General features: G+C 34.4%; 199 protein-coding genes, 7 tRNA genes, 1 other RNA gene and 2 pseudogenes (2 of these 209 cut by a window edge). 93 read left to right on the top strand and 116 right to left on the bottom strand.

The annotated features are described in order from the left end of the window. On the bottom strand, positions 1-540 hold the 5' portion of the coding sequence (locus AB3210_RS01560; protein WP_019236651.1) for a BON domain-containing protein. Its footprint begins 60 nt before the window's first position; only the first 540 of its 600 coding nucleotides appear in the window; its start codon is at positions 538-540; the stop codon falls past the left edge of the window. A 256-nt stretch (positions 541-796) separates the two neighbouring features. Between AB3210_RS01560 and AB3210_RS01555 the strand changes: the two genes are divergently transcribed. The 5 genes from AB3210_RS01555 to lon all read left to right on the top strand — a co-directional run bounded on the left by AB3210_RS01555 (position 797) and on the right by lon (position 6,764). Continuing rightward, positions 797-878, top strand: a tRNA-Leu gene (locus tag AB3210_RS01555). 155 nt (positions 879-1,033) lie between these two features. After that, positions 1,034-2,377, top strand: a complete 1,344-nt coding sequence (tig, locus tag AB3210_RS01550; protein ID WP_007301998.1) for a trigger factor — start codon at positions 1,034-1,036, stop codon at positions 2,375-2,377. An 11-nt stretch (positions 2,378-2,388) separates the two neighbouring features. Beyond that, positions 2,389-3,015, top strand: coding sequence for an ATP-dependent Clp endopeptidase proteolytic subunit ClpP (clpP, locus tag AB3210_RS01545; protein WP_007301999.1), 627 nt, complete (start codon positions 2,389-2,391; stop codon positions 3,013-3,015). Then, positions 3,015-4,292 carry an ATP-dependent Clp protease ATP-binding subunit ClpX gene (gene clpX / locus AB3210_RS01540; RefSeq protein WP_007302000.1) on the top strand — a complete coding sequence of 426 codons (1,278 nt, stop codon included), beginning with the start codon at positions 3,015-3,017 and terminating at the stop codon, positions 4,290-4,292. The genes clpP and clpX overlap by 1 nt, the downstream gene beginning before the upstream one ends. A 15-nt stretch (positions 4,293-4,307) precedes the next feature. After that, positions 4,308-6,764, top strand: coding sequence for an endopeptidase La (lon, locus tag AB3210_RS01535; RefSeq protein ID WP_149168627.1), 2,457 nt, complete (start codon positions 4,308-4,310; stop codon positions 6,762-6,764). A gap of 99 nt (positions 6,765-6,863) precedes the next feature. Here lon and AB3210_RS01530 read toward each other — a convergent pair whose 3' ends face one another. Further along, complete coding sequence (locus AB3210_RS01530; RefSeq protein ID WP_052264843.1) at positions 6,864-8,420, bottom strand: penicillin-binding transpeptidase domain-containing protein; 1,557 nt, start codon at positions 8,418-8,420, stop codon at positions 6,864-6,866. After that, on the bottom strand, positions 8,375-9,211 hold the full coding sequence (locus AB3210_RS01525; RefSeq protein ID WP_052264844.1) for a polysaccharide deacetylase family protein: 837 nt from the start codon (positions 9,209-9,211) through the stop codon (positions 8,375-8,377). Before AB3210_RS01525 ends, AB3210_RS01530 begins: the two co-directional genes overlap by 46 nt. Before the next feature lie 120 nt (positions 9,212-9,331). On the opposite strand from AB3210_RS01525, the gene AB3210_RS01520 reads away from it, so the two are divergent. From AB3210_RS01520 to AB3210_RS01505, 4 genes are all read left to right on the top strand, one after another. After that, entirely contained in the window at positions 9,332-9,454 is a 123-nt protein-coding gene (locus AB3210_RS01520; protein WP_264337643.1) for a hypothetical protein, read from the top strand. An 84-nt stretch (positions 9,455-9,538) separates the two neighbouring features. Continuing rightward, positions 9,539-10,198, top strand: coding sequence for a RadC family protein (locus AB3210_RS01515; RefSeq protein WP_012673223.1), 660 nt, complete (start codon positions 9,539-9,541; stop codon positions 10,196-10,198). A 103-nt stretch (positions 10,199-10,301) separates the two neighbouring features. Continuing rightward, positions 10,302-10,634: a helix-turn-helix domain-containing protein gene (locus AB3210_RS01510; RefSeq protein ID WP_041582615.1), complete on the top strand. Its 333-nt coding sequence runs from the start codon at positions 10,302-10,304 to the stop codon at positions 10,632-10,634. A 34-nt stretch (positions 10,635-10,668) separates the two neighbouring features. Next, the gene (locus AB3210_RS01505; protein ID WP_041582616.1) at positions 10,669-11,040 is read left to right on the top strand and encodes a helix-turn-helix domain-containing protein; all 372 of its coding nucleotides are present in this window, start codon (positions 10,669-10,671) and stop codon (positions 11,038-11,040) included. A 136-nt stretch (positions 11,041-11,176) separates the two neighbouring features. Here AB3210_RS01505 and AB3210_RS01500 read toward each other — a convergent pair whose 3' ends face one another. Then, complete coding sequence (locus tag AB3210_RS01500; RefSeq protein WP_265014490.1) at positions 11,177-12,259, bottom strand: hypothetical protein; 1,083 nt, start codon at positions 12,257-12,259, stop codon at positions 11,177-11,179. 198 nt (positions 12,260-12,457) lie between these two features. On the opposite strand from AB3210_RS01500, the gene AB3210_RS01495 reads away from it, so the two are divergent. From AB3210_RS01495 to AB3210_RS01480, 4 genes and pseudogenes are all read left to right on the top strand, one after another. Then, the gene (locus tag AB3210_RS01495; protein WP_012673225.1) at positions 12,458-13,381 is read left to right on the top strand and encodes a hypothetical protein; all 924 of its coding nucleotides are present in this window, start codon (positions 12,458-12,460) and stop codon (positions 13,379-13,381) included. A 51-nt stretch (positions 13,382-13,432) separates the two neighbouring features. After that, a complete protein-coding gene (locus AB3210_RS01490) occupies positions 13,433-13,762 on the top strand; it encodes a helix-turn-helix domain-containing protein (protein WP_007549995.1) in 330 nt (109 codons plus the stop codon). 22 nt (positions 13,763-13,784) lie between these two features. Then, positions 13,785-14,159 (top strand): helix-turn-helix domain-containing protein, encoded by a 375-nt coding sequence (locus AB3210_RS01485; RefSeq protein WP_007549999.1) that lies wholly within the window; start codon positions 13,785-13,787, stop codon positions 14,157-14,159. Positions 14,160-14,536: 377 nt separating this feature from the next. Continuing rightward, a pseudogene (locus AB3210_RS01480) lies at positions 14,537-15,636 on the top strand (IS3 family transposase). Positions 15,637-16,303: 667 nt separating this feature from the next. On the opposite strand, the gene AB3210_RS01475 reads toward AB3210_RS01480, so the two are convergent. Together AB3210_RS01475 and AB3210_RS01470 are read right to left on the bottom strand one after the other, a co-directional pair. Continuing rightward, positions 16,304-18,394, bottom strand: coding sequence for a PD-(D/E)XK nuclease domain-containing protein (locus AB3210_RS01475; protein ID WP_226079617.1), 2,091 nt, complete (start codon positions 18,392-18,394; stop codon positions 16,304-16,306). 8 nt (positions 18,395-18,402) lie between these two features. Beyond that, positions 18,403-19,875 carry a hypothetical protein gene (locus AB3210_RS01470; RefSeq protein WP_077188281.1) on the bottom strand — a complete coding sequence of 491 codons (1,473 nt, stop codon included), beginning with the start codon at positions 19,873-19,875 and terminating at the stop codon, positions 18,403-18,405. Between the two features lie 408 nt (positions 19,876-20,283). Here AB3210_RS01470 and AB3210_RS01465 point away from each other — a divergent pair, with 408 nt between their 5' ends. Together AB3210_RS01465 and AB3210_RS01460 are read left to right on the top strand one after the other, a co-directional pair. Continuing rightward, on the top strand, positions 20,284-21,183 hold the full coding sequence (locus AB3210_RS01465; protein WP_264687304.1) for a DMT family transporter: 900 nt from the start codon (positions 20,284-20,286) through the stop codon (positions 21,181-21,183). Positions 21,184-21,230: 47 nt separating this feature from the next. Further along, a complete protein-coding gene (locus AB3210_RS01460) occupies positions 21,231-22,538 on the top strand; it encodes a UDP-glucose dehydrogenase family protein (RefSeq protein WP_127463676.1) in 1,308 nt (435 codons plus the stop codon). 17 nt (positions 22,539-22,555) lie between these two features. Here AB3210_RS01460 and AB3210_RS01455 read toward each other — a convergent pair whose 3' ends face one another. From AB3210_RS01455 to AB3210_RS01400, 12 genes are all read right to left on the bottom strand, one after another. After that, the gene (locus AB3210_RS01455) at positions 22,556-23,701 is read right to left on the bottom strand and encodes an MFS transporter (RefSeq protein WP_264686281.1); all 1,146 of its coding nucleotides are present in this window, start codon (positions 23,699-23,701) and stop codon (positions 22,556-22,558) included. Positions 23,702-23,841: 140 nt separating this feature from the next. Further along, complete coding sequence (locus tag AB3210_RS01450; RefSeq protein WP_019236558.1) at positions 23,842-24,885, bottom strand: threonine aldolase family protein; 1,044 nt, start codon at positions 24,883-24,885, stop codon at positions 23,842-23,844. Beyond that, complete coding sequence (locus tag AB3210_RS01445; protein ID WP_026097216.1) at positions 24,882-25,931, bottom strand: threonine aldolase family protein; 1,050 nt, start codon at positions 25,929-25,931, stop codon at positions 24,882-24,884. Before AB3210_RS01445 ends, AB3210_RS01450 begins: the two co-directional genes overlap by 4 nt. Position 25,932: 1 nt before the next feature. Beyond that, a complete protein-coding gene (locus AB3210_RS01440) occupies positions 25,933-27,708 on the bottom strand; it encodes an ABC transporter ATP-binding protein (RefSeq protein WP_019236560.1) in 1,776 nt (591 codons plus the stop codon). Further along, positions 27,709-28,698 carry a phytanoyl-CoA dioxygenase family protein gene (locus AB3210_RS01435; protein WP_026097217.1) on the bottom strand — a complete coding sequence of 330 codons (990 nt, stop codon included), beginning with the start codon at positions 28,696-28,698 and terminating at the stop codon, positions 27,709-27,711. Positions 28,699-28,702: 4 nt separating this feature from the next. After that, a complete protein-coding gene (locus tag AB3210_RS01430; RefSeq protein WP_265014489.1) occupies positions 28,703-30,379 on the bottom strand; it encodes a WG repeat-containing protein in 1,677 nt (558 codons plus the stop codon). Continuing rightward, positions 30,340-32,667 (bottom strand): glycosyltransferase, encoded by a 2,328-nt coding sequence (locus AB3210_RS01425; RefSeq protein ID WP_353280909.1) that lies wholly within the window; start codon positions 32,665-32,667, stop codon positions 30,340-30,342. Before AB3210_RS01425 ends, AB3210_RS01430 begins: the two co-directional genes overlap by 40 nt. After that, entirely contained in the window at positions 32,624-33,577 is a 954-nt protein-coding gene (locus AB3210_RS01420) for an NAD-dependent epimerase/dehydratase family protein (protein ID WP_353280908.1), read from the bottom strand. Before AB3210_RS01420 ends, AB3210_RS01425 begins: the two co-directional genes overlap by 44 nt. Before the next feature lie 125 nt (positions 33,578-33,702). Then, complete coding sequence (locus AB3210_RS01415; protein ID WP_226079610.1) at positions 33,703-34,452, bottom strand: NTP transferase domain-containing protein; 750 nt, start codon at positions 34,450-34,452, stop codon at positions 33,703-33,705. Between the two features lie 121 nt (positions 34,453-34,573). Continuing rightward, positions 34,574-41,998, bottom strand: coding sequence for an ankyrin repeat domain-containing protein (locus tag AB3210_RS01410; protein WP_265014488.1), 7,425 nt, complete (start codon positions 41,996-41,998; stop codon positions 34,574-34,576). A 372-nt stretch (positions 41,999-42,370) separates the two neighbouring features. Then, positions 42,371-43,450: an ankyrin repeat domain-containing protein gene (locus tag AB3210_RS01405; RefSeq protein WP_174516910.1), complete on the bottom strand. Its 1,080-nt coding sequence runs from the start codon at positions 43,448-43,450 to the stop codon at positions 42,371-42,373. A 95-nt stretch (positions 43,451-43,545) separates the two neighbouring features. Continuing rightward, positions 43,546-46,017, bottom strand: coding sequence for an ankyrin repeat domain-containing protein (locus tag AB3210_RS01400; RefSeq protein WP_367363647.1), 2,472 nt, complete (start codon positions 46,015-46,017; stop codon positions 43,546-43,548). A 659-nt stretch (positions 46,018-46,676) separates the two neighbouring features. Here AB3210_RS01400 and AB3210_RS01395 point away from each other — a divergent pair. Next, positions 46,677-46,820, top strand: a complete 144-nt coding sequence (locus tag AB3210_RS01395; protein ID WP_226079608.1) for a hypothetical protein — start codon at positions 46,677-46,679, stop codon at positions 46,818-46,820. A gap of 201 nt (positions 46,821-47,021) precedes the next feature. On the opposite strand, the gene AB3210_RS01390 is transcribed toward AB3210_RS01395, so the two are convergent. Beyond that, positions 47,022-47,942, bottom strand: a complete 921-nt coding sequence (locus AB3210_RS01390) for a patatin-like phospholipase family protein (RefSeq protein ID WP_226079692.1) — start codon at positions 47,940-47,942, stop codon at positions 47,022-47,024. Between the two features lie 4 nt (positions 47,943-47,946). After that, a complete protein-coding gene (locus tag AB3210_RS01385) occupies positions 47,947-48,165 on the bottom strand; it encodes a hypothetical protein (protein WP_012673232.1) in 219 nt (72 codons plus the stop codon). 124 nt (positions 48,166-48,289) lie between these two features. On the opposite strand from AB3210_RS01385, the gene AB3210_RS01380 reads away from it, so the two are divergent. Beyond that, entirely contained in the window at positions 48,290-48,826 is a 537-nt protein-coding gene (locus AB3210_RS01380; protein WP_208571646.1) for an ankyrin repeat domain-containing protein, read from the top strand. On the opposite strand, the gene AB3210_RS01375 is transcribed toward AB3210_RS01380, so the two are convergent. The 6 genes from AB3210_RS01375 to AB3210_RS01350 form a co-directional block, all read right to left on the bottom strand. Further along, positions 48,792-49,772 carry a phage late control D family protein gene (locus AB3210_RS01375; protein WP_226079607.1) on the bottom strand — a complete coding sequence of 327 codons (981 nt, stop codon included), beginning with the start codon at positions 49,770-49,772 and terminating at the stop codon, positions 48,792-48,794. The genes AB3210_RS01380 and AB3210_RS01375 overlap by 35 nt on opposite strands. A 1-nt stretch (position 49,773) precedes the next feature. Beyond that, positions 49,774-49,947 (bottom strand): tail protein X, encoded by a 174-nt coding sequence (locus AB3210_RS01370; RefSeq protein ID WP_255586148.1) that lies wholly within the window; start codon positions 49,945-49,947, stop codon positions 49,774-49,776. A 10-nt stretch (positions 49,948-49,957) separates the two neighbouring features. Continuing rightward, a complete protein-coding gene (locus tag AB3210_RS01365; RefSeq protein ID WP_191110947.1) occupies positions 49,958-50,374 on the bottom strand; it encodes a phage tail protein in 417 nt (138 codons plus the stop codon). Positions 50,375-50,377: 3 nt separating this feature from the next. Continuing rightward, the gene (locus tag AB3210_RS01360) at positions 50,378-52,549 is read right to left on the bottom strand and encodes a phage tail tape measure protein (RefSeq protein ID WP_226079606.1); all 2,172 of its coding nucleotides are present in this window, start codon (positions 52,547-52,549) and stop codon (positions 50,378-50,380) included. A gap of 112 nt (positions 52,550-52,661) precedes the next feature. Continuing rightward, on the bottom strand, positions 52,662-52,913 hold the full coding sequence (locus AB3210_RS01355) for a phage tail assembly protein (protein WP_015588509.1): 252 nt from the start codon (positions 52,911-52,913) through the stop codon (positions 52,662-52,664). Positions 52,914-52,929: 16 nt separating this feature from the next. Then, positions 52,930-53,358 carry a phage major tail tube protein gene (locus tag AB3210_RS01350; protein ID WP_353272078.1) on the bottom strand — a complete coding sequence of 143 codons (429 nt, stop codon included), beginning with the start codon at positions 53,356-53,358 and terminating at the stop codon, positions 52,930-52,932. Positions 53,359-53,370: 12 nt separating this feature from the next. Here AB3210_RS01350 and AB3210_RS01345 point away from each other — a divergent pair, with 12 nt between their 5' ends. Further along, entirely contained in the window at positions 53,371-54,783 is a 1,413-nt protein-coding gene (locus AB3210_RS01345; RefSeq protein WP_214303148.1) for an IS4-like element ISWosp2 family transposase, read from the top strand. Between the two features lie 6 nt (positions 54,784-54,789). On the opposite strand, the pseudogene AB3210_RS01340 reads toward AB3210_RS01345, so the two are convergent. The 25 genes and pseudogenes from AB3210_RS01340 to AB3210_RS01220 all read right to left on the bottom strand — a co-directional run. Then, positions 54,790-54,939 (bottom strand): annotated as a pseudogene (locus AB3210_RS01340) (phage major tail tube protein); the annotation flags it as partial. A 14-nt stretch (positions 54,940-54,953) separates the two neighbouring features. Beyond that, positions 54,954-56,114, bottom strand: a complete 1,161-nt coding sequence (locus tag AB3210_RS01335) for a phage tail sheath subtilisin-like domain-containing protein (RefSeq protein WP_264683027.1) — start codon at positions 56,112-56,114, stop codon at positions 54,954-54,956. Positions 56,115-56,129: 15 nt separating this feature from the next. Then, positions 56,130-56,687 carry a hypothetical protein gene (locus AB3210_RS01330; RefSeq protein WP_264683025.1) on the bottom strand — a complete coding sequence of 186 codons (558 nt, stop codon included), beginning with the start codon at positions 56,685-56,687 and terminating at the stop codon, positions 56,130-56,132. Between the two features lie 6 nt (positions 56,688-56,693). Further along, positions 56,694-58,115 carry a hypothetical protein gene (locus tag AB3210_RS01325; RefSeq protein WP_264683024.1) on the bottom strand — a complete coding sequence of 474 codons (1,422 nt, stop codon included), beginning with the start codon at positions 58,113-58,115 and terminating at the stop codon, positions 56,694-56,696. Then, positions 58,112-58,306, bottom strand: coding sequence for a hypothetical protein (locus AB3210_RS01320; protein WP_265014487.1), 195 nt, complete (start codon positions 58,304-58,306; stop codon positions 58,112-58,114). Before AB3210_RS01320 ends, AB3210_RS01325 begins: the two co-directional genes overlap by 4 nt. Then, on the bottom strand, positions 58,306-59,496 hold the full coding sequence (locus AB3210_RS01315; protein ID WP_265014486.1) for a hypothetical protein: 1,191 nt from the start codon (positions 59,494-59,496) through the stop codon (positions 58,306-58,308). The genes AB3210_RS01320 and AB3210_RS01315 overlap by 1 nt, the downstream gene beginning before the upstream one ends. 11 nt (positions 59,497-59,507) lie before the next feature. Beyond that, positions 59,508-61,445: a DUF4815 domain-containing protein gene (locus AB3210_RS01310; RefSeq protein WP_265014485.1), complete on the bottom strand. Its 1,938-nt coding sequence runs from the start codon at positions 61,443-61,445 to the stop codon at positions 59,508-59,510. A 16-nt stretch (positions 61,446-61,461) separates the two neighbouring features. Beyond that, a complete protein-coding gene (locus AB3210_RS01305) occupies positions 61,462-62,148 on the bottom strand; it encodes a hypothetical protein (RefSeq protein WP_265014484.1) in 687 nt (228 codons plus the stop codon). Between the two features lie 20 nt (positions 62,149-62,168). After that, positions 62,169-63,386 carry a phage tail protein gene (locus AB3210_RS01300; protein ID WP_264683017.1) on the bottom strand — a complete coding sequence of 406 codons (1,218 nt, stop codon included), beginning with the start codon at positions 63,384-63,386 and terminating at the stop codon, positions 62,169-62,171. A gap of 6 nt (positions 63,387-63,392) precedes the next feature. Continuing rightward, positions 63,393-64,190 carry a baseplate J/gp47 family protein gene (locus AB3210_RS01295; protein WP_264683015.1) on the bottom strand — a complete coding sequence of 266 codons (798 nt, stop codon included), beginning with the start codon at positions 64,188-64,190 and terminating at the stop codon, positions 63,393-63,395. 9 nt (positions 64,191-64,199) lie between these two features. Then, positions 64,200-64,535, bottom strand: a complete 336-nt coding sequence (locus tag AB3210_RS01290; protein WP_264683014.1) for a GPW/gp25 family protein — start codon at positions 64,533-64,535, stop codon at positions 64,200-64,202. A gap of 5 nt (positions 64,536-64,540) precedes the next feature. Then, a complete protein-coding gene (locus tag AB3210_RS01285; protein WP_065094333.1) occupies positions 64,541-64,795 on the bottom strand; it encodes a PAAR domain-containing protein in 255 nt (84 codons plus the stop codon). A gap of 8 nt (positions 64,796-64,803) precedes the next feature. Continuing rightward, positions 64,804-65,259, bottom strand: coding sequence for a phage baseplate assembly protein V (locus AB3210_RS01280; protein WP_264683012.1), 456 nt, complete (start codon positions 65,257-65,259; stop codon positions 64,804-64,806). Then, positions 65,246-65,719, bottom strand: coding sequence for a hypothetical protein (locus AB3210_RS01275; protein ID WP_065094331.1), 474 nt, complete (start codon positions 65,717-65,719; stop codon positions 65,246-65,248). The genes AB3210_RS01280 and AB3210_RS01275 overlap by 14 nt, the downstream gene beginning before the upstream one ends. After that, on the bottom strand, positions 65,700-66,188 hold the full coding sequence (locus AB3210_RS01270) for a phage tail protein (RefSeq protein WP_264377374.1): 489 nt from the start codon (positions 66,186-66,188) through the stop codon (positions 65,700-65,702). The genes AB3210_RS01275 and AB3210_RS01270 overlap by 20 nt, the downstream gene beginning before the upstream one ends. Then, positions 66,181-66,501 (bottom strand): hypothetical protein, encoded by a 321-nt coding sequence (locus AB3210_RS01265; RefSeq protein WP_264377373.1) that lies wholly within the window; start codon positions 66,499-66,501, stop codon positions 66,181-66,183. The genes AB3210_RS01270 and AB3210_RS01265 overlap by 8 nt, the downstream gene beginning before the upstream one ends. A gap of 91 nt (positions 66,502-66,592) precedes the next feature. Then, positions 66,593-67,597, bottom strand: a complete 1,005-nt coding sequence (locus AB3210_RS01260) for a major capsid protein (protein WP_264377372.1) — start codon at positions 67,595-67,597, stop codon at positions 66,593-66,595. A 33-nt stretch (positions 67,598-67,630) separates the two neighbouring features. Then, the gene (locus tag AB3210_RS01255; RefSeq protein ID WP_264377349.1) at positions 67,631-68,002 is read right to left on the bottom strand and encodes a head decoration protein; all 372 of its coding nucleotides are present in this window, start codon (positions 68,000-68,002) and stop codon (positions 67,631-67,633) included. After that, positions 67,977-69,083, bottom strand: coding sequence for a S49 family peptidase (locus tag AB3210_RS01250; protein WP_264377348.1), 1,107 nt, complete (start codon positions 69,081-69,083; stop codon positions 67,977-67,979). The genes AB3210_RS01255 and AB3210_RS01250 overlap by 26 nt, the downstream gene beginning before the upstream one ends. Next, the gene (locus AB3210_RS01245; protein WP_208571635.1) at positions 69,080-70,507 is read right to left on the bottom strand and encodes a phage portal protein; all 1,428 of its coding nucleotides are present in this window, start codon (positions 70,505-70,507) and stop codon (positions 69,080-69,082) included. The genes AB3210_RS01250 and AB3210_RS01245 overlap by 4 nt, the downstream gene beginning before the upstream one ends. Next, entirely contained in the window at positions 70,508-70,732 is a 225-nt protein-coding gene (locus AB3210_RS01240; RefSeq protein WP_143689022.1) for a gpW family head-tail joining protein, read from the bottom strand. Beyond that, complete coding sequence (locus tag AB3210_RS01235) at positions 70,725-72,554, bottom strand: phage terminase large subunit family protein (RefSeq protein WP_265014498.1); 1,830 nt, start codon at positions 72,552-72,554, stop codon at positions 70,725-70,727. The genes AB3210_RS01240 and AB3210_RS01235 overlap by 8 nt, the downstream gene beginning before the upstream one ends. Continuing rightward, complete coding sequence (locus tag AB3210_RS01230; RefSeq protein WP_264377346.1) at positions 72,551-74,044, bottom strand: ankyrin repeat domain-containing protein; 1,494 nt, start codon at positions 74,042-74,044, stop codon at positions 72,551-72,553. The genes AB3210_RS01235 and AB3210_RS01230 overlap by 4 nt, the downstream gene beginning before the upstream one ends. Positions 74,045-74,063: 19 nt before the next feature. Continuing rightward, the gene (locus AB3210_RS01225; RefSeq protein ID WP_226079475.1) at positions 74,064-74,534 is read right to left on the bottom strand and encodes a hypothetical protein; all 471 of its coding nucleotides are present in this window, start codon (positions 74,532-74,534) and stop codon (positions 74,064-74,066) included. A gap of 133 nt (positions 74,535-74,667) precedes the next feature. After that, entirely contained in the window at positions 74,668-75,138 is a 471-nt protein-coding gene (locus tag AB3210_RS01220) for a Holliday junction resolvase (RefSeq protein ID WP_264377345.1), read from the bottom strand. Between the two features lie 872 nt (positions 75,139-76,010). Between AB3210_RS01220 and AB3210_RS01215 the strand changes: the two genes are divergently transcribed. Genes AB3210_RS01215 through AB3210_RS01195 form a run of 5 tightly spaced genes read left to right on the top strand, consistent with a single transcriptional unit; the run spans position 76,011 to position 81,130 of the window. Next, on the top strand, positions 76,011-76,502 hold the full coding sequence (locus AB3210_RS01215) for a sigma-70 family RNA polymerase sigma factor (protein WP_264377344.1): 492 nt from the start codon (positions 76,011-76,013) through the stop codon (positions 76,500-76,502). Positions 76,503-76,553: 51 nt separating this feature from the next. After that, a complete protein-coding gene (locus AB3210_RS01210) occupies positions 76,554-77,351 on the top strand; it encodes an ATP-binding protein (protein WP_265014483.1) in 798 nt (265 codons plus the stop codon). Between the two features lie 23 nt (positions 77,352-77,374). Continuing rightward, positions 77,375-77,863, top strand: coding sequence for a hypothetical protein (locus tag AB3210_RS01205; protein WP_015587751.1), 489 nt, complete (start codon positions 77,375-77,377; stop codon positions 77,861-77,863). After that, positions 77,860-79,086 (top strand): AAA family ATPase, encoded by a 1,227-nt coding sequence (locus tag AB3210_RS01200; protein ID WP_264377342.1) that lies wholly within the window; start codon positions 77,860-77,862, stop codon positions 79,084-79,086. Before AB3210_RS01205 ends, AB3210_RS01200 begins: the two co-directional genes overlap by 4 nt. 22 nt (positions 79,087-79,108) lie before the next feature. After that, positions 79,109-81,130, top strand: a complete 2,022-nt coding sequence (locus AB3210_RS01195) for an AAA family ATPase (protein WP_264377341.1) — start codon at positions 79,109-79,111, stop codon at positions 81,128-81,130. 12 nt (positions 81,131-81,142) lie between these two features. On the opposite strand, the gene AB3210_RS01190 is transcribed toward AB3210_RS01195, so the two are convergent. After that, a complete protein-coding gene (locus tag AB3210_RS01190) occupies positions 81,143-82,252 on the bottom strand; it encodes a hypothetical protein (RefSeq protein ID WP_264377340.1) in 1,110 nt (369 codons plus the stop codon). Beyond that, positions 82,218-83,414 carry a hypothetical protein gene (locus AB3210_RS01185; RefSeq protein WP_226079480.1) on the bottom strand — a complete coding sequence of 399 codons (1,197 nt, stop codon included), beginning with the start codon at positions 83,412-83,414 and terminating at the stop codon, positions 82,218-82,220. The genes AB3210_RS01190 and AB3210_RS01185 overlap by 35 nt, the downstream gene beginning before the upstream one ends. Positions 83,415-83,732: 318 nt before the next feature. On the opposite strand from AB3210_RS01185, the gene AB3210_RS01180 reads away from it, so the two are divergent. The 7 genes from AB3210_RS01180 to AB3210_RS01150 all read left to right on the top strand — a co-directional run bounded on the left by AB3210_RS01180 (position 83,733) and on the right by AB3210_RS01150 (position 90,473). Beyond that, entirely contained in the window at positions 83,733-85,364 is a 1,632-nt protein-coding gene (locus tag AB3210_RS01180; protein ID WP_264377371.1) for a recombinase family protein, read from the top strand. Further along, positions 85,294-86,760, top strand: a complete 1,467-nt coding sequence (locus AB3210_RS01175; protein WP_367363646.1) for a YifB family Mg chelatase-like AAA ATPase — start codon at positions 85,294-85,296, stop codon at positions 86,758-86,760. The genes AB3210_RS01180 and AB3210_RS01175 overlap by 71 nt, the downstream gene beginning before the upstream one ends. 146 nt (positions 86,761-86,906) lie before the next feature. Beyond that, the gene (locus AB3210_RS01170; protein WP_410541906.1) at positions 86,907-87,362 is read left to right on the top strand and encodes a hypothetical protein; all 456 of its coding nucleotides are present in this window, start codon (positions 86,907-86,909) and stop codon (positions 87,360-87,362) included. Positions 87,363-87,595: 233 nt separating this feature from the next. After that, positions 87,596-88,780, top strand: coding sequence for a cell division protein FtsZ (gene ftsZ / locus AB3210_RS01165; protein ID WP_052264784.1), 1,185 nt, complete (start codon positions 87,596-87,598; stop codon positions 88,778-88,780). Next, positions 88,780-89,178: an EVE domain-containing protein gene (locus tag AB3210_RS01160; protein ID WP_019236656.1), complete on the top strand. Its 399-nt coding sequence runs from the start codon at positions 88,780-88,782 to the stop codon at positions 89,176-89,178. The genes ftsZ and AB3210_RS01160 overlap by 1 nt, the downstream gene beginning before the upstream one ends. Then, entirely contained in the window at positions 89,172-89,630 is a 459-nt protein-coding gene (ybeY, locus tag AB3210_RS01155) for an rRNA maturation RNase YbeY (protein ID WP_052264785.1), read from the top strand. Before AB3210_RS01160 ends, ybeY begins: the two co-directional genes overlap by 7 nt. Positions 89,631-89,684: 54 nt before the next feature. Further along, positions 89,685-90,473: a succinate dehydrogenase iron-sulfur subunit gene (locus AB3210_RS01150; RefSeq protein WP_052264786.1), complete on the top strand. Its 789-nt coding sequence runs from the start codon at positions 89,685-89,687 to the stop codon at positions 90,471-90,473. Positions 90,474-90,476: 3 nt separating this feature from the next. Here the strand turns inward: AB3210_RS01150 and AB3210_RS01145 are convergent, their stop codons facing one another. The 4 genes from AB3210_RS01145 to AB3210_RS01130 all read right to left on the bottom strand — a co-directional run bounded on the left by AB3210_RS01145 (position 90,477) and on the right by AB3210_RS01130 (position 93,909). Then, positions 90,477-91,613 carry a hypothetical protein gene (locus AB3210_RS01145; RefSeq protein WP_052264787.1) on the bottom strand — a complete coding sequence of 379 codons (1,137 nt, stop codon included), beginning with the start codon at positions 91,611-91,613 and terminating at the stop codon, positions 90,477-90,479. Positions 91,614-91,648: 35 nt separating this feature from the next. Further along, a complete protein-coding gene (locus AB3210_RS01140; protein ID WP_007302011.1) occupies positions 91,649-92,440 on the bottom strand; it encodes a GNAT family N-acetyltransferase in 792 nt (263 codons plus the stop codon). Beyond that, positions 92,430-92,855 carry a phosphatidylglycerophosphatase A gene (locus AB3210_RS01135; protein WP_007302012.1) on the bottom strand — a complete coding sequence of 142 codons (426 nt, stop codon included), beginning with the start codon at positions 92,853-92,855 and terminating at the stop codon, positions 92,430-92,432. The genes AB3210_RS01140 and AB3210_RS01135 overlap by 11 nt, the downstream gene beginning before the upstream one ends. Before the next feature lie 76 nt (positions 92,856-92,931). Next, on the bottom strand, positions 92,932-93,909 hold the full coding sequence (locus AB3210_RS01130) for an NAD(P)H-dependent glycerol-3-phosphate dehydrogenase (protein WP_007302013.1): 978 nt from the start codon (positions 93,907-93,909) through the stop codon (positions 92,932-92,934). 323 nt (positions 93,910-94,232) lie between these two features. Here AB3210_RS01130 and AB3210_RS01125 point away from each other — a divergent pair, with 323 nt between their 5' ends. Beyond that, entirely contained in the window at positions 94,233-95,003 is a 771-nt protein-coding gene (locus AB3210_RS01125) for a response regulator transcription factor (protein ID WP_007302014.1), read from the top strand. Between the two features lie 355 nt (positions 95,004-95,358). On the opposite strand, the gene rnpB is transcribed toward AB3210_RS01125, so the two are convergent. After that, an RNA gene (rnpB, locus tag AB3210_RS01120) (RNase P RNA component class A) lies at positions 95,359-95,707 on the bottom strand. A gap of 157 nt (positions 95,708-95,864) precedes the next feature. Next, a complete protein-coding gene (locus tag AB3210_RS01115) occupies positions 95,865-98,093 on the bottom strand; it encodes a hypothetical protein (RefSeq protein WP_096097204.1) in 2,229 nt (742 codons plus the stop codon). 255 nt (positions 98,094-98,348) lie between these two features. Between AB3210_RS01115 and nuoE the strand changes: the two genes are divergently transcribed. The 3 genes from nuoE (at position 98,349) to AB3210_RS01100 (ending at position 100,483) form a co-directional block, all read left to right on the top strand. Then, positions 98,349-98,849, top strand: coding sequence for an NADH-quinone oxidoreductase subunit NuoE (nuoE, locus tag AB3210_RS01110; RefSeq protein ID WP_007302017.1), 501 nt, complete (start codon positions 98,349-98,351; stop codon positions 98,847-98,849). Next, positions 98,850-100,061 (top strand): tRNA guanosine(34) transglycosylase Tgt, encoded by a 1,212-nt coding sequence (gene tgt, locus AB3210_RS01105; protein WP_007302018.1) that lies wholly within the window; start codon positions 98,850-98,852, stop codon positions 100,059-100,061. Positions 100,062-100,165: 104 nt separating this feature from the next. Beyond that, positions 100,166-100,483 carry a hypothetical protein gene (locus AB3210_RS01100; protein WP_052264788.1) on the top strand — a complete coding sequence of 106 codons (318 nt, stop codon included), beginning with the start codon at positions 100,166-100,168 and terminating at the stop codon, positions 100,481-100,483. Here the strand turns inward: AB3210_RS01100 and AB3210_RS01095 are convergent. Then, positions 100,480-101,754, bottom strand: a complete 1,275-nt coding sequence (locus tag AB3210_RS01095) for a M16 family metallopeptidase (protein ID WP_096097205.1) — start codon at positions 101,752-101,754, stop codon at positions 100,480-100,482. The two genes, AB3210_RS01100 and AB3210_RS01095, sit on opposite strands and share 4 nt — an antisense overlap. Before the next feature lies 1 nt (position 101,755). Next, entirely contained in the window at positions 101,756-102,364 is a 609-nt protein-coding gene (locus AB3210_RS01090; protein ID WP_010402419.1) for a superoxide dismutase, read from the bottom strand. A 134-nt stretch (positions 102,365-102,498) separates the two neighbouring features. Here AB3210_RS01090 and AB3210_RS01085 point away from each other — a divergent pair, with 134 nt between their 5' ends. Next, complete coding sequence (locus AB3210_RS01085) at positions 102,499-103,029, top strand: hypothetical protein (protein WP_052264790.1); 531 nt, start codon at positions 102,499-102,501, stop codon at positions 103,027-103,029. A 484-nt stretch (positions 103,030-103,513) separates the two neighbouring features. Here AB3210_RS01085 and AB3210_RS01080 read toward each other — a convergent pair whose 3' ends face one another. The 9 genes from AB3210_RS01080 to AB3210_RS01040 form a co-directional block, all read right to left on the bottom strand. After that, entirely contained in the window at positions 103,514-103,660 is a 147-nt protein-coding gene (locus AB3210_RS01080; protein WP_164819305.1) for a hypothetical protein, read from the bottom strand. Positions 103,661-103,747: 87 nt separating this feature from the next. Further along, complete coding sequence (rsmD, locus tag AB3210_RS01075; protein WP_007302024.1) at positions 103,748-104,296, bottom strand: 16S rRNA (guanine(966)-N(2))-methyltransferase RsmD; 549 nt, start codon at positions 104,294-104,296, stop codon at positions 103,748-103,750. A gap of 104 nt (positions 104,297-104,400) precedes the next feature. Beyond that, complete coding sequence (locus tag AB3210_RS01070; RefSeq protein WP_012481862.1) at positions 104,401-105,030, bottom strand: hypothetical protein; 630 nt, start codon at positions 105,028-105,030, stop codon at positions 104,401-104,403. Further along, positions 105,014-108,265, bottom strand: a complete 3,252-nt coding sequence (locus AB3210_RS01065; protein ID WP_052264799.1) for a type IV secretion system protein — start codon at positions 108,263-108,265, stop codon at positions 105,014-105,016. The genes AB3210_RS01070 and AB3210_RS01065 overlap by 17 nt, the downstream gene beginning before the upstream one ends. An 81-nt stretch (positions 108,266-108,346) precedes the next feature. Then, positions 108,347-111,247 carry a type IV secretion system protein gene (locus AB3210_RS01060; protein WP_052264800.1) on the bottom strand — a complete coding sequence of 967 codons (2,901 nt, stop codon included), beginning with the start codon at positions 111,245-111,247 and terminating at the stop codon, positions 108,347-108,349. Next, complete coding sequence (locus AB3210_RS01055) at positions 111,244-113,616, bottom strand: type IV secretion system protein (RefSeq protein ID WP_052264801.1); 2,373 nt, start codon at positions 113,614-113,616, stop codon at positions 111,244-111,246. The genes AB3210_RS01060 and AB3210_RS01055 overlap by 4 nt, the downstream gene beginning before the upstream one ends. 17 nt (positions 113,617-113,633) lie before the next feature. Next, complete coding sequence (locus AB3210_RS01050) at positions 113,634-116,210, bottom strand: type IV secretion system protein (protein ID WP_007302029.1); 2,577 nt, start codon at positions 116,208-116,210, stop codon at positions 113,634-113,636. Next, on the bottom strand, positions 116,203-118,608 hold the full coding sequence (locus tag AB3210_RS01045; RefSeq protein ID WP_367363645.1) for a VirB4 family type IV secretion/conjugal transfer ATPase: 2,406 nt from the start codon (positions 118,606-118,608) through the stop codon (positions 116,203-116,205). Before AB3210_RS01045 ends, AB3210_RS01050 begins: the two co-directional genes overlap by 8 nt. A gap of 9 nt (positions 118,609-118,617) precedes the next feature. After that, a complete protein-coding gene (locus AB3210_RS01040) occupies positions 118,618-118,914 on the bottom strand; it encodes a type IV secretion system protein VirB3 (protein ID WP_006015054.1) in 297 nt (98 codons plus the stop codon). 64 nt (positions 118,915-118,978) lie between these two features. On the opposite strand from AB3210_RS01040, the gene AB3210_RS01035 reads away from it, so the two are divergent. Beyond that, complete coding sequence (locus AB3210_RS01035) at positions 118,979-120,556, top strand: lysine--tRNA ligase (protein WP_052264803.1); 1,578 nt, start codon at positions 118,979-118,981, stop codon at positions 120,554-120,556. 508 nt (positions 120,557-121,064) lie between these two features. Here the strand turns inward: AB3210_RS01035 and AB3210_RS01030 are convergent. From AB3210_RS01030 to AB3210_RS01015, 4 genes are all read right to left on the bottom strand, one after another. Further along, entirely contained in the window at positions 121,065-122,549 is a 1,485-nt protein-coding gene (locus tag AB3210_RS01030) for an ankyrin repeat domain-containing protein (protein WP_149168643.1), read from the bottom strand. A 176-nt stretch (positions 122,550-122,725) separates the two neighbouring features. Beyond that, the gene (locus AB3210_RS01025; RefSeq protein ID WP_052264860.1) at positions 122,726-123,304 is read right to left on the bottom strand and encodes an RlmE family RNA methyltransferase; all 579 of its coding nucleotides are present in this window, start codon (positions 123,302-123,304) and stop codon (positions 122,726-122,728) included. Positions 123,305-123,379: 75 nt separating this feature from the next. Then, entirely contained in the window at positions 123,380-123,895 is a 516-nt protein-coding gene (locus tag AB3210_RS01020) for a PopZ family protein (RefSeq protein ID WP_007302034.1), read from the bottom strand. A gap of 10 nt (positions 123,896-123,905) precedes the next feature. Beyond that, a complete protein-coding gene (locus AB3210_RS01015; RefSeq protein ID WP_230608990.1) occupies positions 123,906-125,156 on the bottom strand; it encodes a TolC family protein in 1,251 nt (416 codons plus the stop codon). Between the two features lie 116 nt (positions 125,157-125,272). Here AB3210_RS01015 and rplM point away from each other — a divergent pair, with 116 nt between their 5' ends. The 3 genes from rplM to AB3210_RS01000 all read left to right on the top strand — a co-directional run bounded on the left by rplM (position 125,273) and on the right by AB3210_RS01000 (position 126,628). Then, positions 125,273-125,731 (top strand): 50S ribosomal protein L13, encoded by a 459-nt coding sequence (rplM, locus tag AB3210_RS01010; protein ID WP_006014941.1) that lies wholly within the window; start codon positions 125,273-125,275, stop codon positions 125,729-125,731. Positions 125,732-125,778: 47 nt separating this feature from the next. Continuing rightward, positions 125,779-126,180 carry a 30S ribosomal protein S9 gene (rpsI, locus tag AB3210_RS01005; protein WP_052264863.1) on the top strand — a complete coding sequence of 134 codons (402 nt, stop codon included), beginning with the start codon at positions 125,779-125,781 and terminating at the stop codon, positions 126,178-126,180. A 145-nt stretch (positions 126,181-126,325) separates the two neighbouring features. After that, the gene (locus AB3210_RS01000; protein ID WP_052264861.1) at positions 126,326-126,628 is read left to right on the top strand and encodes an HU family DNA-binding protein; all 303 of its coding nucleotides are present in this window, start codon (positions 126,326-126,328) and stop codon (positions 126,626-126,628) included. A 1-nt stretch (position 126,629) separates the two neighbouring features. Here AB3210_RS01000 and AB3210_RS00995 read toward each other — a convergent pair whose 3' ends face one another. Beyond that, complete coding sequence (locus AB3210_RS00995) at positions 126,630-127,337, bottom strand: pyridoxine 5'-phosphate synthase (protein ID WP_010402508.1); 708 nt, start codon at positions 127,335-127,337, stop codon at positions 126,630-126,632. A gap of 372 nt (positions 127,338-127,709) precedes the next feature. Here AB3210_RS00995 and AB3210_RS00990 point away from each other — a divergent pair, with 372 nt between their 5' ends. Beyond that, positions 127,710-128,165, top strand: a complete 456-nt coding sequence (locus AB3210_RS00990) for an Hsp20/alpha crystallin family protein (protein WP_007302039.1) — start codon at positions 127,710-127,712, stop codon at positions 128,163-128,165. A gap of 851 nt (positions 128,166-129,016) precedes the next feature. Here the strand turns inward: AB3210_RS00990 and gltX are convergent. Further along, a complete protein-coding gene (gene gltX / locus AB3210_RS00985) occupies positions 129,017-130,369 on the bottom strand; it encodes a glutamate--tRNA ligase (RefSeq protein ID WP_017532143.1) in 1,353 nt (450 codons plus the stop codon). Positions 130,370-130,520: 151 nt separating this feature from the next. Here gltX and AB3210_RS00980 point away from each other — a divergent pair, with 151 nt between their 5' ends. Next, positions 130,521-131,198, top strand: a complete 678-nt coding sequence (locus AB3210_RS00980; RefSeq protein ID WP_017532144.1) for a hypothetical protein — start codon at positions 130,521-130,523, stop codon at positions 131,196-131,198. Between the two features lie 61 nt (positions 131,199-131,259). After that, positions 131,260-133,230, top strand: a complete 1,971-nt coding sequence (locus tag AB3210_RS00975; RefSeq protein WP_096097194.1) for an acetyl-CoA carboxylase biotin carboxylase subunit — start codon at positions 131,260-131,262, stop codon at positions 133,228-133,230. Here the strand turns inward: AB3210_RS00975 and AB3210_RS00970 are convergent. Genes AB3210_RS00970 through AB3210_RS00945 form a run of 6 tightly spaced genes read right to left on the bottom strand, consistent with a single transcriptional unit; the run spans position 133,213 to position 137,758 of the window. Beyond that, on the bottom strand, positions 133,213-134,202 hold the full coding sequence (locus AB3210_RS00970; RefSeq protein WP_052264899.1) for a COX15/CtaA family protein: 990 nt from the start codon (positions 134,200-134,202) through the stop codon (positions 133,213-133,215). The two genes, AB3210_RS00975 and AB3210_RS00970, sit on opposite strands and share 18 nt — an antisense overlap. Continuing rightward, entirely contained in the window at positions 134,184-135,773 is a 1,590-nt protein-coding gene (locus AB3210_RS00965; protein WP_052264898.1) for a glycosyltransferase family 2 protein, read from the bottom strand. The genes AB3210_RS00970 and AB3210_RS00965 overlap by 19 nt, the downstream gene beginning before the upstream one ends. A gap of 5 nt (positions 135,774-135,778) precedes the next feature. Beyond that, complete coding sequence (locus AB3210_RS00960; protein ID WP_052264897.1) at positions 135,779-136,255, bottom strand: ATP synthase F0F1 subunit B; 477 nt, start codon at positions 136,253-136,255, stop codon at positions 135,779-135,781. Positions 136,256-136,262: 7 nt separating this feature from the next. After that, entirely contained in the window at positions 136,263-136,742 is a 480-nt protein-coding gene (locus AB3210_RS00955) for an ATP synthase F0 subunit B (RefSeq protein WP_007302046.1), read from the bottom strand. 3 nt (positions 136,743-136,745) lie between these two features. Further along, complete coding sequence (locus AB3210_RS00950) at positions 136,746-136,973, bottom strand: F0F1 ATP synthase subunit C (RefSeq protein ID WP_006014985.1); 228 nt, start codon at positions 136,971-136,973, stop codon at positions 136,746-136,748. 59 nt (positions 136,974-137,032) lie between these two features. Beyond that, positions 137,033-137,758 (bottom strand): F0F1 ATP synthase subunit A, encoded by a 726-nt coding sequence (locus AB3210_RS00945; protein ID WP_096097195.1) that lies wholly within the window; start codon positions 137,756-137,758, stop codon positions 137,033-137,035. Positions 137,759-137,995: 237 nt separating this feature from the next. Between AB3210_RS00945 and AB3210_RS00940 the strand changes: the two genes are divergently transcribed. Then, positions 137,996-138,265 (top strand): hypothetical protein, encoded by a 270-nt coding sequence (locus tag AB3210_RS00940; RefSeq protein ID WP_010402566.1) that lies wholly within the window; start codon positions 137,996-137,998, stop codon positions 138,263-138,265. A gap of 112 nt (positions 138,266-138,377) precedes the next feature. Further along, positions 138,378-140,717 (top strand): phenylalanine--tRNA ligase subunit beta, encoded by a 2,340-nt coding sequence (pheT, locus tag AB3210_RS00935; protein WP_052264921.1) that lies wholly within the window; start codon positions 138,378-138,380, stop codon positions 140,715-140,717. Here the strand turns inward: pheT and AB3210_RS00930 are convergent. After that, on the bottom strand, positions 140,714-143,503 hold the full coding sequence (locus AB3210_RS00930; protein WP_367363644.1) for a hypothetical protein: 2,790 nt from the start codon (positions 143,501-143,503) through the stop codon (positions 140,714-140,716). The two genes, pheT and AB3210_RS00930, sit on opposite strands and share 4 nt — an antisense overlap. 44 nt (positions 143,504-143,547) lie before the next feature. Then, on the bottom strand, positions 143,548-146,718 hold the full coding sequence (ileS, locus tag AB3210_RS00925) for an isoleucine--tRNA ligase (protein WP_052264815.1): 3,171 nt from the start codon (positions 146,716-146,718) through the stop codon (positions 143,548-143,550). A gap of 138 nt (positions 146,719-146,856) precedes the next feature. Here ileS and AB3210_RS00920 point away from each other — a divergent pair, with 138 nt between their 5' ends. Then, positions 146,857-147,090: a hypothetical protein gene (locus AB3210_RS00920; protein WP_010402600.1), complete on the top strand. Its 234-nt coding sequence runs from the start codon at positions 146,857-146,859 to the stop codon at positions 147,088-147,090. Positions 147,091-147,154: 64 nt separating this feature from the next. Here AB3210_RS00920 and miaB read toward each other — a convergent pair whose 3' ends face one another. Beyond that, positions 147,155-148,477: a tRNA (N6-isopentenyl adenosine(37)-C2)-methylthiotransferase MiaB gene (gene miaB / locus AB3210_RS00915; RefSeq protein ID WP_052264814.1), complete on the bottom strand. Its 1,323-nt coding sequence runs from the start codon at positions 148,475-148,477 to the stop codon at positions 147,155-147,157. A gap of 665 nt (positions 148,478-149,142) precedes the next feature. On the opposite strand from miaB, the gene recJ reads away from it, so the two are divergent. Beyond that, positions 149,143-150,882 carry a single-stranded-DNA-specific exonuclease RecJ gene (recJ, locus tag AB3210_RS00910; protein ID WP_052264813.1) on the top strand — a complete coding sequence of 580 codons (1,740 nt, stop codon included), beginning with the start codon at positions 149,143-149,145 and terminating at the stop codon, positions 150,880-150,882. A gap of 18 nt (positions 150,883-150,900) precedes the next feature. Here the strand turns inward: recJ and AB3210_RS00905 are convergent, their stop codons facing one another. Continuing rightward, entirely contained in the window at positions 150,901-152,073 is a 1,173-nt protein-coding gene (locus AB3210_RS00905; RefSeq protein ID WP_007302054.1) for an NADH-quinone oxidoreductase subunit D, read from the bottom strand. A 265-nt stretch (positions 152,074-152,338) separates the two neighbouring features. Between AB3210_RS00905 and AB3210_RS00900 the strand changes: the two genes are divergently transcribed. The 6 genes from AB3210_RS00900 to AB3210_RS00875 all read left to right on the top strand — a co-directional run bounded on the left by AB3210_RS00900 (position 152,339) and on the right by AB3210_RS00875 (position 161,082). Next, positions 152,339-152,860 (top strand): cytochrome b, encoded by a 522-nt coding sequence (locus AB3210_RS00900; protein WP_052264812.1) that lies wholly within the window; start codon positions 152,339-152,341, stop codon positions 152,858-152,860. 5 nt (positions 152,861-152,865) lie between these two features. Further along, the gene (locus AB3210_RS00895; RefSeq protein WP_007302056.1) at positions 152,866-153,861 is read left to right on the top strand and encodes an NAD(P)H-dependent flavin oxidoreductase; all 996 of its coding nucleotides are present in this window, start codon (positions 152,866-152,868) and stop codon (positions 153,859-153,861) included. A 132-nt stretch (positions 153,862-153,993) separates the two neighbouring features. After that, entirely contained in the window at positions 153,994-155,358 is a 1,365-nt protein-coding gene (locus AB3210_RS00890) for a DUF350 domain-containing protein (RefSeq protein ID WP_096097206.1), read from the top strand. A 104-nt stretch (positions 155,359-155,462) separates the two neighbouring features. Next, positions 155,463-155,828 (top strand): hypothetical protein, encoded by a 366-nt coding sequence (locus tag AB3210_RS00885; protein WP_007302058.1) that lies wholly within the window; start codon positions 155,463-155,465, stop codon positions 155,826-155,828. 51 nt (positions 155,829-155,879) lie between these two features. Beyond that, the gene (locus AB3210_RS00880) at positions 155,880-158,234 is read left to right on the top strand and encodes a type VI secretion protein (RefSeq protein WP_007302059.1); all 2,355 of its coding nucleotides are present in this window, start codon (positions 155,880-155,882) and stop codon (positions 158,232-158,234) included. Next, positions 158,215-161,082 (top strand): hypothetical protein, encoded by a 2,868-nt coding sequence (locus AB3210_RS00875; RefSeq protein ID WP_230608986.1) that lies wholly within the window; start codon positions 158,215-158,217, stop codon positions 161,080-161,082. Before AB3210_RS00880 ends, AB3210_RS00875 begins: the two co-directional genes overlap by 20 nt. Before the next feature lie 245 nt (positions 161,083-161,327). Here AB3210_RS00875 and AB3210_RS00870 read toward each other — a convergent pair whose 3' ends face one another. The 8 genes from AB3210_RS00870 to AB3210_RS00835 all read right to left on the bottom strand — a co-directional run bounded on the left by AB3210_RS00870 (position 161,328) and on the right by AB3210_RS00835 (position 169,168). Next, on the bottom strand, positions 161,328-162,401 hold the full coding sequence (locus AB3210_RS00870) for an ankyrin repeat domain-containing protein (protein ID WP_007302061.1): 1,074 nt from the start codon (positions 162,399-162,401) through the stop codon (positions 161,328-161,330). Positions 162,402-162,491: 90 nt separating this feature from the next. Beyond that, positions 162,492-163,271, bottom strand: coding sequence for an SDR family oxidoreductase (locus tag AB3210_RS00865; RefSeq protein WP_007302062.1), 780 nt, complete (start codon positions 163,269-163,271; stop codon positions 162,492-162,494). A gap of 5 nt (positions 163,272-163,276) precedes the next feature. Continuing rightward, entirely contained in the window at positions 163,277-163,921 is a 645-nt protein-coding gene (locus tag AB3210_RS00860; protein ID WP_052264810.1) for an alpha/beta hydrolase, read from the bottom strand. 97 nt (positions 163,922-164,018) lie between these two features. Then, positions 164,019-164,384 carry a hypothetical protein gene (locus tag AB3210_RS00855; protein ID WP_006014880.1) on the bottom strand — a complete coding sequence of 122 codons (366 nt, stop codon included), beginning with the start codon at positions 164,382-164,384 and terminating at the stop codon, positions 164,019-164,021. 94 nt (positions 164,385-164,478) lie between these two features. Then, on the bottom strand, positions 164,479-166,275 hold the full coding sequence (locus AB3210_RS00850) for an aminopeptidase P family protein (protein ID WP_052264809.1): 1,797 nt from the start codon (positions 166,273-166,275) through the stop codon (positions 164,479-164,481). Between the two features lies 1 nt (position 166,276). Further along, on the bottom strand, positions 166,277-168,325 hold the full coding sequence (gene mnmG / locus AB3210_RS00845; RefSeq protein WP_019236692.1) for a tRNA uridine-5-carboxymethylaminomethyl(34) synthesis enzyme MnmG: 2,049 nt from the start codon (positions 168,323-168,325) through the stop codon (positions 166,277-166,279). An 89-nt stretch (positions 168,326-168,414) separates the two neighbouring features. Further along, complete coding sequence (locus AB3210_RS00840) at positions 168,415-168,945, bottom strand: hypothetical protein (protein WP_007302066.1); 531 nt, start codon at positions 168,943-168,945, stop codon at positions 168,415-168,417. A 147-nt stretch (positions 168,946-169,092) separates the two neighbouring features. Further along, a tRNA-His gene (locus AB3210_RS00835) sits at positions 169,093-169,168 on the bottom strand. A 131-nt stretch (positions 169,169-169,299) separates the two neighbouring features. Between AB3210_RS00835 and murJ the strand changes: the two genes are divergently transcribed. Together murJ and AB3210_RS00825 are read left to right on the top strand one after the other, a co-directional pair. After that, positions 169,300-170,796, top strand: a complete 1,497-nt coding sequence (gene murJ, locus AB3210_RS00830; protein ID WP_026097235.1) for a murein biosynthesis integral membrane protein MurJ — start codon at positions 169,300-169,302, stop codon at positions 170,794-170,796. 375 nt (positions 170,797-171,171) lie between these two features. Continuing rightward, positions 171,172-173,661 carry an AsmA-like C-terminal region-containing protein gene (locus tag AB3210_RS00825; protein WP_007302069.1) on the top strand — a complete coding sequence of 830 codons (2,490 nt, stop codon included), beginning with the start codon at positions 171,172-171,174 and terminating at the stop codon, positions 173,659-173,661. A gap of 235 nt (positions 173,662-173,896) precedes the next feature. On the opposite strand, the gene AB3210_RS00820 is transcribed toward AB3210_RS00825, so the two are convergent. Next, positions 173,897-174,442 (bottom strand): ankyrin repeat domain-containing protein, encoded by a 546-nt coding sequence (locus AB3210_RS00820; protein ID WP_007302070.1) that lies wholly within the window; start codon positions 174,440-174,442, stop codon positions 173,897-173,899. Positions 174,443-174,495: 53 nt separating this feature from the next. Next, entirely contained in the window at positions 174,496-175,671 is a 1,176-nt protein-coding gene (locus AB3210_RS00815) for a phage portal protein (RefSeq protein ID WP_007302071.1), read from the bottom strand. A gap of 311 nt (positions 175,672-175,982) precedes the next feature. On the opposite strand from AB3210_RS00815, the gene lipB reads away from it, so the two are divergent. Continuing rightward, positions 175,983-176,600 carry a lipoyl(octanoyl) transferase LipB gene (gene lipB / locus AB3210_RS00810; RefSeq protein ID WP_052264792.1) on the top strand — a complete coding sequence of 206 codons (618 nt, stop codon included), beginning with the start codon at positions 175,983-175,985 and terminating at the stop codon, positions 176,598-176,600. Next, positions 176,600-177,559 carry an LD-carboxypeptidase gene (locus tag AB3210_RS00805; protein ID WP_052264793.1) on the top strand — a complete coding sequence of 320 codons (960 nt, stop codon included), beginning with the start codon at positions 176,600-176,602 and terminating at the stop codon, positions 177,557-177,559. Before lipB ends, AB3210_RS00805 begins: the two co-directional genes overlap by 1 nt. A gap of 188 nt (positions 177,560-177,747) precedes the next feature. Here AB3210_RS00805 and AB3210_RS00800 read toward each other — a convergent pair whose 3' ends face one another. Next, entirely contained in the window at positions 177,748-178,986 is a 1,239-nt protein-coding gene (locus AB3210_RS00800; RefSeq protein ID WP_265013673.1) for an ankyrin repeat domain-containing protein, read from the bottom strand. A gap of 768 nt (positions 178,987-179,754) precedes the next feature. On the opposite strand from AB3210_RS00800, the gene dnaE reads away from it, so the two are divergent. The 9 genes from dnaE (at position 179,755) to AB3210_RS00750 (ending at position 187,827) form a co-directional block, all read left to right on the top strand. After that, positions 179,755-183,075, top strand: coding sequence for a DNA polymerase III subunit alpha (gene dnaE, locus AB3210_RS00795; RefSeq protein ID WP_096097239.1), 3,321 nt, complete (start codon positions 179,755-179,757; stop codon positions 183,073-183,075). Positions 183,076-183,124: 49 nt separating this feature from the next. Continuing rightward, entirely contained in the window at positions 183,125-183,898 is a 774-nt protein-coding gene (gene rpsF, locus AB3210_RS00790; RefSeq protein ID WP_052264806.1) for a 30S ribosomal protein S6, read from the top strand. Further along, a complete protein-coding gene (gene rpsR, locus AB3210_RS00785; RefSeq protein ID WP_015587948.1) occupies positions 183,898-184,176 on the top strand; it encodes a 30S ribosomal protein S18 in 279 nt (92 codons plus the stop codon). Before rpsF ends, rpsR begins: the two co-directional genes overlap by 1 nt. Before the next feature lie 3 nt (positions 184,177-184,179). Further along, on the top strand, positions 184,180-184,734 hold the full coding sequence (gene rplI, locus AB3210_RS00780; RefSeq protein WP_007302077.1) for a 50S ribosomal protein L9: 555 nt from the start codon (positions 184,180-184,182) through the stop codon (positions 184,732-184,734). 130 nt (positions 184,735-184,864) lie between these two features. Then, positions 184,865-186,166 (top strand): adenylosuccinate lyase, encoded by a 1,302-nt coding sequence (gene purB / locus AB3210_RS00775; RefSeq protein ID WP_007302075.1) that lies wholly within the window; start codon positions 184,865-184,867, stop codon positions 186,164-186,166. Then, positions 186,157-186,228: transfer RNA gene (locus AB3210_RS00770), tRNA-Met, on the top strand. Before purB ends, AB3210_RS00770 begins: the two co-directional genes overlap by 10 nt. 634 nt (positions 186,229-186,862) lie before the next feature. Further along, positions 186,863-187,198, top strand: a complete 336-nt coding sequence (gene cutA / locus AB3210_RS00760) for a divalent-cation tolerance protein CutA (RefSeq protein WP_082241857.1) — start codon at positions 186,863-186,865, stop codon at positions 187,196-187,198. Continuing rightward, a tRNA-Gln gene (locus AB3210_RS00755) sits at positions 187,189-187,260 on the top strand. The genes cutA and AB3210_RS00755 overlap by 10 nt, the downstream gene beginning before the upstream one ends. 21 nt (positions 187,261-187,281) lie before the next feature. Further along, positions 187,282-187,827: a hypothetical protein gene (locus tag AB3210_RS00750; RefSeq protein WP_015587954.1), complete on the top strand. Its 546-nt coding sequence runs from the start codon at positions 187,282-187,284 to the stop codon at positions 187,825-187,827. Here AB3210_RS00750 and AB3210_RS00745 read toward each other — a convergent pair. Together AB3210_RS00745 and dapE are read right to left on the bottom strand one after the other, a co-directional pair. Next, positions 187,824-188,114 carry a hypothetical protein gene (locus AB3210_RS00745; RefSeq protein WP_007301973.1) on the bottom strand — a complete coding sequence of 97 codons (291 nt, stop codon included), beginning with the start codon at positions 188,112-188,114 and terminating at the stop codon, positions 187,824-187,826. The genes AB3210_RS00750 and AB3210_RS00745 overlap by 4 nt on opposite strands. A gap of 438 nt (positions 188,115-188,552) precedes the next feature. Continuing rightward, a complete protein-coding gene (gene dapE, locus AB3210_RS00740) occupies positions 188,553-189,749 on the bottom strand; it encodes a succinyl-diaminopimelate desuccinylase (protein ID WP_019236715.1) in 1,197 nt (398 codons plus the stop codon). A 42-nt stretch (positions 189,750-189,791) separates the two neighbouring features. Here dapE and AB3210_RS00735 point away from each other — a divergent pair, with 42 nt between their 5' ends. Together AB3210_RS00735 and AB3210_RS00725 are read left to right on the top strand one after the other, a co-directional pair. After that, positions 189,792-191,048 carry an iron-containing alcohol dehydrogenase gene (locus tag AB3210_RS00735; RefSeq protein WP_052264778.1) on the top strand — a complete coding sequence of 419 codons (1,257 nt, stop codon included), beginning with the start codon at positions 189,792-189,794 and terminating at the stop codon, positions 191,046-191,048. A 525-nt stretch (positions 191,049-191,573) separates the two neighbouring features. Continuing rightward, the gene (locus AB3210_RS00725; protein ID WP_230608984.1) at positions 191,574-192,476 is read left to right on the top strand and encodes an alpha/beta hydrolase; all 903 of its coding nucleotides are present in this window, start codon (positions 191,574-191,576) and stop codon (positions 192,474-192,476) included. A 279-nt stretch (positions 192,477-192,755) separates the two neighbouring features. On the opposite strand, the gene AB3210_RS00720 is transcribed toward AB3210_RS00725, so the two are convergent. From AB3210_RS00720 to AB3210_RS00705, 4 genes are read right to left on the bottom strand one after another with little or no spacing between them, the layout of a single operon-like run. Continuing rightward, complete coding sequence (locus AB3210_RS00720; RefSeq protein WP_052264777.1) at positions 192,756-193,235, bottom strand: dihydrofolate reductase; 480 nt, start codon at positions 193,233-193,235, stop codon at positions 192,756-192,758. After that, entirely contained in the window at positions 193,232-194,485 is a 1,254-nt protein-coding gene (gene folP, locus AB3210_RS00715; protein WP_052264776.1) for a dihydropteroate synthase, read from the bottom strand. The genes AB3210_RS00720 and folP overlap by 4 nt, the downstream gene beginning before the upstream one ends. Then, a complete protein-coding gene (locus tag AB3210_RS00710; protein WP_052264775.1) occupies positions 194,482-194,868 on the bottom strand; it encodes a dihydroneopterin aldolase in 387 nt (128 codons plus the stop codon). The genes folP and AB3210_RS00710 overlap by 4 nt, the downstream gene beginning before the upstream one ends. Before the next feature lie 22 nt (positions 194,869-194,890). Next, positions 194,891-195,550 carry a CADD family putative folate metabolism protein gene (locus AB3210_RS00705; RefSeq protein WP_052264774.1) on the bottom strand — a complete coding sequence of 220 codons (660 nt, stop codon included), beginning with the start codon at positions 195,548-195,550 and terminating at the stop codon, positions 194,891-194,893. Positions 195,551-195,730: 180 nt separating this feature from the next. Between AB3210_RS00705 and AB3210_RS00700 the strand changes: the two genes are divergently transcribed. Continuing rightward, on the top strand, positions 195,731-196,864 hold the full coding sequence (locus tag AB3210_RS00700; protein WP_052264773.1) for an alpha/beta hydrolase: 1,134 nt from the start codon (positions 195,731-195,733) through the stop codon (positions 196,862-196,864). Positions 196,865-196,879: 15 nt separating this feature from the next. On the opposite strand, the gene AB3210_RS00695 is transcribed toward AB3210_RS00700, so the two are convergent. The 4 genes from AB3210_RS00695 to AB3210_RS00680 all read right to left on the bottom strand — a co-directional run bounded on the left by AB3210_RS00695 (position 196,880) and on the right by AB3210_RS00680 (position 198,830). Beyond that, a complete protein-coding gene (locus tag AB3210_RS00695; RefSeq protein WP_012481886.1) occupies positions 196,880-197,170 on the bottom strand; it encodes a hypothetical protein in 291 nt (96 codons plus the stop codon). Between the two features lie 517 nt (positions 197,171-197,687). Further along, positions 197,688-197,764 (bottom strand) — tRNA-Ile (locus AB3210_RS00690). A 39-nt stretch (positions 197,765-197,803) separates the two neighbouring features. After that, a complete protein-coding gene (gene trxA / locus AB3210_RS00685; protein ID WP_007302120.1) occupies positions 197,804-198,130 on the bottom strand; it encodes a thioredoxin in 327 nt (108 codons plus the stop codon). A 79-nt stretch (positions 198,131-198,209) separates the two neighbouring features. Continuing rightward, the gene (locus tag AB3210_RS00680; protein ID WP_052264772.1) at positions 198,210-198,830 is read right to left on the bottom strand and encodes a ribonuclease D; all 621 of its coding nucleotides are present in this window, start codon (positions 198,828-198,830) and stop codon (positions 198,210-198,212) included. A gap of 150 nt (positions 198,831-198,980) precedes the next feature. Between AB3210_RS00680 and AB3210_RS00675 the strand changes: the two genes are divergently transcribed. From AB3210_RS00675 to AB3210_RS00660, 4 genes are all read left to right on the top strand, one after another. Further along, a tRNA-Gly gene (locus AB3210_RS00675) sits at positions 198,981-199,053 on the top strand. Between the two features lie 102 nt (positions 199,054-199,155). Beyond that, complete coding sequence (locus AB3210_RS00670; protein ID WP_265028143.1) at positions 199,156-199,608, top strand: hypothetical protein; 453 nt, start codon at positions 199,156-199,158, stop codon at positions 199,606-199,608. Positions 199,609-199,652: 44 nt separating this feature from the next. Then, a complete protein-coding gene (gene era / locus AB3210_RS00665; RefSeq protein ID WP_052264868.1) occupies positions 199,653-200,537 on the top strand; it encodes a GTPase Era in 885 nt (294 codons plus the stop codon). Beyond that, positions 200,530-201,357, top strand: coding sequence for a 3'-5' exonuclease (locus AB3210_RS00660; RefSeq protein WP_019236725.1), 828 nt, complete (start codon positions 200,530-200,532; stop codon positions 201,355-201,357). The genes era and AB3210_RS00660 overlap by 8 nt, the downstream gene beginning before the upstream one ends. Positions 201,358-201,399: 42 nt before the next feature. Here AB3210_RS00660 and AB3210_RS00655 read toward each other — a convergent pair whose 3' ends face one another. After that, complete coding sequence (locus AB3210_RS00655; RefSeq protein ID WP_007302125.1) at positions 201,400-202,713, bottom strand: lipase family protein; 1,314 nt, start codon at positions 202,711-202,713, stop codon at positions 201,400-201,402. A 331-nt stretch (positions 202,714-203,044) separates the two neighbouring features. Here AB3210_RS00655 and AB3210_RS00650 point away from each other — a divergent pair, with 331 nt between their 5' ends. From AB3210_RS00650 to AB3210_RS00620, 7 genes are all read left to right on the top strand, one after another. Beyond that, positions 203,045-205,084, top strand: a complete 2,040-nt coding sequence (locus tag AB3210_RS00650; RefSeq protein ID WP_096097212.1) for a porin — start codon at positions 203,045-203,047, stop codon at positions 205,082-205,084. 119 nt (positions 205,085-205,203) lie between these two features. After that, positions 205,204-205,428: a ParD-like family protein gene (locus AB3210_RS00645; protein WP_226079579.1), complete on the top strand. Its 225-nt coding sequence runs from the start codon at positions 205,204-205,206 to the stop codon at positions 205,426-205,428. 32 nt (positions 205,429-205,460) lie between these two features. Beyond that, the gene (locus AB3210_RS00640; RefSeq protein ID WP_230608979.1) at positions 205,461-205,703 is read left to right on the top strand and encodes a type II toxin-antitoxin system RelE/ParE family toxin; all 243 of its coding nucleotides are present in this window, start codon (positions 205,461-205,463) and stop codon (positions 205,701-205,703) included. Between the two features lie 37 nt (positions 205,704-205,740). Continuing rightward, on the top strand, positions 205,741-206,529 hold the full coding sequence (locus AB3210_RS00635; RefSeq protein ID WP_096097216.1) for a DUF2163 domain-containing protein: 789 nt from the start codon (positions 205,741-205,743) through the stop codon (positions 206,527-206,529). Positions 206,530-206,560: 31 nt separating this feature from the next. Continuing rightward, a tRNA-Ser gene (locus AB3210_RS00630) sits at positions 206,561-206,647 on the top strand. A 354-nt stretch (positions 206,648-207,001) separates the two neighbouring features. Next, the gene (locus AB3210_RS00625; protein ID WP_007302130.1) at positions 207,002-207,211 is read left to right on the top strand and encodes a DUF6290 family protein; all 210 of its coding nucleotides are present in this window, start codon (positions 207,002-207,004) and stop codon (positions 207,209-207,211) included. After that, complete coding sequence (locus tag AB3210_RS00620) at positions 207,192-207,476, top strand: type II toxin-antitoxin system RelE family toxin (RefSeq protein ID WP_019236726.1); 285 nt, start codon at positions 207,192-207,194, stop codon at positions 207,474-207,476. The genes AB3210_RS00625 and AB3210_RS00620 overlap by 20 nt, the downstream gene beginning before the upstream one ends. 287 nt (positions 207,477-207,763) lie before the next feature. Here AB3210_RS00620 and AB3210_RS00615 read toward each other — a convergent pair whose 3' ends face one another. Continuing rightward, complete coding sequence (locus AB3210_RS00615) at positions 207,764-207,922, bottom strand: type II toxin-antitoxin system RelE family toxin (RefSeq protein WP_019236727.1); 159 nt, start codon at positions 207,920-207,922, stop codon at positions 207,764-207,766. A gap of 138 nt (positions 207,923-208,060) precedes the next feature. On the opposite strand from AB3210_RS00615, the gene AB3210_RS00610 reads away from it, so the two are divergent. Then, the gene (locus AB3210_RS00610; RefSeq protein ID WP_096097218.1) at positions 208,061-208,441 is read left to right on the top strand and encodes a hypothetical protein; all 381 of its coding nucleotides are present in this window, start codon (positions 208,061-208,063) and stop codon (positions 208,439-208,441) included. Here the strand turns inward: AB3210_RS00610 and AB3210_RS00605 are convergent. Further along, entirely contained in the window at positions 208,438-209,283 is an 846-nt protein-coding gene (locus AB3210_RS00605; RefSeq protein ID WP_012481894.1) for a rhodanese-related sulfurtransferase, read from the bottom strand. The genes AB3210_RS00610 and AB3210_RS00605 overlap by 4 nt on opposite strands. A 130-nt stretch (positions 209,284-209,413) precedes the next feature. Here AB3210_RS00605 and AB3210_RS00600 point away from each other — a divergent pair, with 130 nt between their 5' ends. Next, positions 209,414-211,012, top strand: coding sequence for an ABC transporter permease (locus tag AB3210_RS00600; protein ID WP_052264833.1), 1,599 nt, complete (start codon positions 209,414-209,416; stop codon positions 211,010-211,012). Between the two features lie 202 nt (positions 211,013-211,214). On the opposite strand, the gene apaG is transcribed toward AB3210_RS00600, so the two are convergent. After that, positions 211,215-211,619, bottom strand: a complete 405-nt coding sequence (gene apaG / locus AB3210_RS00595) for a Co2+/Mg2+ efflux protein ApaG (protein ID WP_012481895.1) — start codon at positions 211,617-211,619, stop codon at positions 211,215-211,217. Between the two features lie 106 nt (positions 211,620-211,725). Between apaG and AB3210_RS00590 the strand changes: the two genes are divergently transcribed. Further along, positions 211,726-212,802 carry a 5-(carboxyamino)imidazole ribonucleotide synthase gene (locus AB3210_RS00590; RefSeq protein WP_029237555.1) on the top strand — a complete coding sequence of 359 codons (1,077 nt, stop codon included), beginning with the start codon at positions 211,726-211,728 and terminating at the stop codon, positions 212,800-212,802. A 1-nt stretch (position 212,803) separates the two neighbouring features. On the opposite strand, the gene AB3210_RS00585 is transcribed toward AB3210_RS00590, so the two are convergent. Next, positions 212,804-213,826 (bottom strand): aspartate-semialdehyde dehydrogenase, encoded by a 1,023-nt coding sequence (locus tag AB3210_RS00585; protein ID WP_052264832.1) that lies wholly within the window; start codon positions 213,824-213,826, stop codon positions 212,804-212,806. Between the two features lie 138 nt (positions 213,827-213,964). Between AB3210_RS00585 and AB3210_RS00580 the strand changes: the two genes are divergently transcribed. Further along, positions 213,965-214,390, top strand: a complete 426-nt coding sequence (locus AB3210_RS00580) for a hypothetical protein (RefSeq protein WP_007302139.1) — start codon at positions 213,965-213,967, stop codon at positions 214,388-214,390. Between the two features lie 28 nt (positions 214,391-214,418). Here AB3210_RS00580 and AB3210_RS00575 read toward each other — a convergent pair whose 3' ends face one another. Both AB3210_RS00575 and AB3210_RS00570 read right to left on the bottom strand, forming a co-directional pair. Further along, positions 214,419-215,705 carry an APC family permease gene (locus AB3210_RS00575; protein ID WP_007302140.1) on the bottom strand — a complete coding sequence of 429 codons (1,287 nt, stop codon included), beginning with the start codon at positions 215,703-215,705 and terminating at the stop codon, positions 214,419-214,421. A gap of 70 nt (positions 215,706-215,775) precedes the next feature. Further along, positions 215,776-217,050, bottom strand: a complete 1,275-nt coding sequence (locus AB3210_RS00570; protein ID WP_052264831.1) for an APC family permease — start codon at positions 217,048-217,050, stop codon at positions 215,776-215,778. A gap of 138 nt (positions 217,051-217,188) precedes the next feature. Between AB3210_RS00570 and AB3210_RS00565 the strand changes: the two genes are divergently transcribed. Both AB3210_RS00565 and surE read left to right on the top strand, forming a co-directional pair. Then, a complete protein-coding gene (locus AB3210_RS00565) occupies positions 217,189-218,628 on the top strand; it encodes a hypothetical protein (RefSeq protein ID WP_017532208.1) in 1,440 nt (479 codons plus the stop codon). A 198-nt stretch (positions 218,629-218,826) separates the two neighbouring features. Beyond that, the gene (surE, locus tag AB3210_RS00560) at positions 218,827-219,597 is read left to right on the top strand and encodes a 5'/3'-nucleotidase SurE (protein WP_096097213.1); all 771 of its coding nucleotides are present in this window, start codon (positions 218,827-218,829) and stop codon (positions 219,595-219,597) included. Here the strand turns inward: surE and hisS are convergent. After that, entirely contained in the window at positions 219,594-220,817 is a 1,224-nt protein-coding gene (gene hisS, locus AB3210_RS00555) for a histidine--tRNA ligase (RefSeq protein ID WP_052264829.1), read from the bottom strand. The two genes, surE and hisS, sit on opposite strands and share 4 nt — an antisense overlap. Continuing rightward, on the bottom strand, positions 220,814-221,386 hold the full coding sequence (locus tag AB3210_RS00550; RefSeq protein ID WP_367363655.1) for a NifU family protein: 573 nt from the start codon (positions 221,384-221,386) through the stop codon (positions 220,814-220,816). Before AB3210_RS00550 ends, hisS begins: the two co-directional genes overlap by 4 nt. Before the next feature lie 172 nt (positions 221,387-221,558). Here AB3210_RS00550 and AB3210_RS00545 point away from each other — a divergent pair, with 172 nt between their 5' ends. The 8 genes from AB3210_RS00545 to uvrB form a co-directional block, all read left to right on the top strand. After that, positions 221,559-221,807: a J domain-containing protein gene (locus AB3210_RS00545; RefSeq protein ID WP_007302145.1), complete on the top strand. Its 249-nt coding sequence runs from the start codon at positions 221,559-221,561 to the stop codon at positions 221,805-221,807. A gap of 90 nt (positions 221,808-221,897) precedes the next feature. Beyond that, the gene (locus tag AB3210_RS00540) at positions 221,898-222,980 is read left to right on the top strand and encodes an ankyrin repeat domain-containing protein (protein WP_052264828.1); all 1,083 of its coding nucleotides are present in this window, start codon (positions 221,898-221,900) and stop codon (positions 222,978-222,980) included. Between the two features lie 247 nt (positions 222,981-223,227). Continuing rightward, positions 223,228-224,283 carry an ankyrin repeat domain-containing protein gene (locus tag AB3210_RS00535; RefSeq protein ID WP_052264827.1) on the top strand — a complete coding sequence of 352 codons (1,056 nt, stop codon included), beginning with the start codon at positions 223,228-223,230 and terminating at the stop codon, positions 224,281-224,283. A gap of 257 nt (positions 224,284-224,540) precedes the next feature. Further along, a complete protein-coding gene (locus tag AB3210_RS00530; RefSeq protein ID WP_096097215.1) occupies positions 224,541-225,722 on the top strand; it encodes an ankyrin repeat domain-containing protein in 1,182 nt (393 codons plus the stop codon). Between the two features lie 266 nt (positions 225,723-225,988). After that, positions 225,989-227,170, top strand: coding sequence for an ankyrin repeat domain-containing protein (locus AB3210_RS00525; RefSeq protein ID WP_019236738.1), 1,182 nt, complete (start codon positions 225,989-225,991; stop codon positions 227,168-227,170). 122 nt (positions 227,171-227,292) lie between these two features. Further along, the gene (locus AB3210_RS00520) at positions 227,293-228,519 is read left to right on the top strand and encodes a cytochrome b (RefSeq protein WP_052264707.1); all 1,227 of its coding nucleotides are present in this window, start codon (positions 227,293-227,295) and stop codon (positions 228,517-228,519) included. After that, on the top strand, positions 228,519-229,280 hold the full coding sequence (locus tag AB3210_RS00515) for a cytochrome c1 (RefSeq protein ID WP_052264708.1): 762 nt from the start codon (positions 228,519-228,521) through the stop codon (positions 229,278-229,280). Before AB3210_RS00520 ends, AB3210_RS00515 begins: the two co-directional genes overlap by 1 nt. Positions 229,281-229,365: 85 nt before the next feature. Then, positions 229,366-230,686 carry the 5' portion of an excinuclease ABC subunit UvrB gene (gene uvrB / locus AB3210_RS00510; protein WP_052264709.1) on the top strand. 614 nt of this gene lie beyond the right edge of the window, so only the first 1,321 of its 1,935 coding nucleotides appear in the window; it begins with the start codon at positions 229,366-229,368; the stop codon falls past the right edge of the window.

Raw genomic sequence — 230,686 nt, 5'->3', positions numbered from 1 at the left:
TACTTTTCTTGCAATTGCTATTACAGCTTTTAATTCCGCCTTATTTTGAGCTATACCCATCAAATAAACGACTCTATCAACTGTATTAACGCTATAATTAATTGATTTAATATTTCTTTTTCCCAGAAGCCTCGTGCTTATCTCTGCTGTTATCATACCATCTACAGTAACATCTAGCATAGAAGTCATTTTAATTGGTGTGACTCTTATTTCATTTATCACTTCTTTAATCTCTTTTTGCTGCCAAGCTATTTTCTCTGCTGTGAGTTGCTTTTCATGATTATCAACATTTCCAATGAGTAATACTCTTCCTTCACTCACTTTAACTTTTATAGATGAGAACAGTCCGTGTTTTAAGAGTCCCTTATTGATTCTTATTACTATAGTTGTATCATCAATAATGTTTCCCAAGGATTTATCTTGCATTGTTATTGCTGTAGCCGCTGCAGTTGCTGTTACCACTATACCACTTACAAGAGTCGTACAGCCACTCTGTGTAATCAGAAAAATTGCGAGTAAGAAGCTTGCTATTAATCTCATTATTAATTTCCAGAGTTTAGAGCCTTAATTAAAGAATATTAATAAGCTTTTTTTATTGTGTAAATACTATAAATTGAATAAGCCTTGAATATTTCTAAGACAGTACTTATCTTAATAGTGTTAGTTAAAGTAATTTAGGCTTAGACTCATAGTGGAGTTAACCAGTATTATAAGTTCAGTCTGTGGTACTAAAATCTAATCTTTAAATTGCATAAGATGACAGAAGTGGTTATCTATAAGTTAATGAAGGGCTCTTGCGGATATGGCGAAATTGGTAGACGTGCCAGGTTTAGGTCCTGGTGAGCTTGCTCGTGGGGGTTCAAGTCCCTCTATCCGCACTTAAAGTCATGTAACTCAGGTTTTAAGAGAAAATTTATAATCACTAAGTACACTTTTGTTTGTATAAGAACCTGTTCTTAAGGATTGTATTTAACTTAAATTCTGGTAAAATGGCTTTATTAAAACATAAATAAAATATTGATAACAGGTTGTAATGTCTAGTAATATACCTCAAAATGCAGTCGAAGCAGATACATTAAGTAATATATATACCTATAAGGAACTTAGTGTAGATAAACTAAAGTATGAGTATGAAATCACAGTTAGTAGTGATTATATAGAACAAAAGATAAACTCTAGATTACAAGAAATAGCGAAGAATGCAAAATTTCCTGGATTTAGATCAGGAAAGATGCCTTACGATCTTGTTATTACAAATTATAAAAACGAAGCTTTGGAATATGTGATAAACGATACGATTGACTATTGCTCAAGTGATTTAATGAAAAAAATCGAAGTTAAGTCTCACATCCATCCTAAGGTTGATATTATGTCATTACCAAACCTTGATAAAAAGGATAAAAAAGGTGACTTTCTGTACAAATTATCTTTTGAATCGATGCCAAAAGTGCCAGTAATAGATCTTGATAAAATAAATTTGAAGAAAGTTAAGGCAAAAATCAAAGAGGGAGACATAAAAGAATTTATTGATTCTATAAAAACAAAATTTCCTAACTTTGTCTCTGTTGATGATGCTTCTTATCAAGCAAAAAACGAGGATAAACTGATAATTGACTTTGAAGGGCGAATTAGAAATAAGCTCTTTCAAGGTGGAAGTGGCAAAAATTTTACTGTTAATTTAGGATCTGGAACATTTATAAATGGTTTTGAAGATCAATTAATTGGCATGAAAAAAGGGGAAACAAAAAGCTTTAAGTTGAGATTTCCTGAAGATTACCAGGTAATTTCCCTTGCGGGACAGGAGGCTGCTTTTTCTGTTCGAGTTAATGACATTCAGATTGCCAAAGATTTGCAAAGTGATAATGAAATAGCTAGGAGAATTGGTTTTGAAGATCATTCTTCGCTAATAGATCATGTAAAAGAAGTAATTGATAATCAGTGTAAAGAAATGGAAGATCTCTTAATTAAGAAAGAGCTATTTGATTGTTTGGATGCTAGTTATAGTTTTGATTTGCCTATAGAAGTAGTAAAACAGGAACAGCAGAGAGTGGAAAGAGAGTTGAATGCTAAAGATGATTCGTGTAAAGAAGCTGAAAGACGCGTAAAGCTTGCAATGCTATTCATGGAGTTCAGTAAAGAACATGAAATATCATTAACTCAAAGTGATATTATGAATGTTATTGTAAATCAATATGTCAGTAAAGATGTATCATTTGACAGGGTATTTAAACATTTTAAATCAGATGGACAATTTCAGGAATTAGTTAGAGGGCAAGCGCTTGAGTATAAAGTGACGGATTATATGATAGAAAAAGCTAGTAAAGAAGAACAGATTGTTTCTGTGAAAGAATTAAAGGAATTATTTGATAATATTTGATAGGAAAAGGTATGACTCTTATACCAATTGTAGTTGAACAAACTAGTCGCGGTGAGCGGGCTTATGACATATATTCAAGGCTAGTAAAAGAAAGAATAATTTTCGTAACTGGCCCTATTGAAGACAACATGGCCAGCGTAATAGTAGCACAGCTTTTATTTTTAGAATCGGAAAATCCCGATAAAGACATTTGTATGTATATTAACTCACCAGGTGGTGTTGTAACTGCTGGTTTGTCGATCTACGATACAATGCAGTATATAAATCCAGACGTTTCAACTTTGTGTATAGGTCAAGCTGCATCTATGGGTTCTTTGTTGCTTACAGCTGGTGCGGAGGGTAAACGTTACTCGCTACCTCATTCAAGAATTATGATACATCAGCCATCTGGTGGTTATCATGGGCAAGCAACTGATATAGAAATACATGCTAATGAAATTTTGCGAGTTAAGAAAAAATTAAATCAAATTTATGAAAAACATACTGGAAATTCACTAAAAAAAATTGAAGAAATGATGGAAAGAGATAAATTCATGGATCCTGAAGAAGCAATGAAAACTGGCTTAATTGACAGAGTAATAGCTGAGCGTAAAGATATGAAGATTGAAAATATTAAAGTTAAACAAAAGGTAGTTTAATGGATAACAATAATGATTTACACTACTGTTCTTTTTGTAACAAGGCACAAAACGAAGTAGATAAATTGATTACTAACTCTTCAGATGGTTTAAAGGTGTTCATTTGTAATGAATGCATAGAGTTATCCCATAAAGCAATAAGTCAAAAGAAAGAGAGAGCTTTTAATTCAGATCATATATCTGATATGAAGCTATTACTAAAGAAACCTGAAGATATAAAAATTTTTCTTAGTAAGCATGTTGTAGGTCAGGAACATGCGCAACACGTTTTATCTGTGGCTATGTATAACCATTGTCAATCCATGGTGCAACTTCATTCTATAAGTGATATTGAAATTGAGAAGTCAAATATAATGCTTATTGGCCCTACTGGTTCTGGTAAGACTTTGCTAGCAAAAACACTTGCTAAAGTTTCAGATGTGCCATTTGCTATGGCCGATGCGACAACTTTGACTGAGGCAGGTTATGTAGGTGATGATGTAGAAAGCGTGTTGTCACGTCTATTACAAGCTGCAAATTATGATGTTGCAAAGGCACAGCATGGTATAGTGTTTATCGATGAAATAGACAAGATTACAAGAAAATCTGAAAGCACTTCAATAACCCGTGACGTTTCAGGTGAAGGGGTCCAGCAAGCTCTGCTTAAGATTATGGAGGGTACAGTTGCTTATGTTCCGCCACAAGGAGGGCGAAAACACCCGCAACAAGAGTTTATACAAGTAGATACTAGTAATATACTATTTATTTGTGGAGGAGCTTTTGAAGGCCTAAATAAAATTATTGAGGCAAGAAAAAAGGGAACATCAGTTGGCTTTGGAGCAGATATAAGTCAGTCTAAAGCACAAAAGAAAAAAAATGCTTTACGCGATGCTCAACCTGAGGACTTAATCAAATTCGGTTTGATACCCGAATTTGTAGGACGAGTTCCAATAACTGCTGTTCTAGATGAGCTGGATCACGAAGATTTAATACATGTGTTGACAGAGCCAAGAAATGCGCTAGTAAAACAATATAAAGCATTGCTTGCATTTAGTAAAGTAAACCTTGAGTTTTCAGATGAAGCAATATCAGCTATTGCTAAAAAAGCTATAAGCTATAAAACAGGTGCAAGGATGTTACGTGCTATCTTAGAGTCACTTTTGCTTGATGTTATGTATATATCCGGCAACGGAGGTTTTGAAGGTAGCACTATAACGGTTACTAAGAAAATGGTAGAATTAGGCAAAGTGACGATTAATCATAATAATAAGGGTAGTGTTATAACGGTTAATGATTAATTTGAGGCATATATTATGAGTATTGGACGTGCTGTAAACTTTAATTCTACTGTATTACCAGTATTACCTCTAAGAGATGTAGTAATTTTTCCAAATATAATGTTGCCTTTATTCGTAGGTAGAGAAAAATCTGTTCATGCACTAGAGTATGCAATAAGTAGCAGTAGTCACCAAAACGAGATTTTTCTCATAGCACAAAAAGATGGTTCTATTGATAATCCAGAGCCAGAGAATCTTTATGAAGTAGGTGTGTTAGCAAACATTATACAACCATTAATAAAACTGCCTGACAATGCAGTAAAAGTCATGATTCATGGGGTAAGAAGGGGAAGAGTTATAGAATATATTAGCTCTCACACTTTGTTAGAGGCCAGAGTAGCGTTAGATGGTCATTATGAGTATGGAGAAAATGAAGATAATATTGATTTAGAAGCTTTAAGGCGTTCTGTTATAGATGCATTTGACAATTGGTGTAAACTAAGCAAGAAAAGTCGGCCCGAGATTATTATTGACCCCATTGATCAAGTTAAAGAGGTTAATCAAATTGTAGATATGATAGCTTCGTACTTAAATATAAAGGTATCAGACAAGCAAAACATACTTGAAGTTTATAACCCAAAAGAGCGTTTAAAAAAAGTTTTTGCTCTTATTGAGAGAGAAATAAGTATTTTGAGTGCACAAAACCGCTTGTATAAGACAATTAAATCACAGGTTGAAAGTACTCAAAAAGTTTACTACCTTAATGAGCAATTAAAAGCTATACAGAAAGAATTAGGTGAGTTTGAAAATGGAGATGAAGGGAATATACTCAATGAATTTGAAAAAAAGATAAATGAAACAAAGCTTTCTGAGGAAGCAAAAGAGAAAGCCATAACTGACTTAAAGAGATATAAGAAAATGAATCCCATTTCTCCTGAAGCAACAGTTATATCTAGTTACTTGCATTGGTTGCTTGATTTGCCATGGGGAAAGTACAAAGATGCAAAAATTAACTTAAATGCGGCTAAAAAAATCTTAGATGAAAATCATTATGGCATAGAGAAAGTAAAAGATAGAATAATAGAATTTTTAGCAGTATTAAAGAGAGTAAAAGAGATAAAGGGTCCTATACTTTGCTTAGTTGGACCACCTGGTGTTGGTAAAACTTCTTTAGCTAAGTCTATGGCAAAAGCAGTAGGAAGAGATTTTGTTCGCATATCTCTTGGTGGTATACGTGATGAGTCTGAAATACGAGGACACAGGAAAACTTATATTGGCTCAATGCCTGGTAAAATCATTCAACACATGAAAAAAGCTAATTCATGCAACCCGCTTTTCCTGCTTGATGAAATAGATAAGATGGGTTCTGATTCGCGTGGTGATCCTGCATCTGCATTACTTGAGGTTTTGGATACTGAGCACAATAAACATTTTACAGATCATTACTTGGAAGTTGAGTTTGATCTTTCAAGTGTAATGTTTGTAGCCACAGCAAATAGCTTAAATTTACCGCATCCTTTGCGTGATAGGATGGAAATTATACAATTATCTGGGTATACCGAAGACGAGAAGATCAGTATTGCTACACATCACCTTATTCCAAAATTAAAAAAAGAGCATGGTTTGCATCAGAAGGAGTGGGAAATAACCAATGAAGCATTATACGAGTTGATACGTTTATATACACGTGAAAGCGGCGTGCGAAGCATGGAAAGGGAACTTGCAAAACTCATGAGAAAGGCAGTTAAAGCAATATTAACTGATAAAAATAAGAAAATATCCGTAGAGACTGGTAATTTACAAGATTATCTAGGGGTACGTAAGTATACCTTTGGCATTGCAGAAAATGAGAGTTTGGTAGGGATAGTAACTGGTCTTGCCTATACTGAAACAGGTGGTGATATTTTAATGATAGAGTCAGTCCTAATTCCGGGCAAGGGGGAAATAAAATACACAGGAAAGCTTGGAGAGGTTATGCAAGAGTCTATAAAAGCTGCGTATAGTTATGTGCGATCAAATTGTTTATTTTTCGGTATAAAACCCGAAAAATTTCAAAATAATGATATACATTTGCATGTACCTGAGGGTGCTGTGCCAAAAGATGGTCCCTCTGCTGGCAGTGCAGTATGTACATCTATTGTTTCTCTTATGACAAATATACCAGTTAACAAAAGTGTTGCTATGACAGGTGAAGTAACATTGCGTGGTAGAGTGTTGGCTATTGGGGGTTTGAGAGAAAAATTGCTTGCTGCGCTAAGAGGATCAATCAAAACTGTGATTATACCAAGTGAAAATGAGAAAGATATGCAAGAGATTCCTGCAAATATAAAAGAAGAAATCAATGTAATTTTTGCTGAGAATATTGATGAAGTTATAAAAGTTGCTTTGATGCACCCTATTACTTCAATTGATGATAATAACGAAATTAGTGTGTCTACCTCCATAGAAAATAAGGATAATACCTTCCCTTCATCAGAAACATTAAAGCACTAAATTGAAAAGGTTTATGCAATTTTCGTTTCTTTTTTTTAACCTCAAAGCTCTGATTTGAATATATAAATTACAAGTAACATATATGGCAATTTCATAAGTTCATTTTTCAAGCATATATTGCAATATCTCACTAGCAATTGCAACATCTTGGCGTGGAGTTTTACCATGTTCTATAAACACTGAGATTGCATAGCGCGGATCATGGTAGGGGCCATAAGCGATAAACAATTTATGACTTTCACCTTTAGAGTTTATCTCTGGTGTTCCGGTTTTGCCAGCAATTTGTATACTGCCTAGTCCTTTTCTATAGTTAGAATTCACCACGTCAAACATAGCTTTTCGAACCACACTAAGATGCTCATGATTCACATCAATATCAAGAAAGTCTTGCCCTGATTTACTCATCTCAATGTGGGGAATTACCTCCTTTCCTGTTGCAACCCTCGCTGCAAGAACTGCAAGCTGTAATGGCGTTGTAAGTAAATACCCTTGTCCTATAACTAAGTTAATGGTATCACCTAAATACCACTCTGAATATAGCTTGCGTGCACGCCAATCCACATCAGGCAACAATCCCGGAGCTTCTTCCTTAAACATTCCAATTAATGGTCCACTTCCTATACCAAATTTGCTAGCCATTTCTAGTAGAGAATCTACATTTATTTTTTTTCCTATATTATAAAAGTAAGTGTTGCATGAGAAGGCCATTGCCTCGTTTAAAGATACATATCCATGGACTTTGCTTTTTAGGCAACGAAATTTTCGTTCACCTATTTTCATATATCCCCTACACGAGAACTTTTCTTCTGGTGTTATTATTCCATCTTTTAAACCCGCAAGCGCATCTATTATTTTAAATATTGAACCAGGTGGAATTTGATATGATAATGCACGGTTTACAAGCGGTAATGAAGGATTGTTTAAATTTTTCCAAGTTTCATTTGATAATCTGCTAGTGAAAAGATTATTATCGTAAGAAGGTGAATTATATAATGCTAAAATTTCTCCGTTATTCACATCAATTACCACTGTGGAACCTTGGTGGTCTTTAAATATCTCTGCAATTTTCTTCTGTAAATCAACATCAATTGTCAGCTGTATATCTTGTCCGTCTTGCTGCGGTATGCTAGATAACTCTCTCATGATACGCTTCTTAGAATTTATTTCCTGCTCAGATTTTCCGGTCTTGCCTTTTAATACATGATCATATGTATATTCAATTCCACTAACCCCTGCTTCATTTATGTCTTGCTGTCTTTTTGTATATCCGATTATATGAGAACATATCGAACCAAACGGGTAATAACGTTTATAAAGAGCAGTTATTTTTGTATCTGATGATTTTGTTGCATCAGGTTTAATTTCTGATAACATCTGCAAATCAACTTCCCTAGTAAAGGTTTTTTGCCCATCAAATAAAACAATATACGAAATTTTGTTTACTGCGAGTTCAACGCTATTCCTATCCAAAATCCTGCCTCGTTTAGGCACAATAGTAACAACTTTTATCCTATTATTATTGGATAGCACTTCATATTTTTGTCTATCTCGTACTTGTAAAGTATACAACCTATAACTAAAAATAGCAGAAATAGTAAGCTGAATACCACCTAATATGAATGCCCTGCGGTTGAAGACCTTGTTTTTTGTCCACATAGAATTCCTTTAGAATGCACTCCTTCTCCTTTTATTGGCATATTTCTAGCTTTCACTACATCACAAACCCTTTCTTCCCACTCACTTAAGGTAACAAGTTTGTAACCCGATTTTTTTAGTATTTCAATAATCTGAGGTAAAGCTTCAACTGTATTTGATTTGTTATCGTGATCATGGAACAATATAATCGCTCCATTATGTACATTGCTTAAAACTCTTTCAACCAAAATCTCTGATTTATCACCTTGCCAATCCAGAGAATCGACTGTCCATAATATGGAATACATATTTAATCGATTAGTATTTTCGATCAAATTATCATTGTGACATCCATATGGTGGACGAAACCATTTTACATTCTGTTCTGTTGCATTTTTAATTGCCACATTTGTCTTTTCCAGTTCTTGCAATTGCTCCTCACTTGAAAGTGATGTCAACTTCCTATGCGACCAAGAATGATTACCTAATTCATGACCTGCTTGATGGATCTTTTCTACTATTTTAGATGTTTTTTTATTTATGCGTTCACCAAGCAAAAAAAATGTCGCTTTTGTTTTATTGCTCTCCAGAATATTAATAATATCTCCTGATCTATTATAAGATGGACCATCATCAAACGTAAGCGCAACGAACTTATCGTTGTTATTCAATAATTTCTTTATATTACTTAAATTTTTATATGATAGATCCAAATCACAATTGAGCCCACGATATGGTAAGTTAAAGTTACAATCACTACAGAAAACTGCGCTTGAATATAGCAAAAGAAAAGTGATTATTCTTATAAACATATATAATCAGCAAAGTGATAGAGTACTACACTTTTTTGCTAAATTAAACCACTTTTAACAGCTACTGTTTACTTCGTTACTTTGTCAATATATTATATTAATAACTTTATATAATATAGTATGATTGCAAATATAAATACCGTTGCACTTCAGGGAACCAGCACAGTAAATGTTAATGCACAAATTCACATGGCAAATGGTATTCCAGCTTTTAAAGCAACAAGGACAACATTGCAAATTTAGAGTTCAAAAGGGTTATTCCTCGAGAACTACTGCGTCAGAAAGTTGGCGTTGAATTTGTATATAATGTTGACCTTGGAGGTTTTTATGAATAATAGTGAGAGAAAAGAAAAATTGGAAACTCGCATTTTATCAAGTAGAGGCAGGTCTTTACTTGACCATGAGCTACTGGAACGTACTCTATCTGAATGTGAAGAAGGAAGAGAAGTGGCCAAAAAGCTAATAGAGCTCTTTAGTAGTTTAGGAAGGGTAATTAACGCTGACTTTCATGAGCTAAAAAATGTTACAGGAATGAATGATGGAGCAATAGCAAGTATCTTTTGTCTGAAAGAGATTTTCGATAGGATACTGAAAGGTAAGTTAAAAAAGCTGTCGATTCTTGATAACAGAGAAGAGCTACTAAAATACTTTAAAACAGCAATAGGGCAGTCACGAAAGGAAAGCTTGCGAGTAATATACTTAGATCGAAGTGGTCATTTGATATACGAGTATATTCAAGACTGTGGAACTATAGACAGAGTACCTCTATATGTGAGAGAAATAATCAAACAGGGATTACTGATCGATGCATCATCTATTGCAATTTCACATAATCATCCAAGTGGAGATACAGAACCATCAAAGGAGGATGAGGATAACACACTTACATTAGCTGCAACCTGCGAAAATGTAGGAATGAAATTAATAGATCACATAATCGTAACACAGAAGAGCCACTTTAGTTTTTATGATAGTGGTTTATTGTAATCTGTAGACCGGAAGGAAAGTTCTCCAACTTTCCTTCTTTTTTTCTACTTCATAAATTAAAAAATTCAATATAAGCTTGAGCAGCTAAAATTAGTAATGAAAGGTGGAATTAGGCAAAAAAATAAAAGAACTTAGATTATACTGTGGTTTAACACAAACTGAGTTGGGAAAGAAAATAGGCGTTTCGTATAGACAAATACAAAGGTACGAAAATAGTTCAAACCAAATTTTGGCCAGTAGGCTATACGACTTAGCAAAAGCACTATCGATTAATGTGGCTGATTTTTTTACTGATGTGCATGTCGACTCACATGAAACTTATGATGAAGAAATACTAAAATTAGTCAAAGGATATAATGAAATTAAAAGCAAAAGGTTACGTAGCGTAGTTTATATATTGGTAAAATCTTTTTCTCAAAGTTACAATGAGAGTTAGTATTGCTTCAATACCTCAGTTAATATATTAATAAATGATTGTACAAGATGAACAACATCCTATTGATAAACAAATAGGTGAAAGAATAAGGAAGAGAAGGTTAATATGCGGTTTTAGCCAAAGAGACTTAGGAAAAAAGCTCGGAATTTCATTTCAGCATATACAAGGATATGAAACTGGAGAGGTAAGGCTTGTAATTGATAGATTGTATAATTTGGCAGAAGCTTTGTCCGTTGATATGTCATATTTTTTTACCAAAGCTTCTGAAGACTTACACGATAAGGCCTTTTGTAGCGATGTGGGTAGTGAAGAAATATCAAGGCTAGTGAGGGAATACAGGAAAATTAAGGATGAAACGTTGCGTGATATTGTGCATTCAGTGATAAAAGCGCTTGCCAATAAATAATATTGCCTGAATATATCTTCAATCCACTTCTACAAGCAATGCTAGTTAAGGTAAATTTTTTATGGTAATTTTGATTAAATTTCAAGAACTACTTTACTTTGCAATAATTATGGCTATGTAAAAACATAGCCACCAATCAAGAACGTCCTAAAGATGTCGTTTTGGTATCTTTTAATTTGCTCACCCAAGAAAAGGTCTCACTACTTTTAGAATTTTGGTCGCCCCACCTTCCACATCTAGTAAAGCTGCCTTTTTCCACTACTTCTTTAACAGACATTCCACCAAATAAACAACCCTTTCCTACGATTTCTCCTATTTCTTGCAACTCGTTCCACATTTCTTCATCTTCTACCTCAACTTGTACTTGATGATAGTCTTCTGTGTCATGATATACCATTAAATTTAGCTCTCCTAGGCTAGTGCAAAGTGTTACTGTAAAAGCGCTGTTATCGGATATATCTACGTAATTTCTTTTACCGTCTTTCCCAGTTTTGACCTCAACTTCACCATCACCTATTTTTATGATACTACCGCCAAGGTTTAAGTCTCCTTTACTTAAGCCCAAATTTTTTGCACCTTCTACAACTTTGGCAACATCAACTATGCAGCTATGTGAAAATTCAATATAGAAGGTCTTATTATCGATTTCTACATCTTCAACAGTTCCTTCTATAGTAGCGTCTTCTCCAACTTCCCTAAGTTTCTTGAGCCTACTATATATTTGTGGCTCAATTTCTTTTTGCACTTTTTGATACATTTCAGCTATTTTCTTATCAACTTGTACATTAAAATCTGCTCCATGTAAGGCTAACTTTCTGATTATATCTTCTTGTTTATTTTCTTTGAATTCATCACGATACATCTTAAACATTGTAACGTTAGTGAAGCTAAAGCCATCTTCGTTGCGAGCGTTTACTCTTATTCCTAAATCCAAAGCTTCATCGACGATTTTACTTAATTTGTCTAGATTTTCAGCTGCAATAGCTTTTTCCAAGAATTCATTTAATTTCACATTTTCATATTCACTTAGCCTTATCTTGCATAAAGCTGATCGAAATGGATTGAGCTCCTCAGGATATGTTAAGACAGGTAATTTACTAATCTTTTTATTTGCTGTTGGAGCAGCTTTTATAAAATTAGGTAATAACCCTTCTTTTGCTATTCGCTCTACCGCTTTTAACATTTTACTAGACAATTTTTTACCATTTATTTTTTTCATTGTAACCCTCACTTAATTTCATTACTATTCGATCATATCGTGATAAATATTATTTAATTGTTAATATTATACGACTTATTGATTTACTGTATATTATAATAACAAGTTTTGCGGGCATCTACACTAGAAAAACACATCCTATAAAAATTATTTCAGTTTCAACAAAAATGGGGTATCGTAATCGTAAAATTGAAAAAAATGGATATCCTATCTTACTCTACTGAAAAGCTGAAAAAGCATTGTCAGCTACTTGATGATGAAGAAAAAATAGTTCTATATGAGCAGCTGCTAGACAAGGCTAAAGATATACTTGAAAACTCAAGAGATGATATTGCAAAGTTGAAAGAGGTAAGCAAAGCAGTTGTAGCAATAGAGGAAACTACCGATAAGCAGTTACTAGAAAAGTTTAATGATGATCACCCGCTAAGAGAAGTGGACATTTTAATCTACTCTCCTCAAGGAAATACTGAATATCTATTCAGCATAGATAACTCATCAGAGCTTTATGATTTAAAAGAAGATAAAGAAAAAGCTCTTTATAATGCAGTAAAGTTAAATGATGTTGAGCTTGTAAAAAAGCTGCTAATGATCCTTTCACCTACAGAAGTAAGTAATTTTGACACGAAATACTTGGAAGAATTGAAAATATTGCTGTCAGGAATTCACAAAGAATTGCAATTATCACAAGATATGAAAAATTATCTTGAGAAGACGATAAAGTTCTATAGTTTTTTATGTAGTAATTTTAACTTACTAGTTACAAATCCTACTGACGTAAAAGCCATAATTGATCTATTTGCTGCTCAACCAAATATTGATTACCAAATAGATAAGCTTCTACTTTCTTTTATTGTAAGAGATGTTGAGGAAAAAAAGCTAAACTCTGAAATTAGTCATATGATAGAACTTCTTGAGCAACACGAAAGATTTGCTGAGCTCGAATACAAGGTTAGAAGATTAAGATCAGAGTTTGCAAGTGGCAAAAGCAGATACTCGGCTGAAGTAATACGAAATAGCATTGCAGAACGAGAAAAAGAGATGAGGGAAATTGAGAAAAAATACGTAAGGCCAAACGATTTAATTAGCGAGAGGCAGAAATTATTAAAGCAATTACTTTGCTAGCTTTTTTTCCACTTCATAAAATTTGTTGTAAATTTGAATAAGAGGTGAAAAGTGCAATTAGGTAAAAAAATAAAACAACTTAGGTTAGATCGTGCTTTGACACAGACCGAATTGGGAAAGAGAATAGGTGTTTCGTATAGACAGATACAAAAGTACGAAAATGGTTCAAATTGTGTTTTGGCCAGTAGATTATATGATTTAGCAAAAGCACTATCGATAGATGTTGCTAACTTTTTTACTGATATGCACACTGACTCACATGAAGCTTATGATGAAGAAATACTAAAGTTAGTCAAAGGATATAACGAAATTAAGAGCAAAAGGTTACGTAGTGCAGTTTATATATTGGTAAAATCTTTTTCTCAAAGTGATAATACATAGTTAATATTACCTGATACGTAAAATGACTATACAACATCCTATCGATAAACAAATAGGGGAAAGAATAAGGAAAAGAAGGCTAATGTGTGGTTTTAGTCAAAGAGACTTAGGAAAAAAGCTTGAAATTTCATTTCAGCATGTACAAGGATATGAAAGCGGAGAGATTAGGCTTGTAGTTGATAGGTTATATAAATTAGCAGAAGTACTATCGGTTGATATGTCGTATTTTTTTACCAAAGCCTCTGAAGACTTACATGATAAGGCCTTCCATAGCGATGTAGGCAGCGAAGAAATATCAAGGCTAGTGAGGGAATATAGAAAAATTGAGGATGAAACTCTGCGTGACATTGTTCATTTAGTGATTAAGGCTCTTGCTAATACAGGCTTTAAAGCATAAATTCTCTCCTTGAGTCGTTGAAGAAAACTTAAACTTTCATTTTCTTCATCATTTTGCTTTTCTTTCACTTTGATGCGTGTAGTTATACCCTACACAAAGTATAATGTTTTAAAAATAAAAACCTGCACCATAAAATATTGAGATTTAGAATATTAACTTATAAAGTCTTTTCGGCAGTTTTAGCGAGGGTTTATTAGCAAGGATGTTGGAGGTTAGCAATGACTATATCTGAAGGTGTAATACAGCGTATAAGGCATAATGATAAGAACGCGATAGGGGGATGATTTTTTGGTCAAGGTGGCTGTGCTATAATGCACCCCATAAACTAGACCAAAAAAAAATGGTTGATCCGAGTAGGAAAGTAAAGGGGTAAAAGTATGGCAACAAAAAAATATGAACCAGAGTTAAAAGCAAAGATAGCTTTGGAAGCAATAAAAAATCAAAGAAGCACAGCTGAGATATGTAGTGAATATAAAATACCATCAACAAATCTATATGATTGGCGTGATAGAGTATTGGCAAGGTTAAAAGACCTATTTGTTGAAGAAAGTGAAAGTGCGAGAAAACAAAGAATCTTAGCGCAAGAAATAGAAAGTTTACATAAAGTAATAGGAGAATTGACAGTGGAAAATAGTTATTTGAAAAAAAAATTACTGAAATAAGCAAAAAAGATAGAGTAAGATTTATAGAAAAAGATTCTGATCTGTCAATTAGGAAACAGGCTGATTTACTGGGGATTTGCAGATCTAGCCTATATTATAGGCCTATAATTAATAACGAAAGTGAAATTTGATTCAAGAAGTATATTTGGCTTCTGATTGCCGTTATGGATATCGTAAAATTACTGCTGAGATCATAGCGAGTGGAGTAGTAGTCAATCACAAAAAAATCTTAAGAATTATGAAAAAAATGAAGATTAGTGGGCTGTATTGTAGAAAAAGATGTAATACAAGTATTAAAGAAAAAAAGCATAAAATATATCCTTATTTACTCAAAGATTTGATTATTTGTAGAGTTAATCAGGTATGGGCTACTATATATTATGGTAGAAGGTAAGTTTATCTATTTTGTGGCAATAATGGACTTGTATAGTCGCTATATTATTGCTCATTCATTATCACCATATCTCGATGCTGGATTTTGCCTTTATACTCTCAAAGAAGCTCTAAAACAAGGTAAACCTGAGATTTTTAATAGTGATCAGGGGGTGCAGTTTACTAGCTACAACTTTATTATGGAATTAGAGCGTGCTAATATTAAAATCAGTATGGACCATAAAGGACGTTGCTTCGACAATATATTTGTTGAGCGCTTATGGAGAACTTTAAAGCAAGAAGCTATATATTATTATAGACCAAATAGTATCAGAGATTTAAATCTTATAATAAATGATTTTGTTTCTTGGTATAACTATAGAAGGCGACATCAGACTCTACATTATAAAGTTCCTGCTGATCTTTATTATCATAAACAGTAAATGAATATATTGATAAATACTTTAAATGTGTGTCGACGTATTTATCAACATATTCATTTTAAAAATCGGATCACTTTGAAAAAAATGGTCTAGACAAATGGGTGCATTATAATGTATAACAATGTTACAAAAAATAATATCATAGAATTCAGTAGGATAATTCCTAGAAAACCCCTACATACTAAAAAAAGCAAAATGCTGTTAAAATGAGCTTAAGAATAAATAGCAAACATCTAACATAACAATTCTATTTGTAAATCAGGTGAGGCTTATCCTATAGAAAGCTTTCGAACTACGCAAGCGTATCTTTTGCCTTTAGTATTTCTTTATTGTTTAAGATAACTGTCTGAGCTCCTCTGCCTTAGCATTATATCTCCACTTTCTGCAAGTTATTCCATTAAGTAGTAAAAATATTAGACTTGCCGCAAAACTAAGAAAAAAAGACCAAAGATAGAGCAGATTGAACTTACAGTAAAAATAGAACAAAAAAACTCCAACAATAAATTATGCAAACTTCATCAGGTTAACTTTAACTTAAGAAAACATAAATCAAATTTTCTTGCTCAAAGACCTTGCTTTTTCTCCAACCTTACTCAAACGTACTCTAGCTTAATGCATAATTTTACCCATAAACAACCTTATCTTTGGTACTTTTATTAGTTACAAGTCATCTAGAAAACCCAGATGCTCTACGAAGCCCACCAATCAATATCAGATCCTGCTCTTGTCCTACAGCATTTAATATAGCGTATAACAAAACCATCGCATCTCCCCCAGTAATACGCTTGCATCCTCCACAAAATTCGTATTCACTTAACTGTCGATTTGCCTCCACCCTTTTTCGTTCAACTTGTTCTGCGGTGTTAGCATACTTCAACTCTATTCCAATTGGATGAGTATCATCATTTTCCGCAGATTTTGATAATACTAGGTCTATTTTCCTTCCTCTCTGTAGCTGGAACTCAATAATTACCTTGGCAGGATTATCGCAACTTTGAAATATCCCACGCAACAAAGCCTGAAATTTAGCTTCATTGTTCACGAGTAGACGGTTTCCATTTAATAACGGAGACAACAGACGAGAAATCTCATTAAATAAAACTTCATACCTAGCCCTGTACTCACCATTAACATTACCATCATTACCAAAATTAGGCTCAGCACTCATCAACTGATCTGCAAGTTGATGTAAATTCCTAACATTACCCATTTGTTCTGAAAACCTTCCCTCGAAATAACCTTCACTATGAGAACGTGAGTAAGCACGTAGTGATTCGAATTTCTTTGCAGAAGCCACTTCCAGATGACCCTGGACATCTACTTCACAAAGTACTTGACGCACCTTAGCATCATCTGTGGCTTGAGGCAGTAACGACAGGTTCAATGCTTTGTCTGGTAAAGTCTGCCACTTTAAACGACGAAAAATGTGAAGCACAACAAAACCAATATTTGATAAAAATAGAGCTAAAGTTAACGCATGGCTTACAATATCTGCTGCATCTCCCCTACCACCTGTACGTTTCATTTTCTCTCCCTGAGAGTGGTTAAATAGATACTTGGTAACCCTTACCTCCCGCCCATCATTTGTTTCTAAGTCCCTCCTTGTAGATAAAACATTTCCAAAAACAAACGATGACGTACAGGAAAAAGTGTTACAATGAGGCGATTGAGTGAACTCTGATGCTATGGGTTGTAAAAAACGTTTTACATTTCCCCTAACTCCATTTCCATGAGGATGTAGTAAACCCGGTATTAAGGAAAGACCACCTTCTGAAAAGGCCTGCACAGAAGTTCGGAGACCAGCACCTCCACGTAATTGAAAATTTAACGCTACACAAACAGCACTTGGTGATGAGGTATGAATAGGCAAAGACGAAACAGAACAACTTTTAGCATAATCTTTAGCTTGCTCTAATCCTTCCTCATCACCAACCTTCAACTCAATTATAATTGGAACCGAATCATTTGTCTGATCAACACCACGAACAAGCAAAACAACATCTGCATAACCTTTTCCTATAAGTAGCTCTGGGTAGAAATCAGCCACAGCTCGGTATCTAAAATTTACTAAAAACCCACACAGAAAACCGTGGTAATCAGACTCTGCACGAAACACTAAGCTATCTTCATGTTCATCATGGATATCAATAACATATTCCAAAATTCTTTTAACATTAGTACGCACTTCTCCTGTATCATCATTTGCCAACTCACTCATCAGGTCTAACAATTCACCTTGTTCTCTGATTGGGTTAATTTCATGAAAAATTGGAGCTCCAGGTTCATCACGTTGAGGAAATCTATCTATTTCATGAATAAACCTACATTCTTCTCCAAACCGAAATATTTTATACTCTTCCCAATCCAGATCCTTATCTTCCTGTAATTCTTGTGGAAGATTCTCTTCTACCTGCTGCTTCTCTTCTGCACTAAACCTTGACCCAGGGCTGTTCTCATTATCAGCAACAGTATAACACCTGACTATTCTTCTATTTTCTTTATTAGTGAGAACAGCAACTTTTAGATTTCCATAATTGTCAAAACGAAAATAGACTCTTTCATCTTCAACTAATATACCTGCATCATGTGCAGTAGAAAACATACCAAAAAAGAATGTAGGAAAAAAGCCAGGCTTATTAGCCGAATGCAAAAAAGATGGACAGTTGTTTAAAAAACCTACAAATTGTCTACTAAACTCATCACAACCTCCACTTAATAAAGCCCTAACTAATTCACGATCTTCATTATTACCATGCATAAATACTCCTATTTGTTAACAACTGCAGCAGGCGAAATACTAACATTAGTACCCACTAACGTAGATTGAGGACCTTCAGTGCTAGCAGAGAATAAATTCAAATTTCTCGCTGACTTACACAACTCTTCTATTAAATTGCAGGAGCTAGTTGCATCTATCATCTTAGAATTCCTTGTTTTATCTAAACTATTTGCTATCCTCTCTTTTAATGATTTAAAGCTTTTGTCTGAACAACAATCTTTAGCAAACTTTAAAATACTCAAGACCAAATCAACTTTTTCACCATCGCCAGCACTTTGAGTATCCTTGCTGTTCTCCTGATCTACAATCAAATTTGAAATTGCATTTTCCATTGCAACAAAAGCAATCCTATCTTTAAAAGGATCGACAACATTTATTTTATTTTGGTTAAATACACTAGATTCCCAAAGACTGCTAATAGCTGACCTTGCTTCATTCCTGTTATCCAAGTCATAATCTTTAGAAACTACAACAAATGAAAGCGATGAGAGAAGATGTGCATATCCTCTAGGTGAAAGCATTTTCTCTACTTCAGATCTTGAACATCCCTCGCTCAAGTACTGGATAACATACTTAGTTGTGCAAAGAAAACCGTGCTCTACTAAGTAACTAAGAGGACGATAGATCACACCCCTATCTTTCTTATTCGGTAGCCCAAGTAGTGACTTATGATCTACTTTTGCGCTTATGACTTTACCTAGAAGGGAACTTAAGGTAGAAGCAAGTTTATAGCTAGATTGCAATGGAGATAATTTTGCAATAGCAGAAACTAGCAATTTTTCTCTCTCTTCTTTCACTAATTTTTCTTCAGAACACAGACGATTATAGAAGTGTTCCACTCCCTTACTCCACTTGAAATCTACAGCCTTATTAAATCCATCTTCTGCTTCTATATTTTCTCTAAGGTTACCTGATTCTTGATCAATCCAGAAATTGAAAACAGGATCACGTCTTCCCATGGAACTTAACAATTCAACTCTTGCAAGCTTATCACTGCAAGCTAAATTCCTATCTTCCTCACATGCACCTTTATGAGATAAGTCAGATCTAAAAGACTCTAACGCCTTGTCAAATAATTGCTTAATTTCACTCTCTACACACTCAATACATGCTATTTTATATATAGCAAATGGATTCAACACACCTGATTTAGCTAATTCTCCTACCAATTTAGCAACATCTAGTGTCGCACCTGACCAACAAGATTCATCACGAAACGCATTACATAAGAGGTCCGATTGCTCAACGGTTAGACCCTCTACTGTTACAGGGTGAGCCTTGACCCATTCCTCAATAGCTGAAGTTCTATCACCTTTAACAACATCCTTCAGCTTACTTATTACTTTGCTAGAGATAATCTCTTTATTTTTTTTAGGATCAGAACTGAGACGAGATCTTTTGCTTGGGCCTGCATTACCCTTCAAATCTTCCGTTCCACGTTTAGTTTTACTTTTTGGCATCTAATTACCTCAAAATCAAATATTCAATGAAGGTATTATACAAGCATTAGAATAATATATAAATCGAAAAATTAGTGTGCACCTAAATTTAAGCAGTAATTATAGACCTGCTGCAAAAGAGGAGATATTAAAGAGAGATGTAGCAAGAGGGAATGAGCTTAAATTATCAAATTAACGTTATTCTACTTTACCTCACTAGCATTTTCCTTACCTTGAGCCTTACTATTACTCACAAATATAAACGTTCGTTACATAGCTCTTAATATGTCTAAAGAGACGAAATTTCCCGAATTATTTATAATGAACCCTTACGATCACATTCTGGGGACGTACATCAGAAAACTTTTATATTATTAGTTTTGTAGTAAAATTATATGAGTACATCGTATCTATTAAATCAGAAGCTTTATGGATTACAGATTGAGAGCTTATTTGTTTGGGGTTATCTGGTTTATACTTAGCTTACTTAGTAGTGTAGCTAATGATACTATATCAAAATATCTAAGTTTACATCTTCAGAGTTTTGAAATAATTTTTTTCCGCTTTCTGTTTACCACTATTACCCTTGTACCTTTTATGTTTTACTATGGAATAGAAACTTTTAAAACAAGTCAAATATCTACTCAAATAACCAGGGGTGGGTTGTTGTTTTGTGGAATGACCTTATGGACTTACGGGTTGACTGTTTTCCCCATAGTAACTGCAACGATTATAAGTTTTTCTATACCATTATTTGTTATACTTCTTGCAATCCCTTTACTAAACGAAAATATAATTTGGCAAAGATGGATAGTAACTATTATTGGTTTTGTTGGTATTGCTATTACCACCAAAGCTCATAGTGAAGACTTTAATCCTAAAATTCTTATTTTTATTGTATCTGCGTTAATCTTTGCTATATTAGACATACTTAATAAGAAACTTGTGATAAAAGAGTCAGTAATAAGTATGTTATTTTATTCAGCTCTAACGACAACTATTTTTTCTACTCCACCTTTGTTATTTTATTGGCATATGCCTTCCTTGTTGGAGTTAGTATTACTGCTGATTTTAGGAATAAGTTCAAACCTAATTCTGTTCTTCATGTTAAAAGCTTTTGCTCTTACTGATGCTACTGCACTTGCACCTTATAGATACATAGAGCTAATAATTTCTGCAATAGTAGCATACGTTATATTTAATGAATTACCTGATAAAAGTGCTTTATATGGTACTTTGATATTAATACCATCAACCTTATTTATAGCTTATTCGGAAGGTAAGGCAATTAAGAAAAATAATGTAACAACAAAAGTTTATAATTGTTAATGGTATTTATTTTAGATGCTAAGCTATATTTTTAAGGTGATAATAAAATGCACATAACTATTATAGGAGTAGGGTATGTAGGATTAGTATCTGGTACAATGTTATCGGAGCAGGGCCATAAAGTTGATTGCATTGACATAAATACTGAGAAGATTGAACTTTTGAAATCAGGGAAAATTCCTCTATATGAACCTGGATTAGCAGATTATTTAGAGAATAATATAAAGTCACAAAGGATAAGATTTTTCGATTCGTATTTTCAAATAAATCCCAATACAGAAGTAGTATTTATAACTGTAGATACTCCATCAGACTCCCTAGGAAATGCAAATTTAAAGAATGTATATAATGCAGTAAGTGAAGTTTCTGAGAGAGTTAATCAAGATTGCTTAATAGTGATAAAGTCAACTGTTCCTCCTGGTACTGCAGAAAATATACATAATTATTTATCTAATAAGGGCTATAACTTTGATTTGGGAGTTAATCCAGAGTTTCTCAAGCAAGGCTCTGCAGTATCAGATTTTTTATACCCAGATAGGATAATAATAGGAGTAAAAACTAAGCTAGCTAGGGCAAAACTAGAAGTTATATATAGATCATTTATAGATAAGAATATTCCGTTAATAGTCACTGATACAGTTACTGCTGAAATGATTAAATATGCTTCTAATGCCTTTCTAGCAACAAAGGTTGCTTTTATCAATGAGATGGCAGGTTTATGTGAGCTATTAGGAGCAGACATTGACCTTTTAGCTAACAGTATGGGAATGGACCATAGAATAGGTAAGGAATTTCTCAAAGCTGGTCCAGGATTTGGAGGATCATGTTTTCCTAAAGATTTGTCAGCTTTAATAAGGCTTGCTGAAGACCACAATGTTAAGCTACAAATTTTAAATTCAGTTAAAGAATCTAACTATAATCATATAACAAACATTGCTAAAAAGGTAGAATATGTATTAAATGGAGTCCAAAATAAAAAAATAGCAATATGGGGGCTAACTTTTAAGTCTGGTACTGATGATGTAAGAAATAGCCCAGCTATAGATATTGCACAATTGTTAGTGAATAACAAGGCTAAAATTACTGCATATGACCCAATGGGGATGGATAATGCTAGGCAAGTTCTAAAGGATATAGAATACGCGGACAATGCTATAGGGGCTGCAAGGGACGCGGAAGCCTTGTTATTGTTAACGGAGTGGAAAGAATTTAAAAATCAAGATTTTGCAAGTTTAAAGAGTATTATGGCTGCACCTAATGTTTTTGATTTCCGTAATTTATTAGATAGCGAGCTATTACTAAGATATGGTTACCATGTTTATTCCTTGGGTAAAAAATCTATCTACAAAGTTTAACTGTTGAGAAATTTTTTTTACACCGCTTTACTTAGTTTTTTTAGATCTTTGCTTGATAGTATGGAAAAGCAAACGAGTGCAACAACAGAGCAAATGGAAAAAAATGAAAACATAATACTGTTACCACAGTGCTTAACAAGTACTCCTAAGAGCACGCATGAAAATATTGAACTTGCAATATACCCAAATAATCCTGTTAAGCTTACAATTGCACATACATTATTTTGTGGAGCAATTTCTACAGCTATAACACCTGTCAGTACTTGCACTCCAAATATAAAGAATCCTGATAAGATTGCACCAAGGTTCATAAGAATTATGTTTTGACCAAAGTTCATTGCAATAAAAGTGAGTGCTATACCCAACATATAAAGTGATGCCAGCAAGCTTCTATTTTGAAAGAAGTACATATCACTAATTCTTCCTGTTATTAAAGTTCCAAGGATTCCACCTAAATCATATACGCCTGTTATTAGTGAGGATTGTACAAGAGAAATTTGTAATTTATTCTTTAAAATTATAGGAAACCAAAAGAAGATTCCCATTTTTATAATATAAGCACAAAAAGTAGCACAACATAGAAACCATATGGAACTTGTTACCTTGATACCTATTTGAGATTTCTGCACCTTATAATAGGTAGTAAAGTTGGCACTTTCTTTGTAATATGCTTTTAATATTATATAAATTCCAAAAAGTAAGCATAAGAGACCAGAGTACAAAAATGCACTTTTTGCATCATATATTTTAATTATACTTGGTAATACAATTAAAGTAATACAAGAACCAAGTTGCTGAGATGCGCTCATAACTCCCCATGATGATGCAATTGAAGAGATGCTAGAGTTTGTAACCATAAACTTGGTAATAGCTGGCCAACCTAACCCTTGTGTCCAAGCTAATAATATTAATGTTAACAGTAATAAAGTTAGATTATTATATGATAAAGTTATACCAATGGTTAATAATCCAGTTGCAATATTGCATAGCCCAAACATAAATAATGGATTATTTTTGGAGTCCATGATTATTCCATTAACGAATTTTGATACTCCATAAAAAAAAGAAAAGCAGGCAAAAAAATAGCTTAATTTTACATGGTCAGTATCTATTAACAGTGGTAGAGCAATTGGTATACTTTGTCTTGATAAATAAAGCAGCATATATCCACAGAAGAATAGCAAATATTGAAAGAAGACAAAGTTCACACCTATTCCCAAATAGCTCTATGCAGATGCTAGCATAATACTATATTGGTATAATATTGTTTGACAAGAAGTTTGCAAACAATTAGTGCAGAAAATTACTTACTTAGTATCTTTCTTATAGCAGATACAGTAGTATTAATATCTTCATAGCTTATATCTCTATGTGTTATAGCTCTGATTTTACCTCTTATGTTAGCCATTCTAATTCCATAATTTGTAACTAGTACGTTTATTAATTCTTGAGTAGATATACAATTAGTACGTAATGAAAAATACGCTATATTAGTTTTGTATAGGTCGATATCAATTATAACTTGATCTATGGAGTCTAGGCCTTCTATAAGGTGCTGCATCTTTTTATGATCTTCCTCTAAACAATTTATATTATTATGTAAAGCATATAAACATGCAGCTGAAATAATGCCAGCTTGGTGCATACCTCCGCCAATTTGAAACTTATAGTACCAAGCTTTTTCAATAAACTCTTCACTTCCAAGCAATATTGCGCCCATTGGAGCACCTAATCCTTTACTAAAATCAATGAATACCGAATCAAAATAACTTGCATACTCTTTTGGAGATATTTTAGTATGAGCACAAGCGTTGAACAGTCTTGCTCCATCTAAATGAGTGAATACGTCATTCTCTTTGCAGAGACTTGAGATCTCTTGAATATATTCTAAAGGCCACACAGCTCCACCACCAAAATTTGTCGTTTGTTCGATAGAAACAAGCCCAACTCTCGGAATATTTCTTAAACTAGGACGAGTAATAAACTCAACAATTTGTTCTCCAGTAAATATTCCTCTCGTACCTTTGATGGGCAAAGGAGTGGCATGTGCCTGGGCTGCGATCAAGCCAGATTGTACTATGAGCGGATGTGAAGTTTCATCAAGCAGCAAGTAATCACCAGGTCTTTGAATGTGTACTTTATAAGCAATTACATTGGACATCGTTCCTGAAATCAAAAAGATTCCTGCAGGTTTACCTAATATTTTACATGCGGTTGCCACTAATTCGTTCACAGTTGGATCTTCACATGCAGCTTCGTTTCCAACTTTTGCTTTAGCCATCGCTTCCCTCATTTTAGCTGAAGGGTCAGTGTTTGAATCGCTAAAGAAATCTATTTTTATTCTCATATTAAATTTAACACAACTTCCTTTATAATTTCAGCAGCTTTCATGATGTCTGTTTCCTTTGTGCCAAGATGGGTAACTGCTCTTATATGAGACTCGAGCCAAGGAAAAAGCAATAAACCATAAGCTTGGCACTTACTCAAGAAAACCTCATTAGTTACATTTAGTGCTTTTATACTAAAGCTTACTATATTAGTTTCTGGATAAGGTAGTACCAGTTTTATGTGTGGAATTTCTTTAATCTTATCTGCAAACAATTTAGCGAGCTTATTATCTTCTTTAAGCCTAGAGATATTATTCTGTAGTACGTATTTTGCTGCATTAGCACAATACCCTATCTGATGATAACCACTACCTAGCCAAACCTGTAGCTTTTTAGCCCTTTCAATTATCTCTCTTTTACCCATAAGCATTGAACCAAAAGGAGCGCCAAGTCCTTTAGTAAAAGAAAAGCTCATTGTATCCACATATTTAGCATAATCTGCTAAAGCAATATTTGTTTCGATATGAGCATTAAATATTCTTGCACCGTCTAAATGAAGATTTACATTGTGAGCTTTTAAAAAGTGATATAACTCGACTTGTTTTTCAAAAGGATAAATTTTACCATTAAACCCATTTATACTATTTTCTATAGAAACAAGACTCACCTGAGCAAAAATTTTATACCTCGGCTTAGAATTAATAGCATATTCTACTTCATCAACATCTAAGATTCCGCTATTATTTCTAATACAATTAAATACGATATTATTTACTTTTGCATTGCCTGCACTATCGAAAAAATTAATGTGATAATTATAATTAGTTATTAGTTCATCACCAGGACTTGTTTGAATGGCAATGGCTAATCTATTTGCAAGCATACCGCTGGTTACAAATAATGCTTCTTCTACTTTGAATAATTGTTTGCAATATTCTGATAAGTCATTACAGCTTTTGTCTTCACCATAAGCAAAATCTCCAACAGTTGCATTACTTATTGCATGTATAACGTTGGAGCTCTGCAGAGTTGTAGTGTCACTTCTCAGATCAATAATTTTTTCCATCTTATTTCTTGCCATTCAAACAACCAATTTGAGCATTCCAAAGTTCCTTGTAAAGACCTTGCTTAGAAACTAATTCAGCGTGTTTACCATCTTGGACAATTTTTCCTTTGTTAAATACTATAATTCGGTCCATGTGTAAAAGTGTAGAAATACGGTGTGCTATAGTAATCGTAGTTTTATTTTTCATCAATTTGAATAAACTCATTTGAATTGTTTTTTCTGTTATAGAATCTAACTGACTAGTTGGTTCATCGAGAAATAATATTGGAGCGTTTTTTAAAAATGCCCTTGCTATTATTATTCTTTGTCTTTCTCCTCCAGATAGCTTGATGCCTTTTTCTCCAACTGTAGTTCCATATTGATCTGGTAGAGTCATAATGAAATCGTGAATACCAGCCAGCTTTGCAGCTCTCATTATTTCTTCGATAGTAGATTGAAGTTTACCATATATGATGTTTGCTAAAATAGTATCATGAAATAACAATGGGTCTTGAGGTATTACAGATATTTGTTGCCTCAAAGAACTCTGTGTAACTTCTGATACTATTTGATTATCAATCTGTATATTACCTTTTTTAACATCAAATAGCCTTAGAATTAAGTTTATAAAAGTAGATTTACCACCTCCAGAATAACCAACTAGACCTACCTTTTCGCAAGGATTAATGGTAACTGAGAAATCTTGAAATAATGGCTCCTGACCTTCATAAGAAAAAGAAACATTGTTAAACGTTATTCTTCCACTTAATAAATTTAATTCTTTAGCATTTTCCTTATCTTGAATTTCTGGTACGGTAGTCAAGATTGGCAATGCATCTGAAACTTTGCCGAAATGAGTAGAAAATTGGGTAAGATTCCTAGTTAGATGGTTAAGAAACTCTATAATCGATATATTAATTCCAAGTACAAGAACAATATCTCCTATTGCGATTTTGTTCAATTGATAATCATGAATTAAAAAATACAAGTTTACTGCTTGGAGTATATCAAATGAATAGCCGTATATAAACCAAAGCCAAAAGTATGCCCATTGTAATTTTCTCTCTGCAATAGTTCTTTTCTTGCATATTTGAAAAAATTTGTGTCTCTCATGTGCTTGCTGAGAAAATAACCTTACTGATATAACATTTAAAATACTATCTGCTATACTAGCTATTACCTGTGAATTTTGTTTAGAGTAATTATCAGCTAATTCAGTAAGCACACGAAAGCTGAAAATCGAGACTAAAATAAAAATGCTTACCCAAGTGAATGTAGCGATTGCAAACTTTATGTTTACTAATGATAAGGTATAAATAGCTAAGACTAATGCTATACTGTAACCGAAAAAACAATCTATAAGCAATCTTATTAACTCTATCACACTATCCATTAAGCTACTGACCTTATGTACTAAGCTTCCAGATAAATTGTTCTGATAATAGGAATGGTCTTGTTGGAGTAGCCTACAAAAAGATATATCAGCTATCTTTTGACGCATTAAGGTAAACATTTGAATGTCAACAAAATAGCCATAGAATCTAAAAGCAGTAGTGATAAGTAATGCCATACCAAGATAAGCGCTTACAGGTAATAAAAGATTTTCAATTACATTACCTTCCTGATATTTTACAGCTGTATCTAGAATATTTTTTACTAAATACTTTCTAAAAGACAAATCAACAGCTACCACCAGGGCAACTAAAGACATTATAAGTACATTAAGTTTGAATTTAGATGCTATATTCAAGATGAACATCAATACACATTTGAAGCTATCAACTCTACTTCTGTTCATTTATAATGCTAGCTCCACTACGTTGACTTTTTTATTGAGAAATACAAGTAGTGAAAACCATAAATTTTTGTATATTTTTCCTGAGATGTCTCCAGCATCATGTAGTGCTGATGCTCGATTCAGAATAAGTAGCTTATATAAATCTCGCTTAGCCTCAGTAGTGTCGATCTCAGAAATATTTGTAGTTGTGTCTGTAATAAAGGCTAACCAGCTCTTGATAAGTTCTTCCATGTTTTTTACTTTTATACTTTCCTGGTAGCAAAATAATGACAAGCATTCTCTCAGTATAGATTCTGTTAACCCACCACAATTGAGTATACCAAAAACTGAAGGCTGAGGTTTTGGCACATAGGGAAGATCTTGATCTTTTACAATCCACCTTGTTACATAAGCAAATCTATCTTTAGCATCTGTATTCTTATCACTACCATGCCATAACCGTGAATCAAAAACTATCGCATCTCCTGCTGAAATAGGTAGTGACTTAATTTTGTAATTTTCCCGATTACTTGAGTACTGATCAAAAAAATATGGGTACCAAAAATCAACTAAAGGCTGTATTTCCCATTTATGACTGTTTTCTATAATTTGCAGTGCACCTGAAGTTTCACTTACATTATTCAAAGCTAACCAAACAGAAAAGTGGTAAGGATCATTGAAACTATAGGAGATGTCTTGATGGAAGGGAACTGCATCTATTAAATCAGCAGTTTTACATATAACATTTGATTTTTTCTGCAGTATCTGACACTGAAGTGACTTTTCAAGGTAATTTTTAATAATTTCATCTAATGCTTGAGAGATAATTCTAGTTACTTGAGATGACGTGCCCCATCTGCCGGTACAGTTTAAGTAGTCAGAAGTTGAAACACTTAGTTCTTGGGATAGCTTTGATATCTTATTTGTTATATCACTTAAAGACTGAGTTATTAGCTCTAAAGGAACCAGATTTTTGATAATAAAAAAACCATTTTTTTGTAATGTTTCCATATGATTAACACCTGACATCAATAACTGATAAGTAATCTGTTAAAGGTATAACAGCAAAAATTTTGAATCCTTTTACTTGTTTGAGTATTTTTTCCCAATTGCTTAATGTTCTTAGTTTACCTCCTGTTTCAACCATTACATTAATATCTACAGAGCCTCCATCTGGAGAGCGGTAATCTAAAATAGTTTCTATCAATAAAATACGAGATATTCCTTTGACCAATTTTAAATAAGATAATACTTTATCATCATCATAATGCTGTAGAAAGCGGCAAAAGACACCTAATTCATAATTTGTAGCTGATAGTTCTTCCTGAGTTATAAGTTTGACTTTTAAATTTTCTACTAACTGTCTTGGCACTTTATGTTCGTTATATAGGCCTATGGAACCTTTATTGTGTATATCAGAATAAGCAAGAAATAAAGAGTGTACACCAAATAGCAATATATTCTTAGCACCATCTATATTAATCCTAGAATTAAACTCTTTAGTATCAAACCTAGAATATCCTAGCAATGCTTGGTAAAACGCTATTTTCTTATCTTCTGATGATTCTCTTTCCTTAAAAGATTCAAATGAAGAGATTGACTTCTGTTTTAGTATATCGGCAATATTTAACCAATTCTTTTCAGCGGCAACTCTTGCCCACATTGTTGCTGCTTTTGGCAAAAATGGTATTTCCTTAAAACACTTACCTTTTGATGATAGTTTCCATAAGTCCTCGTCCTTATCATAATCAATAAACCCTATTTCCCACAACGCCCTTAACAGCCTTTCTAGATTTGGTACGATAATGTTTAACTTTTTAGATAAAAACGGCACAGTTGCAGGTAAAATATTTAACAAATCAAGTTCAATAGCAACGTTTGTTAGGTACGTTTTCCAAAAGGCTGAAAGTTCTGCAGAAATCCTATGCACTTGAGATTCTTTACCTAAATCAAAAATATTAAACTTTACATTTCCGGTAATATCGATTTGTCCTAACACACCTTCAAAAGTTTCAACTTTTGCCATCCCATTATAGAATGCTTCTACCATTTTAAATCTCTGCTGGTAAACAGGATCACCATTAATATCTATATGAAACCAACCATGTTGATCTTCTGCAATAGAATAACCTTTATGAAAAACATTAAGTTTTTTATACCATTTATTATGTACTAACTTTCCATGATGATTAATATGTGTAGCTTTACCATCCTTATAGACTACAGCGATACCATCCTTAAAATCTCCAACATAATCATATTCCTCCTGATAAATCCTGTTGCCATTTAAATTAATATGAAAACATTTATCATGTCTTCTAACTACACAAGCATCTTCCTGATAATTTCCAATCCATTGATAAGACTGTTTGTATACTCTACATCCAAATGAATCAATATGGTAACACCCTGTATCATCTTCTACGGCTGCTCTATTAAAGTAGAATCCAAAAGTTTTTAGAAATCTATTATGATAAACTGCTTCTCCTCTTACATTGATATGATAAGCACCTGTCTGATCATAAACCGGTGCAAGACCGGGCTCATGAAATTTACCAACCTTTATAAACCTATTTTCATACAAAGGATTTCCTAGTAATTCGTGAAAGCTCTCACACGGTGAAATTTTAATAGATCTAAGATTATCTTTGATTAATTGATCAAAGGTTTTCTCATGTTGCATGTTTTGCATAATTTGTAATTTAAATAATTCTTTTGTAAGCTTAGGTACTCACTACTCTGCCATATTTCCTCGAGTTTAACCTCATTAACATTACCAAAATTTCCTAATGTCTTACGGAGTTCATCTGGAGCACAGCAAGGACTAAACTTTCCTTCATTGTTTATCCATGCTTCTTTACCTAAAAATGGGCATTGACCACCTGGAGCCAAATCCTTAATACCTTCTTGAGAAAGAATTGTAAAATTTTCTAATTTTATCTTTTTACCATTTGGTAATAGCATATTATCTCTAAGCTCATATAACCTTCTCACCTCTGTATTCCATCTACTAATTGCTAACTCATCTCTTCTCATAGATAGATCCTTAATTTCCTCAAAATGTGCCCAAAGATGATGTCCTTTAACTCTATCTATGCCATTTTTTATGGCCATCTTAACTATGTCATAGAGTTCATGTAAATTACTTTCCAAAAATGTTAATTGTAAAGTAACGGTACACCTTTCACCTGTATCGCTAAAGTATTTATCTCTAACTTCAAGGAAAGTTTTTAAATTTTCTGTCACTACTTCCCATTTTGAACCTTTCATGATTCTTTCATGAGTTTCTTTAGTTGCCCCATTCCAGGAAATCTTAACATCAGATAAAATTGGTACCAATAGTTCAGCCCATTTTCTAGCTCCTTTAATGGGAAAAGAACCATTGGTTGTGAGGTTAAGCTTAAGGCCGAACTCATGGCACAAATTGATTATTTCATCAAAGCTTTTATACATTAAAGGCTCACCCATAGTAGAAGGAATGATTTCCCTTAAAGGTGTGCCAGCTGCTTCCTTAATTACTTTTCTGATAGTTTCTATCGACAGTATCTTAGGTTTTATTCCTTTAGCTTTCTTCTCTTCTTTAACTTTGCTGTATGGTGAAAAACATTCGCACATTATACAAGCAAAATTGCAGTAATCTGGATTAGTATCAAAAGTAATTCTCCAAGGACCAGGTTTCACAGCTACTGATTTGCCTTTCTTTTCAATAGCATTACGGTAAATCTTGTTAAGTTTCTCAGTATGCTCACCTATAGAAGGTATATTTCCATTTTCAGTATAAGGATAGCCTTTTTGGGTAAGTTTATTATATAACTCCTGATCTGTAGATAGGACTTGCATTTTTTCTGACAAACTACTTGCATCTCTGTGCTTAAATAATAGTCCATCTCTTACATATTCTGCCATGCCACCATAATCGGCTGTTATAACTGGTATTCTAAGTTGCTGTGCTTCATGTATTACTAACGGTGAATTTTCACCCCAAATTGAAGGAACGACTATTGCATCGACTTTATTAAATACGTCAGTAACTATATTCTTATTATCATAACTTCCCATCCATTCTATTCTTTCTTTAACAACAGGTGAAAACTGATTGGCAATCGCTTTTAAGGCTTTAGTTTCTTCTCTTGCTGCTCCCCAAATTCTAAGTTTTACTTTAGATGATAAGTGAGAAAAAGCTTTCAATAATAGATCAATACCTTTTTCGGGAGTATGAGTACCAATATAACCGAAAATAAACTCTTTTTCTTGTGCTCTATTTCTATTCTTAAGACGATTGAGATCAAAACCATAATCAAGATAAGAAATTTTGTTTATCGGAACATTAAAATCCTGAGTAAATTTGTCCATCAAGAATTTCGATGGGGAAATAAAGTAATCTATATAGTCTATTATTTTCCTTGTGTGCTTCATTCTAGTTGCAACCCATTGTTCCCAATAATTTATGTCTGAATTCAGGAATTCTTCATCTCCTGTAAAATATCCCTTGTAACATTGGGTTGCACATTTTTGATCCTTTTGTCCATCACAAAGCTGTAATAAATCTTCAGAATTACGTTGAATAAACCTTCCTCTTGGACACATTAACCAAAAGTCATGTAGCGTAAAAATTGTAGGTATATTTTCTTTAAAAGCAATTTCTGGTAAAGTAATTGATAGATGATTAAGATGACCAAAATGTATAAGATCTGGCTGAAAGTTATCTATTACTCTTTTAAATTGTATATCTACTTCTTCATTGATAAATTTGTAACGATATTTAGCTATGGGTATATTAATTAAATGCAGTAAGATTCTGGAATCACTACGATCTAGGACTGTAGTGTAATAAAAATCAGGTAAAAAGCTATTTTCATACCTAGTAAATACTTGTACCTCATTGTTATTTGCTAGTTCATGAGCAAGAGTTTGGCTATAAACCTCTGAACCAGCACTATAATAAGGAGGGTAACCATGAATAACTTTTAATATTTTCATATATTACCATATCTATATTGTTAGGATATTGTTGTGTATTGTTTTGTAGACTTTTTATAAATTTACTTAATCCTACTTCTAATGAATGTTTTGGAGACCAACCAAGTAGCTCTTTAGCTCTAGTAAAATCACCATGGAACTTAGTTACATCAAAATTTCTTGGAGGATAAAAATCAATTCTAGAATCACTTTTCGTGACTTTTAATATTGTTTTTGCTAAGTTTTCTAAAGTACATGGGCTATTAGTAGTAAGATGAATAGCAGGAAGGGAAGATTTTTCGCTTTGTAAATATTTAACAGTTAAGCATATACCCTCTATAACATCATCCAAATAGGTAAAATCAAAAACACATTCTTTACCTTCTATTTTAATTGGATCACCTCTTAATGCATTAATACAGAGTGCAGGAATTACTCTACTGTTATGATCTAGTAAACCACCGTATACATTTGAAAAGCGTAATATTGCTACATTAAAATCTTTTGAACTTGTTATTTGTTCCTCAATAAATGCTTTACCTTTGGCATAATTATTTATTGGATCGATACTAGCAGATTCTGTAACTGGCAGTTCCTTCTGCTCTCCATAAACTTCCCTACTACTTGCATATATAAACCACGGTTTATTTGGAAGTGACTTACATAACCCTAAAAACCGCATTGTACCATCAACATTAATTTTTTGACACAGTGTAGGATAAAGTTCACCATGTATAACTCTAGAAATTGCAGCCAGATGAATGATTCCTGTACACTGAGCAAGTAGTGGTACTATATCTTCTGAAAAAAAACTGAGTGGATTATCGCGAAACCTAATATCGCAGCTTATTACTTCATGGCCTTGGTTTTCTAACTTTTTCACCAAGGTTGACCCTATCAAACCTGCAGCACCTGTTATTAATATCCCCATGTATACCCTCTCACTACAACTAGGAAAATTTGTCGTACCAATTATCTTACAAGTAAGAATTAAAAGGTATTATAAAACAAGTATAAAATAAATGTCAACTTAAATTAATGAATAAAAAAATGTAGTTATGAAAGAAAAGTTGGCTGCCTTTTTTTTTGAAAATAGTGTTCGGCTTTAATCAAATCCTCTTTATTATTTACTCCCATTGCTTCTCTTTCATCAGAAACTACATAACCTACACTCAAGTTATTGTTTGCTGCAATGGGTACTATATCATTAAGACAATATTCATTGGTCGAATTATTAAATTTTATTTCTTTTACTAAGGTAAAGAGATCTTTAGCATATGAAGCTATTATTCCAGAGTTTGCAAGAAGCATTTTATCTCCATTTTTTAGGATTTTTTGAACATTGCCGTAATTATCAATTACTAATCTTCCATATTGTTCATCTTGACTATTGAATCCAAGAAGAACTAAATTATTATACTTTAAACAATCAGTCATTTTCATAACTGTATCGCTAGATATAAAAGGAGTGTCTCCATACTGTATTAAAACTATGTCTTGATCAGATAACTCCTCCAGATTTTCTAGAGCAATTTTAACTGCAGTGCCAGTGCCTGTAATATCTTCTTGAATTATTAGTTTTATATTGTATTGATCGATTATACTTTTTAGAGTATCAAAGTTTTCTAAATCTTTTAGAAGGGAGTTGTTAACAACAATTGATAAGCTTTTTAGACTCAGCGATTTTGCATTAGAAATTATATGTTCTAAAAGAGTAAGATTTCCCACTTGGTGCAACGCTTTTGAATATTCAGAATTCATTCTACTGCTCTTTCCTGCTGCTAATATTATCAAAATGTTACTCATACATAACTCAGGAATTGATTAGGTAGTAAGTTAATTTATAATTAGTAAGATGTAAAGTCCACTGTAATTTTTATATATTTTCTAGATCTTGGCACCCTCATTAGAGTTTCATTTAAGAGAGCTATAACTTTAAACTCTTTACTCGATTTTCTACGCTGACATCTTGTAAACTCTGATCTGGACTTTTTAATATTTCTAATAATCTACTTGCAAGGTTTGAGTGTTTATTGATTACTGCAACCTGGATTAATGACTTGTCTTGATCATTACGAGCATTTGTTACAGCTACGCGCTCATCAGGTTTTATTGCTTTCAGCTTACTGATAATTTCAACATTACCATTTTTTGCATTCTCAAACAGCTCTTCTACTAATTTCAATAGGTTAGTAATATTTTGGTCTCGAGAAAGATCAAGTGGTGCTTTACCTTCTTTATTCTTGATGTTATAAATTGCACCATGTTTTAATAAAGATTTTACAACTTCCAAGGAGCCACCTTTAGCTGCAACATGAAGTGATGTAGTACCACTAGAAGTAGTTTTAGCATTAACAAAGTCATTTAATTTATCACGACTGATATGTTGTAACAGAACCTCAACAATTTCTTTGTAACATTTGGAAGTAGCAGTGTGTAATGGTGTATTACCTTTATTAGTAACTTGACTAACGTTAGCTCCATTTGTTAGTAAGATGTTTACAATATCTATGTGTCCATTGCTAACAGCGTAATGCAACGGTGTTCTTCCATCAATATCTTTATCGTTGGCATCAGCTCCATCTTTTAACAGACGCTGAACAGTTCGTATATCACCTTTACTAGCAGCAATGTTGATATCTTTCTGCAGATGCTGGAGAACCTCTGATGCTTCGCTACCCTCAAGCTTAAATCTAAAATTAATCATCTCTATCTTTTTTAAAATATCTAAAACACTCGGATGACTTGGTCCAAAAACAGCTTTTCTTTGATCTAAACTTTCTCTGTAGACTTTAAGTGCGCTGATCCATTTCCCTTGAGCAAAAAGTACATTTGCTATGTTGTATTGAGTATTCAAGGTTTCTGGGTGATTTTGTTGTAAAGCTTTTTTCTGGATATTTAAAACCTCTTGAAAAGCTTTCAAGGCTTCATGATATTTATTTTGATTGAAGAGTACCCCAGCAATGTTATGTAACGTTCTCAAGGTATCAGCATGATTAATACCTAAAATTATTTTCTTCTTTTCAAAAACCTCTTTATAGATTTTTAAGGACTCTTCGTATTTACCTTGGTTAGCTAGTACCATTGCTATATTATTTTTGGCACTCACAGTGGCTAGATCATGTGTACCTAGTGTTTCTTTCCTCTTTTCAAAAACTGCCCTATTGATATTTAACGCTTCTTCATATTTTCCCTGTTTATCTAATACTAATGCCATGTGAAACTGAGTATTTAAGGTATCTGAATGATTTGACCCTAGTATTTCCTTTTGTCTCTGATAGACTTCTTGATAAATATTAAAAGCTTCTTCATCTTTCCCCTGTCTATGCAGCACTAAAGCGATTGTACTTCTTGTACTTAAAGTATCCTTATCGTTTAAACCCAGCATTTCTTTTTGTTTCTGAAAAATCTCTTTAAGCATATTTAAAGCTTCTTGGTAAATTCCTTGCTTATATAGCACTTTGGCTATATATGTCTGAATATCTAAAGTACCAGGATTGTCTGGTCCTAGTATTTCTTTTCTTCTTTCAAATGCGCTTCTGAAAATACTTAAGGCTTTTTGGTAATTGCCTTGATTCAAGAGCACTAAAGCTGTATCAATCTGAGCGGATACGTCACTTTGCGATATCTGCTTCAACTGCTCGACTTTTGAAAAGTTACTATGTACTGCAGCAACTACTAACGTTTTGTTCTCTCTATTACGAGCACTCATCACTGCTTTTACTGTATCAATATCCTTTATCTTATTTAGGTCATTAATAACTTGAGCATTACCATCTTTAACCTTTTTAAATGATTCACTGACTAGTTTAAATAAGCTAGTTATACTTTTATCCACAGTAAAATCTGATGGTGTTTTCCCACTGTCAGAGACAGCATTGTATACTGCACCATTAGATAATAGGGCCTTTACAACTTTTAAGTGAGAGAACTTAGCAGCATAATGCAGAGGAGTAAACCCCTTGTTACCAACCACATTAGGATTAGCTTTATTTTGTAATAGAATATTGACAACTCCATCATAGCCCTTCCATGCAGCATAATATAATGGTGTTACACTATCAGCATTTTTGGCATTAACAAACGCTCCTGCTTTAATGTAATTCTCAACCTCTGAAGAGCTATTACGTTTTACAGCCTCAAATAATTTCTCAGTTGATGCTAATAGATTGATAACGTCTTTATCGTTAGTCATTTCTAATGGTCTTCTACAAAGCTTGTCAACAGCGTTATAAACTGCACCATTTTTTAATAAAACTTCAATAACGTCTTTATAACCAAAATTAGCAGCAATATGCATAGGGGTTAAGCCATTAGTATCTTTAGCATTAACGTCAGCACCTTGTGCTATCAAATACTTTACAACTTCTAACCGACCTTTCATTGCAGCATAGTGTAGTAATGTCTGGTTAGCTGTACCAAGCTCATTAATACTCAACCCCTTGCTAAGGAAAAACTCTACGGTATCTTTATAACCTTCTCTAGCTGCAATGTGTATAGGCTTTGATCCAGAGGCATTTTTAGCATTAATATTAGACCCTTCATCTACTAGACATTTTACCATTTCCAAGTTACTTTCCTGTGAAGCAATGTGCAGTATAGTCCAATCATCATTGCCTTTAGCATTCATATCTACTTTTTTATACTGCAGTAACATTTTAACCACTTGCAAATGACCATGTGCAACTGCTAATTCTAAAGGTGTTCTGCTCTTATTATCCTTAACATTAACTTTTGCTCCATTACTTAATAGGACTTCAACAACATTAACATGGCCGTGTCCTGCAGCTATATGTAGTGGAGTACCTTCAACATTTACAAAGTTAACATTAGCCTTGTTTGCTATCAAAACTTCAGCAATTTCTTCATGGCCTTCTTGTGCCGCAAGATATAATGGTGTTATACTATTAATAGTCATAGCATCAACATTGGCTCCCCTTTCTATCAGAGCATTTACTATCCCCTTATGTCCTCTTTTAGCAGCCAAATGTAATAGTGTAGCATCTTCAGGACCTTTTATATCAATATGGGCCTTGTCTTTTAGCAAAATCTCTACAATATCCCTATAACCAGCGAGTACTGCTAATGATAAAGGTTCACCACCTTCTGCATTAACACTAGCTCCATTTTCTACAAGAACTTCAACGATCTCCTTATGATTATGCTTAATAGCAGAAAGCAATGGTGTTAGGTTGTTACTCTTAACATTAACACTGGCTCTATTTGCTACCAAAATTCCAACGATTTCCTTATGACCTCCTTCCACAGCTACATGTAATGGTGTACTACCTGCAATACCTTCTGTGTTAACTTTAGCTTTATTTTTTATTAAAAGATTCACAATATCTTTGTGACCTCCCACAATAGCTGCATGTAAAGGTGTAAGGCCATAATTAGCACTAGTATTGACTTCAGCTTTACTTTTGATTAGAAAAGCAATAGCGTCTTTATGTCCACTTAGAGCAGCTACATGCAATGGCGTCATGCCATCATTAGTTCTAGCATCAACTTCAGCTTTATTTTTTATTAGAAGATCAATAATATCTTTGCTACCATTCATCGCAGCTGCATGTAATGGTGTACTACCCTTAATATCTTGAGCTCTAACTTCAGCTTTATTTCTTATTAGGAGTTCAATAATATCTTTGTGACCTTTCAGAGCAGCTACATGTAATGGTGTTAGATTATTATTGGCTTTATCATTGATTTCTACTCCATTTTTTATTAAAAGCTCAGCAACTGCCTTATGACCACTCTCTGCTGCATAGTGTAATGGCGTAGCATTATTTTTATCTTTAGCGCGAATGTTAACCCCATGCTCGAGAAGAGCAACAACTATCTTCAAGTGGCCACTCTGCACTGCAAAATGTAGTGGGGTTATACCTTCCACAGTGGCAATACTAGCATTTGCCTTATTTGTCAGTAAAGCCTTAACAATTTTCTCATGTCCATCTTTTGCTGCGTAGTGCAAAGGTGTGTTATTATAGGTTTTGTCAACAACATTAACATTAGCTCCATGCTTCAATAAAATATTAGCTATCTTTTCATGACCGTTTTCTATTGCATAGTGTAATGGTGTACAACCATCTATAACTCTGGAGTTAACATCGGCTCCTTTGAGAATTAAAGCATTCACTACTTCTAGGTGGCCATTTAGTGCTGCTGTATGTAATGGTATTCCCTCCTTATCGTTTCTTGCATTAACATTTGCCTCATTTTTCAGTAAAAAATTAACTAGCCCTAGATAACCACTTTCTGCAGCTATATGTAGTGAAGTAAAGCCACCCATAGTTTCGTTGATGTCAACATTCGCTTCTTTTTCCAGCATAATCTTAGCAACATCAATATGATTGTTTTTTATTGCATAGTGTAAAGGTGAAAAACCAGCTATATCTTTGGTATTAGTATTAGCATTATTTTTTAGTAGAATTTCAACAGCATCTTTGTGACCATTTTTAGCTGCAATATGTAGTGATGTTTTGCCACTATTATCTAGATCATCAACATATACACCTGTTTTTCCTATAAAAAATTCCACAATATTTTTCCTTCCATATGCAGCAGCAATATGTAGTGGGCTTTGACCATTAATATCTTTAACATTAACGTCTAAATTTTGATTAAGAACAAATTTTATAATTTCAAGACTAGGTCCCTTAGCAGCAAAATGTAATGTAGTCCATGAGTTAATACTTCTAGCATTGATGTCTGCTCCTTTTTTGAGATAACTCTTTAAGTCTTCAAGATTTCCTTCTTCCAACGCAGCAAACATTTTTTCCTGATTAGTAATAGTGATAAGGTTTTGATCGTATTTATCTTTCAGCTTGGAAGGATCATCTCTTACCGACTTGCCAATTTTCTTCTTACTTTTTATTACATTTTCTGAAATAAGTTTTTTAGCGTTCAAGATAACTGCTATTGAGGGATCAGATAACAATACATCAACTAAGGTATTATCGTGTGCTAAATGATTACGCAAACATTTTCCAGTTAATAAAGGAGTGTTATCATCTAAAAAAAGTAGATTGTTTTCTAGATGCTTCTCTGATCTACCTAAAATTGACATTATATCCAGAACAAGCATTTCTACTACTGCTTGCAACTTTTTATTCCTCTTGTAGGAAGGAAGCTTTTCAGTTAACTTGCCACTTAATGCGTTATTCCTCAAAATACTTTTCAGTTCAGATAACTTCAGTTCAAGCTGGTTATTGTATTTTTCTTCTGTTATGTTGTAAGCCTTCCTTTGTTTATGTATAGGAATAAACGAACCTTTCTCATTCAACTTGTTTCTTAATTCCTCAATCCATTTAAGGTCACCTGTTCCAAGTTCAGCAATGTAAAAAATCTCACAAGTTAATCTATTTACTTTATCAAGGTTGTCATCCTGTATTCTTGACCTAACACTATGAGAAATTTTCATTGATAGTTCGGCTATTTCTTTAAGATTGTGAGACTCTATTTGGGAAGGAATATTCTCTAGTGTTTTATTAGCAAAGAATTTTATTCCTCTAATAACATTATGGTCAATCTTATTGTCATTCAAACCAACATCTAAGCTCTTTAATGATATAAACGCCGTAACATAATCAGTTCTGATATTTTTTGATTTAGTTTTTGCAAAATTGATTATGTTATCAATTTTATTAAACAGCTCCTTTTCATAATTCGTCTTTTCAGTTATATTATTGCTTAATTCTTTTATGAGTTTTTCAAGCTTATCATGTTCCATCACTTTAAAACTCTCTGTAATCATTTCATCTAATTCAACGTTACTAAATATTCCAGCAACTTCTTTTATCTCGTCTAAGTTTTCACTACTGGTAATTTTCTTTAGCAATATTATGACTATTTTAATCTTGTTATTGTAAAGAATATCAGTAATTACATTATCGATTCTTTTAGTATCATTTTGAACACCAATAAAAAAGTTAACATCTGTATTTTCCTCAATCTCTGTTCTTTTAGAGAGCGAGTAAGCATGTGATAGTGAGTTACGTAAATCTATAATGACTTCTCTTGTGTTCTTTGGTAATGATAGTAGAAGAAGCTCGCTTGTAGTGCTAGATAACTTGGGAGATTCTAGAGTGTTTTTTAAATATTCACCAATAACCTGTAAAACCCTTGTAATAATTAACTGTCCTTCCCTTTCTTTAGGATTAGCTGATAATGCCAACTTTATATAATCACTTATTTTCTCTAAAGAATGAATATCCCTAATTTGTTGATAATCGCTATACAACTCTCCAAATTGAGGATAATTGCTAACGATCTCTGCAACAACCCTCTCACGTTTTAACTTCGGGAGATCAGCAAATTTACCAATGTCCACACCTTCTATAATATCTTTTTCTTCTTTAAGTTTCTTTGCAAAATTTTCCAAGTGGTCTAGTATTTTACTTTTATTCAATGTGGCATTATAGAATAGATTCATTTCCTGTCGTTTTATGTGAGAAGAAACAAAACTGATCAAACAAAATTCCATTTCTTCCCAAGGTAGTCTATCGTAGGTTGATTTCAACTGCCGCTTTAATATATGAATATTTTGTGCAATAAATTTTGCTATGAATAAAAACTTTTCATCTACTTTTTCTGTGTTTGAATACTCTGCCTTTAACAGGCTAATATTTTGAAGTACTAACTCAATCCGCTCTCTTATGTTATTAAGATAACTCTTCACATTCTGATCTTGTCCAGAAGCACTAGAGAAAAAACGGAGGTTTATCAACTTATTTTCAACAAAAATTTCTATCTCTTCTGACAAGAATACGTTCTTTAGTTTTAATTCCTCATAAGCTCGTGAAAGAATTTCATCTAATTCCCTGAAATGAACAGCAAAATAATTACCTGGCCATTTATTAATGAGTGTATCAAGAAGTTCAACATTACCTGAACGTATAGCATAATAAAACGCATTATGGCATGTTTCATCCTCATCATCTGGTAATATAGTAGTTTCTCTGATGCCAACAGATAAATTACTGAGAATTTTACTATTATTGCCAAGTAGGTATTCTAAAATCTTTACCTTATTGTGTTTACAAGCTAAGATAACTAAGTTAGTACTCTTAACAGGATTGTTAGCATTATCATAATAGTCTCTCAAAGTTACTTGATCTTCTGCATCACTTATGTAATCAATAAAATTGCTTAATTTTTTTAAGCTGTCGACATTACCATCTGATATTGCCTCTTCGAGTTCAGTTAAAACCAGGAGATAAAGTTCTTCAGCTTTTGCTTTTCTGCGGTAGAGCTTTTTATATTCTCTAATAAACTCCTCTTTTGATGTGTAAGAACGTGATAAAAACTGTTTATCTTCTTGATAAAAACTGGTTTGTTGTTTAGGTACATGCATAAACCCTCTCTGAGATATATTTACACCAGTATTAGAATAGCAAAGTTTACTTAATATGGCAAAAATTAAAATAGCATCTTTTGTTAATAAAATATTTTTGAGAGAATATCTACTAATCCTGCAATTTCAGGACGAAAAGCCTTCACAACATTTGATTTTGGGTGTGGGAAATGTGTTGGTTGTTTAAATTATTAGTAACACCTACTAATAATAACCCGTTTGAAAACAACAAAGAGAAATGATGATCAACTTACATAAAAAAGCACTAAGTTTAGTGTTTTGGCATTATAGCAATCTCTTATGTATCACCTCTCTGGAACCATACGACTAATTGTTGTTCATAAAAAACTCTAGTACTGACAAAAAATGTATTTATTCTAATCTTGCACGTTTGGTATCATTACTTATAGAAGTTTCATAAAGTCTTGTACCAGGCTCTACGAGATTATTTAAGGAACTTAAAGATTGAAAAGTACGTTTATTGGAATCATCAAACGCTACTATAAAGTTTAACAAGTTATCATTAGATAGATATTCAGTTATATTATATGTAGAATCATGATCCAGAATAATTTTCTTTTCTTTGGCATCTTGATCTGCCACATCTAATTTAGTATAAAATTGTATCTTACTTAACTTATTTAACAAATCTGCTCTTTCTAAAAAAGGTTTTACCTTATCTAATATGATATCATTATATATAGGATAGCGTATGGAATAATCAATTTTTGCTAGTCTTACAGATAATTGATTATTATATAGTACATGTATGTTGAAGTTATTTGTAACAAATTCATATAGTGGAAGGCTATCTTTTATTTCATCTGTTTTCATTTGAAGAATTTCACAAACACAGTCATCTAGATAACTTGATAATTTACTGTAATTACTGCATCCTTTATAAGGAGATAAGTCAATAATTTTTCCGTAATCCTTATTGAAGTTCCTTACTAAAGTAAATTTAATCAACAATTTAGCGCATGCTAGATCACTTACAGCGTTATCTAAAGATGTGGAACAATTATCATAAAGCCGTCGTTCACGATTTCTTATATTAATATCAGCTCCATATTCTAATAGTTCTTTAACTACTTCCAGATTTTTACCACTTTTTTTTACAGCATGGTTCAGTGCAGTATTGCCTTTACGGTTTGTTGCATTTACATCAGCACCATGTTTCAGAAGTTCTCTAACTAATTCTAATTCCTTCCCCAGTGTTATAGCAGAATGTAGTGGAGTTTCACTATACATGTTTCTTGAATTGACTTCGGCACCACCTAACAAAAGCTCTTTAGTAATTTCTACACTACTAGTAGTATGAAGTAACGTATCTCTATTCCTTTCTACTCTAAGGTTAGCATTAGCACCTGCAGACAAAAGAGCTTTAACTTTTTCTAAGTTTCGTTCATAGACTGCTTTTTCTAATTCTTTGTTAATATTATTATTTAGCATATTTTTAAAATCCTCCTAAATTTCACTATTTTGTAACAAAATTTTTGTATATTTTCTAGATCTTGGCACCCTCATTAGAGTTTCATTTAAGAGAGCTATAACTTTAAACTCTTTACTCGATTTTCTACGCTGACATCTTGTAAACTCTGATCTGGACTTTTTAATATTTCTAATAATCTACTTGCAAGGTTTGAGTGTTTATTGATTACTGCAACCTGGATTAATGACTTGTCTTGATCATTACGAGCATTTGTTACAGCTACGCGCTCATCAGGTTTTATTGCTTTCAGCTTACTGATAATTTCAACATTACCATTTTTTGCATTCTCAAACAGCTCTTCTACTAATTTCAATAGGTTAGTAATATTTTGGTCTCGAGAAAGATCAAGTGGTGCTTTACCTTCTTTATTCTTGATGTTATAAATTGCACCATGTTTTAATAAAGATTTTACAACTTCCAAGGAGCCACCTTTAGCTGCAACATGAAGTGATGTAGTACCACTAGAAGTAGTTTTAGCATTAATAAAATCACTCAATTTATTGTGGCTTACACGTTGTAACAAAGCTTCAATAATTTCTTTATGACCTTTGGAAGCAGCAGTGTGTAATGGTGTATTACCCTTGTTAGTAACTTGAGTAGCATCAGCTCCATTTGCTAGCAAGATATTTACAACTTTTATGTGCCCATTATTAACAGCATAATGTAATGGCGTTCTTCCATCCACGTTCTTCGAATCAATGATTGCTCCATCTCTAATGGAACTCTCAATTCCTAAATAATTATTATCTTCTATAGCCTTAAATAACTTCTCAACCAATTTTAGTAATTTTATTACTTCTGGGTTTCCTCTTCTTTCCGCAAAGTGTAATGGTAAAACATATCTACCTCCTTCAGCTCTAGCATTAAAGTATGCTCCGCTCATAAGTAGAGACCTAACTATATCTAAATTACCAATTTGTGCCCCTAAGTGTAAAGGCGTAGCATTTTTATCCATTTTTGCATTAACATCCGCTCCATTTATAATAAGAGTTTTAACTACCTTAGGATGACCATATTGAGCTGCAAGATGTAGGGCTGTGCCTTTATTTTGATTTTCTTTTACATTTACATCAGCACCATGTTTCAATAGAACGGTTGCTATCTGATCATAACCTTTTTCTGCTGCAAAATGTAAAGGAGTCCAATTTGTGTGATCTAAAGCATTAATATCTGCTTCCTTTTCTAAGAGCAATTCAACCACCTCTAAATGATCATGGTCTACTGCAAAGTGTAGAGGTGTAGTACTTTTAACTGTTTTAGCATTAATGTCTGCTCCTTTATCAAGCAAAGATTTAGCAACTTCTAAATTACCATCATATGCTGCACAATGTAGAGGAGTCCAACTTCTGTTATCTAGAGCATTAATATCTGCTCCATTTTCAATCAAGAAATTCATTATTTCCAAGTGATTATGTTCTGCTGCCAAATGTAGAGCTCTTCTACCATCATCCATCTTTGCATTTATATTTGCTCCTTTTGCAATTAAGCTCTCTACTATTTTTAAAGAAAAACCATTATATGCTGCATTATGTAAAGGAGTCCAATTCTGATCATCCACGGTGTTAATGTTTGCTCCATTTTTAATTAAAAAATCACTCACCTCGAAATGACTTTGCTGAATTGCTAGATGCAAAGGTGTAAAACCTTCGTTTTTTTTAGCATTAACATTGGCTTTTTTCTCTATTAGTAGCTTCACTACTTCTAAGTGACCATTCTGAGATCCTATATGTAAAGCTGTGGAATTATCGTGGTCCTTAGCATTAACATCAATTCCCCTTACGAGAAGAAGAGACTTAACTACTCCAAAGTGATTACGTTCTGCTGCTAAATGTAGAGGTGTAAGATTCTCATAATCCTTAGCATTAACATTAGATTTTGCTTTTAGTAAAATGTCTACTAACTCTAAAAAGCCATTTTGAGACGCTAAATGTAGAGGTGTAATCTTATCATCTGTTTTTGCATTAACGTTTGCTCCCGCTTCAAGCAGAACTTTAACTATATCTAACCTACCAGTTTGTGTTCCCAGATGTAAGGGTGTAATGTTTGCATCAACTTTATGATTACCTATGCCTGAAGATCCAGCGTTAATATTAGACCCTTGTGAAATAAGAGCTTTAACTACTTCGAGGTTACCATTTTGTACTGCAGAATGCAAAGGTCTTGCTCGATCATTATTTACAGCATTAACATCTAATCCCTTTTCAATAAAAACATTTACTATATCTAGATGACCATTCTCTGCTGCTAGGTGTAAAGGTGTATTAAGTTTATCTGTTTTAGTACTAAGATCTGCTCCATTTGCAATCAAGGTGTTGACTATATCTAAATATCCTTGCTGGGATGCAAAACTTAAAGGTGTAAAGCCTAGAATGGTCTTATGGTTTACATCTGCTCCATGAGCAATAAGAAAGTTAACCATCTCTAAGCGATTTTTTGCAATTGAAAAATACAGTGGCGTAAAGCCATCGTACTTAATCTCTGAATTAATATCTAAACCTTCTCCTAATAAAGTGTTGACTAAATCCAACTGACCATTTCCTGCTGCTAAATGTAGTGGTGTAAAGATTGGATTACAGTATCTTTTTTAAGAAGAAGATTTATCTTGCTTAAAAACTTGTAGATACTATATTTTACATAAATTCTTCATGCGAGGCCTTTATGTTTACTAATAGAATATCTAATAATCTGGATCAGCTGCAATTTTTTGTAGAGTTTTTAAATGAAAATTATAAAATTCAGAAACATCTTAGTCTTACGCTTATAACTTCTTCATTTGATCATGAGTAGATCAGTTGTCTCAGCTGCAATAGAGACACCTGCCTTAAGTAGCTACGTCAATTTTCTCTGTTTTTGCCCCTTTTTTTTCGCTGATGATGATGTCTTCATTCTTCTCAGTAGCCAACATTCTTTTTAAAGTATAATCGTTACGTGCACCAAAGCATTAATAATTATACACAATTGTGAAGAAATATTCAATCTTTTTATTGTTTTGAATGTGTTGATGAAAAAAACGTCTGTCAGAGATCATCTGAGAATTGCATTTTAGGCTTTAGATGTAGAAGGGGTCTTATCGTCTTTTTATCAATACTCTAAAAATAGGCTTAAATCGCCAAGAGATGGATATCATGAATTTAGTAGCGTAAAAACATCAAAGATACCTCATATCATAAAGTTTAATGTCAACATTTGGTAGCAACATTCCCGATTTACAAAGCAGAGTCAATAAAGGTTGCAAATAATCTACGTATGTTGGACGTTTCTGTTGATGCTATTTCTAAAATAACAGATTTATCTATTGAGGAACTTGAAAATCACGCTTCCAAAACTTAACCTGAATTAAAAGCAACATTAGTTTACTGATTTCTATACAATATATTAAAATATCAACAAAGGTAATTACATAATTAATTATCTGCATTGCTGAATGAAATTCTTGTGCTTCTGTATTCAATATATAATATTAAAAAAATATTTTAGTAAATTTATTAAAGTAGATACTAGAAACTCGCTTATTTCGTTTTTCTAGCTCAGTTATAGTTTTGGATTTTGCTTGCAGAATTTGTCTATCACTTTCTGGTTATCCTCTATCATTTTACTTGCCTCTTGCTGAAGAAATTTGATATTTTTGAGTGTAATATTGTCCATCTCAGTCGATGCTACTTTCAATTGCGATTGTATTCTTATGTATTTATCATCTATTACTTGTTCTAGTTGATAATCAACGCAATCCAATCCAGAAGCAAACATCACATTCAGTAGTGGCTTGATCCACCCTATTTTGCCAAATCTCCTTGAGTTAGCATACTTTATACTTCTATTTGTTCCACCAGTGCCTATTGATAGCAGTATAATCTCATCATTTGGAAATAATCTCTTGCCACTTGCATATGCACAAGCTGCTGGATTATTAGCAAACACTCCGCCATCTATCAACACTCTCTCTGTTTGGCTAATTTTCAGACGTTTTGGTGTGAAGTACGTTGGAGCAGCTGTTGTAGCTCTGAGTGCATCTTTCAACTTAATGTTTTTTTCTTTCCAACTTTTGAAGAAAAATTCACAACTATTGTGAATGTCATAACTGGTGAGCAGTAGATTACTTGCAACATCGGCCATAGTACTTTCACCAAAGTATTTGTTGAGAATAAATTCCATATTTCTATACGAGTACTGAGAACCACTCAGCCAAGAAGCAATTGATTTTCTCCAAAATGATGATTGAAAGATATAAGCTCCATACTCTTGGTAAAGTCCAACTAAATCATTGGCAGAGTATTGAGGTTTATTGCTTTTACAAAGTCCAGCAACAATAATCCCACCGGTTGAGGTGCCTGCCATTAAATCAAAAATCTGGGAAATTGGCTTTTTTGTCCTAGATTCAATTTCTGCTAGAATAATGGCAGGAATTATTCCTCTGATTCCACCTCCATCAACAGATAAAATATACTTTGCCACTTTTTTATTTTTGTCTCTGCTCAAGTTCATTAACTTCCTCAGCAAGGTTTTTGACCCTTTCTTCAAGGCGATAGATGATTTCTGTAGTCCTTTGATTTTGCTCTATAAATTTATCATGCATATGCACTCTTAAGTCGAGCTTAGCTAGCCACCAGATCAATGCTATTGTTTGTATCACCATAGTAGCAATTACTGCTACAGGGATCTTTCCTGTGTTTGTCATCTTTTTTAAAGGAAAAGTTGTATATATACATATACAAGATTCATCAAAAATACGTCCAAAAAATCTTTTCTAAAATAAAGTTAATTAGTTGCACTAAACAAGCGATGTAAATAATATAATCAACATGAAATCTAGCCTTTTTTGGAAATTGTTAACAAGTTCAATAATACCGATAATATGCGTTATTGTTCTGTATCAGCACTTTAGTACAGACCAATTATCAAAAGATGTGCCAATAAAAAGTAAGGCAAGTGGCAATGATCTGGAAACATTATCTACTGCAGCTGAAAAATGTAATTTAGATACTGTAAGATCCTTAATAAAAAATGTAGTAGATATCAATGCTACTCATCATTTTGGTGCAACATCATTACACTATGCTACAAGCGGAGGCTGTTTAGAAGTCGTAAAATTTCTAATTGAAGAAGGCATTGATGTAAATACTACTGATGCTTTTAGCTGGACAGCTCTGCACTATGCTGTACGAAAAGGACATCTGGAAATTGCTAAATTTCTACTGAAAAATGGAGCAAATCCTTCTGCTAAAAACAAAGATAAAAAAACTCCTTTAGATCTTGCTGTAGAGGAATTAAACAATAATAAAGAAGATATCTATGAGGAAATTATCAATTTACTTTCCAACTATCAATTATTCCCGTAACAATAGTACGATAGCCAAGGTTATCAATTACATGCTCAGCCCTATTTATTATCCATTTACCATAAACTCCTTTGCGAAATCCAGAAAGATTAATCTTTGCTTCAGCAAATAATTCAGGATTTCCTGGCATTGTGACATTGAGTGTTGCTGCATTACTCATCAGCTGATTCAACTTCGCAGATGCTGCACTTTGTGCCAAATCACTACTTGCATAAATATCTCGCAAAATATAGCTTGGTTCTTGATCACCTACTTTTTCCGTTATTGTCTCTGCTTTTTCATAATCATACCAGTAAGCAATAACCGAGCCATATTGATTACGCTCATTAAATTTTACTTTCCAATTTGTAATATCTCTAGGTGTTAAAGTAATAGTGCTTAAAGTTTTTCCGGTAACTGATTTTGCTTTTCCTTTTGAAACAAACAGTAAATATCCTCCTGCAGGTTTTGCTATTGCTCCATAAATTTGAGCAAGCCTGGTTAAAAAATGCATATCGCTCTCTGCAGTTTGATCAATATGTGATATCATGATATTTACAAACTCTGCAGCAACCTTAGCTTGATAGCCATGTTTGTCTGCAATCTTTTTTACCAAATCATTTAAGGTGATTTGATGCCACTCATTAAACACTTGTTCCTTTAATGACTCTTTTAGATCCGCTGCATGACTCTTGATTTTTAGTCCTTGTGGCGGGCCTTGTAGCGTAATTTCATTCACTATGTAATCTCCCATCGGCACAATGCCAGTTTCTTTATACCCAAGTAAAATATTTAGCTTTGCCCCAGTTCTAGGAATTTCAAATAATGAATCACGGTCATCAAGATGAATTACAGCAGTATCACTTATTACTCCAGCTTCATCAGTAATATGCATTGATACTAACCGACTTTTTATCAACTCAGTGATTAAAATTCCCTCTACTGAAATACTAAAGTCTGGTGTCATTTTAATCCCATAGTTTTACTACTTGCTTTTGTGTCTCTTTTTGAATAACAGGAAGTTTAATGATTAATCCTGCAGGAAGAAGTTCGTACTCTGAAAGCCCAGGATTAGCTCTTAACACAATCTCAACTGCTCCTGAGCTGAATCCATAGTAGTTCCAGCAGATTAAATCTAACATATCATTTTCCTTAGTTTTGTAATATATCATTATCAAGTTGTATATCATCAACTGGATTATTTAGTGATCCGTCTGACAACACGTTATCATAGTGCTTCAAACTTAAGTGAAACTCAATCTTTCTTGCTTCACCATTTGGAAAAAAATATCTCTGCGTTTCTTCTATTTTCACAATAACAAAATGGCCTAAAATGTTACCTTGGCCATCAATGAGTAAAAGAGGTTTCGATAAATTTCGCATATTATTTATTTGCCCCAGTCCTCCTGAATAGATTACTCCCGCAAGCTCAATAACGTCCTCTCCAGGACCAATACTTTGAAGTAATGGCTTTTCTCCAATACGCTCAAGTGCAGGCCAGCGATATTCATTCCTGCGTGTGAAACCTCGCTCAGTTAATGAAAATCTATATGGACCAAGAGACAGCATAATTTAATTTATATCATAAAGTGCGCCACTAAATTGCTCTCTAATTCGCTCCATTACTTCATCAGCAATGCTACGTGTATCTTGCCCAGGGGTTGAATGAATATTAATACTGAAGTGATTATTTTGAGTTTTATTCTCTACAGCTTTACTGTGTGCCGCAATGGGGTACTTAAGAGAATCACTTATAACGTTATTTACAGACTTAACTTCTAGTTTAGACTCATTTCTTTTATTCCACAGATTACTGATTGTTCTAAAGGGCTGAGTAATATTATTCCAAAATTTTCCTACCCAATCAGAAAAAGATTTCCATACAATTTTCACTGATTCCCAGATAGTAACAAAAAAGTTCTTTACCACTTGCCATTTGGTAATTATCAAAGTTGCAGCAACAGCAAGACCGCCAATAACGAGTCCCATAGGATTACTCATTAAAGCAATTGTCAATGCTTTAAATCCAACAATAATTGCTGGAAAAACTGCAGAAAGACCTATTTTTACTAAAGTAATAACAGATCCAAACATTTTCCAAGTAGACAAAAAAGCGAATAAGGAACCTTTTACAAAAGTCCAAGCATAGCCAAGAGATATAGCTGCTATTTTAATGCTAATCAACGCTGTAGTAGTACTCATGATTACTGTAGTCAATACTGGATATTCCTTGGCATAAAGTGCTACTTGTGTAGTTGCTGACCTCAGAAGATTAACAGTAAAATTTAAAGGTGGTAATAATACAGAACCAAGATTCATTCCTACTTCTGCTATTGAATTCTTAAGTAGCTGAAGATTATTTGCTGTAGTATTTGCTCTATTTTCAAACTCTCTTTGCATTGAGCCCTTATATTCCCCGTTTATTAATCGTAAAGATTTTTTGTACTCGTCAAGACTACCAATGAGTAGTGCTATATCGTCTTGATATTCAAGACCAAAGAGATCAAAAAGAACGCTAGAACGTTCTTGCTTACCTAGTTTTGCAATTGTTTCTAAAAACTTAACTAATGTGCCTTGTGCATTCTTGCCAATTGCTTTTTCAAATTCCTTAGCATTTATTTTTAGCTGCTGAAAAGCTTTTTGAAAATTGCCACCTTGCTTACTTGCTGTTTGCAACTTACTGAGCATCGCATTAATTGCTGTACCTGCTTTTTCGGGGGTCTTACCAAGACTAATGAAGCTACTTGCTAAAGCTCCCGCTTCTACTGCAGTTAAGCCAAATTGCCTTGCTGTACCACCGATTCTGTTTAATGCAGGAACAATGTCTTTAGCTTTTGCTGCAGTGTTATCAGAGATATGGTTTATTGCATCACCAATGCCTTTCATTTCACCAATTTCAATTTGATAAATATTAGAAAGTTTAGCAATAGCGTCTCCTGCTTCTTCTGCTGACATATCAAATGCAGTTGCCATTTTGGCCACAGTGTCTGTAAAAGTCGTAAGATCTTTAGCTTTAATACCAAGTTGACCACCACTTGCAGTAATTTGCGCAAGTTCTGCCGCAGATAGCGGAATTGTACGCGACATTTCCTTTAATGTTTCCCCAAGTTTTGTTAAGCCATTTACATCTGTATCTTCAAACTTTACAACTTTCTTTACATCAGCCATGGCACTCTCAAAACTAATTGCAGCCTTAAGTGGTGCTGCAAGGGTGAGGCCAAGTGCCACAGCATCCATCATTTGAGCTTTGAAATTTGCTCTTTGTGCTAAAACTCCTTTACGTTTTTGCATTACGGAATTTAAAGCTGTATAGTTATTTTTAAGCTTTTCAATAGAAGAGCCAAGTTTAACTTGATCTCCAATAAGAGATTTTATATCTCTACCACTTTTACTGAACTCCGTGCGTAAATGGTGGAGAGCACTTCTTTTTTGTAAATAAGCTGTTTTAGCTTTCAGCGCTGCAGTTTTAGACCTTGTAAACTCGTTTTGCAGGCTCTTACTTGGTGCTCCTGTATTTTTTATCTGCTGAGCAAGAGATTTTGTTTTTATTTCTAGTTCATTCCAAGAACGCCTAGCAAGCAGAGCATCGTGGCTTAATTGTTTAAACTTGAATACTGATTTACTTGATGATTCAAGTTGTTTTATCGTACTACCAATACGAGAAAGTTGCTTCGTGCTACCTGCTATCGTACTATTAAAACTGCTTTGCAGTGTTGCTCCAATTACTATAGAAATTGCCTTCATTTGTATAATTTTCCGCTACTTTCAAACCAAGTAATAAATTCTTCAATATCCATATCAAGCCACTGATTGATTCCACCACCAACCATTGAGCTAAGTGATAATATGCTCAACCTCAATTCTTCTGCTGAGACAAAAAACCTTGTAACGTTTCTTGAATCTTATTGTAGTCTGCTAAATCAAATTCTTCTACTGCTTCTCTTGAAATACTTGCAAGATTTGCAATCAGTGCTACTTCTTTCTCTGCATCGCTATTACCCATACGTTCAACAGCTAAACGATCTCGAACTTTTGGACGGCGTAGAGTTAGCTCTGAAACTAAAATTCCATCGATTTTTATTGGTTCAGTTAATTTAATTTTTTGCATTGTTTTACCCTTTTAGTTAAATTCCTAAAGCTGTGCGCATAGAAGTCATTTGATCAACACCATCGATCTTGCGAATCATATTCTCAGCGTCAATTTCAATCAATTCTCTGCCATCAATGGTAAGCTTATAATAGTTGGCAGCAATTATACATTTTAGTGTTGCTTTTTCAGCAGCCTTCCAGTTACCAAAATCAAGTTCCTTAAAGAGCCCTCTTAAGTTAATTACTACTGATTCGGCATCACTACTTCCCTGCAAACCTCCTCTTAAAGTAAGAGAAACAGCATTATTGTTTATCAATCCGAAAAGTCTAAAGAGCTCAGAGTCATATTCAGAAAAAGTGAAATCTGCTTCAAGCTTTTCCATGCCCATATCAATACTTACTATTACCCACAAATATAAATGGACATAAAAATAAAGTATTACAACATTAAAGTTTGCAAACATTGAGGGTAAAAAATGGCAAACAGGAATAATGAATGGGCTGAAAATGAATTTGGAGATGCTGTACTTGGAGATAAAAGGTTAACTGACCGATTAGTAAATATTGCTGATAGTTTTACAAGTTTACCTGAAAGCTCAATCAATCAGGCGTGTGGAAGTTGGTCAGAAGCAAAAGCAGCATATCGTTTTTTTCAAAATGAGAACGTGAAAGAAGGCGATATTCTAGCTTCACACGTTGCTAAAACAGTTGAAAGAACAAAAGCCCATAAAAAAATTTTTGTGATCCAAGATACAAGTTATATTTCATACACAGACCATGAAAAAACAAGTGGATTGGGAGTTATTACAAGAAAACATAGTCAAGGTATTATAATGCATACAGCTCTAGCTGTTAGTATAGAAGGTTTGGTACTAGGGATACTAGATCAAAAAATTTATTCAAGACCTGAAGAATCTGAAAACATAAAAAAAAAGAACAATGACAGTATCCGCATTGAAGATAAAGAGAGTATAAAATGGTTAGAAACTTTAAGCAACACAAACAACATTATTGATTCAACTCAAACTGAGACTATAACCATATGCGATAGAGAAGCAGATATATATGAGTTTTTTGAGCTTGCATATAATCTTAATTCGGCAGTGTTAGTTAGAGCTTCCAAAGATAGGGCAGTAAATAGAAAATCTCGATATCCTGAAAAAGGTGAGCAGAAGTTATGGGAATTTATTAAATCCTCTCATTGTGCAGGTACGGTAAAAGTTGAAGTTCCTGCAAAAGATAATAAGCCAAAAAGAACAGCACATTTGGAAGTTAGATTCGGAAAGTTTATTATGCATCCATCTAAGAATAGTATTAGGCATAAGACAGAAGAATTACTTAAATTACCACACTATGCAGTTTACGTTGTTGAAAAAGACTTTCCTTCTGAAACAAATCCGCTAGAGTGGATGCTTTTAACAAATCTTCCAGTCAATACCTTTGATGAAGCTGTTGAAAAAGTTAGGTGGTATTGTCTTAGATGGAAAATAGAAATATTACATAAAATTTTAAAATCTGGTCTCAAAGTTGAAGAATGTAGGCTTGGAACAGCAGAAAGGTTGATGCGATATTTAACAGTAATGAGTATTATTGCTTGGAGAATTTTCTTTATTACAACAATTGCAAGAACTGATCCAACATTACCGTGTACTACCTTATTAGCCGAAGAAGAATGGAAAGTTCTATATGTAAAAATACATAGAAAACCATGTTCAAATGCAACTCCTACTATAAAAGAAGCTGTTTCATGGATTGCTCAACTTGGAGGACATTTGGCTAGAAAAAATGATCTAGAACCAGGCCCCATTACTATTTGGAAAGGATGGAGACGTCTCTTTGATCTAGCAGAAGGATGGCGACTTGCTCACGAACTTTATATTTGTGGGTAATAGTAAGATATCAATATTTATTGGAATATCCATACCACCAGCTCTGTATTCTTCTGTTTTTATGGTAAGTTTTGGCAAGGTTACTTCATCTATTTTTCCTGCATAGCCACGACCATCAACAAATACGTTAAAATTCTTTAGGATCTTTGGTAACATCTCTCTTTCTCCTTTTACAATATTGCGCCACTCACAAGGTGTGACCTGAAAGTAATCTGTTCAGCTGGATATGGTGGCGTGAACTCAAAATCAAAAGACACTTTTCCGCTTGCAATATTTGTTGGTGTATTGAGCTCTGGAGTTGCATAACATTTTCCGCTAATAATCGCCCCTTGCGCTTTTAAATTTGCAAGATAAGAATTTACCCCCTCAATCACATCATCTATATAAGTTTTGGTAATATTGCGATCAACTGCCCATAAATGAGCTCGAAGTAGACTATCGTTGATTAAATCTGCAGTCCTTCTCACTGACAAAAAAGCCCATTTTGAGTCATTTGAACATGTTCTATTTCCCCAAAGCCTATAGCCATTTTGATGAATTATCGTTGTTACTTCATTTTCATTTAAATGGTTTGCTCTACAATTTGTATTACCGAGCGTAAAATCAATAGGCCTGCTTGTTCCAACAATACCATTTATTTCTTTATTTGAAGGTGAGTGCCAGAAGCCTTGCTCGCTGTCTATCTTAGCTATTAAACCAGCTACAAATGGACTCGATGGCAAGATTTTTTCTTTTCCTTCAATAAATAACTTAATCCATGGGTCAACTACGTAAACTCTTGAGCTGCCTACACTTTTTCTCCATTTTATTGCTTCTTCATCATTAGTATTTGGTCCGTCTGCAACAATAATTGCTCTTAATTTTTCTGCTATGGAAATTAAAGCACTCACTACTGGATTTACTCCATCTATTTCAGGTAACTGATGAGTAAACTGAGGTGCAATTAATATTCTTGGAGCAACATGAACTATGCTTTCACTGCTTAAGAACGCTTGAATTCCCTGATATTCTCCAGTTTCTTCGTTAACTCCACCAATGACATTGCTGAGCGTCTCTTCTACTTTCTCCTCAACTCGAATAACTACTACTGTTGCACCAATTTGGGAAAAAATTGCATTAATAGCTGAAGGCAAAGTCCCAGATTGACCAAGTTTTGCTGCTTCTTTTAAGCTTCCTGCTATTAATATTGGTTTATTTAGTGGAAACTTTTGCCCGTCAGCATCAGGTGCAGTACCAATTACTCCAATTACCGATGATTTAGCTGTTCGTACTGTCCTCGCTCCTGAGGTAACCTCGATAACATTTACTCCATGTAGAAACTGTTCTGTCATTTCTTTTTCCCCTTTTCAACTTTCTTGCATTTTTTGTTTACAATCATCTAGCAAAGTTTGCAGCTCTTCCTTACTTTTAGCTTCACCGATTTCCCTTTCAGCTATATCCACCAATTCTTCGCACTTGATTATTGCTTTTTTCGCTCTTTTTGCTTTTTCCTGAATTATTCTTGCCATTTCTACTACTGAAATTCCTCGGACTTTTGCTAATGGCTCTATAATTTCTGCATCTTTTTTGTCTATAGATTCTGGTGCTGCTAAAATGTTCTCTGCGGCTTTTGCTTGTATTTCGTACGACTTAGACTTCTGATGAGAATATCCTGAGTATTGGTGAGTATAGTTATCATAATAAGCATGAAGATTAGAAAGTGCAGAAAACTTCGCATTTTGTAGTAACTCCAATTCAATATCTTCTTGATTCCGCTGAGCAATTTTGCCTCCTTCTGTTAAACAATAGCTTTTTTGCCAATCAAAATCTTCTGGTGCTTCATACCAATCATTTTCAGTTGGCTTGCTTTCAAGTGTTGTTGTTTCTACTTGTTTATCATTTTCAAATCTAATGTAGATAGACATTGTTTGTTACCTCCAAATCTCATACGTGTTAGATAATCCTGGACATTGCCAAGCTTTTAGCGTTCTCTCCACATCTACTTCAAGTCCTGTAGTTAGAACATTGCTACGTATGTTATAAATCCCCCACTGAATAAATTGACCATAGTTGTGTACATAATTTGATGCAAGCATACCTTGACTAACTTGTGTCCTGGAATACAGGTAAGATGATGTGTAAAGTAATATTGCAACTGTTTTTCCTGCTGGAATCTCCACATTACCAGATCCAGCTAACTTGCTATCAGAACTCATGTATTGGTAAACATTTTTCCATACTATTTTTGAAATACTTGATTTATTAGAATTAGTGTTATCAGGAGTTCCCACAAATAATCCTGCTCCCCCATACTCCGTACTCGAATACGATGATCCAACAAATTCTATTGTCTTATTTATGTTCACATTGGTTGTATTTTTTACAAATACTACTCCAAGTGCAGCATACGGATAATAGTATATCTCATCATAACTACCAGAAAAACTTTTTGTGCATAACTCTCCGTAAATAAATGTTCCTTTACTTCCCTCTATAAAACTTAGTTGTCTTGGCCGATAAAAACTAACGTAATCTGTATTGTACGTATGGCTACCTGCTAGTAGTTGTAACATATAGTCAGTTTTTGTTATATCACTACTCCACTTTCCAAGCTCTGTCGTAAAAGTTCCGTGGCCAAAATAATTATTTTTTCTGCCAAGTACACCAAATAAGAAAGGTAATGACCCTGGTTCAACCATGTTGCGCTTTCTTATTTCATTTATAAGAGACACTTTTAACTGTTCATCCCGAGTTTTTACCTCATTAGAGATGTTTTCAATTCGAGTTTCTATTTCTCCTATAATTGATGAGCCAGGTGGTACATTATTAACAGCACGAAAATCTTCTACTAAACCTTTAAGACCATCTTTATGACTATTACTAATGCTATTTATTGCTGCAATATTGGCATTCTTTCTCGTATCAAGTAGCGATAAATTTGTTGTTCCTTTTTCATCAATTCTCTTTAATAACTGCTTCTCTGATTCAGAGATCACTGCTAAAGAACTAGCTTTTTTATTATCCAGATCAGTTAAGTGTTTTTTTGCACTATCAAGAAGCTCTTTTAGCTTACCATCAGTCATCTGTACAATTTCAGAAACTGCACTTTTGTCGACTATTGATTCCAATGCTTTAGCAAGATATGCTAATTGATCTGGTGTACTGTTTGCTGCTAAATCCTTAAGCCTCTTTTGTAGTGCATCAATTATTCCTTTTACTTCAGTCATCTGCACAACGTTGGAAATAGCTTTTTTATCTGCTATCAATTCCAGCGATTTTGCAAGATATGCCAGTTGATCAGGTGTACTGTTTGCTGCTAAATCCTTTATCCTTTGGTATATTGCTTCTTTCATTCCCAAAAATTCAAAAAAGTTTCAAATCTAAATCGTTTAAAATTATTTTTTAGTTGATTATGCTCATCTTCTCTTTCGGTAATATCTTCATCTATTTTTTCTATAGCTCTTCGAATACGTACCACATCTTGAACTGCAATATTTTCTGGATGAGGCAGTGGATATCCTCGTTTGGCTTGGTCAACAGTCATTATGTGACAATCACTCTGAGATTTTTTACCTTAGGGCGATAAACAACTGTTCCACTTAAAACTAATTTTATCCTTGTCTCATTGCCATTAAAGTTTGTCAGCACATGAGTTCTCTCTACCAAATTTTCTCCAATTGGTTTTCCTGATGTTAAATTTACTAATTGCCATTCTCCCACGTTTTTCTCTACATAAGTTTTAATGTCTGCAGTGCCAGGTATTAGCGCATCATATGTTATGGTAATTTTAGTGTTAGCTCCTGCTGTAATGCTTCTTGTAACATAATCTCCTTTTTCCCCTATATTACCCATAACTAGCTGTAACCCAGGATATAGCACTGGACTTTTTTCTTTTGACCCTTTTAAATTTGCCTTTACTGTTAGCTCTCCAGATAATCTTTCACGCAGTGCAAGTGGCAAATTATCAGACAAAAAGTTCTCTTTTCCCTCTTCATCTGTTAAGATAAATTCCACATTGGTATCAAATGCTACTTTTTCGACGTTCGTCAAAACAATTAAATCTGATACGTTATTTGCAGTAACCTTGCCAAGATCAATAATGTGAGAAACTTCGCTAAATTTTGCAGCCAAAAGCCGAAACGTTAAGTCTAAGTTCTGATGTGGAGTCCAAGTACTTGCGTTACTAGATGAGAGTAATACTCCTACTTGATATGGCTGACTTGTTACCCAACGGCTATTTACTGCATCATATTTGCCAAGTTCTGCTATTTTGACTGTTGTCTCTGAATCATCGGTAAGTAAAACTATTGCATATTCTTGTCCTGCATGGCAAAACACTGGTGACCAAGTAATACGTGTTGCTGTGCCATCTATCTTTATATCTTTTGGCTCAATATAACTTTCAGCAATGACAGTTTGTGAGGGCATTCCCACTGCTGTTTCTCTAATCTGCACAACAACACGTTTTTTGCCGCTATTTGTGAACCATAAATCTAGACCTCCTATGTGCCTACTCTCATTCAGAGTAAATGTTTGCGCTAAAGGATCAACTCTTCTTGCTGCGATAACTCTTCTTCTCTCTTCTATGGTAATAGTTTTTTTACCAGTATAAGTTGCCTCTCCATAGCTTCCTTTATCCCCATAAAACTGTACTAATTTAGTACCTGCTGGAATATTTGCTGGTACTTTCACCTTTCCCTTTAATTTTCCCTGGTTGTTAGCTCTTTTTTCCACTTTTTTTTCCTCTATGCCATAGGTATAATAGAAATGCCATCAAATTTTATTTCCTTAAGCTTTTCATCTGGCTCAAAACCTTCAATTTCAAAATTCTGTACTGCTTCTCTCATAAATTCAGTTTCGTATGAAGTACTTGACAGCAGCTCTGTCGTTTCTTTAACATTAAATACTCTTGTTACTGGACTTTTCCAATTTGTTTTTACCTCCGTCCAGTGATCTATATTTTTATTTAGAGTAATTTGTGCCGGTACTGGATCAAAAGCTTGATATGGATTGATCTTTTCTCCTTTGGTCTGTAAAAGCTGCTCCAGTACCGGTTCAAGTTCATACGGCAACAAATAAGTTTTTTCTCCTCCATCAATATCAGCAATAGTTACATCTATTGGTAAAATTAGTTCCTTGTTTACTATCGCTGCAGACTGCGAAATTCCTTGATCACGCATATCATCGTCAAAAAACGAATCAACAAATACTCCTTTTTTCGTGGTTGGCTCTCTTGAATTTGCATCATTGCGTAGACGTTCCTGTGCAACAAGAGCATAAAGATCATTTATTCCTTTTTTCATTGCTTCAAGCTCATTCATCGGTACAGCATGAATAGCATTATTCACTATTTTTACCCCTTCTTTTTCTCCGTTTTTCCATGTCTGATGAATGTAGCAGAGCAAAAGTTGTCCGCTAGGTGCTTTAGGCATTGATGGTCGCCAAGGGTGAGCTATACCTTTTATTCTCCTTACTGCTCCTTTGCTATCGATAGTAATTAAATCATAGCGGGGCATTTTCCAGGTGTAATCAATCAAAACCAAGCTGTTATCAACGGCACCTCTTACTTTACATCCCTCTTCACTTATATCTTCAGGGCTTACATGAGTACGACAGCGGTAAGTTATTTGATAACTACTTCCAGGAGCTGGCTCTTTACCAGGTAATGACCAATCAACGTTTCCTGCGTTTAATTTGTAATCTATACTATTTTCATAAATAACATTGCCTTGTTTAATTTGAATAATTTCAAGTACTGCAGAGTCAGGTATCGGATCAATGGCTCCTGAATATGAACCGTGAGTAATGGTAATAGTTTTTTGAACAGTTATATCTACTTTTTTGATTTCACTTATTGGAAAATCATTAACCTTCAGTTCCATTACTCTTTGGCTATTTGGCTGAAAAGTATGTGGCTCTGATTCAACTGATTTTATATCCGGATCTTCATCAAAAGAAACACGAATACTGTGAGGTAACTCAATTTCATAGCCATCAACATGAGCTTTGCCCTCATTAATCACAAATATTTTTTTTCCTCCTTCTCCCTCTTCCTTTTGCAGGAACATTACTTCAAGACCATTTACGACGTAGGAACCATTTGCTTCTTTATCATAACGAGCAAGCGCAGTAGTTACTATATTTGCTTGTGGTGGTGGTGAATGTTCTATCAATACTCCATTTTCAATATTGTAAATTGGGTAAAATTCTCCATTTACAGAAAAAGGGGAAGAAACACCTTCAGATTGATAACCCCAAATGGTAGAAACTTTAAGCCTTGCAGCTCCTACTTCCTGATAGTTTCTTGTACCAACAGCAGGATCACGAAGGTTTTCATCCTCAAGTTCTGTAATCGTAGATTCTACATAATAAACACCTATGCGAACTGTGGTACTCAGTGGAATAACAAATTCTTCTTTTTCGACTTTTCTAACTGCTCCACGAAGATAGATTTTTCCTGATTCAAGCGTAACTTTACCAGTTTCTCTATCTATAATACAATTGCTTCCTGTTATAACATCACCATCACGAAATATTGCATCGCCTATGCCTTTAAGCTTAGAGAGAGCATACTCCTGAGTTTCGTTTAATTCTGCAGACTGTAAACCTCTTCCTGCCAGGAACAAGCTTTTTTCGTATTCTTTGTCAGGATTAAAGCGGTTATAATAGGCGTTTAAAGTCATTTTATGCTAGAAAAATTCAAAAGGTTACAACAAATGAAAAAGTTTCCCGGGTTGCAGCTGTTCTGATAAGTGGTACGGTGTGTTCTAAAACTAACAAAATTCCAAGGTCTTCTATATCTTGAGGTTCAAAATATCTCTGTCCTCTAGGTAATTCTTTTTTTACTTTAGTACCAACCATAACCCCAAGCTCCCTGATAACTTGATTTGCTGCATCCGTGAAATCGAAAGTAAATTTAAGGTACAAATTATTGGTTGGTACATTTGAGGGTTTAAACCTACCTGTGGGAGTTAGAAGCTCTCCATCATCATCACCAGTACAAAAGAGTATCTCATCAACAACACGACGTCCAACTTCCTTAATTAATGTTGCAGAAGTAATTAGTTCCGGTGGTGTGTCTTGAGTGTACTCTATAGTGATTACGCTATCTGCTATAATTGCACCATTTTCTACACGCTCAATAGTGCCTGAGCTACTATCAACTATATAATCTATGCTTGACTGATAAATTGTTTGCCCTGTATAAACTTTTACATCTTTAATAGTGTGGTGATCTAAACTTATCTTGCCGCCTGCTGCAAAAGTTTTTTCAACTTTGTAGCTGCTTTCCCAGGTAGAATCTCCAGATCCCCAAGCAAGATGTATCGGTTGCTCTTTTATGCTCGCAGCAATAGCTGCTCTGCCTGATTGTGTGAGTACTGACATAGTTGATTGTGCAGTTGATATTATGTATATACAAGATCCGTAGAAAAAACGTCCAATTTTTTTGCAATAATAGGATCAAAATCTTTCCAAGGGCGATGTAAGTGGCGATGTTCATGCCAAGTAACCATACCTAGATAGAATGCTGCTACGTAATTTTCTAGCTCATGAATGGGATCTTTCTGTTTTGAATCTGAATCATTTTTACAATCAACGTGATATTCCACTAAATTAGACTCTATTATTTTTTGATCAGTAAAATTCTTCGCTTCATAGTAATAAGTTATACTAAATCGCTCTAAAATTGGTGTACGTTGAAAATTCCAAATCTGCTCAGAAAGTTTATCTTCACTTAAGTGAAATGTATGCTCTATTTCTTCATAAGTAGTTGATGCAAAACAAGCATTGATATCCCCTAAATTCCAACTATCTGACAATACTATCAATGCTTTAGCAAACTTAATTTCTGGCAATAAACTCTGTGGTAGAGGATATAGTGCTTCTAAGTTGTACCACTCATGATTTCTTTCATATGTACCGTTGTAATTCTTCGTGTGAGGCTCTGTCTCTCCTAATGTTGCAACATCTAACCTATATAAATCATTACTGTAACTTCTATCATAATGTGATCTAAAAGTGCCAAATTTAAATCTTGGATTTCCTATTTTCAGCTCAAATGAGTTTTTTCTTCCAAACGATAATACTGGTCCTTCTTTTGCTATTTTTACACCTGAGTAGTCTGAAAGAAGATCTCCAAAAATACTTTCATCTAACATAAACCGCTGAGCATTGTAATAGTCATTGAATATTCGCATTAATCGAGATCTTACCGGTGCAGAAAGTTTTGCCAGAGCAATTACACTATCGACAAAAAAGTCATTAGGAACATCAGAGATGCCAATTTGAAATTCAGCAAAATGCTCTCCTGGTGGTTCTTCTTGAATGGTAATATTATCAATGTTTGCCCACTTCAGCGCCATCTTCAGTGACTGTGGTGTACCGCGCAAACGTTGAAATCTTATTCCGTTTTGCTTAGCTAAGACCCATTCTTTTAATACACTCTTAGTAGCTTTCTTACCCCAGGATAAAATTTCTCCCAAGCCGTATTCCGCTACTAGCCACGGCAACATTTCAGTCTGTGGGTTAAATTTAAATCCCCGTAGAGAATTTGCATCAAAAGAATAATTAATTATGTCTGTAAGTATTTGCTCTTGCTTTGAAGCATTTGGAGGAAGTATCACCAATTTTTACCTAACACTTAAATTATTTAAAGTAACGCATTCATTATCTTGCACGACGATGTCTTCTATCGGCTCTGTAAGCTCTATATTCTGCATACCTTCTATAAAGAGGTGGGCAATAATCCATGATCTGGTAACATTCCACCCTAAACCTTTAGCAGATTCAAGATCTTTGATAAATTGTTCCTTTGCAGCTTCGATAACATCTTTGGATGCAGTAGGGTAAATATGCACTTTAGCATGAATAGTAATGGGAATAATACCACAGCCAATAACTGTAAGCGTATCTGTTAATACACGAATATCATCGCGAATAACGTGATTTCTGACGATCTCTAGCAATTCTTCTGAAGGTACTCCACCATTTTCTGTGGAAAGTATTGAAATCTGTACACTTCCTGGTATAGGTGATACCACTTGCGCATCTTTTACTCTCGTGTCAGCAGATAATGCATGATAGCGATAATGCTCCTTACTCCCTGCTGTTGACCAACCAACAATTTTGGCTTTTACCCGCTTCCTTAAGGATTCATCATTCTCTGACTCCTTTCTCAGCACACCATAAAATTCAGCCAAGTGATCAAGGTCATTACCTCTTGCAAAAGCAAGTAAATTTGCCTGTGCTGCATCATCAATCCTTTGCCTAAGCAAAAGTTCACGCCAGGCTGCTACTTCCAGTATCTTTATTGCTGGATCACTCTCAGTTAGTGCAGAAAAACTTGCATTCCGACGCACTAACTCTTCTTTCATTCGCGAAAAGATTTCCTCAAATTTTAATGTTTCGACAATATTTGGTGTTTTCATCCTACTACCTTATACTATAATACCATCAAGGCGGATCGGCTCTCCATTTGGTAGATAGGTTCCCTCTAAAATGAGAGTTACTTTACCTTCTTTTATTTCTGTTATTTGTACACGTTTAAGCTTAAATCGACGCTCCCACTTTTCTAATGCTTCTGCAACTGCTGCATAAAGTTCTTGTGCAAAACCAGGTACAATTGGATGATCAATCAGCTCAAATAACCTTGATCCGTAATCTCGGCGCATAACACGAGTGCCAATTGGCGTAGTTAAAATATCAACTATTGATTGTTTTAAATGCTCTATACCACTTATTGTTTTACCAGTTTCAGAACTCATACCACGCATATTATTTACCCTGCAAAAACGTTATCACTCCCTTCTTCTGCTATTGCTCCACAGGAAATTAGGTCACCAGTACGAGCAATGGCTTTGCCATTTACAAACACTGCTTTCGACCCTTGTGTCATTACTTTTCCTTCACTAAAATTATCTCCTTGCCTACAGACAGGTCTTCCGTTTATAAATACATCTCTGCTTCCACTTATACAAAAATGCAGCAACGCTCCTTCACAGTGATCTCCTAGGCGTATAACTGATTTATTCATTCCTTTCCCTAATTTAGATTTACTCTTTTTGCTTTTAGTTTTATTTCGCTCTTTGTTATCTCTACACTTGATTCCCCAACATTCAGTGTTATCTTGTCTACTACTTCAATCTCTAAATGATGTTTCTCTTTATCATATGTAAATCTTGTCCCATCTTGAAATTTTACATTATTTACTTCCTTTTTATTCTCTGGAGGAGGGTATTTTTCCTGATATATTGCCGGTAACACCACCCCCAAAGACAATTCTCCCAATGGTGATAATACTATTACCTGTTCATCAATATTTGGTGGTGACCAACTTTCAGCTCTATTTGTTATCCATGGAAGAAAATCTGTTACAAGTTCACCTATTTTAACTTTTACTTTAGCTTTTTCATAATCTATTTTTTCGACAATGCCTATACGGACAATGTTGGCCAATTTCCTCCGCAATTCTGAAATTGCAAAATTACTTTCCAACATTCACATCGATTAAATGAGGTTTTATTTTACTCACTTCCCAAATCGATCGCCCTACATGCAATTCGTGCGCCCAGTCTACCATCCACACTAAATATGCATCGAGCTCTGGCCTAAAATCATCTCCTCCTCCTGATATAAATTCTCCTGGTGAAACATTTTTCACGTTCCAAGTATTTTTATTTACTACTCTGGCAACCTCAGCAGCTAATGATCTGACAATAATAGGGGCATTTTCTATTGTGCTATCGATCACTATTCGTGCCTCAAATTTTGCTCTCAGCGCTAGCTCCTCTGTTCCTGGATCTTTTCCTTGCTCTAGACTTGACAATTCTATAAATACCGCTGGAGCTGCTAACTCTTTCCTTATTGCTGGATAAACCTCACAAGTTTGAATTGCTGGTATCTCTGCCTTTAGCGTATTACAGATTGCCTCATGTAAATTAGTCCAAAATGCCGTCATAAAATAACTTATGTGTAAAATATTTTTCAAATATCCTTTCAACTTCATAATTAACAAGATTTTCTATTATCCTTGAAGCCTCAGGTTCAAGTGGTAGTTTAACCTCCTGTATCGGTAGTGCTGTTCTTCCTACACGTTTAAAAATACCACGATAGCCTCTTGGCATCGTTGCCATAAATGCATCATTAAATGCTGTTCTTATTTTTGCTTGTTTTATATTTATATCATACAGATATGCTCTAATTAAAACCTTCAAAGTGCTTTTCCTTGCCTTGATAATTCTTAGTCTTTTTCTAATTACTTTTAGCCTAATTTGCTTTTCTTCACTGATTTCTCGGACAGCCTGAGATTTTAACCATAATGCCGTTTTGTTTAGCGCTCTTACCGCTGCCAATTCTATTTTGGCTTTGTTAGCATCAATGTTGTGAATAATTCTCTCAATATTTTCATTAACCTCAATGTTAAACATCCTTCTCTCCAAGTACTGTACATTTTATATTCCATACTATTCCTGAATTATCTCGCAGTGGTGGAGAATATACTTTATATTTACGGCCATCAATAACAAAAATATCTCCCACCATTGGCCTCAGTACATCAAAAACATTTACCTCAAGAAAAAGCATCTCTCCCACAAATTGTCCTTCACCAATCTCGTATAATTTATCTGGCTGTTGCTTTAATACCTGTACAATATATGACTTATCCTTTGATTTATATAAAGCCACTTCTCCTAAATGGGCAAAACAATCTTTAAATAATCGCTTAATATTTTCTTGCACATTTCTCCGTTATATACTAACATTTACATGCTAAGAAGAGGTAAAGCATTCTTCTACCTCACACTGCTTTATAATTGCTCTACCTGTGTTGTTATGTTGCAACAACCCTGACTAATACCCCAGGTCTGTGACACATTGGCAGAGGGTTTGACTGCGTATGTAAATCAGTCCCTCTATCAAACCTCCTTGGTTCTTGCTTTGCATATAGTGGCTGTCCAAGAGTATTCACTGTCTCATTAAAATCTGCTGGTGCAAAGTATGTTGTAAATGTGCTTGCTGTTCCTACTGGAAAACAGTGCCCTGTATCTTTGTCAATAAATCTTCTCACCGTTCCTTCAGGGTCAGTTGCTTGCCCTCTATATTCCTCAAATGTTATGCCACAGAACGTAAATCCTGACCTCATATCATTCCTTAGCGCTGCTCCTTCTTGCCATCTCTCATATGCTTCTTTCACTTTAGTATGAGAAGTAAGTGCATCAAAAAACTCAGGGCTTACCAAAGCATGAATTCCTGTCATATATTCACCACTTAGATTATCTTCTATGTGCCGCAATACTTCCAGACACTTACGTTTTACATCTGTTGTTGCTGTTCCCAGTGCAAAATTTACTACTTTTGGTGTTATTTCAAATTCGTTGTACAAATTTAATAATTCTGACCCATCAGCATCTAAAATTATTCCCTTCAGCGCTCCCATCCGCAAATGTTCCAACGTTATCGCATGTTTGTTTCTCATCAATTGCAAATGGTCCGTTATTACATCTGCCAGCGCTTTAAGTTCACTCTCTGATCCAAATGCCCTTATTCCCTGTACTTCCTCTGGTAACACTACATCATCATGTGGAATATGTGGAATCGTAAATGTTCTTACCTTTCTTTTTCCTCTTTTTCCTACTGTTGCTGGTGCTCCGGGTACTTGTGTTGGCAGTAAACTCAATACTCCGTTGTGTTCTTCTATAGTAATATGTCGAAATCTTACTGACCTACTTGGAAATAAATTTAAATTTTCAACACGTCCATAATTTATCGGCAATATATTCATCGCATTTGTTAGTGCCGTCATACTAAATGCTGTATTTGTAAATGGATTTTGCATTTCTTTCTCTCCTTTTTTTCTTATTAATTTTAGTTAAACTCCCTTGCGGATAATGATCCCTCGTACTTCAAGTTGCTTTATTGCTTCAGCTTTCTGTTCTTCAGTGATATTTGCTGGCCATACAATTGCATGATCGGCAAGAAGAGCAATACGAGTAATTATTACTGCTTTAGTATCTCCATCTTTGCTATTTACATCGCTTGTTATTACACCTATCGCTGTTTGTGTGCCATCTGTGGCAGTTGGATTTATTACCTTAATCATGTTGTCTTTATCACGACCAACAACTGTACCAAGTTTAAGATTTTGACCTTTAGCTACTGCTATTGAGTCTCTTGAATACAGGCTTGATGCCTCATACTTTAATAAGTCACCTAGATTATTTTGTTCGGTTATAGTACTCATTTTGCTTTTCTCCTTTTGTTATATATTTTAAATGCCTACGACTTTTCGCTACCTGCATCATCAACTCTTCTCCTGAATTCTGTGGTATTGCACTCAGTATCTCTGTCTTTTTCGTTTGCTCTGCAAGTAATTCCATTAAAACCTCCCTTGCTTGCTCAACACTTACGCCCTGCTCAATAAATTCTCCTATCTTTTCTGGCATCTTTGATATATTACATAAACGTATTAATTCAAGAACTTCAGTACGATACTTAGTTAAATTATTAGTTTCTTCTTTTAGGTCAGTTATAGTTTGTTCGTTCATAGTAATACTCCTGTTTTTATTAATATATTTAAACTCTGAAAGAATTGTAATTCCATCTGCAAGACCTATTTCTACTGCTTTCTCGCCAAAATATAGCCCTGCTTCTGTTGATTTGATTGCCTCTACAGAAAGGTTTCTATTGCGTGCTATTAGCTCAACCAGCATTTCATATAAACGATTCACTTCGCTTTTTAGATTTTCTAAACTCTCAGAAGTTATTGGCTCATGTGGATTTAAATCATTTTTTCTACTTCCTGCAAACACTGTGGTATATTTTATTCCACATTTTTCATCAAATCCACTTTGATCTATATGACTTGCTATTACTCCTATACTCCCAACTCCTGAAGTGCGGGTGAGAAAAATCTTTTCAGCGCTAGAAGCTATAGCGTACGCAGCAGAATATGCATCATCATTTGCTATCGCTATTATCCTCTTTTTTCCTCTTGATTCATAAATAAAGTCAGCTAGGTCAAATATACCGTTTACCTCTCCTCCGGGGCTATCTATTTCCAGTATAATTGTCTCTATGCTACTATCTGCTAATGCTTGTGTAATTTGTTCTTCTATTTGCTCATATGATGTCATTCCGAGCATTTCATCAAATGCACCAGGTTTTTTAGTTAAAATGCCATGTATCGGTATTATTCCTCTTTCACTATTTCTTACTGCATGTTTTATATTTTTAAAGATAGGCTGCTTTCCTGTTTGTAGTGACAGTAACTCAAAACTCCTTGGTTCTACCATTACACATCTGTTTAGCCATTGTTGTTTCATATCACCTCTTGATTGGCCGTAACGTCAGAATCAAAACTTAAGCCCAGTTCACTTGCACGTCTTTGATCTTCTGCTATTTCTTGGTCAATTTCTTCTACATCATAACCCATTTCTGATACTACTTCCGCTCGACTCTTGAATCCATTTCTTACTGCCATTTGCTGTGCTTGCTGATCTTTTAGCGGATCGACCCAATCAAATCCCTGTGGTATCCATTTTACTTCTTTTTTTGCTCCTTCTTTTCCCTTTGTCCATTCTTCACCTATGTCTAGCTCTCCAGAAAGTAGTGCTAACTCTAACCACCTATCCCATACAGGACGGCAAAACTGAAATACCATTATGTTATGCTGTAACATTGTACATCTCCTACGAAACTCTATTAATCCTGCTCTAATTGATGAATAATTAACACCGGTTAAATCTCCTGTTAGTTGCTCATATGTTATCCCTGTACCAATCGCTATTGCCCTGAGTTGCTGTTTCATAAACGCTTCATAACTTCCTCCTACATCTGACGGCTCTGAAAATTTTATGTCTTCTCCTGGGTCTAAAAGCTGCATTGTTCCTGGCTCTAAACCAGATAGTGCTACTCCTTGCTCATTACTTTCACTTTCTCCTAAAATATTTGCTTCAGGATCAAGTCTTGTAATAAACCCTGCAAACATTGCTGCAGTTTTCTTTCTCACCAGCTCTGCATCATCATATTGATCAAGCTCATAAAGCTTCAGCAGTATATTAGAAAGCCAAGGCTCCCCTCTGATTTGCCCAGGTCTTAATGGTCTATAAATATGTAAAACATCATTTGCTGGCACTCTCACTGATTCTCCAAACATACTTTCACCAGGGTGTTCTTTAAATAGGTAGTATGCTTCTCTTTGCCCAAGCCTGTTAAACTCAATCCCGTTTCTTATTACATTACCATTTCCTAAAGTTTGATTTGTTTTATTATCTAAATGTTCAGACTCAAGTACTTGCAGTTGTAATGGTACAGAAAATCCATCTTCGAGTTTACGATTTCGGAGGCGTACAAAACATTCTCCTCCCTCTATCATACTTCTGCATACTAGAGCTTGTAATCCATAAAAATCACTTACTCCGTTACTATCTGCTTCATCTGTCCATCTTAGCCATAATTCTTGTACTTTCTTTCGAAATTCTCCATCTCTTGCTTTTGATTGCGGTTTTATTCCTGTCCCAATAGAGTTACTCACTATCGTATCAATGATATTTGCTGCATATGGATTTTTTCTCACCATATCACGTGATCGACTACGTAAAGTTTCAAGGTTTTGAGACAGCAAATTGTTTATACTTCCTAACTCTGGTTGAAAGTGAAAAAATCTTCTTCCTGAGCCTGCTGCATCCCATGCTGAGCTTTTTATCTTTGGTTTGTTAAATAATTGCTTGAAGGTTTTTAGCAGCATTTATAAAATTCCTTTACTCGTTGAAAAAACAATCTTTCTCTTCGGTTTCATTCCAACAATCTTTAGCTCAGCTTTAATACGTTGTCTTAAGTTTAGTAAATCATTTATCTGAACTTCAGCATATCTCACCACATGATCACCATATGCAATTGATACTACTCTTTCGCCACTCTGAAGCTTCTTTATCGCTTCTTCAATTTGAACTAAATACTCTTCGTTATACATTTTCCAACCACTTACTCTGTCTCACTTTTTTAGGTTTTTTACTTTCCATTTTTCCACTCAAACTATTCCATTTATTTTCTTGCCACCTATCAATTCCAAGCGCAATAGATGCAGCTCTCGCATAAATTCGGCAATCTAGCACTTCGTTTCTTTCTCTTACCTTTTGCCACTCCTGTTTGGTGTATCCCTTTACTACCTTGCTGACTAACTGCTCTGCTGTTAGCTGCTTAAAATATTCAGGTGCGTACTCAGGAAAATGACAGTATCCAGGTAGAGCTTTTCCCTCTTCTTCTTTTAAAATATTAAGTAATTGAAAAAGCTCTGATTTTAATATCGATACTCCTACTGGCCAGAGCTTTATTCCTCTCTTTAGCTTTTGACCACCAACTGTTATATCTACTCTACTTGGGCTGCTAAGTGGTACTAGTGCTTTATTTACACCTTTGACTGCCATTACTCTTCCACAGCCTTGATGACTTCTCACCCAATTGTATACTTCTTGTGTCGCATATCCTGCATCTACTGCCATCATGCTTATCATATACTCAAGCCCATTTTCACCGATAAAATGATGATTTAAGAGCTCAGAGAGTTTTCCCCATACTTCCCTACCTCCTGTATCTCCTTCAAATACTCGGTAGTCTATTGACCAATTTTCTCTGCCTTTTCCCCAGGCTACAACTTCTACTTCCAAGCGATCTTTTTGAACATCTACTCCTGCTGTGAGAACTACTTCGCCTTTTGGTACTGTGCCAATCTGAAAAAATTCTCTCCTGTTAAATAATTGCTTCCAGTCCGGTACTTCTCCTTTATCTACCCAGGTTTCTCCAAGCGTAGTATTTATCCAAACTTTCAGTAATTGTTCACTTTCTTTCGCATGGAGAAAATCCTCTACTGCTTGAGTCCAACTATACCAGCCAACTGGGCTATAAAGACTTGAAAGATGAAATCCTTTTTTCTCACCTTTTATTGGATTTGTAGCTCTCCATTCTCCACGCTCAAGAATTCCTGTCTTTTGATGATTTTCTATCTTTTTACCACATTCTATACATATATAGTGTGCTGTATTTGGATTTTTATCTTCCCATTTTATTTGTGACCATTTTAGAACTTGATAGTAATTACAATGCGGACATGGTACAAAAAAATATCTCTTATCTGTTACTTCAAATTCTTTCTCAATTCTGCTTATTCCATGAATCGTTGGTGTTGACACTAAAAAAATCTTTCGCCTTGCAAAGGTATTAGTTCGAGCAATACTAAGCAGTACTGGATCTCCTTCTCCTCCTGAATCTCCTGGATAAGCATCAATCTCATCAAGAAAGAGATACTTTACTGGCATAGACCTGAGACCTACACTGCTGTTTGCTCCAGTAATCACAACTATTCCACCTGGAAATTCCTTACTTTGTACAGTATTCCCTGAATCTCTTGATCTTGGGTCTTTTACTTTACTCTTTAAACATGGCGTACTCTCTATTAACGGTGCAAATCTTCCCTTTGACCAACGCTTTCCCATTTCAACTGTTGGCTGTACTACTAGCATTGGTCCTGGTGTTTGATCGATAATATAGCCAATCCAATTGTTACCAGCTTCTGTTCCTCCAATCTGCGCTCCTTTCATGAATACTACTTTTTCAGCCTGTGAAGAAGGAGATAGTGAATCCATGATTTCTTTTAAATAAGGAGTTCTTTCTGTTCTCCATTTACCTGGCTCTGATGCTGCAGTTGGCGCTAAAACTCGATACTCATTCGCCCACTCTGATACTTTAAGCTCTGGATCTGGTTTTAAACCTTCAGAAAAAGATGTGGCGTATATCATTGTCTGCATCTACTCATAATTGGTTCTATCTCAATATTGTTAACAGTAGAGTTTATTCCTCCACACTCCTCCAATTCCATAAACATCTTTTTCTGAAATTCGTTTTCTATATATCTTTTGCTCATCTCACTTACCATTATTGCTATAACAAAAGCAAATATCCCTGTTATTGTTGCAAAAATGATTGCACTGCTTATTGTTGTTGTTATCAACCCTATATATACTGCTACTGCTATTGCGCTGAATGTAGTATAGATGCAGATAATATTATTATGTTTTTTCGTCCTTTTATCTGCTATTTCTCTCTGTGCTATATATTTATTATGAAGGGTTGGAAAATTAATAACGGTATCTCTGCAGAGCAATGACCCATTTTTTTCAGTAAATAAAACTTTAAGTAACTCCAAATTATTTGATTTGATTGCTAAGTGCAGAACAGGTGTATAATTTGCTCCTTTTTTCAGTAGTAATTTTACTACATGTAAATGTCCTCTTTCTGCAGCAAGGTAAATCGGAGAGTGACCTTTATTATTTACAATATCAATATTGATTTCTTCTTTTAAAATTGCATCTACAATCTCAATTTCTCCTCTTTGTGCAGCTAAATGGAGTAGACTATTCTTTTCAGAACCGTATTTATTACTCATCAAAGCCTTCTTTATCTCAGGTTTAGCGTAATCAAATGGTGTTTTACCGCTATCGTCTTTTACCAGAGGGTCTATATCTTCTCGCGTTAGTAAAACTTCTATTGTTTTCAGTCTTTCAGCATAATGTAGTGGTGTTTTATTTTCGTAGTCCTGCAAATTTACTTGAGCATTAGGCTCCTTTATTAAGCATTTGAGGATATCAAGACATAAGTCTCTTTCATCGTAATTAGTATTACTTACAGCTATATGAACAGGTGACAATTTCATTGAGTTTTGTCCCATGCGCGCGCTATTCACATCTGCTCCTAGTCTCAGTAGTAACTTTACTATCTCCAGCTTTTTGTTATTAACTGCATAGTGCATTGGTGTCTGATTTCGTGCATCAAAGACATCTATTTCAGCATTTCCTTCTTTCACTAAAATTTTGACAACATTTTCATGTCCTATGCCTGCTGCTAGATGTAATGGAGTATGATGCAGAGCATTTCGTACATTAACGTCAATACCTTTTCTGATCAAATATCTAACTGCATTAACTTCACCTATCATTGCAGCTAAATGAAGTAAGCTATCTTGTTCTGACCCGTACTTGTTATTAATTAGCGCTTGTAATATTTCTGCTTTTTTCCCTTCTTTGGCGTAATCAAGAGATGTTTTACCTTCATTATCCTCCACAAAAGGATTAATATTCTTCTTCGTGAGTAATAAATCCACCATGCTTAATTCATCAAATTCTATAGCACAATGTAGTGGTGTCTTTCCATTTAATCCTCTGACATTAACATCTAATCCAGGTTGATTAATGAGACACTTTATTAACTCCAAACTTAAGTTATCAGTCATTTTATATTCAAAATCTTTTTTATATTTGAAATTTAGTATTAGATAATTCTTGTAATGAGTTTGTAATCTCTTCAGTTAGCGCCATATGAATCTTTTCAGTGTCACTCAGTGATGCAAGCAGTGCTGAAACTCTATTTGGAATATTAAGCAAATTATTACGGACAACTCTTGCTACGTTAAATGCTTCAGTTTTTACCTCTTCAATTGACACAAATTTGCCTATTTCAGCTTTCACTTTAGCTTCCAAAAGTTTACCACGCTCGGTTTCATTTTTTATTCGCGTTTTTAGCAATATCGTTGAAAGTGTTTCTCCGCGCTCTTTTCTCCTAAGTGGTTGACTTGGATCTCTTATTGCTGCTACCGCTTCATTTGCTTGTTCTCGGTCAATAAGTCCATCTTCCAGCTCAACTATTCCTTTTTTTACTAAAGAACAGACATATTGCCTCGAAAACCCTTTTTCCCTTGCCCATTCTGCTTGCGTAATTCTCACCTTTTTTTCTCCTTTTTTAGCACTGCTCAGCTATAATTTCGTAAGTAGTTAACATTTGAAATATATCTAACGCTAAAGAAGGCCCGAGGTCGGGACCACCAAACCCTCCAGCTTGGCCAAAAGGACCCACTTTTTATGATATTTCCAACATATTAAAATCTTTACTAAAATTCATAACATAGAACATTAATGCTAAAGAATCTGCTTCATTATCATCTGTTGGACAAAAACCCTTTTCCTGCACTGCTTCAATTACATCAGCTTTACTTGCATTGCCCTTGCCAGTTATAAAACGTTTAATAGTCTTAACCGAAACACCTTGATAGGGAATATTACTTTCTTCACACCAAGCAGAAAGGTGTGCTAAAAACCCTCCATAGATATGTGCAGCATCAGTTCCCAAGTGTCTTCTCACTTCTTCAAAGTATACAACTTCAATGCCTGGAAATTTATACTTAAGTGAATTAAGCCAATTACGAAAATTTAAAAACTGCATTCCACCACCACTAAACCTGCTAACATGAAAACTCTTACTTCCACTTTGCACTATTCCATCATTTAAAATAGTCCAGCCGGTTTGTTTGCCAAGATCTAGGGTGAGCATTTCCTTTCAATTGCCGAGTACATATATATACAAGATTTGAAAAAATTACGTCCAAAAAATCTTTAATTTTCGAAATTTAACAACTAACATAAAAACTCTTTTACAGCCAGTTTGTTTACCAAGCCTTTCAATTGTTGTGTACATATATATACAAGATTTGAAAAATTTTCGTCCAAAAAATCTTCAAATTTTTAGGAATTTTTTTTTATAATTCTTGAATTTGAAGACCTTTCAAACGGGTTTCTCTACTTTTAGAGGTTTTTATTATTCTACTCTTATATTTTATATGTTTTTATATATGTGTATATTTTTATATATGTATTATATATATATTATATATAAGGGTTTCAGGAAGCTAGAATCCTCCATATTGGCGGACTTCAGATATGCCGTTCCTAGGAACGGTTTTAGGAACGCATGGTGAAAACCCGCCATACAGGCTAATTCTAGATTCCTGCTTCCTAATTCCTGATTTAGGAAGCCAGTAATTAGGAACGGAACTTAAGGTTATAGAGAGCATACTTTTCAACTATTTTCCTCTTAAAAATTTAAGCTATTCTTTTAATAGCGAAATCCACATTTTTAGCTCTTTAGGTGATATTGAATTTCAAAATATGAAATTCTTATATGTTTTTAATATAACTTTAGGAAGCCTGAGCTACCCATTCTTAAAAATATTGAAATCCATTCAAAATAGGTTCCAAAAACCTGAACTGTATTATTTTAAATTGTATCAGTATTATTCTCAAAAAAAAACAATAGAATATCAATAGATTAAAAATTGCATCAGTATTATTTATTTTTGCTCCTGTCCTACATAAGGGCATTAATAACTTCCATCCTTAAAGCATTAATTTGTTTTAGGGAAAACCATGAAATTAAAAAATATAGCTATAATTGTTAAAAACGTAAAATACCAAGCCTATAGACTAAAACTTGCCAAGTGCTTTATTGATGAGAATAACGAAGACCTTGAGCAAGAACTCTTCTGTGAAATTTGGCCATGTCTTGATCAGTATGATGAAGATAAAAGTAGTTTTAACACCTTTGTAGCAAGATTAACTGAAAATAAAGCTATTAACATGTTAAAGAAACAGCAATGTGCAAAACGTAATATCAATAACTATATTAGCATTGATGTAACAGAGCTACTTGAGGGTGAAATAACAAAACGCATTGATGTAGACTATATGATCTCGGTTTTACCAAAGGAATGGCAAAATATATGTGAGCAACTTAAATTTTTTAACTTACATGAAGTTGCCAAAATGAACAACGTTTCAAGAACCACTTTAAACAATATTATCAAGAAGATACGTGCCAAACTTTCTCCTATTTACTACGAAGGCAAAAAGAAAAATTGAACAAAATTTTTGCCTTTCTTGTATATATATACATCGTAGCATGGATAAATAATGGTTCTTAAAATTTTGAATAATAATGAAAGATTGCAAACAATATCAACTGTAAAAATGGTCATCTTTGGTCCTTATGGTATTGGTAAAACAAGTCTCCTAAAGACCGTAGATGAACCAACACTTTGCCTTGATTTTGAAGCAGGGCTTCTTGCTGTTCAAGATTGGCAAGGAGATTCAATTAGTCTTCGCACTTGGAATGAAGCTAGAGATATTGCTTGTCTTATAGGGGGGCCTAATCCTGCGCTGAAGTCTGATCAAGCATATAGCCAAAGACACCATGAACATGTATCTGGTAAGTACAAAGATCTTTTCCCTGAGTTTTCTAAATACCGATGCATCTTTGTAGATAGTATAACCGTTGCTTCACGTTTATGTCTATTATGGGCAAAAATGCAACCTGAGGCTTTTTCTGAGAGATCGGGAAAACAGGACATGAGAGCTGCATATGGATTACTTGCTCAGGAAATGATGGCTTGGCTCAATCAATTTCAACACATCAGAGACAAAGACATCATCATAGTTGGCACTTTAGGTCAATATCTCGATGATTTCAATCGTCCAATTTGGCTACCTCAATGCGAAGGGGCTAAAACTGCTAGTGAAATTCCTGGGATAGTTGACGAAGTAATCAGTATGATTGGAATCAAGAAAGATGATGGAACGGAGAAGCGCTCTTTTGTTTGCCACACTTTAAACCCTTGGGGATACCCAGCTAAGGACCGTAGTGGACGCCTGAGTATGGTTGAAGAACCACACTTAGGTAAGCTGCTTACAAAGATTAAAAGCAAGTTTTAAAATTTAAACATGGAGAGTGATATATGTTACAAAACCTATTAACTGATTTTAACACTGTAAAACCGCAAAGTAGATTGATACCTAAAGGGACAATAGTAAAAGTAAAAATGACAATCAAGCCTGGAGGTTATGAGCATTGGTTTACTAAAAGCCCCACTACCGGTAGCATTTATTTAAATACAGAATTTACCGTTATTGAAGGCCCATACGCAAAGCACAAAATTTATCAAATAATTGGTATTAAAAGTAGTAAAGCAGAAGATACTTGGGGAGAAATGGGTCGTTCTATGCTTCGCAGTATCTTGGAATCGGCACGTGACATTCATCCACATGATAACTCAGAAAATGCAATCCTTGCTCGTAAGTTAAATTCAGTTGCAGAATTAAATGGCTTAGAGTTTACAGTAAAGGTAGGTGTTATAACTGATGAATATGGAGAGAAGAACAAAATTGCCTCGGTAGTTACTCCAGAATACCGCAAAAATTATGAAATTGACAGAGTACCATTTTGAAGTACGACGAGGAAAAGCTTTGGTCTGCTGTCGTTACTAGAGGTATTCAGGACGCAGTAGGAAAAAACCCAAAGCTAAGAGAAGAAGCAATTAATTGGCTGAATTCAAAATCTTTTGAAACTGTTTGTGAGCTAGCTAATCTCAACTTTACACGTATGAAAAATATGTATGGGAATTTTATGTCTAAAAAGCAAAAAGAGTTAAAGATGTTATTGATTGATAATATCAAGGAGTGTGTTTCTTACCTACTTCCAAATGGTGAGTTTTACCGAGAAAAAACTTATATTGGAGACTTAAATGGAAATACAATTACAGTTAAAATAGTAGGTAAGGAAGCTGGTGATTGGCGTAATTTTACTGAAGGAACTGGTGGTGATATTATTGATCTTTGGATTTTAATTAAGGGTGATATATATTCTGCTAGAAAGTGGCTCAATAAAAAATCAAAGAGTGGAGAAAAAAAAGGGCGGAAAAGAGAAGAAAAAATATTTTCTGTAAAGCAGTACTTAAGTGATCAATCACCAATACCAGAAGATATAATAGCTCCACGAATTCTCACTCCAGGTGGTCTTTTAGTCATTGGTGGTACGCCAAAGGTTGGCAAAAGTTATTTTCTTCTCTCTTTGCTTGCACATCTTGCAGCAGGAGTGTCGTTTCTTAAGATGAAGTCAGCAAGGCCACTAAAAATAATCTATCTGCAAAATGAGATGGAGTACAATTATATCAGGGAACGCATACAACAAATCATAACTAATCAAAGGCTGCCAAATCTAGCAGAGGAAAACTTGATTGTTACTACAAAGATGAGATTAACTTTAAATGATGAAGGTATAGAGAGAATAAAAGATATAATAGGAGAAAAATTTAAAACGATAGATCTTATCGTTTTGGATTCTCTTGACTATGAAAATATGTTTTCTGGCCTGCAAAGCAGAGTAGAAAAACTACGTTCTGTAATTAATCCTATGGCTGGAATCATTATTACACGTCATACCAGAAAAGTATCCACAGCTACACTCGCAAAAAGTCCTTTTCAAGCTTTAATTGGTGCTAATGCTTTAAGAAGTTTTTATACATCTGGTATGGTAATGTTTCAACCAAATAAACGTACAAATGTCTTGCAAGTAGTATATGAGCTAAGAAACGGTAAATCAATACCAGCAAAATTCATTAGCAGAGTAAATGGGCGTTGGCAGAACTCTAAAGTTATAGCTACGGCTTAATTTATCCACAAAAACCGACACTATGCTAGAGCTAAAAACTCAGCTTTTGCAAAACATCAGATCTTGTCTTTTTCATCTTTTACCAAGAGGGACATTTCGTGGTGATAAGTTTTATGTAGGTGATGTACAGGGTAACAAGGGCAAAAGTACTGTAATAGAGTTAACAGGCGAAAGAGCCGGATTATGGAAAGATTTTGCAACTGGAGAAGGTGGTGACATTATTGATCTTTGGGCAACGGTACACGGGAAGAATGCGAGAATAGAGTTTCCTGAAGTAATGCTCTCAATAAGTGAATGGCTTGGAAAAACCAACTTCAAAGAACAGAGAAATTTAGAACAATACTTAACTTGTAGTTGGAACTACTACGATGAAAATAACCAATTGATTGTAATAGTCTACCGTTATGATCCTCCTTTAGAGAAAAAACAGTTTAAACCATTTGATGTTAAAAAACAAAGATTCAAAGAGCCAGAAATAAGGCCACTCTACAACATTCCAGGTATTTTAAAATCTGATAAGGTTGTTCTGGTTGAAGGAGAAAAATGCGCAGAAGCACTTATAGAGAAAGGAATAACTGCAACAACAGCAATGTTTGGAGCAAATGCGCCTATTGATAAAACAGATTGGACTCCGCTTAAGGGCAAGCATATTATTATTTGGCCAGACAACGATGAAGCAGGTAATAAATATACCAAAAACGCTGAAAAGAGACTTTTAGAACTTGGTGTTGCATCACTTGCTACGCTTAAGATTCCACCGAATAAACCAAAGAGTTGGGATGCTGCTGATTGTGTGTTAGAGGGAATAAATATTGAAGAATTTATCGAAAAAAACTCAAGAAAAATAATTATTAAACCACCACTTGATATTTTTAGCTGGAGCGTAGAGCGTTTTGTAGGCCCAGTACCAAAGCAAAGATTCTTGGTTGAAGGATTATTTCCTTTGGGTGTAACCTCCATTTTGGCTGCAATGGGAGATACAGGCAAAGGTATGCTACTTCTTGACCTAGCCCTCAAGGTTGCAGGTAGCATAGATCAGGTATGCGGATTTGGTCCACTTGTTACTGAACATGGATCTGTGGTGGTATTTTCTGCGGAGGATGATACAAATGAAATACATCGTCGCTTAGAACGACTTGATCCAAAATGCGAGAGATTGAAATATAAAGGTAGGCTATTTATTGTACCATTACCAAACATCGGAGGATCTCTTACCATACTTAAGAACGTTCGCGGTAAAGTTGTAGAAATCTCTCCAGAATTTGAGTCGGTAATGAAGCAGCTGAGCAGGATAAAGGATTTAAAGCTCATTATATTTGATCCCCTTGCTTCTTTCATTCATGCAGATTTAAATGCTGATCCAGCAGTAGGGGATTATCTCATGTGTTTATTATCTGATTTAGCATGTAGCACTGGAGCTTCAATAATTACTGCACATCATATGAGAAAGCTGAAGGGAGAAAAGCCTATATCAACAGTAGAGCAAGCACGAGATGCTATTCGAGGCACTTCTGCTCTCGTAAATGGAGTCAGGTGTTCTTTTGCTTTTTGGCCTGTTGAAGATATGACTAAACCAATGATTTTTAGGTCAATTAGAAAAATCCCAAGACAAAATGCACTATTTTATGGAGCTGTTGTTAAAGCAAATGGCCTGGCTGATCGTACCATACGCACTTACCTAAGAAATGAAGAAACAGGGCTATTGGAAGACATCACTGAACAATTAAAAGCTCAAAATATTAGCGATAAAGATCTTAAAATATATCTTATTGATTCAATTGCGCGAGCTGCTATTTCAGGACATCCATTTACTCACACAGGAAGTGCAGGAATACATAAACAACGACATAGACTGCCTGAAGTTTTTCATAGTATGGGAAGAGATAGATTAGAGCGTATAGTGCAAGAGCTTTTACAGGCAAAGCAAATAGTTAAAGGAATGGCTAATGGTTCAAAAGAGGATAAATGGCTCGATATTAAAACAGGACCATTTGCACGTGGAGTGGGAAAATTTATTCATGGAGCTGAAAAAAACTATTTTTGATAACAAAAAACTCTATTTTTTTATAGTCAAAGTAAAAGGGTTAATACGATAACCATGTGATGATCTTTGCCAACCAAGGGTTTGTATTACATCATCACGTTCAATACTTAATCCTAATTTCTCAGCCAATGTAGCTTTGATCGTTTTTTGCATCTTGTTTAATGGTTTTCTGATTTGATGTTCTAAATCTGCTTCTAAACTAAGTCCCAAGAGTTTTTCTAACTGATTAATATTGAGAAGTGTATGTTTTTCAGGTGGTAATTCTTTCTCACAGTCATGTAAAAATTGCTTGAACAATATTCGAAAAATATTAAGGCATGATGCAGCTTTTTTATTTATAACTTCAATACTATTAACATATACCATACCTTTAACTACTTGTAACTCCAAAAGTTTTGTTGGTATAATTGGTTCAACACGTTTAAGCGAAATATATGAAGCTGGTAAAACTTGCAAAGAAGTATTTTCTACCACCTCTGGTACTCCTCTTTTATCTGCCTCTTGGAATATCTCAGTTACAGTCTTAAGCTGACAAAACAGTTTCACCATTGGCACTACATATAGATTCAGCAATAGATTTGGTATATCTTTTTTTAGAGTGATGAGAACTGTCGGATGGACTCTAAGTTTATCTATAGTTAAAAATATCGCATCAGTACAAAAATCAAGGATTATTAGATTTACAATACGACCTTGATTACAAATATAATAAACTCCTTTTTCCACTTTTTCCCACATAAGTCTTGAATCATTCAACTTTGTTTCAAACCAGTCTATGATTTTCTCTATATTTAAGTATATGGATAAGAGATGAAATCTCTGTTTTTTATAAGTATTAGGCAAAATATGACGAGAACAGTTTTCACAAATAGCGTCATCACATGCTTCATCAAAGTCTGGATCGATAAAAATCTCATTGCTACAACTTGGATCAATTACATTTGGCCAATCAAGATGATCTTCTTCACGAGAGCAAACAATATAGTACCTTTCTTGCATTTTTATCAATCCAAGATCAAATAAGTATCTTGCTGCTTTAATGTGATTTTGACTTGGATTAACCCAAGAACTATTTGAACTTAAAAGATCAGCAATTTGCTCGTGAAAGGATTTTAAGACCATAAGATTGTTCCATATGTTTCTTCAGGTCCTCTCTTTCTTTTTTATTGAGCGGATGCTCTGAATAATAAATTTCCCCACTTGATTTGAAAGAAAATGTTACCTTTTTGTTTTGGAACATTACTTTAGCTGATTGAATAGATTGTAGTATGTTGCCAATAGACGGCTTTAAAATATGTAACTCTGGTGCAATAGGATCGTACGGCTTTACACTTAAAGTAAGATATGTATTACTATTTTTAAAATAATCTGACTTAAAATTTAACTCAAATATACAAATATTAGGGTCAGAACCCTCTATACATGCTTGAAGGAATTTATGCACTTGTAGTAGAAAGTTCTTATCCTGTATATTTACAAAAGTACATTCGCAGTTAAAATAACCACTTACAATACTATTTGCTATTTCCACAGCTTTATTGGTATTTTTAGCACAGAGATTAACCTTTGTACCATCAATCGAAAAATCTAAAATCATCCACTCAGGTTTATGGCCATGAACAACTTTGTTTGAATTAAGCAGTAAATCCATGTCACTTCCTCGACGTACAAACATATATATCCGATCTTGATGATGGAAAAAACCCTGCAATTGGTTTTCAAACTTCAGTATCTGCTCTACAGCTTCTTGTGACATAAATTCCTTGAATGAAGTGTTTATTTGTCTTGGTGATTTCTGTAGAGCAAATGATACGAAACCTCTCTTTTGTACTTTATCAAAGTGATAGACAGATTTTAGAAGTTCACAATTTATGTGAAACAGTAAAAATAACAAGGATCTTTTATCATACTTAGTATTATTTTTTATCAGGTACGATCTCATTAACTCTTGAGTGAGGGCAAATCTTGCTACTTCACTGACTGTAGCTTCAAGTTTCGTACGATCAAAGTAGCTAATGAGATAATAGTTAAAAAGAGAGTCAGAGTAACTGGCAAGTATCTTACGTTTTTGTTGAGTGGATCTATCATCGTAGTCTCCGTCTTGAAAAAGTTGTCCATTTAAATGATTTTTAAAGCAATGCTGAAAAATAATGCTCAGTTGTTTACCAGAAAGGGAATCTAACCAAGACTGACGTATATTAGAATCCTGAAAACGATCTAATAAAAGGTTAACAGGAACTTCTAAGTCGCTCTCCCAGAATTTATGACTTGGATAAATCTCCATAACATATTAAATAAGCCATGTTATACATAATATGATGATTTAGGCAAAGATTTTTTGGACATAATTTCTTCAAATCTTGTATATTTATTAGGGAGAATTTGTGTGAACTAGATAGCTTTCTTAAACGAGACATAAGGTGTGCATTGGTTTAGTTTAATAGAAGTCTCCTAACCTATAAAAAAATTCACAGGAAGAAAAACATGCAAAAAGGAGAGTTGGCTATTTATTGGGGTTATAAGCCTAATCGATTGGCAGATACATATCTAGCAGATGCTTATGAACAATTATTGAAATGTAAAATAAAGGAGGTGAAAGAAAATGACAACAGTAAGCTTATATGCAAGAGTTTCATCAAGACAACAAGCACAGGAGAATACGATAGAGAGTCAGATTGTAGAATTGGAGCGTCGCATTAGTAGCGATGGACATGAGTTATTAGATGAGCATAAGTTTGTCGATAATGGTTATAGTGGATCAAATTTAGAACGTCCTGGCTTAGAAAATTTACGTGATAGAGTAGCAGAAGGTAAGATTGATAAGATATATATTCATTCACCTGATCGGCTATCACGTAAATTTTCATATCAAATGATCTTACTCGAAGAGTTTAAAAAGGCTGGATCTGAAATAGTATTTTTGAATCATAAGTTTGATGATAATCCGGATTCCCATTTATTTCTACAGATTCAGGGAGCAATAGCAGAGTATGAACGTGCAAAGATTATGGAACGAAACCGTAGAGGTAAACTTCATGCGGCCAAAGCTGGGTGTATAAGTGTGATGGGTAGGGCGCCTTACGGTTATCGCTACATAGCAAAACATGTAGGTGAAGGAAGTGCTCAATTTGAGGTTGATGAAGAAGAGGCAAATATAGTGCGTAAAATATTTAGTCGGGTTGGCCAAGAAAGAGCAAGTATAGGAGAAGTTGTACATGAACTGAATAAGATACCGGTAATAACACGAACAGGAAAAAGGTATTGGAAAAGGAGCACTATTTGGAACATGTTAAAAAATCCTGCTTATATAGGACAAGCAGCTTATGGTAAAACTAGGACATGCTCAAAACCACAAGTAAAAAAATCAAAAAAAGGAACTTGTGGTAAACTTAAAAGTGGTCGCTTTAATAGTGATAAAGAGAATTGGACTTATATTCCAGTACCAAAAATAATCAATGAGCATTTATTTGATTCAGTGCAGGCACAACTAACTGAAAATAGGCAAAGAGCAAGAGTACGACAAAGAAGAGAAACATATTTATTGCAAGGTTTAATGGTATGTCAACGTTGTCAATATACTTATTGTGGTACAAACCACGTTCATAAAAAGTCGACATATTATTACTATCGTTGCTCTGGTACAAACTCTAGCAAATTCAATGGCAATAAAATCTGCGATAATAAATCAATACGCACTGATATATTAGATGGAGTTATATGGGAAGAAGTCAAGAGTATCTTGAAAGAGCCAGATAGGATTGCAAATGAATATCAACGTAGATTATCAGAGAACAAAAAACCTTTACATAATCAAACACGTGAAAAGCAAGAAAGTAAGTTAAGATTAAGTATCAAAAAATTTATTGATAGCTATGCTAAAGGGTTTATAAGCCAAGAAGAATTTGAACCAAGAATCACAACAATGAAACAGCATTTGAAAGAAATTGAAGAAGAGAAAGAAAGAACGCTTGATCAAAAAAAACTACAACAAGAATTGAGCCTTGTTACAGATAGCTTGAAAAACTTTTCCTCAAGTGTTGAATCAAAGCTTGATCAAGTGGATTGGCAGACTAAGCAAAATATTATTAGAATGTTAATTCATCAAATTGAAATCAATCACAATCACTTGTATATAGTATTTCGCATAAAAAGTCTTGCAAATTTTGATCAAAATAGCCATAATAGAATTATGCAATGTTGTACTGGCAGTCAATATTGTTGGACTGCCGGATAAAACTGTTGCAGAATCCAGAGAGCGTATCAGAGCAGCGTTAAATTCAATCAATCTTCTGTTACCTCCAAAAAGAATCACAGTTAATCTTTCCCCTGCGGATTTGCTTAAAGAAGGTAGTCATTATGATTTAGCTATTGCTGTTGGATTACTTGTTGTAATGAATGTGATACCAGTTGAAAAAGTTCAGTCTTATATAATTATGGGCGAGCTTGCACTAGACAGCAGAGTCATACCAATCTCAGGAGTACTTCCAACAGCAATCAATGCAAAACAGGCAAATAAAGGAGTAATTTGCCCAAGGGGAAATGGAGTAGAAGCTTCATGGGTAAAGAATGTTTCTATTCTAGCTATAGAGAAATTAACCGATATTATCAGACATTTTAAGGGTGAGCAGTTAATTCAGCCGGTAACTTTTAACTATAGCGCTGCACCCAAAGAAAAAAATTCAGTTCCAGATATAAAGGATATTAAAGGTCAAGTTGTTGCAAAAAGAGCAGCTGAAATTGCAGCAGCAGGTGGACACAATATGCTTCTTGTTGGACCTCCTGGTACTGGAAAGTCAATGCTTGCTAAGCGATTTATAGGGCTATTACCCGATTTGACTGAACAAGAGATGATTGATGTTAATATTATCTCTAGCATAACAAAAGCCGGTAACGAAACATTTAAAGTAACTCGTCCCTTTCGTGAACCTCATCACTCATGCTCGATGTCAGCGATGATAGGAGGAGGAAAAAATGCAAAGCCTGGGGAAATCACCATGGCTCACAATGGTGTGTTATTTCTTGATGAGCTACCTGAATTTCCAAGGCTTGTGCTTGATTCTCTACGCCAACCACTTGAAGATAGAAAGGTAACTATTGCACGTGCAAATGCTCACATTACTTATCCAGCTAATTTTCAACTTATAGCTACAATGAATCCCTGCAGGTGCGGTTATTTAGGTGATGCAAGTAGATCGTGCAACAAAGCTCCAAAATGCGGCACAGATTATAGAAATAAAATATCAGGACCTTTGCTTGATAGAATAGACATATGCATTGAAATGCCAAACGTTAGCATACTTTCTCCTGAAATCTCTGTGGAGGGAGAAAGTACCGAGGTTATAAGAGGAAGGGTGATAGCAGCGAGAAAAATTCAAACTGAGCGTTATAGTAAATTTAATATTCGTTGCAATGCAGAAGTCAGTGGTGAAGCATTAAATAAATTCACTGAACCAGATCAGGAAGGGTTAGAATTGCTAAAATACGTACTGAAAGAAAATTATATTTCTAATCGAGGCTACACACGCATATTAAGAGTTGCAAGAACCATTGCAGATCTTGCGAAAAGTGAGAAAATAAAAAGAGCACACATCGCAGAAGCGCTGAATTACAGAATAAGAATGTATAAATAAATTAATCTGCTTGACAGAAAACTTTTTTTGCCATATACTGCCATTAGTGAAATTTTAATATTTTTGGAGTAAAGTTATGAGAGGAAAAAGAAATAAAAAATAAATACAGAAGTGAAGGGCTTTGGTCAGCAGCTAAAGAAGTTCCTGTGCAAGGTTGGGATCTCGTAAAAGAACATAAAGGCAAGACAATTGGTATTTCTTTAGCAGTTATAGCAGTAGCCTCGCTTACAGCTGCTTATCTCTTAAGTCCAGCTTATGCAACTTTTGTTGGTACAGTTGGAACAAAAGCTGCAACACTTGTTAGTCCTGCTATTACTGCAATGTCTGCATTTGCAGTTGCTCATCCACTCATTGCTAGTTTGGTAGTTCTTGCTGCAGTAGCAGCTTTAATAACTGCACCTGTGTATGCATATATGAACAGTAGTAAGGCGGGTCAAATTGAGAAAGTAAAGCAAGGTGTACTTAATGCTTGTGTAAAAGAAGATGGTAATAAGCCTAAAGCTAATGGTGATAAGCTAGAATTTAGTAATGATGAAAATGTCCGTACAACATTCTTTGAGACTGTTGTCTCAGCAGTTGGGGGAGCAAAAAGCATTCTCTAAGTAACTTTGACAAAGCAAAGGGATAGGCTTCTATCCCTTTTTCACAATTTTTTTTTTGCATTCTAAGTAGTGCTGTTTGAAAGCCTGCAATTATTATACCTACTGATTAACAATGTTAAGAATAAGTAAATCTTGTTTACTGTTTGCGTATGTCAAAATGAAAAATGTTTGCATATTGTTAAAAAAGCAGTAACTTGTTATCAAGTGAATTCACTAATATTTGAGTAATTTAAATGTCAATTGACCTTAGTTTACCAGAATTACCCATATTGCACCCAAGGATTACTGTTGTGGGAGTGGGTGGTGCTGGCGGAAATGCTGTAAACAACATGATCCAATCCAATTTGCAAGGGGTAAATTTTGTCGTAGCAAATACCGATGCTCAAGCGTTAGAGAAGTCATTGTGTGATAAAAAAATTCAACTTGGTATCAACTTAACTAAGGGTCTTGGTGCTGGTGCTTTACCTGATGTTGGTAAAGGTGCAGCAGAAGAATCAATTGATGAAATTATGGAGCATATAAAAGATAGCCATATGCTCTTTATCACAGCAGGGATGGGTGGTGGTACTGGAACAGGTGCTGCACCGGTAATTGCAAAGGCAGCCAGAGAAGCAAGAGCGGTAGTTAAAGATAAGGGAGCAAAAGAAAAAAAGATACTGACTGTTGGAGTTGTAACTAAGCCGTTCGGTTTTGAAGGTGTGCGACGTATGCGCATTGCAGAGCTTGGACTTGAAGAGTTGCAAAAATACGTAGATACACTTATTGTCATTCCCAATCAAAATTTATTTAGAATTGCTAACGAGAAAACTACATTTGCTGACGCATTTCAACTCGCCGATAATGTTCTGCATATTGGCATAAGAGGAGTAACTGATTTGATGATCATGCCAGGACTGATTAATCTTGATTTTGCTGATATAGAAACAGTAATGAGTGAGATGGGTAAAGCAATGATTGGTACTGGAGAGGCAGAAGGAGAAGATAGGGCAATTAGTGCTGCAGAGGCTGCGATATCTAATCCATTGCTTGACAATGTATCAATGAAAGGTGCGCAAGGAATATTGATTAATATTACTGGTGGTGGAGATATGACTCTATTTGAAGTTGATTCTGCAGCCAATAGAGTGCGTGAAGAAGTGGATGAAAATGCAAATATAATATTTGGTGCCACTTTTGATCAGGCGATGGAGGGAAGAGTTAGAGTTTCTGTTCTTGCAACTGGCATTGATAGCTGTAACGACAATTCATCTGTTAATCAAAACAAGATCCCAGCAGAGGAAAAAATTTTTAAATGGCCTTATAATCAAATTCCAATATCAGAAACAAAAGAATATGCTTCAACTGAGCAAACAAATGAAAGAGTTAAGTGGGGCAGCAATGTTTATGATATACCAGCTTATTTAAGAAGAAAAAAATAATGCAATTTTGGCTACTAAAGTCAGAACCAAGTGAATACTCGTGGCAAAAAATGGGAAAGGAGCAGGTGACGCAGTGGAATGGTGTATGCAATTATCAAGCTCAAAATTACATGAGAGCTATGAAATTAGGCGATCTTGCATTTTTTTATCATACAGGTAAAGAGAGAGTTATACTTGGAATAGTTGAAGTATTAAAGGAGTATTATCATGTTTATAATTCCAAATTTGGACTAGTGAATGTAAAATTTTTGAAACCTTTAAGTAACCAAGTGACGTTAAACAGTATAAAACAAAACCCACTTTTGAAAAATATGGTTATATTAAAACAATCACGTTTATCAGTTTCTCCAGTTTTAGAGACTGAGTGGAATGAAATAATAAGGATGAGCGAATGTTAGAAGTGAGCATTCTTGATAAGAGGTGGCATAGTATTACGAAGGACCCACAGAGTTTTGTATTAAATATTATTAATGCTTCTCTAAAAGAATTAAAAATAGATCATTATAAACCAAATATATCAATAGCTCTCGCTGATGATAACTTGCTACATCAACTTAATCTTAAGTTTAGAGAAATAGATAAGCCAACTAATGTACTATCATTTCCATGCGAACAGTTATCTAGTGAATGTGATCTAGGAGACATAGCAATTGCAGTAGATACAATAGAAAGAGAGTCTCATGAGTACTGTATATCTATCCTCACTCACACTGCACACATGTTAGTTCATGGATTGCTGCATTTACTTGGCTATGATCATGAAAAAGAAGATGAAGAAATTATAATGAAAAGTTTAGAGAGCAAGATTTTAGCTTTGCTTGAATTTGAAAAGGAAAAGTATGGTAGATAATACCAAAATATGTTATTTACAAAAAAGGGGTTTTAGCTGTAAAAGGTAAGCAATATGGTTCATTTTTCTTTACCAAAAAATTCTAAAGTTAATAAAAAGGGCAAGGTTTATCCTACTCCTACTGGAGCAAAAAATATTAGAAGATTTCAAATTTATCGTTGGTCTGCTGATGATGATAAAAATCCAAGAATAGACACATTTTTTATCGATATGGATAATTGTGGCCCTATGGTACTTGATGCATTAATAAAAATAAAGGATGAAATAGATTCAACCTTAACTTTTAGACGCTCTTGCAGAGAAGGAATATGCGGATCTTGTGCAATGAATATTGATGGTACCAACACTCTTGCATGCACTAAATCTATACATGATATAAAAGGTGAAGTAAAAATATATCCACTACCTCATATGTATATAGTAAAGGATCTAGTTCCAGATCTAAGCCAATTTTATGAGCAATACAAATCGATTAAACCTTGGTTACAAACAGATAAATCTGCCTTACAAAATAAAGAATACTTTCAATCTCCTGAAGATAGAAAAAAATTGGATGGTCTGTCTGATTGTATACTATGTGCTTGCTGTTCGACTGGTTGCCCAAGCTATTGGTGGAATGGTGATAAATTTTTAGGGCCAGCGGTATTACTACAAGCTTATAGATGGATTGCTGACAGTCGTGATAATAAGAAAGAAGAAAGACTTGCTTCTTTAAACGACCCATTTAAGTTGTATCGTTGTCATACAATAATGAATTGTACAAAAACCTGCCCGAAAGGGCTTAACCCAGCAAAAGCGATAGCGAAAGTAAAACAGCTTATGGTAGAGAGAGAAGGAATTTGAGTGTTATTTCTGGCACTCTTCGTAAGAAAATAGTAGACCCTCTGAAGCATAGGGTATTGTTAATACTCTAAACGTTCTTCCATTCATGAAATGTATTGTTTCACCATATGATTCCAGTAATCTTTTAAACAACTCATGTCTTTGATTATTAATAGTTTGAAAATCCTTTTTTCCTAAAAGCTTTTTAGATTCAAATAGGTGAAGCATAATCTCGTGATAAGTTGGATAAGACTCCAAAAATTTTGGATCAAACTGAAAAGTTTTTATAAAAGCATTATTATAAAATTTTAGCTTTTGATTCTTACTATATATCGCTACAGCAATCGATAGCTTCTCAAGCAAACTTTCTTGTGCAGCTAAACAATTGCTTAGCTCAGTATGTAATTTTTTTTCATCACTAATATCTTTTCCATACATTACTATGCTATTAGAATTTTGCATTGGAACTTCAACAAAATTAAAAACCTTAGGTTCGTTCTTGTAAGTTATTACACACTCTCCTGGTTTTACGTTATAGGAGCCACTTGCAACAGTAAATTTTTTAGAGCTGCCTATATATTTATCATAAAATAAGTTATAAAACCTTACTTTTTTATTCTTATTGTACTTCAGTATTGGAAATGGTAAAGAGTCAAAAATTTTTTTATAGTTCTCCAATTCTCGCATAAGCTTACTATTTTCTAACTCAAGTTCATTAGCTTTTATCTTATAATCGGAGATATTCCTTATCCATAACAACACACCAATCACATTATTAGAATAATCTATTATGCTTTTACCATAACATGTGCAATAAACCTCACTGTCTTTTGACTTTAAATCTAGAGTAAAAGATTTATTTATTTCCTTTGCCTCAGCAAAACTTTTAATTAAGCTTTCTGATTGCTCAAAAAAATTTACAAACTCATTAAATGAATAAAAAACAGTATTAAGCAAAATTAGTAAATTGGGAGAAAATTTTTCTATACGTTTTTTTGCGTCCCAAATATAAAATCCATCATTCACAGTATCTATTAAATTATTTATGATAACATTTTGATGTTGTAAGTCCTTAATTTTATTACTAATTTTTAATTTAGAATATGAGAAAAAGAAGAATACTAGAATTAGTAGTAAAACTATTTCATACAAAAAAAACATAGTATTCTAAAACAAATATAAAAATTTGTAACCTCTCAGCAAAGAGATTGTACTGAAGAGGTATATAAGTGAAGATTGCCCAATACCCTAAAGCCTAATCTCTTATAAAGGTTTACAGAAGGTTTCATGCAATGTGCTACTATGTATTTGCACTCAAATTGCCTAGCTATCTTTATTCTTTCTAGAACCATTTGAGTTCCTATTCCACGACCCCTGTAAATTGGTAAAACTCCATCGCTATAAAAACCAGCTATGCTGTCTTGAATATAAAGACCGCATGTTCCAACAATTTCGTTATTTAGCATTACAAGAAAAAATCTTAACCTTGAGCTCTTATCATCATAATTCGATAATTGGCGAAAAAATGTGCTAACAATACTAATTCTATGATAAAAAATTTTAGAAGTGTGTAAATCTAATTGCTCTAAGAGCTCACTACTATTTACAACATTGAACTTCAAATTTGGAACAGCATCATCAGGCAAAAAATAATCTTTTATATTGAGTAAAACTTTTTTTGGTGCGTTAACGTGTTTTATTTCGCATTTTTCTAAAATACCCCCTATTTTTATACGTGGACTTATTATCCATGTTGCTTCTATATTTCGTGCTTTGAGATAATCTAGAGTTCTGCATATGGAAAGCTCAGTACATTGATCTTCACAAAACACAAAATTAAATAACGATTCTCTGGTACCATTTACTGTAAATATAACATTATCAAATTCGTCATGTATTTCCCACTTGGACAAATTCGTTGCATAAAGTATATAATCCTTTAGGTTCTGAATAATTAAGCTTGAATAACAAATTTTTTTATTCTGCATAAATCAACAATAAACAATAAAAGGCTCCTATAAAAACAAAGGCTAAAATTGCAGCTACAACATCATCTAGCATAATACCTAAAGGACCTTTTGTATTTTTATCAATCAAATTTATAGGCCACACTTTTATTATATCAAAAAACCTAAAGGAGAAAAAGCACACCAACAATACAGAGCTATTCATTTCTTGTTCTAATAATATTGAAACTAGAAGTACTGTCAGCAATTGACCAACTACTTCATCAATTACTACCTCTTTTGGATCATGCGGAGCTTTGTAATGTTGTATATAATTGCCTGTAGACCATAATCCAACTAAGAATAAAAAAAAAATAATTGCTGTACCTAAAATTCTGTCATTGAGTAATATAGGAACAATTGGGTAAGCAGCCAAGCTGCCTATAGTACCTGGCATGTGTTTTACCGTGCCAGATAGCCACCATGTTGATATTAATTTATATAAAAATTTCACAATATACCGAAATATAAAACTAATTTACAAGAACAGAAATAGTATCTTCTATAGAAGTATTTTCATATAGCAATCTATAGATCGCTTCACATATGGGCATTTTTATCTTTAGCTTTTCTGCTAAATCAAATGCAGACTTAGCAGTGTTAAAACCTTCAATTACCGACTTACCTTCTGATAAAATCTGCTGAGCACTAGAACCATTACTATTAGCTACTTTAGATCCAAAAGATAGATTTCTTGAATTTAATGATGTGCATGTCACAACCAAATCGCCTAAGCATGCTGGTCCAAGTAGTGTATTTATATCTACATTGCCGTCACCAACTTTTGCTGAGTATAAAGCCTTAATTTCACTCATACTTTTCGTAATTAATGCTGCATGAGCATTAAACCCAAACCTACCTAGAACAACCCCACATGCTATAGCAAAAACATTCTTTAACGCTGCACAAACCTGTATTCCTATAACATCGCTACTAAGGTACAATTTAATATTTTCTTGCTGTAGCTCTGATACTAATTTTAAACCTAATACTTCATTTTGACATGCAAGAACCATCGAATATGGTAATTTTCTTGCAACTTCTATAGCAAAGCTAGGACCAGAAAAAACAGCAAGAGGATTATTAGGTAAAACTTCATTGACTACTTCACTAGGTAATTTTAATGTAGATTTTTCTATTCCCTTACAAGCCAAAATTATTGCTACATTTTTTTTTAGGTTACAATCATTCAATTGATGACATATCTCCCTTAGAGACTGAGTGGGAACAGCTAGAATTATTACTGAAGCATTCACTGCATCTTCAATAGCTAATTTTACTGATACATTATCAGAAATTGGACAATCAGGTAGCTTGTCACTTTCTCTTTTCTCTTTAATTGATTCAAATATGGCCTTATTGCGAGTCCACAAAATTACATTTTTCTTACCACTTAATGAAATCGCAATTGCTGTACCCCATGCGCCAGCACCTAAAACTGATATTACCACTCAATATTCCTGAAAGTATTACTTATAATTTAAAACTGTAGAATAAGTAAATTAAAAATATAACATAAAAGTATAAAATAGTTTAAATATCTATTAACCTAAGTATTCTTTTAATAAAAATAGCTTCTATTCAATATTTACTAAAAATAGTATTATTATAGTATATCTATTGTATTTTAGATCTATTTGTATAATTTTGGAACGACACATTAACTATTAATTAATAAGTGTAATTTCTATTATTCATTAATAAAAATTTGATTTGTTACTTTCCTTGGTTATATATATTACTAAAATTATAAATTATTTATGGGGTGTAAAATATGCGTATATTATTAATTGAAGATGATCAAGTAAGTGCAAGGACTGTAGTTAATGCCTTAACTTCTGATGGACATTTTTGCGACGTTGTTACTTCTGCACAAGATTATAACAATAATATGGTTTCCTCGGGTGGAGACTGTTACGATCTAGTTATTCTAGATATACACCTGCCTGGTGATATTGATGGATATGATATACTGTTAAGATTAAGAAGTGCAAAAATCAAAGTTCCTGTTTTAATACTTTCGTGTATCTCCGCTGCCAACCATAAAGCTAAAGGACTTGGGTATGGTGCCGACGATTACTTAACCAAGCCATTTCACAAGAGCGAATTATTAGCTCGAATTAAGGCCATAGTACGACGTACTAAAGGCCATCCCGAATCAGTGATAAAGATTGGTAATATGAATATCAATTTTGATCACAGGATTGTTGAGGTAAAAGGCAAAACAGTTCACCTTACTAACAAAGAGTATTCCATGATAGAATTGCTGGCATTGCGTAAAGGAGCAGTGTTGACAAAAGAAATGTTTTTAAACCATCTTTACAATGGCTTGGACGAACCTTCAGACAACAAAATAGTTGATGTTTTTATGTGTAAATTACGTAAAAAACTTGAAAGTGCAAATGACGGAATAAGCCACATAGAAACCGTTTGGGGTAGAGGATATGTTCTAAAAGAGTATGTTGACGATGAAGAATACTCTAGTGTTAATATAAGCGAAAGCAGTAGTGACTATCAAGCAGAACAAGTCAAGGACAGCGCATGAAATGCTTTATTTACTTGTTGATTGAAGAAGCGAAAAGGTAGATTTAGTAAGATAAAAACTAATCCTAAAAGTGAGGTAACGTGGTCAGTCTTTTAGAACTTTACAAAGATTTGCAACAAAAGATAGAAAAGTTGGAAGCGGAGCTAAAAAGTTATAGGTAAGAAAGTAAGGCTTTAGAGATAGAGAATGACTAGTTAAAGGAAAAGCTCGGTTAAAATTCAAGCTTTGTTAAGTTCAAAAGGAAATAAAATAAAGAGATAAGCCAAGAAGTAAAAGGAATATAGGTGGTCAAATTGAGCGTACAGGGTATGTGAAATGTTTGATACATTTACATAGTATGGCTGACATTCATGCATTGCCTAGGTGAAATATAAGCCGAGTTCTGTTTATGTAGCTATTTATCTGGAGTAAATGTTACCATTTACTTCGTGCGATTTACCCGAGTAGATATGAGAAAAACATAAAATCTACTTCTATTTAATCTTGCTCCTAGTGTTGGTTACTTGACTACCAATGTTGCCATTGTTATGGTGTGCTCTTACCACACCTTTTCACCCTTACCTAATAATATTTAGGCGGTAATTTTCTGTAGCCCTATAACTGGAGTTACCTCCGGCGGGCGTTACCCGTCACTACCTTTTCTTGGAGCTCGGACTTTCCTCTGCTGTGTTTATCACACAACAGCAGCTACTTATTGCACCTAGGAATTATACTTTAACATTAAAATCATAAAAGCAAAAGAAAATTTCCTAACAGTCTACATACTAAAAACATTCAGACAAATAGCTAAAGGTGATATTCCGGTACATCATCGCTATCCCAAGATAAGCTTTTTTCACTTTTAGACTCTAGCTCAGTCAGTCAAGATCCTGGTCCACCGCTTGAAGACGATGAGCTACTTCTTGACCGACTACTACTCTCCACCGATATACTGTTTAGCACTGTTTCAGATTGATCCATAGTTCGCATAGATATATGTCTCATTCTGTTATTAGCGATAAAAATTTCTTCATCGCTATTGCCACTTGAAGATGATCGCCTTCTATCATTGAAATTAGTTAGTTCTAACACAGGGGCAGAATTACGACCCTTAACATATTTGTATGTTATGAATCCTATAATTCCAGCAATACTTATTATCGCTCCAACCAAAGACCCACCTATCATTCCTGCCCTATTAGACTCTATAGCAAGCTGAGCGGGCTGTGGTGAAGGAGTAGTTTGAGGAAGTAAAGTTGTAGTGAACAGAGGAGTTGTTACCTTTGTTCCAGTCTTTGATATAGTGGATACTGTTTGTATAGTTGCCTCTGAGTTTGTTGTTGTCACATTAGTTGGCATTGTAGTAATCATAGTCGCTTGTGAGGTCGCAATAGTTTCAGCTACTGTTGTTGGTTCTGATGACGTACTCATCTTAGTTGTTAATTCTGTTAAAGGCTTACTCATCGTAGTACTGCTTGCTGTAAAAGTTGACTCAACAGTCGCTGCTGTAGATTTTACAGTACTTGTCTCAGTTTCCGAAGGCACACTAGTTGACGTTGTAGCAACTGTGGTCGCTTGTGGAGTAGTAGTTGTTTTTGCTACTGTTGTTGGCCCCACTGTTACTGTACTTGTTTGAATTGTTGACTCTGTTGAAGGCCTACTCGTTGTAGAAGTAGGTGCAGTGGTAGTTGATGCTACTGTTGTTGACTCCACTGTTACTGTACTTGCCTGAGTTGTTGACTCTGTTGAAGATTTACTCATTGTGGAAGTTGGTACAATGATAGTTGATGCTTCTGTTGTTAATTTGGTAGTCTTTACAGTGTCGGTTTCTGTTGTGCTAGTAATTGCAGCAGTCGTCGTTTTCTTAGAAGTCACAACCGTCTCTGTAACAGTTATAGGAGCCACAGTACTGCTGGAAATAATACTAGGCATCAATTGGCCGTTAATGATATTAACAAAATCACTGAGAGCTTTGATACTGCTTGTCGGTATTATCGTTGCTTCAGAAGATTTTCCAGAGCTCTCTCTATTAAAAGTTATAATACTCTCTCCACTTACCGCAGTGACGATAAAACCTCCTTGACCATTGTCTTTAACATACAATTGTTCTATAGGATCTTCACATTCACAAACAGTAAAATTTGATTTTGGTCCTCTCTTAGCAAGCCTTGCTAAATGCAATTCTTGCGTATTAGAAGATTGTTTTTTCGCAAGAAAAGCAACTAAATCATCACCTTCAGTTCGTCTTACATACTGTAAAAAGTTTATTTTTCCTGGATTATAGATAGTAGATGATGCTTTATCTATTTGACAATTTTTCTTAAGCAAACATTCATCTTCTTTTCTATCTTTCAGCTTCTGAGCCACGTCAATCAAGTCGAATTTAAAGATATTTGTTCTTACTTCTGGCTTCCCAATAATCTCTTTGCTCATCTGTGCATAAAGCATCGTATTTTCATCTAGTACTAATTGCCCTGGATTATAAAATTTGAATAATTTTCTTTCTGTAAGACCGTTTTTTTCACGCAGAATCTTAAATTTTCCATTCGTGTCTGATTGTAAATACCAAGAAACTAAAGCTTGATCCTTTAAGTTATGAGCAATTACAACAATATTACCATGATCAACTTTTACTGCTTTTGGTTGAAAGTAACTATTGTCTTCATTTGCAAGATTATTTATATCAATGTTCTTGTATAATTTTACTTTTCCTACGTATTCAACTAAGGGAGCATTAGTTGAATGCTTGATTTCGTAAGTGTTGAATGTTAAGCCTTTGATGCACTTTCTTTCTTTGTTAGTTTCTTCTGTAGGAAAAATAACTCCAACTTTATCTACTTCAGCTGAATTTTCTATTAGTGTGGGAGATAATTGGCCCTTGAATTCATTTGCTACGTTGACACATGTATCACACTCGTATGTTTTCGATTGATATAATGGACTAATAAGTAACTTTACTCTACTGCTTCCATTGCCGTTATCTTGATAGCTGAGTCCATAAGTAACTCCATTTCCTTCAATCAACCCTACGTTTACTGGGTTAAAACCTATCGCTTCTTTAACTTTCAGTGTAGTTGTATTAACTCTAAATAATCTACTTAATATAGACATAATTATATTTAAAATTTTAATAAAACGCTATTATGATTATTTCTATATGTAACGTCAATAAAATTTTAACTAAAATTAAGAAATTAATACCTTTATAATCTGCAAAGCGAAATATGGAAAATGAGTAGCAGTAAAGAATTCACAAATTGAATGCACCCACTCTACAGATATAATATTGTAGAGCTCAAAAAACCAACAATTGCAATTGTTAACTCTTCAAGTATAATTTGTTGAGATTTACACGAACTTTATTAGATGAAAGAGAAAGAAGAGCAGTTTAGTTTTACATCAGACAACCTCAGAAAAGCGAAAAAGTCTATAGAGATGTATCCTAAAGGTAGAGAAGGTAGTGCCGTCATGCCTTTACTATACCTGGTTCAAGAACAATGCGGATGGGTTCCTGAATCTGCCATGCGCTACGTTGCTGACATGCTTCATATTCCACATATTCGCGTGTATGAAGTGGCAAATTTTTATACCATGTATAATTTAAAACCAGTAGGTAAATATCTCATACAAATTTGTAGAACAACTCCTTGCTGGTTGTGCAATAGCGAAGAAGTGTTAAATACCTTTAAAAAGAAACTAGGAATCAATATCGGTGAAACTACTAAAGATAATCTATTTACTTTAAAGGAAGTTGAATGTCTTGGTGCATGCGTTAATGCCCCTGTGGTGCAGATCAATAATGACTTTTATGAAAACCTCACTCCTGAAAAAGTGGAAAATATCATAGCAGAACTTTCAAGTAAATAGATGGAAAAGTTCTCGTTTAGGATAACTAAGCAATCAGGTTCTGCAAGAGTTGGAACGATCAAAACTCCAAATGGAAGTATAGAAACACCAGCATTTATATTTTGTGCAACCAAAGCTGCTATTAAAGCTGCAGATATCGAGAGAATCAGAGAAGCAGGTACTCAGATAATACTTTCCAACACCTATCACCTAATGCTCCAACCGGGAGAGGATACTGTGGCAAAGCTTGGTGGCTTGCACAAGATGATGGGATGGAGTGGGCCAATGCTCACTGATTCTGGTGGATACCAGATATTTAGTTTAGGGCACGGGTCAGTTTCGGAAGAAATAAAGGGAATAAGACAGAAGCAAAAAACTCTGATCAAAATTAACGAGGATGGGGCAATTTTTCGTTCTTACATAAATGGTAAAACTTATTGTCTAACTCCTGAAAAGTCGATACAAATTCAACAAAAATTAGGTGCAGATTTAATCCTAGTTTTAGATGAATGTACTCCATTCCATGTCAGTAAAGAATACACAAGAAAATCAATGCTCATGAGCCATAGATGGGCTGAACGTTCTTTAAATAAGTTTGAAAAAAATAATGATGGCAAACAGGCGCTTTATGGAATTAGTCAAGGCGGAGTGTATCAAGATTTGCGTAGAGAAAGTTGTGATTTTATCAACGATTTGCCATTTTTTGGTCAAGCAATAGGTGGATCACTTGGTCAAAGTAAAGAGCAGATGTATGATGTAGTTTCCTTTACTATGGAACATTTAAAAAAAGATAGGCCTACTCATTTGCTTGGTATTGGTGGAATTGTAGACATTTTTCGTGGAGTAGAGCTTGGAGTTGATACATTTGATTGCGTGCATCCAACTCGCCTCGCAAGACATGGTGGCGCGCTTGTTAAAGTAAAAAACAGAGATTCTATTTCTTCAAAGCGTAAAGAGCATATTAATTTGCGAAATCAACGATTCGAACTAGATGATAACCCAATTGAAAATGACTGTTTGTGCTTTACTTGCAGAAAACATTCAAGAGCCTATATACACCATCTACTGAAAGCTAAAGAGTTGCTGGCTTATACACTCGTTACCATTCACAATGTTTTCTTCATGAATAAGTTGATGGAATCAATAAGACAAGCAATATTGAATGATAGGCTAGATCAGGAAAAAAATAATTGGATTAGTGAAATACCGCTGCATTGTGAATTATATACCTAGTTCATATTTTGCACATGTGCGTTGCATTTTTTAATCTTCTTTAAAAACTTGACAGTACATTATATATACGGATATACTAGAAATATAATTTTTGTGAGGCATTTATGGTTAAAAATAAAGAAAAACATCAAATAGCGTTTTGCGTTTCAGCCTTTACACTCTTAGCTGGTTTATCATTAATCGCAACTGGAATTGCAGTGGGTACTGTACCTGCTATAGCTTCTTGTTTAGTGATAGGAGGAGTTTTAACTGCCTTGTCTATTGTGCAATCAGTAGAAAGCTATTTATTTTTACAAAACAGCGAAAAAACTTTCAATAAAATGATTAGTGGTATACGCGATGAACCAGAAAGCAAACTTTTTATAGAAAGGATTTTGCAACCATTCATTGAACTTTTTAGTGAGCATAAGCAACATAATTAAAGTACACTAAGCATAGAAACAACTTTATCGTAACTTGGCAGTGACTTAATTTCTCCAATCGCAGCTAAAGTAATTCTCTCATGCTGAGATAGCAATTCTTCTGCTGCTTTTTTTATATCGTAAATAGTAACAGCACTAATTTTTTCTATTAATTCATTTTTACTGATGTATTTATTATAGTTACCGTAGTAGTGTCCTAATGTTTCAGCACGTGAGCTAACACTTTCGCGTGACATTAAAATTTGAGATTTTACTCGTTCTTTTACTCTATTTACTTCTTCTTCCTTTAAATCATCTGTAGACAATTTCTTTAGCTCTGTCGTTATGGATTTTAAAAGCTTATCTAGATTACTACTATCTGTACCAGCAAAAATCGAAAGCATTCCCGTATCAGCATAGCTAGAGTTGAATGAGTAAATGGAGTAAGCAAGACCCTGCTTTTCTCTTACTTCCTGAAACAGGCGTGATGACATGCCACTTCCCAGTATAGAATCAAGCACTTTAAATGTGTGATATTTATTATCATCACGAGAAACACTAGGTAGCCCAATTAACAAGTGCACCTGATCTAATTTACGATGCTCTCGATACTCACCACTGGTATAACCTGCATTCTCGCTTTTTTTCAGCTCTTTTGAATGAATCTTTGAGAGAAAGTCTTTGATTAATTGAACAACTTCCTCATGCTCAACATTTCCTGCAGCAGCAAATATCATATTTCCGCCAAAGTAATGCTCCTTTATGTAGTTATTCAGATCTTCTCGAGTAAAAGATTTGACAGTATCTTGCGTGCCCAGGATTGATCTACCAAATGGTTGATCTTTATAAGCTGCTTCAAAATACTTATCAAAAATGATATCGCTCGGTGAATCATTAGTTTGAAAAATCTCTTGTATTACAACACCCTTTTCGCGTTCCAATTCATCCTCTGGAAATGTAGAATTCATTAATATATCTATTAATATATCAATGCCAGTTTTTATATCTTTTTTAAGAACCTTTGCATAATAACTGGTGCTTTCTCTACCGGTGCAGGCATTGAAGGCTCCACCTATATCGTCAAAAGCTTTTGCAATTTCAAAAGCAGTTCTTGTCTTTGTTCCTTTGAAAGCCATGTGCTCTAGGAAATGAGATATTCCATTTTGACTTGCACTTTCAGCTCTACTGCCAACACCAACTCGTATATTTAAAGCTACGGAATCAACTTCATGCACTCGCTCAGTTATTATGCGCAGACCATTATCTAGTTTTGTTACTTGTGGTATATTCATCTTATATATTCTTCTTTAAATTCTCTTCTACAAAATCCCAATTGATCAAATGATCAAGAAAAACTTTTATGTAGTCAATTCTGCGATTTTGGCAATCCAAATAGTATGCATGCTCCCATACATCCATAGTAAGTAGTGGCACCTGGCCATAAATTAGCGGTAGATCCGCATTTGGAGTTTTAGTGATTTTGAGTTTTCCTTTTTCAAGCACTAACCACACCCATCCACTACCAAATTGGCTTACTCCATAATTTGAAAATTCTTCACAAAATTTGTCAAAGCCACCAATATCATCTTGAATTTTTTTTGCTAGAAGACCATCATCTTTAGGCTCACCACCACCATTTTTTTTCATTGAATTCCAATAAAAAGTGTGATTCCAAACTTGTGCTGCATTATTAAAAATAGGAACTGTATTATTATTTCCATGAACTTTCGTTACTAATTCCTCAATTTCCATATGTTGATAATCTGTGTTTTCAACCAGTTCGTTGAGTTTATTTAAATATCCCTTATGGTGCTTATCATAATGAAAATCTAATGTCTTTACAGATATATAAGGCTCTAAAGCTGCTTTATCATATGGCAACTCAGGTAAAGTAAAACTCATGCTGACCTCTTTATTTTCGATGGTATGTTAATATGTGCTTTTGCGCAACACATAATTTGTAAGATGTTTATTGCAGTTATTCTAAAATGAACTATACTGACAAGGTAATTATTTTTTATTTTTAGAGGGGTAATATGTCAAGTTCATATAGTAATTTTAAGAAATATGTTAAATTCGGAGATGTTCCTACCAAAAGCGTTCGAGGTAACGAAGTTCCACAAAATAGTTTCTATAAGTCCGTTTATTATATTAATAGTGTTATTGAGCCAGTGAAAAATGTAGCTTTTGGTAGTTTGAGGTGTCATTCTCTGACTTATCTTACTACTTATACATTAGCTAATATAGCCCTACAACCTTTATATCTAGCATTGGCGTATCTATCATATTGGCCGGCAAAAGGGTTAGCGAAAGTAACAGATGGTTGTGATCTTAAGTACAGTACAAAATCGTTGATAGATTATTCATCCATGTTGTCAGGTAAGGCACGTGTCCATAGTAGTGCATTAGCTCAGTTTGTTAACACAGTTTTGAGTTATGTTGTTAGTGCTGTTATTTGGGCTGCTGCGCTCGTTGTTACGCCACTCGTTTGGACTATTGATAAAGTAGCAAGTAAGTTTAGTGATGCAAACGCTGAAGGTGTTGGTAGTCCTTCTTTGTCAAAATAGATAGCCTACCAAGTGCATGTGAAACCATTGTATCTGTGTGGCAAAATAAAGTAGACGAGATAAAGACACCTATAGAAGCAAGAGGATGTCATGCAAGTAGCTGACACTGGCATCCCGATACAATGTTGAACACTTTTTTTTGCCTTTCGAGAGTAAGTTCTTTCAATCGAAACACTATATGTACGTTATCATCGTCAATTTCAATGCGTTGAACTAACTTTCTTATTATATCAAGTTTAGTTTCATAGTCTGCTTGATTAAGCTCTCTCAGAGGAAAAACTTTCTACACTGTTTGTGATAAAATCTAATTCTCTCTGTAGACTCTTTTCATCGATAGCTTCTTCCCTTTGATCTCTGATTCCTTTAACTCCTTTTCCATGCTCTCAACTTCTAAGTCATACTTTTCCTTCGTTATATGACCCCTTGCATATACATAAGCTAATTTTTCTATACCTTGTTCTATTTTACTTGCACGCTTTTCAAGTTAATCCTTTGCTTGCGTACTTTCATGTTTTACGAGTCTGAGCTGATATTCCTTAGTCATTGCCTCTGGTTCTTTGAGTACCATCTTCATTTCTTTCCATACTGCTTCTTCTAGTATATCAACTCGTATTGATTTGCTGTTACACACCGTATTCCCACCAAAACGAATTGATTTTTTCTTTCAGTCCTCGGAAAAATCTTACTTAGCTTAGCTATAGATGTTTACAAAAGAAATTCAAGTGAGTGAAGAAAGAAAAATTATTTTTGCAATACCGTAGGTACGCTCCACAATTATATTGAAGTTTTTATTGCACTCAAAACCTTCATTTTTCCTCATTTCTAGAATTATTAACGCATTATCATTTAACCAGCCTGAGTGAGCTAACTCGTCTAAAGTTGAGTTAACCAGATTGATATTATAAGGTGGGTCCATAAAAACTATATCGCACTTTGAAATAGGTCTTGGTAATCCGTTAGCATTGCAACAAATTAACGTGATATCGTTCGTAATTCCAAAATCTTCTGCTGTTTTTTTAGGCAGTTGCAAATTGTAATAATCTGAATCTACCATGAATGCATGTTTAGCACCTCGAGAAAGTGCTTCAAATGAAAAAGAGCCACTTCCGCAGAATAAATCAAGTACATTTAGGTTATAAATAGGTTTTCTTGAAGAAAGTATACTAAATATTGCTTCTCGGACACTACTCATAGTGGGCCGTGCAGCTAAATTCTTGCCTGTAGTTATTTTTCTTCCACGATATTTACCCGCAATAACACGTAACATATAAAACAAGTTCGAAGTTAACTAATTATTTATAATACACATTTAATGTCAACATAGCTTCAGCAGTCTAATAGAAAGAAGGTTGCTTGTGGAGGAACGCAAGATCAATCGCTTTTCTTTGATTTATTTTCTATACTGATTGCACGACCAATCTCGTCTTGTAAATCATCATGGTTGTTTTTTTCATCATGACCCATCCCTTCAATTCTACTTTCTAACTCTAACTTAATTAAAGTATTGATTTTCTCTATACTATCGAGGAAATTGTGATACTCTTCATCACTATATTCCTCACCAGATGCTTTTTTTTCTATAAATAGATTTTTGAACCCTATTAGATCAGAACTCTGATCGGCATTCAACACAATATTTCTCTCTATAAAACTAAGATCTGATAGTAACAAACTAACCTCTAATAGATCTTCACTTTCAATGTTTGCAAGATTATCAAGATCGTCTAAAATAGAGAACATCTTAAGCTCCTTCTGTGCAATTTCTTTGTCTTCTTTGTCAAATTCTGACGATAGCCCTTTATCATCTATAAGTCTCTCATTCAGAGCTTTATTTAGCTTTGAAAGACTAACATCACCTTGCTTAGTGCTATCTAGTAACAAATCTACCCTCGCTCTGCGCGCATTTAAAACATCATTGTAATCGTTTAACTTGATATTACCATCTTCGTCTTGCTGAAGACCATAATAACTTAGCCCTTTGAAATTACGATTCTTCATCATTCTCTATGTTCTCATTCCTTTCATTATCTTGACGCTCTCTATCTTCTCCGGCACGTATAGCTTCTGTAGTGTTTTTTAGGGTTTCTGGTTCCGTACCTAATTTTCGATTTGATTGATTAGGCTTATTTTCTTTTGATGATTCATCTTCTTCTGGTTCTCTCTTACGGCCGATAGTGTAATCATGAAGCTTCTCAAGAAATTCCCGTCTATATGTTTTTGCTCTATAGAGTAGATTATGCTGGTAACCATCCTTTTCTCCTGTAGCAGGGTTTCCTATAGAGTCGAGACCATGTTCCCAAGTAAACTTCATAGCATCTTCTATTGTATAGCCCAAATGTGATCCTACATATCCTTTATAATATTCTAAATATTTATCAATTCTTCTATGTGCAATATCTTCTTTATCAATTCCAAACGCCCTGTAGATTTTTTCCTCAAGCTTATCAACATCATTTTTAGGTGATGTTGCAAATTTTGTTGCTTCAATAGTAGCACCTACAAGCTTACGTGGCACATTAATAGCATATTTCAGCACACCCCCAACTCCTGGTATTCTACCTAGCAAATTAGCTGTACCTCCAGCTAATCTGTCCGGTACATGAGTAGCCCAATTACCTAAAGACTCTAGCCCTCCACCAATTTTATCTTGCATCTGTTGTTTTAATCCCTGCATTAAACCAGTCACAGGTGATGCTTGATACATACTAGATATATTGTAAACACCAAACCCACCACCGGCAATGCTTGAGCCCATCTGTTGTACAAACTCCTTCAAAGAAAACATCAAAAACGAAAGCAAGAACAATACAAAGATCTCTCCTGCGTTGATTAAATAACCTCTCTGTATGTCTTGCACCCTTTGGTAATCACTATTTTCTTTATAATTTTTGCAATCCTCACAATCTTTACATTTCTGACAGTATTCACTGTTGGGATCCTTATATAAATCATGAAGTTTCAGTATTCTACAACCTTGTTTTTTTATCGCACTCCGCACTAAAGATCTTATTTCATTAATTATTTCCCTATAACTATTGCATTTATTTATATCTTGACAGTAGCGTTTTATTATTTCACTAACATCACCTATCCTTTTCTCTATATTGTTGATCAGTAATATAATGTCAGCCCTCTCTGATGCATGAGATAAACTATTTGTTAAGCGTACTAGATCTTTTGCACTACAGCCATTACTAACTATCATATCACTTTCCGCAATATAGTGGTCTGCTGGATTATCTTTAGTTCCAGGAATTGGATTAAAGAAAGGATAATCTATATAACGAAAACCTTTATTAATGTAATCTGGTGGAAGAGGGATATATCCAGCGCCACCAGTAAACTTTACTGTACCACCTATTCTGCTTAGTTTTTCTATACCTTCTATATTCTTATCTACGTTCAATGTAGAAGCCTCTCCAATAGCATAAGGTACAAAAATTTGCCCTGGAGTCCAGCTAAAGTATTCTTTATCAATTATACAAAAACCACCAAATACCCATTTTGGAGCACATAACTTTATTTCAAGCCATTTATTATAGCACACAGTAAAGCCTAACTGTTTATAAAAGGTATTCATTATCATCGCAGCAAGTAATGACAGCAGGGTAAATATCATAATTGATTGCAAACAGAAACTAATACAGAATTTTATCCAACCCTCAAATAGACTTTTCAGTGGTGAAAATAAAATAGAGATTAGGAATAGCGGCATTATAGCTACAAGAAAAGCTATACCCATAAAACCAGAAAGGAATATTATGTAAGCATACATACACAGCAGGAAATATAAGACAATCCCTATAAAAATTGCCGGTATCATAAGGAGACTTGCCCACATTTGATAATGTAAAAATGCTGCAAACTTTTTCCAAACAGAGTAAGCAAAAAACTTATTAAACATATCCTCCATGAAGCTAAACAATTTAGCTTCATTTCCTTGAGCAACGTTTGAATTACCTCCGGTGTTCATGTTGGGAGCAAAATTAGTAATTATGCTTATCAATTGTTCAAGACCTTTAACAAATAAAACAAGAAAATGATCATAGAAAAATCTAAAACTTCCAGGAGATATAAGCACTATTACTAGAGTGATTTTCATCATTCTGATGAGCATATCATGCTTAGTTTCTCTTATCATTCCAAAAAGATAAAGAAGCGATGAAATCACTATAAATAGAACAAGCAAGGAAAGAACAAAATTGTGAAAGCTCGTACTTTTTTCAGCTATATTTTGAAATATCGCTTGTGCAGCTGCAGGATCATTGCTATCAAAATGCTTTTTACAATTTTCGTTAATCAATAATACACATTTTAGATAGTTATAAATGTAATCAAAAAATCCAAAGTTACTTGGTTTCTGCACTCCGCTCAAAAATTCAAAAGAGTAGCCACCTGCATTATCTAGATAATATCTATCTAATATCTTTACATATATTTTCCATCCTTTTTCTAACCTCACCGTATTACAACTCCTGTCCTGTAATGTGGTGTTATCTCTGTCTAAAGTAAAAAGCCCACTTCCATCTTCCGCTACGGAATTGTAACCTAGATGTACAGTAGGAGACTCAGGGTTACGCATGGATTTTAAATTTTCGTTAGGACTAGAATCGCTAGGCCTTTTAAATAAAAGATAAGCACCATGGCCGTTAGTAAACCAACATGGAGCACCACGTGATACTGTATTTGCGCTATCATCTTCATTAATGCACTTGCACTTTACAGTGCAACTTTCTTTAGGCTTACTTGAAAATTTTTGTATGCTAGGTTTATAATCATTACAAACTAAGTGAAAGTCAGGCAGACTGTTGTCACCTTTCCCTCTTTCAAATTTGGTTGCATATTTTAACTGCTCCAAACTTTCCAAACTATAACTACTTTGAGATTTCTTCTTATTACTATTGCTCCAAGATGTCCATGCACCATTTACTCGTACTACTAAACTATCTCCATTGGTTTCAAGGCCGGTATCCTTCCACTTCACTACTTGATTAGGGTGAAAACCATAATTGATTTCTCCGGTTTCAGGATCAATAGGTTCTCCACTTTCACCTTCTGGAAAAAACGCATCATGACCGATTGGAAAATGAGCACCAATTGCAATGGGTTCAGGACCAAAATAATCAGCAGATATACATCTTGGAAAAGGCATATCATTCTTACTACAACCTGTAACCAGAACACAGATTACCAAAATTAATAACCTAAACCAACATTTGCCTAAGCGTGATTGCATACCTAAACTTTTTCCAATACAGAATAAATTTCTAAAACCTTACTTCAAATATCTTTTTAATTAGTTACTCCATATATCTCATCAATCTTCCTTGACTTGTCCTTTTGTTTTATCAGAATCCTTTTGCTTATCTGGCTGGCTTAGTGTTTCAGATTTGCTCATTTCTCTGCCAGCACTCCCTTTCCCATCTGCTTGCTTTGGTGTATCAGGCAATTTAGCTTCAATTTTGCTACGATCTTTACTCATTCCCTGCTTGATGTTATGTATCATATTTTGGGTTCTATCATCAAGGCCAACAGTTGACAGCATAGCTTGTGATGCGCTCCTAGAAATATGACTAACACTTTGAGCAACTCCATAACCAGAGCTGAACAACGCCTGCGCCATAGTTTCTGATATAGAAACAAAAGCTTCCATTGCACTAGCAATGATGAGATATATAAATGCCTGGATTAGATCTATAGGTAATGCTGCAAAGTGCCCACCAGCCCTTTCTCCAGTACTGAGCGCAACATCAACACTAGTACCAGGACTATACCCAAGAGGTAATATTGATTTCATAAGACACAGATCATACGATAAAAAATTTACACTAATTAAGCATTGATAGCATGCAGAAAAATTTGTGAGGTTGTATAGAACTGAATACATTAACTGGTTTAAAAGAGACAAGGATGAAAATAAAATGACTGGTTGCAATGAAACATGAGCCAGCGTTTTTATCCAATTATCAAATAATGTTTTAGTTTGTTGAAATAGAATAAATACGATAAATAAAGGTGCCAATGACAATAAAAATGCCACTAAAACAGTAGATATTACATACTTAAACGTAGCACTAATAATGCATCTTAAAAACACAAAAGTAGCATAAAGTATTGCTAAAAATGCAATAAAGCCAAAAGGTCCTGATAGCATTAAAGATAAAAATTTCAGCCATGTTTCTCCTGTAAATAATACTCCGGCTGTTAAATCTAAGAATGCAAATTTTTTACCTCCTTCTCCTATATAGCCAGAAAAACTATCAACTAAATAAATGCTACCCTCAACAAAAAGCCCAGACAAAGTTGTACCAAAGAATTCCCAACTTCTATCACTAAAAGCAAAAGCTATAAATGCTATTTTGAATATTCTTATAATAAAATCGAATTTACTTAATTGTATTGTTCCAAGCATATAGCCAACAACAGTAAATATAACGTATAGAATAAGCAAAGCTCTTATTCCTTGTAGAAGCCCCTTTCTATATCCTTCATATGGAATTTTAATTCCGTCTTCACTCCCGTCTGTTATGAAATCAAAAATCTTGTTTACAGTTGATGAAATAAAATCGTTTATTTTTCTTTTTAAAAATAAATTTACTGTGTATTTGTTATCTTCATAATATTTGCTATCTTTGTCCGTAATATCATCTTTCTCTACGTTTTCTACATTAATACCAAAATATATTTTCTTAGACTCTTCATTTACCAAATGACTTCCATCTATTATGTAATAGTCTACATTATCCTCTGTTATTTTATCCAACCTCTTTACTTTTTTGAAATCATTAGTCTTTCGAGCAGATGGATCCCTTGGCGGATTATCACCTAAGTACACATACAATTTTTTACCACCATCAAAGTTACATGATCTAGTTACTTCAACATGATATCCACCTCTATGAAGTTGGTAGTTGCCATTACTTGCTATAGCAAGCATCACACTACTACCAGGTGTTATACCTTTTATTTTATAATCATGATTTAATCTCAGAGAGTAATCTTCAAATTTATAATTAATCTGTGAACATACATTATCTCCTTTCGCACCTTTCTCATTTGGAAAACATTGAATACCTTTAGCAGTATCCTGATCATCAAAATCGCCAATTTTTGCAACAAGAGCTTCGGCCCAAGAAATATCTCCTCTGTCCTCTTTGAAGTTTAATTTAGAATTTGATATTAAATTAATGTCAATCTGCTTAGAATCCCTCTTATTTTCTTCAATCTTTTTTAGTTCATCCTCAATACGTTTAAGGTGAGAATACATGTCACATGTATTTCCTTTATCATACTTCTCATACCTTATAGAAGAGACGCAATTCTCCCCTATACCTTTTGCGTTGTAACATATATTCTGATAGTAACAATTAAGTTCATAAGAACTGTATTTGTTCAGCTCATTAAAATCACACCTTTTCCCATTACATAATTCATTCAGTCCTATTTTAGTTCGTCGTAGATCTAACAACGCACCATTTATCCATGAATTTTGAATATAATCCTTATTAAAATGTACCTTATTATCATATGGAGTGTAGCCATTGCCAACTAGCACTCTTCTTTTATTCATTTCTTCTTTATTCAGCGGCGGAAATTCTACTACAGTTCTTTTACCACTTTCTCCACAAAAGAACTTTCCTCCGTTTAGCATGTCTCTTATTGTAGCTCTATCTTTTTCATCCCCTTTTTCAGTTCTATAGCAATTATCATCAAAACTGATACCTTTTCCTTGTGGATTGTCATAATCAATCGTTATCTCTCTGGGAACTAAGCTAAAGCTTAACTTATCACCAGGATTTGCTTTAATTCCAGTATCTACATAACGTCTATTGCTATAGAATTCATTATTTCCAAAGCCTATATCCCCACATATTTCTCGTTCATCAAGACTAGCATTATCAGTTAACTTATTACTGTAATTTGGTATTAAATCATTAGCACAAAATACAGCGGGCACAAGTACTCTCTTTGGATTTTTCCCTTCTTTAAGAGGACAAAAATTTACTGACCCACCAAGAGTAAATTTGATTTTCTCATCCTTGCTAATTACTTGACCAGAATCAACCCAATGAATTTTAACTCCTTCGCCAGCTTCACGAACTGGAACATCTATACTGACACTAGTATTTCTGCTCTGCAGCCCAGGTTCAACACAATCCATTGTGCAGCCAGTAATTACAAGACATAGTATCAATAATAATGATTTTCTGCTCATCATTGATTTCCTGTGTTTGTCGGTATTTTAGGTGCTGATCTTTGAGCTGATTGTGGTATTTGAGGTCTTCGACTTGGTGTACCAGATTGCTGACCTGCTCTTCTTTGGATACTTTGTTCATCTAAACCTACTGTTCCCATTAAGCTTTGCTGATATTGCCTTCCTGGTTCGCTTGCCACATAAACACCAAACAACGAATCAGATATTGTTGAAGATGCCTCAACTAAAGCTTTCATAGCATGTCCCAAAATCACAAAAGCCATCATAGCGGTGATATTAGGTGCATGTTTGGAAGCATAACCATAAATAATACAAGGATTAAAAATCTTTAAGTTAAGATTAAGTATACATGTAGGACAGACCTCAAAATTAAAGACCGAATACACAATATAATCCATAACCTGGCTTATTAATGATATAAAAATTAAAAGCACTACCGGATGAATTGCAAATCTTGCTAAATTTTTGACCCAATTGTGAAACATCTGTCTAGTATATCCAAATAGAAGGCAAATAATAAAAAGAGGCGCCAAGGAAAGCAATAATGCAACTATTGCTATAGATGTGATAAAAGAAAATAAGGCGTTAAACATCGATAAGCTCACTGTTATCAAACCCCAAATCACCAAGCAAAACGATACAATACCCAAAGGACCGGAGAATATAAGAGATACTATTAGTAACACTGAGTGTGCTGATAAAAACCTATTGAGCGGTAAATCAAGAAATTCAAAAACATTTGATGTTGTACCTCTGAAATTTGCTATTTCTATTAACTGTTTTGGAGCATTAACAAAAATAGAAAATGCATTGTTATAAAAAAAACTCCAACTGTTATCGTTCAGCAATTGGGTAATAACTCCTATCTTTACACATATAATTAAAAATTCATATATAGAAGCATGAGACAATCCAAAAAAGTAATAAAGGGTGTATAAAACTATATATAATACTAATAACGACACTATTGTAGATCTGATGGTATTTGTTCTATTTGATGCTACAAAACTTTGATAAAGAGACTTCACAGGGCTAGTATCAGAGTGAATCGCGTTAGTGTCTTTGTAGCTAGAACCGAAAAATGCAGTTTTTACTTTTTCATCAAAAAAATTATATATCGCACTAAAAGTTCTTACAGGTGGCTCTTTAGTTGTAAGATTAATACTAAACTGACCCTCATTTTTCTTATAATCACAGCCATGATCTCTTATTCCGTAATATATAGTGCCACTCTTGTCTTTTAGCTTTTCTTTTAATCTTTCCATATACTCAGTATTATGAACTTCACTGATATCCACAGGTATATCCCCCAGAATTTCACCAGGATTGTGCTCAGGAAACTTATCAGAAACATGTATATATAAGTTGTTTTTTAGACTATGGTTCTTCGTTACTCTTATATTGAAACCACCCTTGCCCTTACCATCACCTAAACTAAAAGTTAACTCTGGTTTTGGATGGTTACGATCTATCTTATGATCACAGTTAATACATATACCGCCTCCTGGAATGTGTTCAAATTCCTCATTATCCATGTGAACACGTAATAGTGTAATGTCAGTTTTTACCCGTTTTTCCTTTAATACGTTATCAATAATTTCAGCAATAACAGATTCACCTCTAGAATTTAAAGTATTGAATATCTCACCTTCTATACTATTGTATTCAATATATACGCAACCTTTTTCTCCGCTGCCGAAAGAAAATTTACATATACGTCCACAGAGTAAATTTAAAATGCGCGTATCTATCTTACTTGCACTGCTCTCTGAAAGCTTGCTACAGTCTACATTTTCCCCTTGCTGTTTTATAGAGTCGATGACATTTCTAATTTCCTCTCTTTCACTTTGATCTAATTCTGAAGACCAGTACTCTTTTCCATTTAACCATTGTGCATTGCCTATTTCATATTTATTAGGACATATTTCACCTTGACACTTCTCTTGATTTAAAACATGTGAAAAATACTCCTTTTCCCCTTCACTGCAATTTTCGTCAATTTTTTTGCAGGTGACCATGCCATTATTGTTTTTACACATTTTACTTCCAACAACACTAAAGCTTATCGCATCGCCAGCTTTAAGCGCAAACGGTAATGTAACGTTTCTTACTCCAGGTTCAATTGCAAAATCTTTATATTGCGAACAAAAATTAACCTTATTAGGTACTATATTAATCTCTGTTACTTTTATTTTATCCGAAATATAGACTCCAGAATCAACCCATTTCTGCTCTGTTGACACTATATCCAATTTCTCACGCAAGCCTGATGAATCTTCTGGCTTAATACACCCGCACCCAGATAATAAAAAGAGTATCACAAAACTTATGCATAGCTTAACCAAATTTTGGTTGCTCAAATGTTCAAACATCTGTTACTCACCTGCGCTCACTCTCCACCTGATTTTATAGATTCACTAGAGGAAGATCCCGATCCCTTATTATCATCTCCACCTCCTCCAATAGCCCCTCTTGCCTTATTTACAGCCGCAGCAGCAACTTGACCAGCACCTCCAGCAGCAGCTTTGGCAGCAGATAAAGCTTTATTCACCATTTGTGCAGGAGTGCTACCTGAACCAAGTGCTGCTCTGTGATTACCAGCAAGCTCAGCAGCCATGCCGGGAAGAACGTTTAAAAAGTGGTAAAAGAGGAATAATACTAAACACAATTTTAATAATTCTCCGATTAGAGAGCTGCCAAACTCCATGTATCTAAAGTCGAATAGACCAAGTATGCTGCTCTTTTTAAAGCTATAATTTTGCATCATACATGCGAGAGTAGTTTCATTTTTATCACATTCCCCATCTTTCAATTTAAACCACTGTTTTTTCTTACTATATGAGATTTCTGCTTGTTTCTTTTCATATGACTTGTCTGGTTGTTCATTTTTATATGACTCGTCCAGTTTAAAATTTAAATTTTTAAAATAGATTTTATCACATGCTATGAACATAAAAGATAGAAATGCAAAGAGGATAACTGGGTATAAACTGTAGGTAATTAACTCTTTTAGCCAACCATCAAAATATCCTTTAGTATGTTGAAACAAAACCATAGGAATGAATAAAGGCGATAAGATGATAATTACACTAAGCGCAACTAAAGATAAGATAAATACATAGCACATCCATAAAATAACCATCATCATCAAAATGGCCATAAATATACAGACAAGAGCTACTAAAATTTGTCCACCAGCGAAAATAATACCAATCACCGAACCTGCAACTAACAAGACAGGAGCAGCGCCAAGCAAGACCGCTAACGTTGCAACACCTCCAGTACCAATTTTGCCACCAATTCCATCTAAAGGGGCACCTAAATAAAATAAAATTCTGCAATCAAGCCTATCCCAAGGTGCAAGATAACTGTAGGATACCTTCTGCCCTGCACGATCGTATTCATAATCTTTACCTGCCTCATAATTACATATATTTTTACTCTCAGATGAAGCTTTAAGCACTATTTCTGATAAGCCGTTCGAAAGTTTTGTTAATTCCCCGTAATAATGAGACATAGTGCTACCTGTCGTAAAGTAAATCACTAAAGCGAATTTAATGATCAACATGTACATTTCTTGCGGACTACGCACTCCACCAGACATAACTTTTATAGAGAACAATATCAAAGCTAAAATTAAGATAGCAGTAACAGTGTTCTTCAGTCTTTTTTGTGCTACAGACAAAAAACTACCCTTAGCATGTCCATTTTTGTCTGTAAGTAAGTTACCACTTGAATCAATACCTGCCACTAAATTATCTAACGACTCCTTAATACATTGCACTATCATAGAAGTTATAGGAATAGGAGATAATGACTTACTTCCCGCTTGATTGTAGCAAGCTTCAGAGACATACTGGCTAAAACAACTGGCATTATTATAACCTACAAAAATTTTTCCCTCTCCTTTCTTTTCCCTTATAATAGTTTTGTAATCTTTGTCCTTATTTTTAGAATCATTAAGATCTTCCTCATATTCACCTGTACCATCTTTATTTTTGAATATCATCACAGATTTTTCACACATAGGAGCAAGTGGGTCAGGTGGCAATTCTGTGCATCCCATATCAACCCCTTGCGGCCAAGGAGTCATTTTGATACCAAGCATTCTCACACTTGCCAGCTCCACACACAATCTGTCCATTTTTTTTACTGCCTTGAATGTTGACCCATGTATGGTTTCGCTTTGTCCTGCTTTAAGAACTTTACATTCCAGATCACCATCAACTTTTGGAGACCATGACCCACCTTCATATCCAGTGTCCTTCTCTCTAACATCAAAGTCTGCTTTTATTGATGTATCTAACCAAAACAATCTGCTAAATGTTAAAGGATTTCTATGGCATACTTCTATATATTCACTGTATTGCACACCGTTTTTTGGCCAGTAATAACCACCAGTATTTTGGTCAGGTATGGAGTTTAAAATGCCCTTCTCTATTTTTCTACCTACTTCTATTGATCCATTTGCCCCATCAAAACATTTAAAATATTCATCTTCCTTTTGATAATTCTTATTTGTGCAATCTGAATATTTTGAGTATTCTGATTTTGAGAATTCGAAATCTTTATACTTTCCATCATGATCACGTGCAACTGGGTGTTTAACAAAACTATGCTCACAAACAACAAGTCCTCCTATCGCCTTCCAAACCCCAACAATTGCAGCTATCATTCCAACGATAACAAGAGCAGTAAATAAACCAGCAGAAGAGACAATCAAAACAATACCAGTAAATATTGCACCAATAGCAATTGCTATCCCAGCAACTGCTGCAGCTGTTTCAAACGCCTTACAGTCAGGATTAGAAGCACGACTAAAGCTGCCAGTAGAATTAAATCTGCTAACAAATTCCGTTTTGTCAGTACCACTTACTGTATCTGCAAACACTGGATACGAGAGCAAAAAATCTATATTTAACAAAAATATCGCAACTAACAGTAATGACAGTTTAGTTTTAAACATTTTTCACCTTTTGATAAAACACAGGCAACCACATCTTTGGATCATCTCCGACTTCTTTCAGTATATCATATAACAATAGAACACTTTCCGCACGTCCAGATAACACGTTGACCACATCATCCAAATCTTTCAGATCTATTCTAGCTACTACAGCATTAACTCCCTGCTTTACTAAAAAGAATCTAGTACTTGGATCTGTGTGTTTGATCAGTATGTACTCACGTTCAGTTAACATAAAAACATCTCGATAGACACTAGTAGCTTTCAGATTTGGCAAAAAAATTTGTGTTGCTGTCTGCTGTACAAGCGTATCACTAATAGCACTTTTACTTGCATCTTCAACACTCTGAGTAGCAAAAACCACAAAAGCATTTAACTTTCTCAGCACTTTCAACCAGTCTTTTATCTTAGGTGCAAAAACTGGATTATCTATTAACGCCCATGCTTCATCAAGAACAATAATGGATGGAGTGCCATCAAGCGATATACTAATCCTATGAAACAAATAAATCAAGACCGGCCCAAGAGCAACAGGATCTTTTAGCAAGCTAGCCATTTCAAAGCCAAACACTCTTGCTTTTGAAAAATCTAGCAAATCTTCTTTATTGTCAAATATTGCAGAATGAGAGCCATCATCATGCCACATAGATATTGCTCCAGCTAGAGTATCAGGGCCCGCAAGTCCTAAAAATGGTACAAGATTTCTCAAAAATCTGTCTTCTTTTTTTAATTTAAAATTTCCCTCAATTGCATCATTAATTCTAGCAATATCTTCTGAAGTGAATTTATCGTTGTACACTAAAATTAAAGATTTTATCCATTCCATCAAAAATGTTTTATTATCAGGAGTATCGTCAAGTTGCAGAGGATTAAAATTTGTCTTAGTTCTTGGTTCTATTATAGTATAGATACCACCAAGTGCTCTTAAAAAAATTTCTGCACCGCGATCTTTATCAAAAAAGAATATTCTTGGAGAAAATTTCATTGCTTGAGCACATAAAAAATTCATTAAAACAGTTTTGCCAGCACCTGTTGGCCCAATTATCATAGTATGTCCAACATCCCTTATATGAAAGTTGAAGAAAAATGGAGTGCCAGATGTTGTATCAAAAACTGTAACAGCATCTCCCCAGTGGTTATTGAATTTTTTACCAGTAGGATAATTATGTTGAGATGCAAAACCGGCCAAATTAAGACTACTTATTGTACCTTTTCTTACTATATAATCAAAATTACCAGGAATTTGCGCCCAAAATGCTGGTTCTAGATTAACCCTCTCACGAACAGGATAAACACCACAATTAGAAAGCTCCGATTCAACCAATGATAAAGCATTGTCCAATGATTTAGGGCTTTTTTCTATACATAAGATAGTTAAATGGTGTTCACCAAACGCAATTTTACCACTCATTGCATCATCAAGCGCATGAGAAATTTCTGCTATTTGAGAAATAGCTTTATCTGCAGATTGTATCATACGATTTTGCTGTATCTGCATTTTCGCAATTGCCATTTGCCTATTTGTAAATTGAAAAGACTGCGTGATAATAAATTCATAAGGAAGTTGTAAAAAAGAATCAAGCATTCCTGCGGAAGTATTATTTCCATATTCTTTGATACTAACTATTCCAGCATATTTACTTTCATTATGAGTCACAACCTGTATCATCTTATGGCCAAAAAATAACCTATGAACTGGTAAGTATCTTGATATTTCAGTTTTTAGTGGAAAAAGCGTATTTGTAACAAAGCCACAATTTACAATTCTAGACAGAAACTCCATTATTTCACAAAACAGTCCGTTTGGAGTTTCTTTTACTCCAAGGACTTTAGGCGAATAATTCCTAAGGCTTGTTACTATACGATTTGTCGTTTCTTCTAAATCTTCATAGGTATCACGCATATCACTTTCCCAAGCATGTTTTGAAGTTACATGCCCAAATTTTTTCAGTAGATGTGATAAAAATTCTACTCCCTTTGTATCTGCCCTACGAATAATCGTAATGTATAAATCATTAATAAAAGATTGCCTAGTTGCGTGTTTTTCTCTCCATTTTAGATTTACATGGTTAGCAAAAAAATTTGGTAAACTCTGGTTTGCAAATTCATCAGAAAAGATATTCTTCTTACACCTGATGGTATGAAAGTACAAACTAAATGCTGGAGATGAAATGCTTCTTAGCATCTGATTTCTGATATTATTTTGTATCACCAAGTCTTCATCATCGGCCGTTTCAAACGCAAAGCCATTTAATTTTATAAATTTAACTAACCAATTCTGCTTTGTTATCAAGGTTGTACTATTCCAATAGCAAGAATAAGGTATAAATTCGGCAGCGTGAACCTCTCTACTTAGAATAGATTTATTCTTTGATTGAATAGCTCTAAATCTCAACATTGCATAACATCAAGTAATGTCATAAGAATTGGCTCCATGATAAAACCGATTTAAACATTTGGAACATTTTCCCAACTTTACCATAAATAACTCAATAAACAACGGTTCCTTTGCAGAAGCTATATAGCCAAGTCCATGTATACCTGGTAACATCAGGAGAATTACTCTAAGATCATTTGTATTAATGAAAATTAGCATGCAAATTAGAACGTTTAATATTGCAAACATATAACTCACACCAAAGAGCATTGCAGGTCTTGTAAGACCTTTAAATAATTGATTCGTTTGTATGCTGCCAGTAGACATATCTTTAACCTTCTAATAAGAGCTCTAACACTAATACTACATCATTAATTAAAAATCTATTGAAATGAATAGCACTTTAGGTAAGATAATTAATTTAAATTCAATGATTATAAGCTGGCCATTTCAAGAAGCAGAAAAAATACTACAAGAATTCCCTAATAAAAAAGAGATAATATTTGAGACTGGTTATGGTCCATCGGGTTTACCACATATTGGTACTTTTGGGGAAGTTTTTCGTACCACAGTTATTGCAAACGCTCTAAAAAAAATAGCTCCTAGTATAAAAACCAAAATCATTGCAGTTTCCGACGATATGGATGGTTTGCGAAAAATACCAGATAATGTACCAAATCAGGAAATGCTAAGAGAGAATCTGAACAAGCCATTAACCATGATACCTGACCCATTTGGCACTCATGAGAGTTATGGTCATCACATGAATTCGTTGTTGTGTAAATTTCTTGATTTGTTTGGATTTGAATACGAATTTAGGAGTGCAACAGAGTGTTATAAATCTGGCGTTTACGATGAAAAACTTTTACTCCTGCTGAAAAATTATGATAAAGTGATGGACGTAATGCTTCCATCATTTCGGGAAGAAAGGCAGCAAACCTATAGTCCATTCTTGCCGATATGCCCAAAAACTTCCCAAGTTTTACAAGTTCCAGTAATTGAAACAAATACAGATAAAGGAACAATCACGTATGAAGACCCAAACGGGGAAAAAATAGAAGTTCCAGTGACAAAAGGAAAATGTAAACTGCAATGGAAACCTGATTGGGGGATGAGGTGGGCTGCATTTGGAGTCAATTATGAAGCTCATGGAAAAGATTTAACACCATCTGCTGTGCTTTCAAGTCAAATATGTAAAATACTTGGAGAAAAGCCACCGCTTTTGTTTTGCTATGAGTTATTTCTTGATAAAGAAGGAAAGAAGATATCAAAATCAAAAGGAAATGGTATTTCAATTGAGGAGTGGCTAACTTATGCACCCACAGAGAGTTTAGCATTATACATCTTTCAGAGTCCTAAAAAAGCTAAACGTTTATATTTTGATGTGATACCAAAATCAACTGATGAATATTTGGAATTTGTTAAGCGTTATAATGAAAGTAAAGAAAAGGATGTAAACAGTCCTGTATGGCACATCCACCAGGGTAAAGTTCCAAACGTAGAAACTTCAGGCATAAATTTTTCGTTACTTTTAAACCTGGCAGCAGCTTGTAATGCTGAAAACAAAGAGATTCTTTGGGGTTTTATATCAACTTATGCACCAAACGTTACACCAGAAAGCAACAAAATGCTAGATAGGCTTTCAGATTTTGCAGTTAGGTATTACCATGACTTTATCAAGCCAACAAAAGCATATAAAGCTCCAAATGAAAAAGAGAAAGAAGCGTTACTAGATTTAAAGAACAACCTACATTCCCTGCCTATTACAGCCACTGCTGAAGAGATTCAATCTCAGGTTTTCTCCATCGGAAAAAAACATAATTACAATAACTTACGCGATTGGTTTCAGTTGCTATATGAAACGCTGCTTGGCCAAAAAACCGGCCCTAGAATGGGATCTTTTATCAAGCTTTATGGAATAGATAATACAATCTCTCTTATAGAAAGTGCTACTGAACGTACACTTTAGAGTTTACCTTCTTTCATTTGAGCCCTCTAGTTTTATTACTTGACAAACCTTCCCACTTTCCTTATTATACCAATAAAGGTATTTATCCTTGTTTTTTGGGCTCAACGACAAAATTCAGGTGTTTATTGGCAAATTACATAAAATTATAGCAGCTTTTTTTATTTTTTCTACATTCAGCCAAATCGCGCTTGTTAGCACATTATCAATTTACATTATTAAAACTCGCTATACGGGGATTCTTTTGTCTTTTTTTATTTAGTAAATTTCTTAATATTTACAACTAAAGTAATTTTAGAGAGCCAGCGCGTGACCAACCTGGTCAGTTTTCTGAATCCCAGTATTGGAATAACAAGAAAGAGGGCGCTGGGATGACACCATTTGCTGTCTTCAAAATGAGTGTTAATACACCTAGGATGTTTAAACCTTAATTCTGTTTTGGTGTTAAGCAAGGTATCTAGATACCTTGCTAAATAAAAAATTGGAAAAAAAGGAAGAAGAGACTTCTTCCTTAAATAGCGAAAAAACTTTTTACATTATTTATAAAATCTTTTAATGGTGCCAGTAAGCTTGTTTCAGGATTTTCTAGACTACAATTAGGCTTACTATCGTCCACTGCACTATTCTGACTAAGATTTGATATTTTTTTTGCAATAGCCTCCTTTAACTCATCACAAGGCTTCAACACTTCATATATAATGCCACCAGCAACAAGTCCTGTGAGTACAGCAGCAGCCACAGCTATCCCAGCCATAGCACCTACTGATAATGACACACCAATAAAATATGCAGAAGTAACTATTATCGCAGCTACAACAGATGCAATAACAAATATACCAACACCCAAGATTATTGCTAGCATAATTGCGTTTTCAGTAAGTTCTTTATCTAGAGTTTTGTTATCAAGATTATCTAATAAAGGATCAGCACCTGCTTTTAATAGAGCTCTTACTATCTTTTTATGATGTTCCCGAGCAGCAACGGACAAAGGAGTGTGTCCACATTTATTTGGAAGATTAATACTAGGGTTCTTATCTAATATAGCATTTACTATCTCAATTTTGCCTTTCTCAGCAGCAAGATGTAAAGGAGCGCTTTTACTTTTATCTTGCAAATTAACACTAGCCCCCTTATTTAATAGAGCTTTTACTATTTTTTCGTCACCTTTTTCAATAGCCAAATGTAAAGGAGTTTTTTCATAGTTATCTTGCAAATTAACACTAGCCCCCTTATTTAATAGAGCTTTTACTATTTTTTCGTCACCTTTTTCAATAGCCAAATGTAAAGGAGTTTTTTCATAGTTATCTTGCAAATTAACCTTTATACCTTTTACTGCTAATAGAGCTTTTACTATTTTTTCGTCACCTTTTTCAATAGCCAAATGTAAAGGAGTTTTTTCATCGTTATCTTGCAAATTAACCTTTATACCTTTTACTGCTAATAGAGCTTTTACTATATTTTCGTTACCTTTTTCAATAGCCAAATGTAAAGAAGTTTCTTGAGATTGATTTTGCAAATTAACATCTATACCTTGTGCTGCTAATAGAGCTTTTACTATATTTTCGTTACCTTCTTTAATAGCCAAATGTAAAGGAGTTGCTTGAGATCGATTTTTCAAATTAACATCTATACCTTGTGCTGCTAATAGAGCGTTTACTATATTTTCGTTACCTTTTTCAATAGCCAAATGTAAAGGAGTTTCTTGAGATTGATTTTGCAAATTAACACCTATATCCTGTGCTTCTAATAGAGCTTTTACTACACTTTCTTGATTATTTAGACATGCTATATGCAATAATGTTAATTCTTCTTTGCCAAAATAAGAATCAACACTAAATTTATAATTTATATCAGAACTTTTCTTCTCCCATTCTTTACAAGTAGGTGGGTCTACTTTTTCTAGTTGCTCTTTTATTTTTTCAACTATGTTATCACCATTCAAATCATTTTCACGATTTACTATACCTAATACCTGTTCGAACAATGCTAAATACATATAAAATTCTCCTATAAAAATAATAATATACTTTAATTATTATATACTTAAGCAATAAAGTCAAGAATTTAATTAACTATCATAAACACTCAAGCAAGAAAAAGGGGCTTTTGTGCGAGCGTTATTAATCTTCAGTTTAATAGGATAAGATTCGTCAACATTTCTGTAAGTATCTTCTATATAGAAGGGTTGCTACCAATAAAGCCTAAGCTGACCAAATACATTTCTGTAGATTCAGATCTACTTGACTTTGGTTTGAAGTATCTTACTGTTTTAAACATTTTTTTTAGCTCATTGCAGAAATCTTTATCAGACTCTCCTTGAAAAATTTTTACTACGAACTTGCCATCATGATTCAAAAAATGCTTTGCAAAATTGAGCGCTGCTTCGCATAAAAGCATAATTCTGATATGATCTAACGATTTTAAACCGCAAGATTCTGGTGCCATATCAGATAAAATTACATCAAATTTGTGATCCTTGAATTTTTCTCTTAAAATTTCAAGTTCGCTGATAATATCACACTGTATACACTCTACTCCACTAATTGCGTTTATTGGTTTTATGTCAACAGCAATCACACTCGCTCCTTTCTTAGATGCAACTTGTGACCATCCACCAGGAAAAGCGCCAAGATCAATAATTTTTTGCCCTTGTTGGAGTAGTTTAAATTTATCGTCTATTTCTATTAACTTATATGCCGAGCGCGATCTATAACCGTCCTTATTGGTTTTTTGCACATACTGATCATTCAAATGGCGATGTAGCCATCTTGTTGAAGATAACTTTCTACCTCTAGCTGTTTTTACTCTGGTCTTTATACTAATAACCTACTTATTATTGATTATATCTTTGAGCTCTTTTTCAACTACTTCTTTTACCAATGCATGTAGATACTTATTCAGCCACTCTGAAAGCTGAGGTTTTAAAAGAGATACAACTAATTCTTCAACAGTAAGATCCGCTCTTTTTTGTTGTTTATGCCGTAGTTCGCTTTGCATCTTTTCAAGCAATGTTTTAATTTCCTCCATATTTTCTTTTAAAACTAAATGCTCGTTACTTTGTTCTTGATAGCTCACTTTGTTATTACTCATTTGGATATTATCATACAAATTTTTCTCTTCTGAGTTGTAACTATTAAATTGGTTATTCATTTTCTCACTTTGGCAATTATTCTCTTCTTCACTATTTTCTTTTTCTTCGATGTCTTCTGGGTACTCCTCTTCAAGGCATAATACGTCATCATCTTCATCTATTATTTCTGCTCTATCACCACTTGGATTTTTACCCGATATAGCTTTTTTTATATCTTCTAGTATATCTTTTACAGATTGATTATCGCTCATACCATTAAATTTAAAGGTTTATACTATTTATCATAAAAAGCAAGTTGTAAACACTAATTACATAATTGCTTTTTGCCTGAATTAGATCGGAACGTGCTTTAAATAGTTCATCTTCAGTATCCAAAAGATCAATTGTGCTCTTTAAATTTAAGTTTACTTCTTGCGCAACTCCTTCCAATGCTAAAGCTGCTGCTTTTTCTGCTTCTTGACTTGCTTTAATAATAGCTTTTGCTGTCAGCACGTTATTCCAAGCATTTATAACTGCTTGTTCTATATTTTTTACTGCTTCGTAATAATCGTAAGTGGATTGTTTTGCATCCATTTTAGCTCTACTAACACCAAAAACATTAACTCCTCTTTTAAAGATCGGAATATCAAGAGTAAAGACAACATTCACATTTTCTAGTAACGTGTCTAATTTTATATTGTCCTTTCCAAAATTTTTACTTGCGCTTAGATTCAAAGAAGGAAGCCACTTGGAACTTTCAGCAATCACTTCCATTCCAGCAGCTCTTTTTTTATAAATAGCTGCTTTTAGGGACAAGTTGTTGGTTTTTGCTAACTGTAAACATTCATTTAATTCTGGTATAGAAGGTAGTTTACCATTAGTCTCGTGAAGATTATCAGCATCTTCACCAATTAAATGATAGTAAGCAATATTAGCGAGCTTTAATTCACCTTCAGCATCAACTCTTTTGGATATAGAAGATGAAAATTTTGCTTTTGCGAATAAAACCTCAGCATTAGTAACTTCTCCAAGAGAAAAGCGTTTTTTCATAGCTGACAAATGTTCTAAAGAAACACGTTCTTTATGTTCCCCCAGTTTTAATATTTCTGCCTTTTGTAAAACATTAACATATGCTTTCACAGCGCTGAGTGCAACTTCTTGCTTTGACTGCTGAAATCTAATTTTTGCTGCTTTAAGAAGATGACTTGATCGGCTAAATGTAGCAAAAGTGCCCCCACCGTCTATTATTCTTTGGCTTAATGTTAGACGCTTTCCAGAGTTTTGTCGATCGTTAATAATATTAAAATTACTATCGAAATTATATTGTAAATTAATGTCAGGTAAAAATCCAGCCAATCCAGAAGATTTCAGCTGTTTTTCAGCACTCTTATATTGGTAAAACTGAGACTTTATTTTTGAGCTGTTTTTGATAGCTTTGCTTATGGCTTCTTCCAAATCGATTGCATAGCAACCTATAGTACCAAAAGCAATTATAAGTATAATAATCAATCGAAACATTTTGCTTTCTAGCATGTTGTTTAAGTTATTAGCATAAATTACTTTAATAATCAATAACTAATGTTGTAACTAATGTTATTGACACTATCAAGCAACTCAGTGTATCATAATCTACTGTTATGTATTGATATATGAAAACTTTTTTCTTAAAAGAGAAACAAGTCGATAAAAAATGGCTTGTTATAGATGCAGAAGGATTAGTAGTAGGAAGGCTTGCAGCGTTTGTAGCAGCGCTATTGCGTGGAAAGCATAAGCCTGAATACACGCCTCATATGGATTGTGGAGATAATGTAATTATTGTTAATGCAGAAAAGGTACATTTTACCGGAAAGAAACTTAAAGATAAAATCTACTATAGGCATACAGGTTATTCTGGTGGTTTAAAGAAAACTACTCCAGATAATATTTTAAATGGCAAATTCCCTGAGCGTGTGATAAAAATGGCAGTAAAAAGAATGCTTGATGATGGTCCTATGGCACGTAGACGGTTTGAAAATTTGTATGTTTATTCTGGTTCAGAACATAAGCATCAAGGACAGCAACCTGAAAAAATAGATTTTGCCTCTTTAAATCGTAAAAATAAGAAATAATGGAGTAAAAAGTGAAAATAAATAATAATGATCAGCCAAAAAAGGCAATGATTGACTCACTTGGTCGTTCATATGCCACAGGTCGAAGGAAAGAATCTGTAGCAAGAGTATGGATAAAGCCAGGAAGTGGAAAATTTAGTGTTAATAAAAAAGATGATTTAATTTCTTATTTTAAAAGAGAATCAGTGTGTCAAATGATTAAAGCGCCATTCATAGTAACTTCTATGTTAGATAGGTATGATGTGTTTGCAACTGTAAAAGGTGGAGGACTATCTGGCCAAGCAGGTGCCTTAGCTCATGGAATAAGCAGAGCTTTAAGTAGTATAAGTCAAGATCTACACTCTATATTACGTAAGGGTGGATTCTTAACTAGAGATTCACGTGTTGTTGAGCGTAAGAAATATGGTCAACATAAAGCTCGGAAAAAATGTCAGTTTTCTAAGAGATAATTGTTTCATAATGGTATTTTTTTGTAAATATTATACAAGTTCTTACAAGGTTTTATGACATTTTCTCTTTTTATGACGAATTTAGTTGACTATTGGTATTAGCATAATATGCTGTTTATGTAATTTTTCAATATTAAGGTAATTTATGAGTAAAGAAGATATAGTAAACCAACTGAGTCAAGAGTGCTCTAGTCAAGGTATAGATATAACAAAAGCTAGTTTGAGTAAGATTCATGATATTTTTATGGAAACAATCAAGAACGATCTAAATCGTAAAGGTGAAATACGTTTGCATGGAATAGGGACATTCTCTACTGCTATAAGTAAGGAAAGACAATGCCGTAATCCTCAAAATGGTGAGATTATGACCGTTCCTGAAAAGAAAAGAGTAAGGTTTAAAGCAAGTCAAGCTCTTTCAAGTACTTTAAATATCAAAGAGAAAGTATAAGCTACTTAGATATTGTCATTTTCATCTTTTTAGTTACACTGTGTAAGCCATGAAATATAGCCTCGCTGATTAAAGAATGGCCTATATTAAGAGCTGAGATGTGAGGTATTTCTTTTATTCTTTTAGCATGTTTATAATTTATGCCATGCCCTGCGTGGCATTCTATTCCTAGCTTATTAATGTATTCTGCAGAGTTAGTAATAAGTTTTAATTTTTCTTCTGATGGATTATCACAGTAATCCCCTGTGTGAATTTCTATTATGTCAGGCTTTCTTTCTAGCTTCTCAAGATATTTTAGTTGATTAATATTTGGATCGATAAACAGTGAGACTTTTATGTCAAAGCTATGCATTTCCTCTATTATACCAGAAAGTTTACTGTGCATATTCACGATATTCAGGCCACCTTCGGTTGTTAATTCTTCTCTTTTTTCTGGTACTATACAAATCGAATAGGGTTTTACTTCTTTTGCTATTTTGAGCATTTCTTCCGTAGCTGCAATTTCAAGGTTCAACTCAGTGCTAATGTTTTGTTTTAGATTGAATACATCCTCATCTCTGATATGCCTTCTGTCTTCTCGTAAGTGTACGGTGATAAAATCTGCTCCAGCATCAATAGCTATTTTTGCTGCTTTTAATGGATCTGGATAAGAAGCTCCACGTGCGTTGCGAAGGGTTGCAACGTGATCAATATTAACGCCCAATTTCACAATTTACCTCAAAAATTATTTATAAATTATACATATTATTAGATCTTATGCATGTCATTGTTTAATGCCATAGCTGAAAGACGGAGCTAGCAGTTATACCAATTCTCATTGTTGGCAAGTCAAATAAGAAACATTCAAAATTGTTTGATTGTGGAAGTGGAAAGAGAAGTAATAAATTTGCATACACTTGCCCTTTTTTACAGTTAATCTAGTTTATAGAACTACTCGTGGTAATCCAAATAAGATTTTTTCTCATAATCAAGTTATAGTAAACGGGGAAAATTTTTCGCATCTAAAAAATTTTAGATTTAGGATTGAAATTAATAAGTGGAGTGATTATGTAATGCATGTATTAGTAAAAGGAGGTACAACATGAGTAATATAGTTCATTTAAATAAAAACAATAATCGTGATAATTTTAGTGTAAGAGGGTTACAAAGAGCCGTTGATGACATATTTGATAGCTTCTTTACAGGATGGAACCCAGAGCTTTCTAAAAGAGGCAGTAGCCTACTACCAGTTTGTGACCTTTATGAAACAAAGGAAAGCTATTGCCTATCATTAGAGTTACCAGGTATTCCTAAAGAAAGCATAGACATTAGTATATCTGGCGATAACTTAATAGTGAAGGGTGAAAAAACATGTGATAATGAATCAAAAGATAAGCAGTTTTACCACAAAGAAAGGTACTATGGTTCTTTCTATAGATCTATTCAACTTCCAACAAATGTAGAGCAAGATAAGGTATCTGCCAACTTTTTAGATGGGGTATTGCATGTAACCATACCTAAATCAGAGAAACACATCAAGAAAATTGATGTAAAGTAATCAGTAAGTAATAGCAGGCTTCTGACCTTGAGGCTTGCTATTTTAATATCTGTTCAGCAGAGTGGCAAAATAAGGTAAACGAGAAAAGACAACTAAATGAGTGTCATGAAAGTAGCTGATGCTGGCTCCCTTATGAAGGTGTCATCTTAGCACCCAGACACTGATTTTTTAATTGAAAATGTTGTCTTGTTTGTGATAAATTTTGCTCGATGCCAGTGTCGAGCACTGGCATGACATTATAGAAGCTGGAATTACAGTACTTGAATGACAATATTTGCTGTGTAATTTACCTTAAAAAATGAATATTCCTACAACTACGTGTAAGCTACTTTCATGACACTCATTTAGTTGTCTTTTTTGCCACTTTACTGAACAGATATGTAAAATATTAACTTAGCAATACAAAAAATTATCTATAGATTAGACACACCATTAGATCTTATGCATAGTCATTTTTTAATTCCATAGCTGAGACGGAGCCTGCTCCCCTTATCATGAAACTGAAGTCTATATGGTACCACAGTATAATGATATAATAAAATATGAAAAAAATACCAATAAAAAAAAGGCAAAAAAAGCCCGTATTAACTTTAACAATTTAAAATGATTTAATGTGAAAACCATAGGCGCCAATTGTTTTTTTAACTTAAAAATAAAAGTCAAGTATCAGGAATTCTAGACATAAACCCTCCTATATGAATAAAGAGCTAGCAAAAATAAACTTATATATTTTTTGCTGAAATTTGATTATTTGGTGAAAAAACCTGCAGGTGAAGATAGATTTTGGATCCTAAAAAATCTTCATTCTCCACTATAATGAAGCTACTAGAGTCTGTCAAGCAATTTTTTATTTAAATTGCTTGCAATCTTTTTATACACTCATCTTTACCAAGAATTACCATGATATCGATGATTCCAGGCGCATCCATTATTCCAGTTATTGGAGCGCGTAATGAGTGGTATATATCGCTCATTTTTATATTATGTAATTTTGAAAATTCCTTAATCTGAGAAGATAAAAAATTCTTATTCCAATCTTCACTACCTACACTCGAAAGAAATGATGCAAGTAACTTAATTACATTGAGGTTAGATTTGACAATTTGCTGAGCTTCTTCACTAAAATCAACTTGAATATAAAATTTTGCTAAGTCCAATAATTCGGTCAAATAGTTTGCTCTTTTTTTCAGCTCTGTCAGTCCCTGCAGTAAATAGCTCTTTTTTTTGTCAGTTAGAGTATTTTCTCTAAGCATTAGAGTCAGAATATCTTCATTGCTCATATTACTAATATAGTGGTTATTCAAATGCTCCAGTTTTTTGAAATCGAGCCGTGCAGGTGAGCGACCGATGCTTTCTAAATTAAACCACTCTATTGCTTGCTCATCGCTAATAATCTCATCGTTGCCATGACTCCAGCCAAGTCTTAGCAAGTAATTACGCATTGCCTGTGGCAATATTCCCATCTTTTCATAATCGCAAACACTTGTTGCACCATGCCTTTTAGATAACTTATTCCCGTCTTCTCCATGAATAAGCGGTACGTGTGCAAAGCGTGGGACATCAAAATCAAGAGCTTGGTATATTAGTAATTGCTTGAAGGTATTAGTGAGATGATCAGAGCCACGTATAATATCGGTTATTCCAGCATCATGGTCATCAACCACTACAGCAAAAATATATGTTGGAGTATTGTCAGAGCGCAAGATTACTATGTCATCAAGCTGGTCGCTACTTATTGTAACTTGGCCGTATATTTTATCGTCAACAACAATATCTTCTGAGTCTGGCACTTTGAAGCGAACAACAGGCTCTGCATTTGATGTTGAATGAGTACACTTATGCTTATATATTTTTCCTTCTTCCCTTGCTCTTATTTTCTTCTCCGCAACTTCATTCTCGGGGCAGTAACAATGATACGCCCTACCCTTTTCAACTAAAAGATTTGCAACTTCAATATGTCTAGCTATTCTTCTCGATTGGTATATTATTTCTCCATCATAGTTTATTCCAAGCCATTTTAACCCATCTATTATTGCATCAATTGCTTCCTGTGTTGAACGTTTTCTGTCGGTATCCTCAATCCTTAGCAAAAACTCCCCACCATGACGCTTTGCATAGAGCCAATTAAATAACGCAGTACGAGCTCCTCCAATATGTAAAAATCCTGTTGGTGATGGAGCGAATCTAGTGACTATACCTGGCATATTTGTCTATTGTGATAACGTAACCGATGATAACTAAAATTTGTACTTGCAACAACGTGGAACTATAGTAAATTTGAAAGATCAATTTACATTTATTTTTAACAAACTGCATTGTATAATTTAATATTAGTGAATGCAGTGAGGTGTATATATGGATAATTTATTTGAAATTGCAAGAGGAGTTGTAAAAGAAGAGGATGAAAATAAATTTATTGAAGCTTGCAGGAAAAGAGTTGCTTGTGTAGCTAAGCATAGAATTGATGAAAATGGAAACCCATTTCATATAGCAGCAAGTAAAGGGTTTCTATTATCTGCGTTACAGGGGATCATAAAGTATTTAGAAAAAGATACTGAGAGCAAAGTCAAGAAAGCAAAAGAAGCTAAAGATTGGGAAAAAGTAAAAAGATTAGAAAAGGAATTTAAGAATAACAAGAAATATATTAAGGAAGCACTCCTCGATAAAAGCTATATTAAGGATGAAGGGAAGAAGGCAGTATCACCCCTTTATTTCTTGGACCCTGCAGAGCGGAAAGAAGTTAAGCAAATTGCAGATATAAAATGTGGCTTTATATGTAATAAGAAGTTTCATATATGCTTATATATAGTAGGAGCTATAGTGTGTGCTACCGCTATGTGTGTATCTTTGTATCTTCTATTTTCGGCTTCTCAATCTCTTGCATTGGCTTCAATAGCAACAATAGCTTCTGGAGGATCTTCATATCTGTTATTTAAGGCATGTAATGAAGTATATGGCCTCTATAACGAAAGTACTATAGTGACAGATCCTGATGTTATGCAACTTTTAGATAGTGGTTTAGCCCCAGTGTGAAGTATTTGCAGGTAGTAATATAGAAATTTACTTTCTTAACTTAAGAAAGTATACTTATAAGATGATAAGAAAGAAGTATAGTAAGATTTTAGTAGCGAACAGAGGGGAGATTGCCTGCAGAATAATCAAAACTGCGCACAAGATGGGCATATCTTGTGTGTCTGTGTACTCAGATGCAGATGCAAATTCTGTGCATGTAAAGCAAGCAGATGAGTCAAGGCACATTGGCCCTTCGCCTGCTTATCTTAGTTACTTAAATATCGAAAAAATATGCGAAGTAGCAGTTGAAACAGGTGCCGAGGCGGTTCATCCTGGCTATGGGTTTTTAGCAGAAAATCCAGATTTTCCCCGTGCTCTGGAAAAACATAACATAGATTTCATTGGTCCAAGTGCAGAAACAATAGAAGTTACAGCCAATAAAATAACGGCAAAAGAAGAGGCAAGAAAAGCTGGAGTAAATGTAGTGCCAGGATATATGGGTAAGATCGAAGATGCTGCCCACGCAGCCATCGTTGCTGAAGAGATTGGTTTTCCCGTTATGCTCAAAGCTGCATCAGGTGGTGGTGGCAAAGGAATGCGAATTGTATATTCCAAAAAAGAAATTGAACTAGCATTTACATCAGCAACAAATGAAGCAGAGAAAAGTTTTAAAGATGGCAGTATTTTTATAGAGAAATATATAGAGCTGCCAAGACACATTGAAATACAAATCATAGCAGATAAATACGGCAATATAGTGTGTCTTGGGGAGAGAGAGTGCTCGGTACAGAGGAATAACCAGAAAATAATAGAAGAAACACCAAGCCCATTTATTAGTGAAGAAGTAAGACAAAAAATGTATGCTCAATGTGTTTCTTTGGCAAAGCAAGTTGATTATTTTTCAGCAGGTACTGTCGAGTTTGTTGTAGATAAGAACCAAAACTTCTATTTTCTTGAGGTAAATACGAGATTACAAGTTGAGCATCCAGTAACAGAATTTGTCACTGGAATAGATATAGTGGAAGAGATGATCAGAATTTCTTGCGGAGAAAAATTAAGATTTGGTCAGAATGATATTAAACTTATTGGCTCTGCAATAGAAAGCAGAATTTGCGCTGAAGATCCATCAAAGAGATTTTTTCCTTCCAGCGGAAGAATCAAATATTACGACAAACCAGATGATGTAAGAATAGATGATGGAGTAGCTAGCGGTTCAGAAATCAGCATGTTCTACGACTCAATGATTGCAAAAATTATAACCTATGGAAAAGATAGAATAGAAGCAATCAGCAGAATGCAAAAAGCATTGTCTAAATGTTATATAGAAGGAGTAACAAATAATATAGAATTTCTAGAATCCATCTTCCATAATCCAAATTTTATTGCAGCAAAGCTCCACACAAGATTCATTCCAAATCATTATCCTGGTGGGTTTCAAGGCGATCTTATTACAGAAGAATATATTAAAATATTTATCTTTACTGCACTGTATGTTCACTTAGAAAATGAGGGAAAGTATTACAGTAAGTCAACAGACGAAGCATTCATAGTGAAAATAGATGACAATGAGTACTCCGTAAATGCAAAGTATCAAGATAACACATTAACAACAGTATATAACCACAATAAATACTCCGTGGTGGGTAAGTGGAAATCAAGTTACAGATTACTATATATCACAATTAATGATGATACCAATATAGCACTTAAAATAGAAAGGCAAGGCAGCAAATACTTTATAAGACACGCAGGTATGAAAGCTAAATGTTGTGTATTGAAACCTCATGTAGCTGAACTAAGCAAATTAATGCTAAACAACAAAACAGAAGGGATTTCAGTAGACGCTGTAAAATCTCCAATATCCGGTTTATTGGTTAAATTACACGTCAATGCTGGAGATCAGGTAGAGGTAGGACAACCTCTATTTGTTGTAGAGGCAATGAAAATGGAAAATATAATATGTGCTGAATCAGAAATGGTGATAAAAAATATCCCTGTTAAAGAAGGAAAAAATATACATGCTGGTGATTTGGTATTAGATCTGGTTTCTTAAATAACATAAGCAGTATAAACTTGACCCGAATAAGATAAACGAAAACATTTGATGGGCTATAGCAATGGCCATTGGTATATGCAGCAACAAAGTTACTACTCCTAAAATTACCTGAATGATGACGGAGAGTAGCATAATATATACTGGTTTTACACTGGCATTTTTTATTGTGAGTATTGCTGTCAGAACTAATATCAGCAATGCCAATGCCCGGTGTATGAATTGCACTGTTACTCTATTTTCAAAGATATTTAGCCAAGCAGGCTGTAAGTAAAATAAATCTTCCGGAACAATTTGTCCATCCATCAGTGGAAAGGTATTGTAAATTAAACCAGCATTTAGCCCTGCAACAAATGCACCGAAGATTATTTGTACTGTCACTAGGATTAAAATTATCCATATGTAACATGTACTAACCTTAAGTTTAGTTTGCCTTGGTTTGATTTGGTAATCAAAAAATTGATATGACAATAATGCAAAGATAACCAACGCAAGCAGTAAGTGAAGTGCGAGCTTATAGTGACTAACATGAGGATTGACTACCAAACCGCTTTTTACCATATACCAACCAGCAAAAGCTTGTAAAATTCCAAATAATAGTGCTGTAGATAACCTTATTACTGCATTTTTAGGTATTCTTTTTTTTAGTGTAAAGTATATAAACGGTAAAATAAAAACTAAACCTGTCAGCCTTGCAATTAACCTGTGCACATATTCTATTAAGTATATGGTGCGAAACTCTTCCATACTCATACCATAATTAAATGCTTTATATTCAGGTGTAGCTTCATATTTTGATTTTTCTTTTAGCCAGTCTTGTTCACTCAGCGGTGGCAATGTTCCGGTAATTGGTTTCCATTCCGTGATTGACAATCCTGCTTTTGAAAGTCTGGTAAATCCACCAATTCCCACCATGCAAATCACCATGAGAGAGCAGAGAAAAAGCCAAATAGCTACAGGTTTTGCTTCCATAATCCATGCTGAGTTTTATTCCATTGCTGAGGGTGAATAACAAATTCCCACAAAGCGAGAAAAGCTGCAACGCTATGTAGTAGACTATAGACGGGAAAAAATATTGATACTATATAAAAATAAAAAGGCATTTTTTGTTGTCTGATAGCTATTATCAAAAAAATCAAGTTAATACCGTATACTATTATAAAATAATATAAGAATAATTCATTCAAAATTTGAGTCAGCACCAATGAAAGTAACAAAAAAGGAGTCGTGAAAAATATAAAAGCTGAGGAACCAACAAAAAGGTTTAATAGCAAAACTCCCTTAAGCCCAGTGTGCTTAAAAAGTAATTTTATATTTTTTAAATGAACGATATAAGTTTGCATATAACCTTTAATCCAGCGTGCTCTTTGTTTGATCCAAGCAAACACAGTAGTTGGTGATTCTTCCAATGTTTCTGAATCAATAATCCTGGTTTTATATCCCATTTGCGCAAGTCTCAAACCAAGGTCAGCGTCTTCAGTGACATTGTAAGCATCCCAAAAAAGCACTTTCTTTAAAATTTCCACTGAAAAATGGTTACTGCTACCACCCAAAGGTATTGGCATGTTCATTTTTTGAAATCCAGGCAAAAAATATTGAAACCAGTTCATATACTCGAGAGAAAAGAATTTTGTAAGAAAATTGCAACCAAAGTTATAGTAATTTAATTTCGCCTGTACACAAGCCAACTTTTCGTCGCCCTTATTAAATTCAATTAGTGCTTTTTTTAACTGCAACGGATCTGGCTTGTCATCTGCATCATATATTACCACATACTTTCCTCTAGCAAAGCTCATAGCATAATTGCATGACTTAGCTTTTGTTCTAGGCAGAGAATGAGGCACTTTTATTACTTCAAAATACTGTGGTAAAGTGCATTTTTCTATAGCTGCCAACATTTCTTGATCATCGCTCTCTATCACAAGCTTTACATCTAATTTTGATTTTGGATAATCCAAACTTTCAATGCTCTTAATCAATTGCTTTATAACCGCATTCTCTTTAAAAGCAGGCAATAAAATAGTATATATAGGTTCATTCATCTTATCATAATCTGCTTTTTGGTTAGAAATTTTACGCAAGCCAAAAATTTTAGTTACAAATTTGAATAAAGAACTAGAACATCCGATTATAAATATCAACACCAAAGCAAAATATGCATATTTTTTTGTCAGTGTTAAAGTCGAAATCATAACAAAGAAAGAGGAAAAAAAGATTGAACTGAGCCTAATGCTTTTAGCTGAAAAATTAGGATTCTTATAATATAAGTAGTTACTTGCGAATTCTGAAATACCAAAGTGTGAGTTAAGAAGATTTAAAATCTGTTTGCTATCTACTTTTATCAATACATATTCAATACCGTAATGAGATTCGACCCAAAGGTTGATATCTTGGCTTATGTCTTCAACCATAAAAAAAGTAGTATCATTTAATTTTTGCCAAGGAATTATATTAAACCTATAGTAGAAAAGTTTCTCTTGTTCTTTGCATAAACTAGAATCAAATTTAATTTTTTCTACATTATCAGTTTGAAGTACAGGCATTAAACTTAATGCAACTTTTTGCTCAAGTCACGTGAAAACGAAGATATAACCTCACTACTACGCTTATCATCTTTACGTTCATGCATTATTTTTTTTACAGCATCAGCAGCTATACTCGCTGTGTTAGCTTGTAAATCCCCAAGAGCTTTTTCAACTTGGTCAGTAACTTTCTTCAAATTAGAATGGGCATTTTCATCTAACGTTTGATCGAGTTGCTGTCTATTATGCTTAATAATACTATTAGCCTTATCAAGTGCTTCATTCATCATTTTGTTAACTTCTGCATCTAATTTTTTGTATTTTTCAGAAGATTTTTTGTAATACTCCAACATATCTTTTCTGAATTTTTCAGTTTCTTCACTTGAAAACTTGCTTTTGTTACGTTTATTGTTAAGCGCGTTTTTTATTACCTTCCTTAGCAATTTATATGAGAGGATAAAACCTACTAAAAAAGCAAGGCTTATAACTAGTAATGTAGACATAAAAACCCTAAAATTCTTTTGACACCAAGTCAGCAACAAATTCCTCTTCAATCTCAGAATTAGTTAACTTAGTATAGTAAATCAAAGCAATACTAGTAGCCATTTGTTTTAATTCACTAATATACTTAGATTTAAATTGTACTACCTTTTCTTCAACAAGTTTAATCATCTTCTTGTCTTCCTCTTCCAATATATCCTTAACATTCGCTCTCATTTCTTCTACTTGAGCAAATGCATCATCTATGATTTTTTTTGCCCGTACTCTAGCTTGATTTAAAGCTGCATTATACTTGGCAATTTGCTCTTCTGTAAGTCTTAAAAGGTGAATAGAACTATTAAATGAATCTAACACTTCTTTACTTCTAGTGCTTATTATTTCATCTAACTTCGGTAAAAACAAACAACTCACTACAAAAAAAAGTGAAGAGAAAAAAATTAAAAACCAAAAAATTTGAGAAGAGAAAGTTGAAACATCAAGCTGTGGCATCTGTTAAGCAGCAAATATTAATAACATTGCAAGTACAAACGCAAGCAACCCCATGATTTCAACCATGGCAGCACCAATATAAACGTAACTTTTCATTTTACCTTCTGACTCAGGATTTCTCGCAATCCCATTTAACATAGCAGAGAAGATATTAGCTATACCTAAACCAGCACCGAGCATTCCAAATACAGCCAAACCAATTGCTATAAATTTTAAAGCCACTAAATCCATATATTACCTTTAACTATTTCTTTATAATATAATTGTAAAATATTCTGCAAGGAAGTCAATTACTTTACTGCATCTGACAAATATACACATGTTAATATAGTAAATATATAAGCTTGCAAAACTGCAACAAATACTTCAAATCCTATTAGTGCAATTATAAACAAAAAAGGTGCAGGTGTAAAAAATATGTTCATATTTATGACGAATCCTGCTATCACTTTGATGATTGTATGACCCGCAATCATATTTGCTGCAAGCCTTATTGATAAACTAATCGGTCTTACTAAATAAGCAAATAATTTAATAATGATGATTATAGGTGCAAGCCACGAAGGAGTTCCTTTTGGTAGCAATATGCGTAAAAATTCTACTCCTCTTTCTTTAAACCCAACAATCGTTATATAAGTAAAAACCACCATTGATAAAGCGAAGGTAACTATCACATGACTTGTAACTGTGAAACTATAAGGAAGAACACCAACTAAATTACACGATAAAATGAAAATAAATACTGTAAATATCAAAGGAATGTGCTCCAAACCTTTGCTTCCAGTGTTACTTTCTATTATTGAAACAACAAAATCATATACATATTCAACTGCAGCTTGCAAATATCCTGGTATTACTGCACCTTTTCTTATTCCAAGGAGCAAAAACAGTACCATTAATACCACCGAGATCATCATAAAAAGAGATGAGTTGGTAAAGTTTATGTCATACCCAAATAATTTTGGTAGTTCTATTATTGTATATACTTTAAATTGTTCTAGCGGATTTAACGCCATCTTGATTTATATACTTAAACTATAATAGTAAGTAAAATATAGATTTTATAGGGTAAAGTCAAGAATTAAGATAGAAGATCCATGCCATTATGGCATAAATATATCAACAAAGTATGTGATTAGAATGCTAATTATAGCCAGCGTTCTATTTAAAAATTCACTAATCTTATTAAGTTACTTAACATCTTGACTTAACATCTTATTTTAACTATAATTTAATTTTAATATGAGGCAATTATGAACGAAATAGATTTTACTAATCCACCTTTAAATTTAGAACAGGAATGTGGTAACGGGTACATCAAGTTTACAGATTATTCTTCTAACTCAGACACTGGTCTTTTCCACATGGCAGGTGAAATGCTAAATGAAAGCCATGATGTTATAGGAAATTTCACTGGTGATGCTTACATTTATAATTTCCATATAGATGATCACAATATGAACATTCAACTCTGCATGGAAATGGACTGCAAAGGTGATATAAAGAAAATTCTTTCTTTGTAGAAAAAGTAGGCTTCTCCTTCGTTTTTTACAATTAGAGAAGCTACTCACTACAACAAGCTTTAAAATCATTATATTTTACATTACAATAACTTTTTTATTTTCTGTTAAATAAATGAAGTTCACATTATCTTGGTTATTAGAGTACTTAGAAACCAATGCTAGTTTAGAGGAAATTATTGATAAATTAACTCACATAGGGTTGGAAGTAGAGAATGTGATCGACAATTCCAGATTGGCCGGGTTTGTTGTTGCAGAAGTATTAGAAGTCGCACCTCATCCAAATGCTGATAAATTAAAATTATGTAAAGTAAATGATGGAAGTAAAGTTCTGCAGATAGTCTGCGGAGCAAAAAATGTTAAAGAAGGCATGAAGACTGTACTTGCATCTCTTGGTAGCACATTGCCAGAAAGCAACTTTACAATTAAGCCTACAAAAATAAGAGGAGTGCTAAGTGAAGGGATGCTCTGCTCTGCCTCTGAGCTTTCGCTGACTCAAGATGAAAGTGAAGGAATAATCGAGCTTTCTGATGATTATAAAACAGGAGATAAATTTTTCAATTGCGATCCTGTAATTGACATAAACATCACTCCAAACCGTGGAGATTGCTTAGGTGTTTATGGAATAGCACGTGATCTAGCAGCAACTGGAATTGGAACGTTAAAGACTTTAATCATTCCACAACTTACCGCTTCTATGAACTCACTAATAAACGTCAAAGTCATCGATGGGGAGAGTTTTATTAGTGGAGTATATATCACTAATGTAAAAAATAAAGAGAGTCCAAAATGGCTAAAAGATAAATTGGAATCGATAGGAATGCGCTCCATTTCTGCAATAGTTGATATTACTAATTACATTATGATATCTTTCGGGCGCCCGATGCACGCGTATGATGCAAAAAAAATAGAAGGAGAGCTCATAGTACGCAAAGCAAATGACGAAGAAAAATTTATTGGTTTAAATGATAAAGAGTACTTATTAAACAAAGACATAAGCGTTATTTCTGATGATAAAAATGTTCATGGAATTGCTGGAATTATGGGCAGCAAGTATAGCGAATGTACACTTGAAACTACTGATATCTTTTTAGAGTCTGCTTGGTTTGACCCCATCTCCATCACTAAATCTTCAAGGCAGCTAGGCATCTCCACAGACTCAAGTTACAGATTTGCACGTTCAATTGACCCTGAATTTACCCTTGATGGACTCAATCTTGCAGCCAAAATGATTTTGGATTTATGTGGCGGAGAAGTGTCAAGCATAGTGTCTGCTGGCAATTTGAATAAGGCTTATACCAAGATAAATTTTGATTATCAGAATGCAAACAAACTTGGAAGTGTATCTGCATCACCTAATGAGGTATTCGATATTTTAACAAAGCTAGGGTTTAGTATCGATAAAAAAACCGAAGGTAATTGGAATATACAAGTACCAAGCTGGAGACCGGACGTAACCATACCTGCTGACTTAGTTGAAGAGGTAGTAAGAATATACGGCTATGATAAAATAAAGGAAGAGCAACTAGCAGAAGACGTTACAGTAGAAGAAGAGACACAAGATGATTTGCGCATTTTAATGACAAGCAGAGGGTTTCATGAAGTGATAACTTGGTCTTTTATGAGTGAATCAACAGCTGAAAAGTTTGGTTACTTGAATAAGTTATTCATTATCGATAATCCATTTAATAATAACTTCAATATAATGAGGCCAAGTGTCATACCAAATTTGTTGCAAGTCACTGCAGATAATATTGCTCACGGGATATCTGATCTCGCAATTTTTGAAATTGGACCAATTTATAATGGTGAGGCTCAGTCTAAGTACGTTTTAAGTGGAATTAGATCAGGAAATAATTCGCCGAAAAACCACTATAACACTGATAGGAAAATAGATATTTTTGACGCAAAGGCTGACCTCATAACAGCTTTGGAACTTTTTAATGTCAATTGTGATAATTTAGCAATAGAGAGAGCAGAAAAAGAATATTATCACCCAGGAAAATCAGGCTCCTTATCTTTTAGAAGTAAAATAGTTGGTTATTTTGGAGAATTGCATCCGAGTATATTGGATTTTTTTAACATCAAACAAAAAATTGTAGGCTTTGAGTTGATATTAGAAAATATCGAAAATTTACCTATAAGTAGAAAAAAATTTATCGATTATAAATATCAAAGTGTAAAACGCGACTTTGCATTTATTGTAAATAAAGATGTAGCAGCAGGCAGTATAATCAATATGGTGAAAAAAAGCTCAGAGCTCATCACAGAAGTTTTGATATTTGATGTATATCATGGAAACAATATAGAATCGAATAAGATGTCTATAGCATTTTCAGTTACTTTCTGCTCTCCAACTCACACTTTAACTGAAGAGGAAATCCAAAAAGAATCAAATATGATAGTCAACTTAGTGTGTGAAAATACTGAAGGAACTTTGAGAGCTCATCATTAAGCCGTAATCGCCGTTTCCTGATTTTGCTGTGTCACGTTTACTTCATCCAATTTATTTCCTATCTTGAATTCAATATCCTTGAAAAACCTATCCCACATTCCATGCAAATGCTCTTCTACTTTAGGCCATACATCATTTTTAAATGTCGTTCCATCATCAGAAAATAAATTACCCAAAAAAACTCCTACTTCCTCATAACTTGATTGAAAATGTTGAAGAAATGTTTCTACTTCCTTATGAGTATCATGTGCCACACTCAACGCTTTTCCTTCTGTGCTCTTATCCCCACGCATTGCAACGGCAAGACCTGTTTGAATATATCCCAAGCCTGTCCTAATAGCTTTTATAGGCTGCAGCCATGAACTCTTATCACTTTTTGGTACATTATTTACTATATTTTCCACCAACCTATTTATTAAAGGAGACAATAAATCTTGACAAAAATGTTTGATATTGTCTTTTGTCTTAATCACAGGACTTTTTATGCACTTTTCTGCCAAATAGTACTCAAGTTCTGCTCTCTCTAGTAACTTCTTAATTGCTTCTTCGTTAAAAGTTTCATGCTCGAACTCCTTCAGTAAATCATCTTCTATTATTGCAAATTTTATTTTTTCACGAGATTCTAGTTCTTCTCTATAATCATTTATTGTTTTTTCATTTATCAATAATCCTTTTTCTTCCAATTTCAACTGTTCTAATGTTTTTAGAATTTCTTTGTTATTTTCTAAGTGCTTCTGTACTAGCTTTGTATTTGGATGCTTTTCTCCTCTTCTCTCTTGCTCATCTTTTAAGTACTTATTTAAATCCTTACTCCCTTCTATTATTTTTCTCAATAGCATAGGTTTTTCAGGTCTTTTTAAGTATTTTTCAATTCTCACTCGATGTGAATTAATCTTTTCTACTAGATCTGGTGCCTCCCTTTCTAATAACTTACATGAATTCTCTATACCCTTTGCTTGACCTCTAAATAAATTTAGCATTTTACATTTCGTTATTTCTAAATACACCTTTTCTACAAAGTCATTCACTTCATCTAAAGCTTCTTCACTTAAAGAAGCTTTTATCTTGTTTTCTAAATTTACAAACTGCTCCTCTATCAGGCTTAATATACCTAATCGGCTTAACTTATCTTTGGCTTTTCTCATTACTGATTTTACTAGCCTTTGCTTAACCTCTTGATTATCATACTCGAACTTAAAAAGACCTTCTAATCTTCTTTTTAAATTATCCTCCGCTAAGCTATTCTTTTTTGCATGTATCCTAATATATCTTTCCTGTCCTTCTTTTTTTAAACACTCAATCTCTCTTTTAGTGTTATCTAGAGCTTTCTTTGTTTCTTTAGGGTACATATCTTCATAAGTATTAATTATTGTCCTTTCAGCTATTTTCCCTTCTTTTATAAGCTGTTTCCATTTTGCTTTAAATACAGGAAGTGCATCATCACTTATATCATCTACTTTCATAAGGGACTCTAGCCGATCATCTTCATCAGTCAAATTAAGTAACTCCTTTATTTTTAGTTCTTTCAAATCTTTGATTATCACTTCTTTCTCATTTGGTAATTCCTTACCTTGACTTTCTAATTTCTGTTTCACTAAAGTATTTTTTAGCTCATCCTCCAGTGAAAAATCTTTTCCCCGTCTATTTTGCTGAAACTTAATTGCTTGTATAAAAGCAACTTGATAAGCATTTTCTATTAAGTGAGTTGTCAACTTAGAATCTATGCTACTCACCACTTTCAGCCTGAATTTACTCAATAATTCCTTCAGTTTATCATGTGTAATATCTTTCTTTTCTAGATTCACCAGCTCTTCCATAGTTCTTGCGCATTCTTGAATCGAAGTTGCAAGCACATTCTTGATTTCACTATGTAAGGGCTTAAGACCATTTTTTAAATTGATGTTAGTTGACAATTTCAGTACGATATTGCGCTCTGAATCCGGCGTTACACTAAACCACTGATTATTTTCATTATCGCATAAATCTCTAAGTAATTGTTTAAATTGCGGTGGAAACTTTATTTCCATATCATATTCAATGCTTGGCTCAGGAACTTCTGTTTCATGAAAAGATACCTCAATATTGTGGTGCTTATTAGAATACTGCCCCGTACTTATTTTAAGAACAGTAACTAAAGAATGGACTAACAACTCTCTATTTAAAAGATAAAAAGTAGCCAAAGCAACTGTTGCAGGAATAACTAAGGCTGTTAGCACAGCCACATTAACAAAAATTGCTATTGCAGCAAGAACGCCATATGCCAATCTTTTTGGCACACCTGTTTCACTCTTTTTTATCTTATCTTCCACTACACCTTCTTGTGTCTTGCTGTCTGCTTTAAATCTACTATATATGACTAACCCCATTGCAGTAAAAGCAATATAAGGAAGCATTAAAACTGACAGAGCTAAATTTAATACTTTCTTCTCTGGGCAAGCTCTGTTTATCTCTTTCAATATTTCGCTTGACATATTATACCAAGAGGTAAAAAAGTCAGAGTCATAATCCTTATAATGGAATATACTGAGCGGAACATTAAAAGCAGCTATTTGTTTAATTAACCAATCCTGCTTACTTACAGCATCAAAAAACTCTTCTTCCTCTTCTGAATTAGCAAGACCTAAATCATTCCCTTCTTCTACATTAGAAACATCTTCCATAGCATCAAAAAACTCTTCTTCCTCTTCCAAAGCAACATTGGAAATAGATTCTACTTTACCTGAACCATCACTGTTGTTATTTAAATCAATAACTTCTCTATGACCATCTGCAACAACTTGATTCATATCACCACCCTACTTAAGGTAATTTAAGTATAGCATAAACATTACTAACTTTGCAACTTTATTAACTTAATACCAACTGTCAAACCTTGGTATTCCTTAGAATAGAAATCGGCCTCGATCTCTTTATTAGTGTCCAAAGATAAGGCAAGGGTCTGCTCTTTTATATACTCATCCCACCTGTTTATTGCCTCTTTAACTTTCTCATCTTCTGCTTTGATTATTACTCTGATTCTATCTGATATATGGAAATCAGCCTGCTTTCTAGTTTCTTGAATAAGCCTCACAACATCTCTTGCGAGTCCTTCTAGAATTAGTTCGTCATTGAGCTCAGTGCTCAGAATAACAACCCCTTTATTGTCATCAAATACAGAAGAATATTCACTGTTTGCTTTTAACAATAGTTCATATTCACCTTTTTCTATAGTATAGTTCTCTGTTTCATCCCCCAGAAATATTTGCTCATTCTCAATTTGCTTCCACTTTTCTTCTTTGACATATTGAACTAGTTTCTTGATTTTATCTGGAATCTTCTTACCAAGTAGCGGAAAATTTAGTTTTAGCTCTAGTGACGCAACTTCTTTCAACTCACTTACTATTTCTAGTTCTTTTACATTCACCTCATCTCTTATTATCTCTTGATATTCATTTTCAAGGAAATCGCAGGAAGACCTATGATAAATGGTCATACTGCCAAGTGGCTGCCTGATGCGCATGTTAAACGTATTTCTGATGGATAATGCAGAGTTACATATCTCTCTTACCAAATCCATCTTGGCAATGAGTTCACTGTCATATCTATCTGATTGTGGAAAATCAGCCAAATGAACAGATGTTTCTTTGTACTCAAGCCCTTGCCATATAGTCTCTGTTATGAGTGGCAACAAAGGAGCTGCAGCCCGTAGTATGTAATAAAAAACTGTGTATAGAACATTATAAGCATCAGTTTTGTCTTGATCTAAATCATTTTTCCAAAAACGCTCACGACTACGACGAATATACCAATTATTTAACACTTCAAAGAAATTCATCAGGGTTTTACAAGCCTCTTGGGAATTATAGTTGTTCATAGAAGCTTGTATACTTTCCACAGCTTCAAAACATTTGGAAATCATGTAGCGATCAATGGTACTCTGATAATCTTTACAAACCTCAGCTCTAATTCCATCTGCATTTGCATACATGGTAAAAAAGTGATAACTATTCCAAATAGGTTTTATTACGTCCTTCAGAATATCTCGTATCGATTTTCCTTCTTTGTCGAGTAGTAAATTACCACCGCAAACAATGGAACCAGATAGCATAAGAAAACGCAGCGCATCAGAACCACATTTGTCAAAAACCTCCATTGGATCTGCATAATTATTTAAACGCTTGGATAATTTCTGACCTTTCACATCAAGAACCACACCGTGGCATATGCAATTCTTAAATGGCTCACTATCAAATAAAGCAGTGGAAAGCACAAAAAGCGTATAGAACCATCCTCTTGTTTGTGCTATATATTCAGTGATAAAATCCGCAGGGAAATTTTTCTCGAACCATTCTTTATTTTCAAACGGATAGTGAACTTGCGCGAACGGCATCGAGCCAGACTCAAACCAACAATCAAACACATCAGGCACACGACGCATAACTGATTTTCCTGTTGGATCATCAGGATTTGGTCTTATCAAAGTATCGATAAATGGTCTGTGCAAGTCATCTATTTTAACATTAAAATCTCGCTCTAGTTCTGCTATTGAGCCATACACATCCACTCTTGGATATTTTGCATCATCTGATTTCCACACAGGAATTGGCGTACCCCAAAATCGATTGCGTGAAATAGACCAGTCGTGCGCTCCTTCAAGCCATTTTCCAAATTGACCATCTCTAATATGATTCGGCATCCAATTAACTCTCTTATTTAGCTCTGTCATTCTTCCCTTAAACTTTGTCACAGCAACATACCAAGAAGGCATAGTGCGGTAGATTAAAGGAGTGTCAGTTCTCCAGCAGTGTGGATAATTGTGAATATATTGCTCAGTTTTAAACCAGCTCCCCTGCCTTTTTAATTTCTTGATTACTGTATCATTGGCATCAAAAACATGAACTCCTGCCAAATCTGAAACTTCAGTAGTAAATTTTCCAGCGTTATCAACTGGACAAACAGCTCGAATATCATGGCTTTGGCAAAGGTAAAAATCTTCTTCACCAAATCCAGGAGCAGTGTGCACAACACCAGTACCATCTTCTCCTGTAACATAATCAGCAATGAAAACACGGAACGCATTCTTTGTATCTTTAAAGTAATCAAACAGTGGTTTATAGGAAAGACCTGCAAGATCACTCGCTTTAAGTTTTGTATTACAGTTTTCATATTGAATATTGCTTTGTTCACAGTGGCTGACAAATTTCTCTAAATAACTTTCAGCAAAGATGCAGACTTCACCATTTACTAACACCATACAATACTCAATATCCTCCCCTACTGCCAGTGCAAGATTGCTCGGCAACGTCCAAGGCGTTGTAGTCCAAGCAAGTAATCTACATTTTTGTTTAAATTGCTTTGGATTTTCTAAAAGTTCAAAAGCAACAGTTACAGCTTTGCTAATTTTTTCTCTATATGCATTATCAAGCCTTGTTTCAAAATTAGAGAGTGGAGTTTCACACGCCCAGCTATAGGGAACAACGCGTATTGATTCATACACCAGACCTTTATCATAAAGCTGCTTAAATGCCCACATGACCGACTCCATGAATGACTTATCCATAGTCTTATAGTCATTGTGAAAATCTACCCATCTTGCTTGTCTATTTACATACTTCTCCCATTCTGATGAAAATTTCATCACAGAAGTACGGCAATTATTATTAAATTTTTCAATGCCAAATTTCTCTATCTCAGTTCTACCAGATATTCTAAGTTCCTTTTCCGCGCCCATCTCAGCCGGTAGCCCATGGCAATCCCAACCAAATCTGCGTTCAACCCTTTTTTGCAGCATAGTTTGATATCTTGCAAATGCATCTTTTATAAAACCAGTAAGCAAGTGTCCGTAATGCGGAAGTCCATTTGCAAACGGAGGCCCATCATAAAATACAAAACAATGATCCTTGGAACGTTTCTCGACTGACTGCTCAAAAATTTTATTTTCCTGCCAAAATTTTATGATTTCCTTTTCTAGCAATGAAAAATCAGGACTGCTGCTTGTATCAGGATAATACTTCATATTCATTTTAACTGGATAAAATCAAAGAATATAGAGCTTTCTGGAAAATTACAAATCCAAAAACTCTGTTTCTATAAACATTGATAGGTATTGACATTATTATACAGCATATTAATAAATCAGACTTATTTACTTAAGTTAAAGATGAATAAAGACAATAACAGTTGGCCTTATCAGAAATTTCACGATGCTAACAAAAATAATAGTAAAAGCAGCGTTATTTGGAGATCGCTTTCTTATGAATATAATAATTCTGGAAAGGTTGAAAAAGTACACTATCAGTGGGAAAAGAAAAAAAATCCCGCAAATCTATTATATCAAGTCTCATATGATTGCGTAACAGAGAGTTGTAGTCCCTTAAGGATTAAATCTAGATAGCTTATAAACTTATAAAAACACACAAAGTGCTTCTACATGAGAGCATAGGAGCACTTTTCTCTAATTAGGCAGCGCATCCCAACAAACTATTTTGCCGAGCTTCCAATATCCTTACATTTACTATTTTATCTTTGTATTTGTCGTCAGGATCATCAACGCATACTGATTGCATGTATGGGCTTTTACCAATAATTTGATTTTGGTGTTTACCTTTTTTATCACTGAATAGAACAGGAATAGTTTTTCCTATCATACTCTGATTAAATTCAAGTTGTTGCTTGCTAATTAATTCCTGTAAACGAAGAAGACGCTCTGTTTTAACCTCTTCTGGTACTTGATCTTTTCTTTCCGCCCCTGGCGTTCCTGGCCTTGGGCTATATTTAAAACTATAAGCCTGAGCGTACTTTACTTTTTCTACTAACTTCATAGTTTCTTCAAAATCTTTTTCAGTTTCTCCAGGAAACCCAACAATAAAATCAGAAGAAAATTCGATTTCAGGTTTCAATTTGCGCAATCTGTCTATTATTTCCAAATACTCCTCTGCAGTGTGTTTCCTGTTCATTGCATGCAATATTTTATTCGAACCTGACTGCACAGGTAGGTGAACAAACGGCATGAGTTTTGATTCCTCCGCATGTACCAAGTAGAGAGATTCGTGCATATCTCTTGGATGAGAAGTTGTGTAGCGGATTCTTTCTAGCTTTTCAATTTTAGCAATGTGACTAATTAATTTTCCTAAATCCCACACCTCTCCTTCGCACTCTCCATGATAAGCATTAACATTTTGACCGAGCAAATTGATTTCCCTTGCCCCATTTGCAACTAACTTCAATGTTTCACGGAATATTTCATTTACTGGTCGTGAATACTCAGCCCCGCGTGTATATGGTACCACACAAAACGTACAAAATTTATCACAACCTTCTTGTATGGCAAGAAACGCAGAAGACCCCTGGCTATTGCCATAGCATTCATCTGGCAATTTATCAAACTTCGCAACTTCTGGAAAATCAGTATTTATTACATGACCTTTACTTCTGCTTGCTTTGACTATCAGCTCCGGTAAAACAGCGATACTCTGCGGACCAACAACAATATCAACAAAAGGAGCCCTTCTGAACACTTCTTCTCCCTCTGCTTGCGCTACACATCCAGCCACCACTATGGTCATTTCCTTATTTTTTTGTGATGAATGGATTCTTCCAAGCTCTGAGTAAAGCTTTTCTGCTGCCTTTTCTCTAATATGACAAGTATTTAATATCACCAAATCAGCTTGTTCTGCATCACTAACAACGTTGAACCCTAAAGGCTTAACTATATTCTCCATTAAAATGGAGTCATAAACGTTCATCTGACAGCCGTAAGTTTTAATATATAGGCCTTTCATATTTAAAATTCTTCACACAAATTCTAGCAAATTATACGAAAAACTGAATTCTAGTACAACAGCCAATAAAGATTGCTTGACAAACCTTCTCGCTTTCCTTACTCTGACAGTAGGGGTATTTTAAGAGCTCAAAAATCTATCTCAGTCTGCAGACTTTTCAGTCAATTTTTCAAAAAAAACGTAGTGTATCTTCTTCAGCACGTGTTCAAATTCTGTTGTATATGCGCTGCATTTTCTTTCTAATTTTTCAGGAGGATTTTATGTCCAGAATTCCAGATACTTAACCTTTATTCTTAAGCTAAAAACCGATTGGTACCTATGGTTTTTATAAAGAAAGTGCAAAAAATACTTTAAAGAATATGAAATAAAGGTAGAAAAGGTTTGAGTAACCAAAAACTGTTTCCAGGCATAAATTTGTTATGTATACCAAAAAGTAATTACACTAATATAATATTCACACTCATATTCTAATATAGATATAATACTAATTAAAGAGCATGTTATGCAAGAAGAAGTATCAGATTTTACAGATGCTCTTTGTCAAAATAAATGTGATTCCTTTCGAGTGACACTCTCCTATATCTTTCTTTAGGTTATACAGAAGTCTAACACAATTATAGAACAAACGTAAAAGTTCTGGTAAAGTAGTTTTATTTACAAAAAATATGCTACTTGATATTGAAAAATGCAGCATAACAAATGCACTGTGGAAGTTACAAGAAGCAGATCAAAGGGAGATTTTTACTCTTATACAGAGATTTGAGTTGCCAGAAATATTAGCAAGAATATTAGTTGCTCGTGGTGTTAACATAGAAAATGCACATGACTTCTTACACCCACTAATCAGATCGCTATTACCAGATCCCTTTCACCTCCTTGATATGGATAAAGCTGTTTCTCACATAGTAAAAGCAATAAACAATAATGAGAATATTGCAATATTTGGTGATTACGATGTTGATGGTGCAACGTCATCAGCATTGATTAATAGGTACCTAAGAGCGATTGGGACACACTCTATAATCTATATTCCAGATCGTGTTGATGAGGGCTATGGATTGAACACAGATGCTTTATTACAACTTAAAAAGAATGGTATTGATTTATGTATTTCTGTTGATTGCGGTACGCTTGCATATCAACCAATAGAAGATGCAAAAGTCTTTGGACTTGATATTATAGTTGTCGACCATCACCTTGGAACAGAAAAATTACCAAGTGCTGTAGCAGTTGTTAATCCCAACCGCCTTGATGAGAGCTCTCCTTATAATAACTTAGCAGCAGTTGGAGTGTCATTTCTGCTAATTGTTGCTCTTAACAGAATCCTACGTGAGCAAGGATTTTTTACCAACAAAAAAGAACCAGATTTATTTGATCTACTGGATTTGGTTGCTCTTGGAACTGTTTGCGATGTTATGCAGATTACAGGCCTAAATAGGGCTTTTGTTTTACAAGGATTAAAAGTTATGTCAGCAAGAAAAAATGTTGGCTTACGTGTTTTGTTTGACGCTTTGGGAATCCTTGAAAAACCAAGTGTTTCACGATTAGGGTTTAGTATTGGGCCATGTATAAATGCCGGAGGAAGAATTGGAGAAGCATCGCTCGGTGCAAGGTTGCTTTCCACCGATGATGATGATGATGCACATTCAATCGCGCTAAAACTAATAGATTTGAATAATGCAAGAAAAATGCTAGAAAATGAGGCTATTTTGGAAGCCACAACACAAGCGGAAAATTTTGCCCACTTAGGTGTAAATTTTATAATGGTAAGTGGTAATTGGCACCAGGGAATAATTGGTATCATTGCATCAAGACTAAAAGAGCAGTTTCACTTACCAACGATAGTGATATCTTTAAACAATGGAATAGGAAAAGCAAGCTGCAGATCAATTTCTGGGGTAGATATTGGTGCTGCGGTTCTTTCTGCAAAATTTACCAACCTAATCATTGAAGGTGGTGGTCACAGTATGGCAGCAGGATTTTCGATTAAGGAAGATAAAATAAGTGATCTACATGATTTCTTTACTGAAAGATTTGCAAACTCTACAAATGACAAAATCATAAAAGCTGATGGTATAGTAACAGCTAAAGCAATAAACTTATCCCTTTGGAATCAACTGCAGCGCTTAGAGCCATTTGGAGCTGGCAATCCTGAACCGAGATTCATCATTCAAGGAGCAAAGATAAGAAAGCCGGAAGTTATAGGAGTTGACCATATAAAATGTTTTATTGCTGACGATAATGTTATGGTCAAAGCTATTGCGTTTCGCTGTGCAAATACTGAGCTTGGCTCTGCTATTATGCAGGGTAATGTTAAAGCCATTTTGGGTAAAATCTCTATGAATTACTGGAATGGCAATGAATTTGTGCAGTTTTTAATAGAGGATGTATTGACCATTAGTTGATTTACTATTTTACAATAATTACCTATCAATCTCACCAAAGACTATGTCGAGTGAACCGATAATTGCTGCAATGTCAGCAAGCATGTGTCCTTTTGCCATGAAATCTAAGGCCTGTAAATGCGCAAAGCCAGGTGCTCTTATTCGACATCTATAAGGTCTATTGGTACCATCTGAAACTATATATACTCCAAACTCGCCTTTTGGCGCTTCAACAGCCACATAAGCCTCACCTTCTGGCACATGATATCCTTCTGAATAAAGCTTAAAATGATGAATCATAGCCTCCATGGATTCTTTCATTTCTGCTCTTGGCGGTGGAGAAATTTTTCTATCTTCAGTTTTTATTGGCCCTTCAGGCATTTTCTCTATGCATTGCTTCACCAAGCTAACAGACTGCCTAATCTCTGCCATTCTTACTAAATAACGATCATAACAGTCACCATTTTGGCCGATAGGTATATCAAAATCTAACTGATCATATATCTCATATGGCTGGCTTTTTCGCAAGTCCCAAGCAAGTCCAGCAGCACGGAGCATTGGTCCACTAAAGCCCCAATCAAGCGCCTGTTTTATTGATATTTCACTAATTCCTACAGTGCGTTGCTTCCATATCCTATTTTCCGTTAAAAGTTCATCAACATCATCTATATACTTTGGAAATTGCTCTATAAATTTTGCAATATCTTCAATCAAACCTTCTGGGATATCTGCTGCAAGTCCACCTGGCCTTATATAAGCTGCGTGAAATCTTGCACCTGAGGCCCTTTCATAGAACTCGAGTATTTTTTCTCTCTCTTCAAAGAGCCATAAAAGAGGAGTCATCGCCCCAACATCAAGTGCTTGAGAAGAGATATTTAGTAAATGATTTAGTATTCTTGTCAGCTCACAAAACAAAACACGCAAATATTTTGCTCTAATTGGAATTTCACATTGCAACAATTTCTCTACACACAACGAATATGCATGCTCTTGTGACATTGGCGACACATAATCAAGGCGGTCAAAATAAGGCAGAGCTTGAAGATATGTTTTATGTTCTATCAATTTTTCAGTGCCACGGTGCAAAAGCCCAATATGGGGGTCTGCTCTCTCGATCACTTCACCATCCATCTCTAAAACAAGTCGTAGCACCCCATGTGCAGCTGGGTGCTGAGGACCAAAATTTAGCATCATTGTCTTTAGATCAGGCATGCTTTGGTAGCTTAAGGTATTGGAATTGTATAGGGTAAAATGTGCTTAAAGTCAATAGGCTTCTTGTACAAGCTATAACTCATCGTTACAATAGAAAAACTCTCAAAAACTTCACCACTTCTTCATAATCTGATAGACAATGTTTATGTGTCACATACAATTATTGCACTTATGTTGATCAAGGCAGCGAAATTATGTATAGATAATTTTGATTGAGAAATAGTTTTTCTACTATATAAATTCTACTTTAGAGTAATCAAAATTAATGAAAGACAATAAATATAGTTTAGGTTTAAGGATCATTCATTGGTTAATGTCTGCTTTTATTATTGGCATGCTTTGTTCTGGGCTGTACATGAAAAGTTTGCCGATTAGCAGTGAAATTAAATTCAGCATATACGCTGTTCATAAGGCTTGTGGTATCACCGTTCTTGGATTAATTATAGTACGTATATTTTTTCGCGTCTTTACTTATGTTCCGCCATTACCAGCCAATTTTTCTCGATTTGTAATCAATGCGAGCAAAACGATACACTTTGGTTTATATGCTTTGATGGTGCTAATGCCACTATCTGGTTATGTCATGTCTTCTGCTTCTAGCAAAGAGATCAAATATTTTTTTCATATCCCTTTATTAATTAACCATAATGCAGATCTAGCTAGTGCAGCTAATCAGTTACACTCGATACTTGCATATTTTATGATACTCTTTATAGCCTTGCATATAATTGGTGCTTTAAAACACACATTTATAGATAAACAAAACATTTTTAAACGTATGATATAGGTTATATGTTAAGTAGCCTCTGGAAAAAAGGAACAAATTTTCTCGGTAGTGAGTTTGCCATAATGGGTGGCGCTATGAGCTGGGTTTCAGAGAGAAATTTGGTTTCAGCAATCTCAAATGCTGGTGGATTTGGCGTGATTGCTTGCGGTGCAATGTTTCCAGACTTACTGAAAAAAGAAATCATAGAGACACAGAAATTAACTAACAAACCATTTGGTGTAAATCTAATTACTATGCACCCAAAGTTGAGTGAGTTGATAGATGTGTGCATTGAAACGAAAGTAAGCCATATAGTGCTTGCCGGTGGACTACCAACGAAGCCTAATATAGAAAAAATCAAGAGTGCGGGCATTGAAGTTATGTGTTTTGCACCAGCATTAAGCCTCGCGAAAAGGTTAGTAAAAATGGGAGTAGATGCGTTAATAATAGAAGGTATGGAAGCAGGAGGACATATCGGTCCTGTTAGCACTTCTGTTCTCGCACAAGAGATATTACCTCATTTTAAAAATGAGAAAACACCGGTGTTTGTTGCAGGTGGAATAGGAAGAGGCGAAATGATAGTGAACTACCTAGAAATGGGAGCAAGTGGCTGTCAAATAGGTACATTATTTGTCTGCACGAATGAGTCAATCGCTCACAAAAATTTTAAAGAAGTATTCATCAAATCAGCTGCGCGTAATGCTGTATCTTCTGTGCAGATTAGTGCTGATTTCCCTGTAATTCCAGTAAGGGCTATAGTTAACAAAGCAAGTGACGATTTTATGGAGCATCAAAGAGACATTATTGATAAATATCAAAATGGAGAAATCTCAAAAGAAAATGGGCAGCTTGAAATAGAAAAGTTCTGGGCTGGAGCCTTAAGAAGGGCAGTAATTGATGGAGATGTTGAAACAGGATCTTTAATGGCCGGTCAAAGTGTTGGCATGGTTGATAGAGAAAAGCCTGTAAAAGAAGTGATAGATATGTTAGTTCAACAGGCAAGCAATTATGTTGAAATGTAAAATCAGTAATCAGCAAAGAAAATAGTTAGCAAATTGCTATAATTATCCGCAATAAGGCATAACTGCCCAGTTTTAATGTAAAATTAACGCTAAAGAGGTATTCATACATTTTGTTATGTATGGAGAAATGTTATGCTAAGTCGTTTTGCAAAACATCAGAAGAGTAAAGAAGATATTAATCAACAATTGTACAATGCTATATACAAAAAGGTCACAAAAAAAACACATAATAATGAAAGTCCAAAAAAGGGAGATGGGACTATCACAGAATGCATAGAATTGTTCAACAAAGAAGCTGATCCTAACATATTAATTAAATTAGCAAAATTACTGAGAGAGCAAGAAAAATATTATAATTATTACACCGAGAAATTTCTTCCAGCATTGGAAAAAGAAGTGATAGAGTCAGAGGAATTAATGAAACCTTCAGTACTTAACAATGAAGAAAAATCATCACAAAGATCACCAACAAGAAGAGGAAAAATATTAGGAATAATTTCAGAGATTACAGGGATTACTAATAAAAGTAGTGACAAAGATCATTCTAGTAGCACTATTCAAAATCAGAAAAGTCTTAGAAGTAATCAAGCAAATAGACAAAATAATACTATGGAACTATTTAACAAAAAAAGTCTTTCTGGTGAAGTTGAAATTCCCAAAAATTCAGGTATTAATCCTCTGGAAAAGGATTCTTTAGCTAAGGGTGTAAGTGGAATAGGAATCTCTGGAACATATAATTCCTTGAGAAATTCAGGTTATTATGGTGCTTCAGCACATCCTACATCAAAACAATCGCAAGCAAGAAAGGAGATCGCACAATCACAATTGAATAGTCAATCTGATCTTTCGATTGATAGTAAAGATTTAAAAAATGAAAAGCCTAATATAACTGTGAATGCTGTAGAAGTGCCAAGCGGTGCAAATACTTCTAAACTCAGTAGTAGCAGTGACTTAGATAGTGGAATAAATTCATCTAGCTTGGCATCAAGTAGCAGAAGGAACAGCTTAACTTCAGTAACAAGCATTTCATCTGAGGAAAGTGTACACTTAAAATTAAACCCTGCTGAGAAAGATAATAGTTTGCAACTAGAAGATGAAGGAAAAACAAAATTAGCACATCCGAACAAAACAAGGCCCAAAGGCCCAAGCGGAAGAATATCCCCTTCTAAACATTATAAGAAGACTGAAGAAGGGCCTCATTGTGTGATCTCAGTGACAGGCAGTAAGGTAAAAGATACAATGCAATCCAATAATTATGAAAATAATAGTAAAAACAAAAATCTTCACGTCGCACTTGTAACAAGTTCTGCTCTCTTAGCAATAGGGTGCATTGTTGCAGGAGCAATGACATCAGGATTAGTAGGAGCAGGACTGTTTGTGGTGGCTGCGGTGTTTGCTACAGCAGCTGCTGCTGAATTGTGTTCAAACTTTCTGTCAAGTAAATTGACATCCATTAGTGTGAGTCCTCTTGTTGATAATAAAGAGCTAACACGGTGATAAAAGTTAAATATGAGTTACTTATGGTGAGCAAGTGAATTCGGTTCTTGCCTATTGATGTAAAAATTGTTACATTTGAGGAGTATCTTAAAGGTATTTAGCTGATGCGTATTCAATTGGGTAGAGTTTTTGCTATTGTAGCCCTGTTAAGTTTTATCTTCATGTCATGTTCTAGCAAAGCAAGTGATGAATTGAAAAATATACCAGGAACGTTGAAAGAACTTATTTCTTCATTTTCAGTTAAAGATACTGTAGAAAATATGAATCCTTCGACAATTATAGGGTTATGTATAGCTACAGTGATACTTGCAGTAGTGTTCAGAGGCCTAATTTTTTTCATGATAATATTTGGCGTACTGATCATGATGTTTGGAAGCACAGAAAAGGCAACAGATTACCTGAAAGAAAAATTCAACTTTGCAAAGGACATACAGTTACAATCCAATAACAAAAAAGAAGATAAGGATTAAGTAAGATAGATGATTCTTTATTATCTTTTTATTGAATACGCATGATATTGTATGCAACCAAAAGTACCAGCCACTAGATCTAATTCTGAAAAAAAGAACAATTTAGCGTTACTAGAAAGTATTAATTTAGATTTTATCCCTTATGCTTGCCACTACGATGAAGAAACTATACTAACAAAACAGGGGGAATTATTAAAAATAATCAAATTAGAAGACTATTCTTCAGTTGATAACTATGGTGATCTTAGAACTGAAATTAGAAAAAGTATATCAAAAAATATCAAGAGTTTATATTTTACCGTTTGGATTCACACTGTCCGTAAGCGCAATAAACTGAGCTTACAGTGGAATAAAACTTCAGACTTTTCCGATCAGCTACACTCAACGTGGTTTAATAAACTAGTTGATAGTAAACTACAGTATATAAATGAGTTATACATTGTGGTGTTACTTAGTGATTTTGGCAAACATATTAATAATGCATTTTTTTTTGGCAGGATAAAGAATAGGCACAAGTTATTTTTACAAAAAAATCATCAAGAATTACAAAAAATAACTGACCTGATTCAAAAAGATTTAGAACCTTTTGGAGCTAAAAAACTGGGCCTTAGGTCTAGTGAAGGCAAAATATATTCTCAAATGATGGAATTTCTCCATTACATTATTACATTAACGCACAAAGATTATCCAATATGTGAAAGGGATCTATCGCAGCATGTTAAAAATTTAAAAGTAGCTTTTGGTTTCAATAAATTTCAAACATCGTTTGAAGGTCAACAGAAGTTTGGTTCTATTTTTTGCATAAAGGAATATCGAGAAATCCCCTTAGAAAATATAGATAGGTGTTTGCAACTTGACTCTGAGCTTATCATCACAGAAATAATAATATTTACTAGTAATAATAAAGCAGTAAAAGAATTCAAAAAACAAATTAATATACTGCAAATCAGTGAGGACAATACCTTACTTCAAAACTCAGGAATAAATGAAATAATAGAGCTTGAAAAAATTTCTGCTATGGATTTTTGTCAACAGAAAATTATTGTTACAATCTTTGCAGATGATAAGAATAGGTTAGCTAAAAATATCAGTGATTTATCCTCTGTAATGTCGTTAATCGGGTTGATGATGTTTAGGACTGATCTGCACATGGAAAATCATTTTTGGGCACAGCTTCCTGGAAACTTTGCTTTTGTTACACAACCAAAAAATATATTAGAAAAATATGCTTGCAGCTTTGCTATGTTGCATGATTTTACATCAGGTACGTTAAAAGGAGGAAGATGGAAAGAAGCAGTAACAGTTTTTTTTTCAAAAAAAGGCAGTCCTTACTTTTTTAACTTTCATGGAAAGAAAAATAATGGTCATACCACAATACTTGGAGCTCCAAATTCAGGTAGAACCTCACTGATCAATTTCTTACTTTCGGAATCAAGAAAATTTAACCCTAGGATTGTTATATTGGATAATACTGGAAAATCAATAATATTTACTAAAGCAGTAAGCGGCCAATATTACATAATTGATCCAAAATATAAAGATAAAAGTCTAAAATTTAACCCACTGAACATTGAAGATAGTGCTTCTAATCGCAATATGCTTGTTGAATTGATCAAAAGGATGGTTGCAGATGCAAGTTTGGTAGACGTAGAAGAAAAGACAAAAAAAATTGTAGATTCTATATTTGCTATACCAAGAGAATCGCGATCTATTTCTCAAATTTCTGAAGTGCTTTTACTTCTTGGAGGCAAAATAAGTAAATGGTGTGGTGAAGGTGAATTTGCTTACTTATTCCAAGATGGTGATGAGTCAGACATTGACTGGGGAACAAAAACTATATCCCTCAATACTGCAAATCTCACTAAGCAAAAAGAATGTATGTCCGTGATACTTTACTATTTCTTATACTCTTTCGAAGCAAAATGTGATGGCTCACCTGCAATACTTGTTTTGGATGAAGCATGGGAGATAAGTAATATTTTTCCTACAGAGGGAGAGTTTGACGACTGGATGCAAAGAATGACAAAGTTAAATGTTGTAGTAATTCTAAGTACTGAAAACTTAAACCTAGCATTTGCTAGCAAGTTTACTCAATATTTAGATAAGCATGTCGATACGAGAATCCTGATGCCGAACATCAATGCAAACAGATTATACATGAAGGCATTTTCTCTGTCGAAAGAGGAACTGAATGTCATTTTGCAAACACCAACACAGGAAGGTTTATTTTTGATAAAGCAATACAAAGGTTTAGTAACTTTAAATCTAGATTTGAAGAATATGAAAGAAATACATGTACTTTCAGCTAATAAAGAGACTATAAAGTATATGTATGAAGCAATAAAGGAAAAAGGCGAAAAAGTGAGTAAGTGGTTACCGGCGTTCTATGAAAAATGTAAAGCTTAATTTTTTATTGATATTCTCCTTGATATTTTGTCTTTCTTATCAAGGATATGCTGATTGTCCAACATTTGTAAAAAGTAATACTGAAATTGAAGCTACAGGAAGTAAAGCAGGAAAAGGTATTGCGAATTTTTTTAAAGGCAAGTGGAGCGATTTAGATTTTGACGAAAAATTATTGCAATTTATTAAAGTTACAGCAGTAAATAATCAGGAACCAGAAGGTTACTTCGATCCAAAGATTAAGGTCTGCGATTACGAAGGGAACGACAACTGTTATATATTATCCAGTGGAACATTCTGCCGCCAGATATATGGAACGCAGAGTACAGGAGCTGGAGTTTCTGCAGCAGCTTTTATAGATTGGGAAGGAGATAAAACAAAAGCTGGAGGAGAAATTGCCCAAGGTCTTGGATGGGAATGGGCAGATGGTGTTACTGATGAAGAAAAAGTAAAATTTGCTAATTCTCCTAAGATATGTGCTTGTAGTCAAAAAGGGGCTTGTATGTCAGGAATTTCTTCATGGGGCTCTAGAGTATTTTCTGGGGAAAATATTTTTCGTCCTGGAGAGATGGAAAAAGTTTGTGATACATGCTATCAAACAAAAGTAAAGTGTGCCCCTGTGCAACTTGCACCTGGCCCACCTGCATTTTGTGAACAACTTGCGATGTCACCACCACAAGTTAGAATTGTCCCTATAACAAATGAAGAAAATGATTATTTCCATCCAAGAGTTGGAGTCATTATTGGTGAGCTGAAGGAAAGAAGAGAGCTACCTTTTCCACGCGTTATTTCAAGTAATAAAAACATTCAAAGTGCTACATACTCTATTCCAGATAAAGATACCCACCATCACTTTAAAACTTATAGAAAAAAAGGTCAGCTCTGCGCTGAATATTATGGTACTGAAAAAGAAGAATCAAAAAGAAAATTACAATTTCCTGCCCGTTGTTTTCCATCACCAACTGCTCCAAAGCCTGAGGAAATAAAGGTAATAAATGAAAATACGCTAGAGGTAAAAATGAAGATGGATGAGAGAGTTTGTACTGAGAGGGCACGTGGAACTCACAATAATGGAGTCTGTACTTTTAATGTTAATGCTGACACCAGTCGCTCTATAGAAGTCGGCCCTCTATTCTTAAAAGTAGTAAAGCCGGCAATAGTAGAAAAAACAACTGGTACCGGTAACATAAAAAGCGATATCGATAACATAATAGAAGGTATATTAAAAAATAATTCGCAATTTGAAGTTCTAGAAAAATATGGATATGTTCCCGATATTGAAACAGAATGTAAAGAGCTTCAGAATGGTAAGTGCAAACTAGATGGCTCAGGATATCCAAAAGTAGAAATAAAATATAAAGAAAATCCTAAAAGTAAAATGCTATGCCTTTCTGGTTGGCAGCCAGAACCGGAGGAATTCGTTCTTGAAAAAGGAAGTGAGCTAATATCACTGAAGTCAATGAGAGCAAGCTATGCTAAACACAATACTGTTTACTCGAAAGAATCAAATCAATCTTATTATTTTCCTTGCAAAAAAGGGGGAATTATTGAATTAGTTGATGTTTTAGCAAAGCCACAAGATGCACTGAATGAAATAATATTTAATAAAAAAGGATATATTTCCATTCCTGCTGAAAATAAGTCTAGAGATAACTGCATGGCAAAAGAGGATAAAGAGGTAGATACAAAACAAAATTGTGACAAATGCAAAATAGTATATGAGTTAACAGATGGAAAGTATGAAGAAAAAAACTGTAATCACGGTGATGATGGTTGCCTCTGCTTTGATGGAGTATGTAGTCGCTCAACACAGTATGTAGATAAGAATGATAAACTATTTTACTTAAGATATGAGGAAGTGGATTGCAAGGATAAGGATGGTAAAACAGTAAAAAACGAGAAAGGTGAAATACAAAAGTGCACACAATTAAAAAATCAACCGATTAAAGCAAATAGAACAGAAGTTTTTTATGCTGATAAATTGTGTAGGTTCGATTTAGAGGGTTTAAAAAAGAGATTACGTGAAATAATAATAGCACAATTGAAACATAAGAAGCAGATTATTGAAAACAGGGATCAAAAACTTTATGAGCTTGGAGATGGCTCTACAGATGATCTGTCAATGTATGATTACGTTGAAATAGAAGCATGGGGAGGTGGTGAAGCTGGTCATATAGATGGTAAAGCTCAGTCTACTGTAAGTAGACTAGGAATGCCAGGTGATTACATTAAAGCTAAACTGAGAGTCAACCCTAGTTATCCATATATTAAAGTAAAAGTAACAGAAGGAGGTGGTGGACAAGAAAATGATAAATCTAACAAGGATGGGGGACCAACTTTAATAAAAATGTGCAGAGACTCTTCAGAAACAATTTGTAAAGATTTAATTACTGTTGCAGGCGGAGGTACATACAGAACCTATGGGGGAAAGAATTACAAAGATACAATAATTCATGAACAAAGTTTAAAATTAAAAGAAGAAATTAAGAAAGGGGACAAGCTAAACTCTAGTAAAGATAATAAAATAGCATATATAGAAAATGGTGAGATTGGGTATAAAGATGTAACAAAATGTAGTAAAAACTACGTGAATAAAACATATGGTGCTGGTGGTTGTATCAACGAAAGCAGCAAAAGTTATAGCAAGGGCGCTCCTGGTTATGTGAAAATTAAACCTATATTTGAGGAAATTAATGAAAAAAGAGTAAAAAAAATAGATGATGCTATTGAAAAAATGATACAAAATCCAGATGACATCACAGGTATTGATGATTCCTTAATAAATAAACTTGATAAAAAGATTATTGATACAATTAAAGAAGAAATTAGAAAAGAATTGTTAGGTCTATAGTCAAAGAACCCTGATGGTTGCAAATGGGGTAAAGTCGAATTTACATCACTGAGACAGATGCATGTCAAACCAGTGTTTCTTTTCTTGTATCTCAGTTCCCATAATGTCATCCCAGTGCGTGACACCCATTTCTTTCTAGTGCTTCCTTCCTTGTCATCACAGCTTCCATAATGTCATTCGAGTAGCTGACACTGGAATCCATGTAAATTTAACTGGACACCAATGTCACAAACTAGTTTTCTCATCTATCTTATTTTGCTACTCTGCTGAACAGATACGTCAATTTCATCTACTGATGAGCTAGGTCTGCTGTCCTTTATATGTTGTACCAAAAGCTCCATAATTTTTTTTTGCTCATAAAATTGCTGAAATGAATATATTCCATTCGAGCCAACTAACACGAAGAATCCTCCTTGTACATTTGGAGGATTATCATGCCAGCTAATTTTTCTTACGTATTCAGCAGCTTGTAAGGAAGTATCTCCTGAAAGGTTTTTAATATTAGGATCAGCACCTTTTTCTAGCAGTAATCTTGCCATTTTTTCATTACCTTTCATAGCTGCTATATGTAGAGGTGTATTGCCAAGCTGATTGCCAATATTGACATCCACCCCTTCTACACTAAGTAATAATTGAGCTACCTCGTCATGGCCATTATCAATAGCTACACACAAAGGATTCATACTGGTATCACAGCCATTGACTTTAGCACCATTATCAAGAAGCAACTTAACTACTGCTGCATGCCCATTCTGAGCAGCTAGATACAAGGGTGTGACATTATTTTTTTTATCTACTATGTTAACATCAGCATTTTTTGTGCTAATTAATAGTTCAACTATTTCAGTATGTCCGTTCTGAGAGGCTAAGTACAGAGCTGTTATACCAAATTCATTGTCTTTAGCATCAATCTCAATTTCTTGAGTATTAAGTAACACCTTTACAACTTCTACAAGTCCATTTTGAGCAGCAATATGTAAAGGTGTCTTACCATCAGTACAGTCTTTTATATTGGGATCAGCTCCCGCTTTAATTAACTCCTCTACTATAGCTTTGCTTTTAGCTACAACAGCAAAGTGTAAAACTGTACTGCCTTTAGTAGTTCTTGCATGAATATTAGCTTCTTTACTGATTAGTAACTTTACTACGTCTAAATGTCCTGAATAAACAGCAAAATGCAAGGCTGTAAATCCTTTTTTATCCTTGATATTGATATCAGTTTTTACATTAAGTAATAACCTAACTTCATTTATGTTACCATTATAAGCGGCTTGATGTAATAGAATATTTTCAACCGGGAGCGATTGAGTGCTGAACATATTTACCTCTATATAATAGTATGCCTAGTGGTACTACATCAAAACAAGGAACATTCAAGAAAAATTTTTGCATCTGGCAATCTATTTTCTCTATTCTAATATATACAAACTCTTTAAACCCACCTTGTAATCAGGATAAACTAGAGAGACACCAAGGTCTTTTTTAATTTTAGTATTGCTTACTTTTTTTGACCCTAAATAAAAACCCCGTGCGTAATTTGGTACGGAAGAGATCTCAACTGGCTCTGGAGGGCTAATATTGAGAAGCTCGGCTGCATACGTGACCACTTCAGATTGCGTAGCAGGTAAATCATCTGCACAATTGTATATCTCATAAGGCTTTATATTTTGCATGGAAGAAAATAAAATATTCGATATATCTTCAACATGAACACGAGAAAAAATTTTTTTCACATTTCTTGCTTTGCCAAGCTGCAGGTCAATTAGCGCATTTCTACCAGGACCATATATCCCAGCCAAACGAAAAATATGTACAGGCAATTTGCTACTTAGCCACTTCTTTTCAGACTCAAGGCGCTTTTCTCCTCTAATTTCTATAGGCTTTGTTTCAGATTCCTCATTCACCCAATTACCACAGTGGTCACCATAAACATTAGTTGCAGACAGATAACCAAGCCATTTAATATTCTCCAGACAATGACCGTATCTCTCCATAACATCATCGCCGTCTGGAGGAATAGAAACTAAAACATGTGTTACGCTTTTAAGCAGATCTTGATCAACCTTTTCATAATCAAAAAGTTGTATATCTTTATTTCTTGATGTACCGTTAACTTTCCAGCCTAAATTTAGCAATTTTTTCGATAGAAATTTAGCTACATATCCGTAACCAAAGCAAAACAAGTGCATGGAAATTAATTTCCAAAATTTTTCTTGATAAACTCAACCCCTAACCTTATTCCTTCTTCATTAATAATATGGCCTAATCCATGAATTGGGTATCCTTGAGCGTTTACTCCATTTTCTTTCAGAGCTTTAACCGCTAAATCAAGGGAAGAAAAAGGTACCACATCATCAGCTTCACCATGAATAACACATATGCTGGGTTTTGATTTGATCTCCGGTGCAATTTTTGAAGGTGAAAGAAACCTACCAGAATATGCAACAACCGATGCACAAGACTGAAGCCGGGTAAGAGCCACATGTATTGCAAGCATTGCCCCTTGAGAAAATCCAACTAAAGAAAGCTGAGTATCTTTTAAATTAAGCTCCTTTAATTTTGTATCAATAAAATGATTTACAATTGATGCAGCATTTTTCACCCCATTATATAGTGCTTCTTCACTACGATCCTCTAAACTAAACCACTGATAACCATCACCTATTTCCCTCTCAAACGGAGCATTCGGTACCACAAAACATGAATCAGGCAAAAACTTGCTCATAACTTTAGCAAGATGCACGAAATTATCGCCACTTGAGCCCCAACCATGAAAAAAAATAATCAAATTTTTCTTATTTCCATTTGGGCAAATTTCTTGGCTTTTAAGTTCAATCATCTCTTCATCCCTTTATGTTTATATTTAACTCTATGGTAATACTAAATTTGAGGAACAAGACCTCACTACTGCTATAGCTCTTTGATATGAATAAATACTACTTAGCTTCAACTTTCTCTATCAATTTCTTGACCAAGCCTCTCAATCTTCTGCTGGAATCATCAAGCTCTTGAATTTGTGAAGCATCTTTTCTCATGAGCTCTTTGTGATTACTCTTTATGTAATCATACATTTCCTTCATCTGAGCAATCATCTTGTTGATATCCATACCACCCATATCAGGTATCATGCTAGGCATATTTCCTTCTAGCATACCGCCAGCCATAAGTTGCTGAGACATTTGCATGAATGGCTTTAAGGTCTGTTGAAGCAAATTAGGGTCGCTTGCCAATTTTTCTATTTGCTCTTTGCAAGTATCCATGTACTGCTTCATAAATTCATCATCTTGCACTTTATCTGTCATAATTACACCTATTTGAAACTAATATTATATATTGTTTTTAATTAAAAACAATACAAGAACAACTATATTAATACTTGATTAAATGACAAATTAACTATTTTAAAGGTTCACATACTCTCTTTAACCATTCCTTATCTTTTATGCCATTTTCTATATTTTTATAAACAAATTGGTGATAGCTATTTATCCATTTAACTTCATCTTCAGTAAGCATTTGTATATCTATTAGCTTTTTATCATAAGGAACAGAGGTCAATTGTTTAAAGCTTAAAAAGACGTTTTCTCGCCTTTCAATATACACCAGATTCTCAATTCTTATTCCATACTTTCCTGGAATATAATAACCAGGCTCGTTAGAAAGTATCATGCCTGGAATGAGTTCCACTTTATTTCCTCTTGATATTGCTTGCGGTCCTTCGTGTACCGAAAGGTAACTTCCTACTCCATGTCCTGTACCGTGCATGTAATCCATTCCAAATTTCCATAAATGTATACGCGCTAATATGTCCAATTCTCCACCAGTAGTGCCAGAAGGAAAGACCGCACTTGCTATCGCAATGTGAGCTTTTAATACTATTGTGTAGTGAGCTCGTTGCTCATTGGTTGGACTACCAATTGCTATAGTTCTTGTAACATCGGTTGTGCCATCAAGGTACTGACCACCAGAGTCAATTAAATACAGCCCATCTTCTTGAATGACTTTATTTGTCTTATTGCTTGCACGGTAATGAATGATTGCTCCATTCTCGTTGAATGCTGAAATTGTTGGAAAACTCGGTTGCTTAAACAAATTCTGCTCTTTTCTGTATTCTAAAACTTTTTCTTCAGCTTCAAGCTCAGTAATTTCACTGTCAATATTGTTTTCAAGCCAATATAGAAAATTTATAACTGCTACTCCATCTTTGATGTGCGCACTTATAGCTCCAGTTATTTCAGTTTGATTTTTTACTGCTTTGTGAATCAAACAAGGATCCTCCTTCTCAATTATCTGCTTATTTTCTATTAGACCTCTTTCATTACTTATTGTCATCCCAGTGCTTGACACTGGGATCCATGCTTTTTTATTTCTGGTCAAGCACTGGAATGACACCGAAGCTGATTTTTCATTTAAATAATGGTTATACAAGGGATCTATTGCATTCATAATGCTCATTGGAGTCGTGCTTGGATCTATCACCACCAAATTTAACTTATGTAGTGAATTTTCTAGCTCACTAATATCAAAAACATTTATATGGTTATCAAAATTTGCTTCTATAGTTGAATGTTCTTTATCTTGAATAAATAAATCAACATTGGCATTTTTATACAATATAGCACGACCCAATATACAAGGAGTATATTCAGAACTTTCATTTCTTAAATTTAATAACCACGAAATTGAATTTGGATCAGTCAGAAGCACTGCTTCAGCCTCTATGTTTTTAGCTACTCTTTCACATTTATCCTTACCACTCTCACCAGATACATGTGAGACTATTGTTTGTGCTTTATGACTACTATCTTTTTTAATTAAGTATGGTACTAGTTTACAAATGCCTTCATATTTTCTTATGTCCTTCATAGTAAAATATTGCGGATAGTAACCCAGTGAGGTAGTCAATGTTAAGTTTGCTTTTACCCATTTGTGTGGATCCTCTTCTTGTATATTATATACTCGAAAACTGCCCTGATCGAGCTGACTGCGAGCTTGTGTGATATAGCGTCCATCTGTAAAAAATGGGCACTTATTACTCTTTGTAACGATAAGTAGCCCATTTGTTCCCGTGAAGCCACATAACTCTGCTAACTCTTTTGAATATTCATTTAAATACTCGTCTTTAGTATTCAACATAAATGTATCAACATTTATTTCGTGCATAAAAGAGCGAAATTCTTCGATTTTTGACATGTTACGCAGAATTAGCAGCTATTTTCGTTTTCTTATTCCTAAGGTACACTAATATGCTAACTATCGCTGCTGGAGTGATACCTTGTATTTGCTTCGCAATACCAATTGTTGCTGGCTTTATTGACTGCAACTTTTCTATCACTTCAGTTGACAAGCCTTTAATCTGTGAGTAGTTGAAATTAGTTGGAATTTGAGTATTAACTTCCTCTTGTAGAAACTTCATATCTGCTTCTTGTCTTACTAAATAAGGCTTGTATTTTGCTTCAATTGCAACTGCTTCATATATTTCATTCTTGGCTATGCTATCAGTTATAGTGTTATTCCAGCACATGACGCTGGAATCTACATTTTTTTCAGTGTCAACTGCATCCATTCCATCATCATTCAAGTACTGGATCCCAGTGTCAGCTACTTGGATGACAGGAAGAGGTGCTTTGGCGTTATGCAAGTAGCTGACACTGGAACCCATGTTTAACTCTGGCCATATTTCTCGTAATTTATTCCAGTCAATATTTGGATAACCGAGCAAATCTAATGCTGTTTTTCTTATTCCATCATAAGATATTTTAATGCCATAGGACCTGAGCTGCTCAGGAGTAATTGTTAGGCTCTCTAATTTCTCCTCAAGTTGCTTAATGGATTTAAGTTTACCCTGCAAAACAGAGTATCTCTCATGCGACACAAGAGAGATGTCATAACCTTTTTGTGTCAATCTTCTATCTGCATTATCTGACCTGATTGACAGTCTATATTCTGCACGCGAGGTAAATAATCTGTAAGGCTCGGTAATTCCCTTAGTGACCAAGTCGTCTATCATTACACCGATATATGAGTCTGTACGATGAAGAACAAAACTTTTTTGAGATAAAGAGAGTGCTGCATTGATTCCGGCAATAATTCCCTGCCCAGCTGCTTCTTCATATCCAGTGGTACCATTAATTTGACCAGCAAAATATAGTCCTTTAACTTTCTTAGTTTCGAGAGTATGAAATAGCTCTCGTGGATCGATATAATCGTATTCAACTGCATATCCAGGTCTTAATATTTCTGCATTTTCAAGCCCTTTTATACTCTTTATCATTTCATACTGCACTTCGATGGGCAATGAATTTGAAATTCCATTTGGATATATAGTGTTATCATCAATCCCTTCTGGTTCTAGAAATATTTGGTGATTATTTTTTTCTGCAAATTTTTTAACTTTAGTTTCAATTGATGGGCAGTATCTTGGTGCAATAACGTTATCTAAATATGAAGAAGCTGATCTGTGAAGATTCTCTCGAATTACTCTGTGTGTATGTTCATTAGTATGAGTAATAAAACATGAAACCTGAGGCTGGTTAATTTTCTCTGTAAGATAAGAAAATGGTGTAGGTGGATTGTCACCCACTTGTTCTTGTAATACCGACCAGTTTATAGTGCCACGATCAAGCCTCGGTGGAGTTCCGGTACGTAACCTGCCCAGTTTAAAATCATACTTCTTTAGCGTGTTTGCAAGCTCTATTGCAGGTTTATCTCCTATTCTTCCAGAAGGAGTTGTTTGCTCTCCTATATGAATCACACCACGTAAAAAAGTCCCTGTAGTCAAAACAACTCTGCTTGTCAGTATACGTTCACCTGAGTCTGTTATTACAGCTTTTATATAAGATTCTCCATTGCTATCACTTTCGATAAGAAAATCGTCAACTGACTCTTCTTTTACTGTCAAGTTGTTATAATTTAGAATAATTTCCTGTATTGCTTTTTTGTATAATTTTCGGTCTGCTTGTGCACGTGGGCCCCATACTGCTGCGCCTCTGCTGCCATTTAAAACGACCGAGTGTATGCTTGCTCGGTCGATAGCTCTCCCCATTATTCCATCAAGGGCGTCTACTTCTCTAACTACAACACCCTTTGCAACTCCTCCAATTGCTGGATTACAAGACATCTCTCCTATAGTTGAAATTTTGTGAGTTATAAGTAGCGTGCTTGCACCAAGACGTGCTGCAGCTGTAGCTGCTTCACACCCGGCATGACCGCCACCTACTACCACTACGTCGTACTTATGCATCTTCTTGAGTAATTCCTAATCTATAATATTCCAACTATCAGTGATTGATGTCAAATTTTACAGATTCCAGTGTTACAAACTAACTTAGCTCAAATTATCGTCTCTTTTACAGAAGAAACTTTTTCAACTGTAGGAGAGGTAATACGCTCATCCACTTCTTCTTCCTGAGATATTCTAACAAATGTAGAATCTGTAATCGAAGTTGCACTTGCTGCAAATGTAATTGCTGCTTCATCTGCACAATGCACTAAAGATGTGGCTACATAAACCCCCATAATTGTTGCTATTAGCCCTGTTATTGCACTTACTAAGATAATCACTGTTACTACTGGGTTAGGAAGAACAGCAATCACACTTGCATTAAGCACTGCCCCAATCATAGTACTTATAGGTATAGCCATACCCAAAAAAATTGCTATTTTTCCATGATCTTCCTCAATAGGATCTCTTTTGCAAAACTTATATAGCAAACATCCTACGTGCAAAACCGCAATCAATGCTAGAGCCATAGAACCAGCAATTGCACCTATGGCTAAAGGTGATGAAGTGTCAAAACTCAACCACCAAGCTAATATTCCTAGTGCTGACACTATACTATAAGCTAACAAACAAATATACATACAATCCCTCTCACTAATTAATAGGCATCATTTTTACTCTAAATTGCAAACTTCCCCTCCACCATCTAAATACTAGAGCAACAAGGAATGCTAACGGCCGTGCAAAAATATCTAATGTTTATATTTATGTAAAGTGAAAATTTTGAGTGGGGCGAGCGACCAGGATTGAACTGGCGACATTCAGTACCACAAACTGACGCTCTACCAACTGAGCTACGCCCGCCAAGATATAAAATTTTTAACATACGAGCACAAATAGTCAATTAATTATTTAAGTTACCTCCTTTTGCAGAGGGTTTTAAATATTTTCATTCATGCTTTTATCATTATACTCAATCGTATTGACACCATGATATGTTTAAAAGTATTTTCACATTTAGTTTTTTTACAGCTATTTCAAGAATCTCAGGGCTAATAAGAGATGTATTGATTGCTACGGTTATTGGTGCAACCTCTCTTGCAGATATATTCTTTTCCTCGTTTCGCTTTGCTAATTTATTTCGATCGTTTTTTGCAGAGGGGGCATTTACTACCTCATTCATACCATTATACTCTGCAGAGTCATATGATAATAAAAAGGCATTTAATTTCGCAAGTAGTGTAATATCCATTACGTTTATTATTCTAGTAATTTTTTGCCTTATCACACAAACCTTCTTCCCTTACATGATCAAAATCTTCACTCCTGGATTTGACCAAAATAAATTTACCTTTACTGTAACTTTGTCGAAAATTATGATGCCCTACATAATCTTCGTGTCAATCGCATCACTTATTGGTGGAATGTTGCAAGTAAAACAGCATTTTGCTTCAACAGCTATTTCACCAATCATTTTGAACCTCTGTTTAATCATCAGTTTGTTTTTACCTTACATTGAAACACCGGCTCATAACCTTTCTATAGCCGTCCTGATTGGAGGGATTTTGCAGCTACTTTTAATAATATTTAGTGCATACAAATTAAAGGCTTTCTTTTCTTTTAGTTTAGAATTAAGTAACGAAGTGAAGTTGTTTTTCAAGCGTGTAATACCTGCAATTATCAACAATTGTGTAATACAAATAAGTGTATGGATTGACACAATCATGGCGAGTTTTATACCAAATGCAGTTTCTTATATATATTATGCCGATAGACTAAATCAACTACCGCAAGGAGTAATTGGCACTGCAATTGGTACAGTACTTCTTCCTATGATTTCAAAACGAATAAATGATACTGAGAATATAGTCAAAATACAGAACAAGGCCCTTAATATAGGGTTAATATTAATTATGCCAATAACTGCTGCTTTTATCATTATTCCTGACATGATTTTACTTACGCTTTTTTCTTACGGCCGATTTGATTATTATGCAGTGCAGCAAACTGTTCCTACATTAGTAGCATTTTCTCTTTCTTTACCCGCATTTATTATAAATAAAGTATTGCTACCCACATTCTTTGCTAGGGGAAAGCTAAAAATACCAACTATGTTCTCATTAACGTGCCTTGGAATTAACGTAATACTAAATCTCCTATTAATGAACAAATACCAACATATAGGAATTGCTATTGCTACTTCCATTTCCACTTGGATAAATTCTATTTTATTGATTAATTATTTAACAATAAATAAGATGTATAAGCTTAGCCAAGCATTATTACTAAATATTGTAAAAATTCTCACTGCAACATTGGTTATGTCAATAGTTCTTTATCTCTCTAATTACTTATCAGCAGGGTTGTTTTTCGATAGAGGGCTAGCTCGTATTGTTTATTTAGTAACTTTAATAGCTTTGAGTGTTATTATTTATTCTAGCACTCTTTACCTGATTTTTAGAGGAAATTTGAATAATTTGAAATATGTGTAAATTACACCCTTTGTATTGCTATATGTCATTTCAGCTACTATTCCAATATCCACTTCTTTCATCCCATAACCTATTCCTGTCATCCCAGTGTCAAGCACTGGGATCCAGAAATTTTGTTGATTATATAATCTGGAAAACCTTATTTAAGTCACACTGGATCACAGTGTCACACACACAACTGTATAAGTGTTGTGGTTTGAGAGCAATTTCCACTGGGAACCCAGTGCTCATCAGACCAGCTTCTCATGTAAAAATGCTGTGCTTTAACATAAGAATAGCTACTTTTTTGCTAATTAACTTAATGTCTAATCAAATTTCCTGGATCCCAAACTGGGATGACAAGAAGAGAAGGGATGCTGGAATGAGAGGTCTATTATGAAACTTTCTTTATACGCCATATTATCAATCTCGTTGCTATTAATTCTCATGCACGTTGCTGCAACTTTTAAGGATTGGAGTGGCTACAGAGAATATATCGTAAAAGAGTTAGAGAAGACGTATGATGCTAAAGTACATGTTGGAGGAAAAATTGAAGTTTCGCTCATTACTCCAAAACTTACTATTCACAATGTATATGTACAATACAACAAAAACAAGGAGCAAAAATTATCAGATTTAATTAGTGCAAAAAAAATTGAAATAAGGCCATCGTTGTTTTCATTTTCATTGCAACCAAAGTCAATCTCATTTTTGGGCATGAAAAGCAACAAAGAAAATTTACTTAATATTATAAATACGAAAGCCAATGATAATATAGTTGATATATTAATAAAGGACAGCCAAATAAGTTTTAACGCCGATACTATTAATATCAAGGAAGTTGCTATAAAAAAAAATAAGCAGTTTTTTGGTGAAGTACAGATTGGTGACAACAATTACGATTTTTCTGGAAAGGTTAATGTCACAAAAAATAATGTACACATTAGTGTTGATTCAAATTTTGCAAATTTGCTATTTAAAGGTAATAGAAATCAAGAAGAGCTCAAGGGCAATTTAGTATTGACGATTAATAATAATTCTGATTCTATGAGCGGCTTGGCAAAAATCATTAATCTTAGCTTCCTTTCTTATGTGATTCCCAGCGAAAATATTGAGATATCATCCAATATCAATCTCAATGAAAGCGAGTTTACGGCAACTGATTTAAAAATTGAGTCCAAAAGCATGCAAGGCACTGGTATAATACAAAATGATAGAAAAAGTGATCATACTAATATCAATATTAGTTTTAGTAAAGTCGACCTAAAAAACGGCTCACACAAAACAACAGATATGAAGGGTCTTTTAGAATCTTTTAGAGAGGTTGTGCCAAAGAACCTGAGCTTGGATTTTAATATGGAAGCTTCAAATATTCAATATCAAAACAGGATATTGGACAAATTTCATGCTACGCTAAAATTTGCTAATGGCGAAATAAACGTTGATACTCTTCTTCAGTTTCCTGGAACCAATAATATATCTCGCTTATCAGGAAAAGTTTCAAACAATGGCAACTTGTCCGAATTTAATGGTGATATATTGATAAAGGGTGAGTCGTTCATTTCACATATTTTACCTTCTATCAAGATGCAAGAAAGAGAGAAAAGTCAATTTACAGCAAGTTCTAAACTATATTTAGCACCTAGAATATTATCTCTTTCAGATATCAGATTGCTAAATAACAAAGAATCTTGGCAAGGATCAATTAAGGTAAATCACACAAAAAAACACAATATGATCGATAGTAAATTTAGCATACATAACATTAATATAGATAAATATGATTATTCATTATTCAGCAAAGTGCAATGGCTGAAAAATATTAAATATGATGTAAATATAAGAACTAGTGTTAAAGATTCTATATTCAATGGTACAAAAATTGAAGATTTGGATTTTTCATTAAAAATACAAGAGAACAAGCTAGTTGCAGATAAAATAAAGTTATTCGGAGAAAATTTCGACATTACCGGTAGTGTAAAAATATTAGTGGATCAAAAATACACTAAGCCTTTATTAGACGTAAACCTTACAGGTAATAAATTTAATGGAAATATCTTTAAATTACCAAAACTATTAGAGGTAAAAAGAAACTCAAGAAATGAAATAAATCAAATTCAATGGTCAACAAAGCAGCTTAATTTTTTAGATGAGAAAGGAGATTTTGATGCAAACGTGCAAATCAAAACTACAGAATTTAAAATTGGGCAAAACGTCTTAAAAGATTTTAACTTGGATACAGTGATAAGAAACAGCACTATCACTATCAAAAAGATAAGTTACATACTAGAACATGGACAAATGTTTTTTCAGGGTTATCTAAAAGCAGGCTCAATTCACATAAAATTTTCTATTGCAAATTTGGACACCAAGGAAGTTATAGGAGTTAATAACATAAATGGCAAGATAAGCTTAAGTGGTGAAATCAAAACTCAAGGGACAAGCTTTGATGATTGGGCTAGTAACTTATCAGGAAATGTAAACTTTCAAGCACAGAAAATAGAGTTTACAAATGTGGATTTTAATTCATTCATCACTAAGTTGTTAAGCAGTAAGAATAAACCTGAAATTTCCAAGCTTGCTTACGTTGATATATATAATGGCAGTACGCTTTTTGAAAATATTAATGGAAAAGTAAGTATTAACAGTGGTGTATGTTCAACTAGTTCACAGTTTAGTATCGATCAAGCATCAGGTTCTATCTCTTCTAATTTAATCTTATCTAAGTTCTCCTTAACTTCTATATTCAGACTCTTTTTCATACTACCAAATCATAATAGTCCTCTTTATATCGAGGCACACTTAGATGGCCCTATTTGGTGCCCTAAGATGAGTTTTGATGTAGACCAAATTTACAACACCTTAGTTAGCAAGAAAAATAGTTAACTCATTTAGCTACATGATTTAGGGTATCCGTTCAGCAGGGTGGCAAAATAAGATAGACAAAAACGTAGCAACAAATGGTCAGTGCCTGACACTGGCTTTTTCACAAAAAACGTTGTAGAGCGCTTTCGTCAAACTGGATCCCAGTGTCAGCTACTTTCATGACAAGAAAAAAAGGACTGATTTCACATGAATCTGAACAGATACGATTTAGGAGATAGTAAACTTCATCTACCCTCTAATAATAAGACTTACTAGTTACTTGTAACTCTTCAATGCTTATATCGATGCAGCTTGTACTTGGAGTCTCCATATCTCCAAGCAATAACTTTGTTATCTCTGTGTGGCCTTTGAGAACAGATAAATGTAAAACAGTCTTGCTAGAATTATCTGCTATATTAATATTTGCTCCGTTTTTAAGCAATAATTTTACCACATTCTCATGGCCTCCCTGAACAGCTAAATATAAAGGAGTAGCACCGAAATGATTTCTTACATCAATATCTGCTCCGTTTTTAAGCAATAATTCCACCTCCTCTTTACAATTTATGGAAGCAGCATAATGTAAAGGAGTAAAACCATAATTATCCAATGCATTAACATTTGCTCCGTTTTTAAGCAATAATTTCACTTGCTCTAAGCGATTTCCGCAAGCAGCATAATGTAAAGGGACAAGACCTTCATTATCTGTTGGATTAGTATCTTGTTTGGCTCTCAACGATAATTCCATATGAGGAAGAGTCAATCGAGAATTACTTACTGAATTTTCTTGTTCTTGATACATAAAATACCTCTAATTTCTTACAGCTTAGTATAAATATCTATACTATATAAACATCAATTCAACTTATCACCACCGGGTAACGGTTGCAAGCCAAAAGCTTCTCTTTTTTCATTGAGCGTCATGAAGCTTGCGTTTTGCACGTATTTCCACATCTTTTGTCTTTTCTCCATTAGAATTTCTATCGCGTCTTTATCATATGACAAACATAAATCTTTGCCAAACTTGGGCACTAGCCAAGAATTCAGGTGACAGATAATATTTTCTAGCGTTGGTAAAATCGTCTGTTCCCAAAGGGAAAGACGTGCTTCAACTAAATTACTGTAAGTGTTATCACCCGGTATGCCAAGCAACTGCGGCGGAACGCCAAAAGCTAGCGCAATATCACGAGCTGAGCTATGTTTTGACTCAATAAAATCCATATCCCTCGGTGATAAGCTCATTTCCTTCCACTCTAAACCTCCTTCAAGTAATATCGGTCTTCCAGCGTTGACAGGACCTGAGTAATGATCATTTATCTGCGCTTTTAAGCGTTGGTACTGCTCTTGACTTAAGTTTCCAACGCTTCCATCCTTTTCTGATTTCACAACTATTGCACCACTTGGTCTTGCTCCATTTTGCAGCATTGCCTGATTCCAAGCACCAGCCTGATTATGCTGATCTATACTATATGCAGCTGCCTCAATTGGTGAAAGTCCATACCAATCATTCAAAGGGTTAAAGGTTTTAAGATGCAGTACTGTTGAACGCCCAGTCAATTTATCAACTTTAAAGTCATAACTGTTGTTATTTACGGTATAACGATAGGCATAAGGAACGTTACTTCTCCCCGGAACAATTTCAACTCTATCAGGGCGCAGAAGATAAAGCTCTGTTGGTTTGTTCTGCAGCTCAATCATCAATATATAAGAATTGCCGTTAACTAACCGATAAGTTACAATCCCCTCAATAAATTCTGATTTTGATGTCATTGGATTAGGAGAATAAAGTAACTTCAGTAACGGATGTGCTTTTAGTTGTGATTTTCCCTGGTCAGTAAGCTGGCAGAGAATAAAAGGTACCGAAGATGCAGCACTTGCGATCATATTAATTGCTCGAAAGGCAATAACATTTTTTATGTAACCTTCCTCAGCAAAACTTACATAATCACGCCTACTCCAACTTGGTTCCATCATTAGTTGCAAAGCAGAGTATTCACTGCTTTTCTTTCTTTGAAAAATGTTAAAATTCATATGTGCCTCCTGAAAAATTAAATTTGTTAAAAGATTAAAATTATAGTTGAATTATATCAATTGGTGTTACAAGAATGATATCATCTGAGTAGCTGACACTAGTTCGTTTGCGATAGTGCCATTCAAGTAGCCCATATTTGTCATCCAAGTAGCTTGACACTAGGATCCATCTTTTTATACAATTTAGTCAAATACGTTCCTTTTAGCGTAAAGCAACTATGCTCACCAGTTCAGTGTGCTATCTACAATTAAATTTCTGGATTCCAGTGTCAAGCGCTGGAATGACATTGATAGACCTAAAGAAATAGAACATGACAGAATGGCTAATCTCTAACCAATTTACTGATTATAACCATGCTATAAAATTCATGGAAGCAAAAATTCAACAAATTTACAATAATTTGTCTGATGAGCTAGTATGGCTGCTCCAGCACCCTCCACTTTACACAGCAGGAATCGGTGCAACAGATGATGACATTATTGAAAAATTATTTCCTATATATAAAACAGGTAGGGGTGGTAAATATACATATCACGGACCAGGGCAGCGCATTATATATTTAATGCTAAATCTTAAAAAAAGAAACAAATGTGACATAAAACTATATATCAGAGACCTAAGTAATTGGATCATAAATGTTTTAAAACACTTTAATATACTTGGGGAATTTAAGGAAGATAGAATAGGCATTTGGGTGAACAACAACGGAGTAGAAGAAAAAATAGCAGCTTTTGGCATTCGCTTGAGAAAATGGGTAACTTATCACGGCATAGCGCTTAATGTCTCTCCAAACCTTTCCCACTATGAGGGTATTATTCCTTGTGGACTAAAAGATTACGGCGTTACATCAATGGAAAAACTAGGAGTAAAAGTTTCTCTTTGCGAATTAGATGATATATTAAAGCAAGAGTTTCATAAGATATTTTAATGTATTCCTTTATTCTTTATTTTCTATGCCTTTTACTCACTAATCCTGCAAATCAAGTTGATATTATTGCTCCTTCTTCGAAGGGAAAAGAATCGGATCTGCCCACTATAAAAGAATCCGTAAAAACTTTGGGTTTTAATCCTCACATTTCGGAGAAAATATACAGTAATGACAACCCATTTTATTCTAACTCTGATGAGTTTAGAGCGAATGATTTGGTTAATGCGCTCACTGATGATAGCAAAATAATTTGGTGTATCAGAGGAGGAGAAGGGGCTTCTCGGCTAATTCCCTATCTAGAAAAGTTACCCAATGATAAAAAAGAAAGAATTGCTCAAAACAAAAAAATTCTTATAGGCTATAGTGATATCACTGCTTTACATATTTATCTGCAAGTTAAATATGACTGGCAAACTCTTCACGGTACCATGTTGGAAATGATAGTAAATAACTCTGTTGCTGAAACCTCTGTTGAAAAATTAAAAGAGTTAATTCTTAAGCAACGCAACTCTATCAGATTTGATAACCTAAAAATGATCGACAATGGCATTAGACTAAAAAATGGCAAATTAGAGTCTAAAATCATCGGTGGTAATATGACTTTGGTTGAAAATAGCATAGGAACTGCTTGGCAAATAAACGCAAAAAACAAAATTCTATTTTTAGAAGACATAAAAGTTTATCCATATTCAATTGAGCGAAGTCTAGATCACCTAAAACAAGCTCATATTTTTGATGGAGTAGATGCAGTAATATTCGGTGACTTTGTTAACTGTTATAATGATAATCTTGTTGAAATTGTAAAAGAAAGGTTTGCAAAAAGTGTTAACTTTCCAGTATTTACAATAAAAGGGGTAGGACATGGACATAGAAATGACCCTTTACCTCTCAACACTCACACTATCATCAGCATGCAAGACGAGAAAGAGTTTATGGATGTGCAACAGTTATACAAGTAGCTTTATCTCACACTCCTTTCATTCCAGCACCTTCGTTGTCATCCTAGTATCCCCCCTTGTCATCCCAGTTCCTAGACACTGGGATCCAGATCAAGTACGGCTATTATCCAAATAACCCTTCGTTGTTATTCAAGCAGCCCCTTCATTGTCATCCCAGTACTGGGATCCAGGAACCTGCGTCACGCGCTCTAATATGAAGAAATGCTAGTAACTCTCTGCTGTTCATTTATTGAGTTGACAATTGGTTTTTCTGCTCCATCAACTTTAGTACTAGGCTTTAGTAATTCATATGTAGCACAACCAACTACCAGTGCTGCTGCTGTAACTGCAACCACTGCTATAACGATAGGTATCAACTGAGCTGTAATTGTTCCAGTTGTAAAAAGTGCCACTGCTATAGCAGTGCCTAATAATGTATTCACTCCACCAGCAATCATTGCCTTATTACGTGCTTTCACAAAAGAACCTCCTCTTGCGTCTAATAGAGCTTTTACTACGTCTTGATTCTTAGCATAACCTTCAGCATAATCTAAAGGAGTCTTTCCATATCGATCTACTGCGTTAATATTTGCTTCTGCTTTGAGTAAAACCTCTACTACACTTGCGTGACCATTCCTAGCAGCGAAATGCAAAGGAGTCGCATCACGCCAACCTTTCTCATTAACATTTGCTCCTTTTTCGAGTAAAACCTTTACTACATCTACGTAACCATTCTTAGCAGCTAAATGCAAAACAGTCCACCCTTCAATATCTACTGCATTAACATTTGCTTCTTCTTCTTTGAGTAAAACCTCTACTGTCTTTTTGTGACCATTCCCAGCAGCGAAATGTAAAGGAGTCCTCCTTTCACTATTTACTGCATTAACATTTGCTTCTTCTTCTTTGAGTAAAACCTCTACTATATTTGCTCGACCATGAAGAGCAGCGAAATGTAAAGGAGTCCACCCTTCAATATCTACTGCATTAACATTTGCTTCTGCTTTGAGTAAAACCTCTACTACACTTGCGTGACCATTCCTAGCAGCGAAATGCAAAGGAGTCGCATCACGCCAACCTTTCTCATCAACATTTGCTCCTTTTTCGAGTAAAACCTTTACTACATCTACGTGACCATTCTTAGCAGCTAAATGCAAAACAGTATTACCCGAATGATCTCTCTCATCAACAACTACTTCTTTTTCTAGTAAAACATTTACTATATTTGTGTAACCATTCTCAGCAGCTATCGTTAATAACGTACACTCACAGAAGAAGAGAGAAAATACATAATTTACATCAAATTTACCTTCCTCCCAATTTTTATATAGACCTTGATCATGTTCCTCTAGTTCTGTTTTTATTTTCTCAATTATATTATTGAGATTTAAATCTTTCTCAGCCTCAATCGTCTTTAGTACTTTTTCCAGTGACTCATATCCTCCTGTCATAATTCTACCTTCAATATTAAACAATATGTTTAATTATTACATAATTATGATGAAAAGTCAACTCAAATAAGCTAATAACCGGGATTGTGAATAGTAAATTAGATTCAAATAGCCTCTTTGGTGTCATCCGAGTAGCTTGACACTGGAATCTAACTAAGTTGGTAAACACGAAAGCGCTTTTTTTGACGGAATTGCACAAAAAAACTGGATGCCAGTGTCAGCTACTTGCATGACATCATCTTTTTTATCAGGTGCATATGAAACCAGTGCTTTCTTGTCATCCCAGTACTCCTTATTCTTGTCATTCGAGTAACCCCTTCAGTGTCATCCAAGTAGCTGACACTGGGATCCAGAACAGGTAATAAGAAGCACTGAAATGACATCTCTATAGAACTCCTAACCAATCAAAAATATTAAGAAATTTACCAAGCAAAAAAAGGCAAAAGAATCCCCCAGTAGTGAGTTTTAACCCTATAATAATGTAAATCGGCATTGTAATAATGTGCTAACGCTTATTTAAAGCGCGTTTTGGCTGAATGTAGAAAAAATAAAAAAGACATGCAGCCGCTATAATTTTATGTAATCTGCCAATATATACCTGAGTTTTTTACTGAATTTTTGTTGTTAAATCTGCAGAGATTAAAAATAAGGATAAATACTCTTATTGTCATGATAAGAAGACTGATGAGGTTTGTCAAGTTGACTCTATTGCATATCCTTATAAGTAAATTAATGTTATCCTTAACTATTGCTAATCTAAAATTTTTTATGTTCATACACTTACGTGTTCATAGCGTTTATTCTCTGCTTGAGAGTTCGGTTAAAATTGAGGAGCTGATTGGTCTTTGTTTGCAGAACAAAATGCCGGCAGTTGCAGTTACTGATTCAGGCAACTTATTTGGCTCACTTGAATTTGCAGAATATGCAGCAAATAAGGGAATACAGCTAATAGTAGGATGCAATATTATCGTTCGACACTTAGAACAAAATTTATCAATACTCCTACTTGCAAAAAATGAACAAGGGTACACTAATTTAGTCACTTTGGTGAGTGAGTCTTTTAAAAAGCGCAAAAATAGCAGCGATATTCCCTACGTTGATTTTGATGAGCTATTAAGTTTTAATACAGGTCTAATCGCCTTAACTGGTGGATGTTTGGCTCAACTGTTATTGGAGCAAGACAAAGAAACGGTTGAAAAACTGCTTTCAGCATTCGATGGTCATTTATATGTTGAATTGCAGCGTCATGGGCTGAATAAAGAGCTAGAGCTTGAAGAAGCTTTAATAGATTTTGCTTATCAGCGCAATATACCACTAGTGGCAACGAATGATGTGTTTTTTTCAAATAGATCTGATTATGAAGCTTATGATATATTAACGTGCATATCGGAGGGCAGTTATGCCCTGGAGAATAACAGAAAGAAGTTAACTACCGAGCATTACTTCAAATCTGTGGCAGAAATGGAGGAACTGTTCAGCGACATTCCCGAAGCAATTTATAACACTTTAGTGATAGCTAAGCGGTGCTCTTACATGCCAAGAAGCAGGCAGCCTATCTTGCCTAAATTTCCTTGTCGAGAAAATAAAACTGAGAATGAAGAACTGAGGGAGCAGGCAGTTGCAGGATTAGAATTCCGCATTGCAAATGAAACGGACATAGACCTTAAACAATACTACGATCGGCTGAATTACGAACTAAGCGTAATAACTTCGATGAACTACGCTGGCTACTTTTTGATAGTTTCTGATTTTATTCGTTGGAGCAAAGCAAATGGCATTCCAGTTGGACCGGGAAGAGGTTCTGGTGCTGGATCAATTGTTGCTTGGAGCTTGCAGATTACAGATCTTGATCCAATAAAATTTGGTCTGATCTTTGAAAGATTTTTAAATCCTGATCGTGTATCGATGCCTGACTTTGATATCGATTTCTGCCAAGAGAAAAGGGACCTGGTTATTGATTATGTTCAGAAAAAGTACGGTTATGTTGCTCAAATAATCACTTTTGGAAAATTGCAAGCAAGGGCAGTATTGCGTGATGTTGGTAGAGTATTGCAAATGCCTTACTCTCAAGTGGATAAAATATCTAAAATGGTTCCATTTAATCCAGTAAATCCTGTAACTTTATCGCAAGCGATAGAGTTTGATCAAAATCTTCAGAAAGAAAGGGATAGTGATGAAGTAATTGCCAAACTTCTTGATATATCTCTAAAGCTCGAAGGAATATATCGTCACGTTTCAACTCATGCTGCTGGAATTGTAATATGCGATCAAAAATTAGAAAATTTTGTTCCCGTCTATTATGATCCAAATTCGGCTCTGCCAATCACTCAATACAGCATGAAATATGTAGAGAAAGCTGGGTTAATAAAATTTGATTTTCTTGGACTTGGTACGCTAACACTAATAGATCATGTATGTCGTTTAATTAATCGTGATAAAAAAAAATTTGATATTTCCTCAGTTTCTTTGATTGATCAAAGAACCTATGAAATGCTCTCAAGAGGTGATTCAATCGGAGTGTTTCAGCTTGAAAGTTCGGGAATGAGAGAAGCTTTAATAAAACTAAAGCCAGACTGCATTGAAGATATCATCGCTTTAATTTCTCTTTATCGCCCAGGGCCTATGGATAACATTCCAACTTATGTTGCAAGAAAGCATGGACTTGAAAAGCCAGATTACATTCATCCATTGCTTGAGGAGGTGTTAAAAGAAACATTCGGAGTAATAATCTACCAAGAACAGGTAATGGAAATAGCGCGTATTCTCTCTGGATATAGCTTAGCAGAGGCGGATTTACTCAGACGTGCCATGGGTAAGAAAATTAAGGCAGAGATGGATAAACAACGTGAACTTTTTGTTCAAGGAGCAACAAAAAACGGTGTTGATTACGACAGGGCAAGTTATATTTTTGATCTTGTTGCAAAATTTGCTGGTTATGGATTTAATAAATCCCACGCTGCAGCATATGCGATTATATCTTACCAAACAGCTTACCTTAAGGCTAACTACCCGCTAGAATTTTTTACGGCCTTGATGAATCTCAACATTGATGATAGAGACAAACTGAATTTGTTTTATCATGCTGCAAAATTCAGTGGAGTTGCTGTTCTTTCGCCTGATATCAGCAAATCTAAGGCTGAATTTTCAATAGAGGGTGAGCACATACGCTACGGAATTGCTGCTTTGCGTAATGTTGGTTTTGCTATAGCAGAAGGAATAGTAAATGCACGCTCAAGTTCTTATAAGGACATATGGGAATTCATTCAAAATTTGGGGCATATAATAAATAAAAGGGCATTAGAAAGTTTAATTAAATCTGGAACATTCGATAGTGTGCACAAAAATAGAAAGCAGTTATACGAGTCAATAGACACATTGATTTACTTTGCAAATAAAAATAGGCAGTCAAATCAAGCTGCTTTATTTGGTAATCTTGATATTCTGAAGCCAAAACTTGAGAACGTGGAAGATTTTAATGAAGAGGAAAAATTAGAGCATGAGTTATTTTCATTGGGATTTTACTTAACTAATCATCCACTTGAAAAGTTTAGAACTCTCTTGAAAAAATTAAATATTGGGTTTATCGGAGAGAGTAAAACGATAAAAACTGCTGGTGTAATATTAAATGTGCGTATGAGAACCTCAGAACGTGGAAGATTTGTTATACTAACACTTTCTGATCCCCACAATGTTTCTGAAATAGCATTCTACAATAATGAAATAATAGAAGAAAAAAGGAATCTATTTTCACCTGGAGCATTTGTGATAATTGATCTTGAAATTTCAGAAAACACAACGAGACTATCAGGAAAGGACATATCTGAATTTACAGAAAAGGTTACTTCTCTAATGAAAGGATTAGTTTTAACTGCTGTATGTTCAGACTCGCAAAAAGTTGCTGAGGAGTTGAATGCAGTGTTGAAAAATGGAGGCAAAACCAAAATAATGCTAAAGTTTCTTCTCGAAAAACATAAAGTCAGCATCTTGTTGCCAGGTACATATTCAATCACCCCCAAAGCTATTTATGAAATATCTCACTTAAGTTGGATTGAAGACGTAGAAATTAATACAAATAACTTGCTTATATAAAAAAGTTTTATATAATTAAAGTGTTTAATTGATATTAAAGGAAGATATAGTGAATCTCTATGAATTTACTTTTATAGCACAACCGAACTTATTGCAGCAAGAAGTAGAAGAAATGGTCCAAGAATTGGCTATTTTGTTGAAAAATATTAAAGCAGATGTTATTTCTCAGGAGGTTAAAGGTCTCATAGAAAGAGAACATAGCACAGTTATAAAACAAGAGCTAGAGGCAAGTACCGAAAGCATTAAAAAAAGTCTGATTGTTTACTCTGATTTTTTGGAAACTCTGACAAAAATTTTGTGGGTTGAATTGGAAGAAGATTTTTCAAATTTAAAAGAAATAAAGTCAAGAATCGATAAAGAATTGAAAAATGAACTAAGTGATACGGGAATAAAACAAAATTTTATGGACCTTCCAGGAGCTAACACTAAAAGTGCATTTATCTATAATGTAGTAAATGCTTTTAAGGAAAATATTTCACAACATCTAATAAAGCCCCTTCAAGAGGTTTTAAAAAGTTTTAAAATAGTAGACTCAAATCAATTGAATAAAACGCTGGAAGTGCTTTTGAAAAATATTGAAGCTTCAGGATTGATAAAATATGAATATTGGGGTCTATTGGATTTTGCATACCCAATAAATAAGATGAAAAGTGGTCATTACTGTATGATGTGTATAAGTTTTACTTCAAGCATTATGGATGAATTTGAGCGTAGAGTAAAACTGAATGAGAATATTATTCGCCACTTGTCTGTACGGGTTAATGAGTTTTTTAAAGGTAAATCTTACATGATGGATAAACAAATTGAGGAGAAAAGTGCATAATGATGAAAAGACGAAATAGTTTTAATAATTCTTACGTGTCTGTAAATAACAGAACTGGCTTTAGGCGTCCTAAGGTCTGTCCTCTTGCTGCATCTAAAGATGAGGACATAGACTATAAGAATATAGATTTATTGTCCAAATTCACCTCTGACTATGGTAGAATATTACCTAGAAGGTTAACAGGTGTGTGCGCAAGAAAACAAAGAAAGTTGCGCTTAGCAATTATAAGAGCACGCTTTTTAGCTCTTGCTCCTTACTGTACTAAAAAAGTTAGGTAATTTATGTTAATAATTTTAAAGGAAAATATAACAACTTTAGGTAAGCTTGGTGAAGTTGTCAAAGTTAAGCCAGGTTATGCACGTAATTTTCTTTTTCCACAAAAAAAGGCGATGAAAGCCACTAAGGAAAATTTAATAAAGTTAGAGGAACAGCGTTTATTATTGGAAGAAGAAAATACCAAAAAATTAAATGCAGCAAAAGTGCTTGCATCATCACTGCATGATAAATTTATTATATTAATAAAGCAAGCTTCAGAGGATGGAAAGATTTTTGGCTCTGTAACCACACGTGAAATTGCAAAAACTTTATTACAAGAAGGATATGATATAAGTCATCATAGTTTATCTTTGGGTGGAATAAGCATCAAAAATTTGGGCGAGTATCAAGTGAATATAGAATTACATAGTAAAGTGATAGTGCCAATTACTATATACGTTGTCAGATCTGAGAAAGATGCACATGAATTAAGGCAAGCAAAGTTGCAAAATCAGAAATCTGAGCAACAAGAGGCAGAGCAAGATGCGAGTAAAGAAGCTGCTGATGCTGATGATAGCTGATCAAAGATGATCCCTTGTTATAGTCGTAAAGAAATGTCTTCCATTGCTAGGCTGGTATCATCCCAGTGCTCCCCTCATGTCATTCCAGTGCATGACACTGGAATGACACCATTATTGGAATAAATCAAAAATGATTCCACGCTATAGCCGCAAAGAAATCTCTTCTATTTGGGAAGAAAAAAATAAGTTCAACATATGGCTCAAAATAGAAAAATTAGCATGTGAAGCTCAAGCAAAATTAAAAGTTATTCCAAATGATGTTGCTGAAAAGCTCTCTGGTGCTATTGAATTTGATATTGAGCGTATTAACGAAATTGAATCCATTGTAAAACATGATGTTATAGCCTTTTTGACATATATTGCTGAAAAAGCGGGAGTTGATGTTCGTTATCTCCATTACGGAATGACAAGTTCTGATGTTTTAGATACATGCTTTGCAGTGCAGTTGAAAGAGTCATGTGATATTTTACTCAAGAATCTAAAAAATTTACTTATAGTATTGAAAAAAAAAGCTGAGGACTATAAAGATATTGTTTGTGTTGGGCGCAGTCATGGAATGCATGCAGAACCAATAACTCTTGGATTAAAATTTGCTAGATTTTATGCTGAATTTAAACGCAATTATCAGAGATTAATTAGCGCGCAAAAAGAGATCTCAATTTGTAAAATATCAGGTGCAGTAGGTAATTTTACAAATATTAATCCATTTGTTGAAGAGTATGTAGCGAAAGAAATGGGACTCATACCTGAAACCATATCGTCTCAAGTCATCCCTCGTGATAGACATGCCATGTTCTTTTCAATTTTGGGAGTAATTGCAAGCTCAATAGAAAATATTGCAATTGAGATTCGTCATTTGCAAAGAACTGAAGTCGGCGAAATCTCTGAATATTTTTCCACTGGACAGAAGGGAAGTTCTGCTATGCCGCATAAGTGTAATCCTATTTTAAGTGAGAATTTGACTGGGCTCTCACGCTTAGTACGCAGCTACGTTTTTCCTGCATTAGAAAATGTTGCATTATGGCACGAACGAGATATATCGCACTCGTCTGTGGAAAGGTGCATTGCTCCTGATGCTTGTATAGCAATGGATTTTGCTTTAGTACGATTAACAGATTTGATAGATAAATTGGTGATCAATAAGGAAAATATTGAAAAGAACTTAAATTCTTCAAAAGGCTTGGTTTTTTCACAACGAGTATTACTCGAGTTGGTAAATAGTGGTTTGGCGAGGGAAGAGGCGTATAAAATTGTTCAGAGCAATGCAATGAAAGTGAAACAAAACAATAGTGATTTTCTGGCCGAACTGAAACAAGATAAATCCTTACTTGAAGTTATTAACTCTAAAAAACTTGAATCTTTGTTTGATTTGAAGTATTATACGAAGCATGTAGATCATATATATAGCAAGGTTTTTAATGAGGCTGAGTAGCTCAGTGGTAGAGCAGGAGGATCATAATCTCTTGGTCGGGGGTTCAAATCCCTCCTCAGCCACTCAAGCTAAGCTATGGTTTGGCGATAGCAGCGCATTTGACAAAATAACGTGATTCATTGTCAATTAACTGAAGTCTTTTTTCAGTTGTTCATATAGTATATGGAATAATGTATGTGAAGTGATAAAGATACAACATTTGTTGTATCTATTCAGGGGAATGGCTAATGGTATCCGTTCAAGAAAGTGGTAAGGTAGATGAGAAAAGACAACTAAATGAATTTCATCCGAGTAGCTGACACTGACATCTATATAAAGACAATCTAATGCACTCATTTAAAGTGAAGTTTTCTGGATCCCAGTGTCTAGGCACTGGGATGAAAAGAGTTGACTTGAATGACACCGAATAGGCACTGGGACAGAGGCTACTTGAATAATATTTCACCATGTCATTCCAGCACTTGATGCTGGAATCCAGAAGTTTTTTGAGCACAAAAGTCATGCTAAGTTTTTGTTGTTAAGAAAGGCTGGATAGCTACTTGCATGACAAGAGGAGAACTACTGGGATGACAAGGGGAGAGCTACTAAATGACATCTTCAATTTCTATGTGTCAAGCACTGAAGAGGTCTCTCCTATTTTCTCTTGATGAATAAATCTAAGTAGAGTATAGTAAAAATGCATTTATGTAGCGATTAATGAGCAACTTAGTTTTAGTCTATATAACTTTTTCAAACCTGAAAGAGGCTAAGACTATTTCTGAAGAATTGTTAAACGAGAAGTTAATTGCATGTGTAAATATATTTCCCGAAGTAAATTCTCTGTATTTATGGGAAGGTAAAATTAATAGTAATTGTGAAATAGTGGCAATTATGAAGAGCAGGAATGATCAGACTGATAAGATTGTAGAAAAAATCGAGGCAATGCATTCTTATGATCAACCAGCCGTTGTGATAATACCCATAGGAAAAGCGAATAAATCTTTTACTAATTGGGTTAATAATGTTATTGATATAAACAATATTGGGGTGTAGCCAAGTGGTAAGGCAGCGGTTTTTGATACCGCCACGCGAAGGTTCGAATCCTTCCACCCCAGCTTTATTAAAGTGTGCGTGAAATGATATCACTTTTTTATAAATTAAGGTTATTTAATTATATACTGGGCAGCTTGAAAGATATAGTTGTCAAGCTATTTCTTTTCACTCTGTATCTTTATACATCGAGCATTATGCTCATGTTTCTCACCAGTGGCTTTTGGTATGCTGTAGAGTTTAGCTCTTTCAAAAATGCATTTTACCATTTGTATCAATATTTAAAATGGTATTATGAAAATAGAGATGATTTGGGTTATGGAGTTTCTATTAGAATATTAGTAGCGTTTCTTACTCCGCATTTTCTCTACAAATTATTTTCTGGCACAGGCTGGAAGTCTTTTTTCAAGGAGAAGATAGTTCAGATACTCAGCACAAGAAGAAAAATGAGTAATAAACCAAATGGCAGTAGTTATGGTTATAGTAATAAGAACAGTTACGGTAACAATAATCTTCAAGAGGCAGAACGGAAAGTGAATATGATAAAGCAGCTATTAATCCAAGATATAGATGAAGCTATAGAAAAAAGATTAAATGATATTTTTCTTGGTGAGAGGGGTAAACCTCATTAAAAGGGCTTTATCTTTTTTAGAATTGGCTGTATTTTGTTTTTTACGTATAATGGATCGCAATCAGCCAGTATACATGTTTCAACAAAATCTTGACTGAAGTCTGATAGCCAGGAAATTGCTTTACGTTTCTCTACCAAGCTTTCTGTTTTTTTACAGTTACTTGCTGCATCAATCATTGCCTGTGATATCACTGATTGCCACAGTATGCAGTACCTTTGTATATCATCTAAAGTGCTATTTGCTTCGTGATGGTGAAAAAATTCTTTGAAATTGAAGTTATTTGACATTACGTACCTCTTTAAGTTGAAAATTAGAATTTGAAGTAGTGCGAAAGTTGTCTGCTGCAATGAGTAGCCTTTATGACAGTCAGACCGGGTTTTATGTGAGCTATAAATGTTTAAGAAATTATATCTGTTCAGATCTATGTGAAACCAGTGCTTCTTTTCTTGTTATCCGAGCTGGGATCCAGGTTGACAAAAGCGCTTTACAACGTTTTGTGTACAAAAGCCAGTGTTGCATGACACTATTTGTTCTTACACCCTTTTTGTCTATCTTATTTTGTCACTCTGCTGAACAGATAATTTTCGCCAATAAGCTTTCTACTGAATTTTTGTTATTAAGCTCGCACAGATCAAAGACAAGTTTTGAGTCAAAAATACCCTTAATATTATAATAAGGGGTTGGTAAAATGTGTCTAGTAAGTTTCTTCTCTATGCAACTGCACCTCAAGCTAATAATGGACCATCAGGCGTATTACCAATTACATTGATTTGGTTTAATATTTTATTAGTGGGGTAAAAATAATTTTTTATAAACTCCTTATATATAGCTGTTAATTTATGTATATCGTCTATTGATACGCATTCATTTACCTGATGTGCGGTTTTGTTGATCATACCAAATTCAATTACTGGACAAATATCTTTAATAAACGCAGCATCAGATGTGCCACCATTTGTACTCAGCACAGCATCAATACCGGTAATTTTATTTATCGCATCAAGCATAATATCAGTATTTCTATCAGGAGTAGAGAGAAAAACGTCCCTGCTGCTCTGCATAGACAGTTTATAATCGTTAGTCACATTGGTGCATATTGCATCAATCATCTTATATAAAACGTCCGGTGTTTGTGTATTGTTATATCGAACATTAAAACCTGCTGCTATTGAACTAGGTATTAGATTATTAGTATTATTTCCAACGTCGATAGTAGTAATTTCGCAATGTGAAGGCTGAAAGTATTTATTACCAGTATCAAAAGTGGTATCTTTTATCTTACTTAGTATCGATACCATTTTATATATTGGATTATCTGCTAGATCTGGGTAGGCAACGTGCCCTTGTTTACCATGGCAAATCAATTTAAATGTTGCAGAACCTCTTCTACCTATTTTTATGGTATCACCTAATTTCTCACTACTCGTTGGTTCTCCAACTATACAAAAATCTATCTTTTTTTGCTTACTTTTCATCCATTCCAAAACGGCCTTTGTTCCATGTTCTTCCGTGCTTTCTTCAGCACCGGTAATCAATGCACTGATTGAACCACTGAATCGAAACTTACCTGCAACTGAATCTACGATAGCAGCAATAAATGCAGCTACTCCGCCTTTCATATCAGCTGCTCCTCTTCCGTATAGCATTCCATTTCTAACTTCTGGCTTAAATGGATCAGATATCCAATCTTTTAACTCACCTGGTGGTACAACATCAACATGTCCAGCAAAACACAAGTTTGGTACTCCATTTATATATTTCGCATAAAGATTTTTAACTTTATCACCAAACTCTAAAATCTCACATTCAAAACCACTTTTCTTGAGAATGGCTGCTATATGCTCTATTGCCCCATCGTCTTTTGGTGTTATACTTTTAAAAGAAATTAATTTCTTAGTTAGTTCTACAGGGTCAATCTTCATATCAATCTTGAAATACTAACATTACCGTATTGTAAACATTCTATGCGATATTTAAAACAAATATTACAGCACACAGAACAAGTTCTTATTAGGGAAGTTGCTGATAATATCTATGAAATATGTAGACAATATGGAAATGACATTTTTCTGATTGCAGATGAAAATACAGCAAAACTTTTAAACAAAAACATACTTAATAAAGTTTCTCATTTAATTATTCCAGCCACAACTGTCATTCCAGCGCGTGACTATGATGGATCGCAGTGTCACGCTACTTGGATGACACCAAATAGACTGAACAGCGCTGCTTCCCTCCAAACTGTAAACCTAGTTAGAAATAAAGCAAAAGATAGTGACTTAATGGTTGCATTTGGTAGTGGCACTGTTAATGATATCTGCAAATATGCAAGCTACCTCGAGAAAAAAGATTATATATCGTTCCCAACAGCCGCTTCCATGAATGGGTATAGCTCTGCAAACGCTTCAATATTAGTTGATGGATATAAAAAATCGTTCGGAGCACATCTTCCAAAGGCAATATACATTGATAACGATATAATTGCCAACGCACCACCACGCCTCACATTAAGTGGATTTGCAGATTTCATCTGCCGTTCAACAGTACAAGCCGATTGGCTATTATCTCATCTATTACTTGGCACAGAATATAATGAACTCCCCTTTAAACTTGTTCGCAATCTGGAGGAAATTTTGCTCAGAGAACACTTGGCACTTGCTAAAAAAGATAAAAGAGTAGTTTTATTACTTATGGAAGCCTTATTGATTTCAGGACTTGGAATGGTGATGTCAAAAGGCAGCTACTCTGCAAGCCAAGGAGAACATATGATAGCTCATGCAATGGAGACGGTAACAAAAGATTATTCCTCCTCGTTACATGGCGAAAAAATTGCTGTTACGACGATTACTATGGCTAACTTGCAAGAGGAGATATTGTCAATACAAAACCCGATTACCAAACCGATCACTTTAGATGTAAAACATATAACTCAGTGCTTTGGTAATACCGAATTTATAAAAATTCTAAAGCAGAAGCAAATTATGCAGCAAAAAATTCAAGAGATTATTTACAAAGAATGGAGTAATATTTCTAGTTTAATTAAGCAAAATTTACTATCTGCAAAACACCTGCAGAAAGTATTTGAAGATCTATCAATTCCGTACTTACCGGAGCATCTTAATTGGAACAAAGAGCAATATTGCAAGGTAGTCAATCTTACATTTGCAACAAGAGATAGATTCACCTTTCTTGACCTAGCTGGTTGTATAGAAAAAAGTTAGATTTTGTGTATTCGTTCAGTAGGGTAGCAAAATAAGATAGACAAAAACACAGTAACAAATGGTGTCATTCAAGTAGCTATCCAGCCTTTCTTAACAACAAAAACTTAGCATGACTTTTGTGCTCAAAACACTTCTGGATTCCAGCATCAAGTGCTGGAATGACATGGTGAAATATTATTCAAGTAGCCTCTGTCCCAGTACCTATTCGGTGTCATTCAAGTCAACTCTTTTCTTGTCATCCCAGTGCCTAGACACTGGGATCCAGAAAACTTCACTTTAAATGAGTGCATTAGATTGTCTTTATATAGATGTCAGTGTCAGCTACTCGGATGAAATTCATTTAGTTGTCTTTTCTCTTTTTCTTATTTTACTACTCTGATGAACGGATACAAAAAAAACTCATGCACCTTGATGTAAGTAGATCTTGCAAGCATTTTAAGATTGCCGGTTCACTAGTTAACATAGAAAAAGCTCAACAAAATTATAAGAATAGTATATAATTGAAAATATTTAATAGTGAAAATAATGCCTAACACTAAAGAAAAAGAAATACATCTTATATTCTTTCATGGGTTAGGGGATAATTATAAAAATGCAACTACATTCTGTAAAGATATGCAATCTGAGCTCATGCACCACCATGATATACCTAATTTTCACACTCATGCACACAAATACCCGGCTGCATTTCAAAATTATATAACTTATGCCTTAACCAGCTTCGTATGCTTACTAGCATCAATATTGCCACCTACTGTCATACTGCTCACTAATCCAATAACAGCTAGAACAGCTGGATTGGCAGTCTTATCAGCTTCAGCTTGTGTTTTTTTATCTATATTGCTACTCATGATTCCGTTTCTAAATAAGAATCAAAACTTATTCAAGTCTTCAATAGAGAAAATTAATCAACTAATAAATCAAGGTGTAAAACCCGAAAATATTATACTTTTCGGTCATTCTTTTGGAGGAGCAGTTGCATCAGAAGTATCAAGGCATTTTGCGAATAGAGATGTTAAACTTGGAGGAATTGTCTTCACTAGCACTTTTAGTTCTTTTCATACAGCAATAGAGCATTTTCCAATACCTCAGACGAAAATTTTGAGTATACTGCCCTCATTCCTACTAAAAAGAATACTAAAAGCCTTCGATTTAGACTTTGATATAGTAGATAATTTACAAAAGTCACAAAATGAAAAAACGCCAATAGTAATTATTAATCACGCAAGAGACAAATTAATACCACTTCCTGCACAGTTGGCAAATGCAATGAGAGATGATCGATTATTAAATGGTAATCCGATCAAGATTCGTGATGATCTGTGTATATATGGAGATGATCCTCATAACAGTGTTTTGGATAGTGGCACACTGACTGAAGAATTAAGAGAAATGGTACTTAGTAAAGTTACGTCTAGAACGCGTTAACTTTTTTGCTGCTTTTTTTTTGGCTAAGGTCACACTTCATTATGCATTAAATTGTATGCATCTATTCAGGGAATTTGCTAATGTGAAAGCCAGTGCTTCCTTTCTTGCGATGTAGCTGTACAGAAATTGAAGATGTCATTTAGTAGCTCTCCCCTGTTATTTAAGTAGCTAACACTGAGATCCATAAATTTAACTGGATGCCAGTTTCTGGGCACTGACCATCATAAAGGAGCCAGTGTCATGCACTGATAGTTGTCTTTTCTCGCCTACCTTATTTTACTACTCTGCCGAACGGATACAATTGAATATAGTATAGTCTTCTGTTCTGACGAGAATAGTTTTATTCCATCCATCAAAAAATGCTAAATTGAGGTATGTATCACCCTTATAGGGCTTGTGAATTTCAGTTATAATAAATTCTGAGATTAGGTTATGCTCTAAAAAAAGGTGTGCTATTTGTGCCCCACCAATCACAAAGACTTGAGAACTACTTTGAATTGACAGAAATTCTTGCATGGAAGAGACAACAGTACATTTTGGACCTCTATTAAAACACTTGTTACGGGAGAAAACAATAGGTGTACGATTCTTTAGTATGCTCTGAGGCACGGTTTCAAATGTCTTTCTTCCCATCACAATAACTTGCTTGTCGGTTACTTGACAAAAATGTTTGAATTCACTTGGATAACGCCAGGGCAAATCATTATTTATTCCAATTACCCCATTAGGGTCAACAGCCATAATTCCAATAATCTTCATCCCTGTAAGGCAGCTTGGGCTACAAAAAATCGCATATGATCACGCACATTATGCACTCTAAGGAAATCAACCTTATTGTGCAGTATAGCAGATGTAGCAATTGTTTCTAAATCTCTATTAGAGGGAGATTCTATGGAAAAAGAGGAAATAAATGACTTTCTGGAATGGCCAACTAAAACCTTGCAGCCAAAATTTTGTAAAGTTTCTATACTGCGTAAAATCTGAATATTCTGATACATAGATTTGCCAAAACCAATACCAGGATCAATAATTATTGAATTTTCATCAAAACCAAGGTCAAGTAGTTTGTTAATGCTCTTCTCTGCCCAATTATTTATGATATCAATTGGGTCAGTGTCATGTGGAATAATATTTTCCTTATGTGGTGGTATCGAAAGTGAATGCATAATAACGACACTACACCCACTGCTAGCAACTTCTTTTAAGGTATTACTACTCAGATCTCCCTTCTGATCATTTACCCAGGCAATATTGTAGTGCTTCAAAACGTTTAAAATAATGTCTGGCCAAAAACTATCAATGCTGACTTCAATATCACCATTTTTCATATAGTCGCTAAGATTATCAAGTACTGGTTTTAGACGTTCATACTCTTCCTCTGGCGTCTTTATTGAAGCTCCAGGCCTTGTTGATTGAGCTCCAAGATCAACTATGCTTGCACCATCTGATACCAACTGCAATGCCTGCTTGGTTGCTCGATTCGCATCATAATAAAGACCACCATCTGAAAATGAATCAGGGGTAATATTGACGATACCCATAAGCTTTGGTGAAAGCGTAAAACTCTTTGAAAAACATTCTTGAACATTGAAAGCAAAAGTTTTGTTAACCATTGCCATCAAGTGGAGCAAAAATGGTCTGTGTACCAATTCTGGATGAGGAATTTTAAGGTCAGGTGTATCAAGCGTTAGATCATCCCATAACAAAATATCTAAATCAATAACACGAGGTGCCCATTTTTCGTAGACTTGTGGACGACCAATATCACATTCGATTTGTTTTAAGCCTTTTAGTAGCTCCTCAGGAGAAGAAGAACAACTTCCATAGACAATCATGTTAAGAAATGGCTTATTCCACTCAGGTGGAGCACCATTTGGTAAAATAGCCTCAGTTTCTAGAATGATCGAAGACTTTAAGCCTTTTAAATAGCGCTTCTTTAGTAACTCAGTAGCTCTTTGTAAATGGGAAAGGCGATTCCCTATATTTGATCCAATAGAAATATAGATCATTCTTGCAATTCATTACAGTAAGTAAAAAAAACGCCCCCATGCACACCAGGAACTGGTGGTGCGATTTTGTGAGTAGTCACCCTGACAGAAGAAATAATATGCTTCTTTCGCAGCAAAAGGTTATTAATGGCTCTGTATATCTCATGAGTTAAATGCTCGATTAAATTAAATTGCTTGCCCTGAACAAGAGATTGAATATTTTGCACTACTTCCAAATAGCAGATAGTATCTTTAAGTTGATCAGTTGTAAGCCCTGAAGGAGGAGATTTAAAAGTGAAATCAACGTCAATACTCACCAATTGGGGAGAAGACTTCTCTTCTGCACTACATCCCAAATGAACCCAAAGCCGTAAATCAGATATAAGAAGATTACATGCTACCACTGAATTTAGTATCTACTTATAATTAATGACAAACATCAACATTCATCATGCCATCAAGAAAACCCCATAAGAGTTTTGCTCCTTTTTCAGCGCCTTGCATAACTTTCTCTTGCTCTTCTTCGTTTAAATCTGCAATAAGGTTTGCACATTCTTCAGAATGCCACTCATCAGCTTCCATATGAACGGTAAAAAATTTGAGAGAACGCTCATCATTTATTGAATAGTGTTTTTTCAGACCTTCAATTTTAGACTTAGAAACCTCTGGAGTTTGACGTTCATAAGCGTACAGAGCTCCAAGACCTGCTGCAAAATCTGATTTTACAATGTCAAAATAACCATCAACTAATTCTCGTGTCTCCTTAATTTGTGCATTTTCACAAAGTTCTGAACGTGCTACTCCCAGTCCTTCAGCAAAACGCTGCCATAATTCTGGGTGATTCTCGTCGCCTTGTTCTTCCTCTATTAAATTACCAAGTAAAACTTGCCGCATTTTCAAATTCGGACACAAGGAATGTATACCGCTGATATAACGAGGAAAAGCAGCAACATGGTGATAATATTCCTTAGCGTAGGTTTGCAGAGCCTGCAGGCTTAAGCTACCTTCATTCCATGACTCGTAAAATGGGTGTTTTAATAAGTGTAAACTATCTAATTGATTATTAAGTAATTGAACAAATGTCATAAATAAACAGTAAATTGTTTTAGGCTACGTTTAGGTTTATCAAATGTCAAGAGGCATTTCTCACTACTACTTTAATTCCAATAAATATAAAGATAGATACGCTATAAGTTAATTTTTTAGTAAAATTGATTTTTTCTAAAATTTCATGTATTATTAAATCAATATAGTGAAAAACGCAAAATGAAAGTAACAGAAGAAAATACAATAAAAATTAGGGAAGAGTTCGTAGAAGTTCAAAATGGAATGCGAATTCAAAAGATAGTGATGTCAAACTCGAAGAGCAGTGCAGATAGCAGAAAGAAAAAGCATATAGTTTACTTTCCAGGGCTTACATATACTTTTGAAAAAGAGCCAAATGAAGACAAAAGTGAATGGAATTGGGCAGCTGAAGCAGGTATGGATGTTCACCTTATTAATTTTCCTGGTTCTGGAAAAAGCAAAGGCCATTCTTTAAACGGTCGAAATCGAGTAAATGCAGGAATTGGAGTCATTTCAGATCTTCTAAAGCAAGGCATTCACCCAGACAATATAGTACTGTATGGAAGCTGTGCTGGAGGACCAATAGCTGCGGAGGTTTATAAAAAGTTTAAAAAAGATGAAAATATTCATTTAAGATGCATTATCAATAAATCCTTTAGCTCATTCAAAAAACTTGTAGTGAAATTACTACACATATCAAAACCTAAATGGCTATTTCCTCCTATAATAAAATTCATACTCAAATGCTTTGGTTGGCACTTTAAGCCACACACAATAGTAAACGACATTACTCCATACACAATTTGTTTTAACTTAGAGAACGATGGCTTTATTAGTAAGCAGGCAAATATAGGTACTAAAATTGCTGACATAGAAAAAAGTCATAGGAAAAAAAACTACCAAAAAAAAGAAACTTTTGAAGGTTTTGAGCAATATAAAGAGTTTTTTATGGAGCATGCCAACTTAGCTAAAATAAAAAACCTTGAACCTGAAGTTGGAATAATGAAAAAATGCTGGAATAAGTTTCTATCGTTACTACCTATTAAGGCAGATGATATTCACTTTTCTTCGATTACAGAATTGTGCTCATCAAGTGAACACAAATACAATCTTCCTGAGCTGATTTCACTCTTTTTAGAATTCACAGATAATTATTTTGAAAAGAAGGGCTCTCTCAATCAAGAGAAACAACCAGAGATAAAAACAGAAGCGATATGTGGAAAGAATAGTGAAAAAGAAATAGAGGAAAAGAAACAGTATTTTACCAATTTAAAGAATTATTCAATAAGTCAGAATATATCTAAAAAGCTAACATCTCTTCAAATATTGAAATAAGTGTTTCTTTTGTGATTAAAAAAACATTGCATCTTGATTGTGTATTTCATTTGCTATAAGCAATAATTTTTCGCTTTCATCATAGAGATTGTTTTCACTAGCTAATAATTTCTCACTAATTTGTGGATAAAGTTTAGAAACGTACTTCTCATAGCATTTATCTAGGCATTCTTGGTCTGTCCGTTTTGTTTTGTAGGAATGGCATTTCTGATTACATTGATTATATCTAAATTCAATCCCTTTCTCTTTGTTTGATGCTTGTTGTTCCATAATATTCTTCAATTTTAATAATATTAATATTAGCATATAAGTATGAACATTATGCTAATATAATTACTTTTTAGGTATACATGGCAAATTTATGCCTGGAAAAAGTTTTTCCTACACTTTCTTTATAAAAACCACAGGCGCCTGTTATTAGCTAAGGTAAAGGTCAAATATCTGGAATTCTGGACATAAAATCCTCCTGTATAAAAAGATTAGAAAAAAATGCAGCGCACACACGACAGATATAAGCTGAAGAGCACGCTTTTTATTGAAAGATTAATTGAAAGTCTGCAGACAAATTTGAGCTCTTAAAATATCTCTAATTGTCATTATAATCAGATTCAAAATACGCGGAAGTAATTTTTTTTGACAATAGATTTCTTTCATAACCAGGCGTCATCCCAGCTGAGATCCAATAAGAAAACCGCGCTGGAACTTTTGAATTCCAGTTATGCAAGAAATCTAATATCATGGAGTTTTCAAACACTAACAACCAAGTACTTTAATAAGGCAAAAAGCTTATCTAAGAGAGTAGGCCTTGCAATTGTATCAATAGTGGTGGGATTGGTAGGACTCGAACCTACGACCAATTCGTTATGAGCGAACTGCTCTAACCGACTGAGCTACAATCCCTTTTATCAACACCTATAATACACGCAAAAGGAAATTTGTCTACTCGCTTATTTCACTATCAACCCAACTGTGTAAATCATTTATTGCGCCAATTTTGCGTGCAATTTCCTTACCATCTTGAAATATGATTAAAGTAGGTATAGATTGAACTCCATACTTACTTGGCACCTCAGTTTCTCCATCTATGTCGAACTTGCAGATCTTGATCTTGCCTTTTCTATCCTCAGCCAATTGCTCGATACGTGGCATCAGACTTTTGCATGGTCCACACCATTCTGCCCAAAAATCTACCAGCACAAATCCTTTGTGGTTAGCAACTTCAGATTCGAAATTTTGATCATTTACCGCTTTAATATCATCACTCATAAAATACCTAAATTTTTATAAATATAGCGTATCAATTAACAGCTGATCAACTAAATTTTTCTGGATTCAAGTGAAGTGATTACATATGATGATTAAAGATATCTACACTCCCCCAACCCATTGAATCTAGCCCAATACGAGTAGGAAGAAATTCAAAGCACTTTTCGGCTAATTCTTTTCTATTTTCACGTTCTAGCATTAAATCTAGCTTTTCCTTTATTTTATGGAGATATAAAACATCAGATGCAGCATAACTTTTTTGCTTGTCTGTTAAAATTTCATTTCCCCAATCAGAAGATTGTTGTTGCTTATTTAATTTTATATCAAGTAGTTCTAAGCACAACTCTTTTAAGCTATGATTATCTGTGTAGGTGCGAACTAAACGTGAGGCTATTTTCGTGCAATAGCAAGGCAGTGCCCAAGTTTGCAGGTAGTAATGTATTATACTCACATCAAATCGCGCAAAGTGAAATATTTTGGTTATATTTTTATCCTCCAATATTTTTCTCAAATTTGGAGCTGTATAATCGTTTTTGAATTGAATCAAATGAGCGTTGCCATCACCAAAAGAAAGCTGCACAAGGCATAATCTATCTCTGCTATGCAGTAGCCCCATTGCCTCTGTATCAACAGCTATAGATTTTATATCATTCGGTATTGCACTGGCTGGCAGGTCGTCTTTATATACAAATATTCTCATAAATTTAATATGTTTTATGACACATATAATAATCAAAAATGAGTTTTAAGTATACGAAAAGATCATAGAAGATTGGCTCCCATATTTTTCATATGCATGGGTTTACAAATTATGATATGCACCTATAATAAGAATAAGTAAATTTTCATTGCGGGAGTGGCTCAGTTGGTAGAGCGCAACCTTGCCAAGGTTGAGGTCGAGGGTTCGAACCCCTTCTCCCGCTCTTTAATTTTAACATAAAAAATTTCCTTCCCCTATTCAACTAGTTCAGCTATACTCAAAGTAGCTAAAAGTTTTTTAGAAATTTATTATTTAGGGGGGGTATATGAAAAAAGATGATGTTATAGTCTGTTTAATAGTTTTAGGCATAGGAGCAACAATAGGAGCACTTACAGGCTTAGCGCTCAGTTTTACAACTCTATCACCTTTGGTGATGGGTGGAATTGTTGCTGCGGTTCCTGCACTCTTACACTTTTCCATTTGTACAGGTGAGGGACTCTCACAATCCCAATTCTCTTATGCTCATGCTTGTCTCTTTGTTGCAAGCGCTGCAACTGGAGTTAGTCTTGCTGCAGCTGCAACTGCTATTTCTCCAAGTATAATGCTTGGAATGGGATCGGCAGCTTTAGCAGGTGCAATAATAGCACCCATAGCAGTAATTGCAGGGTTCCTTGTAGCATTTGGTATTATTGAACCAATAGCTAAAAAAGTGAATGAGTATATTATATCACCTATAGTTGAGCGTTTTTCTTCAAAAGGGGAAGAGAAAGCTATATAATAATCAATTGACGTTAGCATTTAGTTTTCTTTATAATTTCCTTTGTGAAAGAACAAAAATGCTTATTTGTAACGATAGCTGGTTTGCCAAATGCTGGAAAGTCAACGCTAATTAACAGCATCGTAGGCAAGAAAATTGCAATTGTCACCCCTAAAGTGCAGACAACAAGGACGCAGGTAAGGGGTGTTGCTATATGCAACAATGCGCAAATTGTTTTTACTGACTCTCCAGGAGTGTTTTCAGCAGAAACAAATCTTGAAAAAGCTTTAGTCAAATCTGCATGGGGAGCAGTTAAGGATAGTGACATTACTTTGTTGCTTGTTGATGTAAACAATTACCTAAAAAATATAGAAAGAATAAAAACGATATTTGCACGACTGGAGCGCACAAAAGGCAGATGCATTTTGGTTATCAATAAAACTGATTTAGTAAAGAAATCAGAGCTCAAGATGGCACATGAGCACCTAAATTTGCTTTATAAGTTTGAAAAAATTTTTACGATCTCGGCACTGAAGAATGATGGACTTTCTGATCTGACTAGTTACTTGTCTGAAATTGCACCGATAGGCCCTTGGTTTTATGAAAAAGATCAAATAACTGATTCCTCAGCTGATTTTTTATCAGCGGAAATTACGAGAGAAAAGTTATTCTTGAACCTACGTGAAGAATTGCCATACTCTACAGCTGTTATAACTGAACAATTTGAGGAAAAAAAAGATAAGAGTTTAGTCATAAAACAGATCATATTTGTATTGAAAGATAATCATAAGAAAATAGTGCTAGGAAAAGACGGCAGTAGCATAAAAAAAATTAATATCGAGGCACGTACAGAATTGGAAAAGTTATTTGAGTGTAAAGTTCATCTCTTTTTGTTCGTAAAAGTGCGACCTTGGACTGATCGCCCTGAGGAATATATAAGTAATGCTTAATTCTTTGTTGGTATTTGATATTGAAACTATACCAGATGTAAATTCCTGCAAGAATTTACTAAATATTAGTGATGATAGCAGTGTAGAAGAAAAGAGGAACGCATTAACAAAATATCATCTTGAAATAACAAACGGGCAAAACTCTTTTCTGCGTCAGCCCTTCCACCTTGTTGTAGTCATTAGTTTTTTACTTTGTAATATAACACGCCAGAGCGGTTATGAAATGTTCACACTACAAGAAATAAGATCTGGAGGCACAGTAAACTCCAATGAAAAAGAGCTAGTAAAGGGATTTTTTAACTACATATCAGAGAAAAAGCCAAGACTAGTTTCGTTCAATGGACGCACTTTTGATATACCGGTACTGAAGTACCGTGCTATGGTTCATGGCATTCAAGCAGAATATTTTCACAAAGCTGGCGATAAGTGGAATAGTTACAATCAGAGGTACAGTAGTGATTGGCATTGTGATTTGCTTGAATCTCTCTCTGATTTTGGAGCTTCTGCAAGAATGAAGATGAACGAAGTTTGCGCAGCATTTAATCTTCCCGGTAAGATTGGAGTTGATGGTTCACAAGTTATGGACTTATATGATAGTGGCAAAATACAAGAGATTCGCGATTATTGTGAAACAGATGTGATTAACACTTATTTGATTTATTTGAGGTTTATGCATCATCAAGGAAGAATTACTACAGAAAGCTATAATAAGAGCATAGAAGAACTGCTTTTAGAATGCGAAAAAAAAGAACACCTAAAGAAATTTAAAGAAGAATGGAAAATAACTTCTGGTGAAAATTTTTATATTGAATTTAAATGAATAGATGCTACAGAGCAATCTAATGATTGCTCTGTATAGTAGTTATAAACTCCTTGTAGTAGAAAAGACATTTTGATGTGCCCTTTGCTTAACTTCTGCTTGTTCAAGCTTAGAAAAATTTTCTAAGTTTTTATCTTGGTATTCCTTTTTTACTTTCTCGAAAAAATTTTGTCCACCAAGAATATAATTACCTAAATTAGCAGCATAATATTGAGCATTACCTAAAACTGCACAGTTAATTCGACTTAATATTCTCGAAGGGTAATAAAAGAGAGAAACGTTATTGTTCGATCGGAAATCTTTTTCATCCATTATTTTAATGGCTTCATGATAACCATCTATTTGATGAACAAAATATCCTTCAGGTACTGATATTCTCAATTGTGCACCTACATGAGCATAACCACAAATACCAGGTGATACCGCTGGTACTGGGTCTTGTCTATGTTGAGTTACTCTAATGGTTTTTTCTTGAAGAACATCATTATAAAATTCACTAGCAGTAAGATCAAAAACTCGTGGATCACCAAAAGTTGCAACATGAACATCTTCAGCTCCTTCTGTTTTATTGAGGCATAAAGCAGCTATCTTAGCAATAGCTCCTCCCATACTGTGACCTGTGAGATTAATTTTAAAATCCTTGATTTCTGATCCCTGTTTTTCAGCATGAGATTTCAAAATGCCATACAGATTAGGCCATGAATCCATAAATGAATTATAGAAACCACAATGAATTCTTCCACCTTCAGGTAAAAATTCCGAAGTAGCAAAAAGTACATTTATATCAGTAATTCCATCATTAAAACTCTGGCTCAGACGAGTACCATGGTAGGCTATTGTTATTTCTTTACCTTTTATAAAAACGTGACCAGCATCTTTTTCAAAGCTATTACCAAATGGAATAATTTCATAACCTTCGCTGATGAGTTCAGCTCTAGTTTTATACATTTTTTCAGTAGATGGAACAATTTCAAAATCTTCTACAATTTCAAATTCAGTTTTGTATACTCTTTGAGCTAGGTTGTTACATCTTTTTTTACTTAATTTACCATCATCATCGCCATAGCTTATCTTGCAGAAATTACCCATTTCTAATAATTTCTCTCTATCAAATCCTGCAATTTTTACAATACTTTCATCTATTTTATAGTCAGAAGGTAAAGAACATGGCTCATTTGGATCAGCACGATTTATAAATTCATAATCTTCAATGATCTCAAATTCATCGTCATATTCTTTCATCTCGTATTTGCCATCATCTACTGAAATAGAGTCTGGCTGTTCAGTATTACCTGGCTCTGAGCCTGTAGCAGCACCTGTAGTGCTAAACCAATTGCGTAAAAAACTAAAATCCATAAGTACCCCAATCTATCAAAAATAAAACAATAATCTACCAACTATAATACAAATTAATATTATTGTCAACAATTTATATTAATAATTTAATCTTTTTATGCTTTTACTTTGAGTAAATTTTACTTCCATAGAATAAGTATAGAGTTATAATACACTAACAAGCAAACCTCTGTACTAAATTTTGGTTAATATACACGTTGAGCGTATTAAGAAAGTTGCTTTTAAAGTATTGCATTTTACCTTTATTTTCGCTATAAGGTTGCTTTAAGTTGGATTTTCAACACCTTTATACTATTTATGTTATGATTTTAAAATTTTTTGGGGGCACTTCATGAAAAAATCTATTTATACTAGAACTGCTCTAGCTTCTCTATTGACTTTATGTTCTTTCAGTGGCTTTGCTGCTGACTTTTCTGACGAGAGTATGAAGGAAGTAAAAAAGCAAGAGAGTAACGAGTCAATCAAAACTTCTGGAAAGATGGAAGTGATGAAGACGTCAAATAAGAAACTAAAAGAAAAAATGGACAGGATATGTAATGCTGATCCAAGAAAAAAAGCCGAGGAGCTTAAGAAAAAAGAAGAACTAAGATTAGCAGCTGAGCAGAAGAAAAAAGAGGAGTTAAAATTAGCAGCTGAACAAAAGAAGAAAAAAGAAGAGTTAAAATTAGTAGCAAAACAAAAGAAAAAAGATGAAATTAGGCTAGCAAAAGAGAAAAAAGCAAAGCTTATAGAGGATTCAAAGGCGAAAGCTCTAAGCACTAAAAATTCTAATGTAGAAAAGTCAAAAATTAAGGGTTCTAAAACTAAGAATGCTAAAATTGAAGCTAAAGATATAAAAAAGGATGTAAAAGTTGTTAACAGCAATACAGAGGAAAAAGGTAAGGCAAGTCCTGTTGTTTCAGTTGGTGGGGTTGATATTATCAATACCAATCAAGGGGATGGTTTAAGAATAACTTTCGGTGGCGTTGTTGATTCTCAAGGTTATGGTAACCATGGGCTAAGTGGCTATAACCATTATAATGTTATGCCAGGTAAATCTACAGATTATTTTAACAATACTCCAGATAGTATAAAAGGAGCAAATCCAATATTTCCTAAAGGGATAGGGAATATTGGTGATTACAGTGAAAACATGGGCATGATTTCAGATGCAATATTGCACTTAAGAGCTGAAAATAAAAATGAGGATATTGGTCTTCGTTATGGTGCCGATGTACAATTCCATGTTCCAGTTACTGAAGGTAAAGGAGCTTCACAAGGCGTGAATGCTGCAAGAGGTAGAAGTGCACATGTGTTTTTGAATTCAAAATATGGTGATCTGAAACTTGGTTATCAGTTTGGTCCTGAGTCTCTGATGAGACTTGATGCAACAAGAATTGCAACTGTTGATGGAGCTGCAGATAGTGACTGGTTCAGAAAAGTAAACTTAGAAGGAAGTGCTGCAAACTTCCCATTTTACGTAACACCACGTCTTTACACTGAAAGCTTCTCGAGCGAGAGCGAAAAACTCTCCTTCCGTATGGCAGGAAAATACAACAAAGAGGTTATGACCACATTGCCATTTAGAGCTGCTTACTACTCGCCGAATTATATGGGTGCAAGATTTGGTCTTAGCTACTCACCTCGCTACGATAGTGGTTTATCCGTTGTAAAAGAAATAGATTCAGTTCTTTCTAAAAATGCTCAAAAGCAAGATGAGGTAAAGCATAAGGAAACGTTAAGACATGTTGGACCAGATTACCAGCATATAATAAGCGCTGGTGCATCATATGAATATGACTTTAGTAAACATAATGTAAAAGTTAAAACTTCCGTAGTTGGTGAATATGGGTTTTCAAAGCAACCGAGTAAAGATAAGCACCTTTATAACGAGTTCATAGAATACAATAATCTGGCAGGCATTAATTTGGGTGCAAGCGCTGATTATAAGATTGATGAAGATCAAAGTGTAAAATTCGCTGCTTCTTTTGCATATTTAGGCAAATCTGGTCAACCTAAGAGTATCAAGGAACTCGACCTTGCTTCAAAAGAATATAAAGAGACTACTGATATTGCTAGAAAAAATGGCTTAAAGCAATTTAATGATAACAATACCATGTATTGGACTGCAGGTGCTGGTTATCAATATGATAACATCTACACAAGCGTGACATACTTTGGTAGCAGAATGAGTGATAAAGATATGCTTCATGATGTTGCACTTGGTGTTCAGTATGATCTATCTTCTTGCAATAAAAGCAAATTTGTTCCTTATGCAGCTCTTCACTACTTTACAACTGATGAAAAAGGTGCACTGGAAGATAAAAATAAGGATAAGATACCTTCTAACAAAGGAGTTCTTCTCCTCACTGGTGTGAAGTTTTCTTTCTAGTTATTTAATAATACACACCACAGCTTGAATGTGGTGTGTGTTTTCACTATGCACTTTCAAAATGTTGAAAAAATTTCCAATATATGATATAATAGCTAAAACTAGGAAGTAATAATCTAATGAGTATAACAGTAAATCTTGATGGGGAGTTCGAGAAAATAGTGCAGTCTCATTCCATATTGCAAAATCGTTCTGTACCGCAACAAATCGAGCATTGGGCTAAGATTGGTCAGATTGTTGAAGATAACCCTGAGCTCAGCTATAACATCATCAAAGAAATCCTTTCAGGCATTGAGGATATCAAGTCAGGTAATGTTGAGGAGTATAAGTCCACAAAATTTTGAAGATTCTTCTCACCAACACTTTTAAGCGGTCAATGAAGAAGCTGCACAATAATCAACTACCCAAACTTGAAGAAGCCATCAAACAAATTCAAGGTAACCCATATATTGGAGAGCTAAAGTCAGGCGATCTTGCAGGTGTTCGCGTGTATAAATTCTCTATTTTTAATCAACTGACATTATTAGCCTATATTCACAACGAACAAAATAACATATTAACACTTCTTGCATTTGCTCCACACGAAAATTTTTATAGAGATTTGAAAAAACAAGTGTAGCTAAATGCAGGTATGCCATTATTTATAAGAGGCAACTATGCAAACCAAATTAAAAAACCATTTAGCTGGAGAATTACTTACCATCGCTACTTGCTGGAAATTAACACTTGTAAGTGGAGAAGTAATGGGATTTACTGACTATGATGAAGATTTAAATCTCAATAATGTATTCTATAAATCTTCAAGCGGTTTTATAGCCAGCAGTATAATATTAAATAGCGATTTGAGAACTGATAATTTAGAAATTGAAGGAATATTAAATAGTGCTGATATTAAAGAAAAAGATGTTTTATCAGGAAGGTATGACTTTGCAAATATTGAAATATTTCTTGTGAATTATAAAGATTTGAGTCAGGGAATTATGAATTTGCATGCAGGAACTTTTGGTAAAGTAACATTAAATAGTGGGAGGTTTATCGCTGAAATTAGAGGTCTTGCGACAAAGCTTGAGAGAAGCATAACAGAGCTATATTCTCCTGTATGCAGGGCACAATTTTGCGATGATAGATGTAAAGCTGATGCTAAAAAGTTTAGTAGAATGAGCACAATTACTAAAGTGATAGATGAAAGAAGATTTGAAGACACTAATTTAATCGAAAGTGATGGATATTATAAGCACGGAGTGTTTAGTTCAGCAACATTTGAAGTTGTAGTTAAAGAATACAAAAATAAAGTAGTTACATTATTTGCTTCTCCTCCATATCAAATTTCTACCGGAGATAAATATTCGATACTTGCAGGTTGTGATAAAGCGTTTTTAACGTGCAAAAACAAGTTTAACAATACTGTGAATTTCCGTGGCGAACCATATATACCAGTTGTTTAGCAGCATAATTTTTAATATTATGAATAAGTATGGAAAGGTGGCTGAGCGGTCTAAAGCACACGCTTGGAAAGCGTGCACATATGAAAATATGTCGGGGGTTCGAATCCCCCCTTTTCCGCACATTATTTCTAGTGTAACATAGGATTTTCCGTTTTGTTCTTAAACCGTAATAACCATAGCACTTCAGCTCCGCAATTTTTCAGAGTCATCTACGTCAATAAAAGAATAGAGTTATCAAGTTGCAGAGCCTTCTTGATTTTTGATGATGAAGAGTAGTTGTTATCATAGAAATACATCCAGTAGCCAGCATACCTTCCTTATTCCTAATGATGTCTTGCAATACGTCTGTGTCATTTCTCCCTAAAATCTAATACTAGTATATACTCAATCTACCATAATCCGTCAATACAATTCTTTATTGAAAATTTTAGGAAAATGTTGTATAATTATGCAGTAGATTTCGGTAAAACTTATGGCTGATTCAAGTATTAACATTAGTGAAAAAGTTTTAAAAAACCTTACTCGTTTAGCTAAAGTAAAGAATCAATCAGCTCAAGAGCTAGCAGAGCAGTTTATACAAGAAGCAATTGAAAATGAAGAAGATATGGCAATAGCCAAACTTGCTATTCAACGTGACACTCGAAATGCAAAATTCATCAGGCATGAAGACATCAACTGGTGATAAGTATTTAATCTGCTATGAGGAAAATGTAGTTCACAAAGACATTCAAAATCTTCCAAAGACAATATGGTCAAGGGTAAAAGAAATCGTAAAAGAGCGTCTTACACTTTCTCCTGAGAAGGCAGGAGATCCCTTGCTCGGTGAGTTCAAAGGACATCGTAGAATACGATCTGGTGATTATCGTTTGGTTTATAGGATAAGTAAATTAGAACGTACAGTAATAATTACTGCAATAGAGCATAGAGAATACATCTATAAAAGTTAGAACCTTCCTATAAGCATTGTATATTTCATTATACAGACCTCTTTCCTCTTCACCTTAGGTGGCTTTGCTCAGCTCAAAAATAACTCATTTTTTGACTATACCCCTATAATTTTACTATTCTACAGACTATAAAATCGATGCTAATAACGGATTAGAGATAAACGTTGCAAAGAATCGCAGTGGATCAACCGGAAAGGTTACAGTAAGTTAATACTGGAAGGATATTAATCTAGGATTCATAAATGTCTTTTCTGTGTTTTATTGAAACACTTCATACTTTGCAGCATTTACATGATACGATAATCGCCAGTTCTCAGTCTTCTGTATCCTTTGAGTTTGTAACAAAACGATTCACCAAAATCAATTGGATTAACTGTAAGTCGCTCTTTTACTATCTCTTCAACTCTTAACTTTATTGTTTTTGGAAAAGCTCTTCTTACCAACATTTTTCAGGAATTTAATCTTATCGCGCTTTAGTCCCACCTATAGTGGTAAGATTATCTACTTATTCTTATATGGGAATTTACCAACTATTAAGACATTAAGTGTAATAAAAATATATTCTAATAGTATGGAAAAATAAAATGAATTTTGAAAAATATGTAAAGGATGGCGTTATAAATTTATATGATTTGCGTAGCAACACAAATAACAAAGAAATACAGGAGCTTATCAATTTTATAGAAAAAAGAAAAGATATCAAAGAATTTGGTTTTGGAAGTCATTATACTAGTGTTAATAACATGAAACTTAGGTGCAGAGGTGCAGGAATTGGTTTAGCTGCTGGTCTAGTTGCAGCATGTTGTTTATGGCAAGAAACTTTAGCTCTTATTGGCGGTTCTGGTGTAGTGTTGATTGCATTTGCTATAGTTGGTGCGTTACTTGGAGCTGGAGCGGGCTATGTCGTAGGTAAATGTCTTGATAAAATTGAGGTTAGTAAGTGTGCAATAAGCAGATTTTCTTAGAGGTTCGTATTGAATTCTAGCTTTCTTTCAATACTTAAAGATTTACAATCAGAGCAAACTACCTGGCCACGTGGAACTGATTTCAGCTCATCAGTTGAAACTTTACTTGAGCAGAATATGCATTTTATTTTATCACTTGGGGCGAGTGAGTGATCAACAGCAATTCTATCATCAAAAACAAAACACTCGCCTTCCCAATTACCACTTTTGTTGTGAGTTTTTTCAAGGTAGGAAAGAATACCGCCTTTAAGGTGATAAACATCGTTAAATCCAAGGCTTTTCATATATGCTGTAGATTTCTCGCATCTGATTCCACCAGTGCAGTACATAGCCACTTTCAGATCTTTACTCTCAGAGAAAGACTCTGCCCACTGAGGAAAATCTCGAAAACGCTGAGTATGTGGATTGATTGCATTTTTAAACTTGCCTAGTTTTACTTCGTAATCATTTCGTGTGTCTATCACTAAAACATCAGGTTGAGAGATAAAATCATCCCAATAATCTGGATCAATGTACTGACCTCTAACGGAAGTATCGAGATTACTTACACCAAGATTCACAATTTCTCTTTTTAATCTCACTTTCATCTTACTAAATGGTTGATATTCTGCTGCACTCTCTTTCCATGTAAGGTCCCTTAGTCTATAATCAGAACGTAGAAAATCGAATATTTTATCAATCGCGTTTCTTTCACCAGATACGGTTGCATTAATACCCTCTTCTGCAAGGAGTATAGTACCCTTTAATTCGACATTGTCGCATGCAACTTTTATTTCATCTTTCATGTCATAATAATTAGAGAGTTTTACAAAATGATAGAAAGTTGCAATGACAAAACTCATAATTAATTAGTTTATCGATTTAAAACATAATATATAAAATTATGAAGATATTCAATAGGACGGCTGTTAATTACTGGATATCTTTAGTTTTTGCATATAACATTTTAATATCAAATATAGATTCAAGTTAATGTTTCTGAGAGTATTTAAAAATATATTCTTGTTTTTAGTAAGTGTATTATTTGTCTGCCCTATACTATCGTTAATATCGATTCTATTTACAGAATCAGCAAACTCTGGATGGGTAATTAGTAGACTTTTTCCTGAATATATACTCAATACGTTGATTTTGATGGTAGGAGTAGGGTTAATATCCTTTATATTTGGAGTAATTCCAGCTTGGCTTACTACATTTTTTTCGTTTCCCGGAAGTAGAATTTTTGAGATTGCCTTATTCTTTCCGATATCAATTCCTGGATATATAGTATCGTTTGTTTATGTAAATACGCTAGAGTTTTCAGGTCCGATTCAGAGCTTGTTAAGAGATACTTTTCAATTGGGCAAAGGTGACTATTGGTTTCCCGAGATCAAATCCCTAGGTGGTGGAATATTAGTAATGGGATTTAGTCTATATCCATACGTTTATATGTTGGTCCGCTCAAGTCTAAAGAGCGTTAGTAACTCAGTCACTATTGCATCAACACTTGGGTTCTCCTCATTACAGAGTCTGTTTTCTGTCATCATACCCTCCATACGTCCATCAATTATAGCTGGGTTATCCTTGGTACTGATGGAAGTAATTACAGATTTCGGCACACCACAGTTTCTTGCTATCGATACTTTCACGACAGGAATATACCGTACTTGGTTTTTACTTCATGACAAATATTCAACTACTGTTTTGGCAGTTGCAGAACTGATTTTCGTTGCAACACTAATAGTTATCGAGAAAAAACTACAAAAAAGAGAAATATCTTACTCTTCAATCAATACTAATGCAGATTATCACAATAAACGTAGTATAAACGGTTCTATATCGTTGATCTTTTCTTATCTTATGTGTTTATTGCCGATATTAATAGGCTTTATTTTACCAATGATTCCACTTATATATTGGAGCATAGAGAAAGGCTTTTTCATATACGAAGCAAGATTTTACAATATAATAACAAACAGTATTAGTTTATCATTTATTACCGCGCTAATCTCGATCAGCATTGCAATAATTATTGGATATACAGCACGTAAAAATAAGCTAATAAGCAATATAGCACGTCTAATTTCTCTTGGATATGCAATTCCAAATGCAATTATTGCAATTAGCATAATAATGTTTTTAAGCAGAATATCTTCTTTCATTACTCAATATATTGTAGAAATTAGCTTGGTAGGAACTATTGGTGCATTAGTTTACTCATATTTATTTCGTTTTTTTGCTATATCTTTCAAAGCAATAGAGTCGGGACTCAAAAAAACACCAAATGAAATTGAATGGACTGCATATACTATGGGTCATGGGCCTATTTCCACGTGCCTGAATATTCATATTCCCCTTATCAAGAAAAGCATACTATCGGGATTTCTGCTCGTGTTTATGGATACGGTAAAAGAACTCACGGCAACACTAATTATCAGACCATTTAATTTTGAAACTATATCAACTAGAATATATGAACTTGTCAGCGATGAGCGTTACAGAGAAGCTGCCCCATTTTCGTTAATGATAGTTATTATAGGTTTAACCTCTACAATAATCTTATTCACACTTGATGATAAGAATCAAAAATAAACTATTTTGCATCTGTTCAGCAGAGTAACAAAATAAGATAGACGAAAAAAGACAACTATAGAAGCAAATGGTCAGTGCTTTCGTGTTTATCAACTTAGTTGGATCTCAGTATCAGCTACTCGGATGACATTATGGAAGCTCAAATGACAAAACAAGAAGCACTGGTTTCAGATGCACTTAAACAAATACACTATCTTGATGATCAATGAGGTCTAGTGTTAACGTATGGACTATCTAAGGAAAAGGGTGGTACCATAACATCAAAGGTTTTTATGCTCTCTTCGTTCAGAAATTCATATTTACCCTGCATTATTCCTGATGGTGTATTTAAGTATGTTCCACTTGTATATTTGAATACCTCTCCAGATTTTATTACAGGTTGTTCTCCAATAACACCAACTCCGGCAATTTCATTTATTTTCCCCTTATGATCTATTATTTGCCAATAGCGACTTAATAATTGAATGGTTGATGAGCTTTTGTTTTTTATCTTAACATTATACATCCATACGTAACAATTTTCATAAGGAATGGATTGCTCTTCAATGTAAATTGGCAAAACTGTAACTTCAACAGAATTAGTAATAAGTGTGTATTTCATGGTCATCGTAAAGTGTTCATGATAAAAGTTTAACACACTTCAATTATACACTTTTTTCATAGATTTTCCAAGCATATTATCGTACTCTAACTAGGAAATATTAATCTACATGATGAACAAAACAGATCCACTGGATAAAAAAGTGATAGGAATAATAGGAAGTGGGCAATTAGGTAAAATGACTGCTATCGCTGCAATAAAACTTGGGCACAAAACGCATATTTTTGCCAGTGCTAAAAACGATCCAGCTTGTTCTGTTGCTGATGATTTAACAATAGCAGACTTCTGTGATAAGAGGGCACTTGAATCTTTTGCACAGAGTGTGGATTTAGTCACTATTGAGTCTGAAAATATTCCATGTAGTGCAATTGATATTGTGTCGCAGCATACAGATTTTTATCCAGGTAAAAAGGCGTTACACATTTCGCAAAATAGGCTGAGAGAGAAAGATTTTATTAGAGATTTAAGCATAAAAACTGCTGATTACAAAAGTATACAAAATTATAATCAGCTACTAGAAAGTAGTGAAACTTTTAGCTATCCAGTGAGGCTAAAAACAACAGAAATGGGTTATGATGGAAAAGGACAATATATGATTGAAAATGATTCTGAACTGAAGCAATTTGCTTCCTTCGATTGGAATAAAGAGTACATTCTTGAAGCAAGTGTTGATTTACTGAAAGAGGTTTCAATAGTCGTTGCAAGAGATAAAAACGGTAAAGTAGCTTTTTTTCCTATAGCAGAGAATCACCACGTTGACGGAATACTTAATACTTCAATAGCACCAGCTAAAATAGATAATAAATTAGCCCAAGAGGTACAAAAAACTGCAGAGAAAATAGCAACTGCACTTGATGTAGTAGGAATTCTAGCTATTGAATTTTTCATCACTCAAAATCATGAATTACTAGTTAATGAACTGGCCCCAAGACCCCACAATTCTTGCCACTGGAGCTTGGATGCATGCAACGTTAGTCAATTCGAGCAGCTAGTTAGGATAATATGCGGGCTATCTATGCAGGAAGTAGTATTACGCTTTCCTTGCATGACAAAAAATATAATAGGTAATGATATATATAATTCTCACAAATATTTGAGCAACGAAAAAGCTAGTTTAACCATATATGGGAAAAAAGAGGTTAGGGACAAGCGTAAAATGGGACATGTCAATATAGATTTAAGCTATTGAGCTATAAATGCTCTTTGATCAAGATCTCCAAGATCTGCACTATATTTAGTGCTGCACCTTTGCGTAGATTATCAGCTACTATCCACATATTTAATCCGTGTTTAACGGTATCGTCTTGTCTAATACGCGATATGTATACGGCATTCTCTTGCACAACATCAATCTGAGTCATATATCCACCATCTTCGCGCTTATCTTGCACTAAAACTCCATCGTCTTCACTGAGCATTTCACGAGCTTCTTCTTCAGTTATATGCTGATCAAATTCTACATTTACTGCTATAGCATGACCAACAAGAACAGGTACTCGGACACAAGTTGCAGTTACTTTTATATCCTCTTCTAAAATTTTTTTTGCCTCCTCTTGCATTTTCCACTCCTCTTTTGTAGAACCATCTTCCATGAACTCTCCTATATGAGGAATGCAATTAAATGCTATTTGCTTAGGAAATATTTCAGGTTTTTTAGCTTCATTCATAAAGATTTTTTTTGTCTGATTGTAAAGCTCATCCATTGCTGCTTTACCTACACCAGAAGTTGATTGATAAGTTGAAGCAACGATTCTCTTTATTTTTGCTTTTTGGTGTAATAAATGTAATGCCAGCAACATTTGTATTGTAGTACAGTTTGGATTAGATATTATGTTATGGTTTTTATACTCCGTAATTTTATCTTTGTTGATCTCTGGAATCACTAGTGGCACGCCTTCTTTCATCCTAAAACGAGAGGTATTATCTACGACAATACATCCAGCTTCAGTTGCAATCGGTACGTATCTCTCGGAAACATGAGACCCAGCACAGAAAATTGCTATATTAATTCCAACAAAATCGTAGTTCTCAAGGTCTAAGACAGTTAATTCTTCATCGCCGAAACTTACCTTTTTTCCCTTTGATTTTTTCGATGCAAAAGCAACAACAGAATCTATCGAAAATTTTCCCTCTTTTTGAAACTCAGCAAGCATGGTCAATACCTCATATCCTACTCTTCCTGTTGCTCCAATAACTGCAATCTTACATCCCATATAAATAAACCTCTGATTTTAAAGCTATATTATATTTTTACTGATAAAATTTACAATTACTTTAATATTTTTACCTTGCAATTAACCATAATTTAGTTATAATTATAAGACACTAATAATATTGCATGGTAGAATGAAATGAGTAAAAAACATGATGACACTAAGGTCAAACCTGCAGTATCTGCATTTCAAAAGCCTGAAAAAGTCAATAGATTAGAGATTCAAAATGTTCTTTCGAAAAAAAGCAAGCCAGCGATAAATTTTGATGATAAAAAGTATGGTGTGAAAATTTCTAAGATAGACCAGCATCTTTCAAACAAGAAGCAAGAATCTTTTGGATTAAGAGATTTTTTAAGTTCAATACCAATAATAGGAAGATTTTTAGTGAAAATTTTCACGCCTGAAAAAGAAGAGTATAAAAAACTGCAATCGCAAATAGGTCTTTCTAATAAAGCAAAAAATGAGATCTACATAGATAATAAACGCACAGAAGAAGTAGGTAGCAAACTTGAGAATGGTAATATTGAACAAGTAGATAAAGAGAAAAAAAATCTTGGCCCATAAATATTAACCATTTAAAGTGTATCTCTCACTACTGAATTTGTTGCACAGAAGTTTTGCAGTACCAAAATAAATAAATGGGTATGCCACTTGCAGTGAACAGGCTCGAAATCAGCAGAGTACCTACAGGGGTTTCTAATATCACCCAACAACAAAAGGTTGTTGCTATGCTACCAATTAAAAGCTTATAACAACTCCTCTCCTGTATAATAACCTTTAGAAAGGCAAAACAGCACGCAAGATAAACGAACAAAAATGAAATTACAGAAAAGTCAATAATCGACGTAATCTGCTGGGCAAAATTGTTGTTTGAAGTGAGAATTAGTAAAATTGCAGTTCCAATTGAACTAACTGTTATTCCCCAAAAAGGAGAGCCATGCTTGTTCCTTTTAGCAAAGAATTTTGGCATTAGTCTATCTTCTGCAAGACCAAAAGCAACTTGTCCACTAGATAAAACCCAAGCGTTTAGACTGCCAACACAAAAAATGAATGCAACTATAGAAACAATTAAATGCCAATTACCAGAAAACATAATTTTTATCGCATCAACATATGGTGCTCTTGAACTTGCTAAATTGTTGCCATTGATCAATCCCATAATTGCAAAATTGTTGATAAAATATATAACAGCAACACAAACTGTGCCAAGCACCACAGCTTTTGGTATAGTTTTAGCTGGATTATCAACTGACCCTGCAGGTGCTGTTGCCAATTCAAGTCCAATAAAACACCATAAAGTAAGGAGTGTAGAGCGGGCAAGAATTTGCGATGTTGTAAGACTTAATATTTCTTCACTTATGATAAAATTATTTCTATCGAAAAAAAACAACGCTGCTACAGGTATTGCAAGCAATACAGCAACCTTCACAACCGTGAGCAGAAACTCAACGTGCCCTGCAGTAGCTATTCCCCTTAAATTTATTAATGTAATGATTGTAAATAACAACAGCTCTAAAAATAAACGCATACTTTTGATATCTTCATGGAAAAATGGTGTAAGATAGCCAACACCCACAACTATTAAAGCTGTTGTACTAACCCATGAGATTACCCAATATGTCCAACCAACAAAGAACGCTGCGGTAGAACCAAAAGTATGTTTCACATAAACGTGAGGACCTCCTGTTTCTGGAAACTTTGCACATAGCGTAGCAAAAACTAGCGCAAGAGACACAGCACCAGCTCCTGATATCATCCAACTTATAAGGCTATAAGCGCCATATGGAGCAAGGCTAATTGGAAGCATAAAAACCCCAGAGCCGATCTGACTACTAATGACTAAAGCAAAAACAGCCCAAAAACCTATTTTATTTGACACAATACCTCTTAATTCTATTAATGTAAGCCAGTAGTATAGCTTAAGAATTTTAGCAAATAAAAAATTTAAGTTAAGTTTTTAGTTTATGATACCAAAGTAGATAAATAAGTGTTCCGCTTAAAGGGAATAGACTTGATATTAACAATGTTTTTATAGAAGTCTCGTATATTACCCAACAGCAAAAAGATACAGCCACACCTCCAATTAAAAATTTGCAGTAGCTTTTGTCTTGTATATTAACTTTGAGAAAAGCAAGGCTACATGCTAAGTAGATAAACAAAAATGACACCACAGAGATATCAATTATTGAAGTTACTTGCTCAGCAAAACTTTTGTTTGACGTTAGGATAAGTAAACCTAATACCCCCAAAGTACTGAGTATTATTCCCCATAATGGAGCATCATGCTTATTTTTTTTGCCAAAAAATTGCGGCATTAACTTGTCTTTTGCAAGGCCTAAGGTGACCTGTCCATCAGCTAAAAACCAAGCATTTAAATTACTTACAGAAACGATAAAGGCAACAACAGAAATAATTAAATGCCAATTACCTGGAAACATAATTTTTATCGCATCAACATATGGTGCTTTTGAACTAGCTAGTTCATTACCACTTATCAATCCCATAATTGAAAGACTATTGATGAAATATATCACAGCAACACAAACTGTTCCAAGCACTATAGCTCTTGGTATTGTCTTAGCTGGATTATTGACATATCCTGCAGGTGCCGTTGCTGATTCAAGTCCAATAAAACACCATAGAGTAAGGAGTGTAGAACGAGCAAGAGTTTGTGATATTGTAAAGTTTGATACTTCCTCGCTTACAATAAAATTATTTTTATCAAAGAAAAACAACCCTGCGATAGGTATTGCGAGAAGTGCAATAATTTTAACAATGGTCAGCAAAAGCTCAACATGCCCAGCAGTAGTTACTCCCCTTAAGTTTATTAGCATAATAGCTAAAATTAATGTTATTTCTAAAAGCAAACGTATATCTTGTATATCATTATGAAAAAGCGGGGCTAAATAACCGATACTTGCAATCGTTACAGCAGTTGAGCTAACCCACGAACTTACCCAATATGTCCAACCAACAAAAAAAGCTGCTGTAGAACCAAAAGCATGTTTCACATAAATATGAGGACCGCCCGTTTCTGGAAATTTTGCGCAGAGTGAAGCAAAAACTAAAGCAAGAGATATAGCACCAAATCCTGATATAACCCAGCTTATGAGGCTATAAGCGCCGTATGGTGCAAGGCTGATTGGGAGCATAAAAATTCCAGAGCCAATTTGGCTACTAATCACCAAGGCAAAAATAGCAAAAAAGCCTATTTTATTTGACACGACAATGTTTAATTTTTATCTGAATAATTAACAATATAGTTGAAGCTCAGAAATTTCAATTGGTCTTTACAAAATTTGCATTTTTTTAATTTAAGCATATAATAAAAAGTATATTAATAGATTATTAAGAAGCGGGGTATGAATCCAAGGTTAAAAGATTTTTTGATTATTTGTGGGGGTATTTTATTGTTTGTTTCCGCTATTGGAGCAATTTTTTTATTTGAATATTTATTTGATATCTTTATTAATGCGCTTTATGCATTCCTTCTTGCCAAAACTTCAAGTGAAGTATTAGCATTTTTTGGAACACTTGCAATTTTTTTAGCTGTTGGCGTTTCATGCTACGGACTGCATAAGCTCTGTTCTATTTTTACAGAAAAAATTACAAGCAGCTATCAGTCTTTCAAAAATGAAAATAGTGATGATAACATTTTTTCTGAAGTATATAATGATCCAACAGTAGGGTTAAAAGATAAGATTTTATTTTTTTCTATATACTCAATATACTACATTCAATTACCATTTTTGTATTGTGCATCAAAGATATCAGAACTTAGTAGAATGTTATCAGAGAGTAGAGCGCTCGGTCTTAGAATATGTTTAGTGCTTATCAATACTATATTATTGATCCCTGTAGCGCTTCTTGAGTTAATAAAGTATCCATTAATAAAGCTCTTCTCGCCTCTGGGTTTAAGTGTAAAGCAAATGAGCTTTTTGTTTAATGTAAGTGATGTAGGTACTGGTAATCAGAATGTTCATACTAGAAGTTTTGAGCAAAGTGTTATTGAGTGTGCCAAAAAATTAAAGGAAGAATATGGGACTCCATCAAATGAGCTGGATGAAGAGTTTAAAAACTATATAGGCGGTTTGACAAATCAGCAGAAAGAACTGATAGCGCCTTATTTGAAGGTAGATAATTATAGAGAAGGAGAATGGGTAAGGTGGGTAGATTCCAAAACCGGACTGACATTAACACAGGCCATAAATCTAGTTTTAATTGCAGCAACAAAGCAAAATGCAGATGTAGAGCTGTTGAAATCCATATTGCTGGTTCGTTTTGAGGAAAGTAATCGCCAATGTGGTCCTGGAATGCTTAATCGTATCATTTATGCATTAAGTGGCCTTGAAGCAGAAAATAATTTTGCAGCTCAACTAGAGCCTCAGATAATAGGAGAATTGGCCGGTAATGCTACTAAAAGATTTCTTGAGAGATCTGTAGATAAGCACTACTTTAAAATAAAAATTTTAAAAGAAAATTTTGATGACTTATATTCGCTAGGTTCTGAAGTGGATTTGAGCAATGCAAATGATGAAGTAAAGGATGGAATTTCTCATATGAGAAGTGCTATAAAAGAATTTGTATTTAAAGAGTTATATGTGAAGTTTTATAATGACTATGGAGAACATATTCGTAGAGGACAGATAAAACAAAAGCTAAGGGAATTAATAACAGGTGAAGTCGTAGATGCAGCAATATATGGTAAGATAGATGAAGTAGCAATACCTGCAGAACCATCCACTTGCCTTGAAAGAGTGAAAGCATTTTTGGGAAATATAGCAAGGTTTTCTGCTGCTTAGCACGCCTCTAGAGTTTACTAAACTTTGATTGTGAGTTAGGTGTGAAGCTAAAAATTGGTATTTACGATTAACTCACAGCAAACTAAACGATGGCAACCTGGTCACCCTCTAATTTTTCCTTATTGATTCGTAGCAGGTTCTTTGCTATGGTTATGAAAAGAAACCTCATCAGTATACTTTGATAGGTGAGTATTATATATGATAATATTGATAACAAATGATGATGGTTTTAAGAGTGAAGGAATAAGATTACTTAAAGAAATTGCACACAATTTTGCATCGGAAGTATGGATAGTAGCACCAGATACTGATAGGAGTGGAGCTGCAAGGTCTCTTGACTATCCAGTAAAGCAATTTATTAAAATAAGTCAACATAGTGAAAGGGAGTTTAGTGTGTCTGGTACTCCCGCAGATTGTGTCATTATCGCGTTAAATAAAATTATGAATAAAAAACCAGACTTAATATTATCTGGAGTAAATATTGGATCAAATGTCGGCGATGATATTTGTTATTCAGGCACAATCGGTGCTGCAATGGAAGGTGCTGCAAGATCTATACCTTCTATTGCGCTGAGCCAAGTTTATCATGATAAAATAGACTGGAACAATACAAAGATTTTTGCACCAAAGGTTATTGCCAAGCTAATGAAAGTTGGTTGGCCTAAAGATATAGTGATGAGTATAAATTTTCCTGCTACAGAAAAAGTGAAAGGGGTCGAATTTGCTGAACAAGGTGAATATAACATTGATGGTGATTTAACTTTTACTGAAAACTTAAATGGTTCTTTGAGCTTAAATTGGTCTCGGGAACACTCAGGCAGTGGTAGTGTAGATAAAATAAAAGGAGGTTTTATTACTATTACACCGATAAAATTAGATTTTACAGATTATGATATATTAAATGCTATGAAAAATTCTTGTGCAGAGGAATTTTCTTCTATAGCTAACACTCCTATTGCTTCTGATTAGATATTTTCTACGGTTTTATCGCGAGCAATCATTTTTTCTTCACCCGTGTCCATATTTTTAATTTTTAAAGTTTTACTGCTTAGCTCTTCATCACCAAAGATTAATACAACTTTTGCATTTGCTTGATTTGCTTTTTTCATTCGGGTTTTTAGAGTTCCACTATATTCGTAAATCACATATAAACCATTTCTGCGTAATTCACTTGCAAGTGTTAGAGCATGTTCTTCAGCTTCTCCACCGATTGGAATTATATAAATAGGCCTCTCTTTTTTTTCAGCATAGTTGATTAATTCCATTATACGCTCAATCCCCCCTGCAAATCCTATTGCTGGAGTGTGTTTTCCACCTACTGAAGATACTAGATTATCGTATCTTCCACCGGCAAAAACTGCTCCTTGTGCACCTAAATCTTCTGTGACAAATTCAAATACTGTGTGACAATAATAGTCTAGACCTCGAACTAATTTGCTATTTACAGTGTAAGGTATGCCAAGAGCTTGCAGTCCATTTAACACCTGGTCAAAGAAATATGAAGATTCTTTTGTATAATAATCACTGATTTTTGGTGCGTCAGAGATTATTTCTTTATCTGTCTTATCCTTAGAGTCTAATATTCTGAGTGGGTTTTTAATCAATCTATTTTGACTATCTTCTGATAGGTCATTTTGAAACTTTTTTAAATACGATATCAAAGCTTCTGTATACTGAGTTATTGTTTCACTATCACCCAGAGAGTTGATTTCCAGCTTTACATTTTTATTGATGCCAAATTCAGTTAGTAAGTGCTGAGCGAGTGATATCAATTCAATATCAGCTTTTGGATCTTCTATGCCAAAAACCTCAAAATTTATCTGATGAAATTGCCTTTGTCTTCCCTTTTGCGGTCTTTCATAGCGAAATGCAGGCCCTATTGAAAATAATTTTATCGGCGCTTGTAGTTTTTTTTCAATGAGTAACCTAACAATAGCTGCAGTGAACTCAGGACGCAGAGTTATGCTCTTTCCCCCTTTATCAATAAAAGTATACATCTCTTTAGTGATAATATCTGAGCTATCACCTAAAGTCTTTGTAAAGACTTCTGTGTATTCAAATATCGGAGTTTGAACAGGTAAAAAGCCGTATAAACTTGAGATTCTGCTTGCTGTTTGCTCTATGTGTTTAAACTTGTACCATTCATCAAACAGGAGATCTTTTGTTCCTCTAACTGTTTGATTAGTCATAGCATAGTCTCTATACCTGAAACTTCTGGTATGTGATAGCTTAGCATATTCTGCACTCCTTGTTTTAAGGTAATTGCAGCACTTGGGCACCCAGAGCAAGCTCCTTGCAGTTCAACGTAAACTATTCCGTCTTTATAGCCACGGAACTTGATATCACCACCATCTTGAGCAACTGCAGGTTTAATATAACTTTCCATCAATTCTTTTATTCTATTTACAATTTCTATATCATTTTCATTAAAGAATTCTTCCTCTAGCATTTTATTATCACTTACTCCTTCTTTATCAAATGCTTTTCCACTAGAAGTAAAGTGATCCATAATTGTAGTTAAAATTTCCACCTTTACTATATCCCAATTCATTCTATCTGATTTTGTTACCGAAATAAAATCATGACCAAAAAATACTCTTACAACATGTTCTATTTGAAAAAGATTTACTGCTAGTTTGGAGTTCTTTATTTCATCTGCATTTGAAAAATCAGCTGTTTCTCCTTCGCTCAGAATTTCAAAACCAGGAAGAAATTTCAGCGTGTTTGGGTTTGGTGTTTCTTCAATCTGGATAAACATGTTATTTACCATGACAATTATAATTGTTACTATTTAATCATAAAATGATAAAAAAATATACATGTCATTCATCTTCTTCCTTTTTTTGATATTCACAATAATCACGTTTGTTTTACCTAGCGTTGTTGTATTTTTTCTCTTTTTGGCAAAGAGAAATAACATAAGTTTTATGATGCACTCTATATTAAGTAAGTTTTTGAACGAATTTAACAGCAGTAAAAGTTACACCAAAAATTACACTGGTGATAATATGTCCAAAGATGAAGCATTAAAAATACTGGGGCTGAATTCCGAGGCAAGCCAAAATGAAATCAATAAGGCATACCAAAATTTAATGAAACTGGTCCATCCAGACAAGGGAGGCTCGGAATATTTTGCACAAAAGTTAAACGCAGCACGTGATAGGTTGATGAAGACCTAATTTTAACTATTGTTTTCTCTGTAAATTTTGCTTGTACATATTAAGTTGCATGATATAAAACCGGAAACATTATTCTTTAGGAGGTATTTGATGAAAAAACTTGAGAGATTGAGAAAGAATTTATTTGCGGCTATAGATGAGCTTAATATTAATAAAGTTAAAAGATATGTTAAAAAGGCAAGATATATAAATAAAGAAAAAGAGATTATTAATGGTAAAAAAGATGGTATGGCACCTATACATCTTGCTGTTTATAGAGGTAGCTTAGAGATAGTGCGGTTTTTGCTTAAAAATAATGCTAATATTAATGCTGTTAGTGATGGATGTCTTGTTCCTTACTCGTACGTTACTGCCATGAATAGAAAAGCAGAAATAAAAGAAATGATATATCATTGTACTAGTAGTACCACTTCCCAAGTAATGCAAGGTTTTACAGCTTTACACTTAGCCTTTTTTTATTGTCGATTAGATATCGCGAATCTTCTGCTCAATAATAACACTATTAATATTAAAAATGCAAATGGCAAAACGGCATTTGAGGTTATCCCTGGTTATGAAAATCTTTGCAGTGATGGCTGTGACATAGAAAAAATATTCTTAGCTGTGTTAAGATTTCATAAAAATAATTGTACAGAACTATTACTTTCTGCTAGAATAAATACTAAATTAGAGTTAGAAGCTGGTGATACTCCAGATGCAGCAAGTAGTATAGCAAACCCTTTCTCAACCTCCACCAGGGCAAATACTAAGATAGGATTGGAAGCTGGTGATACTCCAAATCCTGCACCAAGCAGTGCAGTAAAACCTTTTTCTTTTATTAATAGTATATTTAGTTGGGTAACCACTGCCACACTCAATGGCTTATTCAGCAGTGCTCCTACTTTACTTCCTGCACAGCAATTTGTTGATCACTTAGCTGGTAGCCCAATTGGTTCTTCACAAGTTGATTTTAATGCAACAGCTCTACTAGTTGATGTAGTGGTCAAAAAGTTCACAGGGAAAAAGTATTCAAGACTACTGGACAATCCACCTCTGACAAAACTTGATATTATAGAAAAAAAACTCGAGACGGCAATTAGTAGTTGTGAAAAACTTTATCAATGTCCTGAAAGTTCATTAAGCAATTTAACGATATCTAAAAGTATGCATCAAAAGTCCCTTCAAATCAGTTAAAATAAGCTCTCTAATTCGAGTGCTTATTTACAAAACTTATCCCTTATTTCCTCTTCTAAAGCAGATTGCTTATTATCAAGTAATAAAAATTATGAATTAGGGGCTTAAAATATTTTGCAAAAAAGTTACGTGATAGATTGCTGAAGACCTAATTTTTAACTATTGAAATTTTTCTCTGTAAATTTTGCTTGTATATATCAAATTGTGTGATACAAAATCGGGAACGTTGTCTTTTAGGAGATATTTGATGCAAGGGATGCAAAAACGGATAAAAACTGAGAACTTTGTAAATGAGTTATTTATTGCCATAAAAGAGCATAGTCTTCTAAAAGCTAACATATGTATCAGAAGTGCAGTGTACATGAACCTAAGAAAGCAGATTTTTATTGGTGAAAAATACGGTATGAAACCTATAAGTTTTGCTGTGAAAGAAAATAGCTTAAAGATATTGAGGTTTTTGGTTAATAACGGCGCCAATGTTAATGCTGCTAGTAGTGAAAGCTTGAGAGTTGCATTGCACGTTGCTGCTGAATATGGCAGAGAAGATGCAGGACAGCTTCTACTTAGTCGTTATGCTAAGATCAATTTGCAAGATATAACGGGTAAGGTGCCTTTGCACTTAGCGTCTTTCCATTGCCAAGTGGCAATGGTGGAACTTCTTATCAAGCATGATGCTAATATTTATATAAGAGATGCGGGTGGTAGAATACCACTAGATGTTGTTGGAGATGATCCAAAATCTATATGTACTAGTAATACAAGGCAAAAAATAATATCTACATTAAAATGTGCTGATAAAGAAGTTAATTGTCAGACATTAGCTTCTAGAGCAAATCCTAAGGTAATAGAAGCTAGGAATTACTTTAGCTATCATGATAATAGTACAAATGCGTTAAGCAGCGCAGTAAAACCTTCTTCTTTTATTAATAGTATGTTTAGTTATGTGAGAACTTCAATTACTGCTGTACTCAGTAGCCTATTTCAAAGTACCCCTGCTTTACCTCCTGCACAGCAATCTATTGCACATTCAACTGGAAGCTCAATTGGTTCTTCACAAGTTGATTGTAATGGAATAATTCTGCTAACTGCTGTAGCAATAAGTAAGTTCACAGGGAAAAGATATTCAATGCCACTGGATGATTCACTTTTAACGATAAGACAGGTTAAAGAAAGAAAACTTAATTCTCTAGAAAGAGATGTCAAGATGGCACTTAGCAAGTGTGACAAGCTTCATCAGTATCCTGAAAGCTCACTGAGCAACTTCACAATATCTAAAGGCGTGCATCATCAAAAGCACCTCTAAATCAGTTAAACTAAGCACTCTAATTCGAGTGCTTATTTACAAAACTTATCCCTTATTTCCTTTTCTAAAGCAGATTGCTTCTTATTAAGAGCAAAAAAATTTGAATAATGAAGCTCAGCATATTTTGTACAAAAGTTAACGTGGTAGGTTGCTGAAGACCTAATTTTTAACTATTGAAATTTTTCTCTGTAAATTTTGCTTGCACATATTAAGTTGCATGATATAAACCCGGGAGATTCTCTTTTAGGAGGTATTTGATGGAAAAACAAAAAATAATTGAGATTTTAGGAAGAAAATTAGTTTCTGCTATAAGCAGAGGTGATTTTCAGAAAGTTAAAGAATGTATTAAAGAGATAGAGTATGAACAAATAAAAAATGAAGTTTTGAATTATGAAAGATACTATATGAAACCTATACATCATGCTACTCTCTTGGGTAATTTAAAGATATTAGAGTTTTTATGTAACAGCGGTGCTGATGTTAATACTACTATTAGTAATCGATATTTGAGTACTCCCTTGCACATTGCTGCTAGACATGATAAACTAGAAATAGCAAAGTTTTTACTTGATCGTGATGCTAACATCAATGCTACAAATTATAAAGGCTTTACACCTCTGTACTTAGCATCTGACCACTGTCATTTAAATATGGTAAAACTCCTACTCTGCAAGGGTGCTGATGCTAGTATTCAAAGTCGTTACGGCAAAACAGCATTAGATGTTGTTGGAGATGCTAGAAAAGATGAATGTAGTAGTAGTGAAATTCAAAAAATAGAATCTGTATTGAGCAGTGCTACTGAAGCTGACTATGAAGCAAAATTAACTTCTATAAAAGCAGGTATTAAAGACGCTAACGACAGCACAGATTTGGTAAGTAGTGCAGCAAGTCTTTCGTTATCCACTACCAAAGCAATTAAGATGGAATTGGAAGTTAGTAATACCAAAGACTTGGCAAGTAGTACAGCAAACCCTTTCTCAGCCTCCACCAGGGCAAATACTAAGATAGGATTAGAAGCTGGTGATACTCCAGATCCTGCATCAAGCAGCGCAGTAAAGCCTTCTTCTTTTATTAATAGTATATTTAGTTGGGTAACCACTGCCACACTCAGCGGCTTATTCAGCAGTGCTCCTGCTTTACCTCCTGCACAGCAATCTGTTGACCACTTAGATGGTGGCCCAATTGGTTCTTCACAAGTTGATTTTAATGGAACAGCTCTACTAACTGATGTAATGATCAGAAAGTTCACAGAGAAAAAATACTCAAGGCCACTAGAAGATTCACTTCTCACAATACAAGAAATTAGAGAAAGAAAGCTTAACACTATAGAAAAAAACTTCGAGATAGCACTTAGTAAGTGTAAAAAACTTTATCAATGTCCTGAAAGTTCACTTAGCGATTCAACAATATCTAGGTTTTCATCATCACAGTCCCTCTAAATCAGTTAAAATAAGCACTCAAGTCTGAGTGCTTATTTTCGTATAATCCTCTTTAAGTTAAAGCTCTTATATGTTGGGAATAAGCTGCTACGAAATTTAAGTAAATTAAGGAGGTTTATGGTGTTTTGTACAAAAACTAAATGTAGCACATGATGAAATAACAATCTCTTACGTTGTAAATTTTTTTTAATTTTACATATAAATTTCACTAGCATATGCCCGAATTATGTGGTATAAGGGCAAAGATTTTATCTTTTAGGAGGGTTATGGTTACAAAAACAGAAGTTGAAAAATGGAGAGATGGGCTACGTTCTGCAGTAAAGGAACGTGATTTTCAAAAAGCTGAGGAGTATATTAGCGAAGGAAAGACACATACTACTAATGTTATTAACTCTAAAGATAGAAATGGTAACTCACCTTTATCGATTGCTGTTAGTAAACAAGATTTAGAAATGATGAGGTTTTTAATTGAGAATGGCGCAGATGTTAATATTGAGGATTATTTTCATGTGCCTCCTATATACTATGCTGTTACGAAGGGCACCACAGAAATGATAGAGCTTCTAATCGATAAAGGAGCAAGCATTAGTGGTTATTTTTCATATGCTGATAAAAAACGCACTCTTGTAGGTTGGGCTATAGACAAGAATAGTCCGGAAAAAGTGGAGGTCTTACTTAAACATGGTGCTAGCCCAAACGGCAAATTTGATCTTCTTGCTTATTCACAAAATTCATGCCTACATGCTGCTATTGAAAAAAACTACTCAAGAATAGTTGAGCTTCTTATTGAATATCGTGCTGATGTCAATGTTCAAAACGAACAGGGACAAACACCTATATATTTGGCTATTAGTTTAAAACGTCCAAAAATAATGAAGCTGTTATACGATAGTGGTGCTGATATTGATAATGTTAAGGATATAAGGAACGAGACACCATCAGATTATGTTAAGTTATTTTATCCCGGTAAAACGATAAAAGAGATTGTTGCAGAAGCAGAGAGTGCCAATGTAAACCCAGGTGATACTACTCTTGCACCAAGTAGTGCAGTAAGACCTTCTTCTTTTATTAATAGTGTATTTAGTTGGATGGGAACTTCAACAACTGCTGCACTCAGTAGCTTATTTCAGAGTGCCCCTGCTTTACCTCCTGCACAGCAATCTATTGCACATTCAACTGGAAGCTCAATTGGTTCTTCACAAGTTGATTGTAATGGAGCAATTCTGCTAACTGCTATAGCAATCAGTAAATTCACAGGGGAAAGATATTCAATGCCACTGGATAATTCGCTTTTGACATTGGAGCAAATTAAAGAAAGAAAGGTTAGTGCTATAGAAAGAAATGTCAAGATGGCACTTAGTAATTGTGAAAAACTTTATCAATGTCCTCGAAGTTCATTAAGCAATTCAACAATATCTAAAGGTGTATATCATCAAAAGTCCCTTTAAAACAAGCACTCAAATTTGAGTGCTTGTTTTTGTGAAATCTACTCTTTAAACTTAAACTTTTTATTGTTTATTAGCGTTAAATTGTTACAATACAATGAGTTAAGATGACAAAGCTTTAAGTTATGGAAGATGATAGCAAAAAAGAAATAATAGAAGAAAAAGGTATATTAGGTTGGATAGAATATAGACTGCCTATATTTTCTTTTCTAAAACATATTGCTTCTTATCAAGTACCAAAAAATTTAAATTATGCTTGGAATTTTGGTTCTTTGGCTGGTATAGCGCTGATTTTACAAATAATAACAGGTATATTTCTTGCTATGCACTATACTCCGCATGTTGATTACGCGTTTAATAGCGTGGAGCGTATAATGCGTGACGTAAGTTACGGATGGTTAATACGCTATACTCATGCTGTTGGGGCGTCACTCTTCTTTATGGTGGTCTATGTTCATATCATGCGTGGATTATATTACGGATCTTATAAGAGACCGCGAGAAATGGTATGGTTTATTGGCATATTTATATTTTTTGCAATGATGGCAACTGCCTTTATGGGATATGTTCTTCCATGGGGACAAATGAGTTTTTGGGGTGCAACAGTTATAACTACTTTATTCTCGGCTATACCTTTAATTGGTGATAAAATAGTTATATGGCTATGGGGAAGTTTCTCTGTTGATAATCCAACGCTCAATCGTTTTTTTGCGCTGCATTATCTTATGCCTTTCATTATTATCGCTTTAGCTATGTTGCATGTTGTTGCTCTGCATAGGTTTGGCTCTAATAATCCAAGTGGAATAGAAGTCAGGTCAGATAAGGATACCATTCCTTTTTACCCTTACTATATAGCAAAGGACTGCATAACTTTTGGTTTATTTTTTATAATTTTATTTGCATTTGTTTTTTATGCCCCTAATTATCTTGGGCATCCTGATAATTATATAGAGGCTGATCCTATGGTAACTCCAGTACATATAGTGCCAGAGTGGTATTTCTTACCTTTTTATGCGATGCTGCGTTCAATTCCAAATAAACTTATTGGTGTACTTACCATGTTTGGATCTATTTTAGTGTGGTTTCTTTTGCCTTGGCTTGATAAATCAAAGGTTAAAAGTGGTGCTTATCGCCCATTATTTAAGAAATTTTTTTGGGTTTTTGCAATAAATTTTGCATTTCTTGCCTGGCTTGGGGGACAAGAAATTAAGGAGCCTTACATTACTTTAAGTAGGCTCTCAACTCTTTATTATTTTTCATATTTTGTGATAATTTTACCTTTACTTAGTAAGTATGAGAAACCAAAAAAATTACCAAAAACAATAAGCGATTCCGTGCCGGAGATGAAGTGATGCTATTGGTTAAAGTTGCTGTGTTTTGTGTATTATTTTTCGCTAATTCTTTGTCTGCAGAGGAGTTTAAACCTTTACCAAATAAGAAAATCGACTGGAGTTTTGATGGAATTACTGGATCTTTCGATAGAGAGTCAATTCAGCGTGGCTATAAAGTATACAAGGAAGTCTGTGCTGCTTGCCATTCAATGAATAGAATAGCGTTTCGTAATTTGCAAGATGTTGGTTTTTCTGAAGAGGATGTAAAACAAATTGCAGCCTCTTACCAAGTTAAAGATGGTCCGAATGATTTGGGTGAAATGTTTGATAGGCCGGGAGTGTCTTCGGATTATTTTATTGCACCTTTTGATACAAAAGAAGCAGCTGCAGCAAGCAACAATGGAGCAATTCCACCGGACTTATCATTAATTGTCAAAGCAAGACATGATGGTGCAAATTATGTCTATTCACTACTAATTGGTTATCAAAACGGTGAACATGATGAGAACGGTTTATATTTTAATCCATATTTTTCAACAGGCAGGTTAGCTATGGCACCACCACTCTCTGAAGGAATGGTAGAATATGATGGTACAAGGCAAGCCACAGTTGAAAATATGGCATATGATGTGGTAAATTTCTTACAATGGGCAGCAGAGCCAGAACTGGAGCGCCGACATAAACTTGGGCTAAAAATAGTGACATATTTTATAATTTTGACGGTGTTTTTTGTATTAACCAACAACAGGATTTGGAGCAGGCTCTATAAAAAGAAAAAATAGAGTTTTTTATGTTCATTCTTTCATACCTTATTTACACTAGCAAATGTATTGTATAGTAATAAATACATTATGAAAATATAAAGGTATGGAATTTCAAATAGTTACACATTTTCAGCCAGCTGGAGATCAACCACAGGCAATAGACAACTTAGTTGCAGGGTTAAATAGTAATAAAAGAGATCAGGTTTTACTTGGAGTAACTGGCTCTGGAAAAACTTTTACTATGGCAAATGTTATTGCAAGAACAAACAGGCCTGCGTTAATTATGGCACATAATAAAACTTTAGCGGCGCAGCTTTACGAGGAGATGAGAGGATTTTTTCCTCACAATGCTGTTGGATACTTCATTTCTTATTATGATTATTATCAGCCTGAGGCTTATTCACCACAAACAGACACTTATATTGAAAAAGACTCTTTAATAAATGAAAGAATTGATATGCTACGCTATTCTGCTATATGCTCTCTTTTGGAGCGTAGGGACACGATTGTAGTTGCGAGTGTTTCTTGTATATATGGTCTTGGTTCGCCTGAGAGCTATCTCAGCATGACCTTGACTTTAAGTGCTGGAGATAAGATTCATGTTAATGACTTTCTGAATAATTTAGTTAATCTCCAATATAAACGTTCTGATGTCAGATTTGAGCGAGGATATTTCAGAGTGCGCGGCGATATTATTGATATATTTCCTGCCTATTATGAAAATAAAGCTTGGCGTTTATCATTGTTTGGTGATGAAATAGAGGAAATTTCTGAGATTGATGCCATGAACGGCAATATTATCAGACGCATAGATACAGTCACCATTTTTCCAAATAGCTATTACACTACATCACGTGAGACTCTTTTGCAAGCAGTTCAATTGATTAAAAAAGAACTACATGAACGCCTGGATTATTACTATTCACAGAACAAAATTGTTGAAGCAAAACGCCTTGAGCAGCGTACTAATTTTGATATTGAAATGATGATGGCAACGGGAGTGTGTAAAGGTATTGAAAATTATTCGCGTTATCTTTACGGAATGAAAGCCGGAGATCCACCGCCTACATTGTTTGAGTATTTACCTAAAGATGTAATTTTATTTGTTGATGAAAGCCATGTAACCGTTCCCCAGATAGGTGCAATGTATAGCGGTAATGAAGCACGTAAAAAGAAATTGATAGATTATGGTTTTAGGCTACCTTCTGCTTTTGATAACCGTCCATTAAAATTGGAAGAGTGGGAGGCAATACGGCCACAGACTATTTACGTTTCGGCTACTCCAGGAAAATATGAATTAGAAAAGACTAATCACGCATTTATAGAGCAAGTTATCCGCCCAACAGGACTGACAGATCCCATCTGCACCATAAAACCAACAGAGAGTCAGGTTGATGATGTGATTCACGAGGCGCAAGTAACAA

It is taken from the genome of Wolbachia endosymbiont (group B) of Scrobipalpa ocellatella, assembly GCF_964188425.1.
Classification (GTDB): Bacteria; Pseudomonadota; Alphaproteobacteria; order Rickettsiales; family Anaplasmataceae; genus Wolbachia.
This window is presented reverse-complemented; position numbering and strand designations above follow the sequence as displayed.

Excerpts from the sequence above, each read along its gene's own strand:
- tig (WP_007301998.1), top strand. The coding sequence starts at position 1,034 with ATGTCTAGTAATATACCTCAAAATGCAGTCGAAGCAGATACATTAAGT.
- clpP (WP_007301999.1), top strand. The coding sequence starts at position 2,389 with ATGACTCTTATACCAATTGTAGTTGAACAAACTAGTCGCGGTGAGCGG.
- clpX (WP_007302000.1), top strand. The coding sequence starts at position 3,015 with ATGGATAACAATAATGATTTACACTACTGTTCTTTTTGTAACAAGGCA.
- lon (WP_149168627.1), top strand. The coding sequence starts at position 4,308 with ATGAGTATTGGACGTGCTGTAAACTTTAATTCTACTGTATTACCAGTA.
- AB3210_RS01530 (WP_052264843.1), bottom strand. The coding sequence starts at position 8,420 with ATGTGGACAAAAAACAAGGTCTTCAACCGCAGGGCATTCATATTAGGT.
- AB3210_RS01525 (WP_052264844.1), bottom strand. The coding sequence starts at position 9,211 with ATGTTTATAAGAATAATCACTTTTCTTTTGCTATATTCAAGCGCAGTT.
- AB3210_RS01520 (WP_264337643.1), top strand. The coding sequence starts at position 9,332 with ATGATTGCAAATATAAATACCGTTGCACTTCAGGGAACCAGCACAGTA.
- AB3210_RS01515 (WP_012673223.1), top strand. The coding sequence starts at position 9,539 with ATGAATAATAGTGAGAGAAAAGAAAAATTGGAAACTCGCATTTTATCA.
- AB3210_RS01505 (WP_041582616.1), top strand. The coding sequence starts at position 10,669 with ATGATTGTACAAGATGAACAACATCCTATTGATAAACAAATAGGTGAA.
- AB3210_RS01500 (WP_265014490.1), bottom strand. The coding sequence starts at position 12,259 with ATGAAAAAAATAAATGGTAAAAAATTGTCTAGTAAAATGTTAAAAGCG.
- AB3210_RS01495 (WP_012673225.1), top strand. The coding sequence starts at position 12,458 with ATGGATATCCTATCTTACTCTACTGAAAAGCTGAAAAAGCATTGTCAG.
- AB3210_RS01485 (WP_007549999.1), top strand. The coding sequence starts at position 13,785 with ATGACTATACAACATCCTATCGATAAACAAATAGGGGAAAGAATAAGG.
- AB3210_RS01475 (WP_226079617.1), bottom strand. The coding sequence starts at position 18,394 with ATGCATGGTAATAATGAAGATCGTGAATTAGTTAGGGCTTTATTAAGT.
- AB3210_RS01470 (WP_077188281.1), bottom strand. The coding sequence starts at position 19,875 with ATGCCAAAAAGTAAAACTAAACGTGGAACGGAAGATTTGAAGGGTAAT.
- AB3210_RS01465 (WP_264687304.1), top strand. The coding sequence starts at position 20,284 with ATGGATTACAGATTGAGAGCTTATTTGTTTGGGGTTATCTGGTTTATA.
- AB3210_RS01460 (WP_127463676.1), top strand. The coding sequence starts at position 21,231 with ATGCACATAACTATTATAGGAGTAGGGTATGTAGGATTAGTATCTGGT.
- AB3210_RS01455 (WP_264686281.1), bottom strand. The coding sequence starts at position 23,701 with ATGCTGCTTTATTTATCAAGACAAAGTATACCAATTGCTCTACCACTG.
- AB3210_RS01450 (WP_019236558.1), bottom strand. The coding sequence starts at position 24,885 with ATGAGAATAAAAATAGATTTCTTTAGCGATTCAAACACTGACCCTTCA.
- AB3210_RS01445 (WP_026097216.1), bottom strand. The coding sequence starts at position 25,931 with ATGGAAAAAATTATTGATCTGAGAAGTGACACTACAACTCTGCAGAGC.
- AB3210_RS01440 (WP_019236560.1), bottom strand. The coding sequence starts at position 27,708 with ATGAACAGAAGTAGAGTTGATAGCTTCAAATGTGTATTGATGTTCATC.
- AB3210_RS01435 (WP_026097217.1), bottom strand. The coding sequence starts at position 28,698 with ATGGAAACATTACAAAAAAATGGTTTTTTTATTATCAAAAATCTGGTT.
- AB3210_RS01430 (WP_265014489.1), bottom strand. The coding sequence starts at position 30,379 with ATGCAAAACATGCAACATGAGAAAACCTTTGATCAATTAATCAAAGAT.
- AB3210_RS01425 (WP_353280909.1), bottom strand. The coding sequence starts at position 32,667 with ATGAAAATATTAAAAGTTATTCATGGTTACCCTCCTTATTATAGTGCT.
- AB3210_RS01420 (WP_353280908.1), bottom strand. The coding sequence starts at position 33,577 with ATGGGGATATTAATAACAGGTGCTGCAGGTTTGATAGGGTCAACCTTG.
- AB3210_RS01415 (WP_226079610.1), bottom strand. The coding sequence starts at position 34,452 with ATGAGTAACATTTTGATAATATTAGCAGCAGGAAAGAGCAGTAGAATG.
- AB3210_RS01410 (WP_265014488.1), bottom strand. The coding sequence starts at position 41,998 with ATGCATGTACCTAAACAACAAACCAGTTTTTATCAAGAAGATAAACAG.
- AB3210_RS01405 (WP_174516910.1), bottom strand. The coding sequence starts at position 43,450 with ATGCTAAATAATAATATTAACAAAGAATTAGAAAAAGCAGTCTATGAA.
- AB3210_RS01385 (WP_012673232.1), bottom strand. The coding sequence starts at position 48,165 with ATGACAAACACAGGAAAGATCCCTGTAGCAGTAATTGCTACTATGGTG.
- AB3210_RS01380 (WP_208571646.1), top strand. The coding sequence starts at position 48,290 with ATGAAATCTAGCCTTTTTTGGAAATTGTTAACAAGTTCAATAATACCG.
- AB3210_RS01375 (WP_226079607.1), bottom strand. The coding sequence starts at position 49,772 with ATGACACCAGACTTTAGTATTTCAGTAGAGGGAATTTTAATCACTGAG.
- AB3210_RS01370 (WP_255586148.1), bottom strand. The coding sequence starts at position 49,947 with ATGTTAGATTTAATCTGCTGGAACTACTATGGATTCAGCTCAGGAGCA.
- AB3210_RS01365 (WP_191110947.1), bottom strand. The coding sequence starts at position 50,374 with ATGCTGTCTCTTGGTCCATATAGATTTTCATTAACTGAGCGAGGTTTC.
- AB3210_RS01360 (WP_226079606.1), bottom strand. The coding sequence starts at position 52,549 with ATGAAGGCAATTTCTATAGTAATTGGAGCAACACTGCAAAGCAGTTTT.
- AB3210_RS01355 (WP_015588509.1), bottom strand. The coding sequence starts at position 52,913 with ATGCAAAAAATTAAATTAACTGAACCAATAAAAATCGATGGAATTTTA.
- AB3210_RS01350 (WP_353272078.1), bottom strand. The coding sequence starts at position 53,358 with ATGTTTGCAAACTTTAATGTTGTAATACTTTATTTTTATGTCCATTTA.
- AB3210_RS01345 (WP_214303148.1), top strand. The coding sequence starts at position 53,371 with ATGGCAAACAGGAATAATGAATGGGCTGAAAATGAATTTGGAGATGCT.
- AB3210_RS01335 (WP_264683027.1), bottom strand. The coding sequence starts at position 56,114 with ATGACAGAACAGTTTCTACATGGAGTAAATGTTATCGAGGTTACCTCA.
- AB3210_RS01330 (WP_264683025.1), bottom strand. The coding sequence starts at position 56,687 with ATGTCTATCTACATTAGATTTGAAAATGATAAACAAGTAGAAACAACA.
- AB3210_RS01325 (WP_264683024.1), bottom strand. The coding sequence starts at position 58,115 with ATGAAAGAAGCAATATACCAAAGGATAAAGGATTTAGCAGCAAACAGT.
- AB3210_RS01320 (WP_265014487.1), bottom strand. The coding sequence starts at position 58,306 with ATGACTGTTGACCAAGCCAAACGAGGATATCCACTGCCTCATCCAGAA.
- AB3210_RS01310 (WP_265014485.1), bottom strand. The coding sequence starts at position 61,445 with ATGACTTTAAACGCCTATTATAACCGCTTTAATCCTGACAAAGAATAC.
- AB3210_RS01305 (WP_265014484.1), bottom strand. The coding sequence starts at position 62,148 with ATGTCAGTACTCACACAATCAGGCAGAGCAGCTATTGCTGCGAGCATA.
- AB3210_RS01295 (WP_264683015.1), bottom strand. The coding sequence starts at position 64,190 with ATGAAAACACCAAATATTGTCGAAACATTAAAATTTGAGGAAATCTTT.
- AB3210_RS01290 (WP_264683014.1), bottom strand. The coding sequence starts at position 64,535 with ATGCGTGGTATGAGTTCTGAAACTGGTAAAACAATAAGTGGTATAGAG.
- AB3210_RS01285 (WP_065094333.1), bottom strand. The coding sequence starts at position 64,795 with ATGAATAAATCAGTTATACGCCTAGGAGATCACTGTGAAGGAGCGTTG.
- AB3210_RS01280 (WP_264683012.1), bottom strand. The coding sequence starts at position 65,259 with ATGTTGGAAAGTAATTTTGCAATTTCAGAATTGCGGAGGAAATTGGCC.
- AB3210_RS01275 (WP_065094331.1), bottom strand. The coding sequence starts at position 65,719 with ATGACGGCATTTTGGACTAATTTACATGAGGCAATCTGTAATACGCTA.
- AB3210_RS01270 (WP_264377374.1), bottom strand. The coding sequence starts at position 66,188 with ATGTTTAACATTGAGGTTAATGAAAATATTGAGAGAATTATTCACAAC.
- AB3210_RS01260 (WP_264377372.1), bottom strand. The coding sequence starts at position 67,597 with ATGCAAAATCCATTTACAAATACAGCATTTAGTATGACGGCACTAACA.
- AB3210_RS01255 (WP_264377349.1), bottom strand. The coding sequence starts at position 68,002 with ATGAGTACTATAACCGAACAAAATAATCTAGGTGACTTATTAAAGTAT.
- AB3210_RS01250 (WP_264377348.1), bottom strand. The coding sequence starts at position 69,083 with ATGAAACAACAATGGCTAAACAGATGTGTAATGGTAGAACCAAGGAGT.
- AB3210_RS01245 (WP_208571635.1), bottom strand. The coding sequence starts at position 70,507 with ATGCTGCTAAAAACCTTCAAGCAATTATTTAACAAACCAAAGATAAAA.
- AB3210_RS01240 (WP_143689022.1), bottom strand. The coding sequence starts at position 70,732 with ATGTATAACGAAGAGTATTTAGTTCAAATTGAAGAAGCGATAAAGAAG.
- AB3210_RS01235 (WP_265014498.1), bottom strand. The coding sequence starts at position 72,554 with ATGATATACGCCACATCTTTTTCTGAAGGTTTAAAACCAGATCCAGAG.
- AB3210_RS01230 (WP_264377346.1), bottom strand. The coding sequence starts at position 74,044 with ATGACTGATAACTTAAGTTTGGAGTTAATAAAGTGTCTCATTAATCAA.
- AB3210_RS01220 (WP_264377345.1), bottom strand. The coding sequence starts at position 75,138 with ATGCTCACCCTAGATCTTGGCAAACAAACCGGCTGGACTATTTTAAAT.
- AB3210_RS01215 (WP_264377344.1), top strand. The coding sequence starts at position 76,011 with ATGAAATTAAAAAATATAGCTATAATTGTTAAAAACGTAAAATACCAA.
- AB3210_RS01210 (WP_265014483.1), top strand. The coding sequence starts at position 76,554 with ATGGTTCTTAAAATTTTGAATAATAATGAAAGATTGCAAACAATATCA.
- AB3210_RS01205 (WP_015587751.1), top strand. The coding sequence starts at position 77,375 with ATGTTACAAAACCTATTAACTGATTTTAACACTGTAAAACCGCAAAGT.
- AB3210_RS01195 (WP_264377341.1), top strand. The coding sequence starts at position 79,109 with ATGCTAGAGCTAAAAACTCAGCTTTTGCAAAACATCAGATCTTGTCTT.
- AB3210_RS01190 (WP_264377340.1), bottom strand. The coding sequence starts at position 82,252 with ATGGTCTTAAAATCCTTTCACGAGCAAATTGCTGATCTTTTAAGTTCA.
- AB3210_RS01185 (WP_226079480.1), bottom strand. The coding sequence starts at position 83,414 with ATGGAGATTTATCCAAGTCATAAATTCTGGGAGAGCGACTTAGAAGTT.
- AB3210_RS01180 (WP_264377371.1), top strand. The coding sequence starts at position 83,733 with ATGACAACAGTAAGCTTATATGCAAGAGTTTCATCAAGACAACAAGCA.
- ftsZ (WP_052264784.1), top strand. The coding sequence starts at position 87,596 with ATGTCAATTGACCTTAGTTTACCAGAATTACCCATATTGCACCCAAGG.
- AB3210_RS01160 (WP_019236656.1), top strand. The coding sequence starts at position 88,780 with ATGCAATTTTGGCTACTAAAGTCAGAACCAAGTGAATACTCGTGGCAA.
- ybeY (WP_052264785.1), top strand. The coding sequence starts at position 89,172 with ATGTTAGAAGTGAGCATTCTTGATAAGAGGTGGCATAGTATTACGAAG.
- AB3210_RS01150 (WP_052264786.1), top strand. The coding sequence starts at position 89,685 with ATGGTTCATTTTTCTTTACCAAAAAATTCTAAAGTTAATAAAAAGGGC.
- AB3210_RS01145 (WP_052264787.1), bottom strand. The coding sequence starts at position 91,613 with ATGTTTTTTTTGTATGAAATAGTTTTACTACTAATTCTAGTATTCTTC.
- AB3210_RS01140 (WP_007302011.1), bottom strand. The coding sequence starts at position 92,440 with ATGCAGAATAAAAAAATTTGTTATTCAAGCTTAATTATTCAGAACCTA.
- AB3210_RS01135 (WP_007302012.1), bottom strand. The coding sequence starts at position 92,855 with ATGCCAGGTACTATAGGCAGCTTGGCTGCTTACCCAATTGTTCCTATA.
- AB3210_RS01125 (WP_007302014.1), top strand. The coding sequence starts at position 94,233 with ATGCGTATATTATTAATTGAAGATGATCAAGTAAGTGCAAGGACTGTA.
- AB3210_RS01115 (WP_096097204.1), bottom strand. The coding sequence starts at position 98,093 with ATGTCTATATTAAGTAGATTATTTAGAGTTAATACAACTACACTGAAA.
- nuoE (WP_007302017.1), top strand. The coding sequence starts at position 98,349 with ATGAAAGAGAAAGAAGAGCAGTTTAGTTTTACATCAGACAACCTCAGA.
- tgt (WP_007302018.1), top strand. The coding sequence starts at position 98,850 with ATGGAAAAGTTCTCGTTTAGGATAACTAAGCAATCAGGTTCTGCAAGA.
- AB3210_RS01100 (WP_052264788.1), top strand. The coding sequence starts at position 100,166 with ATGGTTAAAAATAAAGAAAAACATCAAATAGCGTTTTGCGTTTCAGCC.
- AB3210_RS01095 (WP_096097205.1), bottom strand. The coding sequence starts at position 101,754 with ATGAATATACCACAAGTAACAAAACTAGATAATGGTCTGCGCATAATA.
- AB3210_RS01090 (WP_010402419.1), bottom strand. The coding sequence starts at position 102,364 with ATGAGTTTTACTTTACCTGAGTTGCCATATGATAAAGCAGCTTTAGAG.
- AB3210_RS01085 (WP_052264790.1), top strand. The coding sequence starts at position 102,499 with ATGTCAAGTTCATATAGTAATTTTAAGAAATATGTTAAATTCGGAGAT.
- rsmD (WP_007302024.1), bottom strand. The coding sequence starts at position 104,296 with ATGTTACGTGTTATTGCGGGTAAATATCGTGGAAGAAAAATAACTACA.
- AB3210_RS01070 (WP_012481862.1), bottom strand. The coding sequence starts at position 105,030 with ATGATGAAGAATCGTAATTTCAAAGGGCTAAGTTATTATGGTCTTCAG.
- AB3210_RS01065 (WP_052264799.1), bottom strand. The coding sequence starts at position 108,265 with ATGCAATCACGCTTAGGCAAATGTTGGTTTAGGTTATTAATTTTGGTA.
- AB3210_RS01060 (WP_052264800.1), bottom strand. The coding sequence starts at position 111,247 with ATGATGAGCAGAAAATCATTATTATTGATACTATGTCTTGTAATTACT.
- AB3210_RS01055 (WP_052264801.1), bottom strand. The coding sequence starts at position 113,616 with ATGTTTGAACATTTGAGCAACCAAAATTTGGTTAAGCTATGCATAAGT.
- AB3210_RS01050 (WP_007302029.1), bottom strand. The coding sequence starts at position 116,210 with ATGTTTAAAACTAAACTGTCATTACTGTTAGTTGCGATATTTTTGTTA.
- AB3210_RS01045 (WP_367363645.1), bottom strand. The coding sequence starts at position 118,608 with ATGTTGAGATTTAGAGCTATTCAATCAAAGAATAAATCTATTCTAAGT.
- AB3210_RS01040 (WP_006015054.1), bottom strand. The coding sequence starts at position 118,914 with ATGTCTACTGGCAGCATACAAACGAATCAATTATTTAAAGGTCTTACA.
- AB3210_RS01035 (WP_052264803.1), top strand. The coding sequence starts at position 118,979 with ATGAATAGCACTTTAGGTAAGATAATTAATTTAAATTCAATGATTATA.
- AB3210_RS01030 (WP_149168643.1), bottom strand. The coding sequence starts at position 122,549 with ATGTATTTAGCATTGTTCGAACAGGTATTAGGTATAGTAAATCGTGAA.
- AB3210_RS01020 (WP_007302034.1), bottom strand. The coding sequence starts at position 123,895 with ATGAGCGATAATCAATCTGTAAAAGATATACTAGAAGATATAAAAAAA.
- AB3210_RS01015 (WP_230608990.1), bottom strand. The coding sequence starts at position 125,156 with ATGCTAGAAAGCAAAATGTTTCGATTGATTATTATACTTATAATTGCT.
- rplM (WP_006014941.1), top strand. The coding sequence starts at position 125,273 with ATGAAAACTTTTTTCTTAAAAGAGAAACAAGTCGATAAAAAATGGCTT.
- rpsI (WP_052264863.1), top strand. The coding sequence starts at position 125,779 with ATGATTGACTCACTTGGTCGTTCATATGCCACAGGTCGAAGGAAAGAA.
- AB3210_RS01000 (WP_052264861.1), top strand. The coding sequence starts at position 126,326 with ATGAGTAAAGAAGATATAGTAAACCAACTGAGTCAAGAGTGCTCTAGT.
- AB3210_RS00990 (WP_007302039.1), top strand. The coding sequence starts at position 127,710 with ATGAGTAATATAGTTCATTTAAATAAAAACAATAATCGTGATAATTTT.
- gltX (WP_017532143.1), bottom strand. The coding sequence starts at position 130,369 with ATGCCAGGTATAGTCACTAGATTCGCTCCATCACCAACAGGATTTTTA.
- AB3210_RS00980 (WP_017532144.1), top strand. The coding sequence starts at position 130,521 with ATGGATAATTTATTTGAAATTGCAAGAGGAGTTGTAAAAGAAGAGGAT.
- AB3210_RS00975 (WP_096097194.1), top strand. The coding sequence starts at position 131,260 with ATGATAAGAAAGAAGTATAGTAAGATTTTAGTAGCGAACAGAGGGGAG.
- AB3210_RS00970 (WP_052264899.1), bottom strand. The coding sequence starts at position 134,202 with ATGGAAGCAAAACCTGTAGCTATTTGGCTTTTTCTCTGCTCTCTCATG.
- AB3210_RS00965 (WP_052264898.1), bottom strand. The coding sequence starts at position 135,773 with ATGCCTGTACTTCAAACTGATAATGTAGAAAAAATTAAATTTGATTCT.
- AB3210_RS00960 (WP_052264897.1), bottom strand. The coding sequence starts at position 136,255 with ATGTCTACATTACTAGTTATAAGCCTTGCTTTTTTAGTAGGTTTTATC.
- AB3210_RS00955 (WP_007302046.1), bottom strand. The coding sequence starts at position 136,742 with ATGCCACAGCTTGATGTTTCAACTTTCTCTTCTCAAATTTTTTGGTTT.
- AB3210_RS00950 (WP_006014985.1), bottom strand. The coding sequence starts at position 136,973 with ATGGATTTAGTGGCTTTAAAATTTATAGCAATTGGTTTGGCTGTATTT.
- AB3210_RS00945 (WP_096097195.1), bottom strand. The coding sequence starts at position 137,758 with ATGGCGTTAAATCCGCTAGAACAATTTAAAGTATATACAATAATAGAA.
- AB3210_RS00940 (WP_010402566.1), top strand. The coding sequence starts at position 137,996 with ATGAACGAAATAGATTTTACTAATCCACCTTTAAATTTAGAACAGGAA.
- pheT (WP_052264921.1), top strand. The coding sequence starts at position 138,378 with ATGAAGTTCACATTATCTTGGTTATTAGAGTACTTAGAAACCAATGCT.
- AB3210_RS00930 (WP_367363644.1), bottom strand. The coding sequence starts at position 143,503 with ATGAATCAAGTTGTTGCAGATGGTCATAGAGAAGTTATTGATTTAAAT.
- ileS (WP_052264815.1), bottom strand. The coding sequence starts at position 146,718 with ATGAATATGAAGTATTATCCTGATACAAGCAGCAGTCCTGATTTTTCA.
- AB3210_RS00920 (WP_010402600.1), top strand. The coding sequence starts at position 146,857 with ATGAATAAAGACAATAACAGTTGGCCTTATCAGAAATTTCACGATGCT.
- miaB (WP_052264814.1), bottom strand. The coding sequence starts at position 148,477 with ATGAAAGGCCTATATATTAAAACTTACGGCTGTCAGATGAACGTTTAT.
- recJ (WP_052264813.1), top strand. The coding sequence starts at position 149,143 with ATGCTACTTGATATTGAAAAATGCAGCATAACAAATGCACTGTGGAAG.
- AB3210_RS00905 (WP_007302054.1), bottom strand. The coding sequence starts at position 152,073 with ATGCCTGATCTAAAGACAATGATGCTAAATTTTGGTCCTCAGCACCCA.
- AB3210_RS00900 (WP_052264812.1), top strand. The coding sequence starts at position 152,339 with ATGAAAGACAATAAATATAGTTTAGGTTTAAGGATCATTCATTGGTTA.
- AB3210_RS00895 (WP_007302056.1), top strand. The coding sequence starts at position 152,866 with ATGTTAAGTAGCCTCTGGAAAAAAGGAACAAATTTTCTCGGTAGTGAG.
- AB3210_RS00890 (WP_096097206.1), top strand. The coding sequence starts at position 153,994 with ATGCTAAGTCGTTTTGCAAAACATCAGAAGAGTAAAGAAGATATTAAT.
- AB3210_RS00885 (WP_007302058.1), top strand. The coding sequence starts at position 155,463 with ATGCGTATTCAATTGGGTAGAGTTTTTGCTATTGTAGCCCTGTTAAGT.
- AB3210_RS00880 (WP_007302059.1), top strand. The coding sequence starts at position 155,880 with ATGCAACCAAAAGTACCAGCCACTAGATCTAATTCTGAAAAAAAGAAC.
- AB3210_RS00875 (WP_230608986.1), top strand. The coding sequence starts at position 158,215 with ATGAAAAATGTAAAGCTTAATTTTTTATTGATATTCTCCTTGATATTT.
- AB3210_RS00870 (WP_007302061.1), bottom strand. The coding sequence starts at position 162,401 with ATGTTCAGCACTCAATCGCTCCCGGTTGAAAATATTCTATTACATCAA.
- AB3210_RS00865 (WP_007302062.1), bottom strand. The coding sequence starts at position 163,271 with ATGCACTTGTTTTGCTTTGGTTACGGATATGTAGCTAAATTTCTATCG.
- AB3210_RS00860 (WP_052264810.1), bottom strand. The coding sequence starts at position 163,921 with ATGATTGAACTTAAAAGCCAAGAAATTTGCCCAAATGGAAATAAGAAA.
- AB3210_RS00855 (WP_006014880.1), bottom strand. The coding sequence starts at position 164,384 with ATGACAGATAAAGTGCAAGATGATGAATTTATGAAGCAGTACATGGAT.
- AB3210_RS00850 (WP_052264809.1), bottom strand. The coding sequence starts at position 166,275 with ATGTCAAAAATCGAAGAATTTCGCTCTTTTATGCACGAAATAAATGTT.
- mnmG (WP_019236692.1), bottom strand. The coding sequence starts at position 168,325 with ATGCATAAGTACGACGTAGTGGTAGTAGGTGGCGGTCATGCCGGGTGT.
- AB3210_RS00840 (WP_007302066.1), bottom strand. The coding sequence starts at position 168,945 with ATGTATATTTGTTTGTTAGCTTATAGTATAGTGTCAGCACTAGGAATA.
- murJ (WP_026097235.1), top strand. The coding sequence starts at position 169,300 with ATGTTTAAAAGTATTTTCACATTTAGTTTTTTTACAGCTATTTCAAGA.
- AB3210_RS00825 (WP_007302069.1), top strand. The coding sequence starts at position 171,172 with ATGAAACTTTCTTTATACGCCATATTATCAATCTCGTTGCTATTAATT.
- AB3210_RS00820 (WP_007302070.1), bottom strand. The coding sequence starts at position 174,442 with ATGTATCAAGAACAAGAAAATTCAGTAAGTAATTCTCGATTGACTCTT.
- AB3210_RS00815 (WP_007302071.1), bottom strand. The coding sequence starts at position 175,671 with ATGAATTTTAACATTTTTCAAAGAAAGAAAAGCAGTGAATACTCTGCT.
- lipB (WP_052264792.1), top strand. The coding sequence starts at position 175,983 with ATGACAGAATGGCTAATCTCTAACCAATTTACTGATTATAACCATGCT.
- AB3210_RS00805 (WP_052264793.1), top strand. The coding sequence starts at position 176,600 with ATGTATTCCTTTATTCTTTATTTTCTATGCCTTTTACTCACTAATCCT.
- AB3210_RS00800 (WP_265013673.1), bottom strand. The coding sequence starts at position 178,986 with ATGACAGGAGGATATGAGTCACTGGAAAAAGTACTAAAGACGATTGAG.
- dnaE (WP_096097239.1), top strand. The coding sequence starts at position 179,755 with ATGTTCATACACTTACGTGTTCATAGCGTTTATTCTCTGCTTGAGAGT.
- rpsR (WP_015587948.1), top strand. The coding sequence starts at position 183,898 with ATGATGAAAAGACGAAATAGTTTTAATAATTCTTACGTGTCTGTAAAT.
- rplI (WP_007302077.1), top strand. The coding sequence starts at position 184,180 with ATGTTAATAATTTTAAAGGAAAATATAACAACTTTAGGTAAGCTTGGT.
- purB (WP_007302075.1), top strand. The coding sequence starts at position 184,865 with ATGATTCCACGCTATAGCCGCAAAGAAATCTCTTCTATTTGGGAAGAA.
- cutA (WP_082241857.1), top strand. The coding sequence starts at position 186,863 with ATGAGCAACTTAGTTTTAGTCTATATAACTTTTTCAAACCTGAAAGAG.
- AB3210_RS00750 (WP_015587954.1), top strand. The coding sequence starts at position 187,282 with ATGATATCACTTTTTTATAAATTAAGGTTATTTAATTATATACTGGGC.
- AB3210_RS00745 (WP_007301973.1), bottom strand. The coding sequence starts at position 188,114 with ATGTCAAATAACTTCAATTTCAAAGAATTTTTTCACCATCACGAAGCA.
- dapE (WP_019236715.1), bottom strand. The coding sequence starts at position 189,749 with ATGAAGATTGACCCTGTAGAACTAACTAAGAAATTAATTTCTTTTAAA.
- AB3210_RS00735 (WP_052264778.1), top strand. The coding sequence starts at position 189,792 with ATGCGATATTTAAAACAAATATTACAGCACACAGAACAAGTTCTTATT.
- AB3210_RS00725 (WP_230608984.1), top strand. The coding sequence starts at position 191,574 with ATGCCTAACACTAAAGAAAAAGAAATACATCTTATATTCTTTCATGGG.
- AB3210_RS00720 (WP_052264777.1), bottom strand. The coding sequence starts at position 193,235 with ATGAAGATTATTGGAATTATGGCTGTTGACCCTAATGGGGTAATTGGA.
- folP (WP_052264776.1), bottom strand. The coding sequence starts at position 194,485 with ATGATCTATATTTCTATTGGATCAAATATAGGGAATCGCCTTTCCCAT.
- AB3210_RS00705 (WP_052264774.1), bottom strand. The coding sequence starts at position 195,550 with ATGACATTTGTTCAATTACTTAATAATCAATTAGATAGTTTACACTTA.
- AB3210_RS00700 (WP_052264773.1), top strand. The coding sequence starts at position 195,731 with ATGAAAGTAACAGAAGAAAATACAATAAAAATTAGGGAAGAGTTCGTA.
- AB3210_RS00695 (WP_012481886.1), bottom strand. The coding sequence starts at position 197,170 with ATGCTAATATTAATATTATTAAAATTGAAGAATATTATGGAACAACAA.
- trxA (WP_007302120.1), bottom strand. The coding sequence starts at position 198,130 with ATGAGTGATGATATTAAAGCGGTAAATGATCAAAATTTCGAATCTGAA.
- AB3210_RS00680 (WP_052264772.1), bottom strand. The coding sequence starts at position 198,830 with ATGAGAATATTTGTATATAAAGACGACCTGCCAGCCAGTGCAATACCG.
- AB3210_RS00670 (WP_265028143.1), top strand. The coding sequence starts at position 199,156 with ATGAAAAAAGATGATGTTATAGTCTGTTTAATAGTTTTAGGCATAGGA.
- AB3210_RS00660 (WP_019236725.1), top strand. The coding sequence starts at position 200,530 with ATGCTTAATTCTTTGTTGGTATTTGATATTGAAACTATACCAGATGTA.
- AB3210_RS00655 (WP_007302125.1), bottom strand. The coding sequence starts at position 202,713 with ATGGATTTTAGTTTTTTACGCAATTGGTTTAGCACTACAGGTGCTGCT.
- AB3210_RS00650 (WP_096097212.1), top strand. The coding sequence starts at position 203,045 with ATGAAAAAATCTATTTATACTAGAACTGCTCTAGCTTCTCTATTGACT.
- AB3210_RS00645 (WP_226079579.1), top strand. The coding sequence starts at position 205,204 with ATGAGTATAACAGTAAATCTTGATGGGGAGTTCGAGAAAATAGTGCAG.
- AB3210_RS00640 (WP_230608979.1), top strand. The coding sequence starts at position 205,461 with ATGAAGAAGCTGCACAATAATCAACTACCCAAACTTGAAGAAGCCATC.
- AB3210_RS00635 (WP_096097216.1), top strand. The coding sequence starts at position 205,741 with ATGCAAACCAAATTAAAAAACCATTTAGCTGGAGAATTACTTACCATC.
- AB3210_RS00625 (WP_007302130.1), top strand. The coding sequence starts at position 207,002 with ATGGCTGATTCAAGTATTAACATTAGTGAAAAAGTTTTAAAAAACCTT.
- AB3210_RS00620 (WP_019236726.1), top strand. The coding sequence starts at position 207,192 with ATGAAGACATCAACTGGTGATAAGTATTTAATCTGCTATGAGGAAAAT.
- AB3210_RS00615 (WP_019236727.1), bottom strand. The coding sequence starts at position 207,922 with ATGTTGGTAAGAAGAGCTTTTCCAAAAACAATAAAGTTAAGAGTTGAA.
- AB3210_RS00610 (WP_096097218.1), top strand. The coding sequence starts at position 208,061 with ATGAATTTTGAAAAATATGTAAAGGATGGCGTTATAAATTTATATGAT.
- AB3210_RS00605 (WP_012481894.1), bottom strand. The coding sequence starts at position 209,283 with ATGAGTTTTGTCATTGCAACTTTCTATCATTTTGTAAAACTCTCTAAT.
- AB3210_RS00600 (WP_052264833.1), top strand. The coding sequence starts at position 209,414 with ATGTTTCTGAGAGTATTTAAAAATATATTCTTGTTTTTAGTAAGTGTA.
- apaG (WP_012481895.1), bottom strand. The coding sequence starts at position 211,619 with ATGACCATGAAATACACACTTATTACTAATTCTGTTGAAGTTACAGTT.
- AB3210_RS00590 (WP_029237555.1), top strand. The coding sequence starts at position 211,726 with ATGAACAAAACAGATCCACTGGATAAAAAAGTGATAGGAATAATAGGA.
- AB3210_RS00585 (WP_052264832.1), bottom strand. The coding sequence starts at position 213,826 with ATGGGATGTAAGATTGCAGTTATTGGAGCAACAGGAAGAGTAGGATAT.
- AB3210_RS00580 (WP_007302139.1), top strand. The coding sequence starts at position 213,965 with ATGAGTAAAAAACATGATGACACTAAGGTCAAACCTGCAGTATCTGCA.
- AB3210_RS00565 (WP_017532208.1), top strand. The coding sequence starts at position 217,189 with ATGAATCCAAGGTTAAAAGATTTTTTGATTATTTGTGGGGGTATTTTA.
- surE (WP_096097213.1), top strand. The coding sequence starts at position 218,827 with ATGATAATATTGATAACAAATGATGATGGTTTTAAGAGTGAAGGAATA.
- hisS (WP_052264829.1), bottom strand. The coding sequence starts at position 220,817 with ATGACTAATCAAACAGTTAGAGGAACAAAAGATCTCCTGTTTGATGAA.
- AB3210_RS00550 (WP_367363655.1), bottom strand. The coding sequence starts at position 221,386 with ATGTTTATCCAGATTGAAGAAACACCAAACCCAAACACGCTGAAATTT.
- AB3210_RS00545 (WP_007302145.1), top strand. The coding sequence starts at position 221,559 with ATGCACTCTATATTAAGTAAGTTTTTGAACGAATTTAACAGCAGTAAA.
- AB3210_RS00540 (WP_052264828.1), top strand. The coding sequence starts at position 221,898 with ATGAAAAAACTTGAGAGATTGAGAAAGAATTTATTTGCGGCTATAGAT.
- AB3210_RS00535 (WP_052264827.1), top strand. The coding sequence starts at position 223,228 with ATGCAAGGGATGCAAAAACGGATAAAAACTGAGAACTTTGTAAATGAG.
- AB3210_RS00530 (WP_096097215.1), top strand. The coding sequence starts at position 224,541 with ATGGAAAAACAAAAAATAATTGAGATTTTAGGAAGAAAATTAGTTTCT.
- AB3210_RS00525 (WP_019236738.1), top strand. The coding sequence starts at position 225,989 with ATGGTTACAAAAACAGAAGTTGAAAAATGGAGAGATGGGCTACGTTCT.
- AB3210_RS00520 (WP_052264707.1), top strand. The coding sequence starts at position 227,293 with ATGGAAGATGATAGCAAAAAAGAAATAATAGAAGAAAAAGGTATATTA.
- AB3210_RS00515 (WP_052264708.1), top strand. The coding sequence starts at position 228,519 with ATGCTATTGGTTAAAGTTGCTGTGTTTTGTGTATTATTTTTCGCTAAT.